The sequence below is a fragment of the Microbacterium sp. OR21 genome, from assembly GCF_047306785.1.
In the GTDB taxonomy this organism is placed as follows: domain Bacteria; phylum Actinomycetota; class Actinomycetes; order Actinomycetales; family Microbacteriaceae; genus Microbacterium; species Microbacterium esteraromaticum_E.
The window spans coordinates 1-228,104 of sequence record NZ_JAZEXJ010000001.1 but is presented as its reverse complement, the minus strand read 5'-3'; the positions used below and the strand labels follow the sequence as shown (position 1 = coordinate 228,104).

The following is a 228,104-nucleotide window of genomic DNA, read 5'->3' as shown; positions in this document are numbered from 1 at the left end:
GCTGCGCCTCCGGCCACCCGCTGCGATCCGTCCGCCGCCGCGTTCGCGCCGGCGGCGAGATCGCCTGCTCCTCCGGCGGCCTTGGCAGCGCCGTCCGCGAGCTTGCGTGCCCCCGCGCTGGCCGAGCCGGCACCTCCGGTCACCTTGAGCGAGCCGGCGTACGCCTTCGAGGCTCCGCCGTCGAGCCGGGCCGCACCATCGGCGGCCGTCGATGCGCCCGCGCTCAGCGAGATCGCACCCTCGGCCAGCGTCAGCGCGCCGGCCGCGGCACTCGTCGCACCGTCGCTGAGCCTGGTCGCGCCGTCACGGGCATCCGCCGCGCCCTCAGCCAGGGCCGAGGTGCCCTCGGCGAGCTCACCCGCGCCATCGGCGAGGGTGCCCGCGCCGGTGGCGAGCTGCGTCGATCCGTCGTGCGCGGCCGACGAGCCGTCGGCCAGCTCGGCGGCGCCGGCGGCAATGCGTCCGGTCGTCGCGAAGTACAGGAAGACCATCGCTGCCAGCAGGATGCTGAGCACGATCACGAAGATGCGCATGCCTATTCCGTGCGCGTGAGGGGTACCACTCGTCATTGAGCACTCCAGGGTCGGGGGGCATCGTCGCCCGGGGCGAGCGTAGGGTCGAAGATGCGCACGCGACCCGCCCCTCTACGGTGACACCAAGTTTCTGATCTCATGAGACTCGGTTTCTGTAGGGTGTCCACAAAATCATCGGATGGTCGTCGCCGGGTGAAGATGGACGTGCCCGAATCCAGCAAGGGAGCTCTCGATGACCCGCGCCGCCACCGCAGCCACCACCACCGTCCGCGAGATGCGCGACTTCCTCTTCGCGCATCGAGACGACTATGACGGCGCGATCGCCGGATTCGCGTGGCCGCGTGTCGAGTCGTTCAACTTCGCCCTCGAGTGGTTCGACGTGATCGCCGATGAGAAGCCCGGCCGTCCCGCTGTGCAGATCGTGTCGGCGGACCTCACGATGCGCAGCTGGACGTACGGCGAGCTCTCGGCGCGCTCGGATCAGGTCGCCTGCTGGCTGCGCGAGCTCGGCATCCGCCGCGGCGATCACCTCATCGTGATGCTGAACAACACCATCGAGCTGTGGGAGATCATGCTCGCGATCACCAAGCTCGGCGCGGTGGCGATCCCCACGTCGACACTGCTGTCGGCATCCGATCTCGCGTACCGGATCACGCACGGCCGCGCCCGCGCGGTGGTAGCCCTGGGCGACCTGGCGGAGCGCGTGTCGAATGCCGCGCAGGCAGCGGGTGCCGGCGTCCTGCGCGTCGCTGTGGGCGAGGCGCCGGATGACTGGCACCACTTCAGCGCCTCGGTCGATGCCGACACCGTCTTCGAGCCGGACGGCCCGACCCCCGCATCCGACACGGCGCTGCTCTACTTCACCAGCGGCACCACCAGCCGTCCGAAGCTCGTGCAGCACACGCACGTCTCGTACCCCGTCGGACACCTGTCGACCATGTGGTGGCTCGGTGTGCGTCCCGACGACGTGCACCTGAACATCTCGTCACCCGGCTGGGGGAAACACGCCTGGTCGAGCTTCTACTCGCCTTTTCTCGCCGAGGCGACGGTGTTCGTCTACAACTACGAGCGCTTCGACGCGAACACGCTCATGCAGGTGATGGACACCCATCACGTGTCTACGTTCTGCGCGCCCCCGACCGTGTGGCGGATGCTGATCCAGGCCGACCTGGCCCAGCTGGCCCACCCGCCGCGCGAGCTCGTGGGCGCGGGAGAGCCGCTGAATCCCGAGGTGATCACGCGGGTGCGCGATGCCTGGGGCTCGACGATCCGCGACGGATTCGGCCAGACCGAGATGACCGCGTGCATCGGCAACTCCCCCGGACAGGTCGTCAAAGACGGCTCGATGGGGCGCCCTCTGCCGGGCTATCCGGTGGTGCTGCTCGACCCCGTCACCGGCGCGCCGACCGAGCGGGAGGGTGAGATCGCACTCGACCTCGCCGAGCGGCCGCTCGGCCTGATGGCCGGCTACTACGACGACCCCGAGAAGACGGCCGAGTCCCGAGCCGGTGGGTATCACCACACCGGCGACATCGCCTCACGGGACGAAGACGGCTATCTCACCTACATCGGGCGCGCCGACGACGTGTTCAAGGCATCGGACTACAAGATCTCGCCGTTCGAGCTCGAATCGGTGCTGCTCGAGCACGAGCTCGTCGTCGAGGCGGCGGTCGTGCCGAGCCCTGACGCGACCAGGCTCGCCGTGCCGAAGGCGTACGTCTGCCTGCGCATCGAGGCGGGCACCGGCACGGACGCCGAGCGGGATGCCGCGGCCGAGATCTTCGCGTTCGCCCGAGAGCGCCTGTCGTCTCACCTGTGGGTGCGCATCATCGAGTTCGTCCCCGAGCTGCCGAAGACCATCTCGGGCAAGATCCGACGCGTGGAGCTGCGCGCGCGGGAGGCCGAGCGCGTCGCATCCGGTGATGCGGCCGGGCAGCAGTTCGATCGCGACCACCGCTAGCCGCTCGCCACGACTCAGGAGGCGACGCGGACGCTCTCGCTGATCGTCCGCGGCGGGACGCCGCGTGCCGGCGTACGCGCCCCGCCGGACCGCGCGACGGTCGGAGTCACTGCTGTGGGGGCCACTGCTGTGGGGGCCACTGCGGGAGCCGGAGCGGTGCGCGCCCTGTGGACGCCGCGCCACAGCATCCGGCCGACGGCACCGAAGACGAATGCCGCCGCGAGCGAGCCGCACGCGATGAGGAACGGCACCCACATCAGAGCGAACGACGCGCACAGGCTGAGCATCGCGCCCACGATCCATACGCCGATGCCGCCGCCCGCGAGCCCGGCCGCTCCGCGCGCGAGCGCGAAGGCGGTCACGAGCGCGCAGGCGACGGCGATCACCGCTCCGGCGATGCCGATCGGCACGAAGACCGATGCCAGCGTGTTGGTCACTGCGAGAGTTGACATTCCCGACCCCCCGGTCATCCGCGCGCCGCCCCCCGGCGTGCATCTGCGACCCAGGTTACGCGGGGAGATCGCCGCTGTGCGTCCGTCAAGGGAACGATTCGGCATCATCCTTCAGGATGACGCGTCAGCGCGGGCGGCGGGTGCGGCGCGGCAGGCGCAGCGCGCTCAGTCGCGGAGCCACCACGGGCACGGGCGCGGTGAACACCGCATCCACCAGGTGCGATCCGTCCCCCGGACCGATCACCGCGATCGGTGTGGTCAAGGTCGTCTCGACGGGTTCGACCGGCATGCGCCCGAATGTCCGATGCGCGGAGACATAGGCCGGCACGAGGATCACGACGGCCCCGATCCACGCCAGCGGGTTGCTCATCGCGACGCCCGCGAAGTCGAACACGGCCCCGAGCGCGACCGCCGCGACCACGCGCGCGACCAGCTCGACCACGCCGGTGACGGTCGGCACGAGCACGCGCCCGACGCCCTGCAGCACACCGCGAAGCACGAACAGCACGCCCAGCGTCGAGTAGGTCACGCCGTTGATGATGAGCATCTGGTGGGCGAGGTCGACGACATCGTCGGCACCGTCTCCGACGAACAGCCGCACGACCGGCTCGCCGAAGCAGATCATGATCGCGCCCAGCACGACCGAGGTGATGACGGCCATCCACAGCGCCTGGATCGTGCCCCGGCGGATGCGGTCGGGCCGGCGTGCCCCGAGGTTCTGCGCGGCGTACATCGACGAGGCCAGCCCGAGCGAGGCCAGGAAGGCGACCGCCAGGCCGTCGATGCGCGATGCGGCGGTGTACGCCGCGACCGCGTCGGCGCCCAGCGTGTTCAGCGCGACCTGCACCGCGAGGGCGCCGATCGCGATGATCGAGGCCTGGAAGCCCATCGGCAGGCCGAGCCGCAGGTGCTCGAGGGCGTCGGCGCGGCTCACCTTCCAGTCATCGCGGTGCACGTGCAGCACGGGCAGCCGGCGCCACAGGTATCCGAGGCAGAGCACCACCGAGATCGCCTGGGCGATCACGGTGGCCATCGCGGCGCCGGCGACACCCCAGCCCAGCGGCCCGACCATCAGGATCACGAGACCGACGTTCAGCCCGCAGGAGATGGTGAGGAAGACCAGTGGCGTCGTCGAGTCTCCGATCGAGCGGATGATCGCCGCGAGGTAGTTGAAGAACATGATCGTGCTGCCGCCGATGAAGGTGACCTGCGTGAAGGTCGTGGCCTCGGCGATCAGCTCGGGGGGCGTCTGCAGCAGCTCCAGGCACGGTCGCGCGATGAGCGGGCCGACGGCCGTGAGGATCACGCTGGTCGCCGCCGTGAGCAGGGTACCGGTGGCGACCGAGCGGCTCACACCGCGGGCATCCCCCGCACCGAACGCCTGCGCGGTGGGGATCGCGAACCCACTGGCGAGCCCCCATGCGAAGCCGATGACGAGGAAGATCAGGCTGCCGGTCGCGCCGACTGCGGCGAGCGAGTCGACGCCCAGCCAGCGACCGACGACGATCGTGTCGACGAACTGGTACAGCTGCTGCACGACGTTGCCGATGAGCAGGGGCACGGAGAAGAGCAGGATTACGCGCCAAGGGCGGCCCGTGATGAGCGTGGTGGCCATGATGAGGATCCGGAAGGGCTGAGGGGTGCCGGCGAAAAGACGGCGGCACCGTGGATCGTCACGGCGCCGCTGCCGACAGTCTATCGAATCGTTTCGACGGCGATGAAGGGCAGACGCGTAATTCTTTCGGATTCGACGCACCAGGGGCTTGCCTGCGGGCGACGTCGTCGGATACTCCGGATGCATGACACGCCTGCGTCGAAGCGATCCGCACTCCCCCGGGATACGGCGTGTGCGCCACGGGCGCGGATACCGCTTCCTCGGCGCCGACGGCGCTGCGATCGACGACCCCGAGATGCTCGAACGGCTGCGCGCACTCGTCGTGCCGCCGGCCTGGACCGACGTGTGGATGTGCCCCTACGCGAACGGCCACATCCTCGCGACGGGGATGGACGCCGCCGGCCGGCGCCAGTACATCTACCACCCCTCGTGGCACGAGCGGATGGCCCGCGAGAAGTTCGACCGCATGCTGCAGCTCGCCGAGGTGCTGCCCGCCGCCCGCGGCGGCGTGACGAGAGACCTGCGCACCGACGGTTTCGGCCGGCCACGACTCCTCGCGGGGGCATTCCGGATGCTCGATTCGGCGCTGCTGCGAGTGGGCTCGGAGCAGTACGCGAAGACGCACGGCAGCATCGGGCTGGTCACCCTGCGCGGTTCGCACGCCCGGGTGCGCGGCGGTCGGGTCGTCGAGCTGCGCTTTCCCGGCAAGAGCGGGCAGCCGTGGGAGTCGGAGGTCGACGACGCGGACCTCGCCGGCCTCATCGCGGGACTGAAGCGCCGCGGCGCACGCTCGCTGCTGCTGAGCTGGCAGGACTCGACGCTGAGCGCCGCTGCCTGGCATCCGCTGCGCGCGGCCGACATCAACGACGACGTGCGACTGCGCACCGGCGGCGACTTCACCGCCAAGGACTTCCGCACGCTGCACGGCACCATCTCGGCCGCTGTCGCGCTGGCCGAGATCGGCACGAAGCCCTCTGCCACCGCGCGCTCCCGCGCCGCAGCCCAGGCGGTGCGTGTCGCGGCATCCGCTCTGGGGAACACTCCCGCTGTCGCTCGCGCGAGCTACATCGACCCACGCGTGTTCGATCTCTACGACCAGGGAGTGGTGGTCGACGCGTCCCGGCGGGTCGAGGGGCAGCTGATCGAACTGCTCGGCTGAGGCTGTCAACCCTGTGTCGGCCGCGGATGCCCGCGCCTAGCGTCGGGGAGACGACGAAGGAGGAGACATGAGCGACGAGACTTCCGCCGAGGAGACCGGCAGCGAGGACAGCCACGACGAGGGTCTGCAGGAGACTGCCACGAGCGGCCGCTCGGGCGGAGGCGACCACCCCAGCCAGGCAGAGGGCGAGGATCCTGACGACCCGTCGGTGCGGCCCGACCCCGACACGGACGGACACCCGTCGCAGGCGGAGGGCGAGGAGTCCGGCACCGCCGCGCAATAGCCGGTTGAGGAGCATGATGGTGGTGTGGTCGACATCCTCTCCGCACTCACCAAGATGCCCGAGCCTCAGTATGTCGAGGTCGGCGACGGCGTCGGTCTCGCGACGTACTCGTGGGGCGACCCCGATGGGCCGCCTGTCGTGCTCGTGCACGGCTTCGCCTCGAGCACGGCCGACACCTGGGTGCACACCGGGTGGGTGCGGATGCTCGAACGCGAGGGCTTCCGCATCCTGGGCATCGATCAGCGCGGCCATGGGATCAGCCAGAAGCCGCACGACGCCGCCGGCTACACGGTTCGAAACCTGGCGCGCGACGTCGAGGCGGTGCTCGACACGTTCCTCGTCGACGAGGCCCTCTACGTCGGCTATTCGCTGGGGGCTCGCGTCGGCTGGCAGGTGGCGCTCGACCTCGCCGACCGCGTGCCGCGGGCCGTTCTCGGCGGGGTGCCGGATGGCATCCCACTCGACCGCCTGGACATCGATCAGGTGCGCCGGTATGCAGACGACGGGACCCCGGTCACCGATCCGGTGACCCAGAACTACATCGCGCTGGCCGAACGGGTGCCGGGCAACGACCTGTACGCGCTGCTCGCTCTGGCGGAGGGGATGCGCGACTCGCGGTCGATCGATCCCGACCCCGCGCACGCTCCCCAGCAGCCGGTGCTGTTCGCGACCGGTGCGCTGGACGCGGTGCTCGACGGCTCACGCCGACTCGCGGAGGCGGTGCCGCAGGCGACGTTCTTCGAGATCCCGGGCCGGCACCACTTCAACGCGCCGGGCGCGAAGACGTTCCGAACGGCTGCGCTGGAGTTCCTGAAGGGCTGACTTCTCAGCGCCCCGCGTCGTTGCGCGACTTCGCGATGAAGGCCCGGATGACGCCGTACACGATCACGGCGACGATCGCCACGACCACGAGCTTGACGATGAACCAAAGCAGCGAGAAGAGCGTGTTGACGATCCAGAAGGCGATGATGACCGCGGCGGCCACGGCGACGATGGTCCAGATCGTGCTCTTTGTCATGCCTCCAGCCTAGAAGACATGCGCGTGCAGCCGTCTAACGTGGGAAGGTGACCTTCGACGGCCCGCTGTCGGCATCCGCGTACGAGCTGCTCGGCGTCGCGGCGAGCGCCGACGACTCCGAGCTGCGCCGCGCCTACCGGACGCGGCTGCGGCAGACGCATCCCGACACGGGCGGGGATGCCGCGCTGTTCGTGCGCGTGCAGCGGGCGTGGGAGCTGATCGGCACACCCGAGGCGCGGGCCCGCTACGACCGCAGCAGCGGGTCGTGGGCGGCGCCGGCGACGTCGGGTCGGCGTTCCGGCACCCGGCCGGGCACCCGCTCGTACGGCACCGCAGGCGCGTGGCATCGGCTGCGCTACCTCGAGCTGCTCACCGAGCACGTCGGCCGTGGCGTCACGGCGCGTGAGGCCGTCGACCCCGCCGTCGTGCGCTCTGCGCCCTGGCAGGCGAGGCGGATGCTCGCCGAGGCCCTCTCCGAGGAGGCCACGGCCTCGACGATCGACGACCTCGGCATCGGCTTCACCGCCTGGCACGATCTGGTCGCGGGGGCGGATGCCGCGCAGAAGCTGTCGCACGCCGTGCTGGGACCTGCCGGGCTGTACGGGCTCACCTCGGAGGACTTCGGCGATGCCGTGCGCTTCCGTCAGGGTGAGGTGATCGGGGCCGCCGTCGGGGGCGAGACTCCCGTCGCGGATCTGCTGGTGCGGGTGCGCGCGATCTCCCGAGCGGCTCGCGTGCGGTTCGCCGGCGCGATCCTGATCCTGCCCGACGAGCAGCTCGACGAGGCGGTCACGGTGCTCGGCTCGGTGCGCGGCGTGCTCGTGGCGGTCGTGCGGCGCAGCGCGCTGCGCACGGTGCTGCGCGGCGGCATCCCGGGGGCCAGGCCGCTCGGCGCGGTCGAGGCCTTCGATGTGCGCACCCGCCTGCCCCAGGCGGCGCGGGTGCTGGTGCCCTGACGGTCTGGCGGCGGTCGGATGCTCGTGCTTTGATGACCGCATGACGATCGCGACCTCCGCAGACGGGACCTCCATCGCGTTCTCTTCTCGAGGCGATGGGCGCACCGTCGTGATCGTGAACGGCGCCCTCTCGACCGCCGCCGATGCCGGCCCCTTGGCCGACGCGCTGGTCGACGCCGGCTTCCGGGCGGTCACCTGGGACCGCCGGTCGCGCGGCGGCAGCGGCGATCGTGCGGGTTCGATGCCGGATGACGAGGTCGCCGACCTGGCGGCGGTGATCGCGGCCGCCGGCGGGTCGGATGCCGTTCTCGGTCACTCCTCCGGCGCAGTGCTGGCGCTGTACGCCGGGGCACAGGGCGTGCCGACGGGCGCGCTGTTCCTCTCGGAGCCGCCGATCGACTTCGACGGCTCGGGATACGGCCCCGACCTCGCCGAGCGCCTGCAGTCGCTCGTCGACGACGGGCGGCCGGCTGAGGCGGTGACGGCGTTCCAGCTCGAGGCGGTGGGGCTGCCCCGCGAGATGGTCGACGCCGGACGGACGAGCGGGATGCTCGACGCCCTCGCCCTGCTCGGTCAGTCGACGGTGTACGACGTGCGTCTCACGTCGCGGTTGCGGCGGCCTGGCCGCGAGCTGCTCGAGGTGGCGCCGCCGGTCACGGTGCTGCGCGGCGCGCAGACCTTCCCGTTCCTGATGGCATCGTCCGACCGGCTGGCATCCGAGAGCCCGGACGCCGAGCTGGTGATCGTGCCGGAGTCGGTCATGCACCGCCCCGATCCGGTCGCGACCGCCCGGGTCGTCGCCGAGCGGATGTGACGGCGTGCGGGGTTACGGTGAGAGCGTGGATGCCACCGACCCGCTGCCCGACCACCCCGCGCCCGACGCCCCGTCGGGCAAGCTCGTGCTGCTGCGACACGGCGAGACCGAATGGTCGCGCACCGGCAGGCACACGGGTCTGACCGACATCCCGCTCACCCCGCACGGCGAGGAGCTCGCTCGTGCTGCGGGCGAGCTGGTGCAGGGGTACGACTTCCGTCTCGTGCTGAGCTCGCCCCTGCAGCGAGCGCGTCGCACAGCCGAGCTGGCGGGGCTGGACGCCGACATCGATCCGCTGCTCGTGGAGTGGGACTACGGCGGGTACGAGGGCCGCACGACGAAGGAGATCCGGGCTGAGCTCGGCTACAACTGGACGACGTTCGCGCACGGAGTCATCCGTGGAGAGACCCCCGGTGAGACCGTCGAGGAGGTCGCGGCGCGGGCATCACGCGTGCTGACGAGGGTGCTGCCCGCGATGGCATCCGGAGACGTCGCCCTCGTCGCGCACGGCCACTACCTGCGCATCCTGACCGCCGTGTTCCTGCGGCAGGCGCCGCGGTTCGCGGCGTCGATCTCGCTGGATGCCGGGTCGGTGTCGGTGCTCGGCTTCGCCCGCGAACAACCGGCGATCCTCGCCTGGAACCACGGGCCGCACCTGCCCATGCAGCCCGCGGAGTCCTGAGAGCGATCGGGTGACCGCATGACGAGCGCACTTCATCACGATGTCATCATCGTCGGGGCGGGACTCGCCGGGTTGCGAGCGGCGGGGGTGCTCGCCACGGCAGGGCTCGATGTGCTGGTGCTCGAGGCCTCCGACGGCGTCGGCGGCAGGGAGCGCACCGACCGCGTCGACGGCTTCCTTCTGGATCGGGGATTCCATGTGCTCAATCCCGCCTACCCCTCGGTGCGTCGCTGGGCGGACACCGGCGCTCTCGGGTTGCAGTCCTTCCCCGCCGGCGTGCAGGTGCGCCGCCGACACCCGGCCGGAGCGAGCACTTCGAGCCTGGTGAGCCTCGCCGATCCGCGCCGGCATCCGCTGTCGATCGCCGAGACCCTGCGGAGCGGGCTGATCGCCCCGTCGGACGTGGTCGCGCTCGCCCGCTGGGCCGCGCCCGCTCTGCTCGCCCCGGCACGACTGCAGCGCCGTGCTGCGGACGGGCACGACCAGCCGGTCAGGCAGGGATGGGATCGCGCAGGACTGCAAGGTCCGCTGCGTGGCGAGGTCGTCGAGCCGTTCCTCAGCGGCGTGCTCGCCGACGGCGACTTCGACACCTCCGACGCCTTCGTGCGGTGGCTGGTGCGCATGTTCCTGCTGGGCACGCCCGGACTGCCCACCCAGGGCATCCAGGCTCTGCCGGCGCAGCTGGCGGCACGGGCCCGCTCTGCGGGTGCCGAGATCCGACTCGAGCAGCGGGTCGACGCTCTGCGCCCGGGGGCGGCAGGGGTGGAGGTCGACGTGGCGGGTGCCGATGCGCTGCACGCGGCGGCCGTCATCGTCGCGGTGGGCGCCGAGCGCCTGACCGGGCTCACCGGACTTCCCGCGCCCGCCACACGGGGCCTGCAGACCTGGTGGTTCACGCCCGACACCGTGCCCTCGGCGTCGGGCATGCTCGCCGTCGACGGGCGCCGACGCGGTCCGATCGTCAACACCGCGGTGATCTCCCACGCCGCCCCGAGCTACGCCCCCGTCGGCCGGCATCTGGTGCAGACCACCTGCCTGCTCGCTCCGAACGTCGTGCCGACGGAGAGCGAGGTGCGGCGCCAGCTCGGCGAGATCTGGGGAACGGATGCCAGGCACTGGCCGCTGCTGCGACGGGACGACATCCGCGATGCGCTGCCGGCCCAGCGCCCGCCGCTGCGGCCCGAGCCGGCGCGCGTGGTCGATCGGCTGTACGTGGCCGGCGACCACCGGCAGAGCGCCTCCATCGACGGGGCTCTGGTGTCGGGTGATCGCGCGGCGCGCATCCTGCTGGCCGACCGCGCCGCCGGCGCGCTGCGGTCAGCGACGCGTCGCTGACCCGTCCCTCAGCGCGCCGGGCCCGACAGCGGGATCACCCGGGGTGCCAGTCCGGCGCCCGCCACCACGAGGGCCCGCGGTGCCGTCAGCGACTGCAGCTGTCGAACGATCGCGTCGGCATCCGCCTCCCCGCCGGGGGTGCGATCATCCGCCGCCTCCCACAGCGTCACCCGTGCTCCGGTCGCCTCGCGGATGTGCTGCGCGAGCGGGTCGGACCCGCGACCGGCGACGAGCACGACACGCTCGACGCGCGGCACACGGCTCACCGGCGGCGCGAGGGCTCGATCGCGGCGCCAGACGACGAAGTGGTAGACGAAGACGAGCACCATGGCGCTGAGCAGCCCGAGCGGCGCGCGGATGCGCTCGATGAGTCCGCCCTCGATGCTCACGTCCCCGGGATCGCCGCCGGAGCCGAGCAGCGTCTCGAACAGGCGGAACCCGATGAGCAGCAGGGTCACCAGCGCCACGACGGCGCTGACACCGAACACGACCACCAGGTAGACGCGGCGGCCGATGTCCCCCGACTCCGCCACGGTCACCGCATGGGCCGGACGCCAGGTCGGCCACCACGTCGCCACGCCCACGGTCAGCGCGCTGAGACCGCCCAGCAGCAGCGTGCGCGGGTCGTCGGAGACAAGGGTGGTGTCCAGACCGGCGAGCAGCGCGTTGACCACCACCCCGAATCCGCTGGCTGCTCCGATGAGTGCCGCGCCGCAGACGGCCAGGCGCGTCGCGACGCGCACGCGCGGCGGCCGTCCGGGCAGCATCCGCAGGTGTCCCACACAGACGATCGCGCCGACGAGGCCGGCTGCCACGGCCGCGCCCAGTGGCGAGAGGATCTCCGCGACAGGGTCGACGTCGAACAGCAGACGCAGCACGGTGTGCAGCACGGTGCCGATCCCGAAGAGCGATGCCGAGGCCGAACCCGACACCACTGTCACCAGCAGCACGAGCGCGAGGGCGTCCCGCGCACGGCTCGCGCGTTCGTGCGCCCAATGCCACCACCACACGAGCATCCCGATAGCCGCCCAGACCAGCGGCTGCAGCACACCGAGATACCACGGTCGGGAATCGAAGAGCACCGGCGCAACCGAGGCCAGCGCCCGCGAGATCAGCGCAGCGAGAGCAGACCCGGCGCAGAACGCTGCGACGATGAGCCCGAACAGCGCCGACAGCTCGGTGCCGAGCGCCGGCAGGCGCGTCGGCACCGTGTCGGGGCTGCGCCGCATCCGTCGGTGCCACATCCACACGCCCGCCCAGACGAGCGCCGCGGCGACCTCGTCGGGCCGCCACTCGCCTTCGACAGCCGAGGTGACGGCGGATGCCGCGAAGATGACCGTGGATGTCAGCGAGGTCAGCGTCATCGCCGCCAGATAGACCGACCACACGAGAGACGCCCGTTCGAGCGGCTCAGCGAGTCGACGCCGCTGCCACCGCCACACGACCAGCGCGAGCGGCGCCCCGACCAGCACGAAGGCGAGCGCCCGGGCGAGCCCCGCGGTGTCGACGACGAGCACCGTGCCGAGTCCGATCACCCGCTCCAGCAGCCCTGCGAGCCCCACAGCGGCGATCGTGACCAGCGCGAACAGCAACGCGAAGACGATGAGGCGCCGCACCACGGCGACGGTCATTGCAGCGCCCCCTCGGCGCAGATCCGGAACTGCCAGGGCATGTTCTCGACCTTCCAGCCACCGTCGACACGCTGCAGGGAGAACACCTCCTGGCTCTGGTACTCGTCAGGGCCGAACAGTCCGCCGCCGACGACCTCCGAGACGATCACCTCCACCCGCGCGGTCGTGTCGCGCACCGTGCGACCCACCAGAGTGATGCGGTAGTCGCCCGTGCCCGCCTCCCATGGCTCGCACTCCGCTGCCGAGTCGGGCGTCAGATAGCCGCGCGCGGCATCGGTGTCTCCCTCCACGACGGCCCGCGCGTACCGCTGCACGACGCCCTCGGGCGAGTCGGCGGGGTACGTCCTGTCGCCTTCGCGGGTGAAGACGGCGATGAGAGCGATGACGATCACGATGACGACGACCGCGATCAACCCCATCATCACCAGATTGAATCGGAGGCCCGGAGAACGCGGACTCACATCCTCGATTTCACTCATGCGCTCATGATGGTGCATGCGAGGCGGGCTGCCTAGCCGCCTCGCATGCGCAGCTGGTGCGCAACGAGGGACTGACGCATATCGTTCCGCGGCCCGTCGCCGTGCGAGTCAGCTCAGCGAAGGTACCGCAGCGTCATCGCGAAAGGACCTCGTCGACGTCTGCGCCGGGCAGCCCGACCGTGACCTGGGTTCCCCACGGGTCGAGGACCACGACAGAACGGCCGTCGTCGGAGAAGGGCAGCCGATGGTGTCGAAGCCGCGATACGAGCGCATCGAGGTCCTCCCGCCCCGGAACGGTGACCGCCACGTCGCCGAGGCCCAGACTGGCCGCTCGCGGGCCTGCGCCACCGCTGTTCCAGGTGTTCATCGCGATGTGGTGATGATAGCCACCCGCCGAGGCGAACAGTGCGCCGGGGTAGCTGCCGACCGTCGTCTCGAACCCGAGCGCATCGATGTAGAAAGCGCGTGCCGTGGGGATGTCGCCGACCTGCAGATGCACGTGACCGACCCTGCCCGCGGCCTGGGCTGCCGTCGCCAGCCTGTTCTCGTCGAGGTGCTGACGCAGGTACGCATTCGGGTCGAGGTACAGAGTGCTCATCTGCAGTTCACCGTACTCGTAACGCCACTCGGAGCGATCGCGGTCGACGTAGAGCTCGAGGCCGTTGCCCTCGGGGTCTGTGAAGTAGAACGCCTCACTTACCAGGTGGTCGCTCGAACCGGTGAACGTGCCGCGATGGTCCTGGGCGGCACGCAGCACGACGGCGGCGAGGTCGGGCGCGTTGTCGAAGAGGAAGGCAGTGTGAAAGAGCCCGGCCTGGCGGGGGTCGACGGGGGGCAGCCCCGGGGTGCTGATCAAGCGCACCATGGGCGTGAGACCACGACCGAGCACGCGATGCACCTCGGCGCCCCGTGCGCGCTCCTCGATCGGCTCCAGGGCGAGGGCATTCGCGTAAAACGATGACATCGTCTCGAGATCCCCGACGCGCAGCGACACGGCGTCCATCTCCGTCATGGGGTCGAGGATGCGATCCGAGACGGGCGTGTGCTCGGTGCGGGAATCGCCGCTGCTCATGCTGCCTCCGTGGGAAGTGTCAGTTGAGTGCACAACCAATGCGATCGACGGTTCATTCCGCCTCATGCCCGTCCGCACCGCCTAGGCTCACGGCATGGCCCTGTTCCGCAGAGATCGACCGACGCGCGTCCAGCTGGACCAGCCGATCATCGAACCGCGCGCGACGCGCGCACCATCAAGCCTGTGGGCCGATGGCTTCGGCCGGCTCGGCATCCGCTCGATCCAGATCCTGGTCGTGGTGGCGGTCGCGGCGGGAATCGTGTTCGTCATCCAGTACCTCACTCTCGTGACCATCCCGCTGGCGATCGCCCTGATCCTGGCGTGCGCCTTCGCGCCCGCGATGAACTGGCTGCGCCGTCACCGTGTGCCGGACCTGCCGGCGACCATGATCACGCTGCTCGCCATCGTCGCCGTGCTGACGGGACTGAGCTGGCTGATCGTATGGGCCGTGCGCAATCAGTGGGACGACCTGTACGCGCAGGCGCAGGAGGGGATCGATCACCTCATCGAGTGGGTGAACACCCTGCCGTTCCAGCTGTTCACCGCCGATCAGCTCGAGGAGTGGACCACGACGCTCACCGACTTCGTGACGAGCGCGCAGTTCGGCTCGGGCGCGCTGGCCGGCGTCGGAGCGGTCGCCAGCTTCGTGACCGGCTTCGTGCTGCTGGTCACGATCCTGTTCTTCTTCCTCAAGGACGGCCCGCAGATGTGGGAGTTCCTGCTGCGCCCCTTCCGCGGCGAGAGCGAGCAGCGCGCGCGGCGGATCGGACACAAGACCGTCGGCGTGCTCGGGTCGTACGTCCGCGGCACCGCGACGGTGGCTCTGGTCGACGCCGTCGGCATCCTGATCGGACTGCTGCTCCTGCAGGTGCCGCTGGCCATTCCGCTCGCCGTTCTGGTGTTCCTGCTGGCGTTCATCCCGATCGTCGGCGCCACCCTGGCCGGTGTGCTGGCCGCTCTCGTCGCCCTGGTCGCGAACGGGTGGGTGAACGCTCTGCTCGTCGTCGGAGTCGTCGTGCTCGTCAACCAGCTCGAGGGCAATCTGCTGCAGCCGTTCCTGATGGGGCGCACGATGAAGCTGCATGCATTCGTCATCCTCGTCGCTCTCGCTGTCGGCACGGCGCTCAGCGGCCTGATCGGTGCGGTGCTGGCGGTGCCGGTCACCGCCGCCGTGTGGGGCATCGTCCAGGTGTGGGACGGCCCCCATCTGCCGGCGCGGTGGGCGCGGCGCAGAACCCGAGAGCCACAGCCGTCCACGAGCACGGCGGTCGAGGTCGCGTGATGAGACGGCCTGAGCCCGACCGCGTCCGTCCCGGCGAGGAGTCGGTCTGGGACTACCCGCGGCCACCGCGCGTCGAACCCGTGCGCGAGCGCATCACCATCCGTCTCGGGGGCGTGCTGATCGCCGACACCACAGATGCCGTCCGAGTGCTCGAGACCAGTCATCCCCCGGTCTACTATCTGCCGATCGGCGCGTTCGCCGACGGCGCCCTCGTCCCGACGGAGGGCTCGTCATTCTGCGAGTTCAAGGGCGCGGCGACCTACTTCGACGTCCACGGCGGCACGCAGGTGGTGCGCAGAGCCGCGTGGACGTACCAGCGGCCCGAACGGGGATACGAGCAGCTCACGAATCGCGTTGCGGTCTACGCCGGCGACATGGATGCCTGCACCGTCGGCGACGAGCAGGTCACGCCGCAGCCGGGACGGTTCTACGGCGGCTGGATCACCTCGCGCATCCGCGGCCCGTTCAAGGGCGCCCCGGGCTCGATGGGGTGGTGAGCGCTCGATTCAGGCGGTGAGCCCCGGCTCGTCGTCGCCGCCGCCGGATGTCGCCGTGAGGATCTCCTCGGCCTCGAGCGTGAGGTCGATCAGACGGGCGAGCAGGCCCGCGAGGGAGGTGGCGCGCAGCAGCTCGAGCTGGTCGATCGGGCCGAGCGGTGCGATCGCAGCGAGCTGCCATGACGACTCCAACGGGTCGTCCGAGATCTCGATGCCCGGATCCCACCGGCTCCCCGTCGTCACCGCGGCGCGGGTGAGCACGCGGCGCACATGCTTCTCGGCCTCGTCGCGCAGCGGAGCGAGCGCCGAGTCCCAGGTGAGATCGGCGACGGGGTGCACCTCGGCGGTCGGGTAGGGCTCATCGTCCCACCAGGCGCCGATCTCGATGCGCTCCTGCCCGACGACGAGCAGCTCGTTGTCATTCTCCCTGGCGGCCACCTCCACGATGCGGGCCATCGTGCCCGTTCGGAACCGGGTGTCCCCTCCCCCCACCTCGGACCCGCGCTCGATGAGCACGACACCGAACGACGGGGACTCGGCTTCGAGGCAGGCACCGAGCATCTTGAGGTAGCGCTCCTCGAACACGCGCAGCGCGAGGGGCGTGTGCGGGAACAGCACGGTCTCGAGCGGGAAGATCGCAGTGGCTGCCATCGCGCCAGTCAACCACTCCGGACCCCTCGCGTCACCCGGTCAGTTGAAGTCGCCTCCGCCACCGCCGAAGTCGCCGGGTGCCATGTCCATGAAGCGCGAGTAGTGACCCTGGAAGGCGACGGTGATCGTCGCGGTGGGGCCGTTGCGGTGCTTCGCGACGATCAGGTCGGCCTCGCCGGGCCGGATGTCCTTGTCGTACGCCGCCTCGCGATGCAGCAGGATCACCATGTCGGCGTCCTGCTCGATCGAGCCGGACTCACGCAGGTCGCTGATCGCGGGCTTCTTGTCGGCGCGCTGCTCTGCGCCACGGTTCAGCTGCGACAGCGCGATCACCGGCACCTGCAGCTCTTTGGCGAGCAGCTTCAGCGCGCGCGAGAACTCCGAGACCTCCTGCTGACGCGACTCGACGCGCTTGCCGCTGGTCATCAGCTGCAGGTAGTCGATCACGACCAGCCGCAGACCCGCCCGCTGCTTGAGTCGGCGGCACTTCGCGCGGATCTCGACCAGGGTCATGTTGGGGCTGTCGTCGATGTAGAGCGGAGCGTCGTTGATGCGACCGCGAGTCGCGGCGACGGTGGTCCAGTCACGGGGGTCGAGCGTTCCCTTGCGCATGTTCTGCAGCGGGATCGCGCCCTCGGCGCTGAGCAGACGCATCGCGATCTCGCTCTTGCCCATCTCGAGCGAGAAGAAGATCGACGGCTCGTTATGGCCGATGGATGCCGCACGGGCGAAGTCCAGAGCGAGCGTCGACTTGCCCATGGCGGGTCGGGCTGCGACGACGATCATCTGTCCGCCGTGCAGACCGTTGGTGAGCTCGTCGAGCTCACGGAACCCGGTCGGGATGCCCGTCATGGTGCCGTCGCGGCCGTTCGCGGCCTCGATCTCCTCGACCGCCGCGTCGACGGCCACCGTGAGCGGCACGTAGTCCTCGGCAGTCTCCGAACCGGTCACCGAGTAGATCTCGGCCTGCGCGTTGTTGACGATGTCGGCGGCGTCGCCCTCGCCGGCGTAGCCCAGCTGGACGATGCGCGTGCCCGCGTCGACGAGGCGACGCAGAATCGCGCGCTCGGAGACGATCCCGGCGTAGTATCCGGCGTTCGCCGCCGTCGGGACGATGGAGGTCAGGGTGTGCAGGTAGTCCGCACCACCCGCTCGGCCCAGCTCACCCGTCTTGATCAGCTCGTCGGTGACGGCGACGACGTCGGTGGGCTCGCCGTGCGAGTACAGCGAGAGGATCGCCTCGAAGATCAGCTCGTGCTTGGGCACGTAGAAGTCGGCGCCCTTGAGCGTCTCGATCACATCGGCGACGGCGTCTTTCGAGAGCAGCATTCCGCCAAGCGCGCTCTGCTCTGCAAGCAGGTCGTGCGGCGGGGTCCGCTCTGGGGCGCGCGTACCGCCCAGGCGCTCATCTGAGATATCTGCGATCGACACCGTGCTCCTCCCGGCCGGCGCGACGAGGTGCCCGTCTCCGGCTCCGACCGGCTGGGTTCGTCGGTCGCAGGCACAAGCAGAACACCCGCCACCGACATCCGGTCTCCCCCAAGCTAGAAGCGCGGTTATCCCCATGCAACTGGCCCTGTGGATAACTCTGTGGAGAGGATGCGGAGAACTCTGGAGTGTCTGTGCAGAAGGGCTGTGGACAACCCGGTGGACAGTCCGGATCGGCGGAAACTTTTCCCGCGTTGATCTGGTTTTCTTTCATCCCCCAGCCTGTGGATGAGATTCCGTTTCAACGTGATATTTAAGGTTGGCGCGATCGCAGCCGCAGTGTGTACAACCTGGGGAAAGTCAAGTGCGAGTACCGCCGGGCGCGGCGCGCTCGAATCGGCCGGTCGAATCGGCGTGCCGACGACCGAATTCGCCGGGCATCCGGAGCGCTTCGTCGCGCGCACTGAGGCCGCTCGAGTCGACCGGGGGTGGACGACTCGTGTGCGGCGGGGTATCGTCTCGCCCACGTAGCCGGAATATCGGATGCAACGGGGGGCGACCGACATGCACGCGGGAACCGGAGATCGCCGCATCTCTGCGGTGCATCTCTGGGGCGCGCTCTTCGTGCTCATGTGGGCCGTGGTCGTGGCCTTCTTCGCCGGCGGTGAGGCTCGTGCGGATGACGAGCGTCCTGCGCCCGCGTCAGGACTGACCTCACTGGTCGGCGACACCTTGAGCGGTGTGGCCACTCCGGTCGTGAAGACGACGACCTCGACCGTCGAGAAGGCGGCCACTCCTGTCGTGAAGACGGTCGAGAAAGCAGCCACTCCCGTCGTCAAGACGGTCGAGAAGGCCGTGTCCAAGACGACCACCGCCGTGGCTTCCGTTCCGGTCATCGGCGAACCGGTCGCCGCGACGGTCACCAAGACCGGCGAGACGGTCGCCAAGGTCACCGAGACCGTCGAGAAGGTGGTCTCGTCCGCCCCGGTGACCGCAGTCGTCACGCCGGTGACGGATGTCGTCCGCAGCGTTCCCGTGGTCGGCTCAGTGGTCGATGCCATCGGCGTCCCCGGGCTCGTCGACGAGACGGCGAGCGGTGTCGACGAGGTCCTCGATGTGGTCGCCCCGGTGGTCGGCAGCACGATCCACCCGGTCGTCGACGGGCTGCAGCCGAACTCTCCGAGTGCCCAGGAGCCCGGGCGGCCAAGCGTCGAGGCGCCCGTCACTCCGATCGATGTGCCCACCGACTCCGGGCCGCTGAGTGAGGCACCAGCACCGTCAACCACTGAAGCGACTGCCGTCGACGCGTCTGTGACGGCAGCACCCTCGCCCTCGGCGCTCACGCTGGGCGGCGCGCCGATGGCGCTCGCGCCTGACGCGTCGCTCATGCACGAGGTCGCGGCGCTGAGCCCCCTGCCGCCACACCAGCCGGGGAGTGTTCCGGAACCGGCACTGGGCACTGCGGCGCCGACCTCGGCCGCGGGCAGCAGCGGACACTCACCTGGTGCGAACTCCGACAGCCCCGCCGCGCCGGGCCTCAGCGATTCGATCTCTTCGCGTACGGGCATCCCCGCGGATGCCGCACTGCCGCCGTCTCCGGCGGGCAGCACCGACGTCTCTCCTGACTGACGAGAGGGCTGCCGATCCTCGCATCGGCAAGCCCGGCCGCACGACCGTGCGGTCTCACACTCGAACAGATCAGGAGTTCTCTCATGAACAAGAACGTCAAGTACGCCCTGTGGGGCGTGCTGCTGGCCGGCGGCGTCTCGCTGCTCGGCGCGTCGGCCGCGAATGCGGCCGAGACCGACGGAGACGGCGGTCCCCTCTCGGGCACCCAGATCCTCGCACCGGTCACGGCGCCGGTGAGCGCCGTAGGCAACGCCGTGTCGGTGCTCGGCACCAGCGAGGTCGACTCGGCTCCGGATGCCGCACCCGCAGCCCCCGCGCCAGCACCCGCTCCCGCTCCCGCTCCGGCTCCGGCCGCGGAGACGAGCGGTGACGACGGCGTCGCCTCTGGCACGCAGGCCGTTGTCCAGGTCGACGCCCCTGTGACGGTGTCGGGCAACGCGGTGAGCGTGCTCGGTGAATCGTCGGCGGAGGCCGCACCGGCAGCAGAGCCGGAGCTCGCAGCCGCGCCTGCTCCGACTGCGACCTCCTCGGGGTCGGACGGACTGCTGTCAGGTACCCAGGGTCTGGTGTCGGTGAACGTGCCCATCACGGTCACTGACAACGCGATCTCGGTGCTCGGCGAGTCGGCCACGTCGGAAGGATCGACCGGCACGACCAATCCGACCGCACCTGCGGACGGATCAGGCGCTGACGCCACCACCGGCGGCACCGACGGCATCCTGGGCGGCACCCAGGTGCTCGCACCCGTCACCGCACCGGTGAACGTCGGCGGCAACGCCATCTCCGTCCTCGGAGAATCCGCCGTCACCGGCGGCACCACCACCGGCGGTTCGTCGACGCAGCCCGGGTCCTCCCCGGTTGCGACCGATGGCATCGGCTCGCTGCTGGGTGGCACGCAGATCCTGCTGCCGATCACGGCCCCGATCACCATCGGCGGCAACGCCGTCGCAGTGATCGGCGAGAGCACGGTCGACGTCCCTGGCACCACTCCCGGAACTGACCCCGGCACCGACCCGGGCACCAACCCCGGCACGGATCCCGGCACCGATCCCGGCACGGATCCCGGTACCGGCCCGGGAACCGACCCGGGCACTGACCCCGGCACCGACCCGGGCACCGATGGCATGACGGCGGCACCTGACGTGGTCGTGGCCTCGGTCAGCGGCTCGACCACGCTGGCTTCGGCCAGCGGCGCTGAGCCGGTGACGGCGCTCGCGATGACCGGTGGCGGCAACATGGCTCCGGCGCTGGCTCTGCTGGCGGCATCCATGCTGCTCATCGGCGGATCGCTGCTCCGCCGCGGTCGCATGATCTGATGCATCCGCCGCTGCGGCGGATGCGGCCGATGACGTCGCATCCGCCGCATCGGCATGCCTCGGGCATCCGCAGAGCACCGCACCCGACCCCACCAGGGCATGCAGAAGGCCCCCGGCATCCGGAGATGTCGGGGGCCTGCTGGTGAAGCGGGATTACTTCGCTGCGATGACCTGAAGGGTGATCACGGCGGTGACGTCGTCGTGCAGACGAACCGTCGCCTCGTGCTCGCCCGTCGTCTTGATCGGCGAGGTGAAGTGCACCTTGCGCTTGTCGATCGAGCCGAGGCCCTCGGCGGCGACGGCGTCGGCCACGTCGGCAGTCTTCACCGAGCCGAAGAGGCGACCCTCGGCGCCGGCCTTGACGGCCAGACGGACCTTGGTGCCCTCGAGCTTGTTCTTGAGTGCGGTGGCCTCGTCGAGGTCGTGGATCTGGCGGGCCTTGCGGGCTGCCTGGATCGACTCGACCTGCTTCTGGCCGCCACGGGTCCACGCCACGGCGTAGCCCTTGGGAACGAGGTAGTTGCGGGCGTACCCGTTCTTGACCTCGATGACGTCACCGGCGCTACCCAGCCCGGCGACCTCGTTCGTGAGAATCAGCTTTGCCATGTCCGTACCCCTCAGCGGCCAGCGCCGGCGTAGGGCAGGAGAGCCATCTCGCGAGCGTTCTTGATCGCCTTGGCGATCAGACGCTGCTCCTGCACGGAGACACCGGTGATACGACGGGCACGGATCTTGCCGCGCTCCGAGATGAACTTGCGAAGCGTCGCGACATCCTTGTAGTCGATGACGCCAACGCGGATGGACTTCGCGGGAGCGGTGGGCTTGCCACCCTTCCGCGGCTTGCGGCGATCGCCGCTCGACTTTCCAGCCATGTTTCTTCCTTAAGAGATGAGATCGGATGCCTGGGCATCCGGAATTCAGAACGGGGTGTCGTCGCCGAAGCTGCCCGGAGTGCTCCAGGCGTCAGCGCTCGAGGAGCCGGGCGTCGACCACGGCTCGTCCGAGACCTGCTGCTGCTGCTGCGGACGCGACTGTCCACCGCCAGTGGATGCGGCCCGCGTGACCTGTGCCGTCGCGTATCGCAGCGACGGACCGATCTCGTCAACCTCCAGCTCGATCGAGGTGCGCTGATTGCCTTCGCGGTCCTGGTAGGAGCGCTGACGCAGACGACCCTGCGCGATGACGCGCATGCCCTTGGTCAGCGAACCTGCCACGTGCTCGGCGAACTCGCGCCACACCGACGCGCGGAGGAACAGCGCTTCGCCGTCCTTCCACTCGTTGGCCTGGCGGTCGAACGTGCGCGGGGTCGAGGCGATGGTGAAGTTGGCAACCGGCAGGCCGTTCTGCGTGTAACGCAGCTCGGGGTCTGCGGTGAGGTTGCCCACCACGGTGATGACGGTTTCGCCGGCCATGAGCCTCAGGCCTTTGCGACCTTGGGCTTGCGAGCAGCCTTGTCGGCAGCGCGCTTAGCCTCGGCGGCGACCATGGCCTGTGCCTCTTCGGCACGCAGGACCTTGGTGCGGAACACGAGCTCGCTCAGACCGAGCTGACGGTCGAGCTCCTGCGTGGCCGCGCTGGTGGCGGTGAAGTTGACGACGGCGTAGATGCCCTCGTTCTTCTTGTTGATCTCGTAGGCGAAACGACGCTTGCCCCAGATGTCGACCTTGTCAATCGAGCCACCATCGTTGGTGATGACCTTCAGGAACTTGTCGAGGTTGGGGGCAACCTGGCGCTCGTCCAGCTCGGGGGTCAGAATGACCATGAGCTCGTACTGGTGCGTCACTTACCCACCTCCTTCGGACTAGAACGGCTCCCGGGGCTTTCCCGGAAGCAGGAGGGTGTGTAGCACGTCGTCTGTCGCGGCTTCCCGAATGGATGCCGGCGGGCAGACAACCACAACAGTCTACCGGATCGAAGCGGATGCCGCCGACCGGCGCCGCACTGGCTCTGCGAGCGGGCTCGGCGCGAGCGCGAAGTCCGCGGCGATGGCATCCGGAACGCTCACCGCGTGACGACGACGACGCAGAGCGGTCAGGGCCGTGATCACCGGCGTCACCAGCACCCCTGCGACCCGGCCCGACAGCGTGCGGTCGGCCTCTCCTAGAACCATCCGGCGGTGCCAGGCCGCGTGCAGCGCACCGCCCCGCGGCGCCGTGACGATCCGGGCCGGCAGAGCACCGCGGCGTCGCTGCGCGACGAGCCGACGCACCTCGTCCCACCATCGCGAGTCACGCGAGTCGTGGAAGTAGTTGGCGGCCGCCCACCGGGCATCCGGATGCCTGAATCGCCGCGAGACGACATCGTCGGCCGATCCGAGCAGACCGCTGTGGTCGAACACGTGGTTGAGCAGGTCGGGACGGATGCCGAACTCGTCGAGCGCGATGACGGGGACGCCTGCGGCCATGGCCTCGACCGCCGCGGTCGAGCTGACCGTGACGAGTCCCTCGGCACTCGCCAGCGCCTCCGCCATCGGCGCGTACGAGAAGACGAGGTTGCCGGGGGCGCTCTCGAGGAGCTCGGTGTAGCCGTCGCGCTCCTGATGCGCCTCGACCTCGCCGGGCCGCGAGCGCAGCTTGACGACCACCCGACGCGAGGGGTCGGCGACCGCCGCGAGGCGAAGGATCTCGGCGATGCGCCGACGCTCGGCGGGGTCGGCCGGTACCAGAGCCTGGGCGGCGAAGACGAGGTCAGTGCCGGATTCGGTGGTGCGCGTCGGCGTCGCGAAGGGCAGGGTCGCGAGCGCGATCGGCACGGTCACACCCAGCGCTCGGCCGAGCCGCGAGTACGCGGTGACCTCGCGGTGCGAGTGGACCACCATCAGGTCGCAGTGCCGGCGGTACTCGAGTGCGCCCCGCAGGGCCGGGATCGACATGCCAGGCACCCCGCTGACCACGACCGGTCGACGGGTGAGCCGATCGATCTCGCGGCCGAGCAGTCGCACGAAGGGCGCTCGGCCGGCGAGCACGACCACGTCGGGGGCGTCCTTCGCCAGCCAGGCCACGATGTCGTTGAACGCGATGCGGCTGATCGATGCGGGGTGCTCGGCGAATCGGGTGCCGGCGACCGCGGCATCCCGCTGCGCATCGCTCACGACCAGCGGCGTCTGCACCAGCAGCAGGTGCCGGCTGATCCCGTCGACCTGATCGACGAGGTGCGCCGCCCACTTGACGAACGAGTCGGCGTCGCCGATCGCGACGACCCTCAGCCGGGGCGCCCGGCTGCCAGGGAAGGTCATGCGCCGACGCGGCGCAGCTTCGCCATGGGGGCGAGCTCGCCGGGGTAGACCCGCTTCACGCCGTCGCCGAGCGCCTGTTCGATGACGCGGATGTCGCGCACCAGCCGCTCGAGTCCCGCCGGCTCGAGCGATGCCGCGTGGTCTGACCCCCACATCGCCCGGTCCAGGGTGATGTGGCGTTCGACGGTGACGGCGCCGAGGGCGACCGCGGCGAGCGAGATCTGCAGGCCGCGCTCGTGGCCGGAGTAGCCGACGGGCACGCCCGCGTAGCGGTCGCGAAGCGTGGCGATCATCTTGAGGTTGGCCTCGCCCGGCTCCATCGGGTACGTCGAGGTGGCGTGCATGAGGATCGTGCGATCGGTGCCGAGGGTCTCGAGCGCCCGGTCGATCTGCTCGATCGTCGACATGCCCGTGGAGAGGATCACCGGCTTGCCGGTGGCGCGCAGGACCTGGAGCAGCTCGGTGTCGGTCAGGCTCGCGGATGCGACCTTGTGAGCGACCACGCTGAGGTCCTCGAGGAAGTCGACGCTCGGCACATCCCACGGCGAGGCGAACCAGTGCAGGCCGGCCATTGTCGCGTAGTCGCCGATCTCGATGTACTGCTCGCGATCGAACTCGACGCGGCGCCGGTAGTCGAGGTAGCTCATCGTGCCCCAGGGCGTCTCGCGGGGCACGTCGCGCATGTGCTCGGGGGTGGCGATCTCGGGCGTGCGCTTCTGGAACTTCACGGCGTCGGCGCCCGCGGCGCGAGCCACGTCGATGAGCCGCTTCGCGATCTCGACGTCGCCGTTGTGGTTCAGGCCGATCTCGGCGATGACGTACGTGGGTCGGCCCCCGCCGATCACGCGGTCCGCGATGCTGACGGTCATGAGGACCCTCCGTTTCGGTCGTGTCCTCTGTGTCTACGTGCGCGAAGTGAACCCGCGGGGTCTGATCGGTGTCCGTCGCTGGAAGCATCGGGGTCGGACCTCGGGCCGGACGCCGAGCGCCGGCGGCGGATGCCAGGGCCGGGGGTCAGCGCGCGGCGAGCATCCGCTCGATGACCTCGCGCACGGCGCCGTCGCCCCCGCGGCGGGTGAGCACCACGCGTGCGGCGGCCTTCACGGCGGGGTGGGCGTTCGCGACCGCGATCGGCCAGCCGACGATGCCGAGCGGGCCGAGGTCGTTCACGTCGTTGCCGACGTAGGCGACGTCGCGCAGTGCGACGCCGTTCTCGGCCGCCCACGACTCGAGCGCCGTGGCCTTATCGTCGACGCCGTGCAGCACCGGCACCTGCAGCTTCTCTGCGCGTCGGGCGACCACGGCGTTCATCTCGGTGGAGAGGATGAGCATCGGGATGCCCGTGCGGCGCAGCCGGGAGACGCCCATGCCGTCCTCCCTGCTCACCCGCACCGACTCGCGTCCGTCGGTGTCGACGCTCGCGGTGTCATCGGTGTGCACCCCGTCGAAGTCGGTGACGAGCACGGCCGCCGGGATCGGGGCATCCGGATCGGTATCCAGCGCCGCGAGGGCGTTCGCGACGGCCAGCTGCTGCTCGTCGTCGATCTCGATGGCCGACGCCTCGGGGACCTCGACGATGCCGACGCGTCCGAAGAAGCGGTGACCTGAGGCGCGGAAGCCGTCGGCGGTGAATGCGTAGAAGGCGCCGGTCTCGAGGTAGTGCGGTTCGCGGTCCTGGCGGCGCGGTCGGTGCGAGGAGTCGTGGTTGATGGTGGCGGCGTGGCGATCGGCATCCCGCCGCCAGAGGAAGCCGAAAGTCTCGAAAGCCGAGAACACGCTGTCGAACCGGTCGGCGGCGATGTGCGCGACGGCCTCGGCGATGCCCTCGCTCGGGATGAACGGCGACGTCGCCTGCACGAACACCACGGTGCCGGCGCGGATGCCGCCCGCCTCGAGCTCATCGAGCGCGTGCAGCAGCGCGCTCTCGGACGTCGCGGTGTCGCCGGAGAGATCCGCCGGGCGCGCGACGACTCGGGCTCCGGCCGCTTCGGCGACGAGGGTGATCTCGGAGTCGTCGGTGCTGACCACGACGAGGTCCACGCCGTCGGCTGCGGCAGACGCGCGCACGGCCCGTTCGATCAGCGGCACACCGCCGACGCGGCGCAGGTTCTTGCCCGGCACACCCTTCGACCCGCCTCGCGCGGGGATGATCGCGATGGTGAGCTCGTCATCCGTCATCGGCCGGTCGCCGCCTTCCAGACTCTGCGCGCACGGCGCTTCGCGCCTGCTGCGGTGAGCCGCAATTCCTCCCACCGACCCACTCCCCCAGCTGATTCGCGCGCCCGCTGCAGCGGCGTCGGCGCCGGTGCACCCGGCAGATCGAGTCTGCGCAGGCGGGCGGGCGACAGGTACCGCTCGCGATCGGCATCCGAAAGCGCACTCAGCACGGCCACGGCGTCGGCGCGAAGGTGCGAGACGATCTCGGGCTGCATCGCGTAGCCGACGGCCGCGACCAGGTGCTGCATCGCACTGGGCTCGAGGCCGCGCTCGAGCGCGTCGACGATGACCACCGGCACTCGGTTGCTGTTCTCAAAGGGCTCCAGGCGCGCGAGCACGGTGTCGGTTCCGACGGCGTGAATCGGGATCCCGAACACCGCTCTGACGGTCGGCAGGGCGGTCGAGAACCCGGCGATCACCGCCATGGCGCCGAGGTGGTGCGCGGTGTACTCGGCGGACTGATCGCCCGCATAGACGGTGAAGCCGATCTCGCGCTCAGCCGCACGGCGCGCCAGAGCATCCGACAGCGCCGGCGGTGCCGACGGGTGCGGTTTGAACACGACGCGCTGCGCTCCGGCATCCGCGGCCTTGTCGATCATCAGCACCTGCAGCGCGGTCTCCTCGTCGGCGGCGACCAGACCGAGCGTGGCCAGGTACTGGCCGAGCACCAGCGCTGTCGGCGTATCGGGATCGGCGAGGGCGTCGAGCAGGGGGTCCGGCTGAGCCTCCCCCACCTCGCGCAGCACGCGGCCGAACTCGGCGGTCGGCACCGGCATACGTGTGGCGCCTGTCTCGGCGAAGACGAGCGGGGCGACACCGGGAACGACGTCGGGATGCACGACACGCGTGACCCGCTCGGTGAGCTGTCGGGGCAGCCGATCGCGGATCGGCGAGTAGGTCATCAGCCCGTCGCCGATCACGCCCAGCTCCGCCTCCGAGAGCAGGGCCATCAGGGTGCGTGCCGGGGCGACCTGCGGCGACTGAACGAACAGCTCGAGCCGTGCGTCGTCGAGGCCCCAGGCGCGACGGAACAGACGCTCGAGGATCGGCAGGTCCTGCTCGTCCGGCTGCCAGGTCGTCGGGTGCTGCGGGTCGAGCAGCGCGTTCAACGGCTCGATGCGGTCGAACCGCTTCCGCAACGACGCCAGACGGGGCACCGACTCGAGATCATGCGCGGTCTCGGGCACCTTCGCCGTGTTCATCGGCACGAGGATTCGCTGGTCCGCATCTCCCAGAAGTCCGGCGTCGATGGCCGCGGCCGCGGTCATCAATCCGTAGGCGCTGTGCAGGGCGAAAAGCTGGACCATGCGGGTCATGCGTGGTCGGCCTCTCGCAGCACGCGGGCGAGCACCCGTCGGCGCGGGCCGCCGATCCGGTCCATCGCCGCTCGCGTCTGGTCGCGCGGCAGGCGGGCGAGCAGATCCCGGATGCCCGCGCGCAGCTCTCGGCGCACGGCCGGCTGCATGCGGCGAGCGCGCACGAGGTGGTGGGAACTCAGGGCGAGCACGCCGAAGACGGCCTTGGGCATGATCCGGTCGGCTTCGCGGTCGGCCTCGACGAGGTCGAGGACTTCGCCGAGCGCCCGGCTGAAATGCAGCTGGCGGTGATCGAGCGTCTTCGACAGCGAGTTCGACAGGCCGCGCCGATACAGCAGGTGCGGAGCGTCGACGACCGCGAAGGACTCCGCGTGCAGATGCAGGCGCCAGATCCACGGGCGATCCTCGGCGGTGAAGAGACCGTCGCTGAAACCGGCGAGGCCGCGATCCAGCATCCGGCGGTGCAGCAGCCCCGCCCAGGCGAACGGATAGTCGACCATGCTGCGATCATCAGCCGGCAGGATCGCCGCGCGAGTGTCCGCCACGACCCCGCGATGCGTGTACGGCGCCCGCACGAGCCGGCGCTCGGCCGCCTTCACGGTGACGTGGTCGGTGCGCACGAAGTCGCAGCCGAGCTGGTGCAGGGTCCGGTGCAGCACGGGCAGCCGGCGCGGCTGCATCCAGTCGTCGCCGTCGAGAAAGCAGAACGTGTCGCCCTCGATGTGCGCGAGCCCCTGGTTGCGGGCGGTCGCGAGCCCCAGCGGCGACTCGTTGCGTATCACCTCGGCGTGCGCGAAGCGCTCGGCGTAGCGGCGCATGACCTCGCCGGTCTCGTCGCTCGACCCGTCGTCGATCGCGACGAGCTTGAGGGCGTGGTCGTCGTCGAACTGCCGTGTGAGGGTTTCGAGCGCCGTGCCGACGAACTCGCCCGCGTCCTTTGCGGGAACGATCACGGTCATCGAAGGGGCGGGCACCGGGTCATCGTGCCCGGCGATGCTTACGCGCCCGCGTCCGCCGGATGAACGGCGGGTGACGCCGAGGCGGGCGGGTACCGTTTAGAGATGGAGTGGATCGCGGAGCGAGGGGGTGGCCGATGACGACTCCGGTGCCGCAGAACGCTGCGCGGCAGCATCCGTTCGAGACCAGGCCGCTGACAGAGCCGGTCGACCCACGCGCGGTGAACGAGTTCTGGCGAGCCGTCAAGGCGCAGAACCCGACGTCGGGCGCCCAGATCGTCATCGGCGTGATCGTCGCGGTCGTGTTCGGCCTGGTGTTCCTGCCGACCATCGGCTTCACGCTGTTCGGGCTGATCGCAGGCATCGCCTCCGGGGACGCCGGATTCGGAGCGTTGTTCTCGCTGCCGGCACTGGTCCCGCTGGTGATCGCAGGCGTCGGCATCCCGCTGTTCGTGCTCTCGCGCCGCCGCACACGCGAGAGCACCTACCGGATCGCCCGGTTCGCGCAGGCCAATGGGATGACCTTCCGCCCCGTCGTGAACGACCCGCCGCTGCCCGGCATGATCTTCCACCTCGGCAGCTCACGCGTGGCATCGCAGCTGGTGCGCGGGCAGGAGCCGCGCTTCGTAGAGTTCGGCAACTACCGGTACACGACCGGGTCGGGCAAGAACAGGACGACCCACAACTGGGGGTACGTCGCCGTGAAGCTCGACGTGCCGCTGCCCAACATCGTGCTCGACGCCCTGGGCAACAACGGACTCGGGTCGAATCTGCCCTCGACCTTCTCGAAGGATCAGCGGCTCTCGCTCGAGGGCGACTTCGACCAGCACTTCACGCTGTACTGCCCGAGCGGATACGAGGCCGACGCGCTCTACCTGTTCACGCCCGACATCATGGCCCGCTTCATCGACCATGCGGCGCAGCTCGACGTCGAGATCGTCGACGACTGGCTGTTCCTCTACATGCGCCGGCCCGCGTCGACCACCGACGTCAACACTTGGGCGTGGCTGTTCGGGACGGTCGGCGCGCTGCTGGGCAAGTTCGATCAGTGGGCGCGCTGGCGCGACGACCGGCTGCGATCGGCGCAGCAGGCCGCGGCACAGGATCCGGTCACCCGGCTGCCACCGTCCCCCGGCTCGCCCGCAGCTCTGCCCTTCGCCCCACCCGCAGGGATGCTTCGACCGCCGGCCGGTGTCGCGCCGCAGGGCCGCCGCCTGCGCAAGGGATTCTCGTGGGTGACGCTCGTGATCATCGTCGTCGTATTCGGTGTGACGCTGCTGCCGCACTTCCTCGGCCTGCTGTCGTTCGTCTTCTTCCGCTGACGCGGCCGGAATATATCCGGGGCGACGGGCTTTCGGTCGATGCCCGGATGAAGGATGCTGGACGAGCATGCGGCCGCGCCCGCCGCCGCAGCTCGATCAGGAGGTTGCACGATGAAGGCCATCCAGTACCGCACGATCGGCAGAGGACCGGAGCTCGTCGACATCGAGACGCCGGAACCCGGGCCGGGCCAGATCCGTCTGAAGGTCACCGCCGCCGGCCTGTGCCACTCCGACTGGTTCGTCATGAACCTCCCGGCCGAGCAGTACGTGTACGGCCTTCCCCTCACGCTCGGGCACGAAGGAGTGGGTGTGGCCGAGAAGCTCGGTGACGGCGTGGAGGGCATCGAGCTCGGGGCCTCGTACGCCGTCTACGGCCCATGGGGATGCGGGCAGTGCCACGCCTGCGCACGGGGTGCGGAGAACTACTGCACGAGGGCCGCAGAACTCGGCATCCAGCCTCCGGGCCTCGGCTCGCCGGGTGCGATGGCGGAGTACCTGATCGTCGACGACGCGCGCCATCTCGTTCCCATCGGCGACCTCGACCCGGTCGAGACGGTGTCGCTGACCGACGCCGGTCTGACTCCGTACCACGCGATCATGTCGTCGAGGGACAAGCTCGTCGCCGGGTCGACGGCCGTCGTCATCGGCACCGGCGGACTTGGCCACGTCGGCATCCAGCTGCTGCGCGCGGTCTCATCCGCGACCGTCATCGCTCTCGACATCGCCGAGGAGAAGCTCGCGCTGGCGCGGGATGTCGGAGCCCATCACGCGCTGATGTCGGACGAGTCGGCCGTCGATGAGATCCGCCGTCTCACCGAGGGTCGCGGAGCCGAAGCCGTGTTCGACTTCACGGGCGTGCAGCCGACTCTCGACATCGCGCGCCAGGTCGTCGCCGTCGACGGCGACATCCAGATCGTCGGGATCGGCGGCGGCCTGCTGCCGACCGGCTTCTTCTCCACCCCGTTCGGCGCATCGGTGCGTGCCCCGTACTGGGGCACCCGCAGCGAGCTCATGGAGGTGCTGGCACTGGCCCGCGGCGGATCGGTGGGTGTGCACGTCGAGCGCTATTCGATGGACCAGGCGGTGGAGGCGTACACGCGGCTGCACGACGGGAGGGTGCAGGGACGCGCGGTCGTCGTGCCCTGACGGCGGTGTGACGCGTCGGCACGCGGTACGCCGAGATGGTCGGATGCTCTGATCCGGATGTCTAGGCCGGAGCGAGGCCGAAGTACTCCAGCTCGGCACCGTTCAGCATCCGGGACCGAATGAGGAAGCGCATGCCCGTCGGACCCTCGACGCTGAAGCCCGCCCCGCGGCCGGGCACGACGTCGATCGTGAGGTGCGTGTACTTCCAGTACTCGAACTGCGCCTCCGACATGAACACCTCGATCGGTTCGAGGCCCGCGATGTCGAGCTCACCGAGGCGCACGTCGCTCGGTCCGGTGATGAACATGCCGATCGGGTAGCACATGGGCGACGAGCCATCGCAGCATCCGCCCGACTGATGGAACATCAAGGGCCCGTGCTGCGCCGTCAGCTCGCGCAGCAGCTCGGCCGCGGCATCCGACACGTCCACCCGCTCGTACCTTCCGATGCTGACCATCTGCGACTCCTTCGCTCGGGAACGGCTGCCGGGCGGACGTCACGCGACGCCCGCCCGGCACTGGGGAGGCCGATCAGAAGAAGCCCATCGGGCCTTCGGCGTACGACACCAGCAGGTTCTTCGTCTGCTGGTAGTGATCGAGCATCATCTTGTGGTTCTCGCGGCCGACGCCCGACTGCTTGTATCCGCCGAACGCGGCGTGGGCCGGGTACTGGTGGTACGTGTTCGTCCATACGCGACCGGCCTGAATGGCACGGCCTGCTCGGTACGCGGTGTCGCCGCTGCGGCTCCACACACCGGCGCCGAGGCCGTAGAGCGTGTCGTTGGCGATCGAGATGGCGTCGTCGAAGTCGCTGAAACTCGTCACCGACAGCACGGGGCCGAAGATCTCCTCCTGGAAGATGCGCATGCTGTTGCTGCCCTCGAACACCGTCGGCTCGACGTAGAAGCCTCCGCTGAGGTCGCCGCCGAGGTCTGCCCTCCCGCCTCCGGTGAGCAGCTTCGCGCCCTCCTGCTTGCCGATGTCGATGTAGCTGAGGATCTTCTCGAGCTGGTCGTTCGACGCCTGCGCGCCGATCATCGTGGCGGGGTCGAGCGGATTGCCCTGGATGACCTTGCCGACACGTTCCAGTCCGTCGGCGAGGAAGCCGTCGTAGATCGAGCGCTGGATGAGCGCACGGGACGGGCACGTGCACACCTCGCCCTGGTTGAGCGAGAACATCGTGAAGCCCTCGAGCGCCTTGTCGTAGAACGGGTCGTCGGCGCGGGCCACGTCTTCGAAGAAGACATTCGGCGATTTGCCTCCGAGCTCGAGCGTGACCGGGATGAGGTTCTGCGAGGCGTATTGCATGATCAGCCGGCCCGTGGTGGTCTCGCCGGTGAATGCGACCTTGCGAATGCGCTTGTGCTGCGCGAGAGGTGCGCCGGCTTCGATGCCGAAGCCGTTGACGATGTTCACGACGCCGGCGGGCAGCAGGTCGCCGATGATTTCGAAGAGGAAGAGGATCGATGCGGGGGTCTGCTCGGCCGGCTTGATCACGATGCAGTTGCCCGCGGCGAGCGCAGGAGCCAGTTTCCAGGTAGCCATGAGGATCGGGAAGTTCCACGGGATGATCTGCCCGACCACGCCGAGCGGCTCCTGGAAGTGGTAGGCGACAGTGTTCTCGTCGAGCTGGCTGATGCCACCCTCCTGTGCGCGCAGCACCCCGGCAAAATAGCGGAAGTGATCGACTGCGAGCGGGATGTCGGCGGCGAGCGTCTCGCGCACGGGCTTGCCGTTCTCCCACGTCTCGGCGACGGCGATCGCCTCGAGGTTCTCCTCGATGCGATCGGCGATCCGGTTGAGGATGACCGACCGCTCCGCGGGTGAGGTGCGCTTCCACGACTCGAACGCCTTCCAGGCGACGTCGACAGCGCGGTCGATGTCTTCGGCGGTGCCACGGGCGACCTCGGTGAACGGCTTGCCGTTGACCGGGCTGATGTTCTCGAAGTACTGGCCCTTGGCGGGTTCGACGAACTCGCCGCCGATGTAGTGGCCGTACCGGGCGCGGTAGTTCGCGACGGCGCCGGACTGGCCGGGGGCGGCGTACGCGGTGGACACGTCTTCTTCGACGATGGTCATCGGTGACTCCTTCGACGGGCCGCGGCCTCGATGCTGCGCGGCTGTTGCGTTCGAAGGTAGGTGGCGTCAGGTTGCGCCCCCGTGCGCAACGTTGCAGTCGGTTGCGGTCACTCAGCGTCGAGGCGCTCGATCCGTGCGACGAGGCCTGCGCGTCTCGGCGAGCGGGCGGGAAGCATCTCGAGGGCGAGGCGCAGCGCCTCGGCGTCGTTCTGCCCCTCGGGGATCTCGGCGTACGCGAGCAGCACGTCGAGACTGGCCTCGCTGACCATCACCTCGTGCAGGGCCGCGCGCACCGTCTCGCGGAACTCCTCGACGCCGGGTGATGTCGACTCGGGCAGCACCGCACCCGGATAGGCGCTGAGCGCGACGCGGTGCGCACCGCGGTCGAGCAGCGAGAGCACGTTCTGCGCGTCGGTCTCAAGCGGTGCGGTCAGCCGATACGGCCGGGACTGCGGCGCGAGGTCTGGCGAGACCCGCTCGAGCACCTTGCGCAGACGCACCATCTCGGGCCGCAGGGTGTCGGGGGACGCGCCCTCGCCGTAGACGAGCTCGCTGAGCCGCTCGGCCGACAGGCCCTGTCGGTGCACGGCGAGCATGAGCAGGATCTCGGCGTGCCTGGCGCTGAGCTCGATCGTCGTCTCCCCATCGGCGGAGTCGACCTCGAGGCGGGCGCGGTCGCGTGCCAGCACCTGCAGGCGCGCGTGCCTGGTGTCACGCGGCGAGCGGCGCGGCGATCGCTCCGAGCCGCGGGGCACCTCGCTGCGTGCCCGCAGGCGCGCGACGAGCAGTTCCGATTCGACGGCTCGCGCCGTGGCATCCACCAGCATCCGGGCCTGCGGTGTGACCGCCTCGGCCCCGCCGGTCACGTCGATCACCCCGAGGATGCGGCGGGTCTCGGGGTCGAACACGGGGGCCGCCGTGCACGACCACGGCTGCACGAGTCGGTTGTAGTGCTCGGCGTGGTGGATCTGCACCGACTCGCCGAGGGCGAGCGCCGTGCCGGGGGCGGAGGTGCCGACGGTCTGCTCGGACCAGTTCGCGCCCGCGACGAATCCCATCTCGCCCGAGAGCACGCGCTGTCGAAGGTCGCCCTCGACCCACAGCAGCCGGCCGGCGTGGTCGCCGACCGCGACGACGACTCCCGAGTCCTCGGCGCTGCCCGGCAGCAGCAGCGAGCGGATGAGATCCATCACCCCGGCGAGCGGATGCCCGGTGCGGTACGCCTCGAGGGCATCGTGGCCGAAATCGAGAGGCGGCAGTCCCTCGGCGCCCACGCGCCCCTGCCAGGCACGCTCCCACGATGCCCGCACGAGCGGGCGCACCTGCTGCAGGCGGCGATCGTCGAGGTTGCCGGCGACGAGCTCTTCATGCGCGCGCTCGATCAGAAGACGCGAGGCCTCGGGTGAGGCGTCACGCGATGACGACCAGGGGGACGGCACGCTGGCTCCGATCGGCGCTGATGGGTGTGCCCAGTGTATGTGTGCGCGACCTGTTCGGTCACGCGTTTCACCGCACCCGGATCAGGTGAGGGCGGTGCGCTGGATCATGCTCGCGTCGATGACCTCGTCGAGCGTCCGCCAGGGATCGGCGGCGCGCAGGGCGTGACCGATCTGCGCGGCAGTCGCCCGGAACGCGGGCTCGTTCAGCACGCGGTGCACGGCGTCCCGGATCTTCGGCGCATCGGCCGTCTGCGTGCGCAGGTCGATGCCCGCTCCCGACCAGCCGACCCTCGCGCAGACCTCGACCTTGTCTTCGGTTCGTCCTGCTACGACCAGTGGGATGCCGTGCCGCAGCGCCTGCTGAACACCGCCATAGCCGCCGTTGGTCACCATGGCGTCGACCTTGGGCAGCAGCTGATCGTACGGAAGGTACTCGGCTACTCGGGCGTTCGCCGGCAGATCGGATGCCAGGTCTCCGAGGGCACGCCCCCCGGTGGATGCGACGACGAGCACATCGCTGTCGCGCAGCGCCTCGAGGGTCGGCAGCACGAGCTGCGAGAAGTCGCGGTTCGCGATGGTTCCCTGGGTCACGTGCACGACGGGTGTGCCGGCGTCGAGATCGCTCCACCATTCGGGCAGAGCGGGAGTGGAGATCACGGCGGGAATCGCTCCGGCGTAGTGCACCGTCGGGGGCAGATCCGATCGGGGGTATTCGAACTCGGGAACGGTGAACTGGACGTAGGCGTCGGCTCGCCCGGCCCAGTCGAGGACGAACCCTCCGAGGCCACGACCTGTCTCGCGAGCGGCGAGCCGATCGGCCTCCCGCTGCACGCGGCGGAAGATCAGGCGCTCCGCGATGGTCCGCAGCGCGGCGTTGCGCAATCGCCCAAGGGGACCGGCCATCGGCGTGACGCCGAGGCCGAACGGCGCCGTATCGCGACTGCGGACCCCGAGCGGGAAGATTCCGAGCGCGATCACCGGCGGCCGGTCGTGCCGAGGCAGCTGCTGCAGCAGAGCGGCGCCGAGGAAGAGGGGTTCGGCGAGCACAGTGTCGATGCGCTGCTCTGCCAGCACGGCGCGCACAGCGGCGAGCTGAGCGACTCCCGGCCTCACGAACAGATTGCTCATGTCGAAGCGCAGAGCTGCCGCTCCGGTCAGCCCCACGCGCTCCGGGAACGCGGCGTCGGCGTCGTCGAGGTCGATGTCGGCCGCAGCAGGAAGAGCGACGAATCGGGCTCCCGTGCTCGCGACTCGTTCGCCGTAACGGGAACTGGTGAGGAACGTCACATCGTCACCGCGCTCGATGAGATGGCGAGCGATCTGCAGCAGCGGCATGACGTGTCCGTGTGCCGGCGTGCAGGCGATGAGGTGGTGGACATCGGACTCCTTCTCTAAGATCGTTGTACCGAGACAGTATTCATCTGCCTGTGAGGAAAGTCAATGAGTGAATCCGTCGGCCGGGTCTACCGATCCGAGCTCCGGGCGCGTCAGGCGCGTGAAACGAGAGCGCGCATCATCGCCGCTGCCGGGGAGCTGTTCGCCCGACAGGGGTACCAGGCGACCACCATCGCCGCGATCGCGCGCGCGGCCGGCGTCTCCGGTGAGACCGTCAAGACGGCCGCCTCGAAGGCCGAACTGCTGATCGCGGCGTTCGAGGTGACGTTCTCGGGATACGAGGGCGCCGAGTCGCTCACGGACACGGATGTCGCCGCCGGCGTGCTGGAGCTGCCCGACGATGTGTTCCTCGACGCCGTGCTGGCTCAGATCACCGACGCGAACGCACGCGGGCATCGGCTGTGGACGGTGCTGCTGGGCGCCGCGCTGTCGGACGAACGGGTCGACGAGGTGCTCACGCAGATCCTGCATCGTCGCGCCGACGACTACCGACGCCTGGTCGACGAGCTCATCGCCCGCGGTCTGGCCACCTCCCAGGCTGATCCTCAGACGACCGCTGCGGCGCTGTCGTTCCTGCTCTCGCCCGAGAGCTATCAGCAGCTCGTCGCCCAGTCGGGATGGGACGTCGACACCTATATGCAGTGGCTGCGAGCGGCCGTCGCGGCCGAGCTCGCCCGTTGACTCCCGCCCGCGGGCGCCGAGACTTCCGATCCAGCACGAGACCTGCCTCTGCAGGCCCCGTCTCGTGCTGCAAGCCAAGTCTCGCGGCCGAGATTGCGATGGCGGGGCTGAGCCGCGAAGAAGCGGCTCAGCCGCGTGCGGCCCACCATTCGCGCAGGCGCTGCTCGGCGGCATCCGGGCCGATCACGCCCTCGTCGAGACGCACCTCGAGCAGGAACCGGTACGCCTCGCCGACCTCACGGCCGGGCGTGATGCCCAGGATCTGCTGGATCTGATTGCCGTCGAGCTCGGGGCGGATGCTGTCGAGCTCCTCCTGCTCGCGAAGCTCGACGATCCGCCGCTCGATGTCGTCGTAGGCCGAGGCGAGGCGGGCGGCCTTGCGCCTGTTGCGGGTCGTCACGTCAGCCCGCACGAGGATGTGCAGGCGCTCGACCACGTCACCGGCGTCACGGACATAGCGACGGACGGCGCTGTCGGTCCACGCTCCCTCGGCGTAGCCGAAGAAGCGCAGGTGCAGCTCGATCAGCTTCGCCACGGCATCGGTGGTGTCGCCGTCGAAGCGCAGGGCCTGCATGCGCTTGCGCGCCATGCGCGAGCCGACGACGTCGTGGTGGTGGAACGTCACCCCTCCCCCGGACTCGAGCTTGCGGGTGCGCGGCTTGCCGATGTCGTGCAGCAGGGCGGCCAGGCGCAGCGCCACGTCGGGTGCCGCCCCGGGGTTGCGGGCCTTCTCGAGGTCGATCGCCTGACGCACCACGGTGAGCGAGTGCTCGTAGACGTCCTTGTGATGGTGATGCTCGTCTACCTCGAGCCGCAGCGCGCTCACCTCGGGCAGGAACTCGTCGATCAGCCCTGTCTCGACCAGCACCCGGATGCCCCGGACCGGGTCATCGGTCTGCATGAGCCGCACGAGTTCGCCCTGCACCCGCTCGGGGCTGACGATCTTGAGGGTCTGGCGCAGCTTCTCGACGGCGGCGAGGGTGGTGTCCTCGACCGCGAAGCCCAGCTGTGCGCTGAAGCGCGCCGCTCTCAGCATCCGGAGCGGGTCGTCGCCGAAGCTGATCTCGGGGTCGATCGGGGTGCGCAGCACGCCGGCGACGAGGTCTTCGACACCGCTGGTGGGATCGATCAGTCTGACGGCGGGCACCTGCAGGGCCATGGCGTTCACCGTGAAGTCGCGCCGCAGCAGGTCGCCGTCGATCGTGTCGCCGAACTCGACGACCGGCTTGCGGGTGACGCCGTCGTAGCTGTCGGCGCGGTACGTCGTGATCTCGACCTGCTCGCCCTGAACGCGCGCGCCGATGGTGCCGAATGCCCGACCGATGTCCCAGTGCGTGCTCGAGATCGGCTTGACGATGCGGAGGATGTCGTCGGGGCGGGCGTTCGTGGTGAAGTCGAGATCGTGCGTCTCGCGGCCGAGCAGCGCGTCGCGCACCGGGCCGCCGACGACCGCGAGGTCGAAGCCCGCGTCAGCGAAGGCGGTCGCGAGGGTGGCGACGACGGGATTCGCGGCGAGCGCGCCGAGTCGGGACAGACCCTCGGCCATATTGAGCATGGATTCAAGGGTACCGGCGCAGCCCGGCCATCCCTGATCGCCTCATCCGCACGGTCGATCGTCCGGGGCGCGTACGGTGAGGGGATGCAGACCGACCCAGCCATCGACGAGTTCTGGCGCGGGTGCCGCGCCGCGCTGCCGCACCTGCCCGAGAGGATGCCCGAGGTGTGGGCGTTCGGCGCGACACCAGAGCACGCCGACGGCCTTCTCGCCCTCGTGCTGGCGGGGACCAAGACGGCCACGGCCTCGTCGCTGTGGGACTACGAGCACATCGGCGACCCGCTGCCCCAGGTGGGCGAGCTGAGCATCATCCTCGACGGGCGCGGCGCACCCCGCGCGCTGCTCGAGACCACGGCCATCGCGGTCGCGCCCTTCGATCAGGTCTCGGCATCCCACGCCTTCGCCGAGGGTGAGGGCGACCGCACTCTCGAGCACTGGCGCGAGGTGCACGAGCGCTACTGGCGCCAGCACTCCGAGAATCCGCGCGGGTACGAGCCCACCATGCCGGTGGTCTGCGAGGAGTTCCGCCTGCTGCGCCCGCCCACTGAAGGCCCTCACTCCTGAAGAACCCCGCCGGCGAGTGCCGGCGGGGTTCTTCAGCGCGGGGCTAGGCCCGGCGGCGGTTCAGGAACAGGATGCCGCCGGCCACGAGCGCGAGGAGCCCGACGATGCCGAGGCCGAGCGTCCATGTTCCGGACGAGCCGGTCGTCGCCAGAGCGGCACCGGGACGATCGACGCTGGGGCTCTTCGGCCCGCCGTCGGACGCGCCGGCGTCGGGTTCCTCGGAACCCCCGTCTCCGGGTCCAGGGCCACCGTCTCCGGGATCCCCGTCGCCGTCACCAGCGCCACCGTCACCAGGGCCGCCGTCGCCGTCTCCGGGACCACCGTCCCCGTCACCAGGACCGCCGTCACCGTCACCGGGACCGCCCTCACCGGGGTCGGTCGTCGGCTTCCCATCGGTCGTGAACGAGCGCACCTCGGTGCTCTCCACTCCGCCGAACGGTCCCGTGGTGCGCACGTACCAGCCGTGCTCACCGGCATCCAGACCCTTCCAAGTGACCGTCGTCTGCTCGCCGCTCACGACGTCCTGCACGCAGTCGATCTCGTTCGTGGTCAGGATGTCGACACGGAACGCGTCGGTCGACAGCACCTTGGTCACCGGGGCGATGCCGCCGGCGGCGTAGGGGATCTCGAACTCCTGCATGCCTGCCGGGGTGTTCAGCGACGCGTCGTCGGAGTCGAAGTCGTCGAGCGACGGCGAGTACGTGCGCACGATGATCCGGCCCTGCTCGTTGTCGAAGTGCAGCAGGCGAAGGTAGCCCTGCCCGCCCTCCGGCAGACCCTGGTAGTCGAACAGCATCGAGTAGACCGTCCGGTCGGCCATGCCGTCGCCGTCGTCGTCGAACTCGTCCAGACGCGTGTACGCGTCGTGATAGTGCCCGGAGCCGACAGAGACGACGTTCGCGTTCGGAGCCACGACCTCGTCGTAGATCCGCTGCGGGAAGGGCCCGAGTCCGCCCGTGGTGAGCATGTACTCGTGCAGGTTGATCATGACCTTGCGCTCGGGGTACTGCCGGATGATCGAGTTCATCCAGGCGATGTCCTCGCTGTTCGACGCCTCGTCGTTGGGGTCGGGCCAGCCCATGTACATCATGAGCATGTCGATCCCGCCGGCGGTGACCAGGTCGTAGTGACCCCGGTTGTCCTTGTACGAGCCTCCGTACCAAGGGTTGCCGGCGAACCGGGCCTCGCCGAAGTTCCGGCTGTACTCGGTGTAGTCGCCGTCCCAGTGGCCGACGTCGTGGTTGCCGGCGAGCACGCCGTAGGGGATGCCGGCGTCGTCGAGCAGGCGGTACGCCGCATCCGCGTTCTTCCACTGATGCGGCTGGTCGTAGTTGTCGACGATGTCGCCGGTGTGCGTGACGTACTGCAGGTTCAGCGCGTCGCGCTGCGCCACGAGGAACCGGTTCATGTTCTGCTGGTGCTGGTACCAGACGTCCGAACCGCCGTCGCCGGCGAGGCCGCCCTCGTTGCGGTTGTAATACTGCGTGTCAGACAGCCATCCGAGCGTGAAGTCGTACTGGTCGCGGGGCGTGGCGCCGGCGTTGAACGGCGTCACCTGCGAGTCGCGCGAGCTGGTGTCGGTGCCCGCCCAGCCCTCGGAGTGCTGCACGAGCAGGGTCAGCTCGCCGTCCTTCGCGTGACCGTCGACCGCGACCTCCGCCTCCAGGGCGAAGCTGGTCGGCGAACCGCCGGTGGTGACGTGCCGGTCGACCTCGTGCCACGAGCCGTCGGTCTTCTGCACGTAGAGCAGTACCTTGGCATCCGCGTTGGCAGACCCCTCCCACGCGACGCGCATCCGGGCGTCGGAACCTGCTCGCTCGGGCACCTGCACCGTGAACAGCTGGTACGGCATGGCGGTGTCGGAGCTCGCGGCGACCTCGATGCCGTCCAGACGAGCGATGCGCGCCAGCTCATCCTCGGTCAGCGGCTTCGCGTCGCCGCGCTCGGTCGAGCGCGAGCTCGAGGTGGCACCGGCGGCGACGCGCACCTCGTCATCCATCGAGGTGTACGTGTACCCCTCGGCGAAGCAGAGCTCGAGGCGGTCGTCGACCTGCGACCCGGGCCGGGCGACGAGATCGACCTGGTCGCCGGTCAGCTCGGCGCCGTCATCGGGGCTGATCAGCTGCGTGATCGGCTTCTCATCCGCGGTCGAGAAGGCGATCGTCGTCGTCGAGACGTTGCCGACGGCGTCCTTCGCGGTGATGACCGCGGTGTGATCGCCCGGCGCGAGCGTGAGCGATGAGGTCGCCAGCGGCAGCGTGATCTCCTTCTCGTCGAGCGTCGCCGTCACCGACTCGAAGCCGGAGCCGGCGTCGGTGACGGTCGCGTCGATCGTGAACGCACCCCGGTACTGGCGGCCGTCGACGATCGTGCTCTCGATCACGGGAGCGGTGTTGTCGACGATCACGGTGCGGGTGGCCGACATCGCGTCGGCTGCCGCGACGGCGGCCTCCGCCTCCGGCGATGCGGATGCCGTGATCACGTGCTCGCCGTCGTCGACGACCGTGGTGTCCCACAGCGTCGAGACCGAGTCGAAGGCGTCGTCTGGGATGGTGAACGTCGCGAGGAAGTAGACCAGGTTGGCGTCGCTGAAGTTGATCCGCTCGCTCGAGGTGGCAGGGCAGGCGCGCTCGGTCGGTTCCTGGCCCTCACCCGCGCCAGCGCATGACGTGGGGCGCAGCACCCGGCCGTCCGGCAGCACGAGGCGCGGGTTCATCGCCGTGAAGTCGTCGTTGTTCTCGTTGGGGTCGGGCTGCGGCCAGGCCTTCGTGCCGGCGTACACGCCGAGCGTCAGCTTCTCTCCGCGTACGACCTCCTGCACGGGAACCTCGGCATCGACCGTCACGATGCGGTCGTAGTAGCCCTCGTCGAAGATCTTCAGCACCGTGTCGCCGAGCTTGAGCCCGTTGCGGAAGAACGCGTCGGTGCTGGTCGCCTCGATCGCAAATCGCGGCGCGCGCTCGAGCGACGGCGTCGTCTCACCGGCCTTCTCACCGTCGATCTCGAGCGAGAGCGATGCCGGATCGCCGTCGGTGGTCGCGACGACCGGCGTCTGTCCGCCGACGAACTGCCCCTCAGCGACGTTGAGCCGAACGGGGTCGTCGGGGGTGTCGTCGAGCGTGAGGCGCACCGGTCCGAGCGTCGTGGTCTGGCTGCCGTCGCTCGCGGTGATCGAGTACTCGAGCCAGCGCTTTCCGTAGACGTCGACCGACGGGATGCTGTACCCGTAGCGATCCGCGGTGCTGAACGTCAGGTCGCGGGTCTCGGATGCGCCCAGGTCGTCGGTGAGCGTGAGGGTCACGCGACGCACGAGCACGTCGTCGGCGATGTCGAAGCCGAGCTCGATGCCCTCGCCGCTCGGCAGTTCGCTGCCTCCGGTGAGGTCGACGATCGTCGGGGCAGAGCCCGCCGCGGGATACGGCACGTACGATCCTGCGACCTGGCTGTCGCTGACCGCACCCGGGGTGGGGGCGGCCAGACCCTGCATGGTCTGGATGCTGCCGGCGGGATCGGCGGGCACCCACAGGGCGCCGCTGACGTCGGCCGGGTTCCAGCCGTACTGGATGGCGGTCGACGCCGTGGTCTGCGCATCGTCGAAGTAGTAGGCGCGCGAGATGTCGTGGCCGCTCTTCGTGCTCAGCTGCAAGCCGCGGGATCCGCCGTTCGCCATGCCGCCCGACTGGATGGTCAGGATGCTCTCGCCGAGCACCAGATCGGTGCCGAAGGCGGCGTTGAAGTCGGCGACCGTGTACCCGGCGCTGAGGACGGCCGGGTTCTGGATCCACAGCACGAGCGTCTCGCCGGCGCCGATGGTCGGCTCTCCCGGTCCGGCGGGCCACAGCGTCGACGCGTTCGTGGTCGGACCGGTGAGGGCGTTGTCAGTGGTGAGGTAGCTGAGCGCGTAGTCGCCGAAGCCGACCGGTGCATCTGAGGCGTTGTAGACCTCGATGAACTCGAACGCGTCGGAGCCCGCGACGTTCGCCGTATCGGGTGCGACCTCGGTGATCTGTAGGATGGGGCCCTTGGCGTCAGGGTCGGTCGGCTTGGGCGCGGGGATCAGCTCGCTCGTGACCTGGTCGACCGTGATCGTGCCGGGCGTGGGCGCCGCGGTCGCTCCTGTCGGGTCGTGGTCGAGCAGACGGGCGTCTGCCGATCCGATCTGGTGCGGCACCGCGAACTGGGCGTTCCACGGGGTCGAGCTGACCCCGTCGTCCGACGGCACCCAGGCGCGTGCGAGGGTCGCGCCCTCGGCATCCGTCAGGCTGAAGCCGCGCGAGCCGCTGTTCGCGAATCCGCCCTGCGGTCCGAAGCGCAGCACCTGCACGCTCTCCGGCACGTCGTAGAACGCGCGGAACTGCTCTTTCGTGAGGCTGCGGCGCGCGTCGCCCTCGGCATAGTTCATCCAGAGCACGGCGGTGCCGCCGGCGGGGATGACCGCCGGGCTGTCGCCCTCGCCGTCGAGGTGGATCAGCGGCTGCACTGTGCCGGTGTTCCACTGGCTCGTGTGGTACCTGATCTGCAGGCCCTGTGCGGTGAGATCGATCGGCTCGGCGGTGGTGTTCGTGACCTCGACGAACTCGTAGGTGTCGGCCCCGGCGTTGTCGCCGTTGATCTCGGTGATCACGAGCGGCCAGTGCTCGGCGGCGTTGCCGCTCTCGCCGGTGATCGGCGCGACGTCGGATGCCTGTGCCGCGGGGTCATCGGCGGTCGAGCCGGGGTCGGTCGGAGCGGTCTCCGTCGGGGCCGGCTGCGTCGGCGTCGGCTCCGTCGGCTGTTCCGATGGGGCCGGCTCCGTGGGCGCCGGCTCTGCTGTGGGCGCAGGCGCTGTGGCGTCCGGTGTCGGCGCGGCCGTCTCGTCAGGCCCTGGAGTCGACTCTGGAGCGGTGGGCGCGGGCTCCGGAGTCGCGGTGGTCTGTTCGGGCGCGGGGGTCGGTGTCGTCTCGTCCGCGAGGGCTGCGGGCGCGGCACCGGAGACCAGCGCGGTCGCGACGACCACGGCCGCGAGTGCTCCGGCTCCGGCACGACGGAGGGATGGATGGGGCATGGAAAGAGGACCTCTTCACGAAGGGGGAGTTGGCGAATGCCGCTCCTCTTCGTAGTCCCCTCGGATGACCTCTCGGTAACCGTCTTCCGACTTCTTCAACCGTCTCGTGAACCCTCGGTGAACCACGGCGCGCCGCGTGCCCACGCGCGCATGGCGGGTCAGGCCACAGGGTCGCCCTGCACCGGACCGTCGGTGTTCGGCTTCCACCCGAGCGCCGGGGCGACATGCTCGGCGAAGGCCTGCAGCACGTGCAGGTTGTACTCCGGTCCGAGCTGATTCGGGATCGTCAGCATGAGCGTGTCGGCGGCCATCACGGCCTCGTCGGCGCGCAGCTGCTCGATCAGCTCGTCGGGCTCCGCGGCGTACGTCTTGCCGAAAGTCGAGCGGTAGCCGTCGATGATGCCGACCTGGTCGCTGTTCTCACGCGAGCGCAGTCCGAAGTACGCACGATCGCGGTCGCTCACCAGCGGGAAGACGCTGCGGCTCACCGAGACGCGCGGCGCACCGGTGTGCCCGGCGTCGCGGTACGCGGCGCGGAACAGGTCGATCTGCTCGCGCTGCAGCTCGTGGAACGGCTGGCCGGTGGCCTCGGTGAGCAGGGTGGAGCTCATCATGTTCAGACCCATGCGTCCGGTGGTCTCGGCGGTCGCCCGCGAACCGGCGCCCCACCAGATGTGGTCGCGCAGTGTCGGCGACTGCGGCTCGATCGCGAGGTAGTGACCGGCTCCGACCATGCGCGGGTCGCCCGGGGCGACGCGCTCGCCATCGATGGCCCGCAGGAACAGGTCGAACTTCTCGCGCGCCATGACGCTGCCCCGCTCGGTGTCCTCCGCGTCGTGGAAGCCGAACGTCTCGTAGCCGCGCAGGGCGGTCTCGGGCGACCCGCGGCTGACGCCGAGCGCGATGCGCCCTTCGGCGATCAGGTCGAGGGCGGCGGCCTCCTCGGCGAACTGGAACGGGTTCTCGTACCGCATGTCGATCACGCCGGTGCCGACCTCGATGCGCTTGGTGCGCGCGGCCATGGCCGACAGCAGCGGCATCGGCGAGGCGGCCTGCCGCGCCCAGTGATGCACGCGCACGTACGCGCCGTTCACGCCGATCTCGTCGGCGCCCTCGGCGAGTTCTATGCTCTGGCGCAGCATGTCGCCCGCCGTGCGCGTGGCGGAGCCGGGGACATCTGCGTAGTGCCCGAAGGAGAGGAAGCCGAAAGCCTTCATGTCGTATGCAAACGCATGAAATACGGATGCTATTCCGCGGCCGGCAGAAGGAACCCGTCGAGCACCAGCCGGCGGATGCGCGGCTCGAGATCCGCCCGCAGATCGGCGAGCGGAACGTCGAACAGGTCGGCGAGGGCGCCGATGATCTGCACGACGGTCAGCTCGCCGTCGCACGCGCCGACGAATCCGGCGAGCGCGCTGTCGACGCTCACCGTGCGGCCGAAGCCTCCGCCCTGACGCAGCTCGATCACGCTCGGGTCGTCTTCGCCCGGCATGAGGTGCCGCGCCTCGGTCACATCGGATGCGACGGTGAGGCGCCTCGGGATGCCGTCGGCCAGCGCGTCATGAGCCGCGAGACCCGCGCCGAGCGCGCGACCAAGGTTCGACACCGGCTGGGTCAGCGTCTCGAATCGGCGCAGGGGCCGCCCCGCGGTGCGGCGCAGCAGGATGTAGCCGAACCCGACCGCCGTCACGCCGCGTTCGGCGAAGTCGTCGAGCCAGGCGCTGAGCAGTCGGGTGAACTGAGCGTCTCGCGGCAGCGTGCCGCCGTCGCGGATCCACAGCTCCGCGTAGCCCAGCGGGGTGAGCTCTTCGCGCTGGATGACCCACGCGTCGAGGTCGTCGTCGATCCAGGAGCGCACGCGCTCGAGCCCGCCGGCACCGGCGCGGGATTCCCAGTTGCCGAGCAGCTGCGCGATGCCGCCCGGGGCGAGATGACGGGGGACCCGGCGAAGGAACTCCTCGACCAGGGCATCGCCGACGAGACCGCCGTCGCGGTACTCGTACTCGGGAACATCGGTCGCGCGCGGGGTGATCACGAAGGGCGGATTCGACACGACGAGATCGAACGCCTCGCCCGCGACGGGCTCGAAGAGACTGCCCAGCCGGAACTCGATGTTGTGCACGCCGTTCAGCTGCGCGTTCAGCTCAGCGAACGCCAGGGCTCGGGCGGAGATGTCGGTGGCGATCACCTCGTCGGCGTGGCGCGAGACGAGCAGCGCCTGGATGCCGCATCCGGTGCCGAGATCGAGGGCCCGCGCGACCGGCACCGGCACGATCAGCTCGGCCAGGGTGCGGGACGCCCCGCCTACGCCCAGCACATGATCGGCCGGCAGCGAGGTGCCCAGGGCGATCTCATCGAGATCGCTCGCGATCCACCACTCGCCCACACCGTCGGCATCCACGAACGACTGCGGTCGGATCAGCGCTTCGGGATGCACCGTCTCGCCGTCCACCCGCGCGAGTCCCAGTGCGACGGCGCCGGTGACACCGAGTCTCGGCAGCGCCGCCGCCACGGCGTCGGTCGGCTGCGGCATCCCGAGCACCCACAGCCTGCCCAAGGTCGCCAGCGCGTCATCGCGCGCACCCAGAGCGCGCAGGATGGGCTCGCGCAGACCCCGGGCGAGGGCGTCGTCGGCCTCCTCGCCCCACAGGCGCCGCAGCGGTTCGGAGCGGAAGTCGGCATCGTCGAGATCGGCGGCGAGCGGCTGCGCGAGGTGAGCGTCGGAGAGGGGCTGAGCGCGGTGCGGCACGGCCGTCACTCTACGCGCCTTCAGGGTTCGCGAGGCGTCGCGGCCTAGAATCGGGGGCGTCGTCGGTGCCGGCTCTCCGGCCTGCGACCCGAACACATGAACTCGACATTCTCTCGCGACGGCATCCGTCCGCGCGCGCGCCGGCTGCTGAGCCGCCTCGCCGCGGTGCTCGTCGTCGGCTCGCTGGGTCTGGGCGTCGCTCCGGCCGCCGGAGCGGACGATGCGGATGCCGAGCAGCCGGCCGACCCGGCGGTGCAGCTGCTGCTGTCTGTGGGGGCCGCGGGCGAGATCGCTCCCGACACGGCGCTGCTCGGCACCGTCACGATCGACAACTCCACCGACAGCGACCTCAGTGCGGGCAGCGTCAGCATCGAGCTGAACACCACGCCTCTCGCGGACGGCGCCGCCCTCGACACCTGGCTCGACGAGGGCACGACCGGTGGCGGATTCCGCAGCCTCGCGACCGAGAGTACCCCGGTCGTGGCCGACGGCACCGACGGCACCGTCAGCGTGATGGTCGAGCCCGCCGATCTCGGCACGCTCACGCCCGGTGTCTATCCGCTCAAAGCGCGCCTGTCCGGCGCGAGCACGGTGAACGAGGACGGCGACACGGTGCCGTGGAACATCAGCGCCGAGACCGTGCTCGTGGTCACCGGCCCCGCCGAGCCCCGCACCGCGGTGATCGTGCCGGTCACGGCGACTCCCGCGAACGGCGCCCTGCTCACGGCCGACGAGCTCACCGCACTCACCTCCGAAGGCGGCGCGCTGTTCGATCTGATCGAGGCGGTGTCGGACACCAGTGCGATCCTCGCGATCGACCCGTCCATCCCGGCGTCGATCCGCCTGCTCGGGGCGTCGGCACCGGCGAGCGCGACGCAGTGGCTCGAGAGGTTCGAGGCGCTGCCGAACGAGATGTTCACGCTTCAGTTCGGCGACGCCGATGCCACGGTGCAGGCACGAGCCGGCCGCGCCCAGCTGCTCGAAACGCCCGATCTGGCGCCGCTTCTCAACCCCGCCGACTTCCCCGCGGTCGAACCGGAGCCGGCCTCGACGTCCGAGCCCACACCGACTCCCCTGCCCACGCCCGAGCCCGAGCTCCCCGACAACAGCGAGCTCACGGCCGTCCGTGGTCTGCAGGCAGGCATCCTGTGGCCCCGCTCCGGCGTCACCGAGAAGGACCTCGCGACGTTCGCCGGGTACCTCGGCGATCGGGTCACCACGATTCTGCCCTCGACGGCGGTCCGCGGCAGCACGGCGGTGCACAGCGCCGTCGGCGCGCACGATCTGCTGGTCACCGATGCGGCCGCATCCGCTCGCCTGTCGGCCGCCGTGGAGCGCACCGACCGCCCCGGGGCGACCGCCGACCTGGCCGCTGCCGCCGGGCACCTCTTCTTCGCCGGACAGCGCAGCGAGCTGACCGCCGTCGCCCTCGACCGCTCCGAGACGCGCTCCCCCGAGGCGCTGCGCGACGCCCTCGTCGCCTTCGCCACCCCGGGGGCGACACTCAGCTCACTGCGCGCCGGCGCACCGGCCTCCGTCTCCCTCGCCGATCCGGGCGACAGCGCCCGCGTCGCCCAGCTGAACAGCATGCTCGCAGGCGAAGACCGGCTCACCGCCTTCGCGACGATCCTCGATGAGCCGGCCGTGCTGCTCGCGCCCGAGCGCATCCGCCTGCTGCGCGCCATCGGGGTCGGCCTCGACGACGAGGAGTTCACCGAGCGCACTGCCGCGCACGCCGAGCGCGTGAACACCACCCTCGCCTCGGTCAGCGTGCAGAAGCCGAAGCCCGTGCAGCTGTTCACCTCGGCGGCGCCGCTGCCGGTGTGGGTGCGCAACGACCTGCCCTGGCCGGTCACCGTGAACCTGTTCAGCACGCCGTCCGACAACCGGCTCGACATCCAGCCGGTCACCGAGGTGCGCGCGCTCGCCTCGAGTGCCACCCGCGTCGACGTGCCGATCGAGGCGCGTGTCGCCAGCGGCCAGGTCGACGTGCGCTTCCGACTCGAGAGCGACACCGGCGTGCCGATCGGTCAGCCGGAGGTCGCTGACGTCACGCTGCGCGCCGACTGGGAGGGCATCGGACTCGGCGTCTTCGGCGGGGTGATCGGGCTGCTGCTCGTCGTCGGCGTCGTGCGGATGGTGCGCCGTCGCAGGGCGGATGCCGCCGATGAGTCCCCTGAGGAGAGCAAGTGACGAGTCTCGGCCGCGCCAGTGCACTGATCGGCGCGGGCACGATGATCTCGCGGGTCACCGGGCTGCTGCGCACCATCGTGCTGGTCGTGGTTCTCGGTGCCGTCGGCTCGCAGGCGGCCGACGCGTTCGACGTCGCGAACAAGCTGCCGAACAGCATCTTCAACCTCATCTCGGTGGGTCTGCTCACCGCGGTGATCGTGCCGCAGATCGTCGCCGCGGCCCGGCACGACGACAAGGGCAGCGCGTTCATCTCGAAACTGTTCACGCTCGGCACCGTCGTGCTGATCGTCGCGACGGGCGTCGCCGCCATCCTCACGCCCTGGCTGATCTCGGTGCAGCTGCCGAAGGGCGGCGAGCAGGCGGCCCTCGCGATCGCGTTCGCATACTGGTGCCTGCCGCAGATCGTGTTCTACGGGCTCTACGCGATCGTCGGCGAGACGCTGAACGCCCGCAACATCTTCGGGCCGTTCACCTGGGCCCCCGTCGTCAACAACATCCTCTCGATCATCGGCTTCCTCGTCATCGGCGCGGTCTTCGGCACCGGACTGGTCGACGTCGACCAGTGGGACGCGCCGATGATCGCCGCCCTCGGCGGCACCGCCACGCTGGGCATCCTCGTGCAGGCCGCCGTGCTGCTGCTGTTCTGGCGGCGCACCGGCATCCACATCCGCCCCGACTTCCGCTGGCGCGGCGTCGGACTCGGCGACGTCGGCAAGCTCGCCAGCTGGACCCTGCTGATGGCGCTGGTGAGCCTCGCGACCGGATTCCTGCAGACCAACGTCGCCAACCTCGCATCGGGTGCCGGCGCCGGCAGCACGGTCATGTCGAACGCGTGGCTGGTGTTCATGCTGCCGTATTCGATCATCGTGCTGTCGATCGGCACCCCGTACTTCACGCGCATCAGCGAGCACGCCGTCGCCGGCCGCGACGACGAGGTCCTCGCCGACATCTCGCGTGCGGTGCGCACCCTCGGCTTCTTCATCGTCGGTGCGCTTGCGGCGGTCGTCGCCGCGGCTGTTCCCGCGTCGCGCGTGTTCACGAAATCTGCTCCGGATGCCGAGGCCGCCGCCCTCGTGCTGCTCGCCTACCTCGTGAGCCTCGTGCCCCTCACCGTGATCTTCATGGTGCAGCGGGCGTTCTACGCCTACAGCGACACCAGGACGCCCCTGCTGTTCACGCTGGTGCAGTGCGTGGTCGTGATCGCGACCGCGCTCGCCGCCCGGGCCATGGTGGATGCCGGGATGCTCGAGATCACGCACCTCGCCGCCGCCGTGGCGCTCGGTCAGTCGATCGCCAGCACGGTGCAGACCCTGCTGGCGGTGTGGCTGCTGCATCGGCGCCTCGGCCCCCTCGGCGCGCGCCGCTGGATGGGCGCTCTGGGGTGGTTCTCGCTCGCCGCGGTGCCGGCCGGGTTCGCCGGCTGGGGCGTGTATCTGCTGTGCGGCGGTGCCGATGGGTGGATGGCGCAGTCGCAGCTGTTCGGCGCGCTCGGAGCGGCCCTCGTCGGCACCGTCGTGATCGCCGTGTACGCCGGTCTGCTCGCGGTGATGCGCACGCCCGAGCTGGCCGTCGCCGGCACGCTGCTGCGCCGTTTCCTACCCGGCCGCTGAGGCCGGCTCAGCGGGCATCCGGAGCACCTTTTCCGCACTGCGGTGGCCCACAGCGCTCGGGAATGCCGCGCGGTTACCATGGGTTGAAGCAGACGACGCGGATCACCCGCGCCTGCTGGACACCTGCCTTAGGAGGGCACATGCGTCAGGTCATCATCATCGGCTCGGGACCGGCCGGATTCACCGCCGCGATCTACGCGGCGCGGGCCAACCTCAAGCCGCTGCTGGTCGCCAGCACCGTCGAGGTCGGCGGTGAGCTGATGAACACGACCGACGTGGAGAACTTCCCCGGGTTCCCCGAGGGGATCCAGGGCCCCGACTTGATGGCCAAACTGCAGGCGCAGGCCGAGAAGTTCGGCACCGAGGTGCTGTACGACGACGTCACCGAGCTCCAGCTCGACGGCCCGGTCAAGAAGGTCATCCTCGGCAGCGGTGCGGTGCACGAGGCGTCCACGATCATCTACGCGACCGGATCGGCGTATCGCAAGCTCGGCATCGAGGGCGAGGAGCGCCTCTCGGGATACGGCGTCTCATGGTGCGCGACCTGCGACGGCTTCTTCTTCCGCGAGAAGGAGATCGCGGTCGTCGGCGGCGGCGACTCGGCGATGGAAGAGGCGACGTTCCTCACCCGCTTCGCATCGAAGGTCTACGTGATCCACCGCAAGGACACCCTGCGCGCCTCGAAGATCATGCAGGAGCGCGCGTTCGCGAACGAGAAGATCGAGTTCATCTGGAACAGCACGGTCGACGAGATCCTCGGCGGTGACTCGGTGAACGGTGTGCGGCTGCGCTCGACCGTCGACGACAGCACCCGCGAGCTGGCCGTCGACGGCGTGTTCGTCGCGATCGGCAACGACCCGCGCACGCACCTGGTGCACGACAAGCTGCAGCTCACGGACGCGGGCACGATCTGGGTCGACGGGCGCTCGTCGCGCACGTCGGTTCCCGGTGTGTTCGCCGCGGGTGACGTGATCGACCCGACTTACCGTCAGGCGGCCACGGCCGCCGGCTCCGGTGTCGTGGCCGCTCTCGACGCCGAGCACTTCATCGCCGACCTCGAAGACCCCTCGGTGGAAGAGCCCGCCGCGGTCGCCGCAGAGATCATCGTCGGCTGACGAGCCTCGTCGCGGCGGCATCCGCTGCCGTGGGAACACAATCGCCCCGTCTGACGTTTGATCAGGTGGACACCGAACAAGGAGACAATCCATGACTGCCAAGGCAACCACTCAGGCCACCTGGGAGCAGGACGTTCTGCAGGCCGACGGACCCGTGCTGGTCGACTTCTGGGCCGCGTGGTGCGGACCGTGTCGCATGGTCGCGCCGGTGCTCGACGAGATCCAGGCCGAGAACCCCGACAAGATCACGATTCTCAAGCTCAACGTCGACGAGAACCCCGATCTGGCCATGAAGTACCAGATCACGTCGATCCCGGCGATGAAGGTGTTCCAGGGTGGCGAGGTCAAGACGACTATCATCGGCGCCAAGCCGAAGTTCGCCCTCGAGCAGGACCTCGCGCCGTACATCGGCTGAGTTCGCCTCATTCCAAGAGCCCGTCACCTCGTCGAGGTGGCGGGCTCTTCGGCATCCGGTAGGCGTCCGGGTCGGCGTGGTGGAGAGGCGGTCGCTACGCGGCCAGCATCCGCCAGACTGTGGTGCTCAGCTCGGGATACTCGTGCGCGATGCTGCGCAGCACGAGGTCGTTCCAGCGCGGATCCCGGGGGTTGCCGCCCTGATCCTGGTAGACGTCGGTGCGCAGCAGCAGCACCACCAACTCGTCGACCGACGGCAGCTCCGACATGAAATCCCAGGGATCCTCGCCGCTGCGCAGGCGCTCGTGCACCAGCACCGAGCGCTCGTCTCCGGCCTCCGCGCGCAGCACTTCGAGGCTGGCACGACGCGGGAACGAGGGAATCACCCGTCAATTCTACGAGCGCGGAGCACGGGTGCGGCGCTCGACCGTCATCTCCTCCGCCATCGATTCGAGCTCCTTCCCCTTGGTCTCGGCCACCTTGAAGTACACGAAGAAGAACGACAGCAGGGCGAAGAACGCGTAGAAGCCGTAGGCGAAGGTGAGGCCGATCTCGGCGAATGCGGGGAACGTGGTCGAGATGAAGAAGTTCGCCGCCCACTGCGCCGCCGCCGCGACCGCCAGCGCACCCGCGCGGATCGAGTTGGGGAACATCTCCCCCAACAGCACCCAGACCAGCGGGCCCCACGTCGCTCCGAAGAACACCACGAACGCGTTGGCGCTGATCAGCGCGATCGTCGCCCACGCATCGGGGAGGGAGACCGCGCCCTCGGCATCCAGCGTTCCGAACGAGAACGCGACCGCCATGAGGCCCAGCGTCACGGTCATGCCGATCGACCCGACCATCAGCATCAGGCGACGGCCGACGCGGTCGACCAGCAGGATCGCGATGATCGTCACGACGATGTTCGTCACCGACGTGATGACCGTGATCGTCAGGGCGTCGGACTCATCGAAGCCCACCGAGCGCCAGAGCGTCGTGGAGTAGTAGAAGATCACGTTGATGCCGACGAACTGCTGGAAGATGCTCAGCAGGATGCCGACCCAGACGATGGGTTTGAGGCCGAACCGGTGGCCGCGCAGGTCCCTCAGCGATTCGCTGCGCTCGGTGTTGATGGTGCCGGTGATCTCGGTGATCTTGGCCTTGACGTCGATCGTGCCCGTGACGAGCGTCAGCACCTCCGCGGCCCTCTCGACGTCGCCTCGGGCGACGAGGTACCGCGGAGACTCGGGCAGGCGCATCGCCATGATCCCGTAGACCACCGCCGGGATCGCCTCGGCGATGAACATCCAGCGCCAGGCATCCAGCCCCCACAGCGGCTCCGCCGCTCCCCCTGCGACGTTCGCCAGCAGAGCATCCGAGAGCAGTGCGACGAAGATGCCTGTCACGATCGCGAGCTGCTGCAGCGACCCGAGTCTGCCGCGTACGTTCGCCGGCGAGACCTCGGCGATGTATGCCGGAGCGATGACTGACGCAGCGCCGACGCCGAGTCCGCCGACGACGCGCCAGATGATGAGGTCGATCACGCCGAATGCGAGGCCCGACCCGACCGCCGAGACGAGGAAGAGCACGGCGGCGACGAGCATCGTCGGGATGCGCCCGAACCTGTTGGCGAGCGGACCGGCGAACCACGCGCCTACGGCGCAGCCGATCAGCGCAGAGGAGACGGCGAAGCCCTTGAGCCCGACGCCGAGATCGAATGCGCCCGCCAGGGCATCCACGGCCCCGTTGATCACCGCGGTGTCGAAGCCGAACAGGAAGCCGCCGAGCGCGGCGGCGATGCTCACCCCGATCACCCGTCCGCGGATCCCGCTCGCAGCGCGTGGGCCTGCTGAATCGGTCATGGTCCCCTCCTCCGGTCGTGTTCCGGATGCTAGTGGAGGGCGCCGACGATCAGAAAGGGGTGGCGCGGCGGGGCGTCTCGGGGCTAGGCGCGGCGCGTGGCCAACCGTGTTGTGCGGGACGGGTGGAATCAGCGGGAGCCGAACTCCTCCTCACCGAGTTCCGCAAGGATGCGGTTGAGGTCCTGAATGGACGCGAATTCGATCTTGAGCTGGCCTTTTCTCGCACCCAGTGCGATCTGCACCCGGGTGTTCAGCCGATCACCGAGCTTGCCCGATACCTCATCGAGGTAGGCGCGGCGTGCGCCGGCTGTCGGCTTGCTGACGTTTCCGGGGGCGCTGGGCAGGCTCTTCGCAGCGGCCTCCGTGGCGCGCACCGAGAGATCCTCGTTCACGACCTTGTCGGCGAGGCGCTGCATCTGCTCCGGCGTCTCGACCGAGAGGATGGCGCGGGCGTGGCCGGCCGACAGCACGCCGGCCGCCACGCGCTGCTGCACGGGCACGGGCAGGCGCAGCAGGCGAATGGTGTTGCTGATCTGCGGGCGGGAGCGGCCGATGCGGGTGGCCAGCTCTTCCTGCGTGATGCCGAAGTCCTCGAGCAGCTGCTGGTAAGCGGATGCCTCTTCGAGAGGATTGAGCTCCGAGCGGTGCAGGTTCTCGAGGAGCGCGTCGCGAAGAAGATCCTCGTCGGCGGTCTCCCGAACGATAGCGGGGATGGTGTCGAGGCCAGCCTCGCGCGCGGCGCGCGTTCGGCGCTCGCCCATGATCAGCTCGTACTCGCCGTCGGCGTTCTCGCGCACGATCACCGGCTGCAGCACGCCGAACTCGCGCACGCTGTGGACCAGCTCGGCGAGGTGGTCCTCGTCGAAGTGCGTGCGCGGCTGGCGCGGGTTCGGGACGATGATGTTCGGGTCGACCTGGATCAGGCGGACGCCGGGCACCTGCGAGAGCTCGGCCTCGCCTGCCCCTGCCGTGCTGTCATGCTGGGTCTCCGCGGTCTGGGAATCGCCGTGCGGGGAATCCCCGTGCTGCGCGGGAGCGGCATCCGTCTTCACCTTCACCGCGCCGGGGAAGAAGACGTCGACGGGGCGCTCCGCCTGATCCGTCGTCGGAATGAGTGCGCCGATCCCCCGACCGAGTCCAGTGCGCTTGGCCATCATGCTCCCTTGTTCTGCGCGGCGGATTCGTTGCGCTGCGCGATCTCGACTGCTGCTTCCCGGTAGGCGACAGCGCCGGCCGACGTGCCGTCATATGAGATGACGGTCTGTCCGAAGCTCGGCGCCTCCGACACCCGCACCGAGCGCGGGATGACGGCGTTGAGCACCTGCTGCGGGAAGTGGGTGCGTACCTCATCGGCGACCTGCTGAGCTAGGCGCGTGCGCGCGTCGTACATGGTGAGCAGGATGGTGGAGAGGTGAAGTTCGGGGTTGAGGTGCTTCTGGATCATCTGGATGCTGCCGAGCAGCTGGCTCAGACCTTCCAGCGCGTAGTACTCGCACTGGATCGGGATGAGCACCTCGGATGCCGCGGTGAACGCATTGATGGTCAGTAGACCCAGTGACGGCGGACAGTCGATGATGACGAAGTCGACCGGATTGTCGCGCAGATACTCCTCGAGTGCACGGCGGAGGCGGAATTCCCGGGCGACCTGGGAAACCAGCTCGATCTCTGCGCCGGCGAGGTGGATCGTGCTCGGCGCGCAGCGGAGGTTCTCGGATTCCGGACTGTCCTGCACGATCTCCGCGAACGGAAGATCGTTGATCAGCACGTCGTAGATGCTCTTGGTGTCGGCGGAATGTGCCACTCCGAGTGCCGTCGAGGCGTTTCCCTGCGGATCGAGGTCGATGACCAGCACTTTTCCGCCGAGATCGGCGAGAGCGGATGCCAGGTTCACGGCAGTTGTGGTCTTGCCGACGCCACCCTTCTGGTTCGACACCGTGAAGATGCGGGTGTCACCACTGAAATGCACTTCGACCGTCTTCAGGGCCCGGCGCCGGGATGACAGGTCTGCGAGTTCCCGAGCAAGCGGGGTATCCATCCCGAAATCCTGGTTCGGCGATGCGTTGTCGGATGGTTTCACGTGAAACATCGACTCCTTTCGGGACCGTCTTCCACTCTACGTGATCCCTCCGTGCCGCCCCGGCGCCGCGCCCCGTGGCGGGCGAACACCAACGAGACGCCACCATCCGGTCATTGAGCGAGGAGCGCAGTAACGAGACGAAATGCCACTGCGTTTCGCCTCGCTCCGCTCGCTCGACGGTTGCCCTATTCCGGGCATTGAGCGAGGAGCGAAGCGACGAGTCGAAATGCGCCCCTCGGGCGGGTGACGTTGCTCTGCTCTCTCTCAACCGAACGGGTGACCCTTCCGGTCATTGAGCGAGGAGCGAAGCGACGAGTCGAAATGCGCCCCTCCAAAGGGTGACGTCCGACCGGCAGCGCTGCTCTCTCACAACCGAACGGGTGACCCTTCCGGGCATTGAGCGAGGAGCGAAGCGACGAGTCGAAATGCGCCCCTCCAACGGACGACGTTCCAACTCGCAGCGCTGCTCTCCCAAAACCGAACAGGGTGGTACCCCCCCGGTCATTGAGCGAGGCGCGAAGCGACGAGTCGAAATGCGCCCCTTCCAACAGGGTGACGTTCCGACCGGCAGCGCTGCTCTCTCACAACCGAACGAGGACGGCACCCCCCAAGCAATTGAGCGAGCGGCGGAGCGACGAGCCCAATGCGGCGCTCAGCTGCGCGACGTTCCGATGTGCTGCCTTGCAACCATGTCGCACCCGGTGTCAAGGCGATACCGTTTCACGTGAAACATACCCGAACCCGGCGCAGAGTACCTTTGGCGCTACGGTCCTCACGCACGCGCAACCATCGGAGAGTACTTGCAATGTCGCGGTCACTGAGGGAGGAGCCAAGCGACGACACGAAAGGTACCCCTCTAAGGAGGCGACGTCCCGACTCGCTGCTCTGCCCTCTCACACCGAACCGGGGTGGCAACCCCCGTTCATTGAGCGAGGAGCGAAGTCACGAGACGAAATGCGCCCTTCCAACGGGGTGACGTCCCGACCCGCAGCGCTGCTCTCTCACAACCGAACGAGGATGGCACTCCCCCGAGCAATCGAGCCAGGAACGAAGCGACGAGACGAAACCCAGCTCCCGGAGCTACTTTTCGACTAATTGCGCCCGCTCAAAGACCGGAGATGCGACGATCCTGACGCGAGTTCGAGACGGTTTCACGTGAAACATACCCCCATCGACCGGTGCCCTCCTTTGCCCGTTGACTCGCTTGGAACGCTCGTCGACCGAGGACGGGCCGCTCCTGTCGTGAGCGCGAGAGGGTTTCACATGAAACACCCCAGATCGATCGCCGACGGTCTCCCACCAAGCTTGCCTGTGTGGTTTCGACTTGATTCTCTGGCTGAACCGCCCGCTGCTCTTCCGCGCCAGTCGCGAGAGCGAGGCCGTTTCACGTGAAACATGAGCTCGTATTCAGGGCGAGGTGCATGCCATGAGAGAGTGACGTTTCGCCTCGCTGCGTTTGCTCAGCGGCGGGCTTCTCCCCCAGCCCTCGGCAAACGAAGAGCACGTTCCTGCGAGCTCCACCCCTTGATGGCCGCGAAGCCGCCCTCGATGAAAGCGAGCCTTTTGGAATGGCTCCACCCTTGGATCTGCTTCTCAAGCGCGAAAGCCTCGTCGATGCGGTCGAGTTCGACAGACCAGATGAGCTCAACAGGCAGACGACACGAGGTGTAGTGGCTGCCGAGCCCCTGTTGGTGGGCGGCCAGCCGATCTTCTAGATTCTTGGTGCTTCCGGCGTAGAACGTGCCATCTGAGCAGCGCAGGATGTAGGTGTATCCAGTCATCCAGAGAACCTACGGTTTGCGGAGTCTTCAGAGGCTCGGGGAATCGTTAACTGTGGATGGAATGATCACCGGGCCACCCTGTGCATACCAGTGCGTTTCGACTCGCTACGCTCGCTCAACGACCGGAGGAGGGTCATACCTGCAGGTCTACAGACGCGATCACGTGAACATCCCGACGCTCGCTCAACGACCGGATGGCTCAGACTTTCATCTCCGACAGAGGCGTTTCACGTGAAACATCATCGCCATTCGGTTAACGACCAAGGTAGAGCCCGCGGCCATTGAGCGAGGAGCGAAGCGACGAGACGAAATGCCCCCTCCACCCGCGGGAAGGCGTTTCCACTCGCTACGCTCGCTCAACGACCGGATGGCTCAGACTCTCATCTCCGACAGAGGCGTTTCACGTGAAACATCGTCGCCGTTGCTCAACGGCCGAGGTAGAGCCAGCGGCCATTGAGCGAGGAGCGAAGCGACGAGACGAAATGCCCCGCCCTCGCCCGTGGGAAGGCGTTTCGACTCGTTACGCTCGCTCAACGACCGGATGGCTCAGACTTTCATCTCCGACAGAGGCGTTTCACGTGAAACATCATCACCGTTGCTCAACGAGCGAGGAGCGAAGCGACGAGACGAAATGCCCCCTCCGCCCTTGGACTCGCTTCGCTCGCTCAACGACCGGCTTCCGGCAGTGCGTTTGAGTCCCGTGCGATCGCTCGCACGACCGGGAACGGGAGGACCACGCCCAACGACGTCAGGCGCGCACGCGCGCGCGGACGACTCGTGTCGTCTCGGAGAGCAGGTCCTCCCCCAGCACCTGCACGGTGACATCGGTCACCTTGTGCTTCTTCAGCACCTTCTGCGCGGACTCGATCTCGGCCGGCACGTTGTGCCCCTTCAGCAGGATGAGCTCGCCGCCGTCTTTCACCAGCGGCGCAGTGATCGGCACGAGAGTGCGCATTGCGCTGACCGCCCGCGCGGTCACCACATCGAACTCGAGTCCCACGTCCTCGGCACGGGCGCGCATGACGGTCACGTTGTCGAGAGACAGAGCCTCCACCTGCTCGGTGAGCCAGGTGACCCGGCGATCCATCGGCTCGATCAGCGTCCACTGCACATCCGGCCGACTGATCGCCAGGACGAGACCAGGAAGGCCAGCACCTGAGCCCACGTCAGCAACCGATCCGTAGAAGAGAGGCGCAGCGATCGCGGAGTTCAGGATGTGCCGGGTCCAGATTCGCGGCAGCTCGAGCGGCCCGATCAGCCCCCGCAGCTCGCCCTCGGCCACGAGCGCAGACGTGAACCTGCGCGCGAGGTCGATGCGAGACCCGAAGAGATCGGCGGCGACAGCCGGTTCTGGCTCTACGGCTGAGGTCGACATCAGAGGGATCCTTCGCTCAGGTGGGGCACACATGCCGGTCGTTTCACGTGAAACATCCGGCGCGATCAGCCTCGCGAGATGACCGTGTGCCGGTCGGCACCCTCGCCGTACGATTCCGACATCAGACCGCGATCCGACACGATGTCATGCACGAGCTTGCGCTCGTAGCTCGACATCGAGGGAAGGGATGCCTGCGTGGCACCCTCGTTGAGCTTGGCGACGGCAGCATCCACCAGCTGTTCGAGCTGGCGGCGGCGAGTATCGCGCGAACCGCCGATGTCGAGAATCATCCGCGAGAAAGTTCCGGTCTGATTCTGCACCGCCAGGCGGGTGAGCTCCTGGAGGGCCTGCACCGTGTCTGGCGCCGAGAGCACAGCGATGCCGTCGCCCTCCGCCTCGACCGAGACATAGGCCCGACCCTGGCGCACATCGAGGTTGAGATCACCGTCGATGTCGGCGATGTCGAGCAGCTCCTCGATGAAGTCGGCGGCGACGTCACCCTCGTGCTCGAGCTCTTCGACCGACGGGGCGGCCTTCACATCGTCGACCATCAGTTCGACCCCTTCTTCTTCGCGCGCTTCTTGCTCATCGGCTGCTCGCGCTTCGGAGCCTCGGCCTTCGCTTTCTCGACCTCTTCGAGCTTGCGCTGCTCCTCAGCCTCGTATACGGCCATCGGCACGACCTTGCCCTGCGCGTTGACAGCCTTGCCCTTGCGGGCCAGACGCTCCTCGCGAGCCTTCGCGGCCTCGGAGCCGGGCGTCGGCATCTCGCGGATGACGAGGAACTGCTGACCCATGGTCCACAGGTTCGACACGAACCAGTACATGACGACGCCCAGCGGGAAGAACACACCCGAGAAGATGAAGCCCAGCGGCAGCACGTAGAGCATGATCTTCTGCATCTGGTACGCCTGGCCGGTCTTGGCCTCGGGCGACAGGTTCTTCGAGATGATCTGCAGCTGGGTGAAGAACTGAGACAGGATCATGAGCACCACGAGGGTCGCGAGCAGCGCGATCGCCGAGGTGTTGCCGGCGTTCCATGCATCGCCGAGGTTCTCGTGCAGCGACACGGTGCCGAAGACCTTCGCGTCGTAGAACTGCTCGGTCAGCTGCGCGTTGAGCAGTCCGACACCGCCGATGCCCGCCTTGTGGTGCTTGGTGACGTCGTTGAGCACGCTGAACAGGGCGAAGAAGATCGGCATCTGCACCAGCAACGGCAGGCAGCTCGACATGGGCGTCGTACCGTGCTTCTTGTACAGCGCCATCGTCTCGCGGCTCATCGCCTCGCGAGAGAGCTGATCCTTCTTGCCGCGATACTTCTCCTGAACTTTTCGCAGCTCAGGAGCGATTTCCATCATCTTGCGCTGGCTCTTGATCTGCTTCACGAACAGCGGGAAGACCGCCGCGCGCACCACGATCACCAGACCGATGATCGACAGAACCCAGGTCATGCCGTCGGCCGGGGCCATACCCACCGCAGTGAACAGCCAGTGCCACGCGACGAGAATGAGCTCAACCGCCCATTTCAGCGGCCACAGGATGATTCCCAGGAAGTCCACTGTTCAGTCCTTTCGAGCAGGTACGACGAACCCGCGTGGGGTCAGTTCGTATCGGAAATGAGCGTGGGGCTTGACGTCGTCGACGCCGCCCGCGCTCCACGGATTGCAACGCAGGATGCGCCAGACGGAGAGCACTGCTCCCCAGACGGCGCCGTTCTGCTGAACCGCCCCTACAGCGTACGCGGAACAGGACGGGTAATACCTGCACACGTCGCCATACAGCGGCGAGATCACCGCGCGATACAGCGTCAACAACGCCAGGGCGAGATTGCGCGGCAGCAGCGCGATGCCTTTCACCAGATCGGATGCCCGGAACCGCGCCGTTCCGAACGCGTACGACGGCAGCGCGCTCATGCGCGCGCCGATCCAGGCAGCACACGTCGCAGACAGCGCTCGACGTCGGCGCGCAGCGCCGCGAAATCCGCGGTTGCCGATGCAGGAAGGGCACGGATGACGACATCCGTGCCCTCGGGAACCATGTCGATGAACTCCGCGCACACGGCCTTGAGGCGTCGGCGAACGGTGTTGCGAACCACAGCGGTTCCTACCTGCTTGCTGATGATGAACCCGAACCGGGGAGCCCGCTGATCCGCGCCGCGAAGCACCGAGGTGATCAGGCGTGGTCCGCCGCATCGTGTTCCCCGCCGGACCACCTGTCGGTAGTCGACGCCGCGGGTCAGACGATTCGGCCGGGCGAGCACTGGGCTGTCAGGCCGAGAGCTCGGTGCGGCCCTTCGCGCGGCGAGCCGAGAGGATGGCGCGGCCGGCGCGGGTGCGCATGCGGGCACGGAAGCCGTGCTTCTTGGCGCGACGACGGTTGTTGGGCTGGAAAGTGCGCTTGCTCATGGAATCACTCCGGGAATGGTGTCACCGGGTCTGAACATCCGGAGACGAGGGGGTACTGCCTGAATGGCATAAGTCAACCGATTAAGGGTACGACCTGCCGCCACGCAGGGCAAATCAGCCGCCGGACAGCCCGCACCGTGCCGTTTCGGCGCCGTCGACGGACGTGGAGTTGCGCACACCCATTATCCACAACTGTGGAGATCCGGCAGGCGCATGACACTCCCGCGTGTTTCCGCGGGCGGGTTGCTGTTAACAGCGGCTGTGACTACCGTGGCATCCGACGTTATCCACAGGGGGAGATCACGCTTCACGCGCGCTTTCCACACTTCCGCCCGGAGCACCATGACCTCTGCCGCCCACCCCGATGTGCCCATCTGGTCGACCCTGCTCGAGCGACTCGCAGACGATGAGCGGGTCAGCCCGCAGCTGCGCGGCTTCCTCAGCCTGGTCGTGCCGGCCGGTGTCATGGGCGGCGTGCTCTACCTGGACGTGCCGAACGATCTGACGGCGGCGCAGATCAACAAGCGACTGCGCGTGCCCATGATGGAGGCGCTCTCGACGATCGGCGACGAGGTCACCTCGTACCGCACCGTGGTCAATCACGAGCTCATCGACCAGCCGACGATGTCGGTTACGGTTCCCGACTTCGTCACCCCCGAGCCTGTCCGCATCGAGTCGCCGATGGAGCAGCAGCCCGCTCCCCTGCGCCACGAGTCCCGGCTGAACCCGAAGTACACCTTCGACAACTTCGTCATCGGGCAGTCCAACCGGTTCGCGCACGCCGCGGCGGTCGCCGTCGCCGAGGCACCCGCGAAGGCCTACAACCCGCTGTTCATCTACGGCGACTCCGGACTCGGCAAGACCCACCTGCTGCACGCCATCGGCGACTACGCGCAGTCGCTGTACGCCGGGGTCAAGGTTCGCTACGTGTCGAGCGAGGAGTTCACGAACGATTTCATCAACTCGATCGCCAACAACCGCGGAGCGGCGTTCCAGAGCCGGTACCGCGAGGTCGACATCCTGCTCATCGACGACATCCAGTTCCTGCAGGGTCGCGCCGAGACGCAGGAGGCGTTCTTCCACACGTTCAACCAGCTGCACGATCACAACAAGCAGGTCGTGATCACCAGCGATGTCGCGCCGAAGCTGCTCACCGGCTTCGAGGATCGGATGCGCAGCCGTTTCGAGTGGGGTCTGATCACCGACGTGCAGGCACCCGACCTCGAGACGCGCATCGCGATCCTGCGCAAGAAGGCGCAGAGCGAGTCCCTGCACATCCCAGACGAGGTGCTCGAGTACATCGCGACCGTCGTCTCGTCCAACATCCGCGAGCTCGAGGGTGCGCTCATCCGAGTCTCGGCGTTCGCCAGCCTCAACCGCTCGATGCTCGACATCTCGCTCGCACAGACCGTGCTGCGCGACATCGTCGACACCACCGAGGACAACATCATCTCGCCGACCGACATCATCACGGCCACGGCGGCGTACTTCAAGCTCACCGTCGACGACCTGTACGGCTCGAGCCGCTCACAGCAGATCGCGACCGCGCGGCAGATCGCGATGTACCTGTGCCGCGAGCGCACGAGCCTGTCCCTGCCGAAGATCGGTCAGCTGTTCGGGAACCGCGATCACACCACCGTGATGTACGCGGTCAAGAAGATCAGCGAGCTCATGAAGGAACGCCGCTCGCTGTACAACCAGGTCACCGAGATCACCACGCAGATCAGCCGACGCTGACGCCTCGACACGCCTGATCCTGCGCCGAATCCGACCGGTTTTCCGCAGGCCTTGTGGATAACTTGTGGAAAGAATCCTTTCCGGATGCCTCCGCGCCGACCCCCCTGTGGATAACGCGAAGACCCCCTTCGACCGGCCATGCCCCCGAAACCCGCGGATTCCTCAGGGATTCCACATATCACACGGCTGTAGTTACCTACTCCCTGCTGATATCCACCGGGTTATCCACAGAATCCACAGTTGTTAACACCGTTAAGAGATCTCCATCACATCAGGGGCCATTCGATGACCAGACGGATGTGGACGAACCTCGGCGAACGACATCTTCGAGGTGCTGGACGGCTGGCATCCTGCGGCTAGCATGGGATCGCCTGCAGTGCGCCCGCTGCAGCGAGCAGGTACTACGAGGGAGCGCCCGTGAGGTTTCAGGTCAACCGCGATGTGTTCAGCGAGGCTGTGTCCTTCGTCGTCAAGCTGCTGCCGCAGCGCAATCCGCAGCCGATCCTCGCGGGAGTGCTCATCGAGGCATCGGATGAGGGCCTGACTCTCTCGGCGTTCGACTACGAGGCCTCCGCGCGCACGACAATCGAGGCGACCGTCGATGAGCCGGGCACGATCCTCGTGCACGGGCGACTGCTCTCCGACATCGCGAGCCGCCTGCCCAATGCGCCCATCGAGATCGCCGTCGAGGACGACGGCGGCGTCGCTGTCACCTGCGGTTCGGCGCGGTTCACCCTGGCAGCCATGCCGGTCGAGGAATATCCCTCCATCCCCGAGGTCACCGGATCGACCGGTGTCGTGCCGGCCGAAGAGTTCGCGACCGCGATCGCCCAGGTCGCCTTCGCGGCATCCCGCGACGACGTCACCCCCGTGCTCACCGGTGTGCAGCTCGAGGTCGCCGAGCACAACCTCAGCCTCGTCGCCACCGACCGCTACCGCGTCTCGCTGCGTGACGTGCCGTGGGACGGCGAGGTCGCCGAGCAGTCGGCGCTGGTTCCGGCTCGCACTCTGACCGAGGTCGGCAAGACGTTCGCCCATGCTGGCAACATCGAGGTCGCGTTCTCGGGAGCCGGCGATCGCGAGATCATCGCGTTCACCGCCGGCAACAAGACCGTCACTTCTCTCCTGATCAAGGGCAACTTCCCGCCGGTGCGCCGGCTGTTCCCCGAGCAGACCGACCACTACGCGGTCGTCAACACGGGCGAGTTGATCGAGGCCGTCCGTCGTGTGGCTCTGGTGCTCGACCGCTCGGCACCGCTGCGCTTCACCTTCAGCGCCGACGGCGTGACGATGGATGCCTCGGGCAGCGAGCAGGCCCGCGCCTCCGAGTCGGTCGACGCCCACCTGAACGGCGGCGACGAGGTGACGCTCGGTCTGAACCCGCAGTACCTGCTGGAGGCGCTCGGCGCCGTGAAGAGCGAGTTCACCCGCGTGACGTTCACCTCGAGCGACAACGCCAACAAGCTCAGCCCGGTGCTGATCACGAGCCAGACATCGGTCGATCAAGCGGGCCTCGACTCGTTCAAGTACCTGCTGCAGCCGAACCTCCTGCTGCGCTGACCGGGTCATCGGCTCTCCGGGCCGATGTCGGGGCCCGAAGGTAGGCTGTAGCGGTGATCGTGGAGCACCTGAACCTGGTCGATTTCCGCAATTACGCGACCGCCGACCTCACGTTGCACCGCGGACCGAACGTGCTCGTGGGCAGCAACGGACAGGGCAAGACGAACCTGGCCGAGGCGATCGTCTTCCTCGCGACGCTGGGATCGCATCGGGTCTCGTCGGATGCGCCGATGGTGAAGGATGCCGCGGAGTTCGCCGTCATCCGCGCCCGCCTCGCGCACGGTGAGCGCAAGGTCCTCGTCGAGGTGCAGCTGAACCGGCAGGGTTCGAACAAGGCGCGCATCAACGGCTCCCCGTCTAAGACCAACGAGCTGCCGCGCTACGCGCACGTCGTGCTGTTCGCGCCGGAAGATCTGCAGATCGTCCGCGGCGATCCTTCCTCTCGCAGAAGATTCGCAGATCAGATGCTCATTCAGCGCACCCCGAGGATGGCCGGGGTGATCGCCGACTACGAGCGCGTGCTCAAGCAGCGCACCGCCCTGCTGAAGTCCGCGCGGGCTCGCGGTGTGCGCGGCGAGGGGCTGTCGACCCTGGATGTCTGGGATGACAAGCTCATCGCGCTCGGCTCGGAGATCATCCACGCCCGGATCCGCCTGGCGGCGGACCTGCAGGGTCCGGTGGCCGACGCGTACGCCGCGATCGCCGGTGCCGATCACCGTCCGCAGCTCGAGTGGGCGCTCTCGGTGCGCGGCGGCGATCCCGAGGAGGGGGCCGATGCCGACGTCGAACCCGATGCGCGCGGTGAGATCGCCGATCAGTTCCGAGCCGCGCTGCAGGCGAAGCGGTCGAAGGAGATCGAGCGGGGGCTCACCCTCGTCGGTCCCCATCGCGACGATCTGATCCTGCGGGTCAGAGATCTTCCCGTGAAGGGCTACGCCTCGCACGGCGAGTCATGGTCGGTGGCGCTCGCGCTGCGCCTGGCGTCCGCCGAGCTGCTGCGCACAGAGTCCCCCGCGGGCGATCCCGTGCTGATCCTCGACGACGTGTTCGCCGAGCTCGACGCCGATCGCCGGCAGCGCCTCGCGGCGCTGACCGCCGGCTACGAGCAGGTGATCGTCACCGCCGCCGTCGAGGCCGACATCCCCGAGCCGCTGCATCGCCACGTGGTGCGGATCAGCGCCGGCACGATCAGCGACGACCGCGAGTCGGGAGGTGATCCGGATGCCTGATCCGCAGCCTCCCGAGACGGTCGCCACCTATCTGCGACTGCGCGGACTCAAGCCGAGCGCGAAGAACTGGAAGCGCAAGAAGCGCATCGAGGTGGATAACGACAATGCGCCGTTCACCAAGGGGCGCGACCCCGGCACCCTCGGCGACGTGCTCGCCAAGCTGACCAAGGACTCGGGCTGGGAGAAGACCCTGGCGGCTGAAGACCTCGTGCGTCAGTGGGCCGAGCTCGCCGGGGCCGATACGGCGAAGCACTCCGAGCCGGTGTCGCTGGAGCGCGGGGTGCTGACGGTGAAGTGCGACTCGACGGCGTGGGCGAAGAACCTCCAGTTCATGCGCGCCGTGATCATGACCGAGATCGGCAACCGCTATCCGGATGCCGGAGTGCAGAACCTCCGGTTCATCGGACCGGATGTGCCGTCGTGGAAGTGGGGTCCGCGCGTCGTGCCCGGACGGGGCCCACGGGACACCTACGGGTAGGGCATCACGGCCGCACCCTCAAGCGCTCAGAATCGACCACACGGCGTTTGAGGCGCATGTCGACCCTCGAAACCCGATAGAATGAGTGGGTACTTTCGATGTGGAGAACCATTCCTGATGACGCCTGAAGAACCTTCGACCAGCCCTGAGCAGGATCCGACGAACAGCTCAGCGACCGAGAACAGCTCCTCGAAGGTCTCCGGTGACTACGGCGCCGATCAGATCCAGATCCTCGAGGGTCTCGAAGCCGTGCGCAAGCGCCCCGGCATGTACATCGGATCGACCGGACCGCGCGGTCTGCACCATCTCGTCTACGAGATCGTCGACAACTCCGTCGACGAGGCCCTCGCCGGCCACGCCGACAACATCGAGGTCACCATCCTCGAAGACGGCGCCGTCCGCGTGGTCGACAACGGCCGCGGCATCCCGGTCGACCCGCACTCCTCCGACCCGAACAAGTCGACGGTCGAGGTGGTGCTGACGATCCTGCACGCCGGTGGCAAGTTCGGCGGCGGCGCCTACGCCGTCTCGGGCGGTCTGCACGGCGTCGGCTCGTCTGTGGTGAACGCGCTCTCGACCCGGTTCGAGGTCGAGGTCAAGCAGAAGGGCTTCGTCTGGCGGCACAGCTTCGCCGAAGGCGGCACCCCGCAGCAGAAGCTCGAGAAGGGCGAGGCGACCGACGAGACCGGCACCGCCATCACGTTCTGGCCCGACCCCGAGATCTTCACCGAGACGATCGAGTTCGACTACGACACGCTGCGCACGCGCTTCCAGCAGATGGCGTTCCTGAACAAGGGCCTGCGCATCGCCCTGCGCGACGAGCGTCCGGCATCCGCCATCGAGGACGAGGTCGACGGAACCGTCGTCTTCCGCCAGCCGGCCGAGGTCTTCCTCTACGAGCGCGGTCTCGTCGACTACGTCGAATACCTCAACAAGGTGCGAAAGGCCGAGGTCGTCAACGACGAGGTCATCGCGTTCGAGTCCGAAGACACCGAGCGCAAGATCTCGCTCGAGCTCGCGATGCAGTGGACCACCTCGTACACCGAGAACGTCTTCACCTACGCCAACACGATCAACACCCATGAGGGCGGAACGCACGAAGAGGGCTTCCGCGCGGCGCTGACCAGCCTGGTCAACCGCTACGCCCGCGCGAACAACCTCCTCAAGGAGAAAGACGAGAACCTCTCGGGCGACGACGTGCGCGAGGGACTCACGGCGGTCATCTCGATCAAGCTCGGCGAACCGCAGTTCGAGGGGCAGACCAAGACCAAGCTCGGCAACACCGAGGCCAAGGCGTTCACGCAGAAGATCGTGAACGAACAGCTCGCCGACTGGTTCGACCGCAACCCGCAGCAGGCGAAGAACGTGATCCGCAAGGCGATCGACGCCGCGACCGCACGTCTCGCCGCCCGCAAGGCGCGAGAGACCGCCCGCCGCAAGAGCGTCTTCGAGTCGGCCGCGATGCCCGACAAGCTCAAGGACTGCACCAGCAAGGACCCGTCGATCAGCGAGATCTTCCTCGTCGAGGGTGACTCGGCAGGCGGCTCGGCGGTGCAGGGTCGCGACCCGCACACCCAGGCGATCCTCGCGCTGCGCGGCAAGATCCTCAACGTCGAGCGCGCGCGTCTCGACAAGGCGCTGGGCAACAAGGAAGTCCAGGCGATGATCCAGGCCTTCGGCACGGGCATCGGCGAGGACTTCGACATCGAGAAGGCCCGCTATCACAAGATCGTCCTGATGGCGGATGCCGATGTCGACGGCCAGCACATCACCACGCTGCTGCTGACGCTGCTGTTCCGTTACATGCGCGGACTCATCGAGGCCGGCTTCGTGTACCTCGCGATGCCGCCGCTGTACCGCCTGAAGTGGTCGAACTCGCCGCACGAGTACGTGTACTCCGACGCCGAGCGCGACGCGCTGCTCAAGCACGGCGCCGAGAACGGCAAGCGTCTGCCGAAGGATGCCGGCGTGCAGCGCTACAAGGGTCTGGGCGAGATGAACGCGAAGGAGCTGTGGGAGACCACGATGGATCACACCACGCGCACCCTTCGCCAGATCACCATCGACGACGCCGCAGCGGCGGATGAGATCTTCAGCGTGCTGATGGGTGAGGACGTCGAGTCGCGACGCACGTTCATCCAGCGCAACGCCAAGGATGTCCGCTTCCTCGACATCTGACGCTCGATCAGCGCAGCGTCCCAGATCCGACCGACCGGAATCGAAACACACATGACTGACGAAGAACGCCCCGACATCAACGCGGGTCACGAGCACGGCCGCATCAACCAGGTCGACCTGCAGTCCGAGATGCAGCGGTCGTACCTCGACTACGCGATGGCCGTCATCGTCGGGCGCGCGCTGCCCGACGTGCGCGACGGGCTCAAGCCCGTGCACCGCCGAGTGCTCTACGGCATGTACGACGGCGGCTTCCGCCCCGACAAGTCGTTCTCGAAGTGCGCCCGCGTCGTCGGCGAGGTCATGGGTCAGTACCACCCGCACGGCGACACCGCGATCTACGACACCCTCGTGCGTCTCGTGCAGCCGTGGTCGCTGCGCTACCCGCTCGCGCTCGGCCAGGGCAACTTCGGCTCCCCCGGCAACATGGGCGCGGCCGCCCCGCGGTACACCGAGACGAAGATGGCTCCGCTCGCGCTCGAGATGGTGCGCGACATCGAAGAGGACACCGTCGACTTCTCGCCGAACTACGACGGTCAGACCCAGGAGCCCGACGTCCTGCCGGCGCGGTTCCCGAACCTGCTCGTCAACGGATCGATCGGCATCGCGGTCGGCATGGCGACCAACATCCCCCCGCACAACCTGCGTGAGGTGTCGGCTGCCGCCCTGTGGGCGCTCGAGAACCCGCAGCTCCCCCGCGAGGAGCTGCTCGAGGGGCTGATCCAGCGGGTGCCCGGCCCCGACTTCCCGACCGGTGCCCAGATCCTCGGCACCAAGGGCATCCACGAGGCGTACCGCACCGGCCGCGGATCGATCACCATGCGCGCGATCGTCGAGGTCGAGGAGATCCAGGGCCGCACATGCCTCGTGATCACCGAGCTGCCCTACCAGGTGAACCCCGACAACCTCGCGGTGAAGATCGGCGACCTCGCCCGCGACGGGAAGATCACCGGCATCGCAGACATCCGCGACGAATCCTCCGACCGCACCGGTCAGCGTCTCGTCGTCGTGCTCAAGCGCGATGCGGTCGCGAAGGTCGTGCTGAACAACCTGTACAAGCACACCCAGCTGCAGGAGAACTTCGGCGCGAACATGCTCGCGATCGTCGACGGCGTGCCGCGCACCCTCGGCCTGGACGGCTTCATCACGCACTGGCTCGACCACCAGCTCGACGTCATCGTCCGCCGCACCGGGTTCCGGCTGCGCAAGGCGCAGGCGCGCATGCACATCCTGCAGGGATACCTGAAGGCGCTCGACGCCCTCGACGAGGTCATCGCCCTGATCCGCCGCTCGCCCACCGTCGACGAGGCCCGCGAGGGTCTGAAGACGCTGCTCGACATCGATGACGACCAGGCTCAGGCCATCCTCGACATGCAGCTGCGCCGCCTTGCGGCTCTCGAGCGGCAGAAGATCATCGATGAGGCGACCGACCTCGAGGCGAGGATCACCGACTACAAGGAGATCATCGCCACCGAATCGCGGCAGCGCGACATCGTGCGGCACGAGCTCACCGAGATCGTCGACCGCTTCGGCGACGAGCGGCGCACACACATCCTGCACGGCTTCGACGGCGACGTGTCGATGGAGGACCTCATCCCCGTTGAGGAAATGGTCGTCACCGTCACCCGCGAGGGCTACATCAAGCGCACCCGCAGCGACAACTACCGGTCGCAGCACCGCGGCGGCAAGGGAGTGAAGGGAGCGCAGCTGCGCGCCGACGACCTCGTCGAGCACTTCTTCGTCACCACCACGCACCACTGGCTGCTGTTCTTCACCGACAAGGGCCGCGTGTACCGCACCAAGACGTACGAGGTGCCCGAGGCGGGCCGCGACGCCAAGGGTCAGCACGTCGCGAACCTGCTGGCACTGCAGCCGGACGAGAAGATCGCCCAGGTGCTCGCGATCAGCGACTACCAGGCGAAGGACTACCTCGTGCTGGCCACGCGCAGCGGTCTGGTGAAGAAGACCCGCCTCGGCGAGTACGACACCAACCGTCAGGGCGGGGTCATCGCCATCCGCCTTCGCGACACCGACGAGCTCGTCAGCGCGAAGCTCGCCAACTCCGACGACGACATCCTGCTGATCAGCGCGAAGGGCATGTCGGTGCGCTTCCACGCGACCGACGAGGCGCTGCGTCCGATGGGCCGCGCGACCGAGGGTGTGCGGGGCATGAAGTTCAAGGACGACGAGGACTGCCTGCTCTCGGCATCCGTCGTCTCCGACGACTCGTTCGTGTTCACCGTCACCGACGGAGGCTACGCGAAGCGCACCACCGTCGACGAATACAAGGTGCAGAAGCGAGGCGGAACGGGCATCAAGGTCGCCAAGCTGAGCGACGAACGCGGCGTTCTCGCGGGCGGTCTGATCGTCTCCGAGGACGACGAGGTCTTGGTGGTTCTCTCCAGCGGCAAGGTGGTACGCTCTGCCGTGGCCGAGGTACCGGCGAAGGGCCGCGACACGATGGGAGTCGTGTTCGCCCGCATGTCCGGTGATGACCGCATCCTCGCCGTCGCTCGCAACAGCGAGCGCGGCATCGTTGAAGAGGATGGCGTGGAGACCGAGACTTCGGCACCCGAGACCCCCACCGCTGCCCAGACCCCCGCGGCGGAGACCCCCGAAGCCTGAGACACCCGAAGAGAGCACTGACACATGAGCACAGTCGCTGACAAGCTGGCGAAGAAGTCCACGCGCAAGACCGGAGGCAAGCAGGTGCGCCTGCGCCTGGTCTACGTCGACTTCTGGTCGGCCGTGAAGCTGTCGTTCCTCGGAGCGGTGGCGCTGGCGATCGTCACGATGGTGTCGTTCTTCCTCGTGTTCATGGTGCTGCAGGCGACCAACGTCATCGGCCAGACCGGCGCGTTCCTCGACACGCTCACCGATGGGGCGGTCGACATCGAGAGCCTCATCGGCCTGCCGCAGGTCATGGCGTTCGGCGCCGTCGTGTCGATCCTGAACCTCATCGTGTTCACCGTGCTCGGCGCGGTCGTCGCCGGTATCTACAACCTTGCGGTGAAGGTGACCGGCGGGCTGCTCGTCGGGTTCATGTCGAACTGATCTCCGGTGCGCCGGATCACACCACGCCAGTGGTGCCCAGCAGGGTTCCGATCAGCCAGGTGACGAGCAGCGCGATCGCGCCGCCGACCACGAGTCGCACGGATGCCCGCATCGCCGATGCGCCGCCCACCCGGGCCGAGATCACGCCAGTGGCGGCCAGGGCGAGAAGCACCGCGGCGAAGGTGACGGGCACGCGCCACTCGGGCGGAGGCAGCAGGATCGCCAGCAGCGGCAGCAGCGCCCCGACGGTGAACGAGATCGCGGACGAGATGGCGGCGTGCCAGGGGTTGACCAGATCGTGTTGGTCGATGCCGAGCTCGACCTCGAGGTGCGCTGCCAGCGCGTCGTGCTCGGTGAGCTCGACGGCCACCTGATGAGCGGTCTGCTCACTCAGCCCGCGCTGGCGGTAGAGCTCGGTGAGCTCTGCGAGCTCCGCCGCAGGCATGGTGCGCAGCTCGTCGCGTTCCTTCTCGATCAGCGCTCGCTCGGTGTCGCGCTGGCTGCTCACCGAGACGTACTCCCCCAGCGCCATCGAGATCGCACCGCCCACCAGGCCCGCGAGGCCGGCGACGAGCAGCGCCGCGTTGTCCGTAGTGGCCCCGGCGACGCCGACGACGAGGGATGCCACCGAGACGATCCCGTCGTTGGCACCGAGAACGCCGGCGCGAAGCCAGTTCAGGCGCTGCCCGGTGCCGGCCGCGTGCGGCTCGTCGTCATGCGATGCCCCAGATGTGCTCATGCAGCCAGTGAACCATGCCGCGACCGGCCGGGAGGTAGGGAAATCCCGAATCGAGGTGTCGGGCTGGCTCCGTGTCGCGGTTGCGCGCCGAACCGTAGTTTTGAGTCATGACCACGAATCCGATCCCCCCGGCTCCGCCTGTTCCGCCCCCGCCTGTCCCGCCGGCCGCGCCGGTTCGCACGAAGACGGATGCCAGGCAGCCGCCGCTGCGGATACTCCTGACCATTCTCGAGCTCGCGGCGCTCGGCGCCGTCGGCTCTGCGGCGCTCGCCGCGCTGAGCGCGGTGCTCGGCGTCGGACTCGCCCTGCTGTTCGTGTTCGGCATCGGACTGCTGTTCCTGGTCGGCGTCGTGTACGCCATCTACGGCGTCGCCTGGTTCGAGGTGCGCAGGGTGGGCGGTCTGTACGGCGTCGATGTCGCCGACCTGCGCTGGCGTGAGCGCGCCCGGCCCGGCTTCGGCGGCTGGCTGCGCACCCTCGCCCGCCAGTCGGTCGACGGCCGCATGTGGCGCACGATGCTCAACTTCGTGCTCGCGTGCATCGCCGGCACGATCGTGCTGCGTCTGTTCTGGGGCGTGATCTGGTCGATCTTCTTCTCGTTCGCGCCCCTCTCCGATCAGGGCAGCGTGGCGGGTCCGTTCGGCAGCTATCTCGGTGCCGAATGGGCTCCGCTGGTCGGCATCGTCGGGATCGTCGCCGGCCTCGCGGGCATCGTCGGCCTCGCCCTGCTGCACCGCGTGCTCAGCCGCGCCCTCGTGATGCCCAGCCGCGAGGCCGAGCTCACCGCGCAGGTGCGCACCACCACGGCGCAGCGCGCCGGCGCCGTGCGGGCCGCAGAGCTCGAGCGCACCCGCATCGAGCGCGACCTGCACGACGGCGTCCAGCCGCGTCTGGTCTCCGTCGGCATGACGCTGGGACTCGCCAAGCAGAAGATCGAGACCGATCCCGCCGCCGCGAAGACGCTGATCGACGAGGCGCACACGTCGACCAAGGCGGCGATCACCGAGCTGCGTCAGCTCGCCCGCGGCATCCACACCTCCGTTCTCGACGACCGCGGCCTGGACGCCGCGCTGTCGGCGCTCGCCGGTCGCTCGCACATCCCCGTGCAGCTGGACGTGCGCATCGACCCGTCGGTGACGGGTGCGAACGCATCGTGCCGCGATGCCGAGGCCGCCGTCTACTTCGCGATCGCCGAGTCGCTGACCAACGCGGCCAAGCATTCCCGTGCCAGCGAATGCCGTGTCGTCGTACGCAGTCGTGACGGCGGGCTGTGGGCACGCGTGGAGGACAACGGCATGGGCGGCGCGCAGGTGCAGCCCGGTGGGGGCCTCGACGGGATCACCAACCGGATCCTCGCCGCCGGGGGGACCTTCCGCCTCGACAGCCCCGCCGGTGGCCCGACCAGCCTGGAGGTGACGGTGCCATGCGCATCCTGATCTGCGAGGACTCCGTGCTGCTGCGCGAAGGGCTTGTCCGCCTGCTCGACGACGCGGGTCACGAGGTCGTGGCAGCCCTGCCTGACACGACCGGCCTGATGGATGCGGTCGGCGCCTCCGACCCCGACCTGGCCATCCTCGATGTGCGGCTGCCGCCGACGTTCACCGACGAGGGGATCCGGGCAGCGCTCGCGATCCGCGCGGCGCGACCGTCGCTGCCGATCCTCGTGCTGTCGCAGTACGTCGAGGAGCGCTACGCCAGCGATCTCATCGCCGCACAGACGGGACAGACACAGGGCGGGGCGCTCGGCTACCTGCTCAAGGATCGTGTGGCCGACGTCGCCGAGTTCGTCGAGTCGGTCGAGCGGATCGCCGCCGGGGGCACTGTGCTCGACCCCGAGGTGGTCGCGCAGCTGCTCACCCGGCGCAACCGCGACGAGCGCATGCTGCGGCTCACCGAGCGCGAGCGCACCGTGCTCGCCCTGATCGCCGAGGGCAAGTCCAACAGCGCGATCGCCGCGATGCTGTTCCTCAGCGAGGCGAGCGTCGAGAAGCACATCACCGCCATCTTCCAGAAGCTCGGGCTCGAGCCCGAAGACGGCAACCGGCGAGTGCTCGCAGCACTCGCTCATATCGAGAACTCAGGTTCGGCGGAAGCCGGCCGCAACGACCAGGGAGGGCTGCGATGAGCGGCAAGAAGAGCATCGGTGCGATCACCGTGGTGATCGCCGCATTCGGCGGAGTGGTGCTGCTCGGCTCGGGCGCATCGGCCGCTGTGACGGGGCTGCAGCAGATCGGTCCGCAGTCCGGGCAGCTGTCGACGGACGCCTCCGGGGTGACTTCCGTCGACGTCGAGGTGGGCGCCGCGGACATGCGCGTCCTGTTCCACGACGTCGACGACGCGGAGCTGCGGGTGGAGGGCGCCTCCACCAACGGCTGGACGCTGCGCACCGACGGTGAGCGCCTCGAGGTGCGCGGACCCGACCGCGGGTTCGACTGGTGGAGCCCCGACTGGCTGCGCGGATCGGCGCGGGTGTCGCTCGTGCTGCCGCAGGAGCTGGAGGGTGCCGACGCCGATCTCACCCTGCACGCCGGCTCGCTCGATGTCGACGGCGAGTTCGACCAGCTGGGCGTCGATGTCAACGCCGGCGCCCTCTCGATGCAGGGCGACGCGCGTGATCTCGACGTCGAGGTGAACGCCGGTCGAGCCGATATCGAGCTGCGTGGGGTCGACCGCGCGCAGTTCACGGTCAGCGCCGGGCGCGTCACGTCGACGCTCACGAGCGTGCCCGACAGCGTCGTGTTCACCGTCTCCGCCGGTGCGCTCGACCTCACCCTTCCTGACACCGAGTACGACCTGCGTCGCGACGTCAGCGCCGGATCGCTCGACAGCGGCCTCGATCAGAGCAGCAGCAGCGCGCATCGGATCAGCGGCAGCGTGTCGGCCGGATCGGCCACGCTCCGCCCCGGCGGAACAGCCGAGTGAATCCGAAACGCCCGGCCTGCACGCAGGCCGGGCCCGATTCGCTTTTCCCCCGGATCATCCGGTAAAGTCTTGGAGGTTGACGGGGCTATAGCTCAGGCGGTTAGAGCGCTTCACTGATAATGAAGAGGTCCCAGGTTCAAGTCCTGGTAGCCCCACTCCGACAACGAAGAAGGCCCCGCTCCGGCGGGGCCATCTTCGTTGTCTCAGAGCTCTGGTCCGCGCACGATGCGCACAGGTCCGCGGGCTTCGCTCAGCTGCACGGGCTCACCTTTTTGTGTGACGATCACCTGGCCCTCGTCGGCGAGGCGAGCCGTGACGCGACGCACGTCGTCCATGATCTCCCGCCACGACTCCGCGCCCACGGTGCGCGCGACATCGCTCGGGCATATCGAGGAATCCTGTCGCTTGCGGACGAGAGCGCGCACAGCGGCGGCGATCCTCTCGTCGAACTCGGTCCCCGAGCGCTCCTCCCACCACGGCGCACCCCGCTCACCCAGTGCGGTCTTCGCGTCGCCGACCCGTCGCCTGGCGTCGCTCTCCCCTGCTCCGACCGCTCGCCGCGCCGACATCAGCTCGTCGACGAGCTCCTGCCGGAACGTCTCGGGAATCGCCGGGTCGGTGGCGCGCCACCGTCGGCCGTCGACGATGATGTGGTGGCCGTCGGCCGTCTTCTCCGGTCCTGCCTCGTCCGCTCCCATGTCTCCAGCATCCACCCGGTATCCGTGCTCGGAAGGGACTTGACCGCGGGCGCCGCGCGCGCTGACGTGTAGTGCGACACGCGCGGGCATGAGCCGGCCGGTGCCGGAGTGCTGTCCGCAACCTGACGGCATGTATCATTGAACCCGCGGTGTTCGCGCCGTTCGGGGGCCTTAGCTCAGTTGGTAGAGCGCCTGCTTTGCAAGCAGGATGTCAGGAGTTCGAATCTCCTAGGCTCCACATCATGAAAGCCCCGACGTCGTCGGGGCTTTTCGTTTCATTCCGATGCGCGGAAGGTCTGTCGTCCACACAGGTGCGGATGCCAGGCTGGACGCATGACGCTGCCGCACGCTGACATCGATCCCGACGGACTGCTCGAGTACTCGGTGGTGTTCACCGACCGATCGCTGAACCACATGTCGAAGAGGTTCGTCGGCGTCATGCAACAGACCATCGACATCCTCTGCGAGGCGTACAACGCCGACAGCGCCGCGCTCGTCAACGGCGGCGGCAGCTTCGCGATGGAGTCCGTCGCCCGTCACCTCGCCACCGGTCGGCGCGCGCTCATCGTGCGCAACGGCCTGTTCTCCTACCGCTGGTCGCAGATCCTCGAGATGGGCGGCGTCGCCTCCGACGTCACCGTCTGCCTCGCCCGCCCCGACAGCGACGACGTGCAGGCGGCGTGGAGCCCGGCGCCCATCGACGAGGTCGTCGCCGCGATCCGCGCCAAGCGCCCCGACGTCGTCTTCGCGCCGCACGTCGAGACGGCGGCCGGGATCATCCTTGGCGACGACTACGTCCGCGCGCTCGCGGACGCCGTGCACGAGGTCGGCGGCGTGCTCGTGCTCGACTGCATCGCCTCCGGCGCCATGTGGATCGACATGGATGCGCTCGGCGTCGACGTGCTGCTCTCCGCCCCGCAGAAGGGCTGGAGCGGGTCGCCGGGCGTCGGGTACGTGATGCTCAGCGCACGGGGACGGGATGCCGTGGCATCCGGCACCGCGACCAGCTTCGCCCTCGACCTGAACCGCTGGCTCGCGATCTCCGATGGCTATCGGGACGGCTCGGCCGGGTACCACTCGACGATGCCGACCGACACCATCGCCGGCAACCTGCAGCAGATGATCGAGACGCGCGAGCGCGGCTTCGACGCCCTGCGGGATGCGCAGATCGAGCTCGGCACCCGGGTTCGCGCCCTGCTGGCGGCGCACGGGCTGCCCTCGGTCGCGGCATCCGGCTTCGCCTCCCCCACCGTCGTGGTCGTGCACACCACCGATCCCGACCTGCGCACCGGCGTCGCGTTCAGGGCGCACGGCGTGCAGGTCGCCGCCGGCGTGCCGCTGCACTGTGACGAGCCCGACGACTTCTCGAGCTTCCGAGTCGGACTGTTCGGGCTCGACAAGCTCGCTGATGTGGATGCCGCCGTGGCACGCCTCGAGAAGGCGCTCTCCGCGATCTCCCGGTGACGAGCGACCGGTCAGAACGCGGTGGCGGCGGTGACGACGTCGTCGATGGCGCGCAGCGATTCGATGCCCGCCCGTGCGGTCGGCACGTGGGTGTCGTCGAGCTCGGCGGCGAGCACCTGCAGGTTGCGGCTGACCAGGGGCAGTGCGCGCTCGCTCATCACGGCGGCGACCTCGTCGACGAAGGACGGGATCGCGCGCACGACCTCGCCGCTCAGCAGCAGAACAGCGGGGTCGATGATGTGGCAGGTGTTCATCAGCATGCGCCCAAGCACCTCGGCGGCACGGCGGGCGATCGTCGTCGCCGGGGGATCGCCGGCGTGGATGAGCTCGGTGAATCCGGCCCAGTCCGTCGACGTGCCGCATCCCGTGTTGAGGTCGCGGAGCATCGCGGGGATCGATGCGTACTGCATGAGGCAGCCGGGGTTGCCGCAGGTGCACAGCGGGCCGTCCCAGTCGTAGACGGTGTGACCGAGCTCACCCGATCCCCCGCGCACACCGGAGTGGATGATCCCGTCGACGATGTGGCCGGAGGTGATGCCGTAGCTCACGTCGACGTACAGCACGTCGGCGTGACCGCGTCCCCTTCCCCAGAGATACTCGGCGAGGCCCTCCAGGCGTGCGGTGTTCTGCACGTGCACCGGAACGCCGAACCGGCCGACGAAGAACTCCTTCGGGTTCACCCCGTACCAGCGGCTCGAGGCCCGCTGGGCGTACACGTCACCCGACTGGGCGTCCATCTGGGTGTCGACCGCGAGGTGCAGCGCGTGCAGGTCGCCGGCGCCCAGTTCGAGCTCGCCGAGAAGGCGGTCGACCAGGTCCGCCCCGGCACTGATCCGCTGCTCGGGTGATGCGCCGGGGTCGGTATGAAGTGTGAATTCCTTTAACACCCGCCCGTCCATGGTGGCGACCGCCACAGTGCACACGTCGACGAGGAAGACGACCGAGCCGAGCACTCCCATCCGAGGAGTCGTGCCGATGAGGTTCTTCAGCGAACCGGGCTCGGGATCCGTCTCCTGCACCCAGCCGTCGGCCGAGAGTCGATTGGCGAGATTGGTCACCGTGGCGCGCGATACGTCCAGGGTGCGCGCGAGGTCCGCGCGATAGGCCGGCCCCTCTGTGATCAGAGTGCGGAGCAGGCGCTGCGCGTTGGGTGTGAGCGTGGTCACGCGGCATCCCTCCTCCGGGTCGATCCGACACTATCGCGAGCGGGCCTACGGCACCGTCGCGCATCGATGACCGTCACGATTCTGTTGAACAAATTGACAATCTGATCTCGAGCAAAGGAGGAGACCAGTATGACCGGGGGAGTACTTCGATCCGCAGATCCTCACCTCAGACGGGGTGCAGATCGTGTCCGGGTATCCGACGGATGTGATCACGGATCTGGCTGCGCGAGCGGGACGTGTTCGATGACACGCTCACGATGTACACGTCGGATCAGGGGTTCTTCCTGGGCGATCACGGCTGGTTCGACAAGCGGTTCATGTACGACGAGTCGCTGCGGATGCCGTTGGTGCTGTGCTGCCCGTCCCGCATCCCGGCGCGGGCGGAGCCGCTGACGCAGATCGTGACGAATGTGGACTTCGCGCAGACGATCCTCGACACCCCTCACCACAGCCAACCCGAACCCGCACTCCTGCACACCACCACCCAGACCTGAGCGGCTCCGTGTCGACGAGGGCGTCCCGTCTTATTCTGTTCAGGCACGCACCCCCGAATCACCCGCGTGCACAGGAGGGCTACCGTGGCGGAGATCCTGCGGATGGACTCAGACGACCCCGCCGACGTCGAGCAGATCTGGACGACGTTCGTGCCTTCGGCGTCGGTGCTGCGCATCGACCCCGCCGATTTCGCGTTCCGCTGGCGGTCGGTCACCTTCAGCGACCTGAGCATCGTGCGGTACTCGCTGACCGCCGAGGTGCACTCCCGGGTGAAGCCCGAAGACCAGCTGTTCGCCTGCCGGCTCGTCACGGGGGACGGCGTGCTGCGCAGCCGACGCTCGATCATCGACCCCGGAGCGCCCTGGGCGACGGACAGCGCTCAGGTCGAGGCCGAGTGGAACGGCACCGCCGAGGTGTCGGCTCTGATCTTCGATCGCATGCGGGCCCAGGACCTCGCCCGGCGGATCACGGGCGACGACCTGCTCTCGCTGCGGCTGACGTCCGTGCACCCGCGCTCCGACGCCGCTGCGCGCCAGTGGGTGCGCGCCTTCGACTATCTGATGACGTCCGCCATGGCCGCAGAAGGCGATGAGCTCATCGAGGCCGGCCTCGCTCGGCACGCGCTGACCGTCGTGCTCAGCTGCTTCCCGTCGACCTTCTCGTCGGCGATCGCCCGTGACGGCGGCGGCGACGGCGCCGCGACCGTGCGCCGCGCTCTGGCCTTCATCGACGAGAACGCCCACCGTCCGATCACCGTCGACGACGTCGCCGAGGCCGTGCACATCTCGACGCGAGGCCTGCAGTACTCGTTCCGGCGCAGCATCGACGCCACGCCCACCGAGTACCTGCGACGTGTGCGCCTGGATGGAGCGCACCGCGACCTCCGCAACGGCGCCGCCGGGGATTCGGTGTCGCAGATCGCCCGCCGCTGGGGCTTCGGCAACTCGTCGCGGTTCAACTCGCTGTACCGGCAGACCTACGGGCGCTCGGCGAAGGAGACCCTCGAGGGCGACTGACCGCACGAAAGCGTTCATCTGACGAACAGCGCTTGCGCCACCGGGCGCCGGAACGCCGTTCAGGATGCACGGGCCGGGTCGCGGCCGTACGGTGAGGACCGATGGGACTCATCTACTACGGCAACTCACCCGACCCGATCGAGGTCGATGACCGCACGCTCGCGCACCTCAAGGTCGTGATCGCGCTCAAGCTGCGTCGGAACGAGAGCTTCACCCTGTCGTGGCCGCACCCTGACGCGACCGGACGCTCGACGCTGTGGCTGCACCCCTCCATCCCGCTGCGTTTCACCTTCGACGAGCCGGTCGCCCCCGAGCTGAGCCAGCAGTGGCTCAGCGAGCTGTCGAACTCGGCGAACTCGAGCGGGGGCATCCTGCTCACCGCCGAGCACATCGAGCCCCTCGAGCCCGCCTGACCTCCCCGCGGGCACCAGGCCACGACTACTGTGAGTCCATGGATCTTCGTGTCGCCGCCTACGGGATCGTCACCGACGACGATGGAAGGTTGCTGCTGGCGCGGTGGGTCGAGGGGCGTCGTGTGGCGTGGACCCTCCCCGGGGGCGGACTCGAGAACGGCGAAGATCCCGAGCTGGCCGTGCGCCGCGAGCTGCGCGAGGAGACCGGCTTCCAGATCGAGACGACGCAGCTGCTCGGCATCCACTCACGGGTGATCCCCGCGTCGCGCCGAGTGCGGCGGGACGAGGACAAGGTGCCGCTGCACACCCTGCGCATCGTGTACCGAGCGGAGATCACCGGCGGGGAGCTGCGATTCGAGAAGAACGGGTCGACCGACATGGCGGCCTGGTTCACGCTCGACGAGGTGGCGGGGCTGCAGCGGGTGAAGCTCGTCGACATCGGCCTGCGGATGGCCGGGCTGTTGCCGACCCCGGCGGCTTCCTGACCGATCGCACCGAGACGGCCGGTGGGTCCCTCCTGCGCTGATATCGTGCGGTCATGGCTGCCGCACCCGCTGGGACGCTTGGCCGCTGGCCCGATCCGGATGGCCGTCGGCAGAGTGTGGATGATCGCGGGCGCGGCGCGCACGGCTCTGCGGGAGCCCCGGTCGGGCGGTTCCTCGCGATCGCCGCGGCGCTCCTGCTCGGAGTCCTCGCGGCGGCGCTGCTTCTCGGCATGCCCGTGCCGTCTTCTGCTCTGGCGGGTCTGACGTTCACCGTGGCCGTCGGGGCGTTCGCGGTGCTGATGCACCGCCGCCACTCGCACCGGCGTCTCGGAGCGGCGAACGTCGTCACGCTCGTGCGGATGGCGATCGCCGCTCTGCTGCTCGGCATCGTGCCGGCCGGCGGCGTCGCCCTCACCGTGCCCCCGGTGGCGGTGGTGGTGGGCGTCGGCACACTCGCCCTGGCGCTCGACGGCGTCGACGGGCTGCTCGCCCGACGCCAGGGCACGGCGTCGTCGTTCGGCGCGTCGTTCGACATGGAGGTGGACGCGGCGTTCGGTCTCGTGCTCGCGATCCTGGCGATGCAGGGGCCCGCGGGGCCGATCGCGCTGGTGCTCGGTCTGCCGCGATACCTCTTCGCGATCGCGGTGGTGCTGCTGCCGTGGCTGAACGGCCCGCTCGATGAGCGATACAGCCGCAAGGTGGTGTGCGTGGTGCAGCTCATCGCGCTGCTGGCCCTGCAGCTGCCCTTCCTGCCCGTACCCGCATCGCTCGCGCTGGTCGCCGCCACGGGTCTGGCCCTCGCGTGGTCGTTCGGCATCGATGTGCGCGCGCTCTGGCGTCGGAGGATCACGTCATGAGCGCGGAGAGGGGCGTGAGCACGCGCGGCGGTGCGCGTCGCTGGCTGGCACGAGCCTTTCAGCTCATCGCCAGTCTCGCGCTGCTGGTGATGATCTGGCAGATCGCTGGAGGTGCCGAGACCGTCGACCTGCTGCGCAATGCCCGCCCGGGCTGGCTCGCGATGGCCGTTGCGCTGCTCATGATGCTGACCGTGCTCGGCGCCCTGCGCTGGCGCCTGGCCGCAGCGCCGCTCGGCATCCGGCTCAGCGCGGCAGGCGCGATCGGCGAGTACTTCCTCGCTCAGCTGGTCAACACCACACTCCCGGGCGGGGTGCTGGGCGACGTCGGGCGGGCCGCCCGCTCACGCCATGAAGCCGGAGTGGTCGCCGCGGCCGGGGCGATCGTCGTCGAGCGCACGATCGGGCAGCTCGCGATGCTCGCCGTGCTCAGCGCGGGCTTCGTGGCCACGCTCACGCTGACCACCTCGATCGACTGGCCGCGCCCGGTGCTGATCGCGCTGGCCGTGCTGCTGCCGGCCGCCTGGGCGATCACCTTCGGTGTGCTGATCGGTCTGCGCGTGCGCACCGCGGGAGCGGGGCGCTTCGCTCGGGCTGCGCACGGACTGCGGCGCAGCCTGCGCAGCGCACCCTGGCGGCAGCTGGTCCTCGCCATGGCCGCCGCCGCGTGCGTGCTGGGCGCCTTCGCCTGCTGCGCCGTCGCCGTGGGCGCGCCGCTCAGCTTCGCCGCCGTCATCGCCGTCGTGCCCCTCGTGCTGCTGGCCATGCTCATCCCGGTCGCGATCGCCGGCTGGGGTGTGCGTGAGGGCGCAGCCGTCGCGCTCCTGCCCATCGCCGGCCTCGGCGCCGCGCAGTCGCTGGCGGTCAGCATCTGCTTCGGCCTGATGGGCCTGATCGCGGCGCTCCCGGGGGTGGCCGCCGTCTGGGCCCGGCGGCGTGCACGCCCGCATGACATGCTCGCAGCAGCGCCGGCATCCGTTCCCCCGAGATCCAGGAGACCTCATGAATGATCCAGATCACACCGCTGTGCTCTCGCGACGCGCTCTGCTGGGCGCCGGTGTGCTCGGTGCGCTCGGTCTGGGAGCGGTGGCGTGCAGCGCTCCCGGCGGCGGCACGGCCGCAGACGGACCGGTCAGCGAGGTCGCGCTGCAGCTGTCCTGGCTGCACTCGGTGCAGTTCGCCGGCAGCTACCTCGCCCTCGACCGCGGCTGGTGGCGCGACGAGGGTCTGAAGGTCAGCCTGCTGCAGGGTGGCCCGAACGCCCCCGTCGAGCCACCGGTGGTGTCGGGAGCCGCCCTCGTCGGCATCTCCGCGGCCGACTACACGGCGGCGGCCGTGGCCGAGGGGGCGCCCTTCAAGATCATCGGGGTCGCCATGCAGAAGAACCCCTTCGTCATCGCCTCGCTGCCGGCACGCCCCGTGAACGAGCCCAAGGATCTGGAGGGTCTGCGCATCGGGATGGCCACCGCCAACACCCCCGTGCTCGAGACGCTGTGCACCCTGAACGACGTCGACATCGACCGCATCGAGGTCGTGCCCACCCAGTACTCCGCGCAGCCGCTGCTGGCCGGCGAGGTCGACTGCCTGCTGTGCTGGGAGACCGATCTGCCCGTGGCGATGGCGGTGCAGGGCGTCGAGGCGGTGACCATGCTGATGGCCGACCACGGCTATGCGGTGCACTCGCAGACGTACATCGCCACCGAGCAGAGCCTCGCCGAGCGTCGCGACGAGCTCGTCGCCCTGATGAGCGGTGAGATCCGCGGGTGGGAGGCGTACCGGAAGGACACGGATGCCGCGACGAAGCTGACCCTGGAGATGTTCCCGGATGCGGGGCTGGATCCCGAGGTGCAGAAGCTGCAGGCGCAGCGTCAGGTGCCGCTGATGTTCTCGGATCTCACGGATGAGCACGGCTTCGGCTGGTGGACCGACGAGACGGTCGAGGCGAACCGCAGGACCCTCGCACTCCTCGGTCGCGATGTCGACGCCGACCTGTGGGACCGATCGATCCTGGAGCAGATCCATGGCGGGTGAGCCCCCGGTCGTGCGCCTGGAGGCGGTCAGCCGCACGTTCGGCGGCCTGGAGGTGGTCGCGTCGACGGATCTCACTCTCGCCACTGGGCAGACGACGGCCCTGGTCGGGCCGTCCGGCTGCGGGAAGTCCACCCTGCTGCGTCTGATCGCGGGACTCGATCAGCCCAGCGCCGGCCGGGTGATGATCGACGAGGCGACACCGGATGCCGTCGCTGGACGCGGCGACCTCGCCGTGGCGTTCCAGGACCCGTCCCTGCTGCCCTGGCGCACCGTGCGGGGCAACATCGCCCTCGCGCAGCGGCTCGCGCGTCGCCCCGCCGACCCCGATGCCGTCGACCGGCTGATCGCTCTGGTGGGCCTCGAGGGCTTCGGCGACCTGCGTCCTGCAGAGCTCTCCGGCGGCATGCGCCAGCGCGCGGCGATCGCCCGTGCTCTGGTGACAAGACCCCGGCTGCTGCTTCTGGACGAGCCGTTCGGTGCGGTGGACGAGCTGACCCGGCAGGATCTGCTCGCCGACCTGCCACCGCTGTGGCGAGGGGGAGGGGCGACCACAGTGCTCGTCACTCATTCCATCGCGGAGGCGGTGCGGCTCGCCGATCGGATCCTCGTGCTCAGCCCGCGCCCGGCGCGCGTCGTCGCCGATGTGCCGGTCACGCTGCCGCAGCCGCGCCCGGCTCAGCTCGCCCGGACCCCCGTCTTCGAGGCGCTGGTCGATGAGGTGACATCCGCTCTCGCCCGCTCGCGGGGCGGGGCGGCTGCATGAGCCCCGCCCGCATGGTCGATCGGCGCCCGCTTCGCACCGCGCTCACGGTGCTCGCACTGCTGCTGCTCTGGGAGCTGGCCGCGCGCCTGCTCGAGGGCGCATACGTGCTGGCCGCGCCGAGCGAGATCCTGCTCACCCTGAAGGACGAAAGCGGACTGCTGCTGCGCGCCCTGGGGGTGACCGGGGCCGCTGCACTGGCCGGCTTCGCAGTCGGCAACCTCGTCGCTCTCGCCCTCGCCGCGCTCGCCGTGCTCCTGCCGCGCACGCAGTCGGTCGTCACCACCGTCGCACTGGTGGTGTTCTGTCTTCCCCTGGTGGCCACCGGACCCGTGCTGCGCGTGCTGCTCGGCCCGGGAGACGGCCCGCAGGTTGCCCTGGCGGCGCTCGCGGTGTACTACACCACGATGATCCCCGTCCTCGTAGGACTGCGTGCCGCGCCGGCGGGGTGGTTCGATCTCGTGCGCAGCTACGGCCGGGGGCGGGCGGCGGCGCTGCGCTTCGTGCGGGCACGGGCGAGCCTGCCGTACTTCATCGCGGGCCTGCAGATCGCGGCGCCCGCCGCGTTCCTCGGCGCGATGGTCGGGGAGTTCACCGGGGCCGAGAGCGGGCTGGGCGTGCTGACCGTGCGCGCGGCGCGCGACCTCGACGTGCAGCTGACCTGGGCGATCGCCACCGTGGCGACGGTCGTGTCGGTTCTCGCCTATGCGCTCGTCGGCGCCATCGGGCGACGGCTGCACGCCGGGCCGCCGCCGCTCATCCTCGCCCCGCCCCGCCCGCCCGTCGCCGCCGCGCACCGGGTGCGCCGCGCGGTGGCATCCGCCCTCGGCTTCGTGGTGGTGATGGTCGTGCTGTGGTGGGGCGGGATCATCCTGACCGGGCTGAACCCGTTCTTCGCCCGCACTCCGGTCGACGTCGCGCGCGTGCTGCTCGGCGCCGACGACGGGGGAGCGGTGCGGGATGCCCTGTTCGCAGCCCTCGGTCAGACGGCGGCTCTCGCCGTGCCCGGATACCTCGCCGGTCTCGCCGTCGGGGCGGGCCTGGCGATGCTGCTCGTGCTCGCTCCGTCGGTCGCCGCGGTGACCATGCCCATCGCCATCGCGCTGCGTGCCGTGCCCATCGTCACCACCGCGCCGCTCGTGGTGCTCCTGCTCGGCCGCGGGGCCGCGGGCGGGATCGTGCTCGTCGCGATCATGGTGTTCTTCCCCACGCTCATCGCATGCCTGCAGGGGCTCCGCCAGGCGCCAGGGCAGGCTCTCGACGTGCTGCGCAGTTACGCGGCGCCCGCACGCATCCAGCTCGTGCGGGTGCGGATCCCCGCGATGCTGCCCAGCTTCTTCGCGGCCGCGCGCATGAGCGTGCCGGCCGCGGTTCTCGCGGTCACCGTGGTGGAGTGGCTCGCCACGGGCACGGGCATCGGCAACGCCATGGCGCTCGCGGCGTCGCGCTCGGGGTACGACCTGCTCGCCGGCGCGACGGTGCTGGTCACCGCGGCGTCGGCGCTCGGATACGCCCTGGTCGGTGCGGTGGAGTCTCGCGTGCTGCGCCGTTACGCCCCGGAGCAGCGATGGTGAGCCGCGCCGTCTTCGCGGTGCCCGGCGACCTGCGCACGGTCACCGGCGGTTACGTGTACGAACGCAGCCTGCTGGAGGCCCTGCGCGGCCTCGGCATCGACGTCGCGCATGTCCCGCTCGGCGCGTCGTTCCCGGAACCATCGCCCGCCCACGTCGCCGAGGCCGCCACGGCGCTCGCCGCGGTGGACGACGACGTCCCCCTCATCCTCGACGGGTTCCTCGTCGGTGCGATGCCCACGACCGCGCTCGCAGCCGTCAGCGCTCCGATGGTCGGCATCGTGCACCACCCGCTCGCGCACGAGGAGGGGCTCGACGCGCAGCGGCGCGGGCACCTCTTCCGAACCGAGCGCGACAACCTGCGGCTGCTGCGCGCCGTGCTCGTCCCCAGCCCGCACACCGCGCGCATGCTCATATCGGAATACGACGTGCCGGCCGAGCGCATCACGGTCGTCCGGCCCGGAACCGTGCGGCCCGGAACCGTCCGTCCCGAGCCGGCCCTCCCGCGTCCGTTGAGTGCCTCGGCAGTGGGGCCGGACCCCTCCGCACCGCCGCTCGTGCTGGCGGTCGGCATCCAGCATCCGCGCAAGGGTCACGACGTGCTGCTGCGCGCTCTGGCCCAGCTCACCGACGTGCCCTGGCGCGCCATCATCGCCGGCACGCCGCACGATCCCGATCACGTCGCCCGCCTGCACGAGCTGACCGGGCAGCTCGGCCTGGTGCACCGGGTGCGGCTCGCAGGCGCTGTGAGCAGCGCCGAGCGCGACGAGCTCTACCGGCAGGCCGATGTGTTCGCTCTCGCCACCCGCTACGAGGGCTACGGGCTCGTCTTCGACGAGGCCCTGGCGCACGGTCTGCCGATCGTCTCGTGCCGCACCGGCGCCGTGCCCGACACGGTGCCGCCGGATGCCGGGTTGCTGGCGCCGCCCGACGATCCGGATGCCTTCGCCGCGGCGCTGCGTGCGCTGCTCGTCGATCCGGAGCTGCGGGCACGGCTGGCGGCATCGGCCGCGCGGGCGGGTGCCGGACTGCCGACATGGCGCGACGCGGCGCGCGTCACGGCTCGCGTGCTCGACGCGGTGCTGTAGTGACCCCAGGCGGCGCGGCGCGCTCCGCCGTCAGGCTCTCGCGTCAGCCAGCTCGGGGATGCTGATGTCGGCGACCACGGCGTCGTAGGCGCGGATCAGGTCGTCCGCATCGGTGAACAGGCTGTAGCCGTGGGTTCCGGCGCCCATGGCGATGCGTCGCCCGACGATCGTCTCGTCGGCGTACACCGGCCAGTCGCGGGTGCTGCCGATCGGGACGATCGTGCCGCGCTCGTAGCCGGTCGCCGAGAGGGCGAGATCGGGCTCCGGCAGACGCAGCCGGTTCACGCCGACGACGGCACGCAGCTTGGGCCACGAGATCGACCGTCCGCCGGGCACCAGTGCGAACAGATACGTGTCGTCCGACCTCTTCACGACCAGGGTCTTCACGATGTCGGACGGCTGCAGACCGAGCAGCGCGGCGGCCTCCGGCAGACTGCGTGCCTGCGGCCGCTCACGGATCTCGATCTCGAGTCCCCGAGCGGCCGCAGCGGCGCGGACCCGCTGATGCGGGTCGGCTCCGGTCATGCGTTGGGGGGCGACAGCGGGTCGTCGGCGACCCACAGCTCGTCGTCGGCGCGCAGCGCCTGCCACGCGGCGGCGACGACGCCGATTGCCGCGGCTGCACCGAGCACGATAGCGATGACCGACCCGATGCCCATGCTCTTCTTCGGCGGGGCGACGTGACGCGGACCCCATCCGAGGTCCTGACGCTTCTTGTTGGCGACGTCCCAGGCCGACAGCGCGGTGCCGACCACACCGCCCACGATCGGCACGACACGGTCGTCGACGACGTGCTTGCCGAATTTCACACCGCGATCGACGGTCGGGGCGAGGTGACGCTCGTACGAGTCGTGCACGGTGGGCATGATCTGCTCGCGGTTGAAGTTGCCGAGCTGGCGACCCGCCTCACGGGCGATGTCGGCGGCGTGTCCGACGAGAACCTGCTGCGACTCCCAGAGTCGTCCGGCGTCCTGCTGAAGTCGACGCAGTTCCTTCTTGCGCTTGCGGCTGAGATTCACGTTGCTCTCCCGTCGGTCGGTCGATGTCCGTTCCGCCACTCATCCAACCACAACACACTGAATACGAGCAGAGTCTGGCGGTGCAGGCGTCGACACGAGACAATACGCCGCGCCCGCACAGGACCGCTCTGCGAGAATGTATCCATGCCTCACGCATCTCACGTCGCAACCCTGCACACCAACCACGGTGACATCGTCATCAACCTGTTCGGCGACCACGCCCCGAACACGGTCGCCAACTTCGTCGGCCTGGCCGACGGCTCCAAGGAGTGGACGCACCCCGCTACCGGCAAGCCCGGCGAGGGTCCTCTCTACAAGGACGTCATCTTCCACCGCATCATCCCCAACTTCATGATCCAGGGCGGCGACCCGCTCGGTCAGGGCATCGGCGGTCCGGGCTACAACTTCAACGACGAGATCCACCCCGAGCTGAACTTCAACGACCCGTACGTGCTCGCCATGGCCAACGCCGGTCTGCGTCGCAACGCCATCACCGGTCAGGCCGAGGGCACCAACGGCTCGCAGTTCTTCATCACCACCGACCCGACCCCGTGGCTGCAGGGCAAGCACACGATCTTCGGCGTGGTCGCCGATGACGCCTCGAAGGCCGTCGTCGACGAGATCGCCTCGGTGCGCACCGGCGCGCAGGACCGTCCCGTCGAGGACGTCGTGCTGCACTCGGTCGACGTCGTCGCCAACTGATCCCGCACAGCTCGAGCCGATCCGGATGACCTCCCCCGATTTCACGCGCAACCGCGAGAACTTCTGCTACCGGCATCCGGATCGGCAGAGCTTCGTGCTCTGCCAGCGCTGCACCCGCACCGTCTGCGCCGACTGCCAGACCCAGGCCCCCGTCGGCGTCATCTGCCCGGAGTGCATGAAGGCCGACCGCAAGGCGCAGACGCCGGCGCAGCGGCGCGCGAGCCGCGTCTGGCGCGGAGGGTCATCCGATTCGTCCCGCCCTCTCGCGACCTACGTCATCATCGCGGTGACGGCGGTCGTCGGCGTGCTGCAGGTCGTGCTCGGGCCGATCGTCGATCGCACACTGCTGTTCGCCACCCCGTACCTCTTCCCCGACATGTTCGGCGGAGGGTTCACGTTCGAGCCGTGGCGGCTGCTGACGGCCATGCTCGTGCACTCCGGCATCATGCATTTCGCGCTGAACATGCTCGCGCTGTGGATGATCGGTCGCAGTCTCGAGCCCCTGCTCGGCCGTTGGCGCTTCGTCGCGCTCTATCTCATCGGCGGCCTCGGCGGGTCGGTGGCGATGGCCGTGCTCGATCCGGGTGTCGCGACCGTCGGCGCCTCGGGCGGCATCTTCGCGCTGATGGGCGCGCTGCTCGTCATCGGTCGGCACATCGGCGCCAACATCCGCGGCATCCTGGTGATCCTCGCGATCAACCTCGCCATCGGCTTCATCCAGACGCTCAACATCGCCTGGCAGGCGCATATCGGCGGTGCCGCAGTGGGCGCCCTGATCGGCGTGATCTTCGCCCGAACGCGACGGCGTTCTCAGCGTGTGGTGCAGATCCTGCTGCTGGTCACGCTGGTGATCGCCCTTCTCGCGGTCGCCTTCATCGTCTCGCCGATCGTCATCCGCGGCACGCTCTGACCGGCCCGAGCCGAGTTGTGCACACGTCGTGCACAGGTCATGCACAGGGATCTGCACAGCATTTCCCCATAGTTATCCACAAGCCTCTCCACACCTGGGGAGAATTACACGGGTGTTATTCACAGGTGAAGAGGGCTGTTGACAACCGGCCAAGGGAAGACGAACGCCCTCCCACCGAAGTGGAAGGGCGCGTCGTTCGCGAGTGCGGGTCAGCGCCACCGCGTGGTCATCAGGAAGCCGATCAGCGCGATGCCCAGACCGATGCCCAGGTTCCACGAGTCGAGCCCGGGGATGGGGAAGCGCGAGCCGGAGATGTAGTAGACGAGGATCCACACCAGTCCGAGCAGCATGAAGCCCACCATGACGGGCTTGAACCACACGGCGTTCGGGGCTGCTTCGCCCTCGGGACGCTCGACAGCGGGTTCTTCAGGGTTGCGCTCACGTGCCATGCGCATCATTCTAGCCGTGCGAATAGACTTCCCCTCATGCATGCGGTCGCGACTCCCCCGGCGCCGCGAGACCGCTCGAGACCACGACCGCAGTCGCGTGCGACGTTCGCCAGCGTGATGGGTGAGCTGCTGCTCACCGCCGGCGTGCTCGTGCTGCTGTTCATCGCCTGGCAGATGTGGATCGGCGACCTCATCATCGGGGCCGAGAACAACGCGAAGGGCGCGGCCCTCTCGGCGCAGTGGGCCGACGAGGAGGTGCCGGCGCCGCCGCTCGCGCAAGACGAGGACGGCGGGACGGTGCAGACCCTGCCGGTGCTGTCGCATCCGGCGGATGCCGAGATCTTCGCCAACATGCGCATCCCCCGCTTCGGCGACGACTACAACGTGAATATCGCGGGCGGCACGAGCCGTGAGCGCACCCTCGACCGGATCGGGATCGGGCTGTACACGCAGTCGAAGATGCCGGGTGAGATGGGCAACCTCTCGCTCGCTGGTCACCGCACCACGTGGGGCAAGCCGTTCAACCGCATCGACGAGCTGCGCCTGGGTGACGCGATCGTCGTCGAGACCCGAGACGGGTGGTTCACCTACCGGTTCCGCAACCTGCAGTACGTGAAGCCCTCGGCAGGGGACGTGCTGCTCGATGTGCCGCAGATGCCCGAGACGCCCGCCGGCGACCGCCTCATCACCCTCACCGCCTGCTCTCCGCTGTACTCCCTCGCCGAGCGCATCGTCGCCTACGGCGTCTTCGAGGGATTCCAGCCAAGAGCGGACGGCCCGCCCGACTCGCTCACCCCCGTCGACGAGGCGAAGCCATCCGCCCGGGAGGCTCTCTGATGTACGCCGCACTCTGGCGCCTGCTGCCCGGCCCGTGGTGGGTGCGCCTGCTGATCGTGATCGCGGTCGTCGCCGCGGTGCTCTACGCACTGTTCTTCCACGTCTTCCCTTGGATCAGCCCCCTGGTCACCCCCGGGGAGGTGGATCTGCAGTGAGCGTGCGGGTTCTGGTCGTCGACAATCACGACAGCTTCGTGCACACGCTGATCGGATATCTGCGCGAGCTGGGCGCGCAGGTCGAGATGGTCGAGGCGGATGCCGCCGGCGACGCTCCGGATGCCGTGGTGCGCCGTCACTGGCAGGAGATGCTGCGCGGGTTCGATGCGGTGATGATCTCACCCGGCCCCGGCACACCCGCGGATGCGGGCGCGTCGATCGCGGTCGTGCACCTGTGCGCGGAGACCGGCATGCCACTGCTCGGCGTGTGCCTCGGACATCAGGCGATCGGCGAGGCGTTCGGCGGCGTGGTGGGGGCCGCACCCGAGCTGATGCACGGCATGGTCTCGCAGGTGACGCACGACGGGTCGGCGCTGTTCGACGGCATCCGCTCGCCGTTCGCCGCCGGACGCTACCACTCGCTCGCCCTCTCCGACACCACGCTGCCCGCGGTGCTGCGGGTGACGGCCCGCACCGAGCAGGGCACGATCATGGCCGTGCAGCACGCGACTCTGCCGATCCTCGGCGTGCAGTTCCACCCCGAGAGCGTGCTCACCGAGAGCGGGCACCGCCTGCTGGGAAACTGGCTCGCGTCGGCGCGGCGAGATCAGCCCGCGGGCGTCACGCAGTAGCGCAGCTCCACCGTCGAATGGATCGCCACCTCACCCGGCGAGACCGACATCGAGGCGACCACGTCGGGGATCTGGCCTTCGGTGCACGGGCCCAGCTCGACCGGCTTGGCCTCGAGGCCCAGCTTCTCGAGCTGCCCGGTGGCGGCATCCATCGAGAATCCCGTCATGTCCTCGAGCGTGACCAGCCCGCTCGCGACCACGAGATCGACGACGGTGCCCGGGGCGACCTGCTCGCCCGCGGCCTCGCTGGCGCTGAGCACGGTGCCGGCCTTGGCGTCCTTGTCGTTCTGCGGACGCACCGTGCCGAGCTTGAGCTTCGCATCGGCGAGCACCTGCTTGGCGGTGTCCTGCGCGAGACCCTCCACCACCGGCATCTCGATCGTGTCGGCGCCGGTCGACACGTACACGATCACCGAGGTGCCCTCGGTCAGCTTGGCGCCCGTCGTGGGCGACGAGCGGATCACATGGTCTTCCTCGAAGTCCATGCTGGACTCTCGACGCATGTCCGGCACCAGGCCGTTGTCCTCCAGGGCTTCCTGGGCCTCGTCGGAGGTCAGGTTGACGAGGTTGGGCACGGTGACCGAGGTCGTCGGCACATCGTTCGGGCGCATCGTCAGCGTGATGACCCAGATGAGCACCGAGATCAGCAGCACGGCGAGCAGCGCGACGCCGGCCCAGATCCACGCGACCGGTGGGCCGGACTGCGTGCGCGTCATGGTGGTGTCGGTGCTCAGCTGCCGCAGTGAGCGGGCGGTCTCCTGCGCGTGGCGCGGGTTCGGTCCGTACAGCTCGCTGGTGAGCGCGCCGATGTCCTTCTTGCTGGGCGTCCCGCCATCGGACACGTTCTTCAGCGCGAGACGGAACGATCCGGCGTCGGGGAAGCGCTGGTAGGGATCCTTGGCCATGGCGCGCAGCACGATGGCATCCAGCGAGCGGGGCACCTGCTCGTTGATCTCGGTCGGAGGCGTCGGCGTCTCGCTGACGTGCTGGTATGCGACCGCGACCGGGGAGTCGCCGCGGAAGGGCTGGCGGCCGGTGAGCATCTCGTACAGCACCACGCCGGCCGAATACAGGTCGGTGCGTGCATCGACGGACTCGCCCTTGGCCTGCTCGGGCGAGAAGTACGCGGCGGTGCCGAGGATCTGCGTCGTCTCGGCGACGGTCGACGACGAATCCGACACGGCGCGGGCGATGCCGAAGTCCATCACCTTCACGGCGCCCTTGTCGGTGATCATCACATTGCCCGGCTTGATGTCGCGGTGCACCACGCCGGCGCGATGCGAGTACTCGAGGGCCTCGAGGATGCCGTCGGCGTAGCGGATCGCGTCGGCGACCGGCAGGGGGCCCTTCGCGATGATGTCCTTCAGCAGAGTGCCGTGCACGAGCTCCATCACGATGTACGGCTCGGTCTGCGCCGCGCCGTCGCCGGACCGTCGGGCGTCTGAGCTCGACGACGGGTCGCCCGCGTCGTACACCCGCACGATCGAGGGATGCGACATGCGCGATGCCGCCTGCGCCTCGAGGCGGAACCGCGTGCGGAACGCGGTGTCGCGTGCGAGCTCGGGATCGAGGATCTTGATGGCGACGTCGCGACCCAGCGTCAGGTCGTAGCCGCGGTGCACCTTGGCCATGCCGCCTTGACCGATGACCTCATCGACGCGGTAGCGCCCGGCGATGATGCGCGGCTCTGGCGACACGGACGCCCCCCTCAGATCTCTCAGACAGTGTCTTCCAGATTACTCGCTGGCGGGGGCGCCCTCGGTGCCCTCGGTGCCGGTGCCCTCGCCCTCGGCGGGCGGGGTGGGGGTGTCGAGCGCCTGGATCTGCTCTTCCATCTGCGGCGACCGCGGCGAGGGCAGCTCGTCGCCGCAGTACGCCACGTAGCTGGCGGTGACCGTGGCCCCGGGGGTGCCGGTGATCGTGATGGGTGCGCTGAGCTCACCGCGACCGAAGCTGCGCTCCGCGCTGCCGTCGGCGAACGTCGCGTTGGTGATCTTCACGCTGTAGGCGCTCAGCGGGGGAACACCCGACGGGCACTCGAAGTTCGTCCAGTTGAGGGTGACCGTGGCTCCGGTGGTGGGGGTGTCGCTGAGGGTGGGCTTGGATCCCGGCTCGGGGATGGTCACCGCCGCCTTGTACGTCGTGAGCGTGATGGTCGAGCCCACCTCGACGTTGCCCTCGTCGCTCACGCTCTGCACCCAGCCCGCGCGGTCGGGCGAGCTCGCGGCGGTGTTGCCCTCGACGCATTCCCCGACGAGGTCGTTGTCGGCGAGGATCTGCTTGGCCTCGTCGCACGGCCGGTCGGTCAGCTGCAGCGCACCGACATCGACCAGCGCCTTCTCGGTCTCGGTCGGCGTCGGAGTGCTCTGCGTGGGCTTCGGCTTAGCGGACGTGGAGGTCGGCGCCACCGGCTTCGCCTCGTCCTGATTGCTCAGCATGGCGATCAGGGTGCCGCCGAGCACCAGCACGAGCAGCGCGATCAGGGCGATGAGCGGCCATGTCCACGGGCTGCGCTTGCGCTTCTTCGGCTCCTCGGGCTCGGTTGTCGTCGCGGCCACTGCGGCACCGGCGGGCAGCTGCGCGGTGGTGGGCATGATGCGCGTGGCATCCTCGCCGCCGACCCCGTTCAGGATGCGCGTCGCGTCATCGGCATCCACCACCCCTGCGCCGGCGATGGCCGGAACGGCGATCGCGGCCGAGTTCAGGTCTCCTCGCCGCAGCGCCTGCGCGGCGCGCGAGACCGTGGCGGCCGACGACGGCCGATCCGCCGGCTTCTTCGCGATCATCGCCATCACGAGGTTGCGCACCGGCACGGGCACCGAGTCGGGCAGCGGCGGGGGCTGCTCGTTGATCTGCGCCATGGCGATCGCCACCTGCGACTCGCCGGTGAACGGGCGCTTGCCCGCCAGGCACTCGTACGCGACGATGCCCAGCGAGTACACGTCGGTCGCGGGTGACGCGGCGTGGCCCGAGGCCTGCTCGGGGGAGAGGTACTGCACCGTGCCCATGACCTGGCCGGTCGCGGTCAGCGGCACCTGGTCGGCGATGCGCGCGATGCCGAAGTCGGTGATCTTCACCCGTCCGTCGGGAGTGATCAGCAGGTTTCCCGGCTTGATGTCCCGGTGCACCAACCCCGCCGCGTGCGCGGCCTGCAGGGCCGATGCCGTCTGGGCGACGATGTCGAGCGTCTTGTCGGCGCTCAGCGCGCCGTCGCGCTCGAGGATCGTCGAGAGCGCCTCGCCGGGCACGAGCTCCATCACGAGGAAGGCGGAGCCGTTCTCCTCGCCGTAGTCGAAGACGCTGGCGATGCCCTCGTGGTTGACGAGCGCGGCGTGACGGGCCTCGGCGCGGAAGCGCTCGAGGAACCCGGGATCGCCCATGTACTCGTCCTTGAGGATCTTGATGGCGACGGTGCGGCCGATGACGTGATCCGTCGCCTCCCACACCTCGCCCATGCCGCCGATCGCGATCCGCGACAACAGCTCGTAGCGTCCTCCGAACGACACACCCTGCGTCGGCCTCATCTGCCCAGCACCGCCTCTATGACCTTCTTGGCAATCGGAGCGGCGATCGTGTTGCCGCTGCCCGACTTGCCTCTTCCACCGCCGTCTTCGACGACGACTGCCACCGCGACCTGCGGATCCTCCGCAGGCGCGAAACCTGTGAACCACAGCGAGTACGGCTTGCCGCCGTTCTCGGCCGTGCCTGTCTTTCCGGCGACATCGACGCCGTCTATTCTTGCACCCGTCGCCGCTCCGGAACGGACGCCCTCGACCAGCACCGAGGTCAGCGCCTGGGCGGCCTCGGGGTCGAGCGCCTCGCCGAACACCTCGTTCTCGAACTGCGTGTGCACCGCGAAGTCGTCGCCGATCACGGCGTCGACCATCCGCGGCTTCATCACGGTGCCCTCGTTGGCGATACCGGCTGCGACCATCGCGATCGTCAGCGGGGTCGCGGTGACCTTGCCCTGCCCGAAACCCGACAGCGCGGTCTCGTCGTCGCTGAGCCCGGACGGGTAGCTCGAGGGGGTGACGGCGAGCGGGATCTCGAGCTCGGCGTTGAAGCCGAACTTCTCGGCCATCTCGCGGATGCTCTGGTCGCCGAGCTCGACCGCGAGCTCGGCCATCGGGATGTTGCAGCTGAGCTTCAGCGCCTGGGCCAGCGTGGTCGTCTCGCCGTCGCCGCACGTCCCGCCCCAGGCGTTCGAGACGGTCGTGCTCGTGCCGGGCAGGGTGTACCGAGCCGGGTTGGGGAAGGTGGAGTCGAGCGTGTACTCGCCCGATGCCAGTGCCGCGGCCGCCACGACGACCTTGAACGTCGACCCGGGGGGATTGAGATTGCCGCCGATGGCGCGGTTGTACAGCGGCTTGGCGGGGTCGGCCGCGAGGCGGTCGTGCTCGGCGTTGACGGCGGCCGGATCGTGCGCCGCGAGAGCGTTCGTGTCGAACCCGGGGGTGGAGACCATCGCCAACACGCGGCCGGTCGCAGGCTCCAGCGCGACGACGGCTCCCTGCAGCCCGTCAAGCGCCTCGTACGCCGCCCGCTGCGCGGCGGGGTCCATTGTCAGCTCGACGCTCAGGCCCTGCTGCGGTTGACCGGAGAGGATGCGCTCGATCTCGCCGAAGAACGCGTTCGATCCGGTGCCCGACAGGTCGGAGTTGAGTGCCTGCTCGATGCCGGTGCGCGAGTCGAGCACGGGGTTGTAGTAGCCCGTGATCGGCGCCCACAGAGCGGGATCGGTGTACACGCGCTGGTACTGGTACCGGTCATCCGCCGAGACGGACGTGGCGATCGCGGTGCCGTCGACGATGATCGAGCCGCGCTGGATCTGATAGCTGTCGAGGCGCGTGCGGGTGTTCGCGGGGTTCTGCGCCAGGTTGTCGGCGTCGACCACCTGGATCCAGCTCGTCGCGACGAACAGCGACAGGAACATCGCGAGGATGACGAAGCTCAGTCTGCGGAGTTCTTTCGTCATCAGCCGATCACCACCCGGGGCTGGCGGCGCACCGCGTCACTGATGCGCAGCAGTAGCGCGACGATGAGCCAGTTGGCGACGAGCGACGATCCGCCGGCCGCGAGGAACGGTGTGGTGAGACCGGTGAGCGGGATCACCCGGGTGACGCCGCCGACCATGATGAACACCTGCAGTGCGATCGTGAACGACAGGCCGGTGGCCAGCAGCTTGCCGAAGTCGTCCTGACCTGCCATGCCGATGCGCAGTCCACGGCTGACGAACACCATGTACAGGCAGAGGATGGCGAACAGGCCCACGATCCCCAGCTCTTCGCCGAGGCTCGGGATGATGTAGTCGCTGTGCGCGAGTGGCGTGATCTGCGGACGCCCCTGACCCCATCCGGTACCGATCAGCCCGCCGTGCGCGAGGCCGAAGATCCCCTCCACCAGCTGGTAGCTGCCGCCGTCGCGCGAGATGATCTCGGGGTTGAAGGCGTCGAGCCAGTTCGTGAAGCGGCGCTGCACGTACGCGAGGATGCGGGTGGCGAGGAATGCACCGGTGGCGACGCCGACCAGTCCGATCAGCACCCAGCTCGTCTTGCCCGTGGCGACGTAGAGCATCGCGATGAACATGCCGAAGATCAGCACGCCGGTGCCCAGGTCGCGCTGGGTCACGATGATCAGCAGCGAGATGAGCCACACCACGAGCACCGGTCCGAGCTCGCGCATGCGCGGCCACGTGATGCCGAGGAATCGCTTGCCGACCGAGCTGAGGCTCTCGCGGGTGCGCACCAGGTATCCGGCGAAGAAGATCGCCAGGCAGATCTTCGCCAGCTCGCCCGGCTGGAACGAGAAGATGCCCCCGATCGAGACCCACACATCGGCGTTGACGCCGCGGGCGCGCAGGCCCGGGATGAACGGCAGGATCAGCAGCACGATGCCGGCGAGCCCCGAGATGTAGGTGAAGCGGTAGAGCACTCGGTAGTTGCGCAGCGCGATGACGATCGCGATCGCGCCGGCCAGCGAGATGGCCGTCCAGGCGAGCTGCTTGTTCGCGAACGAGTCCCAGCCGGTGAAGTTCTTGGCGATGTCGATGCGATAGATCATGGCGATGCCGAGGCCGCTGAGCACGGTGGCGATCGGCAGCACGAACGGATCGGCGTCGGATGCCACGACCCGCAGCACGACGTGCAGCGCGAACACGAGCACGGCGAGCCCGCCGCCGAACACGAGGATCATCGGGTCGATCCTGTCGAGTGCCCCCAGCTGCACGAGCGTGAGGGATGCCCCCGAGATGAGCAGCGCGAACAGCAGCAGCCAGAACTCGCGGTTGCGCTGCTTCTGTGGCGTGCGGATCTTCTTCAGCGCCTTCAGAACGCTGGTGTCGGCTGAGACGGCGGTCATGGCGTCGGCACCTCCGTCGTGGCTGCGGGACTGGGCGACGGCTGGGGCTGCGCCGGTTCGATCGGCAGCACCATCTTCGCCAGCCGATCGGTGATCGCCCGGGCGTCGGACAGCGACCGCGCGTTGATCGTGCGCTCGACCGACGAGCGCTGGTACGACTGCAGATCGGCGAGCAGGATGCCGGTGTCCTCCACCTCCGTCGAGAGCGAGAAGGGCCCGATGCTCTGCTGCACGCCGCGGTAGATCACGACGCTGTCGTCGTCGGCGCCGACGAAGTAGCGCGTCTGCGTCCAGTTGTACGCGAACAGGCCCGCGCCGACCAGCGCCAGGATGGCGACGAAGAGGGCGAAGAGCCAGGCGAAGCGGCGGCGACGTGCGCGGCGGCGGTCCTCTTCGATGATCTCCTCGAAGAAGTCGTCGGAGTCCGGCTCGAAGTGGCTGGGTTCGTTGGCGGCCTGCAGCACGGGGTGCAGCCATCCGGTGAGCGACGGTCGCGGCGCGGGCACGGGAAGGTCGGATGGGTTCGACGCGGCACCGACGATGGTGGGAGTGCCGGAGGAGAGCGGATGTGCGCCGCCCACGTCGACGAGCACGATGGTGACGTTGTCGGGTGCGCCGCCGTCGAGGGCCTGCTTGAGCAGGTTGTCGGCCGTGCGGCCGGGCGCGAGTCCGAGACGCATCGCCTTGGCGATGTGCTCGTCGTCGACGACACCGGACAGCCCGTCGGAGCACAGCAGCCAGCGATCGCCCGGCCGCGTCGGCATGACGAACATGTCGAGGTCGGGGGCGATGTCCATATCGCTGAGCACGCGCATCAGCACCGAGCGACGCGGGTGGTAGCGAGCCTCTTCGACCGTGATGCGGCCCGAGTCGACCAGCCGCTGCACGAAGGTGTGGTCGGTGGTGATCTGCGTCAGCGCGTCGTCGCGGTAGAGGTAGATGCGGGAGTCGCCGATGTGACCGATCACCGCGTGGTCGTCGACCATCACGATCGCGCAGAGCGTGGTGCCCAGACCCGCCAGCTCGGGGCGCTCCTTCGAGGCGCGCACGAGGTCCGACGCGGCGGTGGTCGCCGCGGCCTGCAGCTCGGCCTGTGCATCGTCGGTCGACGAGTAGCCGCGGTCGAGGGCCTCCATGCGCGAGATGGCGATGGTCGAGGCGACGTCTCCGCCGGCGTGACCGCCCATGCCGTCGGCGACGACGAAGAGGTTGGCGCCGGAGTAACCGGAGTCCTGGTTGTTGGAGCGGACCTTCCCGGTGTGGGAGATCGCAGCGCTCGAGCCCTCGAAGACCATCTCGATGCGGCGCCCTACGACCGCAGCTCGAACGTCGTGGCGCCCACCTTGATCGGGGTGCCGATCTCGACCTGCAGAGGCTTGTCGCCGAGGCGGCGGCCGGCGAGGTAGGTGCCGTTTGTCGAGTCGAGATCCTGGATGGTCCAGATGTCACCGCGCTTCGACAGGCGCGCGTGATGGCTGGAGGTGTAGTCGTCGCGGATCACCAGACCGGATTCGCTGGAGCGGCCGATCGAGAGGGAGTCGGCCGAGCCGAGCGGCACCTCCAGGCCCGTCTTCGGGCCGGAGGTGATGATCAGATGGGTCGGGACGCGGTTCGCCGGGGTGCTCTTCGACGGCTGCGGAGCGGGGGATGCCGCCGCAGGCACCGCCGCGGCCTCGCCGGCGGGCATCTTGCGCACGCGGACCCCGAAGAGGTCCGCCCGCAACGAGTACACGACGCCGAACACGAAGAACCACAGCAGCACGAGGAATCCGATGCGCAGCAGCAGGAGCACGAGTTCACTCATGGGTGACTCCTCGACTGGAACTCGGGGATGCCGGAACGACCTGGAAGGTCAGCTCGGTGCGACCGATCGTGAATGACGTTCCGGGGGCGAGGCCGACCTCGCGGATCTTGTGCCCATCGACCTTGGTGCCGTTCGTGGAGCCCAGATCGCGCAGCATCCCGCGCTCGCCGTCCCAGAGGATCTCGGCGTGACGGCGGCTGGAGCCGGCGTCGGCGATGGTGATGTCGGCGTCGCTGCCGCGGCCGATGACGGTGCGTGCGCTGGTGAGCGGGTGTCGGCGGCCGTCGATCTCGACGACGCCCTGCCAGTCGACCGTGCTCTCCACCGACGAGGAGTTGACCCGCACCAGCCCCGTGGCGACGCGCTCGTCGGCCTCCATCGAGATGTGCAGCGGGCCGGCGAAGCTGTAGCCCTGGGTGCGAGCGTGTGCGGTCAGCAGCGCGAACAGCTCGTCGTGCAGGGCGCGGCCGAGTGCCCGCATCCGCTCGTGGTCGTCGGGGCTGAGCCGCACGAGATAGTCGCTCGGGGTGATGATGCGGTCGCGGCTGACGACAGCCGCGTTCGTGTCGGCCTCGCGCCGCAGCGCCGAAGCGATCTCGACGGGCTGCACGCCGCTGCGGAAGGTCTTGGCGAAGGCGCTGTTCACAGCGCGCTCAAGACCCTTCTCAAAGCTGTCAAGTAGTCCCACGGGGCTCCTCTGGCATGCAGACCGGTAGGGCCATCGTAGTCAGGCAGGCTGGATAACCGCTTCTTGGGGTCCGGCCGGTTCGAAGCAGGCCGTCCGTCGTGATAGCCTTTCCAGGTTGAGTTCTTCGGAACGAGACGATGCGCGAGTGGCGGAATAGGTAGACGCGCTGGCTTCAGGTGCCAGTGCTCGCAAGGGCGTGGGGGTTCAAGTCCCCCCTCGCGCACACGATGAGATGAGACCCGGATCCGGAAGGATCGCGGGTCTCATCTCTTTTCCGGCGCGTCCCCGCGTGCGCGATCGCCGGACGCACGGCGTACGGCGTACGTCAGGAGTGTCCGGGCGTGGGCGTGTACAGGTACTCGTCGAGCACGAGCTCGCCGCTCGCATTCAGAGCCGACATGATCGTCGACACGCGCTCTGGTTCGATCGGCGGGAGCACCGCGGTGTCGAAGCCGAACTGCAGGGGGATGGCGGGGTGCACCCAGATGGTGGTGCGCGCATCTTCGGCGTCCGCGCCGCGCACCCACGTCATGAGGAAGCTCTCGTTGCGCCGCAGCTTCGTGCCGATGACGATCTTGAGATGCGCGAGCGTCGCGTCATCGATAGTGATCGGTGCAGCGGTGCCGTCGTACTTCAGTCGTCCCATACTCGGATGATAGGCCGACGCCGCCGCTTCCGGCGGTGCTCTCTGTGTGGGATCACCACCGTCGGTACAGATCGGCGAGAGCGTGCACACCACCGGTGCCGTAGGCCGTCAGCTGCCGCTGCGATCCGGTGCCCTCGCTGCGCAGCCGACCCAGATGCTCGTCGACGAAGGCTGCGTCACCGAGATGCTCAAGGGCGGGGCGGATGCCCTCGAGCATCCGCTGCACCGCCGCCCAGGCGTCTTCGACGCCGCCCTCCGGCGTGAACAGCCGCGCGTGCATGCCGTGACGCGCGGCCAGCCACAACGCGGCGTCGAGCTCGGCCGCCGGCGGCGCCGCATCGGACATGTCGTCCGCCACGACGATCGCGCGCGTCAACGCCGCCAGCAGCAGGGCGTCGTCCACCCGCAGCTGCGCATCGGCGACCCGCACCTCGACGGTGTCGAACCGCTCCGACAGGCGCACCGCCCACGAGGTCGAGCCGCGTGAGGGCAGCAGGCCGATGCGCACCACCTGATCGACGGTGCGGTGGTACTCGTCGGCGTCGCGAAACGCCGGGGGCGCCCACGACACGGGCAGCCGGCGGATGAGCACGCTGCGCCAGCTCGCCAGACCGGATGCGACGCCGTAGGTGAACGGCGAGTTGGCGCTGAGCGCGAGCAGCACAGGCAGCCAGGCGCGGACGCGACGCAGCGCCCGCACCCGCTCCTCGTCGCCGAACACCTCGACGTGCACGTGCAGGCCGTTCACAGCGTGCTGCCGGGTGAGCTGCCCGAGCAGCGTCGACACGTCGTCGTAATGCGTCGAGGGTGAGATCAACGGGGCGCCCCACTGCGCCAGCGGCGCGCCGGTCGCCGCGATCAGCGCGTTCTCGGGCGCCAGCCGCGCCAGCATCCCGCGCATCGCGTCCAGCTGGGTGCCGGCGGCGGTCAGCGTGCGCACGGGATCGGTCGCGCACTCGAACTGGCATGTCAGGTACTCGGAGGTGATCGCACCGCCCTCGGGTGCGGGGCCCTTGACCTGGGCGACGATCTCGCTGCCCGAGAGGGGCACGAGGGCGGACGCGTCGAGCAGCAGAAACTCCTCCTCGATGCCGAACCGTGTGGCATCCATCGAACCTCCTCGTCACGACAGGCTGATACGACGAGCGCCGCCGACCCGGAGGTCGGCGGCGCTCTGTCAGGCACGGCGGCCTCGGGGCCTACTTGTCGAAGGCGTCCTTGACGTCGTCGCCGATCTTCTTGGCGTCGGCCTTGACCTGGTCGGTCTTGCCCTCCGCCTGAAGGCGCTCGTTGTCGGTGGCATCGCCGATGCCCTCCTTGGCCTTGCCCACGAGCTTCTCGGTGTTGTGCTTGGCGTCGTCCATGGCTCCCATGTCGTTTCCCTCCGTTCGGGGCGGCATCGCCGCCCGGTCTGACGTTGGAAATGCCAGCGTGTCACCGCGACGCCCATTCGAGCCAAGGGATTGACAGGCGAGGCGGCCGGCGTTATCGCCGCGGCTGGCTCGCCGGAGACATGAAGCGGCTCGGAGAGAACGTCGGCCTCGCTGTGCTGACGTTCCTCTCCGAGCCTGCAATCCCCATGAGGTCCTTCACGACGTATCCTGAAGGAGCGTGCGGTGGGATCTGATCGCTTTTCTCCGAATCCCCCTTCGGTGACGGCTACCTCCCCAGTTTCCGACGATCTCCGCATGCAGCCGGCCCCTCGCCTGCGCCTTCCCCAAATGGTGAGGCTCGGGTGCCGCTCTCATCATGACACCGTTTGGCCGATTTGTCCCCCATATGGGGGACAAATTTTCAAAAAAGTGTGTATGCTGACATCAGACGCACCCTCCGGTCGTCTTCGGCCCTCACCGCTCCCCCCGCGGTGGGGGCCATCCACATTTCGTGCAACATTTGCATCACCTTCGACTCCGACCTGTTGACGAACGGGTCGCCTGGGATAGCGTTAGCGCAGTCGGGGCGTCCTGCGTCGGCATAGCAATCAGCAGAACGGCAGTAAATGAGCACCCAGGGCACGGTCAAGTGGTTCAACTCGGAGAAGGGCTTCGGCTTCATCTCCCCCGATGACGGAGGCGCCGACGTGTTCGCGCACTACTCCGCGATCCAGTCCAACGGCTACCGCTCGCTCGACGAGAACCAGCGCGTCGAGTTCGATGTGGCGCAGGGCCCCAAGGGCCTGCAGGCCGAGAACATCCGCCCTCTCTGAGGCGGGTTCCGAACTCCCCGGTGCCGAACGGCATCGGGGAGTTCTGCGTCTGCGGGACTGTGCCCCGCGGGTTTCAGCCGAGCAGGAGAGCGTGCAGCTCGTCGGCACCGGCGACCCGCGCCTTCGCTCCGACCGCCTCATCCGGCCGACCGAAGCCCCACTCCGAGAAGATGACGGGGATGCCGTGCTCGGCCGCTCCGTCGACATCGTGGTGGCGGTCGCCGATCAGCACGGGCTGGGAGACGTCCGCCCCGGCGGCTTGCAGCCGCTCGAGCGCCTGGCCGATGACGAACGCCTTGCCGTCGTGGTTGCCGACGGATCCGACTCGTGCGCCCGAGACCGCGGTGAACAGCGGCGTCAGCTCGTAGTGGTCGAGGATCGCCTTCACCTGGTTCTCGGGCTTCGTGCTGGCCGTCGCCTGGGGGATGCCCGCTGCGTGCACGGCGTGCAGCACCTCGGCGACACCGGGGTAGAGGTCGACCGAGGCCGCGTATCCATCGGCCGCCGCGAGGGCGCGATAGCGCTGCACCGCCTCCGCGGCCTGCACGGCGTCCATGCCGGCGCGGAGCTGGAACGACTCGAGCATGGGCGGTCCGATCCAGAGCGAGAGCGCATCGGGATCCGGCTCGGCCAGGCCGTACGACGCGAACACCTGCCGCAGACGGGGAAGGATGCCGGCCGAGGCGTCGGCGATGGTGCCGTCGACGTCCCAGAGGATGCAGGTGTAGGGCGAGGCGGACATGCATCCAGCCTAGGGTGCCGGCGACACACCTCTTCCCCTGGCGTCGAGAGCACGGGACCTCGGCGAGTGAACGGGACGTTCGCGCGAAGGAGCCGTGCAGTCGGTGACGTCCCGTGCTCTCGGCGTGGGGGTGCGTGGGGCGTGACGGTCAGAACAGGCGGGGGATGCCCGACTCGAGGCCCTTCATGCCCTCGTAGTCGAGCACGACGCAGCGGATGCCGCGGTCTTCGGCGAGCACGCGGGCCTGCGGCTTGATCTCCTGGGCGGCGAACACTCCGGTGACGGGCGCGAGGTGCGGGTCGCGCCCCAGCAGCTCGAGGTACCGCGTGAGCTGCTCGACGCCGTCGATGTCGCCACGGCGCTTCACCTCGACCGCGATCGCGGCGCCACGGGCATCCCGCACCACGAGATCGACCGGCCCGATCGCCGTCGGGTACTCGCGACGCACCAGCGTCGCGCCCTCGCTGATCAGGTCGACCTGCTCGGCGAGCAGGCGCTGCAGGTCGGCCTCCACGCCGTCCTTCTGCAGGCCCGGATCGATGCCGAGCTCGTGCTGCGAGTCGTGGATGATCTCGTAGATCTGCACGCGCAGCGCGTCTCCGGTCTTGCGGTGCGTCACGCGCCACACCTCGACGACGCCGGCGCTCGCCTCTTCATCGCCGGGCACCTCAGGCGCGAAGGAGCACGGCGGGCTCATCCAGTTGAGCGGCTTGTAGCTGCCGCCGTCGGAGTGCACGAGCAGACTGCCGTCGCCCTTGTGCACCAGCAGGCGGGTGGCGAGGGGCAGATGGGCGTTGAGCCGACCGGTGTAGTCGACCGAGCAGCGGGCGATGACGAGACGCACCCGAAGAGCCTACTTCGTCAGCGCCGGCTCGTCGGCGTGCAGCGGCTTCGCGGCCGACGAGAACAGCCCCGACATGATCACGAGCGCGACGAGGATGAACAGCGTGTTCAGCAGCCCGATGTGCTCGCTGATCAGGCCGAGAACGGGTGGGCCGCCGAGGAAGGCGACGTAGCCGATCGTCGCCGCGGCGCTGACGCGCGCGGCCGCCTTGGCGGGATCGTCGGCGGCGGCGGACATGCCGAGCGGGAATCCCAGCGAGGCGCCGATGCCCCACAGCACGGCGCCCAGCAGCACCAGCGGGAGGCTCGGGGCGAGGATGAAGAGCAGGATGCCGGATGCCGCGGTCGCGGCCAGCACGCGCAGCACCGCGACTCGACCGAAGCGATCGACGAGCGGACCGCCGAAGAGGCGCACGACGGTCATGCCCACGGAGAACACCGTGAGGGCCAGGGCCCCCATGCCGACCTCCTCGCCGTGACCCTCCACGACACCGAGGGCGATCCAGTCGTTGGCGCCGCCCTCGGCGAACGACATGCCGAGCATGACGACGCCCAGCGCGTAGGTGCGCGGCTCGCGCCACGCCTCGAGCGCGGTGTGCATGCGCTGGCCGAACGACGCCTTCTCACCGGGCGACGGGTCGAGCGCGGCCTCGCGCACCGGCACCTGGAAGAAGCAGACGACCGCGGCGAGGAGGATGATCGCGCCGATGATCCCGGCGTGCGCCGCGACGTTCATCGACAGCAGGGCCGCTCCTGCGCCCGCACCGGCGCCGATGACGGTGCCGAAGCTGAAGAAGGCGTGGAACACCGGCAGGATCGTTCTGCCCATCTGCTGCTCGATGGCAGTGGCCTCGACGTTCATCATCACGTCGACCGAGCCGTTGCCGAAGCCGAACAGCACCAGACCGGCGATGACGACGGGCACGGAGCCGAGCACGTCGGTGCCGAGGCCGATGAGGATGACTCCCGAGCCGAACATCAGCATCCCGATGAGCATGCCCAGCCGCGCCCCCGTGCGAGCCATGACGAGCGGACCGGTGGAGATGCCGATGATCGACGCGATGCCCATGCCGAGCAGCAGCAGGCCGATCTGCGCCTTGTCGATCTGCAGGGCGGCCGCGATGCTCGGCACCCGGGAGGCCCACGTCGCGATCGACAGACCGCTGGCGAGGAAGATCGCGAAGATCGCGATGCGCCAGCGGACGAACTGCGAGCGGGTGAGGGCGGTGTCCATTCGACCATCGTAATCGAAACGATTCGATCCCCGCGGCCGGCCGGGCGAGGGCCGGGTTATCCTCGGAGGATGAGCCCGGGACCGCGTCGAGCGACGATCGCCGACGTCGCGCGCCGGGCGGGGGTGTCGACCTCGACGGCCTCGGTCGTGTTCAGCGGGAAGGTGAACGTCGCCGAGGCGACGCGCGAGAAGGTGCTGACCGCCGCAGCCGCACTCGGCTACGCCGGGCCGGACCCGCGCGCCGCGTCGCTGCGCACGGGTCGCAGCGGCATCGTAGGCGTCGTGCTCGCGGGGGAGCTGCGGCACGCCTTCCTCGACCCGGTCACGACCGTGATGATGGACGGACTCACCGACGCGCTGGCGTCGATCAGCGCGGGCATCCTGCTGCTGCGCGACGACCCGCGCGACGACGAGCCGCCGCCGATCATCGATGCTCCGGTCGACGCGGTGGTGCTGATCGGATGCTCGCCGCGCACCCGCGAGGTGCTCGACGCCGTGCGGCAGCGCGGCTTGCCCGTGGTCGTCATCGAGGGCGACGCCGGAGACGACGTGCCCCAGGTCTCGCTCGACAACCGAGAGGCCAGTGCGATCATCGCCCGCCACGTGCGACGGCTGGGACACAGCGCTGCCGCGACCATCACCCTGCCGCTCGACTCCGCCCGGGAGCGCGCCCCCCTGACTGCGCAGCGGGTGGTCGACGCGACGGTGCCCGTGACCCTGGACCGGCTCGCGGGCTTTCGTCAGATCTTCCCCGACGGCACCGGCGCCTCAGCCGCGGCGAGCCTGGTCGACGAGGGGTATCTCGCCGCGCGGATGCTGCTGGCCGATGAAAGAGGCGCGGTGCGCACCGACCGGCCGACCGCCATCGTCGCGCAGAGCGACCTGCTCGCCGTCGGGGCGATCCGTGCGGCCGAGGACCTCGGCCTTCGCGTGCCGCACGACCTCACCGTCGTCGGCTTCGACGGCATCGCCGCCGACGGGCTCGGCTCGCTGAAGCTCACGACCATGGCGCAGCCGGCACTGGCGAAGGGGCGCGCGGCGGGGGAGCAGGTGGCCCGGATGCTCGAGGGCCAGGAGGGCCAGTCGGTGCACTTCACGTGCCAGTTCCGCGCCGGCGAGACGGTGGCGCCGCCGGCGGAGCGACTCTGACCCCGGGGCGTCGACGCACTCAGAGCATCTCGAGCGGGACCGGTCGTCGCGGAGCCGGGAACAGCCGGTCGATCTCCGCCCGCACGTCGGCGGGCAGCGTCATGCCGAGCACGGCCGCGTTCTGCCGGGCATGGGCCACGGAACCGGCCTTCGGGATCGCCAGCACATCGCCCTCGCGGATCACCCAGGCCAGCACGAGCTGCGCCGCGGTGAGGCCGCTGTCGGCCGCGAGGGCCTGCAGCCGAGGGTCATCGAGCAGCCGCGCCTGCTCGAGCGGCGAATATGCCATCACCGGAATGCCCTGGGATCGCAGCATCGGGAACAGGTCCAGTTCCGGACCGCGGCGGATCGGGTTGTAGAGCACCTGATCGGTCGCGCATCCGTGCGGGAGCTCGGTCATGTCATCCGGATCGAGGTTGCTGACACCCCACGCGACGATGTCGCCGTCCTGCTGCAGCCGCTCGAACGCGGTGACGGTCTCGTCGAAGGGCACCGAGCCGCGCCAGTGCAGCAGATAGAGGTCGAGACGGTCGGTGCCCAGCCGGCGCAGACTCGCCTGCACGGCAGAGCGCACGCCCGCGGCCGACGCGTTGTACGGCAGCACCTTGCTCACCAGGAAGACCTCGTCGCGCCGCCCGCGGATCGCCTCGCCGACGAGCTGCTCCGAGCGTCCGTCGCCGTACATCTCCGCGGTGTCGATCACGCGCAGCCCGGCATCCAGCCCGGCTCGGATGGCGTCGATCTCCTCGTCGCGACGCGACGGCTCATCGCCGACGAACCAGGTCCCGATGCCGATCTCGGGCACCGTCACACCATGCGGGAATCGGATGCTCATGCCCTCAGATTACGAGCCGCGGCGCCGATCGGTGCAGATGCGCCCGTAGAATAGAGTCACATCGCCCGCCTGTGCCGGAAGGCCTCGACGAGCTTGAGGAGCCGCTTATGCTGTTGCTCCTCGCCGTGTTCCTGGCAGGGTCTGTGATTCTCCCCTTCCTGGTGCGCTGGCTCGGAGCACAGGCATTCGTGCTCGGCGCGCTCATTCCCGCCGCCGCATTCGTGCACACACTCGTGCAGACGCCGCAGGTGATGGATGCTCGCGATGCCCCGTTCGAGTCGTACAGCTGGATTCCTCAGCTCGGGCTCAACCTCTCGATGCGCATGGACGTGCTCGGGTGGGTGCTGACGCTGATCGTGACCGGGGTCGGCGCACTCGTGCTGCTGTACTGCCGCTGGTACTTCTTCGACGACGGACGCGAGGTCGGTCAGTTCGCCGGCGTGCTGCTGGGCTTCGCCGGCGCGATGTACGGCCTCGTGCTCACCGACGATCTGGTGATGCTCGTCATGTTCTGGGAGCTCACGAGCATCCTGTCGTACCTGCTGATCGGCCACTACCGGCGCCGCGCCGCCAGCCGACGCGCTGCTCTGCAGGCCCTGCTGGTGACGACGCTCGGCGGCCTGGTGATGTTCGTCGGGGTGATCCTGCTCGTGATCGAGGCCGGCACGGCGAGCATCCGGGAGCTGCTCGCCCTCGCACCGACCGGACCTCTCATCGATGCCGCGGTGGTCATGCTGCTCATCGGCGCGATCACGAAGTCGGCGCTCTTCCCCTTCCACTTCTGGCTGCCCGGGGCGATGGCCGCGCCCACCCCGGTGAGCGCCTACCTGCACGCCGCCGCCATGGTGAAGGCCGGCATCTACCTGATCGCGCGCTTCGCGCCGATCTTCGCGATGTCGGCGCCGTGGCGGCCGATCGTCATCACGCTCGGCGTGCTGACGCTGCTGCTCGGTGGCATCCAGGCACTGCGCGAAACCGACCTCAAGCGAATCCTCGCGTTCGGCACCGTCAGCCAGCTGGGCTTCTTCGCCGTCGCCGTCGGCTACGGGACGCCCGCCGCGGCGCTGGCGGGCCTGGCCCTGGTGATCGGACACGCGCTGTTCAAGTCGGCGCTGTTCCTCATCGTGGGCGTGATCGACCGACAGCTCTCGACGCGAGACATCGATGAGCTCTCCGGCCTCGGACGTCAGGCGCCCGTGATGGCCACCGCCGCGTTCATCTCCATCGCCTCGATGATGGGGGTGGCGCCCACGATCGGCTACGTGGCCAAGGAGTCCACGCTCACCGCGCTGCTCGAGGACGCACAGCACGGCTCGGCCTGGGGGTGGGTCGCGCTGATCGGGGCCACCATCGGCGCCGTGCTCACCGCCGCCTACGGATGCCGCTTCCTCTGGGGAGCGTTCTGGCGCAAGAGGGACCGCGAAGGCGCGGCCATGCCCGAGACGGCATGGCCGGACCCGCCGGTCGGATTCCTGTCTGCTCCGATCGTGCTCGCCGGTCTCACGATCGCCGCAGGCATCGGCGCGCCCGCCGTCGACGTGGCCCTGCAGGGGTACGCGACGAGCCTGGGCCCGGAGGAGCCGGGCCACCTCGCGCTGTGGCACGGACTCGAGCCCGCGCTGCTGCTCTCGATCGGCGCGATCGCGGCGGGCATCGGGGTGTTCGCCCTCAGCATCCGCACCCGGTGGGATCGCCGCAGCCGCATGCTGCCGTTCACCGCCGCCGACGCGTACTACCTCGTCATGCGCGGCGTCGACCGCCTCTCGGTGCTCACCACCAGCCTCACCCAGCGCGGGTCGCTGCCGCTGTACGTCGGCACGATCTTCGTGGTGCTGCTCGCGGCCGAGGCCACCGCTCTCGTCGCCGCGCTGCCCGAGCGGCTGGCCCTGTCCGCCTGGCACACGCCCGTGCAGATCGTCGTGGCGCCCGTGATGGCCGTCGCCGGGATCATCGCGGTGCGCGCGCGCAAGCGGTACACCGGCGTGGTGCTCGTCTCAGTCACCGGACTCGGCATGGTCGTGCTCTTCGCAACGAGCGGGGCCCCCGACCTCGCGCTCACGCAGATCCTCGTCGAGACGGTCACGATGGTGACCTTCGCCCTGGTGCTGCGCCGGCTGCCGTCGCGCATGGGCGAGCACAACGCGTCGGTCGGGCGCATCCCGCGCGCGGTGCTGGCGATCGGCGTCGGCGTGGTCATGGCATCCGTCGCCATCGTCGCCACCCAGGCGCGCATGTTCGATCCCATCTCGCTGGACTTCCCCCGACTCGCCTACGAGCTCGGGCACGGCAAGAACGTCGTGAACGTCGCCCTGGTCGACCTGCGCGGATGGGACACCATGGGCGAGCTGAGCGTGCTGGTGCTGGCGGCGACCGGTGTGGCATCCCTCGTCTTCGTCACCCACCGGGCCGACCTGCTCTCGGCGACCCGCGATCTGCCGGAGACGACCCGGCGGTCGACCGCCCGCCGTCCGCTCGTCGAGACGGACGAGGGCCTGCGCTTCCAGACCGCCGAGAACAGCGGCGCGCCGCGCGCGTGGCTGGTCAGCGGGCCGCAGGTCAAGGCCGAGAACCGCTCGATCCTGCTCGAGGTGATCGTGCGGGTGCTGTTCCACACGATCATCCTCGTGTCGATCTACCTGCTCTTCGCCGGCCACAACCTTCCCGGCGGCGGCTTCGCCGGAGGGCTGGTCGCCGGGATGGCGCTCGTGATGCGCTACATCGCCGGCGGCCGCTGGGAGCTGGGGGCGGCGGCGCCGACCGACGCGGGTCGGCTGCTCGGCGCGGGGCTGGTCCTCGCCGTGGGGGCCGCTCTCGTGCCGCTGTTCTTCGGGATGGCTCCGCTGCAGAGTGCCGTGTGGGAGGCGGAGGTGCCGCTGCTCGGCCACCTCGAGTTCGTCAGCTCGACCATCTTCGACGTCGGCGTCTACCTGACGGTGATCGGGCTCGTGCTCGACGTGCTGCGCAGCCTCGGCGCCGAAGTCGACCGTCAGACGCTCGAGATGCGCAGCCGGGGGGTGACGATCTGATGGACGTCTCCCTCACCCTCATCGTGATCATGGCCGTGCTGTTCGCCGCCGGGGTCTACGCGATGATGGAGCGCAGCCTGACCCGGGTTCTCATCGGGTTCCTGCTGCTCGGCAACGCGACAAACCTGCTGCTGCTGATCGTCATGGGCGTTCCCGGAGTGGCGCCTTTCTATGGCGAGGAGGGGAGGGTCAGTGATCCGCTGCCGCAGGCGCTCACCCTCACCGCGATCGTGATCACCTTCGCCGTGTCGGCGTTCCTGCTCGCCCTCATCTACCGCTCCTGGCAGCTGGGTCAGGCCGACACCGTCGAGGACGACCTCGGCGACATCGCGGTCCGCGAGCGGACGGATGCCGAGGAGGAGCTGTTCGACGACGAGTCCTCGAGCGAGGACGAGGACGCGACCACCGACTTCGTGGGCGTCACGACCGCCCCGATCACCGTGCTGCACATGCGCGATCATCCGGCCATCGACGACGATGCGCCCGTGGACGTCCCCGACCGATCCGCCGCGGAACCGGACGATGACGGGGGTGATCGCTCATGAGCGCACTCGTCCCACTGATCGTCATGCTGCCGCTGCTCGGAGCCGCGATCACGCTGATCTTCGGCCGCAACCCGCGGCTGCAGGTGGTCGTGACGACGGCGACGCTCGTGGCGGTCTCGATCATCGCCGCGGTGCTGCTGGCCGCGGTGGATGCGGCGAACGAGCCGTTCGCGGTGTCGGTGGGCGGCTGGCCCGTGCCGTTCGGGATCATCCTCTACGTCGACCGGCTGGCTGCCCTGCTCGTGCTCATCTCGAGCGTCGTGCTGCTCGCGGTGCTGCTGTTCTCGATCGGTCAGGGTGCCGCGGACGGCGCCGAGGAAACGCCGATCTCGATCTTCAACCCGACGTACCTCATCCTCGCCGCGGGCATCTTCGACGCCTTCATCGCGGGCGACCTGTTCAACCTGTACGTCGGATTCGAGATCCTGCTGGTCGCGTCGTACGTGCTGATCACCCTCGGCAGCACCGAATCGCGCATCCGCACCGGCGCGGTGTACATCGTCGTCTCGCTGGTGTCGTCGATCCTGTTCCTCGCCGCGATCGCGATGATCTACGGCGCGGTCGGCACGGTGAACATGGCGCAGGTCGCCGAGCGCGTGGCGCAGCTGCCGCAGGAGACCCAGCTGGTGCTCCACCTGATGCTGCTGATCGCGTTCGGCATCAAGGCCGCCATCTTCCCCGTGTCGTTCTGGCTGCCCGACTCGTATCCCACCGCGCCCGCACCGGTCACCGCCGTGTTCGCGGGCCTGCTGACCAAGGTCGGCGTGTATGCGCTGATCCGCACCGAGACGCAGCTGTTCGCCAGCAGCGACGTGAACACGCTGCTGCTGGTGGTGGCGCTCGCCACCATGGTGGTCGGGGTGCTCGGCGCCGTGGCCCAGGCGGAGCTGAAGCGCATCCTGTCGTTCACCCTGGTCAGCCATGTCGGCTACATGATCTTCGGACTGGCGATCGCGACCGAGGACGCCATCGGCGCCACGGTGTACTACATCGTGCACCACATCGTCGTGCAGACCACGCTGTTCCTCGCCGTCGGTCTCATCGAGCGCAAGGCGGGAAGCACGTCGATCCTGCGGGTGAGCGGTCTGATGAAGGCGGCACCGGTGCTCGCCGTGCTGTACTTCGTGCCCGCCATCAACCTGGGCGGACTGCCGCCCTTCTCGGGTTTCATCGGCAAGGTCGCGCTGTTCGAGGCGGCCGCCGGCGTCGGCACTCCCCTGATGATCGTGCTCATCTTCGGTGGCATCCTGACCTCGCTGCTCACCCTCTACGCGCTGATGCGCGCCTGGAACCTGGCCTTCTGGCGCGAGGACGACGGGGCCGCCGAGAACGACGGCCGCATCGAGTACCTGGGCAACGCCCCGGCCGCCGACGAGCAGGGCGAGACGCGTGAGATCCCCGCCATCATGACGTATGCCACAGCGGGCATGGTGGCGGTGACGGTGGCGCTCACGGTCTTCGCCGGTCCCCTGTACGCCCTGTGCGACCGCATCGGTGCCGGGCTGCTGCAGCCGGTCACCCTCGAGCAGATCGACGAGGGGGCGCCATGATGAACCGCGAGACCCGGCGCCGCATCCGCCGCGACATCCTGCTGCAGCTGCCGTTCATGCTCTGGCTGGTGCTGCTCTGGCTGCTGCTGTGGCATCAGTTCACGCCGCTGGCGGTCGTCAGCGGCATCGTGATGGCCGTCTTCGTCACCCGCGTCTTCCGGCTGCCGACGGTCGAGCTGCTCGGCCGGATCAACCTCTGGCATTCGCTGGTGTTCATCGTGCGCTTCATCGGAGCGGTGGTGATGGGCGCCGTCAGCGTGACGATCCAGGTGTTCGACTTCCGCAGGCAGCCGGGAGCGGCGATCGTGGAGGTGCCGCTGCGCTACGCCGACGACATCGTGACCACCCACGTCGCCGTGGCCGCATCGCTCATCCCCGGGTCACTCGTCGTTGAGAGCGACCGCGACCGGCGCACCCTGTACCTGCACGTGATCGGGATGCGCGACCGCGACGACGTCGACCGGTTCCGTGCCGAGGTGCTGCGCTGGGAGCGTCGCATCGTGCGGGCGGTGGGCACGCCCGAGCAGTACCAGGCGCTCACGCGCGACGAGGAGCAGGCGCGCCGTGCATCCGCCTCGCCGAAGGGAGGCGCCGGATGAATCCGCTGCTCATCGCCATCCTCGTGGTCTTCGGCATCGCCGCCATCCTCTGCGTGATCCGCATCGTGCGCGGACCGTCGATCCTCGACCGCACGGTCGCCTCCGACGTGCTGCTCACCGAGGTGCTCTGCGTGCTCGGCGCCGACATGGCCATCAACGGTCACACCCGCAACGTGCCGGTGATGCTGATCATCGCGGCGGTCGGCGTCTTCGCATCCATCTCCGTCGCCCGCTACGTCGCACGAAGGGACAACACGACACCATGACCGTGACGTCGTTCCTCGAGATCACCGTGCCGGCCGCCGTGGCCGAGACCATCGCGCTGATCCTCGTGCTGCTCGGTGCGATCCTCTGCCTCTCGGCGGCGGTGGGTCTGCTGCGCTTCCGCGACGTGCCCAGCCGACTGCACGCGGCGACGAAGCCGCAGGTGCTCGGGCTCGTGCTGATCTGCCTGGCGATCGCCGTGTCGCAGCGCACCATCGGCGGCATGCTGCTCGGCTTGGTGATCGTCATCCCGGTCATTCTGCTGCAGTTCGCGACCGCTCCGCTGTCGGCGCACATGGTGGGGCGTCAGGCGTACCGCAACGGCACGATCCAGAAGCACAGCCTCGTGGCCGACGAGTACGCCGAGTCGAAGCAGACCCCGCCCGCCGCCGGCTGACCGTCCCCGGCCGCCCGCGCGGATACGGATGTCGGCGGCATGAACGGATGTCGGTCGATTTCGGTGGATTCAGCCGACATGCGTCGGATCCGCCGCCATGTGTGCACGACGGCCGGCAGCCCGCGCGGCAGGCCGGATCAGACGCTGCGGACGAAGTCGCGGATCGTGGCGGCCGCGCCACCGGAGTCGCTGATCAGCGTGCCGTGGCCGTGGTCGGGGATCTCGGCGAACCGGGCATCCGGAACCATGTCGACGATCTCCTGGCACCACGTCATCGGCGCGAGCGGGTCGCGCTGGCCGCGCACGACGAGCACCGGCACGCCCACGCGCGGGTAGGCGTTCTCGGGACGGTGCACGATCGTCGCCTTCATCTTGGTCAGCAGGTTCGGGCCGCCGCGCAGGTACTCGCGTGCCCCGCGCCAGAGCACCTGCGGTCTCTCGTGCAGCAGATCCCAGAGCAGGTAGCCGGCTTGGGCCCGGATGCTGCGCGACGCGCTGTTCACGGTGGGGCCGGCAAGCACCAGAGCCGACACGACCTCGGGGTGGCGCACCGCGATCTCGGCGGCGATCTGGCTGCCCATCGAGTGGCCGAGCACGACGGCGTCGTGGATGCCGCGGGTGCGCAGGAACGCGGCGACCAGATCGGCGTGACGCTCCATGGTGAGCACGCGCTCGGGCTCGGGGGCCTCTCCGAAGCCGGGCAGGTCGAGTCCGATCACCCGGCCGTGCAGATGGGTGGTCAGATCGAGGTAGACGCTGCGGCCCATGCCGATGCCGTGCAGCAGCACGATCGGCTTGGAGCCGTCGCCGAAGTCCTCGTGCACGAGGGTTGCCCCGGCGTGCGTGAATTCGCCGATGTCGGCGGGGATGCCCTCGGGTGCGAGCAGTCGTTCCGGCATCCCTCTACGCTACCCGGCGGGTGTCAGCACCAGCTTCTCGACGGTCGCCCTCTGCACCGCCTTCGTCGAGAACGCCCACGGCTTCTGGATGCCCTGGGCCCAGTCGCTCGTCTGGTCGGTGTAGTGCGCGGCGAAGGCGTGGCCGCTGGCTCCGGTGAGGTGGTTCCACGTCGAGGCGTCGAAGTCGTCGAGGTCGATGAGCATCCGCATCGACGGCACGGTGACGGTCGCATACGACTCGCCGAGCCGCCAGCCGGTGGCGTTCACGACCGAGGCACCGCCGCCGACGGGGTACGGGCCGCGGTTGAAGAGCATCTCGATCGGGGCGATGCCCGACGTGCCGAGGGTGGCGTGGGTCAGCGACAGCGCGTGCAGGTCGCCCCAGCGCCATGCCGTGACGTCCTCGCCCTGCAGCCCGGCCAGCTCGTCGTACGCCTGATCGGCCGAGAGCGCCAGCATCGAGCGCATGTCGTCGACATCGATCCGGTCGTTCACCCAGAGCGGATCGGTCTCGTCGTCGAGCATCGCGCCGACGACCGTGAACAGTCGGCCCTGATCGCCCACCGGCATCGGCACCTCCCGCTCGAGGAAGATGTTGTGCACGAGGTTCGACCACAGCACGTTCGCGTACGCCGCGGCCGCCGAGTCGGGCTTGTTCTGCGCGTCCCACGTGCGCAGCAGCTCGACGGCGGCCTTGGGGCCGGTGCGCTTGACGGGCACCTCGCTCATCACGGTGGCGAGCTGCTTGCCGATCCACATCTCCTCGTCCATCTGGATGTCGCGCATGTCCTGAGCGGTGAGCGGACCCGCCGCCGACCTGCGCTCGATCAGATGGGCGATCCGCGCGGCGCGGTAGCCGTAGTCCCAGTCCTTCGACAGAAAGTACTCGTAATCGTCGCCGACGATCGCGTTGTTGGCGGTGACGATGTAGCCCTCGGGCGGGTTGAACGAGACCGGCAGATCGTCGAACGGGATGAAGCCCTTCCAGTCGTACGTGCTGTCCCAGCCGGGCTGGGGCAGGGTGCCGTCGCCGGCGCCGCGGATCGGCAGGCGCCCCGGCGCCTGGTATCCGATGTTGCCCTCGAGGTCGGCGTAGATGAGGTTCTGCGCCGGGACGTCGAAGAGGGATGCCGCGAGGCGGAAGTCATCGAAGTCCTGCGCGACGTTCATGGCGAACAGCGCGCTCGACGTGGTGCCGGCGTCGAGGGCGGTCCAGCGCAGACTCACGGCGGTGTCGCCGGCCGGGATCTCGGGGGCGCCCTCGAGCACGAGCGGCTCGTCGCCGACGCTGACCACCGGGTCATCCGCGATGGCGGTGAAGTCGTCGGTGAGGCCGGAGATGATCGGGCCGTGCGCGGTGCGGCGGATGGTCAGCGGGACGTCCTCGCCGCCGGCGACCTTGATGACGTCCTTCTCGACCTCGAGCGGCTGCTTCTTCCCGTCGCGCCAGTACGAGTCGCCTTCGATCTTCTCGACATAGAGGTCGGCGACGTCGGTGGTGAGGTTGGTGAAACCCCAGGCGATCTTCGCGTTGTGCCCGATCACCACACCGGGCATGCCCGAGAACGAGAACCCGCCGACGTCGAACGGGCAGGCCTCGCTCACCTCGCGGCACTTCAGCTGCACCTGGTACCAGACCGACGGCAGCGCGGCGCCGAGGTGCGGATCGTTGGCGAGCAGCGGCATCCCGCTCTCGGTGAGATCGCCCGAGACGACCCACGAGTTCGACCCGATGCCCTCGCCGGCGCCGCCGAGCAGCATGCTCGCCGCCTCGATGACGTTCTCGGCCTCCTGCCACTGCACGGTGCGCAGCGCGTCGGTGACGCCGGCCGTTCCGCCGGTGAAGGCGGCAGGGGCCGCGTCGGTCGCGACGGGCTCGACCGGCGTGATCTCGGGGACGATGATCGGGTTCTGATCGAACGGGTAGTCGGGGTAGACCCGCTCGATCATCGCGCGGATCGACTCGGCCGTGTCGGCGGCATCCGCCCCGTCCGGCACCGCTGCGCTGAGCCGCGCGGCGAGCAGCGCGCGGTCGGTCTCGTCCTCGATGTTGGTGCGCAGGTCCCAGGCCATCGCCTTCAGCCAGGCGACCGAGTCGGCCGGCTCCCAGGGCTCGGGCTCGTAGCCGGGGTTCTGCATGCCGAGCACGGCGTACTCGAGGGAGAGCTCGGCGCCGGAGCGCGACGACAGGTAGGCGTTCACGCCGTCGGCGTACGACTGGTAGTAGCCGAGCGTCTTCTCGTCGAGCGCCTCGACCTCCTGCTCGGCGACGGTGCGCCAGCCGAGTGTGCGCAGGAACTTGTCGGTGCCGACCTGCGAGGCGCCGAACATCTCCGACACGCGACCGGAGGTCACGTGCCGGCGGAAGTCCATCTCGAAGAACCGATCCTGCGCGTGCACGTAACCCTGCGCGAAGAGCAGATCCTCGGCGCTCGAGGCGGTGATGGTGGGGATGCCCCGGTCGTCGCGCTGCACGATGACGGACTTCTGAAGGCCTTCCACCGACAGCTCGCCCGAGGTCTGCGGGAAGGAGCGCTGGATCGTCCAGGTGACGAAGAACGCAGCCGCGACGGCGACGACGACGAGCCCGGCGATCACGAGGAATGCGATCCTGCCGATGCGGGATGCGAGGGGTCGGCGGGGTGCAGGAGAGGGGATATCGGTCGTCATCGGCGGAAAGTCCTCGAGGGGTAGGTGGGACTGCGTGTCATGGAGTCCGGGTGCGCGTCTCGGGCAAGCGCGCGCCCTGGCATCCTACCCACTCGCCGGGCGAGATCACATGAGCTTCGTCGACTTCAGCGCCGCCAGCATCTTCTGGTTGCTGTGGATGAAGGGTCGCCGCAGCACCAGGCCGAGAAGCAGGGCGGGGATCGCGAACGACGCCAGCCAGCCCAGCGAGACCCAGTAGTCGTTCTGGTACACGCCGGCGATGGCGGAGCGCATCGCGTTCACGGCGTGCGTCGCGGGCAGGAACGGGCTGATGTTCTGGAACCACTGCGGCAGCACCTGCAGCGGATACGCGCCGCCCGAACTCGAGATCTGGATCACCAGCAGCAGCACCGCGAGCGCCTTGCCGGCGTTCCCGAAGGTCACCACCAGCGTGTAGATGATCAGGGTGAACACCAGACCCGCCACCCATCCGGCGAGGATGAGCAGGAACGGATGCTGTGGCTGCACCTGCGTGAAGAACACGCTGCCGAGGCACACGAGCGTGCTCTGCAGGAAGGCGACGAGCGCGAAGATGCCGAACCGTCCGAGATAGGTCTCGGTGGGGGAGAGGTCGGGAAGGCCGGTTGATCCGTCCCGGGGCGGATCGACGCGGATCGCGACCGAGGTGAGCAGCGCGCCGACCCAGAGGGCGAGCACGGTGTAGAGCGGGGTCATGGCGGCGCCGAAGCTCACGACCGAGTACACCGGCACGCGGGTCAGCTCGACCGGCTCGGCGAGGTGCATCGCGAGCGCGCGCGGGTCTGCGCCGATCACGTCGGTCAGCTCACTGAGATCGCCCGTGTCGATCGCGGTGGTCAGCGCGGCGCTGAGCTGCGCGAAGCGGTCGGCCGTGTCGGTGAGCGAATCCGAGATGCCGGTGGTCAGCTTCTGGGCATCCGCCAGGCCCGAACCGGTCGACGACGAGCCGGTGAGCGAGTTCGCGGCCGATGTCAGGTCGCCTGAGATCGAGTCGATTCCGCCGCCGATGCTCGAGAGCGTCGAGGCGAGTGCGTCGAGCTTGGGCTGCAGGCCGTCGGTGTACGAGCGCCGCGCATCGTCGACGGCGGCCTTCGCCTGAGCGGTGAGCTTCTTGATCTCGTCGCGGGTCGCCTGGCTCGACTCGCTCGAATCCGTCACCTGGGAGGCGGCCTCGTCCAGGCGATCCTGCAGCGCCTGCTGACGGGCGATGGCGGCGTCGATGCGCGAGACCGAGGCGTCGAAGGCGTCGAGCAGGCTCTCGGGCAGCTGCGGACGCACATCGTTCACGAGTCCGTCGCGCAGTTCCTGCTGCTGGTCGATCTGCACCTGCACCCGGTCGGCGAGGGAGCCGATGGTGCCGGCGGCGCTCGCCGACTGCGAGTCCATCGCGGCGTAGACCTCGTCGATGCTGTCTGACACGCCCTGGTAGCCGGCGGAGGTCTGCGCCAGGGCGTCGCCGAGCGCAGAGGCCGACGACGAGAGCACCTTCTTGAGTGACGCGGCGGCGTCCTTCCCGCCGCCGAGCGCCCCTCCTGCGTCGCGCAGAGCGTCGCCGGATCCGGTGATGAGACCCGAGGCGCTGTCGACCAGCGGCCTGCTCGATGCGATCAGCGAGCCGAACATGTCTGCGGTCGACGCCCCGGCGCGCAGCTGAGCCGCGACCGAGTCGGCACGCGCCTGCAGCTTCGACAGCGCGGCCTGGGTGTCGGCGTCTTCGAGGTAGTCGGAGAGAGAGGTGAGGATGTTCATGCCCGCCTCGCCGAGAGTCTCGGTGAACACCTCGTTGATGCTCGTCGACACCTCACTCGCGCCCTGGTCGGTGACCTTCGGCGCGAGGGCGTTCTTCTTCTCGTTGAGGTAGTAGTCGATGCGCGTTCGGTCGGCGCCACTCGTGTAGAAGGTCATCATGTCGGCGCTGAAGGTCGGCGGAAGCACGATCGCCGCGTAGTACTCGCCCGAGCGGGTGCCGTCGACAGCGTCCTCTTCGGTGGTGATGACCCAGTTCAGATCGTCGTTGGCGCGCAGCGCCGAGACGACCTGCTCGCCGACGTTGAGCCGGATCGGCACGAGATCGCTCTGATATCCGTCGTCCGTGTTCGCGACGGCCACGGTCAGGTTGCGGGTGTTGTCGAACGGGTTCCAGCTGGCGATGACGTTGAACCAGGTGAACAGCGACGGGATGACGACGAGCCCGAACAGCACGATGACGACCATGACGCTGCTGGTCGCGCGGCGGATGTCGTGGCGCATGACGGCGATGACGTGGCTCACTCGTCGCCCTCCTTCTCGTGCGGCGTGTCGGTGGTCGGCCCGGGTTCCGGTTCGGGTTCCGGATGCCCGGGAGCGGCGTCCACCGCCTCGGAGGCGGCGTCCTCCGCAGCCGGGGCCTCGGCTTCCCGCGTCTCCTCCTCGGGCGCGAACAGCTCGTCGAAGGCGACGGTGTCGTCGTCCGTATCGGTGTCGTCGTCCGTATCGGTGTCGTCGTCCGTATCGGTGTCGTCGTCCGGATCGGTGGCGGAGACACCGGCTGCCGCGGCCGACGCGGAGGTCGCGGCCCCCACCGGCGCGGTCCCATCCCCATCGGTGAGCACCTCGCCCTTCGCAGAGTCATCGATCGACAGGGCACGGCGCAGCTCGGCATCCGGCATCGCGCCGATCTCGGCGGCCTGCTCGATGCTCTGCCTGATGTACTCCAGCGTGACGACGAAGCCGATGAGCAGCAGGCACCAGAGGGCGGCGAGGCCCAGCACGACCGCCTTGGCATCCGGGATCAGCCAGCCGCAGAGTGCGAGCACCACGAGACCGGCGGCGCCGACGAGCAGCGTCAGGCGCAGCCGCGTGGGATAGTGCTCGCCGAAGCGCTGCGCCCGCCCGGCGACGTCAGCGCGGAAGCCGTCGCCGTCCGTGAGGGCGCGGATGATCTCCGGGGTGCGGCGGCGACCTGTGACCTGCACCTCCTCGCTGACCATGAGCTGGCTCTCGGCGAGACGACGGTTGAAGAGCAGGGCGAAGTTGCTCAGGCGGCCGCGCAGGAAGAGCCCGAGGATCCAGGCCAGGGCGACGAAGATCGACAGCGCGCCCATGAAGCGCCACCAGTGCAGGCCGTAGAAGCCGCTGATCGTCTCGCGCATCGCGTCGATGCCGTACGTGAACGGAAGGAACGGGTACAGCCCGCGGAAGAAGTCGGGCATCATCTCGATCGGATACAGACCCGAGGCGCCGGGGATCTGGAAGATCACCAGCAGGATGCACAGGCCCTTGCCGACGATTCCGAAGCACACCGACAGTGCGTAGATGATGCTGAGGTACGCCAGCCCGATGAGTATGCCCGTACCGACATATGCGAGCGCATTCGCCGTCTGCACGCCGATCACGAGGTTGCCGATGGTGACCAGCGCGGCCTGGAAGATCACGATCGTCGCGAACAGGAGCCAGCGGCCGATGTACGCCTGTCGCACGGTGATGCCCTCGACGCCCTCGGTGTCGACCTCGACGCGCATGATCACCATGAGCACGAACGCGCCGATCCAGAGCGAGAGGTTGGTGAAGAGCGCGGCCATCGCCGAGCCGTAGGCGGCCGTCGGGAACATCACGTTCGTGTCCACCTCGACGGGCGAGGCCATGAACCGGGCGATCGCATCGGGTTCGAGCCCGGTGATGGTGCTGAGCTTGTTCCAGATCTCGGCCGAGCCGAGGGCGAGCACGTCGGTGCGCACGGTGCCGAGCCCACCCTCCGCCGCGGCGAGGTCGCCGTCGAGAGCGGTGAGCGCGTCGGAGGTGCCGGCGAGCTGGGCCCTGAGGTCGTCGAGCAGGCTCTGCGCCTGCTCGACCTGGGTGCGCTGCGCGCCGAGCGCCGACGAGAAGGCGTCAGCGCTCGACGAGAGCTGCGACATCGCGCGGTTCAGCTGCGGCACGCTGTGTGTGAGCGCGTCGCGGATGGCCGTCGCCGAGGTGGCTGCCTGACCGACCGCGCCGTTCACGCTGTCTGCCGCCTTGGTGACAGAGGTGATGGTGCTCGAGACGTCGGTGTTGAGCTGCTCGAGCTGGCTCAGCACCTGCTGGTCGGCGGCGTTGCGCTCTCTCAGCGCGTCGATCGCAGCGCTCAGGCGCTCTGCGGCGGGCGAGCCGGGCTCTGTGCCGTCGAGCACGGCCTGCAGCTCGTCGAGAGCCGTGGCGTTGGACTCGATCACGGCGGTCAGGTCGTCGACGGTCGTGCCGACGGCCACGTTCGCCTGCTGCAGGCCCGCGGCGAGGGTGGCGATCGAGCCGTTCATCTTCGCGGCGGCCTCGGCGATCAGCGTCGAGCCCGAGACGTAGGCCGAGGTCACGCTGTCGGTCACGGTGAGCAGCTCCTGCTGCGCCTCGGCGGCGATCTTCTGCGCCTGGCCGACGGCGGCCTGCACCTCGCCGAGCGTGCGGTCGACCTTGCCGAGGGTTGCGGAGGCCCGGTCTATGCCGCTCGCGGCATCCTCCAGACCCGTCTGCAGCTCAGCGAGCCGATCACGTGCCGACGAGACCTTGCCGGTCGCGTCGTCGAGCGCGCTGACCGTCGAGTCGCGGGCGTCGCTGAGGCGGTCTTCCGCACTCAGCCCGGCATCCTTCAGCTGCGCGCTGATCGCCTCGGCGACCGTCGACACGAAAGTGCTGTTGATCTGGTTGTCGAGGGTCGAGGCGCCGACATCGGTGATCTTCGGCGCGATCGCGTTGGCCTTCTCGTTGACGAAGTACTTCAGCTCCGGGCGGGTGAACTCGCCGGTGGTGATGCTGAGGAAGTCGCGGCTGAAGTCGGGCGGGATGATGATCGCGGCGTAACTGCGGCCGCTGCGCACGGCATCCATCGCGTCGTCCTCGTCGACGAACTGCCAGCCGAGCTTGTCGTTCTGCTTCAGCTGATCGACGAGCTCGCCGCCGACGTCGATGTGACCCGTGAGGTCGGACGAAGCGCCGGCGTCCTGGTTGACGATGGCGACGCTCACCTGCTGCGTGTTCGAGTACGGGTCCCAGAAGGCGACGATGTTGAACCACGCGTACAGCGACGGGGTGACGATGACGCCGATGATGATGATCCACGCCTTGCTGACGCGGGCCAGCCGGCCGAGGTCGCGGCGGTAGACGCGCCAGGCGTTCGGCTTGGCGTCGATGGTCGGGTCGCTCACGCGGGTGTCTCCGTGATGTCGGGGTGGGCGGTGAGCAGGTCATCGGCCTCGCGCCACGACAGGCCAGCGATGCTGAGCACGGTACGAACGGCGAGGTTAGCGGCCCCGCTGCTCGACGCATCGGTGCGTGCGACGACGGTGCGCGCGACCTCTTCGATGAGGCGGGAGAGTGTGGGCGCCGCCATATCGGTGCGGAAGCTGCCGTCGTCCTGGCCTCGCTGCACGAGCTGCGCGACGGCCCGGCGCAGGGGCGCGAGCGCGTCGGCGGTGTGCTCGACGTGCGCCTCGTCGAGGGCGAGCGCTGCGGCGAACTGCACGTGCGCCGCCTCCTGCCACAGCCGCGCGGCGAGGCGTGCGAGCGCGGTGCGTGCGTCGGCGTCGCTGATCGACTCGGCGATCGCGTTGAAGCGCTGTGCCCCCGTCACGATCAGCTCGCGGATCAGCGCGTCGCGGTCGTCGAAGTGACCGTAGAGCGTGCGGCGGCTGAGGCCGGCGCTGCGCGCGATGACGTCGACGCTGGCATGCGGGTCATTCGCGAGCGTGCTGCGCGCGGCGTCGAGGATGCCGGCACGATTCGCGAGCGCGTCGGAGCGAGGTGAGCGGGGCATGGTTCAAGGATACGTATGTTGCACAGTGGTGTGCAACATACTTCGGTGAATTCTCAGCGTCGCGGATGCAGAACGGGGGCCGACACGCAAAAGGCGCGGATGCCGTAGCATCCGCGCCTTTCGGGGGATCAGTCTGTGCCGGAGTCGAAGGCTGCGCCCTCGGATGCCAGGTCGACCGCTTCGGCGAGCTGCTCGTCGTCGGTCTCGGATGCCGAGATCTCGGCGGCCTGGCCGGCCGTGACCTTGCCGACGAGCTCGCCGGTCGCTCCGCCGACAAGGCCCAGGCCCGCATACTGCTCGAGGCGCGAGCGCGAGTCGGCGATGTCGAGGTTGCGCATGGTGAGCTGGCCGATGCGGTCGACCGGGCCGAAGGCCGCATCTCCGACGCGCTCCATCGAGAGCTTCTCGGGACCGTACGAGAGGTTCGGCGACTCGGTGTCGAGGATGGTCCAGTCGTCGCCGCGGCGCAGCCGCAGCGTGACGGTGCCCGAGATCGTCAGGCCGACCCAGCGCTGGATCGACTCGCGCAGCATGAGCGACTGCGGCTCGAGCCAGCGACCCTCGTACATCAGCCGGCCGAGACGGCGACCCTGCTCGTGATACGTCGCGAGGGTGTCTTCGTTCAGGATGCCGTTGACCAGGCGCTCGTGTGCGATGAACAGCAGCGCCATGCCGGGGGCCTCGTAGATGCCGCGCGACTTCGCCTCGATGATGCGGTTCTCGATCTGGTCGCTCATGCCGAGGCCGTGGCGACCGCCGATGGTGTTGGCCTCCATGACGAGCGCGACGGGGTCGCTGTACTCGGTGCCGTTGATGGCGACGGGGCGGCCGCCCTCGAACGTGATCGTCACGTCTTCGGTGGCGATCTCGACCGAGGGGTCCCAGAACTTCACGCCCATGATCGGGTCGACCGTCTCGAGCGAGACGTTCAGGTGCTCGAGGGTCTTCGCCTCGTGCGTGGCGCCCCAGATGTTGGCATCCGTCGAGTACGCCTTCTCGGCCGAGTCGCGGTACGGGAAGCCGCGCTCGACGAGCCACTCGCTCATCTCCTGGCGGCCGCCGAGCTCGGTGACGAAGTCGGCGTCGAGCCACGGCTTGTAGATGCGCAGGCGCGGGTTGGCCAGCAGACCGTAGCGGTAGAACCGCTCGATGTCGTTGCCCTTATAGGTCGAGCCGTCGCCCCAGATGTCGACGCCGTCGTCGCGCATCGCGCGCACGAGCAGGGTGCCGGTGACCGCGCGGCCGAGCGGGGTGGTGTTGAAGTACGTCCTGCCGCCGGAGCGGATGTGGAATGCGCCGCACTGCAGAGCGACGAAGCCCTCTTCGACGAGCGCCGTCTTGGCATCCACCAGGCGCGACGCCTCGGCGCCGTACTCCAGCGCACGGCCGGGGATCGACGCGATGTCGCTCTCGTCGTACTGGCCCAGGTCGCCGGTGTAGGTGAAGGGCACGGCGCCCTTCTCGCGCATCCACGCGACGGCGACGGAGGTGTCGAGACCACCGGAGAAAGCGATGCCGACCTTTTCGCCGACAGGGAGGGACTGGAGCACCTTGGACATGGATTCAAGTGTATCGGCGCGCGGCGTGTCGCCCCGCCGGATGGCGCGACGCATGCCGTGCAGGAGTTCTCTCGAAACGCAGGAGCTCTGTGCTCGGATTCTCCTGCGTTTCAGGAGAACTCCGGCGTTTCGTGCGGCGGGGAAAATCCGATCACGCGAGTAGCGTGGGGCCATGGGTCAGGCAGTGCTGTGGGGTGCGGTGGCGGCATCGCCGCTGCTGGTCGGCGCGCTGCTCGCGCTCGTGCGCAGGTGGCCCGAACGGCTGCTCGGCATCATCCTCGGCTTCGGAGCGGGTGCGCTGATGGCGTCCATCGCCTTCGAGCTGTGGGAGCAGGGCGTCGAGCTCGCCGGGCACGGCCCGCTCATCGCCGGAGTCGCCGCGGGTGCGCTCTGCTACTACATCGCCGCACGCATCCTCGATGCGCGGCAGGCGAAGCGGAAGGCGGATGCCGGTGGCGGCTCGCTCGCGATCGGGGCCCTGCTCGACGGCGTCCCGGAACAGCTCGTGCTCGGCATCGGACTCGCCTCGGGTGAGGGCGTGGGCGTCGCCCTGATCGTCGCCATCATCGTCTCGAACCTGCCGGAGTCGATCGGCTCGGCGTCCGACCTGCTCGAGGGCGGGATGCGCCGGAGCCGCGTGGTGCTGCTCTGGGCGGGCGTCGCCGTGCTCTGCGCGCTCGCGACCGTGGGCGGGTTCGCCCTGGCATCCGTCGTCGACGACAGCTTCCGCGCCGGAGCGAACGGCTTCGCCGCGGGAGCCCTGCTCGTCATGCTGGTGGACTCGATGGTGCCCGAGGCGCAGAAGAAGGCGACGGAGTCGACGGGTCTCGCGACCGTCATCGGGTTCGCATTCGCCGCCTGGCTCGCGCTCGCCGCCTGAATCTGGGCCGGCCGCCTCAGCCTGTCGCCCGTGCTCAGCCGAGGCGCTCGGCCAGCCAGGCCGCCTGACGCTGCCACTGCACGCCGAGCCCGCCCTCGTGCTGATTGAACGCGTACTCCACGACTTCGGCGCCGCCACGATGGCGATTCGCGGCGGCGTACACGGTCGACGGCGGGCAGACCGGGTCCATCAGGGCGACCGAGTACAGCGCGGGCGCCTCGGCGCGAGCGGCGAAGTTCACGCCGTCGAAGTACGACAACGTCTCGAACGTCTGCGCCACGGCTTCCCGATGCACTGAGAGATATCGCACGATCTCCTGGTACGGGTCGCTGTCGGTCAGCCCGACCGCGCGCTCGAAGTGGCAGAGGAACGGCACGTCGGGCATCACGCCCACGAGTCCGTCGCTGAGTCCGGCGGCGGCGATCGCGATGCCGCCGCCCTGGCTGCCGCCGGTGACCGCGATGCGGTCGGCGTCCACCTCGGGCAGCGTGCGCACCGCGTCGAGCAGCAGAGCGGCGTCGGTGAACACGCGGCGGTAGTAGTACTGCTCGGGGTCGTCGATGCCGCGGGTCATGAACCCGGGCGCCGAGGCGCCGGTGCCGTGCGGGTCGGGGGTCGAGCCGCCGGTGCCCCACCCGCTGCCCTGCCCGCGCGTGTCCATGAAGACCCACGCGTAGCCGGATGCCACCCAGCCGAGCCTCTCGTGCGGGAGGCCGCGCCCGCCGCCGTAGCCGTTGTACTCGACGACCGTCGGCAGCGGGCCGGTCGCCCCCGCGGGAACCACGTACCAGCCGCGAACACGATCGCCGCCGTAGCCGCTGAAGCTGAGGTCGTACACGTCGACGAGGCTGAGCGGCGTCTCGATGCGGGTGCGCTCAGCCGGCTGCGCGAGGGCGCGGGCCTCTGCGAGAGTGCGCTGCCAGAACGCGTCGAAGTCGGCGGGCTCGGCGACGGTCGGCCGGTAGGCGTGCAGTTCGGCGGGGGAGAGGTCGAAGCGGGGCATGGTGACTTCCGTGTCGGGGATGCGGGTTTCAGCAGGATGCCAGAGGCGGGCGATCAGGGTGAGGCGGGCGCAGGGCCCGTCGACTCGCGCACCTCGAGCCGGGGCGTCGAGTCGAGGTGCGCGGCAGGGGCTGCGCCGTCGAGCACACCGAACAGGCGGCGGGCGACATGCGCCCCGAAGGCGACGACGTCGTGGCTGAGGGCAGTGAGCTTGGGCACCGTGTGACGGCAGATGAGCGAGTCGTCCCACGCGATCACCGACACGTCTTCCGGCACGCGGATGCCGGCGCGGGCGAACACGCCCAGCGCGGCGATCGCCATGATGTCATTGTCGTAGATGAACGCTGTCGGCCTGCGCTCTGAGCGGATCGCCTCTTCGGTGACGCGGGCGCCCTCGTCGGCGGTGTAGTCGGTGCGCAGCAGCACGCCCTCGCAGCCGAGCTCGGCGGTCTCGTCGCGGAAAGCCGCGTCGCGGATCTGCGTGTGCACGAGACCGGCGAGTCCGGCCACACGCGCGATGCGCCGGTGACCGAGTGCGGCGAGTGCGCGCACCGCCTCGCGCTGGGCTTCGGCGTCGTCGGTCCACACGGTCGTGAGTCCCGGTGCGGAGCTCGGATCGCCGACTGCCAGAGAGGGGAACTCGCTGTGCTCGGTGAAGTACGCCACGCGGGGGTCGTCGACTCTGATGTCCATGAGCAGCAGCGCGTCGACCCGGCGCGTGGTGCGCCAGCGACGCAGGGTCTTCAGCTCGCTGGCGGTGTCGGGGGCCATCTGCAGCAGCAGAGCGTGATTGCGCGGCGCGAGCTCTCGCTCCATGCCGGCGAGGAATTGCATGTAGAACGACTCGACGCCGAGGTTGTCGGGGTCGCGGGCGAGCACGAGCCCGAAGCTGTTGGACTTCTTCACTGCGAGCGCCTTCGCGGCCGTTCCCGGCATCCACCCCAGTTCGTCTGCAACGAGCAGGATGCGTGCGCGGGTGCTCTCGGACACGCCCCTGCGTCCGTTGAGCGCGAACGAGACCGCACCCGGCGAGACGCCGGCACGCTCGGCGATCTCGGCGATCGTGACCGATGACCTGGGTGCGGGGCTCTCGTTCTTATCGCGTGGCATCGGCGGGTGGCCTCTCTCCTGTGCCGCGTTCGACGAGCCAGGTGGGCAGCTCGATCTGCCGGGTGAAACCGGTGGGCTCGGCCACTCTCTCGAGTGTCAGTCGCGCCGCCTGGCGCCCGAGCTCCTGCGGGTCGTACGAGACGACGCTGACGCCCAGCACGTCGGCGGTGTCGAAGTCGTCGAAGCCGATCAGCGCAGGCTCCGGCCGGTCGGGGCGCGCGCGGAAGGCACGCAGTGCGCCGATCGTCATGCGGTTGTTGCCGGTGATCAGGGCGGTGGGCGGCTCGGCGGCGTCGAGGGCGGCGGTAACGGTCTGCTCGGCGGGAACGTCGCGGTCGTCGACCAGATACTCGAGGGATGCCGTCTCGTCGACCCCATGCTCTGCCATGGCGGCACGATAGCCACGCAGGCGCTCGACCTGCGTGTACACGTCTGCCGGGTTGCAGAGGTACGCGATGCGGCGGTGGCCCAGCTGCAGCAGCCGCGAGGCCGCCTCGTAGGCGCCCCGCTGGTTCTCGAGCACGATCGAGTCGGCGACGAGGTTGCGGGCGGGCCTGTCGATCGCGATCACGGGGGTGCCGAGCTGGCGCTCGCCCTCGAGATAGGCCTGGTCGTCTGACACGGGGATGATCAGCAGAGCGCCGATGCGCTGGGCGAGCAGTGCGTCGACCACGCGCTCTTCGCCGTCGACAGTGTCGTCGGTCGTGGCGACGAGCAGGGCGTATCCGTGACGGCTGAGCTCTTCTTCGAGACCGGCTGCGACCTTGTAGTAGAAGGGGTTCGCGAGATCGCCCATGACGAAGCCGATGGTTCGCGATGCGCCGCCCCTGCGCAGGTTGCGTGCGAGGGTGTTCGGCCGGAAGCGCAGGCGTCGGGCTGCCGCGAGCACCCGCTCGGCCGTCTCTGCCGAGACCATGTCTCGGTGCGTGTAGACGCGCGACACCGTCTTGGAGCTCACCCCGGCCAGGCGCGCGACATCATCGAGCGTCGCCCTCGGCTGCACTGACATCCCGGCTCCTTCGCGGTGTGTGACCTGGTCGAGCCTAGCAGGCGGCGGAACCGCGTGTCTGTCGAAAGACATTCAGTAGACATTAGTTGAGTTTGTTCGTCGCGATCCCCGTAGAAACCCTTGAAAAATCGACGATCTGAGCACTCAATCGATTCAGCCAGCGATCTAGACAGCCAAGACATTTAGTTGCAAAGGCAGCGCGTTCGTGCATACTCTGACACCGCAGCCACCCGAGGGGGAGGCGCCCCAGTTCAAGGGTGAACCGACAAGGAGTGCACACATGGCAAAGAAGGCAGCGGCTGTCGTCGCAGTGCTCGCCGCCGCGGCCGTGGTACTGAGCGGATGCTCGTCCACGGGCGCGAACGACCCCGGCAACTCGATCGACGGCGAGGTGAAGGGCAGCATCAAGGTGCTCACCAATCGCACCGACCTCGTCTCAGACGGCACGTTCGACGCCTACGCCAAGGCGTTCGCCAAGAAGCACCCGGGCGTGAAGGTCGAGTTCGAGGGAGTCAACGACTACGAGAACTCGATCAAGACCCGCCTCAACGGCAACAAGTACGGCGACGTGCTCGCCATCCCTTCGGCCGTGAAGCCCGGCCAGTTCGCGCAGTTCTTCGAGCCACTCGGCAAGACCGCGGACTTCGCCGAGAAGTACCGCTACACCGCGAAGCACAGCTACGACGGCACCCAGTACGCAATCGCCTCGGGCGGCAACGCGAACGGCGTGCTCTACAACAAGAAGGTCTTCGAAGAAGCAGGCATCGCGGAGCTGCCCACCTCCGCCGACGAGTGGCTTGATGCGCTGGAGAAGATCAAGGACAACACCGACGCCATCCCGCTCTACACGAACTACAAGGACGGCTGGCCGCTGTCACAGGGTATGGGCAGCCTCGGCGCCATCACGAACGACCCCGACGCCGCGATCCACATGGCCGAGGACAAGGCGCCGTGGACCGAGGGCACCGACATCTACGCCATCGACTCGCTGCTGTTCGACTCCGTCGAGGCCGGCCTGACCGAGCCCGACCCGCTCACAACCGACTGGGAGAGCTCGAAGACCGAGTTCGGCAGCGGCAAGATCGGCACGATGGTGCTCGGCTCGTGGGCGATCTCTCAGATGCAGGCCGCAGCCGAGAAGGCGGGCGCATCGCCCGATGACATCGGCTACATGGCATGGCCGGCGAACGTCGACGGCAAGCAGTACGCCACCAACGACGGCGACTACGGCTACGCCATCAGCAAGCACTCCAAGAACAAGGCCGCCGCACTGGCGTGGATCGAGTTCTTCACGGAGGAGTCGGGCTACACCGACGACCAGGGCATGGTCTCGACCCTGAAGTCGGCCGACCTGCCGGCCAACCTCAGCGGTCTCGAAGAGGCGGGCGTCACCCTCATCGAGCCGGCCGCGGCACCCGAGGGCAAAGAGAGCCTGCTCAGCGACACCTCGAACGACGCGCAGATCGACCTGTACGGCCAGGTGTACCGCCAGAAGCTCGTCGACATCGCCCGCGGCGCCGCCGACGGCGACAAGGACAGCTACTTCGACGAGCTGAACAAGCGCTGGGCTGCGGCCGTCGAGAAGAACAAGAACTGATCGAGCGCAGCAGGAAGCACTGACGATGGCCCTCACGACACCCGATACCGCCGTGGCGGATCAGACGGCCCTCGTCGTCACGGAAGGGCGCCGCCCCCAGCGGCGGCGCCCGGCCGGACGACGGCGGATGCTGACCACCCTCACCCCGTGGCTGTTCCTGGCGGCCGCCGTCGGGCTGCTTCTGCTGCTGACCTACTGGCCGGCGCTGAACCTGCTGTACTTCAGCGTCACCGACTGGGACGGCGTCGACCTCGAGAAGAACTTCATCGGCGTCGAGAACTTCGTCGCGGTGTTCACCCGGCCCGAGATCTTCCAGGTCTTCTTCGTCAGCCTCTACTACTTCGCCGCGACGTTCGTGCAGATGGGCCTGGCCCTGTACTTCGCTGCGATCCTCAGCTTCAGCACCCGCTTCTCGAACCTGTTCCGCGGCGTGCTGTTCTTCCCGTACCTGATCAACGGCGTCGCGATCGCGTTCATGTTCCAGTACGTGTTCGCACCCGACGGCTCGCTCGACATCGTGCTCAGCTGGTTCGGCGTGACCGACCCGCCGCACTGGCTCGGTGACCCTGATGTGGCCAACTGGTCGCTCGCGAGCACCTCCGTGTGGCGCTACACCGGCCTCAACTTCGTGCTGTTCCTCGGCGCGATCCAGTCGATCCCCAGCGAGCTCTTCGAAGCCGCCGACATCGACGGCGCATCGAAGTGGCAGCAGTTCTGGGCGATCATCTTCCCCGGCATCCGCCGGGTCGTCGCGCTCAGCTTGATCCTCGCGATCTCCGGCTCGCTGTCGGCCTTCGAGACGCCGTTCATCATGACCGGCGGCGCGAACGGCACGGCCACCTTCGTTATCAAGACGGTTCAGGAGGCCTTCGTGTTCAGCCACGTGGGCCTCGCCTCCGCGATGGCCGTGGTGCTGCTGGTGATCGTGCTGCTGGTCACCTGGATCCAGCGCAAGCTCTTCCCCGACGAGAAGGTGGACCTGTCATGACCACGGTGACGCACGCGAGGACCGCCCCCAGCATGGGTGCCATTCGCGCCAGGGTGGCCGGAGCCAAGACCGCGAAGTACGCCAGCCTGCTGCTCGCAGCGTTCTGCACTCTGCTCCCGATGGTGGCGATCCTGTTCGCCAGCTTCAAAGACGGCAGAGAGTATGCGCGCAGCGGTGCGCTGACCCCGCCGGAGAACTGGCTGAACTTCGAGAATTTCTCGACGGCGTTTGTGCAGGGGGCGATGCTCGAGGGGTTTGTGAACACGCTCATCGTGCTGACGGTGTCCCTGGCCGGCACGATCTTCGTCGGCAGCATGGCGGCCTACGCGCTCGACCGCTTCACCTTCCGGGGCAAGACGCTCGTGATCGCGTTGTTCATGATCGCCACGCTGGTGCCGTCCGTCACCAGCCAGGTCGCCACGTTCCAGCTCATCAACGGTCTGGGTCTCTATGACACCAAAGCCGCACTGATCCTGCTGTTCACCGGCACCGACATCATCGCCATCTACCTGTTCATGCAGTTCATGGCATCCATCCCCATCTCGCTCGACGAGGCGGCCATGCTCGACGGTGCCAACCGGTGGACGATCTACTGGCGGGTCATCCTCCCGCTTCTGAAGCCGGCTATCGCCACCGTGATGATCATTAAGGGCATCGGCATATACAACGAGTTCTACACTCCGTTCCTCTACCTGCCGTCCGAGGGTCTCGTCTCGACGACGCTGTTCAACTTCAAGAGCACTACCAACACGCAGTGGGAAGTCATCGCTGCCGGAACGCTGCTCGTCATCATCCCCTCCCTGGTCGCCTTCCTGCTGCTGCAGAAGTGGATCTACCGGGGCCTCATCGCCGGAGCCGTGAAATGAGCATCGACATCGCCCCTACCGTCGCGCTTGCGCCTGTCAGCACCCCGCTGCACACCGAATGGACGCTTAATGCAGCATCGGGTCCCGTCCCTGACGCCTTCGCGCTGCCGGACGCCGTGCCGGCTACCGTCCCCGGCTGCGTCCACACTGACCTGCTCGCCGCCGACCTGATCCCCGACCCCTACCTCGACGACAACGAGGCTTTGCTCAAGTGGATCGGCCTCGTCGATTGGACGTACTCCACGACGTTCACCTGGAACGCCGACGGCCACGCGCGTCACGACCTCGTCTTCGAAGGGCTCGACACCGTCGCGACGGTCACGCTCAACGGCAGGGTGATCCTCGAGGCGGCCAACCAGCACCGCACATACCGCGTCGACGTGCGCGAGCACCTCATCGAGGGCGAGAACAGCCTCGTCGTCGCGTTCCGGTCTCCTGTGCGCTACGCCAACGAAAAGAGCATGGAGTACGGCGCGCGCCCCCGACCCTATCCGCTGCCCTATGAGGCGATCCGCAAATCGGCCGCGAGCTTCGGGTGGGACTGGGGCATCGCAACCTTCACCAGCGGCATCTGGCGCCCCGTCCGCCTGGAGTCGTGGTCGGTCGCGCGCATCGCCGAGCTGCGCGTGAACGCCGCGCCCGCGGCATCCGGTGCGAAAGGCGGCCGCGCCGAGATCGAGGTGGTTGTCGAGCGCGAGAGCTCGGCGTCGGAGGTCGAACTGCAGGTGAATGCCGCTGTCGCCGACGCCACAGCATCCGCCATAATTCCCCCGGGTGTCGACCGCACATGCCTCGCTGTTGTCGCACCTGCCGCGGAGCTGTGGTGGCCGGCTGGATACGGCGCGCAGCCGCTGTACGCGCTTGAGGTGACGCTCGGCGCTGGCGGCGATGCGGTCGCCGCGGCGAGCCGCCGGATCGGCTTCCGCTCGGTGCGGTGGAACAACGAGCCGGATGCCGACGGCACTCCGTTCACGCTGGTCGTGAACGACCAGCCGGTGTACGTGAAGGGCGTCAACTGGATCCCCGACGACGCGCTCACCTCGCGCGTCGACCGCGCCCGTCTCGAGCGGCGGATGCACCAGGCGCTGGATGCCAACCTCAACCTCATTCGCGTGTGGGGTGGCGGCATCTACGAGTCTGAGGACTTCTACGATCTCTGCGACGAGCTGGGCCTGTTGAGCTGGCAGGACTTCCTGTTCGCCTGCGCCGCCTATCCCGAGGACGAGCCGCTGCGCGGCGAGATCGAGGCCGAGGCCCGCGAGCAGATCGTGCGCCTTTCGTCGCACGCCTCGCTCGTGCTGCTCACCGGTAACAACGAGAACGTGTGGGGTTACGAGGACTGGGGCTGGAAGGAGCACCTGGACGGCAAGACCTGGGGCGCGTACTACTACCACGAGCTCTTCCCGCAGCTGGTCGACGAGCTCGCTCCGCACGTGCCGTACTCGCACGGCAGCCCGTTCAGCCCGCACGGTCAGCATCCCAACGATGAGGCACACGGCACCATGCACCTGTGGGAGCAGTGGAACCGGCAGGACTACCCGACGTACCTCGATCACCGTCCGCGCTTCGTGGCGGAGTTCGGATGGCAGGGACCTGCGACGTGGACCACGCTCACCCGCAGCATCTCCGACGCCCCGCTCACCCCAGAGTCGCCCGGCATGCTCGTGCACCAGAAGGCTGACGCCGGCAACGACAAGCTCACCCGCGGCCTGCTGCCGCACTACCGCATGCCGTCGGACATGTCGGGCTGGCACTGGGCCATGCAGTTGAACCAGGCCGAGGCCGTGCGCTTCGCGCTCGAGCACTTCCGCTCGCTCGCACCGCTCAATTCCGGCTCAATCGTCTGGCAGCTCAACGACTGCTGGCCGGTGACCTCGTGGTCCGCGGTCGACGGCGACGAGCGGCTCAAGCCGCTCTGGTTCGCGTTGAAGAGCGCGTTCGCGCCGCGGGTCATCTCGCTGCAGCCGCGCGAGGACGGGCTTGCCGCCGTGCTCGGCAACGACACGGCCGAGCCGTGGTCAGGCGAGCTGGTCGTGCGCCGCATCGGGTTCGACGGCGAGGCTCGGGCGACCCGCCGGGTGCCGTTCACGGTCGCTTCGCGCGGATCGCTCGAGGTGCCGGCGGATGCCGGCGTCGCGACCGCCGTCGATGCGGGCGGTGAGCTCGTCGTGGCCGAGGCCGGCGGCGTGCGCGGAGTGCGCTTCTTCGTCGAGCCGCGCGACTCGCAGCTGGTCGCGGCGCAGTACACCACTGAGCTCGTGCCCGTCGAGGGTGGCACCCAGGTGCGCATCACCGCGCAGAACCTGCTCAAGGACCTCACGCTGCTGGTCGACCGTGCCCACCCCGACGCCGTCACCCACGAGGGTCTGATCACCCTGCTGCCTGGCGAGACGGCCGCGTTCACCGTGCGCCACCCCGCCGACGCCGACCCCGCGGCGCTGCTCGCCCCCGAGGTCGTCCGCACGGCGAACGAGCTGGTCGTACGATGAACGACTACATCGCCGGCATGACGTGGGGGTGGACGGGCATCCGCGGCACGTGGGCGACACCCCAGGCGTCCGCCTCCATCGCCGCGATGGCCGATCACGCCGTCAACTGGACCGCCATCGCCTACGCCATCGAGCAGCCCACCGCGCAGTCGACCGAGATGCCGTGGGATCAGGCGCCGACGGTCAGCGAGGACGAGATCGTCTGGGCGATCCGCGAGGCGAAGTCGCACGGGCTGAAGGTGTGCCTCAAGCCGGTCGTGAACGTCAGCGACGGCACCTGGCGCGCCTACATCGGCTTCTTCGACTGGGACGTGCCCGGCGAGCCCAGCTGGGGCGACTGGTTCGCGTCGTACCGGGAGTTCATCCTGCATGCCGCCCGTCTCGCCGAGGCGGAGGGCTGCGAGATGCTCTGCGTGGGGTGCGAGATGGTGCGCGCCGACGGCCGTGAGGCCGAGTGGCGTGCACTGATCGCCGACGTGCGCGAGGTGTACTCGGGCGTCGTCACCTACAACTGCGACAAGTACCAGGAGGACCACGTCACCTGGTGGGACGCGGTCGACGTGATCACCTCGAGCGGGTACTACCCGATCGACCGGTGGGATGCCGAGCTCGACCGCATCGAGAAGGTCGTCGAGGCGTCCGGCAAGCCGTTCTTCTTCATGGAGGCCGGATGCCCGTCGCGCACCGGCTCGGCAGACAAGCCCAACGACTGGAGCCTGCCCGGCGAGCCGTCCGGTGCCGAGCAGCTGCGCTACTACCGTGCCATGTTCGACGCCTGCGACCGCCGGCCCTGGATGCGCGGCTTCATGCTCTGGGACTGGCCGCCCGCGCTGTTCGCGGAGGCCGACGCCTCCGCGAACGACGACTACTGCCCGTACGGCAAGCCCGCCGGCGCGTTCCTGCGCGACGCGTACCGGGAGCGCACGACCGGCTGAACCGACGGTTCGCACACACCCCGATCAAGGAGATTCGACGATGAATCGCAGTATCCGCTTCACCGCCTTGGCCGGTGCGGCAGCGCTCCTCGCAGCGCTGGCCGCGCCGGCATCCGCCACCGCCACCCCGGCTGCCGCGCAGCCGACAGCGGCGGCGCCGGCGACGTCCGCCCCGGTCGACCTGGTCGACGACGAGGCGACCGCCGAGACCCGCAGCCTGTTCTCGTACCTGCGAGACGTGCGCGGCGAAGGCATCCTGTTCGGCCACCAGCACACCACCGATTACGGCGAGACGTTCGAGCAGCGCGATGGCACGTCGTCCGACGTGAAGGCCGCGACGGGCGACTATCCGGCGGTCTTCGGCTTCGACACCCTCATCATCGAGGGCCGCGAGCGCCCAGGTGAGGCGGATGCGAGCCGCGAGGTCAACGCGCGCCGGCTCGGGCAGTCGTTCGTCGAGGCCGATGCGCAGGGCGGCATCGTCACCCTCAGCGCGCACATCGAGAACTTCGCCACCGGCGGCGACTTCTACGACACCTCCGGCGACGCGCTGCGCTCGGTGCTGCCCGGCGGAGCGAAGCACGCCGAGCTCACCGCCTACCTCGACGACATCGCGCTCGCCGCGACATCGGCCGTCGACGAGAGCGGCGACCTGGTGCCGGTGATCTTCCGCCCGTGGCACGAGAACGCCGGATCGTGGTTCTGGTGGGGCGCGGCGTTCGGCACCCCCGGCGAGTACGCCGAGCTGTACCGCTTCACGGTCGAGTATCTGCGCGACGTGAAGGACGTGCACAACCTGCTCTACGCCTTCTCGCCAGGCGGCGGCTTCGGCGGCGACGCCGAGCTGTACCTGCGCACCTACCCGGGCGACGAGTTCATCGACGTGCTCGGCTACGACACGTATGACGAGAAGGCGTCGACCGCGTTCCTCGACGGGCTGACCGACGACCTCGGCATGCTCGCCCGTCTTGCCGACGAGCGCGGCAAGGTGAGCGCGTTCACCGAGTTCGGCATAACCGGCGGCATCCGCCCCGACGGCGAGAACCCCAACCCGCACTGGTACGAGGATGTGCTGGGCGCCATCAAGGCGGATCCGGATGCCGCGCGCACGACGTTCATGATGACCTGGGCGAACTTCGGTGGCGCGACCACGCCGTATACGCCGACCGAGGGCGAGATGCTGCCCGACTTCCTCGGGTATCACGCCGACTCGTACACGCTGTTCGCGAGCGACCTCGACGGCGTCTTCGACCGTCAGGTGGAGGTCGTTCCCGAGGCGCCCGTCGCGCACCTGGCCTCGCCGGCCGGCGGCGCGCGAGTCGCGGGCGAGAGCACTGTGCTGCGGGCGTCGGTGCAGAAATTCGAGGGCGTCGACCGCGTGCACGTCACGGTCGCCGGCACCGACCAGTCGATCGAGCTGTCCGCTCCTCAGGGCGGATCCCTGTGGTGGACGGGCGAGTGGAGCATCCCCGCGGCGCTGCGCGACAACTCGACCCGGGAGCTCACCCTGCATGTCTCGGCCGCGGGCGAGCAGATCGATTCGGCCACCTCGGCCGTGATCCTCGGAGAGCGGCCTGTGCTGGCACCCGGCGTCGTAGACGACTTCGAGGGCTACGGTGACGACACCGCGCTGCAGAGTGAGTTCGTGCAGTACGGCGCCAACACCATGTCGCTGCAGCGCGCCGCCGACGGCGCGGTGGGCGGCGGCGACAAGGCCCTGCGGCTCGGCTACTCGTTCGCGACCCAGTCGTACACCGGTGTCGGCAAGCAGCTGAGCGTCGATTGGTCGGCCTTCGAGGAGTTCGAGGCGTGGATCGACCCGGATGCCTCGGGAAACAAGCTCGTGCTGCAGATCTCGGCCGGCGGCATCGCCTTCGAGGCGTACCCGTCACTCAGCGGCGATGAGCCGTCGCTCGTGCGCATCCCGTTCGCCGACTGGCGCCCCGCCCCGTGGGACACCGCGCACGCCGACGCCCGCCTCACTCCCGAGATGCGGGCGCAGACCACGCAGTTCAACATCTACGTCAACGCCGTCGACGGCGGGGCCACGAGCGGGTCGCTCGTGCTCGACGAGCTGCGCGCGGTGCCCGGCACACCGCCGGCGCCGGTGTACCGCGACGTGCCGCGCGACAGCGCCGATCACGATGCGATCGTGTGGCTGCACGACACCGTGCTCGATCTCGGCGACCGCAACGGCGCCTTCCACCCGCAGCGTGCGCTGAAGCGGGCCGAGGCCGCCGAGATCTTCGCGGCGTACCGGGCGGATGCCGGGGCGCCGGCGACCACGAAGCGGCTCGCGGTGGCGGAGGCGCTGTGGAGACTGGCGGGCGCACCGAAGCCGACGGCAGCGCAGCGGTTCTCGGATGTGCCGGCCCGTTCGGCCGACGCGCTGTCATGGGCGGTCGAGCAGGGCATCGTCGCTCCGCAGTCGGCGACGAAGTTCGGCGTGAACGCGCAGATCGACCGCGCCGACATCGCCCGCTGGCTGCACCGCACCGACGCGTTCATCACCGCATCCGCCGGGGTGACGCTCGCCGACTTCGGCAGCGGCGCGCAGGGCTGGACGATCGCCTCGTGGGAGACCAACGGCGGCGCGGCCACGGCGGGCGACGGCGTGCTGCGCGTCGACCCCGGAGCCGGCGGCAACTGGCTGAGCTGGACGGGCGGCGTCGACCTGAGCGAGCGCACGCAGCTGCTGATCGACGTGTCGAAGACCAGCGGGCTCGACACGAAGGCGGCGCTGCAGCTCGGGCCCGACTGGACCTGGTGCGAGACAACGCAGAGCGGCTGGACCGAGAGCGCCGGCACCGTCGCGATCGACCTGACCAGCCTGCCGGCCGACTGCCTGGCGCTGCTGGGCGACGTGCGGGGCTTGAATCTCCACTTCTCCGAGGGCCACCACGAGATCGAGGCCGTGAGGGCCCGCTGAATCCCCGAAACCACTGAACGCTGGAGTTTTATGAACGACGACATACGGATGCTGCGCCGTGACGGCGTGGCCGTCGCCCTCCGCCTCGCTGACGAGCGTCTGCCCTCGATCGCGCACTGGGGCGCCGACCTCGGGGTGGAGACGATCGCTGCCGCCGAGCTCGATCTGATCACCTCACGCCAGACCGCGCCCGGTACGCTCGACGCCGCCTGGAGCGTGCCGATCGTGCCGCAGGAGGCCGACGGCTGGGCCGGCACTCCGGGGCTGCTGGTCACGCGTGACGGCCTGCCCGTCTTCCCACGATGGCGGGTTCACGGCGTCGATGAACTCGAGAGCGGGCTGGTCTTCGACGCCCGCGATGAGAGCGCAGGCCTCGTGCTGCGTTCATCGGTGCAGATCGCCGAGGGCGGACTGGTGCTGGTCGAGCACGAGCTGCGCAACGACGGCGACGGCCACCTCGATGTCGCACGGCTCGACGCCATCCTCCCGGTGCCCAAGAGGGCCGAGAAGCTGACCACCTTCGGCGGTCGGTGGACCGGCGAGAAGCAGCCCACCACGTACGACATGCCTTCGGGGCCGACGCTGCGCGAATCGCGCCGTGGCCGTGGTGGTCACGACGCCCCGTGGGTCGCTGTGGCGAGCGTCGGCGCACCGCGTAATCGCACGGGCGAGATCTGGGCCGTGCACCTCGGCTGGAGCGGTGACCTCACGTATCGCGTCGACCGCATGACGGAGCACGTCACGATGATCGGCGCCGGAGAGCTGCTGCGCCCGACCGAGATCCGCCTCCCGGCGGGCGGAAGCTACCGCAGCCCCGTCGCGTACTTCGCCTGGTCGGAAGCCGGGCTCGACGGCATCTCACGTCGATTCCACGCCTGGATGCGCTCGCGCGAGAGCCACCCCACCACCCCGCGCCCTGCGGTGCTGAACACGTGGGAGGCGGTCTACTTCGACCACGTGCCCCAGACGCTCGAGCGTCTCGCCAGACGTGCCGCCGAGGCCGGCGTCGAGCGCTTCGTGCTCGATGACGGCTGGTTCCCGGCCAGACGCGATGACACCGCGGGCCTCGGCGACTGGATCGTCGACCGCGAGACATGGCCCGAGGGCCTCGAGCCTCTCTCTCAGCTCGTGCACGAACTCGGCATGCAGTTCGGTCTGTGGTTCGAGCCCGAGATGATCAATCTCGACTCTGACCTCGCGCGCCGGCATCCGGAGTGGATTCTCGGGAACCCGGCCTCGGTGCCCAGCCCCGAAGGGCTGTCGTGGCGCACGCAGTATGTGCTCGATCTCGCGAACCCCGAGGCGTTCGAGCACCTGCGCGCACGGATGTCGGAGCTGATCGCCGCGCTCGGCATCGAGTTCATCAAGTGGGATCACAACCGGGACCTCGTCGAGGCCCTGCACGAGGGCCGCCCTGGCACGCACGCGCAGACGCTGGCGGCGTACCGGCTGATGCAGCGGATCAGAGCCGACCACCCCGGCATCGAGATCGAGTCGTGCTCGTCGGGCGGCGCCAGAAGCGACCTCGGCGTGCTGCAGCACACCGACCGCGTGTGGGCGTCGGATTCGAACGATGCGATCGAGCGGCACGACATCCAGCGCTGGACCGAGCTGCTGCTGCCGCCCGAGCTGATCGGGGCCCACGTGGGTCCCTCGCCCGCGCACTCGTCGGGCCGCGTACTCGACCTGTCGTACCGCATCATCACCTCACTGCAGGGGTCGGCGGGGTTCGAATGGAACCTGCTCGACTGCAGCGACGACGAGTTCGAGCAGATCACGGCCTTCACCTCCATCTACAAGCAGCTGCGACCGGTGCTGCACAGCGGCGAGGTCGTGCACCCCGACGTCCTCGACCCCGCCCTGCGCGTGCGCGGAGTCGTGGCCGTCGACCGCAGCGAGGCCGTCTGGACGTTCTCGACCGTGGCCGCGCTACGAGAGGCGCTGACCGAGCGGGTGCAGCTCGACGGCCTCGACCCCGATCGGCGCTACCGCGGCCGCGTGCTTGACGCGGTCGGCAAGGCCGAGTGGGGCTGGGTCACGCCGGGCTGGCTCTCAGCCGGCGAGTTCGAGGCGAGCGGGCGCGTGCTGCGCGAGATCGGGCTGCAGCTGCCGACGCTGTGGCCGGCGCAGGCGATCCTGCTGCACCTGACAGTCGTCTGACCGGGCGCTGCACGACGAGGGGCTCCGTACCATCAGGAACGGAGCCCCTCGTCGTAGGCCGTCGATCAGCCCGCGGCGATGAAGAGGCGCCCGGCGCCCGAGACCTTCACCGCGGCCGCCCGTGAGATCAGCACGGCGCGGCCGCGCGGCACCGCGATGCGCTCGTCTTCGGATGCCAGTTCGAACTCTCCGTCGGTGGCCAGGGCGATGGCCGCGCCGTCGAACGCGATCTCACCGTCGGACGCGACGGCGTAGAGCTCGAACCCGGGGTCGTCGGGGGTGCCGCGCCCGGCCGGCCGGAAGACGCGGATGCCGTCGGACACGACCTCGGGCACCAGACGTGCGTCTCCGCCTTCACGCGCATCGAGCACCCGGTCCAGTTCGACGGTGTCGATGTGCTTGCCGGTGAGGCCGCCGCGCATGACGTTGTCGCTCGGACCCATCAGCTCGATGCCCGAGCCGCGCAGGTACGCGTGGATGTTGCCGGCGGGCAGCCACAGCGCCTCGCCGGCGCGCAGGGTGATGTGCTGCAGCATGAGCGCGCCGAGGATTCCGGGGTCGGCGGGGTGCGCCTCGGCGATGCGCGCGAGGAGGGCGAGACGAGCATCCCGAGTCGCGGCTTCGGTGACGGCCGCGACAAGCGCAGGCAGGCTCTCGTCACCCGACAGCAGCCACAGGAATGCGTGCCGGATGCCGTCGGCGCCGGCCAGGTGCTGCTGCCAGGTCGACAGCGCGGCCGACGCGTCGGCGTCGCCGTCGATCAGCTCGGCCAGCGCCTGCAGGTCGGCCTGCACATCGGCGACGGGACGGAATCCGCACAGCGCCTCGAACCCGTCGTGCAGGGCGACGATCATCTCGGGCTTGGCGTGCGGGTCGCGGTAGTTGCGGTGCGGGGCGTCGAGGGGGATGCCGAGGGCGTTCTCGCGCTCGAAGCCCTCCTGAGCCTGAGCGGTGCTCGGGTGCGCCTGCAGCGACAGCGGCTCTGCCGCGCACAGCACCTTGAGCAGGAACGGCAGGGCCTCACCGGTCTCGCGCTCCCACTCGTCGAGCGTCTGCCAGGGCGCGTCGCCGACGACCCGGCTCGGGGCTGCCGGGTGCGCGCCGAGCCACAGCTCGGCCTCCTTGCGCCCGGTGGGCGCCGTGCCGCGCACATGTGCGACGCCGTCGACGAGGCCCCAGGCGTAGTCGCGCGGAGCGTTGTCGATCTCGAGGAACAGGGGGGTCGTCATGAGGCGGCTCCGATCGGGACGAGCTCCGGTTCGCGCGTCACCTCGGCGAGGCTGTGGCGGAGCGGATGCTGAGGCGAGAGGTCTGCGAGTGCGGCGGCGCCGTCGAGTCCGGTGCCCGCGGCGGGTACGAAGCGCGAGCCGGGACGGGCCGCGAGCACGCTCTGCGTGAACGCGTCATGGATGAGCGTCGACTGCAGCACGCTTCCGGTGGCGCCGACGGCCGCGTCGTGCGGGGCATCCGTCTCGTGCAGGGCGGTGACCACCGACAGTGCGAGCTCGTCGGCCGCGGCGAGGCAGATGCCGTGCGCGATGGCGTCGCCGGCGGCGGCGAGCTCAGCCGTCGTGCGGGCGAACGACGCGACGATGCGCACGCGGTCGGGCGCGTTCTGCAGAGAGAAGTAGGCGGCCTCGAGGTCGGGCCAGCGCTCGCGCACGACGTCGGTCAGGCCGGTGGCGGGTCCGCGGCGGTCGTGGGCCCGCATCACGGCGTCGAGTGCCTGGCGGCCGATCCAGTAGCCGCTGCCCGCGTCTCCCATGATGTTGCCCCAGCCGTCGACCCGAAGAGCGCTGCGGGGCCCCACCCCGAGGGTGACGACGCCGGTGCCGACGGCGATGACGGCGCCCGGCTGATCGCCGAGCACCCCGAGGAACGATGTGATCGAGTCGTGCGCGACGAGCAGGCGCTGGACTCCACCGAGACCAGGACGGCGCATCAAGTCGCCCGCGGTGGTGTCGGCGTCGGTGAGTCCGCTGAGCCCGATCGACACGATGCCGGGCGCGCCGGCGACGTGGGCGGCCTTCTCGATAATCTCGGCGAGCTGGGGCACGAGCGCCCGGTCGGTGAGCACACCGGCGACCACGTCTTCACGTGTGGCGCCGTCGCTCCAGCGCAGGCGCAGCTTGCTGCCGGTCTGACCGGCGTCGATCGCCAGGAGGTCGGGGTTCATGGGCTCTCCTGAAGTGCACGGGCGGCATGGTCGCCGCTGAATGTCATCGTAGGACATCCGCGCGCGTGCATCCAGGCCCTCGATGCGCACCTGTCCATCTCTGTCGCGGAGTGGTGAGCGGGCTCTGACCGGGATTCAGCAGTGCTCCTGCGGGACAGGCCCTCGGCCGTCCGCCAGATGTCCCGATCCATGTCCGACGGAGACAGACTCGCTCTGTCGGTCAGCGCACGCGCTCCACTAAGCGCTCGCGGAGCGGATGCGCGGGGCCGAGCTGCGCCAGCGCCACCGCGCCGTCGAGGCCGGATCCCGCGGGCGGCACGAAACGGGCATCCGGTCGCTCGGCGCGCACGGCGCTCTCGAAGGCGGAGCGGATGAGGTCCGACCCGAACACCCCGCCGATAGCGCCGACGGCGGCGTCGGCAGGTGCGTCGGTGACGCGCAGCGCGGCGAGCACCGCGGTGGCCAGCTCGGTCGCGGCCTCGCGGCAGATGCGGATCGCGACCTCGTCTCCGGATGCCGCGTGCTGTGCCGTCGGTGCGGCGAACGACGCCACCGTGCGCACGCGGTCCTCCGATGCCTGCAGTGGCACGTAGGCGGTCTCGAGGTCGGGCCAGCGCTCCTGCACGACAGCCGTGAGGGTGGTGGCGGGGCCGCGCCCGTCGTGCGCGCGCATCACGGCATCCAGCGCCGTGCGGCCGATCCAGTATCCGCTGCCCGCATCGCCCATGATGTAGCCCCAGCCGTCGACGCGGGTCGAGTGCTCGGGGCCGACGCCGAGCGTGACGACGCCGGTTCCGGCGGCGACCACTCCGCCCTGACGGTCGCCGAGCACACCCAGGAACGACGTGACCGAGTCGTGGGTGACGACGATGCGGTGCACGTCGGCGAGATCGGGGTGCTGCAGCAGGGCATCCGCCTCGCTGTCGGCCGAGGTGAGACCCGAGACGCCGAAGGTGATGGTCGACGGCACCTCGTCTGTGACGCGAGCGACCTCGGCGACGACGGCCGCGAGCTGCGGCGTGAGGGGTCGGTCGGTCAGCACGCCGGGGAACAGCCATTCCCGGGCCGTTCCGTCGGCCGCGACCAGGCGGGTCTTGATGCCCGTCTGTCCGGCGTCGATGGCGAGAAGAGTGTGCTCGGGCAAGTGATCTCCCTGATCGATCGAAGTCCGCGGCGCGCGGCCAGATGCCAGCGTAGGACACCCGCACCCGTCGCTGCGGCGCAGATGTCAAGCCCCCTTCGGTCGATGCCCCACCGGGATGTACTGGTGGCCCACCCCGCCCCCAGCGAAGGAGACCATCGTGACGTCCCTGTGGCTCGACGACCAGCGTGAGCGCATCCCCTGCGACACCTTCGAACCCGGCGCGCACTACGACGTGGTGGTCGCCGGCGCCGGCATCACCGGACTCACCACCGCGCTGCTTCTCGCCCGTGCCGGCCTGTCGGTCGCCGTGTTCGAGTCGCGCTTCGTGGGCGCGGTGTCGACCGGCAACACCACGGCGAAGCTGAGCCTGCTGCAGGGCGGCGTGCTCTCAGGCATCCTGTCGCGCGGATCGAGCCACGTGCTCAAGGCGTACGTCGAGGGCAACCGCGAGGGTCAGGCGTGGATGCTGCGCTACCTCGACGAGCACGGCGTCGCCGTGCAGCGGCGCGACGCGTACACGTATGCGGGTACGGCCGACGGGATGAAGAAGCTGGATGCCGAGTACGAGGCGTGCCGCAAGGCCGGACTCGACGTCGAGCGGGTGCACACACTCGACCTGCCGTTCGAGACGCACGGCGGTCTGCGCCTGGCCGATCAGGCGCAGTTCGATCCGATGGACGTGCTCGCCGCGCTCGCCGCAGACCTGCGCGAGCGGGGAGCGATGATCGTCGAGGGCGCGCGGGTGAAGGATGTCGAGACGGGCGAGCCGAGCCGGGTCACCACCTCGCTCGGTGAGGTGTGGGCGGGCACGGTGGTGCTGGCCACCGGCATCCCGATTCTCGATCGCGGTCTGTACTTCGCCAAGGTGAAGCCGTTGCGCTCGTACGCGCAGGCGTACCGCGTGCCCGGCGCTCGACTGCCGCAGGGCATGTACCTCTCGATCGACTCCCCTGGTCGCTCGCTGCGCACCGCGCCGGTCGGCGGTCCGACCGACGCGCCGGTCGGCGACGAGGAGCTGCTGCTCGTCGGCGGCAACGGCCACGTCGTCGGGCGGGAGGACGACACGCAGCGCCTCGTCGACGACCTCGAGCAGTGGACCCAGCAGCACTTCCCCGGTGCCGTGCGCACGCACGCGTGGTCGGCGCAGGACTACCAGTCGATGAACCTGGTGCCGTTCGTCGGCTGGATGCCGCGCACCGGCAAGCACGTCGCGCTCGCCACCGGGTACAACAAGTGGGGCATGACCAACGGGGTCGCCGCCGCGCTGAGCATGACCGCCGACATCCTCGACGGGAACATCTCGTGGGCGAAGACGCTGCACCACCGCATCACCCTGCCGAAGGACGTCGCGAACAGCGTCGTCGCGAACGCGCAGGTGGCGGGCGAGCTGGCATCCGGATGGGTGGGGAGCCTTCACCCGCTGCCCGACGAGCCGCCCGCCGAGGGCGAGGGCGTCGTCGGTGCGGAGGACAAGGAGCCGGCCGCAGTCTCGACCGTCGACGGAGTGACGTGCCGGCTGTCGGCCGTCTGCACGCACCTCGGCGGCATCGTGTCGTGGAACAGCGCCGAGCGGTCGTGGGACTGCCCGCTGCACGGCTCGCGCTTCGCCGCCGACGGCACCCTGCTGGAAGGTCCGGCGGTCGAGGACCTCAAGCCGATCGACGAGCCGGAGCTGCCCGGCGACGAGCACGTGCCGGTGGACGAGCTGCCGTAGGAGGGTGAAGCGACGGCCGGCGCGAGCCGTATGCGGGCCCGAGTTCGGTCCGTCAGAACCCCGGGTACTCCTGCAGGCGCTTCTCGAACTCGACGCGGTCGCCCTCGGGCAGCACGCGACGGGCGAAGACGACGAGCTGGATGCCCTCGAGCGGCTCGCCGGTCTGCGTCGCGATCGCCTCGCGCTGCGTGCGGAACTCCCCGGTCGGGTCGTTCGACAGGTCGTAGGCGTAGGCGTAGAAGCGCATCGGGTCGGGGTAGCTGTCGCTGTAGTACTCCCAGGTGTGCTGTCGGGCGGGCTCGGTCGAGCCGTACAGCTTCGCGACCATGTCGGGTGAGATGCCGGTGCCGACCTGGTTCAGCGAGTACAGATCGCTCATGCCCCGCTCGACGAGCACCTCGCCGATCACCTGCATGACCTCGCGCTTGCGGGCGTCGTCCTGCACCGGCTGCTCGGTCGTCCACACCGTCGACGTGTACTTCTGCAGCATCGACTCGCCGCCGTAGCCGTTGCGCTCGGGGCTGACGTCGGCCGTGCCGTTCTGCACCCACGTGTAGCCGAAGCGCTCGCTGACCCGCGTGCGGATCGCCGCCATCAGCGCATCGCCCTCGGCCTGCACCTCCTCCAGAGACGGGCCGCTCAGGGCATCCTGCGGCGAGTGGTCCTTCACCGCCGGATACGCCTCTTCGTGCCGCTGCTGTTCGGACTTCGTGCCGTCGTACGCCTGATTCGCGGCGGACTGCAGCGCACCCATCGCGCCGACCGTCGCGACGTTGAAGACGAGCGAGACGGCGAGGGCGATCGCCCCCAGCATCCGGCCCCGCGGGGTGAGCAGAGCCGCCACGATCAGGCCGACGATCGCCAGCTGCAGCACGAGCAGCGTGACGCCGTAGAGGGCGTCGGTGCCGCCGGCGAGCATAAGCAGCAGCAGGATCACGGCGAAGATCGCCGTCGCCGAGATGGCGGCCAGGCCGAGGGCGTTGACTCCCTGCTTCCGTGCGACCGCCGATGGGTCGGTGTAGGTGGCTCCGGATGCCTGGGGCAGGCCCGCCGCAGCATCCAGCCCTCCTCGTGCACGGGCGGCGCCCGCGTACCCGCCGGGCGGGGGAAGGGGCGGCGCGCCTTCGGCGCCGCCGACGTACCTGCTGCGCTGACGATCTACCACGGCTTGTCCGTTCCGCCGCCGCCGTCACCGTCGTCGCCCTGGCCCTCGCCGAGCTGGTCCTCGCGCTCCTGGGCGCCCTGGTTGAGGCGGTCTTCGATGTCGTCGAGCTTGTCCTGCGGGGTCTCGGACTGCTCGCCCTCGCCCTGTTCGGGCTGCTGCGGCTGCTCGGGCGGCTGCTGACTCTGCTGCCGCTTCTGCTGCTGACGCTGCTGATTCTCGTCGAGCGTGTCGCTCATGTCGCGATCCGGCTGCGGAGACTGCTGCTGCGCCTCGTCGCTGCGGCACTCCTCGGGCGTCTCGACGGTGATCTCGAGCGCCTCGCCGTACAGCTCTGCCGCCTGCGCGGCATCGCCGTCGGCCTGTGCGGCATCGCCCTGCCGCTCGACCACGAGAGAGAGGTTGATGAGCACGGGGCACACCTCGAGGCCCTGCGCGAGCGGAACCGCCCGCTCGAGCTCAGACCGCGCCGCATCCAGTTCGTCGGCCCCGCCTAGAGCGGTGCCGATGTTGTACGGCGCCCTGACGGGCTCGAACCAGTTCAGCACGTCCTGCCCGCGCGCGGCCGACTCCGATTCGGCGTACTCCGCCGAGACGAACGAACTGATCGACGTATGCGCGAACGCGTACATGCTGAGCAGCTTGACGACGAGCAGCAGCGCGGCGAGGGTGAGCGGCAGGGTCGCGATGGCGACCCAGCGCCGGATGCTGCGGCGCCGACGGTTCACGGCGAGCAGGGCCGCAGCGGCATCGCCGTTGGCGGGGGCGGTCATGAGGTCGACCCCTTCTCGCGTCGCGCGGCGGTCGAGAGTCCGCGCAGCCGCACGATCGACATCGTCGCGAGCGCCACCTCCACGGCCAGCAGAACGATCAGCACAAGAGCGGCGATCCAGTACAGCTCGATGACGTTGCCCACCTCGCCCGAGGCCGCGTAGTCGGTGGTGCTGCCCGGCGCCTCGGGCAGCTCGATCCCGGCATCCGCCGTCCGGTGCTGGTACTCGACGCCGAGCTGCTCCGACACCTGGCGCAGATTGTCCTCATCGATCACCGACATCGCGGGTGCGCCCTGATATTCGATGTAGCCGCCGGCCGCGGCGCCGGCCCCGGTGGTCTTCTTCATCGGGCCGCCCTCGGTCGTGCCGTAGCCGAGCACGGCGCCGCCGTCGACGTACTTCGCACTCGATGCGAACGACTCCGGCTCGCGCGAGGCGGTCTGCTCGCCGTCGCCGAGGTAGAACACCATGCGCGCGCGTTCGGGCGACGCCTTCGCCGCCGCCGACAGGGTGTCGGCCAGCATCCGGTTCGCGATGCCGATCGTCGATCCGCGCGACTGGTCGGTGACCTCGGGCCGCATGACGTCGAGCGACGACATGAGCGCGGTGGCATCCGTCGTCAGCGGCAGGCGCAGCTGCGCAGCCGCGTCGAAGCTGATCAGCGCGAAACGAGCGCCGGGGTACTCGTCGACGATGGCCTGCACGTCAGCGCGCACGCCCTCGATGCGCGGCCGGCCCCCGGCCCAGTCCTCGGCCACGATGCTCGCGGTCGTGTCGACGACGATCACGACATCGGTGTCGGTCGCGAGGGTCTGCGAGCTGCCGCCGGGGATGCCGGGGCGCAGCAGCATCGCGAACACGACGACGATCATGCCCAGGCGCAGCGCCCAGAGGCCGCGCTGCGGGCCGCGCACGAGCGCGCGGATCACGAAGAACGCCGGCACCGCGCAGAGCAGAGCCAGCAGGATCGGATGCAGGACGGGCTGGAGGATCATGCGCGCACCTCACCGGCATCCCGAGCGCCGCCGGCGTCGCGAGCGCTTCCGGGGTCTCGCGCACGGCCGGCATCCCGCACGAAGATCAGCAGCACGACGAAACCGAGCACGGCGACGAGCATCAGCGCGATCCACAGGTTCGGGCTGTCGACGAGCACCACCTGCGCCTGCCCCTTCAGCGCCGTCGCCTCCTGCTTCTGGATCTCGGAGATGATGTCGCCGACCGTCGTCGTGTCGCGCAGCGCGTACGACTGCCCGCCCGTGAGCGCGGCGGCATCCGAGAGCTGCGCGCTGACCCGCGCGTCCTTGCCCTGCACGGGATTGAGCGCGAAGACGCGCACGCCCTTCGACTTCGCGTACTGCGCGGCCTCCTCGATCGTGAGGATCGACGCTCCTGCCAGCTCGTTGTCGGTCGCGAGGATCACCGACCGGCTGCGCTCGTCGTCCTCATGGTCGAAGCGCATGGTGCACGCGGCGAGTCCATCGCCGATCAGCGAGGCGCCGGGTCCGTTGAGCGTGCCGACCCAGTGCTCCGGTGTCTCGTCGACGTAGTCGAAGCTGGCGCGCACGTTCTGCAGCTGCTCGCGCACGAACGTGTAGTCGTCGGTGAGCGGGAAGACCTGCACCGGCGAGCTGTTGAAGATCGTGAGCCCGATCCGCTCGCCCTCGAAGCCCTTCAGCAGCTCTTCGAACACGCTCAGCACCTCGACGTCGACCTCCGACATCGACCCCGACACGTCGAGGCAGAGCATGATGTCGCGGCTGGTGTTCACCGGCTGCACGGTCTTCGGCGCCATGGGGCGCGCGGCGACGACGCCGCCGAGCAGCACGGCGACGGCTCCGAGCGCGACGATGCCCGACAGCAGGGTCATCCGCCGTCGCACCGCGGTGCGGAACGACGGCAGGCTGCGCAGGCGCTCGGCGCGTGAGACGAGGGCGGCCGGGCGGTCATCCGGCCGCACCCTCGACCGGATGCCGAGCAGCACCCCGACGACGATCGCCGCGACCAGCACGCCGAGAGCGACGAGGAGCATCCACCACAGGTTCAGTGCCATGTCGTCACGACCTTGCGGGCGGCCTCGGCGCCGTGGATCGGGTCGATCGCGGGGCCGCGCTGGAAGATGCTCGGGTAGTAGTGCCGGCGGATCGCGTCGATGAGCGCCGGATCGACGCCGCGGGCGATCAGATCGTCGAGCGAGAGCACGGGCGCTTCAAGACCCGAGTACTCGTTGACGAACGCGCGCACGGCGCGGCTGAGCTCGAGGTTCGCCTGTCGGGGCGGCATATTCCCCGACCGGTATGCGTCTTCGATGCGCTGCACGTCGGCGAGGTACTCGCCCCGCAGCTGCGCGAGCACCTCCGCGGTCGGCGGGGCGGATGCCGTCTCGCCGGGAAGGTGGATGCTGCGCCTCGGCCGCGTGAGGAACACCAGCAGCCAGGCGCCCGCGGCGAGCAGCAGCAGGATGCCGATGGCCAGCACCAGCCAGCCCCAGCCGTACTGCGCGGGCGGGTAGAGCTCGTCAGGAGCGGGCATGCGACCTCCTGTTGAGCATGGTCAGCAGCGCGGGCACCGCGCTGGCCTGGCCGCCGAACTCGGCGTGCGTGATCTCGAGACGCCGCAGCGTGGCGTCCCGCTGGGCGGTGTGCGCGGCCTCATCGGCGGCGACCTCCGCCATCACCTCGGCGTCGCCGTGCACGAAGTCGGGGATCAGCCAGTCGCTGTCGACATCTCGGCGGTGCGTGCCGCCGGATCCGGGGCGGATCACGGGGTCGGCGTCGCGCACGGTCAGCCAGAGCACGTCGTGCTGCACGGTGAGCCGGCGCAGCAGCCCCTCGGTCTCGGCGGTCAGCGGTGCCTCGTCGGTGATGAGCACGACGATCATGCGGCGGGAGATGGTGCGTGCGGTGTAGCGCAGCAGGGCATCCCGATCGCCGGCGGCGGAGCTCGCGTCGATCGCCGCGCTGACCGTGCGCAGCGCGTGCTCGAGCGCGCCCTCGCTGCTGCCGGTCGCCAGCCGGCGCACGCGGTCGCTGTCGCCGTAGACGACCGCGAAGTCGTCGCCGTGGCGCACCGTCAGGAAGCCGAGAGCGCCCATGAGCAGCACCGCGAGGTCGCGTTTGCTGCCCTCGTCTTCGGCGAGAGCCCGCATCCCTCGGCTGGAATCCATCAGGAAGAGCACCGTGTGCTTGCGGGTCGCCTTCGTGCGCTTGATCAGCGGCTCGCCGTGCCGCGCGGTCGCGCGCCAGTCGATGTCGCGCACCTGATCGCCGAACTCGTAGGGGCGCAGATCCTCGAAGTCGAGGCTGCGCCCGCGCAGCAGCGATGCGTAGGCGCCGTCGAGGGCGTGCACCGACTTCTGCGACGAGCGGATGAAGAGCTTGCTCTTCACCTGGGTGATCAGCGTGGCCATGGGCTCAGGTGCAGGTCACGGGGTTGGCACCGACGCGAAGATCGCGTCGATGATGTCTTCGCTGCGCACGCCCTCGGCATCCGCCTCGAAGGTCAGCAGCACGCGGTGGCGCAGCACGAGGTGGCGCAGGGACCGCACGTCTTCCGGCAGCACGTGGGTGCGGCCGTTCAGCAGCGCCAGCGCGCGCGACGCCTGCAGGAAGGCGATGCTCGCGCGCGGGCTCGCGCCGTACTTGATGAAGCGCGCGCGCTCCTCGCCGATGTACGGGGCGGGGTTCCGCGTGACGTACGCCAGCTGCACGATGTAGTTGCGGATGGCCGGGTCGATGTACACCCGCGAGGCGATGTCCTGCAGGTCGTGCACGTCGTCGAGGCTGATCGCGCCGGGCACATGGCGGTCGGGATCGAGGGCGCCCGAGTCGATGCGGTTGAGGATCTCGAACTCCTCGGCCGGGCTCGGATACTCCACGATCGCCTTGAGCAGGAACCGGTCCATCTGCGCCTCGGGCAGCTCGTAGGTGCCCTCCTGCTCGATCGGGTTCTGGGTGGCGATGACGAGGAACGGCCGGGGCAGCGGGTGCACCTCGCCGCCGATCGTCGTCTGCCGCTCCTGCATCGCCTCGAGCATGGCCGACTGGGTCTTCGCGCTCGAGCGGTTGATCTCGTCGAGCAGCACGAAGTTCGCGTGCACCGGGCCGAGCACGGTGCGGAAGCTGCCGGTCGCCGCGTCGTAGATCTGGCTGCCGGTGATGTCGCTGGGCAGCAGGTCGGGGGTGCACTGGATGCGCTTGAAGCTGGCCTTCACGGTGTCGGCCAGCGTGCTCGCCGCGGTCGTCTTCGCAAGCCCCGGCACCGACTCGAGCAGGATGTGCCCGCCGGCGATCAGGGCGATGAGCAGGCTCATGCGCAGGCGGTCCTGTCCGACCATCTTCGTGGCGTACGAGTCGGAGATGACGGTGAGGATGCGCTGCGCGCGAGCGAGATCGTCGCCGTCGGCCGGGACGCGTGCGGCAGGTGCCGGCGGGGGCGGCGTCGACGGTGCGTGAACGGGAAGATCGGTCATCTGGCTCTCCTCATCGGGAGCGCACGCGGCCCGCGCAGCCCTGCACCAGCGTAACGTTCCGCGGTGCTGACGATCCCGATCGCGCGTCAGCGTGATCGACGGGCCCTCGGTCGCACTCCGACGACCGGGCGGGGTGTGAAATGCCTCTCCGATAGGATGGATCCGCCCGATCAGGGCCAGTTCATCGGCCGGTGCAAACCCGGCGACAGCGTGCAGCACCAGGGGGTACACGCATGCCAGGAATCGTGATCGTCGGCGTTCAGTGGGGCGACGAGGGCAAGGGCAAGGCCACCGACCTGCTCGGCGAGCGCACCGACTGGGTGGTCAAGTTCAACGGCGGCAACAACGCCGGGCACACCGTCGTCATCGGCGATGAGAAGTACGCCCTGCATCTGCTCCCCTCCGGCATCCTCAGCCCCGGCGTCAACGCGGTGATCGGCAACGGCGTCGTCGTCGACCTCGCCGTGCTGTTCCAGGAGCTCGACGCGCTCGAGGCCCGCGGTGTCGACACCTCGCGCCTCAAGGTCAGCGCCAACGCGCACATCATCACCGCGTACCACCGCACCCTCGACAAGGTCACCGAGCGTTTCCTCGGCAAGCGTCGCATCGGCACCACCGGCCGCGGCATCGGCCCGGCGTACGCCGACAAGATCAACCGCGTCGGCATCCGCGCGCAGGACCTCTTCGACGAGAACATCCTGCGGCAGAAGGTCGAGGGCGCGCTCGATCAGAAGAATCACCTGCTCGTGAAGATGTTCAACCGCCGTTCGATCACGGTCGACGAGATCGTCGACGACCTGCTGTCGTACACCGAGCGGCTGCGCCCGCTCGTCGCCGACACCGGCCACCTTGTCGACGAGGCCCTGACCCGCGGCGAGGTCGTCGTGTTCGAGGCCGGTCAGGCGACCATGCTCGACGTCGACCACGGCACCTACCCCTTCGTGACGTCGTCGACCGCGACGGCCGCAGGCGCGGCATCCGGATCCGGTGTCGGACCCAACCGTCTCGACCGCATCGTCGGCATCGTCAAGGCGTACACCACCCGCGTCGGCTCGGGCCCGTTCCCCACCGAGCTCGAGGACGAGATGGGCGAGTGGCTGCGCAAGACCGGGTTCGAGTACGGCACCACCACCGGGCGCGACCGGCGCACCGGCTGGTACGACGCCCCCATCACCCGCTACGCGACGCGCGTGAACGGCATCACCGATCTCGTGCTCACCAAGCTCGACGTGCTCACCGGGCTCGAGCAGATCCCGGTCTGCGTGGCGTACGACGTCGACGGCACGCGGTTCGACGAGGTGCCGGTCAACCAGACCGACTTCCACCACGCCAAGCCGATCTACGAGTACTTCCCCGGCTGGAGCGAGGACATCTCGAAGGCGCGCACCTTCGACGACCTGCCGCAGACCGCGAAGGACTACGTGCTCACCCTCGAGCGGATGAGCAACACCCGCATCTCGGTGATCGGCGTGGGCCCCGCCCGCGATCAGGTCATCGTGCGCCACGACCTGATCGGCTGACCCCCGGCCTTCTCGGTGGCGGCACGGTAGTCGGCTCGATGAACGGATGTCGGCGGTTCCGGGCGGATTCCACCGACATCCGTGCTAACCGCCGACATCCGTCCACGGGCGCGGGAGAGGATGCAGCATGACGCGGTTCTGGGTGGGCGGATACGGCGCCGACATGGACGGGGAGGCCGAGGGCATCGGCCTCCTGTCGGTCGATGGCGGCGGCGGGCCGTCGACGCTGCGGCACCGCGGTGTCGCAGCTGCGGTGGCGTCGCCCTCGTGGCTGGCCGCGCATCCGACGCTCGACGTCGTGTACGCGGCGCTCGAGGGCGCAGGCACGGTGCAGGCCTTCGCGCGGGCCGGCGAGGCGGCGCTGCGTCCGCTGGGTGAGCCGCTGCGCGCCGGCGACGGCGTCTGCCACCTCGCGGTCTCGCCCGGCGGGCGGATGCTGATCGCCAGCTGCTACGGGGACGGCCGCGTCGTGCGCTTCGGCATCGCCGACGACGGCGCGCTGGTGCCCGCCGGGGTCGACAAGGCTGCGGCTCTCCGCGCCGCGCTCTTCGGCGACGAGGGCGCCGGTGAGCAGCCGGATGCCGATCCGCAGCGCTCTCGCGACCCGCACCCGCTGCCCGTCGGCGACGAGCCGCGGCAGTCGCACGCGCACGCCGCAGTGTTCCTGCCCGACGGGCGCATCGCGACCACCGACCTCGGCGTCGACCTGGTGCGCATCTGGCGTGCAGCCGGACAGGCGCTCGCGCTCGACCACGAGGTGGTGCTGCCACGGGGAACCGGCCCCCGACACATGGTGCTGCACCCCAGCGGGCATCTGCACGTGGTGACCGAGTTCTCGTGCGAGGTGTTCACTCTGGCATCCGCCCGCGACGGCAGCTGGGGCCTGGTCGCCGCGACTCCCGCCTCGCCGATCGCCCAGGTCGGAGTCGACTTCCCCGCCGAGCTCGCCGTCTCGCGCGACGGCGACACTCTCTACACGGCGCTGCGCGGCAGCAACACGCTCGCAGCGCTGCGCGTGCGCGGTGGCGGCGAGGTGCTCGAGCCGCTCGCGCTCGCCGACTCGGGCGTCGACTGGCCGCGCCATCACCTCGTCTACGACGGCACGCTGCTCGTGGCGGGGCAGCGCTCGGGCACGGTCAGCGTGGTCGACCTCGACGAGCGCACCGGCGCTCCGCGCGAGGTCCGCCACGTCACCGAGGCGCCGACGCCGACCGTGATCCTGCCCGCGCGCTGAGCCGAGCGCGAGGCGAAGCGCCTGTCAAGCCCCGGAGGTGAATCCGCGCCCTCGGCAAGACTGGCCGGATGAGCGACGAATACGACGTCATCGTCCTGGGCGGCGGGCCCGTCGGCGAGAACGTGGCCGACCGAGCGGTGCAGGGCGGGCTGACCGCCGTGATCGTCGAGAGCGAGCTCGTCGGCGGCGAGTGCTCGTACTGGGCGTGCACGCCGTCGAAAGCGCTGCTGCGGCCGATGCAGGCGCTGCGCGCGGCGCGGCACGTGCGCGGCGTCGACGGCGGCACCGTCACGCCGGCCGAGGTGCTGGCGCGGCGCGACGAGTTCGTGGCCCACTGGTCCGACGACGGGCAGGTGACGTGGCTGCAGAGCGCCGGCATCGATCTCGTGCGCGGGCACGGCCGACTCACCGCCGAGCGCGAGGTCACGGTACGCACCGACGACGGCGAGCGGGTGCTGCGAGCCCGGCACGCCGTGGCGATCGCGACCGGATCGGATGCCGTGATCCCGGGCATCCCGGGTCTCGCCGAGGCGCAGCCGTGGACCAGTCGCGAGGCGACCGGCGCCGAGAAGGTGCCCGCATCTCTCGCGGTGATCGGCGGGGGCGTGGTCGGGGTCGAGATGGCGACCGCGTACGCCGGGCTCGGATCGACCGTCACCCTCATCGCCCGGCACGGGCTGCTCGAGCGGATGGAGCCGTTCGCCGGCGAGCAGGTCGCCGACGGGCTGCGCGGGCTGGGCGTCGACGTGCGGCTGAACAGCAGCACCACAGCCGTGCGCCGCGACGCCGATCGCGTCATTCTCACCCTGGACGATGGTGATGAGATCACGGCTGCCGAGGTGCTCGTGGCGACCGGACGCGCACCGCGCAGCGCGGACATCGGGCTCGAGGTCGCCGGGCTCGAGCCAGGCCAATCGATCGAGGTCGACGACACGATGCGCGTGCCCGGCTCCGACTGGCTGTACGCGGTCGGCGACGTCAACGGCCGCGCCCTGCTCACCCACCAGGGCAAGTACCAGGCTCGCGCCGCCGGCGACGTCATCGCCGCCCGCTCGCGGGGCGAGGTCGTCGCCGACGACGCGTGGGGTCGCCACGTGGCCACGGCCGATCATGCTGCCGTGCCGCAGGTCGTCTTCAGCGAGCCCGAGGTCGCCTCGGTGGGGATGACGGCGGATACCGCGCGCGCGGCCGGCCGGCAGATCGAGGTCATCGACTACGACCTCGGCGCGGTGTCGGGTGCCGGGCTGCACGCCGACGGATACCAGGGCACGGCGCGCATGGTGGTCGACACCGAGCGCGAGGTGGTCCTCGGAGTCACCCTCGTGGGCGCCGATGTCGCCGAGATGCTGCAGGCCGCCACGATCGCGGTGGTCGGCGAGGTGCCCATCAGCCGGCTCTGGCACGCCGTCCCGGCGTATCCGACGATGAGCGAGATCTGGCTGCGGCTGCTCGAGGAGTACGGCAGGCAATCCGCATGAGGCTGCTGCGCACTGCCCGCCCGCGCGGGCGCAATCCGCTGCGACCCGTGCTCCGAACCGAAAGCGTGAACGGGGCGAATCGGAGCGCTCCCGCCGGAATGTCCGGTGCGTCGCCTACGCTCGAACCGATGCCAGGAGGTACGTGCATGAGAGCTGTCCCCGCAGGAGCCGTGAGCCGATGATCGAGTTCCGGTCGGTCACGAAGACATTCCCCGACGGCACGCACGCCGTCGACGACTTCAGCCTGGTCATCCCGTCGCGCAAGACGACCGTCTTCGTCGGCTCGTCCGGATGCGGCAAGACCACGCTGCTGCGCATGATCAACCGCATGGTCGAGCCGACCTCGGGCCAGGTCGAGATCGACGGCGAGAGCGTTCTCGACGGCGACCCCGTCGCCCTGCGCCGCCGCATCGGCTACGTGATGCAGAACTCCGGCCTCATGCCGCACTTCACCGTCATCGACAATGTGGCCACCGTCCTGCGCCTCACCGGCGTCTCGCGTCGCGACGCGCACGCCCGGGCACGTGAGATGCTCACCACCGTGGGTCTCGACCAGTCTCTCGCCGACCGCTACCCCAGCCAGCTCTCGGGCGGGCAGCAGCAGCGGGTCGGAGTGGCGCGCGGGCTGGCCGCCGACCCGAACATCCTGCTCATGGACGAGCCGTTCGGCGCCGTCGACCCGATCGTCCGCGCCGACCTGCAGCAGGAGCTCATCCGCCTGCAGGCCGAGCTCGACAAGACCGTCGTGTTCGTCACCCACGACATCGACGAGGCGTTCCTGCTCGGTGATCAGGTGGTGATCCTCGACCGCGGGGCGCGGATCGTGCAGGTCGGCGGTCCCAGCGAGATCATCGAGAATCCGGCGGATGCCTTCGTCGAGGCGTTCATCGGCGCCGAGCGCGGCCGCCGGGCGCTGAGCGTCAAGCAGACCCCGACCGGCGCCGTCGTCGTGGACTCCGAGGGCCGCACGCAGGGGCGGTTGGTGGAGGGCGCATGAACTGGGTGATGGACAACCTGGAGCTCATCGTCGAGCTCACGGTGACCCATCTGCGCCAGAGCCTGATTCCGATCGTGCTCGGCCTGGTGCTGTCGGTGCCGCTCGGCTGGGTCGCGTGGCGCTACCGGCTCGTGCGCGGACCGGTCATCGTGCTCACCGGTCTGCTGTACACGATCCCATCGCTCGCCCTGCTGATCCTCATGCCGGCGGCGCTCGGGTATTCCGTGATCAGCGAAGAGAACCTCATCGCCGCGCTGACGATCTACGCCGTCGCGATCCTCGTGCGCGCGGTCGCCGACGGGCTCGATTCCGTCGACGAAGGTGTGCTGCAGGCGTCGACGGCGATGGGCTACGCCGCGCCCCGACGCTTCTTCGCCGTCGAGCTGCCGCTCGCCGGTCCCGTCATCCTCGCCGGCCTCCGCGTGACCGCGGTGTCGACGATCTCGCTGGCGACCGTCGGCATCCTCATCGGGGTGACCAACCTGGGCTACCTCTTCACGAACGGGCAGCAGCGCCGGCTGATCGCCGAGGTGCTCGCCGGCGTGGTCGCGGTGGTCGTCATCGCGCTCGTCGTCGACCTCCTGCTCGTGCTGGCGGGGCGGATGCTCATGCCGTGGACCCGTGCGACGTCGACCCGCTCCACGGCCGGCACCCTCAAGGCGGCCGGCGCATGAACCTCTTCGCCGACGCCTTCGCTTGGCTGTTCTCGCCCGACCGCCTGGTCGGCACGTACGCACTGCCCACCCTGCTCGGTCAGCACCTGCTGTACACGATCGTCTCGGTCGCGGTCGCCGCAGCGATCGCCCTGCCCGCCGGCTGGCTGATCGGCCACACCGGGCGCGGGCGCGAGATCGCCGTCGCCGTCTCCGGCGCCGCGCGCGCGATCCCCTCGTTCGGCCTGCTGGTGCTGCTCGTGCTCGTGCTCGGCATCCTGCAGACGCCGCTCGCCGCCGTCATCACCTTCGTGCTGCTCGCGATCCCCTCGCTGCTCGCCGGGGCGTACACCGGGCTCGAGGCCATCGACCGCCGCGTGATCGACGCCGCCCGGGCGATGGGCATGACCGAGTGGCAGATCTTCACGAAGGTCGAGCTGCGCCTGGGTCTGCCGCTGCTGATGGGCGGACTGCGCTCGGCGCTGCTGCAGGTGATCGCCACGGTCACGATCGCCGCCTACGTCAACCTCGGCGGCCTCGGATGGCCGATCATCCAGGGCATCCCGCTGAGCCGCTTCGACCAGGTGCTCGGGGGTGCGATCCTCGTCGCCCTGCTGGCCCTGGCCGTCGACCTGCTGATGGCGCTCGCGCAGCGGGCGGCCATGCCCGCGGGGCTGCGCACCCCGGCATCCCGAAAACCGACCTCGACGCCGCGCGCTCGCCGCGTGGCATCCGCTCCCGCCTGATCCCCACCGAAAGGCCTGCCATGTCCATGCACCGCAAGACCCGCACCGCTCTCACCGCCGGTGTCGCGATCCTCGCCGCCCTATCGCTCGCCGGCTGCGGATCGAACACCAACCCCCTCGACAAGCCCAGCGCCGACGACAGCGACACCGGCGGCGACACGATCGTCGTCGGCTCGCAGGCGTACTACTCGAACGAGATCATCGCCGAGATCTACGCCCAGGGCCTCGAAGACGCCGGCTTCACCGTTGAGCGCAAGTTCAACATCGGTCAGCGCGACGCGTACATGCCCGAGGTCGAGTCGGGCAACATCGACGTCTTCCCCGAGTACACCGGCAACCTGCTCGAGTACCTCGACAAAGAGGCCACGGCCACCAGCCCCGACGACGTGTTCGCCGCACTGCAGGACGCGCTCCCCGACGGGCTGACCGCGCTGCAGTACGCCGACGCGAGCGACCAGGACACCTACACGGTGCTGAAGTCGTTCGCCGACGAGAACGGGCTCACGTCGATCGCCGACCTGTCGAAGCTCAGCGAGCCCGCCACCATCGGAGCGGCCCCCGAGTTCGAGCAGCGCCCGTACGGCCCCGCCGGCGCGAAGGAGACCTACGGCATCGACCTGAAGTTCTCGGCGACCGGGCAGGGCACGCTCGAGGCGCTGCTCGCGGGAACCGTGCAGGTGGCCGACATCTACACCGCCGACCCGGCCTTCCAGACCGAGGACATCGTGGCGCTGGAAGACCCCGAGAACATGATCCTCGCCTCGAACGTCGTGCCGATCGTCTCGAGCGACATCGCCGATGAGGTCACCGACGTGCTCGAGGGGATCAGCGCCGAGCTGAGCGCCGAGGACCTCGTCGACATGAACGTGCAGAGCACCGTCGACGAGAAGTCGTCGGCGGAGATCGCGACCGCATGGCTGAAAGACAAGGGTCTGATCTGATCTTCGGCTGAGACCGCGAGAGGCCGGGTGGGATCTCCCACCCGGCCTCTTGCGTGCGTCAGACGCGCTCGTCCTGCCGCGGGATGAAGATCTGGTTCAGGATGATGAGGATGGATGCCGTGGCCGGCACCGCGACGAGCGCACCGAGCAGCCCGAGCAGGGTGCCGCCGACCAGTGCGCCCAGCACGACCAGCAGGCCGGGCACCTCGAGGGTGCGGTTCATGACCTTCGGGGTGAGCACGTACGCCTCGATCTGGATGTAGATCAGATAGACGACGCCGAAGATCAGCGCGTTGACGGGGCTCGCGAGCAGCGCGACGACCGTGCCGATGGCGAGGAACAGCAGCGGACCGATGAGCGGGATGAGCGTCACGAGGAATGCGACGACGGCCATCAGGGGCGGGAACGGCAGCCCGAGCAGCAGGTACAGCACGAACGCCACCATCGAATTCGCGAACGCGAGGATCACCATGCCCTGCACGTACCCGCCGACCGACTCGGTGATCTGGTCGATGATGCCGCGGGCCTGCCGGCGCTTGCGCGCAGGTGCCAGGCGCAGCATCGATGTGATGATGCCGGGCAGGCCCACCACGAAGTAGAGCGTGAGCACGAACACGATGACGAACGCCGAGATGCCCTCCGCGATCGAGGTGCCCACCTTCAGCGCACCGCCGCCCAGCGCCGTCAGTGTCTTGCCGTCGGTGAGAAGCTTCTCGCCGTCCGCGAGCAGCGAGCCGATCTGATCGCCGAACTGCTTCTCGAGCAGCAGGTACAGGTCGGTGTGCATGAAGTCGTCGACCACTTTGGGCACCGACTTCACGAACGACGCGATCTGCTCGACGACGACCGGCACGATCAGCCCCAGTACGAGACCCACGGTCGCCACGAGCGCGACGATGACGATCGCCACGCTGAGACCGCGGGAGAGTCCCCACCGCTCGAGCAGCCGCACGGCGGGGTTCAGGCCGAGCGCCGCGAACAGGGCGATGGCGACGTAGACGAGCACCGTCGACAGGCTGGTGAGCGCCAGGGCCAGCAGGAACGCCGAGAGACCGCCGAGGGTGAGCAGGAAGCCCAGCCGGAACGGCCGATCCATGCGGGTCCACATCGAGCGACGCGGCGTCGGGGCATCGGCCGGGGAGGGGTGCTCCGCGGCTTCGGCGGCCGCGGCTGCGGCATCCGCCTCGTCGGCTGCGGCACTGGCTTCATCGGCGGCGGCATCGGCTTCGATGGCCGCTCCCGTCTCTGCGGCCTCCGCAGCATCTGCGGCGCGGCTCGCCCTGGCAGCCGCGCGGGAGTCGCTGCCGCCGGAGGCGGCGGACGACGTGGGGTCTTCGGAGCTCATGGCGATCACTCTATGGCCGGCGCCGACTTGCCCCTGCCTTCTCGGCCCGGGCTTGACTATCGTGAGAGGTGCGACCACCCCTTGGAGGATCCCATGTCCGACGAACACGCACACGACGCTTCCGGCCCTGCCGAGGGCGAGTACACCGACGCCGACCACGCCGACGGTCAGGGCGTCGTGCACCACGGCGCCCACGCCGCCGAGGCGGAGGGCGAGTACACCGACGGCGTCTACTCCGCCGACGGCCGCGAGGTGCACCATCCCCATCACGGCGAGGGTGCGTACACCGACACCGAGGGCCGGGCGACCGACGTACCGGCGGAGGACGAGGGCGAGTACACCGACGGGCGCTACCCCGACGACGGCGGTGCAGGGCGCGCCGACGGCCGGCACAGCTGACCCGTGGGCACGGACGACGCGCGTGCGGCGCGCGCTGAACTGCTGCGCCTGCGCGCCAGCATCGACAACATCGACGCCGCACTGATCTTCATGCTCGCCGAGCGCTTCCGCTGCACGCAGCAGGTCGGGCGGCTCAAGGCCGAGCACGACATGCCCGCCTCCGATCCCGGGCGCGAAGAGCAGCAGACCGCGCGCCTGCGTGCGCTCGCCGAAGAGGCGCACCTCGATCCGGAGTTCGCCGAGAAGTGGTTCAACTTCGTGGTGGCCGAGGTCATCCGCCACCACACCGAGGCCGCCGAGAACCGCTGAGCCGCGGCGGAACTCCGAAGATCCTGGCGGTACGGGGCCGAATCCGGGCCGGCGGGCGCGGTTCCGGCTCGTCTCTCCTGAGTTGAGACGCTCTCGAGCGCACGACCATGTCCGCCGGGCTTCAGTGGACGTCATTTCCGTGCGACAATATGATCGTTAAGAACGCGTAAGCTTCAAAAACTTGCAGTCGGGAGTAGCCATGACCATCACCGCCGGTGCGCACATGCGCGCGGAGCTCACCTCGCAGCCGGAGACCTGGGCGCGCGCCGCCGCGATGCGCGACGAGCAGGCTCTGCTGCCCGCATCCGGTGCTCGCATCGCCGTGGTCGGCTGCGGCACCTCGTGGTTCATGGCGCAGTCGTACGCCGCCCTGCGCGAGTCGGCGGGTCACGGCGAGACCGACGCGTTCACGGCATCCGAGTTCCCGTTCGGCCGCGACTACGACGCGATCGTCGCGCTGACCCGTTCGGGCACGACCACCGAGGTGCTCGAGCTCACCGAGCGCGTGAAGGGCGCCACTCCCGTGGTCGCCGTGGTCGGCGACACCGCCTCGCCGCTCGTAGATCTCGCCGACACCGTGATCGGCCTGCCCTTCGCCGATGAGCAGTCGGTCGTGCAGACCCGGTTCGCGACCACCGCCCTCGCGCTGTTCCGCGCGTCGCTCGGCGAGAACCTCGACACGGCGATCGCCGACGCGCAGGCCGTGCTCGACGGCACCGATGACCCAGCTCTGACCGAGGCCGAGCAGTACAGCTTCCTCGGCATGGGCTGGGCCATGGGTCTCGCGCACGAGGCCGCGCTGAAGATGCGCGAGTCGTCGCAGTCGTGGACCGAGTCGTACAGCTCGATGGAGTACCGCCACGGTCCGATCGCGATCGCCGCTCCCGGCCGCGTCACCTGGCAGCTGGGCGCCGCACCCGAGGGGCTGCAGGCGCAGGTCGAGGCGACCGGAGCGCGCTTCGTGCACAACGCGATCGACCCGATGGCCGATCTGGTGCGTCTGCACCGCGTCGCCCTCGACCGCGCCGTGGCCAAGGGCCTCGATCCCGACCAGCCGCGCAACCTCACCCGCTCGGTCATCCTCGCCGACTGACGACGCAGCGCATGTCCGAGCACGGCTCCATACCCGACGTGATCACCGACGCCTCCGGCGAGAGGCTCGCTGACGCGGCCGCGATCGGCGCCGGCGTGCCCGTGCTGGCCTTCGACGTCGGCGGCACCGACATCAAGTCGGCGCTGTTCGACGCCGACGGCAGAGCTCTGGGTCTTCGCCGCACGCCGACCCCGGCGGGCGGCGAAGACAGCCCGGCTCGGCTGATCGGACGGCTGGCCGAGCTGGCCGACGAGCTGCACACGCAGCATCCGGACGTCGTGCCGCGGGCGGTCGGTCTCGTCGTGCCCGGCATCGTCGACGCCGACAGCGGCATCGGCGTCTTCAGCAGCAACCTGGGCTGGCGCGATGCGCCGATGCGCGACCTGATGGCCGCGCGCTTCGGGATGCCGGTGGCGTTCGACCACGACGTGCGCACCGCCAGCTGGGCCGAGCACGTGCTGGGCGGCGCGCGCGACTACGCCAACGCCGTCGTGCTGATCATCGGCACCGGGATCGCCGGCGCCCTGCTCGTCGACGGCCGTCCGTACACCGCCGGCGGCTACGCCGGTGAGATCGGCCACTCGCCGATCGGGGAGTGGCCGTGCCCGTGTGGCGCGCGCGGATGCCTGGAGGCCATCGCCTCGGCGGGGGCGATCTCACGTCGCTACACCGAGGCGACCGGCGAGGACGTCGACGGCGCACGCGAGGTCATCGCCCGCGCCGCCGCCGGCGACGAGGTCGCCGCGAGGGTGTGGGATGAGGCCCTCGACGCGCTCACCATGTCGATCGCGCAGCTCACCGCCATCATTGCGCCGCAGGCGGTGGTGATCGGCGGCGGGCTCTCGCGAGCCGGCGGCGCGCTGTTCGACCAGTTGCGGGTGCGCCTCGCCGACCGGCTGAGCTTCCACCGCATCCCCGACCTGGTGCCCGCCGAGCTGTCCGGCAACGCAGGCATCCTCGGGTCGGCGCTGCGCGCGCGGCAGGTCGCGTCGGCATGATCGTCACTGTCACCCCCAACCCGGCGCTCGATCTCACCTGGCACGTCGCCTCGCTCACCGTCGGGGGCACCCACCGGGCGGATGCCGGGCAGGCCCGCGCCGGCGGTAAGGGACTCAACGTCGCCCGGGTCGCGCACGCCGAGGGCGCGCACGTCATCGCCCTGACGACCGTCGGCGGCGCCACCGGCGAGGAGTTCGCGGCAGAGCTGGCTGCATCGGGCGTGCCGCACGTGCTCGTGCCGGTCGCCGCGGCCACGCGCCGCAGCATCGCCCTGGTCGATGAGGCGCTCGGCGACACGACCATCGTGAACGAGCGCGGCATCGCCCCGACGACGGCGGAGTGGCAGGCTCTGCGCGACGCGGTGGCCGACGCCCTGGGCGACGCAGACGACCCGGCCCGTGTGCTCGTCATCTCGGGGAGCCTGCCGCCGGGCCTGCCGGACGACGCGCTGCCCGCACTGATCCGGCTCGGCCGCGATGCGGGAGTGCCCGTGATCACCGACACTTCGGGTCCCGCGCTGCTCGCCGCGGCGGATGCCGGGGCATCCGTGCTCAAGCCCAACGAGCACGAGCTGCGTGACGCCACCGGCCTCGACGACCCGATCGAGGGGGCCCGCGAGCTCATCCGCCGCGGCGCGTGTCTCGTGCTGCTCTCGCTCGGAGCCGAGGGGATGCTGGCCGTCTCGGGCACGTCATCCGGAGGCGTCTCGGTGCTTCACGCCCGTCTCGACGCCGCACTGGCCGGCAACCCGATCGGGGCGGGGGATGCCGGAGTCGCGGCATGCGCCGCGCTGATGGATGCCGGCGTCGACGACCCCGAGCAGATCCTGCGCCGCGCCACCGCGTGGTCGGCCGCCGCGGTGCTCATGCCGCTGGCAGGAGAGATCCACCCGTCCTGGCCCGAGCTCGAGGCCGCCCTGGTCTTCACCGCCGGACCCGCGCCGGCATCCGACCCGAAGGAAACCCGATGACACTCGCCTCCGCACGCGAACTCATGCGGTCCGCCGCAGCCGCCGGCTCCGGCCTCGGCGCGTTCAACGTGATCCACCTCGAGACGGCCGAGGCGCTCGTCTCGGCATCCGAGCGCGCGAACCTGCCGGTGATCCTGCAGATCTCGCAGAACTGCGCCGACTACCACGGCGGGCTCGAGCCGATCGGCTGGGCGACGCTCGCGGTCGCCCGCCGCGCGACGACCCCGGTGGCGGTGCACCTCGACCACGCCGAGCGCCCCGAGCTCGTCGACGAGGCCATCGAGCTCGGCTTCGGGTCGGTGATGTTCGACGGCGGCAAGCTCCCCTATGAGCAGAACGTCGAGATCACCGCCGACGTCGCCGCGCGCGCCCGCGCCGCCGGGGTGTACATCGAGGCCGAGCTGGGCGAGGTCGGCGGAAAGGACGGCGCTCACGCGCCCGGCGTGCGCACCGACCCCGACGAGGCGCGCGCGTTCGTCGAGGCGACCGGCGTCGACTCGCTCGCCGTCGCGGTCGGCTCGTCGCACGCCATGCTCGACCGGTCGGCGTCGCTCGACATCGACCTGATCGCCCGCCTGAAGGCCGCTCTGCGCGGCATCGGCCGCACCGGCGGAGACATCCCGCTCGTGCTGCACGGCTCGTCGGGTGTCGCCGACGAGGTCATCGTGCAGGCCGTGCGTGCCGGCATGACGAAGATCAACGTCTCGACGCACCTCAATGGATTCTTCACCCGCGCGGTCCGTGACACGCTCGCCGCCGACGAGAAGCTCGTCGACTCGCGCAAGTACCTCTCGCCCGCCCGCGAGGCGGTCGCCGAGGAGGCCGCCAGGATGCTGCGCCTGTTCGCCCTCGAATCCGCCTGACGGCCGCGCGGACTGCCAGACTGAGCGTGACATGAAGCGCGCCGCCAGACTCACCGCCATCCTCGACCTGCTCGCCGCCCAGGGCGAGGTGAGCGTCGACGAACTCGTCGATCGCTTCGGCGCGTCGGCGGCGACCACCCGCCGCGATCTCGACAGCCTCGCCGAGCGCCGGCTGCTGACCCGCACGCACGGCGGAGCGGTCGCCCAGTCGCTCGCCTACGAGCTGCCGATCCGGTACCGCAGCCACCACCGCACGGGCGCGAAGGAGCAGATCGCGGCCGTCGCCGCCGCGCTCGTCGAACCCGGCCAGGTGGTCGGACTCTCCGGCGGCACAACGACCAACGCGATCGCGACCGCGCTCGCCGCCCGTGACGATCTCGCCGATCAGGGCCTGACGGTCGTGACCAACGCCGTGAACATCGCCGCCCAGCTGGCGATGCGCCCCGAGTTCAAGGTCGTCGTCACCGGCGGGGTGATCCACCCGCGCAGCTTCGAGCTGGTCGGGCCCTTCGTCGAGCAGCTGCTCGGCGGCATCTCGCTCGACATCGCCTTCATCGGCGTCAACGGGCTCGCCGCCGACGCCGGAGGCAGCACGCACGACGAGGCGGAGGCCGCGGTGAACCGCATGATGGCGCAGCGCGCGGCCCGCGCGATCATCGTCGCGGACGCCTCGAAGATCGGCCGCACCGCCTTCGCGCACGTCGGAGGCCCCGAGCTCTTCCCGCTCGTGATCACCGATCCCACCGCGACCGACGATCAGCGCGCGGCGCTCACGGGCGCCGGGTTCGAGGTGCGAGCCGGCTGATCCGGATCGTCCGGTCTCCGGGCGGTATTGCCACGTGACCGGGCCGGAGACGTCATCCGGGCGCCATTCGGCCCATCATGCACGTCTGCAAGGCGCCTGGCAAGGGGCGTACGAGAAGTGCGGTTGCTGAGTAGCGTCTGGGCATGCACAGGCGCTGCTCGTTCTGCGTGGCATCCGCGCGCTCCATGGTCGGAGCCGCGGACATCCCGTGCGCGGTGCGCTCGTGCGACCGCGGAGGGGGTGGCAGATGAGCATCACGACGGCCCCGGAGGCGCTCGTTCCGGCCGAGGAGCAGGCGCAGAAGAACCGGAGGCGCTGGTTCCGTCGCGGGCCGAAGCCGGCACGCGACCGTTACAACAAGCGCGAGGCGATCGCCGGCTACCTCTTCATCACACCGTGGATCATCGGGTTCCTCGTGTTCACCGCCGGCGCGATGATCTATAGCCTGTACATCTCGTTCAGCAACTACAACCTCGCCACCAACACCGCGCGCCCCGTGGGGATCGACAACTACGCCGAGCTCTTCGACGACCCGCGCGTGATGGTCTCACTGGGCAACACGCTGTTCTACGTCGTCATGGCCGTGCCGCTCGAGATCATCTTCGCTCTCGTGCTGGCCATGCTGCTCAACAGGGTCGGCCGGGGCGCCGGCATCTTCCGCACGCTGTACTACCTGCCCAAGATGACACCCGCGGTCGCGACGGCGGCCGTCTTCTTCCTGCTGCTCAACGGCAACAGCGGCGTGATCAACGAGTTCCTGCGCCTGTTCGGCATCGACGGCCCGCAGTGGCTGGTCGACCCTGCCTGGGTGAAGCCGAGCATCGTCATCATGACGCTGTGGACGGTCGCCGGCACCATGGTGATCTTCCTCGCCGCGCTGAAGAACGTGCCGACGGAGCTGTACGAGGTGGCATCGCTCGACGGCGCGGGCAGCGTGCGCAAGTTCTTCGCGATCACCCTGCCGATGATCTCGGGGGCGATGTTCTTCAACGTGATCGTGCTGTCGATCGCCGCATTCCAGATCTTCGACCAGGCATACCTGCTGTTCTGGCGCGACCAGAGCAACTCATCGCCCGAGGCGTCGCTCTTCTACGCGATCTACCTGTTCCAGCAGGCGTTCCGGCAGTTCAACTTCGGCTTCGCCGCCGCCATGGCCTGGCTGCTGTTCGTCATCATCATGATCATCACCGTCATCCAGGTGAAGTTCGGCAACCGCTTCGTCTACTACGAGGGAGACCGCTGATGGCGACGTCGCTGCAACACACCCCTCGACGCCGGGACGACGAGAAGCCCGACCCGTCGACGGTCGTCAACACCGTGCCGAAGCGCTCGAGGTGGCGCCGCAGCATGAGCCAGCCGCGCAGCTTCGCCGTCCGGATCGTGCTGACGATCATCCTGGTGGGGTTCGGGCTGCTCTTCCTGTACCCGTTCGCGTGGCTGGTCGCGGCGAGCTTCAAGCCGCGCGGCGAGGTGTTCGACAACGCGCTCATCCCCAAGACGTTCGTGCCCGAGAACTACGTCGAGGTGTGGAACCAGCTGCCGCTGATGAGCTGGCTCTGGAACAGCGTCGCGATCGCCCTGCTCGCGGCCACCGCCGTCGCCGTCTCGAGCTCGATCGTCGCGTTCGGCTTCGCGTACTTCAAGTTCCCCGGGCGCGGTCTGCTGTTCGGCCTGGTGCTGGCGACCATGATGCTGCCCGGCGCGGTGACGATGATCCCGATCTACCTGATCTGGAAGGAGACCGGGCTGCTCGGCACCTGGGTGCCCCTGTGGGGCATGAACCTGTTCGGCTCGGCCTTCTACATCTTCCTGCAGCGGCAGTTCTACCTCGGGCTGCCACGGGAGCTGTTCGAGGCCGCGCGCCTCGACGGCGCCAGCTACTGGGGGCTGTTCTGGCGGATCGCCATGCCGCTGTCGGTGCCGTCGTTCGTCATCGTGTTCCTCTTCGAGTTCCAGGCGAGCTGGAACAACCTGTACTCCGCGCTGATCTACCTGAACGCGGGGTCGGTCGACGACTTCACCGCACCGCTGGGTATCGCGTACGCCATGACCAAGTACAGCCCCACGGCCGGCGGGCACGGCGACTACCAGTACGTCATGGTCGCCTCGCTCATCGTCACCGTGCCGATGCTCATCCTCTTCGCGTTTGGCCAGCGGTACTTCATCGAGGGCGTGGCCACACAGGGGCGGAAGGGCTGAGCTCCGGGCATCCGGAACTGCTTCAGAACCGCGGCGTCGCTCGCGACAGCCGCCAGACCGAGAGGGAGAGAGATGCACAAGCGCATTCTGGGAATCGCGGCAGTCGTCGCGGCGTCCGCCGTCGTGCTGACCGGCTGCGGCGGGGGTGGAGACGCCGCCGACATGGCTGATGACGTCGACTGGGGCGCCGACGCGACGGGCACGCTCAACGCCTGGGGATTCGAGAACGCCGACGACGTCGGGCAGTCCCGCCTCGACTACGCGGCCGAGCAGCTGAAGGACGTGAAGGTCGACCTCGACGCCACGGCCTTCGACGCGCAGAAGTTCACCACCCGTCTCGCCGGCGGCAACGTGCCGGACGTCGTGCAGATGGACCGCCGCTACGTCACCACCTACGCGGCGCAGGGGCTGATCATGCCGCTCGACGAGTGCCTCGACGAGCAGGACGTCGAGCCGCGCGACCACTGGTACCCGTTCGTCGTCGACGACGTCACCTACGACGACGCGATCTGGGCGGTGCCGCAGTTCTACCAGCCGCCCGCGATCCTGGTGAACAAGAAGGTGCTCGACGAGGCCGGCGTGAAGGCCGACCAGATCGACACTTCGAACCCCGACGTGCTGCTCGACGCTATCGGCAAGATCTACCAGGAGGAGGGCGGGGTGCCCACGCGCCTCGGCTTCGACCCGCAGGCAACCGGACAGAGCGGCCTGTGGATCCTCGGGATGGGCGGGCAGCTCAACGACGACAAGGGCGCCCCCACGCTCGACGACCCGAAGAACGTTGCGGGCATCGAGATGCTGAAGAAGATCACGGATGCCCAGGGCGGCTACGCCGCGGTGAAGAGCTTCACCGATTCGTTCGACACCTTCGGCGACAACAACCAGTTCGTCGCCGGTCAGGTCGGCGCGCAGGTGAACGCCCAGTGGTACCCGAACGTGCTCTCGCCGTACATGGACCAGCTCGAGCTCGAGGCCGTGCCGTTCCGCGGAGCGGACGGGGAGCCCTTCTCGGTGGCATCCGGAACGGCGTTCGTCGTGCCGGCCGGTGCGAAGAACCCGGCCGCGGCGTGCGCGTGGATGGTCGACCTGACCTCGGATGAGGCGTGGGCCGCCGCGGGCGAGGCGCGCGGCGAGACCCGCAAGAAGGACGGCGGCGTCAACACCGGCCTCTTCACCGGTTCGCCGGCGGCCGACAAGGCGATCCGTGAGGAATGGGTCACCGAGAGCGGCAACGCCGGGTTCGACCAGGTGATCTCGACCTACTACGACGTGGTCGACTACGGACAGTCGTTCGGCTCGTCGCCGGCCGGTCAGCAGATCCAGAACGAGCTCAACAACGCCATCACGGCGGCGCTGCTCGGCGACAAGTCGCCGGAGGAAGCTCTGAAGGATGCCCAGAAGGCGGCGATGCGGGCCTACGAGAACATCACGCAGGACTGACGAACGTGCGGTCGGGTCCGCGTGGTCACAGACCGCGCGGCCCCGGCGCCTGGGCGAAAATCAGGCTGGTGCTGGTGGAGGCCACCTCGGGTTGCAGGCTGATGGTGTCTGACACGAGTTCGCGCAGCGCACCGGCATCGGGAACCGCGACATGCACGAGGAAGTCGCGATCGCCGGCGAGGAAGTACACGCGCTGGGTCGCCGACAGTCCCTCCAGGTAGGTCTGGAATCGGCGCAGGTCGCCGCGGGCGTGGGCGTGCAGGCGGATGGTGATCAGCGCCTCGAGGTGCAGGCCGAGCGCTGCGGGTGAGATCTCGGCGTGGAAGCCGACGATCACGCCGTTCGCCTGCAGGGCCCGCACCCGCTTGAGGCATGTCGACTCGGCTATTCCGGCGATCGCGGCGAGCTCGGTGTTCGAGATGCGGCCGTTGCGGGCCAGCTCATGCAGGAGGGTGCGGTCTACGGCATCCAGCCCGGTCTGGCCGGGCGTCGAAGAATCGGGAGCCACGCGGTCACTTCCTCGTGTGCGGGTGAAGATTTCCACTGTTTCGGAGCGATTCTACGCAGGATCTTCGCTCTCGCATCCCGCGATCGTCGGAATCTGCATAATCACAGGTAGTGGGCGTGTTCTCTCGCGCCCACGATCAAGTGTCTCAGGAGGACGCAATGACGCGGACGATCATCGTCGGTGCCGGAATGGTCGGGCTCGCCACGGCCTGGCACCTGCAGGAGCGCGGGGTCGAGGTCACGGTCATCGACCGGGTCGGCATCGCCGCCGGCTCGTCGTGGGGAAATGCTGGCTGGCTGACGCCTGGAAAGACGATCCCGCTCGCCGACACCGGCCTGTGGACGTACGGGCCGAAGGCGCTGCTCGATCCGGATGCCGCGCTGCACGTGCCGTTCCGCGTGGATCCGGGGCTGTGGATGTTCCTCGGCCAGTTCGCCGCGCACGGCACCAACCGCGCCTGGGATCGGACGATGGCCGACCTCACGCCGATCGACCGGATCGCGCTGGAGTGCTTCGACGAGCTCATCGACGGCGGCGTGAAGTCGTGGACCCGTGAGGGGCCGTTCGTGATCGGCTTCAAGCAGGAGGCGGACTCGAAGGGCTTCCTGCACGAGATCGAGGGCGTCGTGCGCCACGGACAGGATGTGCCGTTCGAGCGGCTCGAGAACCCGCGCGAGCTCGCGCCGGTGCTCTCGGATGCCGTCACGCACGCGTACCGGCTCGACGGGCAGCGCTTCTTCGAGCCCGCGCCCTTCATGGAGGCACTGGGCGCCGCCGTCGTCGAGCGCGGTGCCGAGCTGATCACCGGATACGAGGTCACCGATGTGTCGTCGACCCGCCGGCCCGTGGTGACGATGTCGAACGGGCAGCGTCTCGAGGCCGACTCCGTGGTGATCGCGACCGGAGCCTGGATGCCGGCGCTCGCCCGCAGGCTGGGCGTTCGCACGCGCGTGCAGGCCGGTCGCGGATACTCGTTCACCGTGGCGACCGAGGTTCCCCAGGAGCACCCGGTGTACTTCCCGACTCAGCGCATCGCGTGCACGCCGTATCAGGGGCGGTTCCGCATCGCCGGCACGATGGAGTTCCGCCGGCCCGACGAGCCCTTCCAGCCGCGTCGCGTGCAGGCGATCATCGCGCAGGCGCGCGAGATGTTCCAGGGGATCGACCTCGACGACCGCCAGGACGAATGGGTCGGCTCGCGCCCCGTCACCCCCGACGGCCTGCCGCTGGTCGGCGCGACGCAGGCCCCGAACGTGTACGTGGCCGGCGGCCACGGCATGTGGGGCATCGTGCTCGGCCCCGCGACCGGCAAGCTGCTCGCCGAGCAGATCACCACCGGCCGCATCGCGCCCGAGATCCGCCCCTTCGACCCCCTGCGCTAGCCCGCGCGGGCGGGCGCCGGCGCCGCGTGCGGCCGCTCGCGTTTCGCGCCGCTTGCAGACGGGAAACGCCGGTGGCCGGGCATCCGCACCGGCGTTTCCCATCCGCCACCCGTGCGCGCAGATGGGAAACGCTGGTGACCGGGTCACCGCACCGGCGTTTCCCATCCGCCGGCCCGAGCGCGCCGACCCGGGCGGCCGCGCGGGCGCGGGTCAGGCCATCGAGAAGTCGTAGCGCTCCGGCACGGGGCGGTCGGGGAAGGCCTGGCGCCACAGGTCCGACATGCTCAGCTCGCCCTCGCGGATGTCGGGCACGTCGAACTCGTCCTCCAGCATCCGTCTCGCCTCGTCGGCGGCTTCGGATGCCAGCGCGGCGCGCACCGCGAGCACGCGGAACCGCCCCAGATCCCGGGTCGACGGCGGAAGCGAGGCGAGGAATCCGGATGCCTCCTCGGCGCGCCCCGCGCTCAGCAGCGCCTCGCCGAGTTCGAGCGCGAGGGGAGCGAGGTCGGGCGCCAGCGAGGCCGCGTCGGTGAGCGCGGCGATGCCGGCATCCGTCTCGCCCGTCGCCATCCGCAGCTGGCCCAGCCCGCGCAGCGCCCAGGCCGAGCGGCGCTGGCGCAGCGACGCCTCGTAGCGCGCCGCGGCCCGGGCGTGATCACCTGACGCGTGCGCCATGACCGCGCGGTGGTAATGCGTGAGCCAGGTGGCGGGCGCCTCGGCGAGCAGGCGGTCCCAGAGAGCGCCGGCCACGTAGCTCGCGGGCGCTGTGGCCGGGTCGGGATCGGTGGCGGATGCCATGCCGAGCAGTTCGCGCCAGTACCGGGCATCCTCGTCCTCACCGGCCTCGAACCGCACCCCGGGCAGGCTCTGGAAGACGGCGCCGTACCGGCTCGCCAGCGCGGCCTCCAGCGCACCCCACGGGGAGCCGACATTCATCAGCTCGACGGGATCCAGGTCGGCCACGGCGTCGAGGCGCGAGGCATCCGTGGCACCGGCCGCCCGCCGCACCTCCGCCCCGACCGTCGCGACGGCAGACGGCCACTCCACCGACGAGACGCCGTCGACCTGCAGGGGCAGGAAGGTCTCGGTCCACTCCCACGTCGCGCCTCCCGGCATCCGCAGATGCTCGTACTGCGTCGCCGCTAGCCCGCCCTGGATCTCGAAGTAGTGACCGCCCAGCCACTCCTGCCAGTGGTGCCCGCCGGTCGTGTCGCCCCAGACGAACAGCTTGCGCCCGGACAGCCGCTGCGAAGAGACGTGGCCGAGACCCGAGCCGTCGGCCTCGAGCGCGGCGATCCACGGCAGATCCGAGCCGTCGAGCGTGTAGAACCAGTCGGCCGCCGCCGGGGCCCCTGCCGGCCGGCTCACATCGGGCGAAGCGACGTCGACATGCGCCAGGGTGCCGTCGTACTGCGTCTGATAGGCGTGGGTCGCCGGGGCGAACACCCGCGAGCCGTCGGTCTGCGCGACGGCGATGTTCGTCCACCAATACATGCCCGTCTCATCGGCGTGCGGGTTGCGCACCCGCACGCGCACGTGCAGCGCGGCCACGCTCGAATCGAGCGTCGCGTCGATCTGCACGATCAGCCCGCGTACCCGCTCGTACTCCCACATCCGCAGCACCGGCTCGCCGTCGTGCGCGGTCAGGGCGGCGGCGTACAGCGGCGCGCAGGTGAGCGGCCAGTGCCCGCGCATGCCGATGTTCCACTCCACGCCGCCCGAGAACCAGGCGTTGCGCAGGGCGAGGTTCGCCGGCTGGAAGACCGCATTGCGGTAGACGAGATCACGTCCGGTCGCCTTGTCGAGCAGGCGCACGAGCCGCCCGCCGAGGTCGAGCGCGAACTCCGCGCGCAGCAGATGGTTCTCGAGCACCGCCAGCCGCATCGGCGCGGCACTGCGGTCGCGGGTGTACTGATCCTGCAGCAGATAGGGATGGATGCTGGTGACCTGGCCGTACCGGATGTTCTCGGCGATGGCATCCGGCAGCCCTTCGGTCGACGCCTCGTACGGAGCCTGCGGCATCGCCGCGACGGCGGGCAGGGGATTCGGCGCACCGACGGGCGCTGTCGGCAGGGTGACGGAGGCGAGCGAGAGCGAGGCAGTCATGATGCCGCTCACGTTAGCGCTCGCCGCCTCATCCGCGCAGGTCGCGCCGTGAGAGCGCCACGGCGGATGCTCCCGCCAGCACCACAGCGATGCCCCAGGTCAGCAGCAGGCCGCCGAGGTCGACGCCGTCTTTCAGCGGCGGCTGGTGGTACACCCACGCGTACGGCGAGAGGGCGTTCAGCCACTCGAGGTCGTCGGACTGCTTGGCGACCGCCTGGAACACGTAGCCGAGCACGGCGACGCCGGCGGCGACTCCCGTCGCCCACGCCTTGCGTCCGGTCAGAGCACCGGCGAGCAGACCCGCCATCGCGCTCAGAAACGCCAGCCCGGTGAGTGCCAGCGCGGCGCCCCAGATGTGCGGAGGATGGATGCCGAGCTGCGCCGGATCGTTCAGCGCGAACACGATCGCTCCCGAGAACACGCCCAGCCAGACGAGTCGCACGAGCACCGAGAGAGCCGACTCGGCGGCGTACTGCGCCCGCCCGATGCCGTGGGCGAGGTCGAGCTCGAGGCGCCCCGACTCCTCGGCCCCGGCGATCGCCGTCGAGCCCCACAGCACGGCGGCGATGGTCAGCAGCAGAAAGCCCATCAGGCCGTAGAACGTGCTCTGCGCATACCCGGCTCCGGTGGCGATCTGGTCGTAGCCGAGGGTGTCGATCAGCTGCTTGGGCATCGCCTTGATGACGCTGTCCAGTTCACCGTTCGCCCCGAAGCTCGGATACAGCGGCAGGTACAGGAAGAGCGCTGCCGCGAGGCCCAGGCTCCAGCCGATCACGCCGCGCCAGGATTCCCGGATGCTGCGCCGGAACACCGGCAGGATGCCGCTCATCGCGCACCTCCCTCGTCGTCGTGCTCGCCGACACCCCGACCTGTCGCCGAGACCCCGTGCTGCGGTCGTCGATGGCTCGGGGTGTCGGCGGCACCTCGGGGTGTCGGCGCAGGGGGATGCGCGCCGTACAGACGCAGCACGCTCTCTTCGAGGTCGGGCTCCTCGATCGTGAGGTCGTGCACGGTGACCTGCGCGAGGGCCTTCACGAACGGATCGATGGCGCCCTCGACGGTGGCGGTGAGCTGCTGCGCGTCGCCCTGCGGGGTGATCTCGAGATCGGTCACGCCGGGGATGCCCGTGAAGCGGCGGTGCAGGGCATCCGGATCGCTGCCGTCGAGCGCAACCCGCACCCGCCGCACCGAGCCCAGGCGGAGGGACGCGACGTCGCCCTGGGCGACGATGCGCCCGGCGGCGAGGACGGCGACCTCGTCGGCGACCTGCTGGATCTCGCTGAGCACGTGCGAGCTGAGCAGCACGGTCTGCCCGGCGCTGCGCGCTTCGCGCACCATGGTGAGGAACTCGCGCTGCATGAGCGGGTCGAGCCCGCTGGTCGGCTCGTCGAGGATCAGCAGCTCGGGTCGGTGCATGAACGCCTGGATCAGGCCCACCTTCTGCTTGTTGCCCTTCGACAGGCTGCGCACCGGGCGCGAGAGGTCGACGCCGAGCCGGTCGGCGAGCTCCGACGTGTAGCCGCGGTCGATCGGGCCCGACACCTCGGCGTAGAACGACAGCATGCGGTGCCCGGTCACCCGTCCTTCCAGCCGCAGCTCGCCTGGCACGTAGCCGATCCTTCGGCGCAGCCGCGCGCCGGCGCGGCGGGGGTCTTCGCCGAGCACCCGCACCTGCCCGGAGGTGGGCCGGATCGTATCGACGAGGGTGCGCAGCGTCGTAGTCTTGCCGGCGCCGTTCGGGCCGATCAGACCGTAGACCATGCCCGGCTGCACGTGCAGGTCGAGGCCCTGCACGGCGGTCTGCCGGCCGTAGCGCTTGTGCAGCCCGGTGATGTCGATGACGGAACTCATGAGTCCCCTCCTTCGGTGGGCGTTTCGGTGGGCGTGTCGGATGCCATGGCCCGGCGTGCCCCGTCGAGGAACACGGGGCTGGTGTAGATGCCGTGCGTGAGCAGCTCGAGGGTCGGAAGGGTGGTGCGCAGCATGCCGGCGGGGCTCAGCTGGTCCTGCCCGAGCACGCGGGCGATCTGCGTACGCATCATCACCGGTGCCAGGCCCATCATCGTGACCAGCAGCGTGGTCATCTCGGGGTCGCTCATCTCGACGAGAAGGCCGGCCGCTCGCTGCTCGTCGAGCACCTGGCGGGTGACCCGCACGATCTCGTCGAAGAGGCGGTCGGCTGCCGGCGAGCTGTCTCCGAGCATGCGGCCGAGGTAGTCGATGTACGGGCCGTAGCGCTCGGTGTCGTGCAGGGCGGCGCGGATGCGGTCGGGCGTCGGCGCCTCGATCAGCTCGTGCTTGTCGTCGATGAACGCCGCCACGACGTAGTCGTCGCACGCGGCGCGCAGCGCGTTCTTGTCGCCGAAATGGTGCACGATCAGCGCCGCGCTGACGCCGGCGTCGTGCGCGATCGCCCGCATGCTCGTCGCGTCGAATCCGTCGCGGGCGAAGGCGCGGATCGCGGCGTCGCGGATGCGGGCGCGGGCGGTGAGATCGTCGAATGCTGAACGCATGTACAGCACACTAAACACTTGTTCAGTTGTCGTCAAGAGGAGCCGTGGGTCTTCGAGTGCTCAGGTCGCACTTCGTCCCGGTAAGAGCGCCGAATGGCGGGACGAAGCGCGACCTGAGTGGGGCACAGGGCCGAGTGGCGGGACGAGTCGCGATCTGAGGGAGGCCGGGGGGGCAGCGCGAGAGCGCGGTTCGCCGCGCCGGATAGTGTGAGCGGGTGACGGGCTTCGACTATCAGCGACTGCGGCGGTTCCCCGACGTCGAGGCGCCGAACCTGCAGGCCTGGGATGCCACGGACGAGCTGCTCGTGCAGCGCGCACTGGCGGCCGGCATCGCGGGCGACGAGATCGCCGTGGTCGGCGACGAGTACGGTGCGATCGCCCTTGCGCTGACGGATGCCGGGCTGCACGGCATCCGCGTGCACCAGGACCTCATCACCGGGCGTCGCGCGCTCGCCGCCAACGCCCGCGCGCTCGAGCTGCCGCTGCCCGCCGCGCACGAGCTCGACAGCTCGCTTCTCGCCGGGGTGCGCTTAGTGCTGCTGCAGCTGCCCAAGGGGCTGGCCGAGCTGGAGGAGATCGCCGACGCGGTCGCCCGGTGGGCGGCGCCCGAAGTCACGCTCATCGCGGGCGGGCGGGTCAAGCACATGTCGCTCACGCAGAACGAGGTGCTCGCGCGCTTCTTCGCGCACGTGCAGCCGCAGCGCGCGGAGCGCAAGTCGCGACTGATCGTGGCATCCGGAGCCCTGCCCGTGCCTGATCAGCCGCCCTTTCCGGTGAGCCGGCAGCACGACGGCCTCACGCTCTGCGCCTACGGTGCCGCGTTCGCCGGTGCTCGCCTCGACATCGGCACCCGGGTGCTGATCGACGTCATGCCGACGCTCGCGCCGCCGGCCGGCGACCCGCTGCGCGTCATCGACCTCGGCTGCGGAACGGGGGCTCTCGCGGTGGCGTTCGCGCAGCAGCATCCGGATGCCGTGATCACCGCCACCGACCGGTCGGCGTCCGCGGCGCGCTCGGCGCAGGCGACCGTCGTCGCGAACGGCCTCGCGGGGCGCATCACCGTCACGCTCGACGACGCCGGTTCCGAGCTGCCCGACGGCTCGGCCGATCTCATCCTGCTGAACCCGCCGTTCCACCTCGGGGCGACCGTGCACGAGGGGGCGGGGCAGCGGCTGATCCAGGCCGCCGCGCGACTGCTGCGACCCGGCGGCGAAGTGTGGACCGTGTTCAACTCGCACCTCGATCATCGGGGTTTGCTGACCCGCGACGTCGGCCCCACCGAGCAGGTCGCCCGCACCCCGAAATTCACCGTGACGCGCAGCGTGCGCCGAGGCTGACGTTTCGCGGAATCCCCGGTGAGACGGTGAAATCGAAACCCGGATTTGCCACCGGATCAGCCATTCGTTAGCGTGGCTAGGTGGCCGTGAGGTCACATGACCAGTCCGCGGTCACGTCCTTCTTTCGATCCGAGCTGTACACGAAGAGGCGTGGGCGTACGGTCGATGTTCTATCGCGGGGATCCGAAATCCCCGTCTGCGCCGCTGTGCAGCTCTGTCGAAACGGCCTTGAGAACGTCACCCGGGCGTAACCGAAGCGGCCCGCCGAGACCCGAAGAAATCGGTGGGCAACGGGGGAAACGTGTCCGAAACCGCTCTTGAAGCGCGCAATATCTACAAGGTCTTCGGTCGGAATCCGCAGCAGGCCGTGAAGCGTCTGAAGGCCGGTGAGACCCGCACCGAGGTGCAGGACGCCGGCACCGCTGCCGTGATCGACGCGAGCTTCACCGTGAACCGCGGTGAGATCTTCGTCATCATGGGCCTGTCGGGCTCCGGCAAGTCGACCATCATCCGCATGCTCAACGGCCTGCACGACGCGACCGCGGGCAGCATCACCATCGGCGGAGACGCGATCACCGGCATCCCGGCCGGGCGCCTGCGCGACATCCGCCGCGACCGGGTGTCGATGGTGTTCCAGCACTTCGCGCTGCTGCCGCACCGCACCGTCGCCGCGAACGTGGCCTACCCGCTCGAGCTGAAGGGCGTGGGCAAGACCGAGCGCCTGCGCAAGGCCGACGAGATCCTCTCCCTGGTGGGTCTCGAGGGCTGGGGCGACAAGCTGCCCAGCGAGCTGTCGGGCGGCATGCAGCAGCGCGTCGGCATCGCCCGCGCGCTCGCCGCCGACACCGACATCCTGCTCATGGACGAGGCGTTCAGCGCCCTCGACCCGCTGATCCGCCGCGAGATGCAGGAGCAGCTGGTCGAGCTGCAGGCCAAGCTGCAGAAGACCATCGTGTTCATCACGCACGACCTCAACGAGGCGATGTTCCTCGGCGACCGCATCGCCGTGATGCGCGACGGCCGCATCGTGCAGATCGGCACGCCGGAGGACATCCTCACCGACCCGGCGAACGACTACGTCGAGCAGTTCGTGCAGGACGTCGACCGCGCGCGTGTGCTCACCGCCTCGAACGTCATGGAGCGTCCGCGCCCCGTGGTGGCCGAGTCCGCAGGTCCCCGCACGGCGCTGCGCCAGATGCGGGATGCCTACATGTCGGCGACCTACGTCGTCGGCCGCGACCGCAAGCTGGTCGGCATCGTGACCGACCGGGATGCCGTGAAGCTCGTCCGCAAGGGCGAGTCGTCACTGGCATCCATCCTCAAGCCGGCGCCTCAGGTCGTCGACGAGAACGAGGTGCTGATGAACCTGTTCATCCCCTCGGTCGAGTCGCCGCTGCCGCTCGCCGTGACCGACGCCGAGGGCCGCCTGACCGGTGTCATCCCCCGCGTCACCCTGCTCGCCGCTCTCGGCCCCGGACCGGGCGCGACCGGCGAGCTGACCCTGCCGCTGAACCCCATGCCGCAGGCCGTGATCGACGAGGTGCTCGCCGAGGCGAGCTCGTTCACCGAGGCCGCCGCCGAGGCGAACGATCCGACCGTCGCCGACACATCTGCCGGCACCGCTGACACCGAGGAGGTGCGCTGATGGATTTCCGCATTCCGATCGGAACGTGGGTCGCCGCGTTCGTCGACTGGGTCAAGGACAACCTCGACGGCCTGCTCGACGGCATCGCGTTCGTCTTCGGGTTCCTCGTGAACGGCCTGACCGCCGGTCTGCTGTCGGTGCACTTCGTCGCGATCATCGCGATCGCCGCGCTGATCGCCTGGCTGGTGCGCTCGTGGCAGCTGGCGATCGGCACCGCCGTGTCGCTGCTGCTGATCGTCGGCATGAACCTCTGGGTCCCCGCCATGCAGACGATGTCGCTCGTGCTCGTCGCAACGGTCGTCGCCGTGCTGATCGCGGTGCCGCTGGGCATCTGGTCGGCGCGCAACGCCACCGTGCGCGCACTGCTCAAGCCCGTGCTGGACTTCATGCAGACGATGCCCGCCTTCGTCTACCTGATCCCCGCCATCGTGTTCTTCGGGATCGGCGTGGTGCCCGGCATGGTCGCGACGATCATCTTCGCGCTGCCTCCCGGCGTGCGGCTCACCGAGCTCGGCATCCGCGGTGTCGACGCCGAGACGGTCGAAGCCGGGCAGGCGTTCGGCGCGAAGCCGGGGCAGATCCTGCGCGGCATCCAGTTGCCGCTCGCGATGCCGACCATCATGGCCGGCATCAACCAGGTCATCATGCTCGCCCTGTCGATGGCGGTCATCGCCGGCATGGCCGGCGCCGACGGCCTCGGCAAGATGGTCGTCGAGGCGATCTCGACGATCAACATCGCCAAGGGCGTCGAGGCGGGACTCGGCGTCGTGCTGATCGCCGTCTTCCTCGACCGCGTCACCGCGGCCCTCGGCACCCCCACCGAGAACCACGCCTCGCTGCTCGGAATCATGGCCCGTCGCCGCGAGGCGCAGCGCCGGGCCGCGGCATCCGCCCCTGTGCCGGATGCCGTGCTGCAGCCGGCCTGAGTCCCGCACCCCGCAACACCCGCAATCACATACATACGCAACAGAGAGAGAACATCGTGAAGAAGAAGATCACTGCACTCCTGGCCATCGGAGCCATCGGCTCGCTCGCGCTCACCGGCTGCGCTTCCGGAGGCGCCGGCGGCACGGGCGGCACCGGCGGCGACGCCGACGGCGGCTCGACGGGCGACAAGGGCACCATCACGCTCGGCTTCCTGCCGTCGTGGACCGACGGCCTCAGCACCGCGTACCTGCTCGAGAACAAGCTCGAGGAGATCGGCTACAACGTCGAGATGAAGACGCTCACCGACGCGGGCCCGCTGTACACCGGCCTCGCGCAGGGCGATGTCGACATCTACCCCTCGGCCTGGCCCGAGCTCACTCACGCCGAGTACATGGACGAGTACGGCGACGACATCGAGGACCTCGGCACCTACTACGAGAACGCGAAGCTGACCATCGCGGTGCCCGAGTACTCCGAGCTCACCTCGATCGAGGACCTCAAGGGCAAGGGCGCGGACTACGACGGCAAGATCATCGGCATCGAGCCGGGCGCGGGCCTCACCAAGCAGACCACCAAGATGCTCGGTGAGACCGGGCTGGACAGCGAGTACGAGCTCGTCACCTCGTCGACGGCCGCCATGCTCACCGAGCTGAAGAAGGCGACCGACGCGAAGGAGGACATCGTCGTCACGCTGTGGCGCCCCTTCTGGGCGAACGACGCGTTCCCCGTGAAGGACCTCGAGGACCCGAACGGCCTGATGGGCGAGTCCGAGGGACTGCACTTCCTGGGCACGAAGGGCTTCTCGGAGGAGTTCCCCGAGGCCGCCGAGCTGATCGAGAGCATCAAGCTCGACGACGAGCAGTACGGCGCGCTGGAGGACCTGGTCGTCAACGAGTACGGCGAGGGCAAGGAGCGCGAGGCCGTCGAGGCGTGGCTCGAGGAGTACCCCGACGTGATCAAGTGATCTGATCACCTGGCTGAGGCCCCTGCTTCCGGATGCCCGGGGGCGGGGGCCTCGGTGCATCAGGGGTCAGTGGGCCTCGGCACTGACGAGCTCGTCGGGGGCGCGGCGCGCTCAGCCGAGCAGTTCGGCGAGGGCGGGGAGCTGGGCCTCGTCCTCCAGGGCTGAGCCGACGGCGACCACGCGCACGCCGGCGTCGAGGTACGAGCGGGCGTTGCCCGAGTCCATCCCGCCGGTGGCGACGAAGCGCGCCTGCGGGAACGGTCCGCGCATCGCCGGGAACCAGCCGGTGCCGAGCAGGGATGCCGGGAAAGCCTTCAGCCACGTGAGGCCTTCGGCCATCGCGCGCTGCACCTCGGTCGCGGTTGCCACGCCGGGCAGCGCCGGCATGCCGGCTTCGTGGGAGGCGCGCACCACGTCGACATCGAAACCGGGGCTCACGGTGAACGCGGCGCCGGCGTCAGCGGCCTGGCGCACGTGCTCGAGCGACACGACGGTGCCCGCGCCGACGGTCAGACCGCGCTCGCGCGCAGCCTCTGCGACCACGCGCAGCGCCTCGACGTCGGTCGGCGTCTGCACAGGCACCTCGACGGCGGTGATGCCGAGATCCCACGCGCGGGTGGCGGTGGCGAGGGTGCGCTCGACCCCCATGCCGCGCAGGATCGCCATCAGCGGCACGTCGCGGAAGATCTCTTCGAAGACGGAGTTGTCGGTCATGATCGGTCGCCTTTCAGGCTGTGTGAGGGGTTTCGTCGGCGGGCGTGAGGGGGGTCTCGTCGGGCAGCAGGTCGCCGGTCGACTGCAGCACGAGGTGCGCCCGCCGGTGTCCCGCGAGCAGACGCTCGACTGCGGTGGATCCGTTGAGGTGGGCGGCGAGGTACCCGGCGGCGAACGCGTCACCGGCGCCGACCGCCTCGACGACCTCGGTCCTGATCGCGGGAACGAAGGTGCGTACATCGGTGCCGTGGTCTCGAGCGTACTCGGTGGCGCCGATGTCGCCGTCCTTGATGACGAGCAGCGCGGGCTCGGGCAGCAGCGCACGCACCGCGTCAGCGTCGGTCGTGCCCCACAGCCCGTCGGCCTCGTCGAGGCCGACGAACACGACATCCGCCCGGCGCGCCAGCGACAGCAGGGCCGGCGCCGCCGCGCCGGGCTGCCAGAGAGCCGCGCGGTGGTTGACGTCGAAGCTCAGGATGCCGTCGCCGGCCGCCACGCGGTCGATGACCGAGTCGATGAGCGCGGCGCAGCCGCTCGAGAGGGCGGGTGTGATGCCGGACACGTGCACGAGATCGGCGCGTTCGAGGGGCACGGCGGCCACCGTGTCCGGGGTCATCGCCGAGGCTGCGGATCCGCGCCGGTAATACAGCACGCCGCGGCCGGGGTCTTTGAAGTACACGCCGGTCGGGGCATGCGCGTCCGTCGTGACCCAGCGGACGTCGACGCCGTGCGAGGCGACCTCGTCGCGCACGCGCACGCCGAGCGCGTCGTCGCCGACCGCGCTGACCCAGGCGGTCGGGATGCCGAGCTGCGCGGCGTGGATGGCGACGTTCGACTCGGCGCCGCCGATCAGCAGCCGCACGTCCTGCGTGGTGGCGAGCGGCTCGGGGCGAGCGGGAGCGACGAGGGCCATCGTCTCGCCGATCGCGATCAGGCGTGGTGCAGCGGTGTCGGGCATGGTTACCATGATGAAGCGGCGTGTGCACACACTGCAATCAGTGTTGCACCATATGCACAAACAAGGAGACGAGCACATGAGCGATGACCTGTTGACAGCGCGCGACAAGGGCATCCCGGATCGGGCGATCGGCATGACGACCGCCGCCTTCCTCGCCACGAGTCCGCGCCTCGACGAATTCTGGACCCCCCTGATCGTGCTCGACGACGCCGCCATGCGTGCGAACGTCGCGACGATGGCCGACTGGTGCGCCGAGCGCGACCTCGAAATCATGCCGCACGGCAAGACCACCATGGCGCCCGACCTGTGGCAGCGCCAGCTCGACGCCGGGGCTCTCGGCATCACGCTCGCCACCATGGGTCAGGTGCGCACCGGGCGAGACCTCGGGCTCGACTCGATCATGCTCGCCAACGCCGCCGTCGACGCGCGCTCGCTGGCGTGGCTGGCTGGCGAGCTCGCCGACCCGGCCTTCCGCTTCGTGTGCTGGGCCGACTCGCTGGCCACCCTCGACGCGATGGAGCGGGGTCTGCGCGCGGTGCGCGCGCCCCGGCCGGTCGACGTGTGCGTCGAGCTCGGCGCTGCGGGAGGCCGCACGGGTGCCCGCTCGATCGCCGAGGCCGTGCAGGTCGCCGAGCGGCTCGCCGCCTCCGACGTGCTGCGCCTCGCCGGGGTCGCCGGCTACGAGGGCAGCCTCGCGCACGACCGCTCCGCCGCCGGACTCGACGCAGTCCGCGCCTACCTCGAGGCGCAGCTCGAGCTGCACCGCGCGATCACCCCGCTGTACGACGACGGCGAGCTCTACGTGACCGCAGGCGGCAGCGCCTACTTCGAGATCGTCGCCGACGTGTGGTCGGGCGCCGAGCGCGACGGCCGTACCCGCTTCACCCTGCGCTCGGGCGCGTACATCGTGCACGACGACGGCTTCTACCGCAGCATCTCGCCGTTCGACGAGGGCGGCACCGGGGCTGGCCCGCACTTCGTCAACGCGATGCACGGCATCGCCAGGGTCGTCTCCCGGCCCGAGGCCGGGCTGGCGCTGGTGGATGCCGGAAAGCGCGACCTGCCGTATGACGAGGGGCTGCCGATCCCGCGCGCCGCGGCCCCCGAGCTGGCCGGACCCTGGCATCCGGTCGACGCGACCGTGTCGGCGATGAACGATCAGCACTCCTACGTTCGCCCGGCCGAGCCGCTCGCGGTGGGCGAGGTCGTGCGCTTCGGCCTGTCGCACCCGTGCACCGCGTTCGACAAGTGGCGGGTGCTCCCCGTCGTCGACTCGATCGAGTCCGGTGTCGTCATCGACCTGATCCGCACCTGGTTCTGACGACATGTCGCAGAGTGTCACCCGCGCCGCGGCCATCCTCCGTGCGCTCGCCGCCGAGCCGTCGACGGTGAACGAGCTGGCCGAGCAGTTCGGTGTCCACCGCTCGACGATGTTCCGCGAGCTGCAGAGTCTCGAGCAGGTCGGGTTCGTGCGCCGGCAGGGTGACGGACGCTACGCCGTGGGCATGCAGCTGGCCGTGCTCGGCGGCGCGGCGCTCGAGCAGCTCGACCTGCGCGGCGCGGCGTTCGCGCACGTGCGCCGGCTGCACCGCATCGTCGGCAACACGGTGCATCTCGGCGCCCTGATCGGCGATGAGATCGTCTACGTCGACAAGGTCGAAGACGCCGCGGGCGTGCGCATGTACTCCCGCGTCGGCGCATCCGTGCTGCCGTACTGCAGCGGCATCGGCAAGGCGATCCTGGCCGAGCTGCCCACCGACCGCCGCGATGCCGTGCTGGCCGGCAGCGACTGGCATCCGCACACCGCCAACACCCTGACCACCCGAGCCGCACTCGACGCCGACCTGGCACTGACCGCGCGGCGGGGGTGGGCGTTCGACGACGGCGAGTTCGAGGACTTCGTCGGCTGCGTCGCCGTGCCGATCGTCACGTCGGCCGGCGTCGTCGGCGCGCTGTCGCTCACCGCGCTGCGCGTCGCGCAGAACCGCGCTCAGCTCGCGCAGCGCGTGCCCATGCTGCGCGAGACTGCGGCCGAGATCTCCCGCCAGCTGGGATGACCGAGGTCGTTCCCGCTGTCAACACCCCCCCCATCGAGCGGGCCCACCGTCGTAGCCTGTCGGCATGGACGGGTTCGCCGCCGTCGAGTTCGGCTTCGCCCGCGAGGTCTTGCAACGGGGCATCGCGGCGCTCTACCTGGTCGCGTTCCTCTCGACGCTGAACCAGTTCCGCCCGCTGCTGGGTGAGCGCGGCCTGCTGCCCGCCCCCGACCTGCTCGCATGGGCGACGTCGTCGCGCAGCCGGCGCCGGATGCTGCGCCCGACTCTCTTCACACGCCTGCGCTACACCGACCGGCGCCTCGTCGCCCTGTGCTGGGCCGACATGGCGATCGCCGCGCTGCTGGTGATCGGCCTGCCCCAGCTCGCGCCGCCCTGGGTGCCGATGATCTGCTTCCTGCTGCTGTGGGGCGGGTACATGTCGATCGCGAGCATCGGGCAGACCTTCTACTCGTTCGGGTGGGAGATGCTGCTGCTCGAGGCGGGCTTCCTCGCCGCGTTCCTCGGCTCGGCTGATCAGCCGCCGCCCACCGTCGTGATCGTGCTGTTCTGGTGGCTGGTGTTCCGGCTGGAGTTCGGCGCCGGGATGATCAAGATCCGCGGCGGGCGCGAATGGCGCGATCTCACCGCGTTGATGTACCACCACGAGACGCAGCCGATGCCCGGGCCGCTCAGCAGGCAGGCGCACCTGCTGCCGAACTGGTTCCACCGCGGCGAGGTGATCGGCAGCCATTTCGCGCAGCTGATCGTGCCCTTCTTCCTGTTCGCGCCTCTGGGCGCGCTCTGGCTGCCCGAGCTCCCCTGGCTGCTGATCGGATCGATCGCGGCGACGATCATCATCCTCACCCAGCTCTGGCTGGTGCTCACCGGCAACTTCGCCTGGCTGAACTGGGCGACGATCGTCATCGCGTTCTCGGCCGTCGCGCTGCCGATCCCCTCAGCCGCCGAGCGCCCCGGCATCCCGCTGTACTGGATCATCGTGACGTCGGCCATCGGCATCCTGTATCTCGTGCTCAGCTGGCCCGCCCTGCGCAACCTGTTCGCGCACCGCCAGCTGATGAACGCGAGCTTCAACCGCTGGCAGCTCGCGAACGCCTACGGCGCCTTCGGCACCGTGACGAAGCAGCGCATCGAGTTCGTCGTCGAGGGCACCGCCGACGCCGATCCGGATGCCGCGGACTGGCGCGAGTACGAGTTCAAGGGCAAGCCCACCGACCTGCGCCGGGTGCCGCGGCAGTTCGCGCCGTACCATCTGCGCCTCGACTGGCTGATGTGGTTCCTGCCGCTCGGGCACTCGCTCGAGGACTGGTTCACGATGTTCCTGGTGCGGCTTCTCGAGGCGGACCCCGCGACGCTCCGGATGCTGCGCCGCGATCCCTTCGAGGGAGAGCGGCCTGCCTGGGTGCGCGTCGTCTCGTACCGGTACCGCTTCGCGACCCGCGCCGAGCACCGCGAGTCGGGAGCGGTCTGGGTGCGCGATCGGCGGCACGTGCTCGTGCGTCCGCTGGGCCTGGGTCGCTGATCGGCCGATCAGAACGTGACCGGGCGCCGTCCCGCGAGGGAGGCATACGCGGCATCCACCAGGGCGACGGCGGCCAGCCCGTCTTCTGCGGTGACCCGAGCCTCTCCGCCGGTGCGGATGGCCTCGGCGAAATCGGCGAGCTGGGCGCGGTAGGGGTCGGCGCCGATCGGGTCGACGTCGGTGTCGAAGCGCAGGATGCCGTCGGATCCGGCCACCTCGACCGTCGACCGGAACGGGGTGCCCGGCTCGAGCCAGTCGGCGCGCAGGTGACTGATCGCGCCGTTGGCGTGCGTGAGCGTGACGTGCGCCGACACCGGCGGCGCGACGTGGCCGCCCACGGCCGGTGGGTCCTGCGTGGCCGACACCTCGACCACTGAGCCTGCCAGCCACAGCGCCTGGTCGATGTCGTGGATCATCAGGTCGCGGATGACCCCGCCGCCGGCATCCTCGGCGTAGAACCACGCGGAGTCGGGAGCGGCGACCGTGCGCCGGAAGGTCAGCTCGGTGAGCGTGCCGATCGTGCCGACGAGGTCGTGCAGGTCGCGGTAGCCCTCGAAGTAGCGCACGACGTGGGCGGGGAACAGCCGCGCACCGGCCCGATCGGCCGCGTCGATGAGCGCGTGCGCGTCTGCGGTGCTGATCGCGAGAGGTTTCTCGCAGACGACGTCGCGGCCACGCGCGAACGCCGCGCGCGCGATGTCGAGGTGGGTGGCAGTCGGGCTGATGATGTCGACCACGTCGACTGCGTCGATCAGCTCGTCGAGCGCGCCGATGATCCGGATGCCGTAGCGCTCGGCCAGCACGTCGGCATCCGTCCTGCGCAGGATCGCGACGTCGGCCCCCAGCGCGAGCCAGCCCTCGATGTGCGGCGGCGCGATGCCTCCGGCCCCGACGATCCCCACTCGCAGCGTGCTCTCCATGGCCCCGACTCTACGCCCGTCCCTTCCTGCCCCGCCCGCCCGCGGTCAGGGGCCGGGTCAGCCGGCGAAGGGGAGGGTGGGCTGGCCGCGCACGCCGAGCTCGACGGCGAAGAGGGATCCGGCCTCCGTGCCGTGGTCGGGGGCCAGGCCCTGCGCCGAGGTCGTGATGAACAGGGTGCTCAGGCCCTCGCCGCCGAAGGTGCAGGCGCTGACCTGGGGCACGGGCAGCGGAATCGTCTCGATCAGCGCGCCGGAGCTGTCGTAGCCGTGCACGACGGATCCGCCCCACAGCGCCACCCAGACGCCGCCGTCATGGTCGACGCAGAGCCCGTCGGGCGCGCCGGTGTCGGACGGGATCGAGACGAACGGGCGCCTGTTCACCAGGTCGCCGTCCGACACGTCGAACACGTCGATCCGGCCGGTGGCGGTGTCGGCGTAGTACGCGTGTGAGCCCTCGGTGGTGAACGAGATCCCGTTCGAGATGGTCACCGACTCGAGCACCGTCGTCACCGCGAGGTCGGCATCGATCCGCTGCAGCGTGGCTGCGCCCGGTGTGGCGGCGTAGGCCATCGAGCCTGCCAGCAGCCGGCCGGCCGGGTCGCAGCATCCGTCGTTCATCCGCACCTTCGGGTCGTCGATCAGCCGCGCCGCCGCTCTCGTCTCGCCGTCGGGCTCGTCGGCGAGGTGGAGCGTCCGCGCGCCGACCGCGACGAAGCCGCCCGCGCGCCGGGGGCGCACGAAGGCCAGGTACTCGTCGTCGACGTGTTGGCGTACGACGCCGTCGTCGCGCAGGGTCAGCAGGTCGCCGGCGGCGGCATCCACCCAGCGCAGTCCGCCCCACGCCGCAGCCCAGACCGGACCCTCGGCGTGACCGGCGATCGGACCGGTGACGTTCTCGACCTTCACGCCCGGGGATCCTCGCGTGGCAGCGGCATCTTCTGCGGTTCAGGTTCGGGCGTGATTCCGGATGCCCGTGCCGGGCCGATCTGACCGGCGACCTTCTGCTCGAGCACGTCGACCGCCTCGTCGGAGAGCAGGATCAGTCCGTCGAGCTCTTCGCGCACCCGCTTGTAGGCGAGGTTGCGCTCGGCCTGGGTGGCGGCGTCGTCGAGGGCGACGGTGAGCAGGTGCCTGGCGCGATCGAGGCGCTTGCGCTCGACCTCGCTGAAGTTCGCGTCGCGCAGCCGGCGGGCGTCGCGCTCGGCGATGTCGAAGGCGACGGCGTAGTCGCCCACCGCGTCGACGTACTCCGCGATCTCGGCCTCGCTGAGCTTCGCATCCGCCGACGCCGGACGCAGCGCGTCGGCGATCTTCTTCGCCCGCAGGAAGGCGGCGGTCAGCGGCTGGCGCCCATCGCTCATGGCCGGGAAGGCGATGAGCTTGGCGACGTCGAGCTCGTAGTCGAGCCACCGTGCGGTGACCTCGTCGTGCTCGGCGAACAGCCGCTCGAGCAGCTGCCTCGTCGAGGCGCGCTCATCGGCGGCGGCCTGGCGGGCGCTCTGGCGAGCCTGGTGCGGAGTGCCGCCGCGGGCGGCGAGCTGGGCCGCCTTGAGTTCGCCCTTCAGGCGCAGCGTCTCGAGTCGTCGCTCGTGGCGGCGCTTCGACGCGCGCTCCCACGACTTGCCGATGCCGCCGGCGACGCCCATCAGCGGGAACACCAGCCACCAGTAGCTGCCCGCGAAGTCCCACATGCCCCGGAAGAACTCATCCATGATGTGCCCCAGCCTACTTCTGCGCATCGCACCCGCGAAGGCGCATTCCCTGCGCTCTCAGCGCGCATCCAGCTATACCCCCGGGGGTATCGATACGATGATCCGGTACCCGACGTGAGGAGAACCGGAATGTGCCGAGCAGTGACCTGCCGAACCTGTGGCAAGACGACGTGGGCCGGATGCGGCCAGCATGTCGACAGCGTGATGGCCGGGGTGCCGTCCAGCGACCGCTGCCGCGGGCACGAGAACGAGCCGCGCACGGGCCTCTTCGCCAAGCTGTTCGGACGGAGCTGATCGCATGCGGGTGATCGTCATCGGAGGCGTCGCCGGCGGGATGTCGGCCGCGACCCGGCTGCGCCGGCTCGACGAGCACGCCGAGATCATCGTCGTCGAGCAGGGCGACCACGTCAGCTTCGCCAACTGCGGGCTGCCGTACTACGTCGGCGGGGTGATCGCCGAGCGCGACTCGCTGCTGCTGCAGACGCCCGACTCGCTGCGGGCGCGCTTCGCTCTCGACGTGCGCACCGGCGCTCAGGCGGTGGCGATCGATCGGGATGCCCGGGTCGTCAGCATCCGAGACATGCGCACCGGCGTGATCACCCGAGAGCCGTACGACCACCTCGTGCTCGCGACCGGCGCGAGCGCGCGTGACGTCTTCGACGCGCACCCGGGCGCTCCCGTCGTCTCGACGCTGCGCACGGTCGACGACGTCGACCGCATCACGCTCGCCCTCGCGGATCTCCCCGACGCGGGTCGCGCGGTGGTCGTCGGCGGCGGATTCATCGGCCTCGAGGCGGTCGAGAACCTCGTGCGCCGGGGGCTCGCCGTCACGCTCGTGCAGCACGGCGCGCACCCGCTCAGCCCCCTCGACGTCGAGATGGCCGCCCTCGTCGTCGACGAGCTGCAGGCGCACGGCGTCGACCTGCGGCTGCGCACCGCGGTCGAGTCGATGGATGCCGATGGCGTCCACCTCGACGACGGCAGCACGGTCACCGCAGACATCGTCATCGACGCCCGGGGTGTGCGCCCCGCGGCATCCCTCGCCGTCGATGCGGGACTCGCCACCGGCCCGACCGGCGGGATCGCCGTCGACGCGCTGCAGCGCACCAGCGACCCGCGCATCTTCGCCGTCGGAGACGGCGTCGAGAAGGTCGACGCCGTCTCGGCCGAGCCGACCCTCGTCACGATGGCGGGGCTGGCGAACCGGCACGGCCGCACGGCCGCCGACGCGATCGCCGCCGACGCCGGCCTGCTCGACGCGCACCCGGCCGACGCGCTGCCCGCGCTCGGCACGGCGATCGTCGGTGTCTTCGACCTCGCCGTGGCGATGACGGGCTGGAGCGAGAAGCGGCTGCGGGATGCCGGTCGCGCGCACCGCGTGATCCACGCGCACCCCGCCGACCACGCCGGCTACTACCCGGGAGCCGAGCGCCTCACGATGAAGCTGCTGGTCGATCCGTCGACCGACCTCATCCTCGGCGCGCAGGTGATCGGACGCCGCGGCGCCGACAAGCGCATCGACGTCATCGCGACCGCCATGCAGGCCGGCCTCACCGCCTCGCAGCTGAGCCGGCTCGAACTCGCCTACGCGCCGCAGTTCGGCTCGGCGAAGGACCCCGTGAACATGCTCGGCTACATCGCCGACAACGCGGCGACCGGTCTGACCGACGGCATCCAGTGGCACGAGCTCGAAGCCGCGGTGGCCGCCGGTGCCACGGTGCTCGACGTGCGCAGCGCGGGCGAGCATGAGGCCGGGGCCATCCCCGGCAGCGTGAACATCTCGGTCGACGAGCTGCGCGAGAGCCTCGACCGGCTGCCCGCCGGCGAGCTGATCGTGCACTGCCAGGTCGGGCAGCGCGGGCACACCGCCGTGCGGCTGCTGCGTCAGCACGGTCGCGTGGCGCGCAACCTCGACGGCGGGTATCTCACCTGGGCTGCGGGCACCCGGATGCTCGCGGCAGATCGCACTCTCGAGAAGGAGACGGCATGAGCACGGCGCCCGATGACGAGATCCGCAAGGTCGTCAACCGCCTGAAGCGCGCTCGCGGGCAGCTCAGCGCGGTGATCGACGCGATGGAGACGGATGCCGACTGCCGCGACGTCGTGATCCAGCTCGCCGCCGTGGGCAAGGCCATCGATCGCGCGGGCTTCGCGGTGATCAGCACGGCGCTCAAGCACTGCGTGATCGACGGTGAGGATGCCGACGACGGCGCCCCCAGCATGGCGGAGCTCGAGAAGCTGTTCCTCACCCTGGCCTGAGCCGCGTCAGGCCTTCTCCGCGCACGGCACGCACAGTCGCGCGAACGGCCGCACCTCGAGTCGGCCTTCGGGGATCGGGCGGCCGCAGTTCGCACAGATCCCGTAGTCGCCGGCATCCCACCGCGCCAGGGCGTCGTCGTACTGCCGCACCTCGTCGGCCGCGGCATCCGCCAGCGCCGACAGGCGCGACCACTCCGACGACAGCGTCACGCCCTCGGGGTCGTGCTCGTCGTCGTCGTTCGATCCCTGCCGGTCGTGCACGAGTTCGGCCAGGGCGGATGCCGTGTGCGCAGCGCGCGCGACGGCATCCTCCCGCTGCGCAGCGAGCGATTCGCGACTGATCCCGGCCATCCCGCCACCCTAGTCCCGGTTCGGGCGTTGTCGGGCGGGAGCCGTATGTCGCGTACGGGGTGCGGATGCCCGGCATCCGGCTCCTCGTGACTGGCTGCCGCCCCTCGAACGAGGCCGCCGCCGCCGACCCGCACCACGACGGCGAAGGATGCCACATCCGCGCCCGCCCCGCAGGGGCCTTGCCAGCATGGTGAGCGTGCGTGACGATGGGAACGCCAGATCGACGGGAGACATGATGCAGCTGGGAATGATCGGACTCGGACGCATGGGCGCGAACATCGTGCGCCGACTGATGCGCGACGGACACGAATGCGTCGGGTTCGACGTGAACCAGGACGCGGTCCAGGCGGTCGTCGCCGACGGGGCGACCGGGGCGAGCGACCTGCAGGACTTCGTCAGCAAGCTGCAGACCCCGCGCGTGATCTGGCTGATGGTGCCGGCCGGGCTCACCGGCACGATCGTCGAACAGGTCGCCGACCTGCTCGACGAGGGCGACATCATCATCGACGGCGGCAACTCGAACTACCGCGACGACGTGCGGCGCGCGGCCGCGATGCGCGAGCGCGGCATCGAGTACGTCGACGCCGGCACCAGCGGCGGCGTGTTCGGTCTCGAGCGCGGCTACTGCCTCATGGTCGGCGGATCGGATGCCGCGGTGCAGCACATCGAGCCGCTGCTGAAGACCATCGCACCGGGCGTCGGCGAGATCGTGCGCACACCCTGTCGCACCGGCGACCTCGCCCCGGAGGAGCAGGGCTACCTGCACTGCGGCCCGGCGGGCGCGGGGCACTTCGTGAAGATGGTGCACAACGGCATCGAGTACGGGATCATGGCGGCGATCGCCGAGGGCCTGAACCTGCTCGAGAACGCCGACGCGGGTGTGCGCGAAGCCGAGCACTCGGCCGAGGTCGCACCTCTCGAGGAGCCGGAGTTCTACCAGTTCCCCATCGACACCGCGAAGGTGACCGAGCTGTGGCGCCGTGGTTCGGTGATCTCGTCGTGGCTGCTCGACCTCACCGCGACCGCGCTGAACGAGAACCCCACGCTCGACGGCCTCGCCGGTCGGGTGTCCGACTCGGGTGAGGGCCGCTGGACGGTGAAGGCCGCCGTCGACGTGGGCGTGCCCGTGCCGGTGCTCTCGTCGGCCCTGTTCGAGCGCTTCGCCTCGCGCGATGAAGACCGCTTCGCCAACCAGGTGCTCTCGGCGATGCGTCTGCAGTTCGGCGGGCACAAGGAGCTGCCGGCCGGTGACGTGCTCGAGGCGGGTGGCCGCAAGTCCGAATCGAGCGACCGCGGGCAGTCCGACACCGCGTGACGGGCCGGTTCACTTCCGGGTGAGGTCTTCGGCGAGCATCACGATGATGCCGCTCGGCCCGCGCAGGTAGGTCAGCCGGTAGACGCCCTGGAAGTCGGCGACGCCGCGCAGCGGATGGCATCCGTGCTGCGCGGCGATTGCCAGCGCCTGGTCGAGGTCGTCGACCGAGAACGCGACCCGATGCATGCCGATCTCGTTCGGCAGCGTCGGGTCGGTCTCGATCGCATCCGGATGCAGGTACTCGAACAGCTCGATCCGGCCGTCGCCATCGGGCGTCTGCAGCATGGCGATCTTCGCGTGGTTGCCGTCGAGTCCGACGGTGGTGTCCGCCCACTCGCCGCTGACCTCATCGCGGCCGACGACGCCCAAACCGAGGGCGGTGAAGAACGAGATCGCCTCCTCGAGGTCGCGGACGGCTATGCCGACGTTCTCGAAGCGGATGCTCATGTCTCGGGATGCTACTCCCCGGCGTCGCGCTCGTCAGCGTCGTTCGCGTGCTCGCGCACCGCGGCGTCGTCGACCTGCGCGGGAGGGGTGTCCTGCAGGTAGGCGCGGTCGTCGTTGGGGTCGCCGGTGCCGTCGTCCATGCCGTTCTCGAGCAGCTCGTCGTCGGTGGGCTCGTGTGCGGGTGTGCTGTCGCTCATGCTGACTCCTTCGGTCGGTGGAGTCCACGATCGTCGCGCCGCTCGCAGCAGTCGAGAGGGTTGACAGCAGGATCAGCCGAACAGCAGCGTGAGCGCGGTCACCCCGCCGCCGCCGATGATCAGCGCGGCGATGGTGATCCAGGCGACCAGACGGATGCGCCGGTTGCGGCGCTCGCCGAGATCGCCGTAGTCCTCGCTGAGCTCGTTCACGCGGCCGGCTCGGTGACGGTCGGCCCGAACACCGCGGGCAGCGTGCCGCGCGAGGTCTCGCGCAGCTCGTCGACCGAGACGGTGAACACGTCCTGCACCTCGAGCGCGGGCTCGGTGTCGGTGACGCCGATGCGCAGCACCGGGTAGTCGCGTCCCTCGCACAGCCCGCGGAACTTCACGTCCTCTTCGCGCGGCACGGTCACGATCACGCGGCCGGTCGACTCCGAGAACAGGGCGGTGGCGGCATCCACTCCGTCGCGCTCCATCAGCTCGGTCAGCCAGACGCGCGCGCCGACGCCGAAGCGCATGACGCCCTCGGCGAGAGCCTGGCCGAGGCCGCCCTCCGACAGATCGTGCGCCGACGAGATCAGCCACTCCTCGCGCGCGGCTCCGAGCAGACCTGCGAGGCGACGCTCGCCGGCGAGGTCGACCTGCGGCGGCAGGCCGCCGAGGTGGTCGTGCACGACATCGGCCCAGGCCGAGCCCGACAGCTCGGTCGAGGTGACGCCGAGCAGGTAGATGTTGTCGCCGGCATCCTGCCATCCCGACGGGATGCGACGCGAGACGTCGTCGATGATGCCGAGCACGCCGACCAGCGGGGTCGGGTGGATCGGCACGTCGCCGGTCTGGTTGTAGAACGACACGTTGCCGCCGGTGACCGGGGTGCCCAGCTCGTAGCATCCGTCGGCCAGACCGTCGACGGTCTGACCGAACTGCCACATCACCTCGGGGTTCTCGGGCGAGCCGAAGTTGAGGCAGTCGGTGATCGCCGTCGGCGTGGCGCCGGTGACGGCGACGTTGCGGTACGCCTCGGCGAGGGCCAGCTGCGCACCCGCGTACGGGTCGAGCTGGCAGTAGCGGCCGTTGGCGTCGGTCGAGACGGCGAAGCCGAGGCCGGACTCCTCGTCGACGCGCACCATGCCGGCGTCGTCGGGGAAGGCGAGGGCCGTGTTGCCGCCGACGTAGTAGTCGTACTGGTTGGTGATCCAGCTGGTGTCGGCGAGGTTCGGCGAGCCGAGCAGCTGCAGGAACTGGGTGCGCAGCACGGCCGGGTCATCGGTGCGCGGAAGGTCTTCTGCGGCATCCGCCTGCAGCGCGTCGATCCACGTCGGGTACGCGACCGGACGGTCGTAGACCGGGCCGTCGACGGCGACGGTCGACGGGTCGACGTCGACGATGCGCTCGCCGCGCCAGTCGATGACGAGGCGGCCGTCGCCGGTGACCTCGCCGAGCACGCTGGTCTCGACCTCCCACTTGCCGACGACCTCGAGGAACGCGTCGAGCTTCTCGGGCGCGACGATCGCCATCATGCGCTCCTGCGACTCGCTCATCAGGATCTCTTCGGCGGTGAGCGACGGGTCGCGCAGCAGCACGTTGTCGAGCGAGACATGCATGCCGCTGTTGCCGTTGGCGGCCAGCTCGCTGGTGGCGCACGAGATGCCGGCGGCCCCCAGGTCTTGGATGGCCTCGACGAGCTCGAGCTTGTACAGCTCGAGGCAGCACTCGATGAGCACCTTCTCGGCGAACGGGTCGCCGACCTGCACGGCGGGGCGCTTGGTCGGTCCGGTGGAGTCGAACGAGTCGGATGCCAGGATCGACGCGCCACCGATGCCGTCGCCGCCCGTGCGGGCGCCGAACAGCACGACCTTGTTGCCGACGCCGGTGGCGTTGGCGAGCTTGAGGTCTTCGTGGCGGAGCACGCCGACGGCGAGGGCGTTCACGAGCGGGTTGGCCTGGTAGACGGCGTCGAACACCGTCTCACCGCCGATGTTCGGAAGGCCCAGGCAGTTGCCGTAGAAGCTGATGCCGCTGGTGACGCCGTGCACCACGCGCGGGGTGTCGGGGTGGTCGATGGCGCCGAAGCGCAGGGCATCCATCACCGCGACCGGGCGGGCGCCCATCGAGATGATGTCGCGGACGATGCCGCCGACGCCGGTCGCGGCACCCTGGAACGGCTCGATGAAGGAGGGGTGGTTGTGCGACTCGGCCTTGAACGTGACGGCCCAGCCCTCGCCCACGTCGACGACGCCGGCGTTCTGACCCATGCCGACCATGAGGCGCTCGCGCATCTCGTCGGACACCTTCTGCCCGAAGCGGCGCAGGTAGTTCTTCGACGACTTGTACGAGCAGTGCTCAGACCACATCACCGAGTACATGGCCAGCTCGCCGGAGGTGGGGCGGCGGCCCAGGATCTCCTTGATGCGGGCGTACTCATCGTCCTTCAGGCCGAGGGCGCCGTACGGCTGCTCCTTCTCGGGCGTCGCGATGGCGTTCTCGACCGAATCGGGAACGTGGGTGGTGGGGGTGTTCGGGGTGGTCACGCGCACTCCAAGAGAAGGGGGCCGGCGGGCACAGCCAGTTTAGTTCGTATTTCCTCGTCTCATTTCGTGACGACAGCCCCGCATCGACCCGCACCCCGACCGGCGTCTCAGCCGGTCGGGCGGAATCTTCGCGGCGGCGGATCGATTCCCGCCCACGCCGCCGTGAGCGCGGCCCTCGGGCGCAGCCGAACCGCTGCACATCCCGGTCTCGATCCCGGCGGATGCAGCACGAAGTCGTCCTTGCCCGACCGTGTGAGCCGCCACCCGTGATGGTGAAGATTCATATGGTGGAACCGACAGAGCAGGATCCCACGATCTATGTCGGTGCGGCCACGATCACGCTTCCACTCGTCGACGTGGTGCGACTCGCAGTACGACGCGGGCCGGTCGCAGCCCGGCCAGCGGCATCCGCCGTCGCGCACCGCGAGCGCGATCCGCTGCCGCGGCGTGAACAGCCGATGCTCCCGGCCGACGTCAAGCGGATTGCCGCACGCATCCACCGTGACAGGCAAATAGCCGCTGTCGCACATGCGCTGATCGGCGACCTGCGCGGGAAGGGTGACGACCCCGTCCTCGCTGTGCGCCACACCGTCGCCGGCGCCCGACGCGTCGACCACCTGCACCAGACGCACGCCGGCCTGTCGCGTGCCGAACACCGTCTCGGCGTCGGCGAGGGCTCCGGCACGCAGCACATCGAGGAACAGGTCGTACGCGAGCTGATCGTTCGTCCGCTCGTCGGTGCTCAACTCGTCAGCGCGCGCCCGTTCGGCGGAGTCGACGAAACGGGGCCCGCCCCGTCGTGGCCGCAGCGCACTGGCGAGAACCGTCTCGGCGAGCAGGCCGCCTTCATCGTCGAACAGGAACGAGCCGCGCCGGTTGCCGTCGGCATCCGTCCACAGTCGGAAGCTGCGGCGCTCGTGCCGCTCGAGGAAGCGCCGGTGCGCGCCGTCGGGATCGAGTCTGTCGCGCATCGCGCGCGCCCCATTGCGCAGCTCCTCCAGCGAGCGCGCCTGCGACTCCGCGACAAGCTGCTCTGCGGCATCCGCCCAGCCATCCCGCATCGACTCCGTCGGAGGCTCACCCAGCCCCAGCCGGATCGCGTCCTGCTGCCCCGCGGTGACCCGACCCGCGACCAGCGCCGCGGTCAACGGCGCATCCCACGCGGGCGCCGGCGCCACGGCATCCGCTTCACCCGGAACAGGTGCAGGCGTCAGCAGCGATTCGCCGATCCGCACCTTGCGGGCGGCGTCGGCCTTCGCCGAGCCGGTGAGCTCCTGCAGCAGCGACACGGCCGTGCGATGGCCGCGCGACTGCGCGAGCCCCGACTGCCCCGCCTCGCGCGCTGACCGCGCGGCGATGACGCCCGCCGCCGCGACCTGCGCGAGCTCGGCGCCGCGGATGAGCGCGGCCGATGCCTCGGCGACCGCGACCGTCTCGGCATCGCTCAGCCCCCATACCCGACCGGCGAGATCGCACGGTTCGACCCCCTCACCGAGAAGCGCGATCAGCGCGGCCGCGCTGTCGGTGATCTCGGTGGCGAACGTCATGCTCCCAGTATGGGAAGGGCCACCGACATTCCGTCGGCTCTGCTCACTCGACTCCCGCGATGCCGTCGCCGCCGGACTGCTCGGGATCGGCGCCGGGCTCGGTGCGCACTCGGGCGCTCGAGCCGTGCTCGCGCATGAGCTGCTCGCGCGGCGGCTGCGGGCGCTGGTAGGCGTACTCGCCGCCCTGCCGTCCGCCGTAGGGTCGGCCGTGGTCGGCGTACTCCTCGCGGAAGAACGCCAGCCGCCACCGGCCCATCGTGAGCAGCGCTCCGGTGCGCAGCACCCGGCCCTGCTCCTCGTCGCCGACCCGCTCACGGTAGGCGCCGCCACCGACCGGATGCTTGGCGTAGAGCACATACTCGTCCCCCGCCTCGTGGCGGATCTCGGCGTGCACCGATTCGAGGCCCTCGAGCACCAGATCGCAGCTCGGAGCCGACCCGATCGTGACCCGATCGGCGGTGAGGTCGAACACCTTCGGTGCGACGCCGTCCCACTGCTCGGCGTCGACCGTGAAGATGAGTCGCGGATGCCCAGCGCCCCAGGCGTAATGCGTGGTGGTGACCCGCCGCGGGCGGTTGCGCTGGAACGTCGGCGCGAGCGGCAGCAGCACACCGGCGACCGAGGGGATGGGCGGCAGTGACCGCGACGACTGCAGGCGGCGCAAGCTGCTCAAGGCGCTGAGCGAGCCGAGGCGCATGTGCGACGACCCCGTCACCAGCCGGGCCAGCACGCTGCGGCGCACGTCGCCGACCTCGACGAGCGGGCCCTGTGGCCCCTCGATCCGCACCGTGAGCCCCTGTTCGGCGAGCTGCTTGGCGAGCGCGTCGAGTTCGTGGAACTGGCTGCGGTGCACCGCCGGCAGCCGCTCGGGATCGCTGACGAAGACGTGCACGCGCCGCCCGTCGCCGGTGACCTTCACCGAGAAGGGAGGCTCGTCGCCGGATCCGAGCAGGGCGACGGTCAGGTCGGCGTCGACGGTGATCATGGCCCGTGCTCCCCGACGACCGGTCAGCCCGCGGACGGGGCGGAGTCCGACGACCCGCTGTCGGAGGTGAGCGTGTTGTCGCTCGTGGTGACGCGCAGGGTGCCGTTGATCTTCCAGGTCGCGCGCGGGGCGTCGGGACCGATGTCGCGGGGGACCTCGACGGTCATATCGTCGAAGGCGTAGTTGACGACGGCCCCGCGGCCGGTGAGGAACGACCACATCTCGCGGCCGAGGTCGGTCCAGTCGCCGATCGAGCGGGCTTCGGGGCCGCTGCTCGAGCCGAAGAGGTCGGAGGAGGAGGTGCTGCTGTCGCTCATTTTCGGCTCCTTTGCCGGTGTCGGTGATCAGACACTAGTCCTGCCCACCGACACCGGCAAGAGCCGATGTCGGATCGAGGTCAGAGGTCGACCTTGCCGCTCTCGCCGCCGTCGTACTGCTCGCCGGTGAGCTTCGATTTCACGAAGCTGAACACCGTCGCGATGCGCCCGCCCGGCGAGTCCCAGTACTCCGCCGATTCCGCCGTGAAGCGCACGAGGCCCACGTCGGGGTCGTCGGGTCCGCCGGGGAACCAGGCCTCGACCATCGGGTTCCACAGTTCGTCGATCTTGGAGCGGTCGTCGACCAGCCACGCCGTTCCGGAGAGCGAGACCCACGCGTCGTTCGAGCTCATCGAGACGTTCACATCCGCATCGGCGGCGAGCTCTTCTGCGGGGGACGAGCTCTTGGAGATCAGGAACCACAGGTCGCCGTCGAATTCGGCCTCCTGCACGGTGAACGGCCGGGCGACGAGCTTGCCGTCGCCCTTGCGCGTGGTCAACATCGCGAAGCGAAAGTCCTTGATCAGTTCGGCGACCTTCTTGCGGTCCTCGGTGGTGTCGGTCATCGCCTGCCCCTTCCTGCCGCCCGCGGGGTGCGGGCGCCGTGGCTGACCACGATGCCGTGGCCGCCGTCCAGTGGGCAGGGGGTTGCCGCGGCGCGAGCGCTGGGTTACGGCGACGCGATCACAGCCGGATGCACGCCGCGCCCCGGGGTGCCTGACCGCCGCGCGCAGGCTCAGCGGGGTGTGCCCGGAAGGCGGCTGGCGAGGTACGGAGCGGTGCGGCTGCCGGATGCCACGGCGACCGCATCCGGAGTCCCGGTCGCGACGATCCGCCCACCCGCATCGCCGCCGGACGGACCGAGGTCGATAACCCAGTCGGCGTCGGCGACGACGTCCATGTCGTGCTCGACCACGACCACGGTGTCGCCCGCGTCGACGAGCGCGTGCAGCTGCGCCAGCAGCAGGCGCACGTCGGCGGGGTGCAGACCGGTCGTCGGTTCGTCGAGCAGGTAGAGCGTGTGCCCTCGGCGCACCCGCTGCAGCTCGGTGGCGAGCTTGATGCGCTGCGCCTCGCCGCCCGACAGCTCGGTCGCGGGCTGGCCGAGGCGCAGGTAGCCGAGGCCCACGTCGAGCAGCGCGCGCAGGCTGCGCGCCGCCGCGGGGATCTCGGCGATCACCTCGGATGCCTGCGTGACGGTCAGCGCGAGCACGTCGGCGATCGAGTGCCCGTGCCAGCGGACCTCGAGGGTCTCGTCGTTGTACCTGGCGCCGTGGCAGGTGGGGCAGCGGCCGTAGCTGCCGGGCAGGAACAGCAGCTCGACGGCGACGAAGCCCTCACCCTGACAGGTCTCGCAGCGCCCGCCTGGCACGTTGAACGAGAAGCGCCCTGCCGTGTACCCGCGCTCGCGGGCGAGGTCGGTGCGCGCGAACGCCGTGCGCACCGCATCGAACAGCCCGGTGTAGGTGGCGAGGTTCGAGCGCGGCGTGCGGCCGATCGGCTTCTGATCGACGCGCACGAGACGGTCGACGAGTTCCAGCCCGTCGGTCGACCGCACGGTGAGCACGTCGATGTCCGACGGCGCGGTCGCCTCGGCGATCCCCGGCTCGTCAGGGTCGGTCTCCTCTTCGACCGAGTCGCCGGCATCGGCATCCGGATGCAGGTGATCGCGCACCACCTCGTGCAGCACGCGGCTGACGAGGGTCGACTTGCCCGACCCCGAGACGCCGGTCACGGCGACGAGGGTCTGCAGCGGGATCGCGACATCGACGTCGTGGAGGTTGTGCAGGCGGATGCCGTCGACGCGCAGCCACGCGGCCGCCTCGCGGCGCTCGCGTGCGGTCGCGCGCCCGCCCTGTGCGGAGGGGAAGAGGTAGGGGCGGGTGAGGCTGGCATCCACCTTCTCGAGTCCGTCGACGGGGCCGCTGTAGAGCACCTCGCCGCCGCCCTCGCCGGCGGCGGGGCCGACGTCGACGACCCAGTCGGCGCGGCGGACGACGTCCATGTTGTGCTCGACGACGAAGACGGAGTTGCCCGAGCGCTTGAGCTGCTCGAGCACCTCGAGCAGCGGCTCGGCGTCGGCCGGGTGCAGGCCTGCCGAGGGCTCGTCGAGCACGTAGACGACGCCGAACAGTCCCGACCGCAGCTGGGTGGCCAGGCGCAGGCGCTGCATCTCGCCGGGGGAGAGGGTGGTGGTCACCCGGCCGAGTCCGAGGTAGCCGAGACCGAGGTCGCAGAGTAACCCGATGCGGGCGCGCAGGTCGGCGGCGATCGCCACGGCCACCTCGGTGCGCTCGCCGCTGGCCGCGGTGGGCAGGGCCGGAGCGGGGTCGGTGATCTCGGTGGTGGGGCGCAGCACCGCGGCGAGCTCGGTCATCGGCAGGGCGTTCATCTCGGCGATCGAGCGCCCCGCGAAGGTGACTGCGAGGGCTTCGCGGCGCAGCCCGGTGCCGTGGCACAGCGGGCACGGCCCCGAGCGCATGAAGCGCAGCACCTTGGCCCGCATCATCGCGCTCTGCGAGTCGGCGAGGGTGTGGAAGACGTACTTCTTCGCGCTCCAGAAGCGGCCGTTGTAGGGCTTCTCGATGCGATCGCGTTGCGGGATGATCTGCACCACCGGCTGCTCGTCGGTGAACAGCAGCCAGTCGCGGTCGGCCTGAGGCAGATCACGCCAGGGGCGGTCGACGTCGTAGCCGAGGGTGATGGCGATGTCGCGCAGGTTCTTGCCCTGCCAGGCACCCGGCCAGGCGGCGATCGCGCCGTCGCGGATGCTGAGCGAGGGGTCGGGCACGAGCGAGTCCTCGGTGACGTCGTGCACGACGCCCACGCCGTGGCAGCGCGGGCAGGCGCCGGCGGCCGTGTTCGGCGAGAAGGCGTCGGAGTCGAGACGCTCGGTGACGCCATCGGGGTAGGTGCCCGCGCGGGAGAACAGCATGCGCAGCGAGTTCGACAGCGTGGTGACTGTGCCGACGCTGGAGCGCGAGCTGGGTGCGCCGCGCCGCTGCTGCAGCGCGACCGCGGGCGGCAGGCCGGTGATCGAGTCGACGTGCGGGTCGTGGCCCTGCTGGATCAGTCGGCGCGCGTACGGGGCGACGGATTCGAGGTAGCGGCGCTGCGCTTCGGTGAAGATCGTGCCGAAGGCGAGTGACGACTTGCCCGAGCCGGAGACGCCGGTGAAGGCGACGATCCGGTCACGCGGCATGTCGACGTCAACACCGCGCAGGTTGTTCTCGTGGGCGCCGCGGACGCGGACGAACGGATCGGCGGCCGGTGACGTGTCGAGCATCCGAACGAGTCTAGTGAGCGCGCATCAGGGGTCTGAGCGCGGAGTCAGGTTCTGGAGCCTCAGCGCAGCGCCGCCCGCGCGAGCGCGCCCGATCATTCCGATTCGGGCGCCTCACCGGGGATGAAATAGCGCACGGGCGACAGGCCGGTGCGCACGATGGCCTCGCCGCCGGCGTCGAGGAACTGATCGAACGTGGCGACGCTGAGCGTGCCCTCGGGGTCGGCGACGATCACGTTGTCGACAACGGGCAGCAGCGACGCGGTGCCCTTCGGCCAGGCGGCGAACGTGGTGGTGACCCCGGTCTCGAGCACCCGGGTCTTGGGGACGAGGAAGAGCACGTCCGGGCGCTGCAGCGCCTCGCCCTGCCGCTCGTACGCGCGCACGGCGAACAGGCGCAGCACGCGCTGGATGCGCATCTCGAGGTCGGGGAAGTGCTGCAGCCAGTCGAACCGGCCCCACTGCCGGTCGGCGAGCACCACCGGGTGCACGCTGACCAGCGGCCCGCCCGCGTCGTAGAGGCGCTCCGCGTCGTCGAGCACGCGTGCGACCGCGGCCTCGTCGTCGGCTCCGACGATCGCGACGTGGTCGCGCGCCAGCGCGAACACCACGGGCGCGCCCGCCAGGGCATCCGCCGGGATCCGGCTCGGGTCGACGAGGACGGATGCCGCGACTGCTTCGTCATCGATGAGAATCATCCCGTCGACGGCGGCGGGGACTGAGCCGGCGGATGCCACGGCATCCGCCACCACGTCGGCGAACGGGCGGGACCAGGTCTCGACCTGCCCCTGCGTGACCGCCGCTCCGGACGGATCGGTGAGCCCGACGAACAGCTCGCCGCCGACGTACTCGACGCGGGGATGCGCGTCGCCGGGGGCGGTGACCGCCAGCACGCCGAGTTCGCTGGCTGCATAGATGCGCGCCTCAGTGTCCATTCCGGAGTCTCCCCACACGTTCGTTCTCGTCCTGCCCTGCAACACTATCGGCCGGGTCCGACTGGACCTTCGTCAGCGCGCGGGGCGGGAATGCGCGCTCTACAGGCGTCGACGGCGAAGTCGACGACGTCCGCCCACTTCCATGCCAGGTTCAGGCGCGGCATCTTCTTCGCCTTCGTCGGTCGCCGATCCGACACCCAGCCGATGGGAACGATGTGCAGCGCCATCCGGAGTGTGGGAGCGCCGTCGTGCGCCCGGTGGTAGACGAGCACGATCGCCCGATCTCCGACGGCCCACCAGGCGGCCGCTGCCACGCCGGTGTGGGCCAGTTCGGCGGCGTACAGCGCCGGACCGCCTCGGCCGTCGAAGTCGACACTGAGCGGCTCACCGTACGCGTAGCGGCACGCACTGATGATGCTCTGCCCCAGCTCATGGGCGCGGGTGCGCAGCGCTTCCCGCTCGGTCTCCGCGAGGTCATCGGCGTCGGGCATCCAGAACAGCGGGACGATCCACGCGTCACCGCGCGACAGCGCCGGCACCTCGGGCGTCAGCCACCGATCGCCGGTCGCGGGCGCTGTCGACGTCAGCTGCTGCACGGCCGCGTCGACGATGGTCCCCCCAGAGGCCACCATCCGATCGCCGTGGAACGTGATCACCGCACCAATGCGCAGCGAATCCGCCGAGAGACCGCTCATGAGACAGCCGACCCCCGGCCGTCGTGCGGCCAGTCGGCCGGATCCCACCGCACGTCGATCCAGCCGGTGGCGGGGCGCGCCCGCCGCTCGGACACCCAGCTGATCGGCACCACATGCAGAGCCAGGGCGAGGTCACCGCGGTTCTCGTCTCCGGTCCAGACCAGGGTGACGCCATGCGCGTGGTCGATCTCCCACCAGGTCGCCTCGGTCGTATTCGCTTCGCGGAGCGCCGCCGTGTACGCCGCCACCTCATCGTCGCCGGTGCGGGCGAGGTCGATGCGGATTCCTCGACCGGCGCGGTACTCGCACGCGCCGTCGATCCCGTCGGCCAGCAGCCGCATGCGATGCCGCTGCTCTCTCGGATCGCCGGTCGGCGTCCCGACCTGCGCGCCCAGCGGCACGATTAGTGCATCACCGCGCGTGGCGAGCGGGAGGCTGTCGATCACAGATCCGGTGAGGAGCGCTTCGACGTTGCGGACGACGACCTCCGCATCAGCCGGGATCCGCCACATCGAATCGGACATCGCCCCACGATCGCCGCCCGCGTGCCTGAGCTGCGCTGCGAGAGCGTGCGCTGCGGCGGATGCACCGTCGCCGACGCGCGTCACCTCGGCAGGCCGAGACGCCGCGATGAGCGGATGCCATTGGCCGAACTCCGGGACGGCTTCGCGCAGGGCTCCTGTGTCGACACCGTCGACCTGGCTGAACTCGTCGTCCTCACGCGGGGTCCGCACCGTGAGCTCGAGCACCCCGTCGGTCGAGATGTCCTGCGTGACGCTGATGACGTCGACGAGCGGGATCTGCTCCTCACCCGCTGGGTAGAAACGATCGGTGACGCGTCGGCAGAACAGCATCCCATCGATCTGCTCCCACACCACCCGCCGCAGCAGCTTCTTCTGCGCGGTGTGGAACGAGACGGTGAAACGGAGCGAGTTCGACGACACGTCGAGCGTCCATGAGATGGGCTGGTCGACCGGAATCACCGTCAAGCCGCCGCCCTGCTGATATTGCTCGCGGGCCTCGTCGACGCTGAGGTAGGGATCGTCGCCGAGGGCTTCGAGACGGTAGATCTCGAGGCGCCGCGGGTAAAGGACAGAGGTCATGCTGAGACCCGCGCCGTCGGTCGTCGAGCGGGTCTCATCACGCCAGGTCGATTGTGAGGTTGTCGAGTTCGACCACCTGTTTCCAGCTCCACCGCAGGTCGAGATCGGGAATCGGGTCGGTGGCGAGGGACTCGTCGAGCCAGCTCGCGGGGACGACGTGCAGGGCGACGGCCGGCCATCCGCGCGTCCAGACCAGCGCGACGGTCGTTCCGTCGTCGAAGCGCCACCACTCCGCTCGGTCGGCCCGGGAGCTCTGCAGTGCCTGTCGGTACGAACCGGTGCTGTCCACCGGTTCGGAGGTGTCGGTGAGGTCGACCGATGTGGCTGGGCCCGCGGCGTCGACGATCGAATCACGCACGCGCGACACGAAAGTCCGTATGTCGTCGTCGTCTGCGTAAGGATTCCAGCCGCGATCGACGTCGCCCCGCCAGGTGAGAGGGATGACCTTCGCCTCACCGCGCACGAGCACGGGCACGTTCTCAGCCAGCCAGCCGTCTTCTGTCGGTTCGGTCGCCCCGGGGAGCAGCCCGTGATGCTGCACGATCAGGTCGCGGGCGTCGGAGGGCAGCAGTGCGCCGCGGTTCACGGTCGACCGGTGGAAAGGTCCGGGCGGGGCCACGTCGTCGTCGTACGTCTTCGCGGCGGCGAGGGCGACGACCTCATCCCACGACCAGTTCAGGTCGGTGGGCGGCATCTCTCCGTCGATCCATTCGATGGGGATGACGTGCACCGCCACTGCGTCGACGGGGGCGGGAAGAGAAGCGCCGTAGGTGACGAGGACGATCCTCCAGAGCGAGTCGCCAGGACCCCACCAGTCGGCGCGCCTTGCGCCGGTGCGCAGGAGCTCGGCCGCGTACGTCGGAGAGTCGACGGCCCGAGGAACGTCGAGATCGATCCCGTTCGTGTGCATCCACCGGTACTCGCTCGCAGCTTGTATCGCCGACCAGAGGGAATTCGTCTGGGCGCGCAGCTCGGCGGAATCGGCGGGCTCGGCGTCGCCTCGCCACGACACTGGAACGATGAGGGCGTCTCCTCTGCGCAGCGCGGGGACGCCGGCCGTGAGCCAGCTGTCCTCCGCCGGCAGAGCGCGCCGCTCGGTGAGCATCTCTTCGAGGGCGGCGATCACCACCTCGCCCGAGACCGGAAGAACAGCGCCTCGCTGCGTCGCTCCCGCCTGGAAGGCGAGGGGAAGTGAGGTCTGGCGCGGATGCCTCAGATCCACAGCTTGAGGTCCTCCTGCCGCCCGGGCCAGCTCACGTCGCCGCGTGTGCCGTCGCCGATCCCGGTCGCGGTCTCCGGAATATCGATGACGGCCTCAGGATCACCCGTCGGGAGATACCCGCCAGGGATCCACTGCGGATTGGCCCCGCCCTCGTTGCCATCGGGAAGGCGAAGCCCTGCGAGCTCGTGGGGAGCGAAGTGCCGGATCTCGACATCCTTCGGCAGTCCGTCTGCACCGATGTAGTAGTCCGGCTTCATACCGAGCCGCACGGCCAGCTCACGAGCGTTGCCGCCGGTCTCGTCGAGAATGCTCTGCAGCTCCGATGTCGGGAACACGAAGGTCATGTTCCCGTTTCCCGGACCGTACTTGTCGAGGTTCCCGGTGAGATAGATGCGGCTTGCCCCGTCGGCGAAGCGAGCCTTATGCGCTTCGATGTAGTCCTCGTCGAGGTACGCGGAGGGGTGCGGCCGGTTGCCGTTTCCGGCGTCGACGATCTGGTTGGGCGTCGGCCCGTCCTTGCGCCAGCCCTTCTGCAGTGCGTCGGGCACGACATCCGTGTCGTCGAGGTCTTTGATGTCGACGCCGTTGCGCTTGGTCTTGTCGCCGTGCTTGCGGAACATCTCCGCGAGCTGACGGACGTGGATCGGGGTGTCGTCGAGGGCCCTGAGCAGGGGCTCGACGGCATTCTTCAGCGGGTGTCCCATGGTCAGCCTCCCGTGATGTTCAGACCGGACAGATCGGCCATCAGCTGTGCGGTCAATGACTCGACGTCGGACGCGTGCTGCTCCATCTCGCCTTCAGCGTGCTCGAGAGCCTGCAGGTCGGCGTAAAACTCGTCGGGGTCGCCGGCGACGGCCTCGACGATGGGGGAGTCGAGGGCGGCCGAGATGACCTGGGGCAGCTCGTTGGCGAGAGGCTCGATGGCGAGGGGAAGCAGCTGGCCGAGCAGCTGCTCGACGGCGATGTCGACCGCCGCGTTGAGCAGCTTCTTCTTCAGCAGCAGCATGGGCCCGGCGCCGAGCGCGGTGACGGGGTTGGTGAGCATGCCGACGAGCGTGATCATCGTGGTGGTGACGTCGGCGATCACCTTGATCTTCAGTCCGAAGACGACGTCGGCGGCGATGTCGATGCCGCCGGGCACGGGCTGCAGCAGGCCGAGCAGCTTCTCGAGGTTCTGCGACCGGTTCGTGTTCCACGCGCTGACGTAGGCCGGGCCCGCCTGCCCGCGCATGGCCGCGGCCAGGTCGCCGTTGACCTTGCGGTCCATCTGCTGGATCTTGCTCTCGAGGTCGCCGCGGAAGTTCGAGATCATCACCCCGGCACGACGAAGCTCGTCCTCATCGATGTCGGGCCAGTCGAAGCCCAGCTTCTCCATCACCCAGATCAGCTCATTCGGCAGCATCATCCCCACAGCACAACCTCCACCGGTACAGGCTATTCGGTCGCGCGATATTCCGGCGATGGGGAGAAGGACCCATGCTCGGATGTCCGATGCCGGCGTCAGCGACCGGCGGCACCCGTGCGCGGCTCGGCCGGCGCGGCCCCGGCGCGGGCGCTCGACCGTTCACGCCGGGTCTGGATGCGGTAGTCGAGCGCCACCGGAGACACGGGGCGGTCCACCGCGAACGCGCCGGTGCGCACGATGTCGGCACCCAGCTCGATCAGCGCCTCGGTGATCTGATCGACCCGCTCGGGGGAGGACTGCTCGGGGCGGGCGGTGTGTGCCCGGCGCAACATCGAGCCGATCGTGTGCACGTCGGCGACCAGTGTGCGGGCGTTGCCCTGCACGTCGACGCCGGGGGTGACGACCGTGGCATTCGGATGCGAGTAGAACACGCACGTGTCGATGTACGGCAGGTCACCGACGCGGGGCGTCAGGTAGGCGTGCAGGCGGGAGGCGCCCACGCGCACCTGGCGAACCGGCGACGCCTGCCCCGGCTCGACCCGCAGACCGATCGTCGCGTCGTCGCGCTGGCGCAGGTGCACGGCGAATGGCGGGGTCAGCTTCTTCTCGTCGAGCAGGGCCTCGAACGGAGCAGCGAGCTCTGAGGGGCGGGTGCCGTCGAAGACCAGACCGTTCCAGTACTTGCTGTCGATGACGAGCACGGTGTTGTCTGTGACGACGACGTGGTCGATCTGTGCGCAGAACGATCGCTCTTCCGAGACGACGGCGAAGACGACGTTGGTCGCGACGATCGCATTCAACGATGCCGCCTCGCACGCCTTCACCAGCGCTTCGCGGGAGTTGAGCTCCCATCGCATCCCGCGCGCGGCGAGGTGCAGAGCGCGGTCGCGCAGCGCGTCGCTCGCCGCCTGTCCGGCGTTCAGCGCCAGCACCTGCTGGTGATGATCGGCGGTGACTGCGGCGAGGTGCTGCGCGTGCATACGCGCGTCGTCATCGCGCTGCGTTTGCCACTTCCGCCGCTGCCGGCGGTACATGACTAGCACCAGCACCAGCAGCAGAACGAGGGCCAGCCCCACACCGTACGTCGTCGTCGTGTCCACGCCCCTGAGTTAAGCAGCAAATGCCGACGTTTCCGAGCATGAGTCGACACGCGTAGATGCGCCCGGTTGCCTGCCCTCATGCTTCCCGACACTGACGTCGACACTTCTGCTGCTTCGAGCCCCCCTGGATCTCGCTGATCGTCGGTATCGCGGCATCCGTTCTCATGCTCTTCCCGTCGTGGGTGGGCGGCGGCCGGCTGCCGCTGCAGAACATGTGGCACGAGCAGACGATGCCGGAGGACATGCCGTTCTCGCTGCTGCCGCTGAGTCAGTACTACGCGCTGAGCATCTTCGTCATGCTGCTGCTCAGCGCGGTGGTCGCCGGCCTCGTCGTGCGGATGCTGCGGGCGCGCGCCTGGCCGGCGGCGCTCGGCGTGCTGTTCGTGCACGTGATCGCGACGGTGCAGAGCTTCGCCGTGCTGGCCGGTAGGCTCGGCATCGCCGACGGCTCAGCCGGATCGCGCGAGTTGCTCTACTTCGGCGGGATGCTCGGCGGCGTGCTGGCCGGGATGCTGCTGGCGCAGCTCGGATGCTGGACGGCCTCGCGCCCGGCGGTGCCGCTGCCCGCGCTGTCGGCCGTGCCGGCGCGCACCTGGCTCGGCTACACGATCGCGTCGTTCGACCCGATCTACGGCTACCCGCCCGAGGTAGGAACGGTGCTGCGCTGGGTGCCCGCGGTGATCGTCGCCGCCGCCTCCGTTCCCGCCGCTCACTCCTTGCAGACTCCGCGTTGGCGCGCGTCACTTAGCAGCCGTTCGACGACGAGCACCGCGCCGCGCCCGACCGCTGTATGGGCTGATTGTCGGAGGAAAGCTGAACTTGATCATTCCGGCAGCCGCAGTGGTAGTGGCGCGCATGGATCTCGGTAAGGGACCGATACGCTCGCGCAATGGAACCTGTAACCCCGGCGACGCTCGCGCTGGACTTCGGGGTATCACAGAAGCGTGTCCGCGACGTCCTCCGGTCGCTGTACGGCACACTCCCCGACGATGCCACGAGGTGGGTGCTTGACGATCTCCAGGCGCTCGAAGTTCGCTCCCGACTCCCGCCAGTCTCCGATGAGCCGGAGTGGGCGCTCGAGATTGGAGATCGGGTCCGTCGTCGCGCGATCCATCGCCAGTACGGTGGTCGCCACCAAGGCGGGATAACCACATCGACGAAGACGCGCGACATCTTCATCTTTACTGACCCCGCCCGCGGCGCACGATACGGGTACGACCTGCTCGAGCGGCTGCGGCCGGACGGTACGTTCGCCTACACAGGCCAGGGCCCCTCGGGAAACCAGGAGTTCATTGACGGAAACAAGGCGCTCTTAGAGTCAGCCGACGAAGGGCGCACAATCCGCCTCTTCAATGCGAAGTCGCCCTACGCCACATACGTGGGCGCCTTCACGACGGGTGATCCAGTGTGCGAGCTCCATATGATTCCCGGTGAGGACAAGGTTCTTCGGCGGGCAATTGTTTTCAACCTCGTGCCTCTCGACGCGAACCCGATCCTTCTGGCACCGAACCGCAGCCAATTGCGGATGCTCAAACCTCAGATCGGCCCCTGGAGTCCGCCGGACGCGTCGGACATGAAGCTCGTTGTCGATGGCACGCAACTCCCGCCGGGTGACCGAGTAGTGTCGCGGGTCGAATTTCAGCTGCAGGCTGACTTTGGTCGATGGCTGGAAGGCCGCGGCACCCCTGCGAGCCGCCTGCGGCTGCCCGTCGGCGGGACCATCATCGAGCCAGACATGTATGTCGAGGCCGAAGGTTGGGTGGTCGAGGCGAAGAAGTCAACCGGACGCGAGTACGTTCGTATGGCAATCGGCCAAGTGCTCGACTACGCGCACAACGCCCGAGAACTCGCTGCGGAGGTCTCTCCGATGATCCTTCTGCCTGGGCGGTCGGAGCCCGATTTGCAGGAGCTCTCTGCAGACCTTGGGATAACAGTCGCCGCGCGCGACGGCGACTCGTTTGAGCTGCTCCACCCCTAGCCGGGGGTGCCCCGCGCAACGATTATTCGCACTGCGGGAATGTCAGCCGGAGCCCAATCAAGCGATTCGAGATCTCGCGCCGGCAGCCAGCGCACGTCGGCATGCTCGGTCAGCTTGGGAGCGCCTGACTTCAACGTGCACCAGAACGTGGTCAATGTGACTTCACCGAAGTCGTAGGCGTGCGTGGTCGTCGTCAACGGCGCACCGACGTCGACCGTGCAACCGAGCTCTTCCCGAATCTCGCGCTCGAGCGCGTGCCGAGCCGTCTCCCCAGGTTCGATCTTTCCCCCCGGAAACTCCCAGCTGCCGGGCAGACTGCCGAGCGGACCTCGTTGCGCGCACAACACCGCACCATCGCGGACCACCACCGCGCCGACCACCTTGATCTGCTTGCCCACAGGCTGCCCTTCGACTGGAGATTCCGCACGCTGGTGCGGCAGGCGGGATCTGAGCCAGTGTAGATCGGCCGATCGTTCCAGCACCGCGGGTGCGGGCGTGCGCCCATATTGGGTGGTCTGCTCGTACCCGGTGGACGTAGGGGAGTCGCTGCCGACGAGCCGCGTGCGATGGGCCAGGATGGGAGAGTTCGCGGCGTCGCTGCCGCTTGTTCGTTGCCCTACAGCAGGAGTGCCCACCTGTGGTGAATCACGTCGCCTTCATCTGGAACATCGCCGAGTCCCTTCGCGGCCCGTTCAAGCCCTCGGAGTACGGGTCGGTGGTGCTGCCGTTCACGGTGCTCCGCCGTCTCGACGCCGTGCTCGCCGACACGAAGCCCGCTGTGCTGGAGGCGGCGAAGTCCATCGGGTCGCTCCCCGAGATGCTCCAGGCGATCAAGCTCCAGGAAGCATCGGGCCACCAGTTCTACAACACGTCCCCGTTCGACTTTGCCAAGCTCGTCGCCGACCCGCAGGATCTCCGCGCGAATCTGTCCTCGTACCTGGCGGGGTTCTCGTCGAACGTGCGGGACATCTTCGAACGGTTCGAGTTCGACAAGACGCTCAACAAGCTGGCCGAGAAGAACAAGCTGTTCGCGGTGACTGAGAAGTTCGCGCAAGCGGATTTCCACCCCCGCACCGTCAGCAACATCCAGATGGGCCTCGTCTTCGAGGAGCTGATCCGGTTCGCGAACGAGAAGTCGAACGAGACCGCCGGTGACCACTACACCCCGCGTGAGGTGATCGCGTTGATGGTGCAGCTGCTGTTCGCCCTCGACGACGACGCGCTCTCGAAGTCGGGCGTGGTGCGGGCGATCTACGACCCGACCGCCGGCACCGGCGGGATGCTGTCCGTCGCGGACGAGTACCTGCGAAAGATGAACCCGGGCATTCAGCTCAGCCTGTACGGGCAGGACTACAACGACCAGTCCTACGCGATCTGCAAGGCCGACATGGTCATCAAAGGGCAGGACGTCGACAACATCGCCCTCGGCGACACGCTCACGGAAGACGCCTTTGACGGTAAGAAGTTCGACTACGGCCTATCCAACCCGCCGTTCGGCGTCGACTGGAAAGACCAGCGCAGCTTTGTCGACGACGAGCACACCAAGCTCGGCTTCAACGGCCGCTTCGGACCCGGCACCCCCTCGGTGAGTGACGGGGCGATGCTGTTCCTCCTCCACCTGGTGTCGAAGATGCGCAAACCCGAAGACGGCGGCTCCCGCATGGCGATCGTCCTCAACGGGTCACCGCTGTTCTCCGGCGGCGCCGGCGGCGGCGAGTCAAACATCCGCAAATGGCTGCTCGACAACGACCTCGTCGAGGCGATCATCGGGCTGCCGAAGGACATGTTCTACAACACCGGCATCTCCACCTACATCTGGGTGCTCACCAACCGCAAAGACGAGGCCCGCAAGGGCCGGGTGCAACTCATCGACAGTCGCGAGATGTTCACCAAGCTCCGCAAAGGCCTCGGCTCCAAGCGCAACGAACTCTCCCCGAAGAACATCGAGACCATCGTCAGCCTGTATGCCGGATTCGAGGACAGCGAGTACTCGAAGATCTTCCGCAACGAGGACTTCCTCTACCGCACCATCACCGTCGAACGCCCCCTCAAACTCAACTGGCAGGCGACTCCGGACAGAATCGACACCGTGTTCGAGGCGAAGGCGGTCCAGAAGCTGAGCGAGACGGAGGCCGCGGCCCTCCGCGCCTCGCTCGACCGGCTCGGCGCCGACACGGTCTGGAAGAACCGTGCAGAGTTCCAGAAGATGCTGAAGGATGCCGCGAAAGCCGAAGGCCTCAGCCTCCCAGCCCCGCTCCTCAAGACGGTGACGACGGAGCTCGGCGAGCAGGACGACACCGCCGATACCTGCACAGACACGAAGGGCAGGCCCGAGCCGGACGCGTCACTCCGCGACACCGAGAACGTGCCCTGGGACGAGGACATCGACGCCTACGTCGCCCGCGAAGTCCTCCCCTACGCACCCGACGCCTGGGTCGACCACAGCAAGACCAAAGCAGGCGCGGAGATCCCCTTCACTCGCCAGTTCTACCAATATGTCCCGCCGCGGCCGCTCGAAGAGATCGACCGCGATCTGGAGGCGGTCATGGACCAGCTCCGGGCGATGCTCATCGAGGTCGAACGGTGAGTGCGCCCTGGCTCGGCGAGCTCCCACCGGGATGGCAGGAGATTGCACTTCGCTATCTCGCGCGTGTTGAGACAGGTTCCCGTGACACGGTCGACGCGGTGCCGGGTGGTGAGTACCCCTTCATCATTCGGTCGCAGAAGCCGCTCGAGATTGACTCCTTCTCATATGACACTGAAGCAGTCCTGACAGCTGGGGACGGAGCTGTTGGTGAGATCTTCCACCATGTCGATGGTCGATTCGAAGTCCACCAACGGGTCTACGTGATGCACGACTTTCGCGGCCTGCACGGACGGTTCTTCTTCTACTATTTCTCGTCGCAGTTCGGTCAAACGGTGGCATATGGGGGTGCGCAGTCAACCGTCGCCTCTTTGCGTCGGCCGATGTTCACCGGATTCCCTGTGGCAGTGCCGCCGCTGAAAGAGCAGCGGGCGATTGCGGACTATCTCGATCGGGAGACGGCGCAGATCGACGCGTTCATCGCGAAGAACGAGGAACTCATCGCCCTCCTCGCCGAACGCCGCGCCGCAGTCATCGCCGGAGCAGTGACCAGAGGTCTCAGCGAGAGCGTGGAGTTGAAGGACAGCGGCGTTAAGGCTCTTGGGTCAGTCCCTGTCAACTGGAAGGTCGCCCGCATACGTGATGTGGGCCGAGCGATCATCGGCCTCACCTACTCGCCGGAGGAGATCTGTGGCGAGGACGATGGTGGCACGCTTGTGCTGCGCGCCGGCAACATCCAGAATGGCGAACTTGCCTTTGAGGACTGTGTATACGTAACGAAACCGATTCCCTACGCGCTGAAGTTGCAGGAGGGTGACATCGTGATCTGCGCACGGAACGGGAGCGCGCGGCTGATTGGCAAGAATGCGATCGCAACCGGCGAAGTTGTCGGTCAGACTTGGGGTGCGTTCATGGCGGTCTTGAGAACGCCTATGAATGAGTACCTGCGCTGGGTACTCAACTCCACGATATTCACCGCAAGCCTTGGGGCCTTTTCGACGTCGACGATAAACCAGCTGACCTCATCAACGCTTCACTCGCTTCGGTTCGCTATGCCACCAATGGATGAGCAGGCGGCGATCTCGGGCTACCTTACGGAAGCAACTGCCGCGACAAACGCTGCGATCCGCGCGGCGGAGCGTGCTGTCGATCTCGCGCGCGAGCGTCGCGCCGCCCTGATCTCGGCTGCGGTGACGGGCAAGATCGACGTGGGGGTGGCTACATGACGAGCATGGCTGGGGCGCATCTGGAGTCGGTGCTGGAGGACGAGATCGCCGAGCATCTCACCGCGAACGGCTGGCAGTACTCGCCGACCGATGCCGGGTACGACCGAGAGCTCGCGCTGTTCCCCGAAGATGTGCTCGGCTGGCTCGAGGATTCGCAGCCAAACGAGCTCGCGAAGGTGGTTCGCCCCGGCGATACCGAGGCGCAGCGTGAGGCGGCGGGGCGCAGCATCCTGACTCGTCTTTCGAAGGCTCTCGACAATGATCCGTTGAAGAACGGCGGGACGATCCGGATCCTGCACGAGGGCTTCTCGATGGTGCCGCTGCATGGCGGAGCGGTGAAGTTCAAGCTGGCACAGTTCCGGCCGGCGACGACGAACAACCCCATCACGCTCGAGGCGTACGCGAAGATGCGGGTGCGGGTGATGCGTCAGGTGCATTACTCGGCGAAGCACCCGAACAAGGCGCTGGACCTGGTGCTGTTTGTCAACGGCATCCCGGTCGCGACGATCGAGCTGAAGACGGACTTCACTCAGTCGATCGGCAATGCGGTGGCGCAGTATCAGTTCGATCGGAATCCGGCGGGTGAGCCGTTGTTCGCGTTCGCGAAGCGGTCGCTGGTGCATTTCGTGGTGTCGAACTCCGAGGTGCGGATGACGACGAAGCTCGCCGGCGCCGCCACCCGGTTCCTGCCGTTCAACAAGGGCGCGGACGAGGGTGCGGGAAACCCGCTGAACCCGACCGGGTCGGCATCCGCGTATTTCTGGGAGGAGATCCTGCAGCGCGACACCTGGCTGCAGTTGCTGGGGTCGTTCGTGCACCTGCAGGTCGAGGTCGATGTCGATCCCGACACGGGCAAGAAGACCCGCTCCGAGAAGGTGCTGTTCCCCCGATATCACCAGTGGCGGGCGGTGACCCGACTGGTCGACGCGGCGCGGGCGGAGGGCCCGGGCAACCGATACTTGGTGCAGCATTCGGCGGGGTCGGGGAAGACGAACTCGATCTCGTGGCTCGCGCACCGCCTCTCGCAGCTGCACGACGACGCGAACGAGCGGGTGTTCGACACGGTCGTGGTGGTGACCGACCGGACGGTGCTGGACAAGCAGCTGCAGGACGCGATCGCGCAGTTCGAGAAGCAGGCCGGGGTGGTGCAGTCGATCACCCGGGATGCGGGTGAGCCGAAGTCGAAGCAGCTCGCCGCGGCGCTGACCGGTGGCAAGAACATCGTGATCGTGACAATCCAGTCGTTCGAGGCGCTGATCACCGCAATCCAGACTTTGCCCGAGCTGAAGAACCGCCGGTTCGCGGTCATCGCCGACGAGGCGCACTCGTCACAGACCGGGTCCACCGCGGGCGCGCTGACGAAGGTGCTGTCGCCGGCGGAGCAGGCGGCGGTGGCGGAGGGGGCGCCGATCGATTCGGACGCGTACCTGCAGTGGGCGATGGAGGTCACGGCATCCGCCCCCAACATCTCGTACTTTGCGTTCACCGCGACGCCGAAGGCGAAGACGTTGGAGTTGTTCGGGCGGATCCCTGAAGGTGGGGACCTTCCGGAGCCGTTCGATCTGTATTCGATGCAGCAGGCGATCGAGGAAGGGTTCATCCTCGATGTGCTGCAGAACTACACGCCGTACAAGGTGGCGTGGAAGCTGCAGCATCCCGATGGGGACTACGACGGTGCCGGTGAGGTCGACGAGTCGACCGCCGTGAAGGCGCTGGTGCAGTACGTCCGGTTGCATCCGACGAACATCAGCCAGAAGGCGAAGATCGTCGTCGACCACTTCCGCGCATTCGTGCAGCCACTGCTCGACGGCAAGGCGAAGGCAATGGTCGTTACTGGCTCGCGGATCGAGGCTGTGCGGTGGAAGAAGTACCTCGACAAGTACATCGCTGACAACGGGCTCCTCGGCGTGCGGTCGCTGGTGGCGTTCTCGGGCACGGTCGAGGACCCGGACGATGTCGGTGAGGGGCTGACGGAGCGCACGCAGAATCCGGGTGTGCAATCGGACCTTGCCGAGGCGTTCAAGCCGGCCACGTTCAATGTGATGATCGTGGCGGAGAAATTCCAGACCGGATTCGACCAGCCCCGCCTGGTCGCGATGTACGTCGACAAGAAGCTCGGCGGCGTGCAGGCGGTGCAGACCCTGTCGCGGCTCAACCGCACGTACCCGGGCAAGGACAAGACGTTCGTCCTCGACTTCGTCAACGACCCCGAGGACGTGCTCGAGGCCTTCAAGGTCTACTACCGCAAGGCATTCCTGACGGCGACGACCGACCCGAACCTGATCTACGACCTCGTGATGAAGCTCGACGGCGCGGGGATCTACGACATGGCCGAGGTCGCGCAGGCCTTTGATGCTGCCCTCGCGGGTGGGGTGAACGTCAACTCGAAGGTGTCGGCTGCGACCGCGCCGGCGGTGGACCGGTTCCAGAAGCGGTGGGTCGCCGCGGTCCTGGACGATGACAAGACCGAGCAGGACGACCTGCAGCTCTTCAAGGTCGACGTGGGCAACTTCGTGAAGTTCTACGACTTCATCTCCCAGGCCCGCAACCTCGAAGACACCGACCTCCCTCGACGGCACTACTTCTTCCGCCGCATCCTGCCCCAGTTGTCGACCGCGACGATCCTGGAGCCGGTCGACATCTCAGACGTGACCCTTGTCGGCTACAAGATCAGCGCGGGCGAGTCGGTGAAGCTGAACCTTGAGCAGGGGCCGGGCCTGGATCCGATCACGGCGATCGGGTCTGGTGCGATCCACGAGAAGCACCGGTCGGCGCTCGAGGAGATCATCCACAAGCTCAATGAACGTCTCGGCGACAAGTACGGCGTGGGCGTCATCGATCTGCAGATGAACCACATCGTCGGGAAGCTGGCCCTCGACGTGGAGCTCGCGAACCAGGCAGCGGTGAACAGTCCACAGCAGTTCGCTGAGTCGCCGGCGTTGCCGAAGGCGTTCACGAAGGCGTTGCTCGGCGTGCGGGACGACACACCCGCGTTCATCGACGACCTGTTCAGCGACGGGGTTCTGTACGCCGACCTGAGCAAAGCGCTGCCGGCGATGCTGTACGAGTACTTGAAGATCAAGGGAGCTTCGAGCCCCACCTTGGGAGGCGACGCATGAACATCTGGGGGGTCCACAACAACACGCTTACGACCGAGCTAGTGGACGAGGGGTTCATCAGCCTCGGCTGGGACGATCTGGGGGATCTGCGGTCCATCAGTGCAGGCCGCGAAGGTCTGAAGAATGCGCTCGCCGAGGCGGAGCCCGATGCCAAACCGCGTTCGATCGCCGGGCAGGCAGGCGTGCTTACCCGCTTTCGCGATGAGATGCGTCCGGGCGATGTCGTCGTTGCCCCCTACAAGCCCGACTCCACGATCAACCTCGGGCTCGTCGTGAGCGATTACTACTTCGAACCGACGGCAGAGACGCACAAGCACAGGCGCAAGGTCGAGTGGAAGCGCGTCGGTCTCCCTCGCACCCTCTTCTCCCAGCCTGCCTTGTACGAGATCGGTTCCGTACTAGCGGTCTTTCGCGTCCGCCGCCACCGGGACGAGTTTTTCGCTGCGCTAGACAGCCCGGAAGAGTCGTTGGACGAGCTCGCCAAGACGATCGACCTCGCGGCAGACGAGTCGGCGACCGATGACGAGGTCGATCAGCCGCGCGCATCCCGGATCGAGCGACACACCCGTGACTTCGTACTTGAGACTCTCCATAGGAAGCTGAGCCACCAGGACTTTGAGGAGTTCACAGCCGCACTGCTCCGCGCGGTTGGCTATCAAGCTCGCGTGACCCAGTACTCGCAGGACGGCGGGGTTGACGTGATCGCGCACCGCGACCCTCTTGGTGTCGAACCACCGCAGATCAAAGTCCAGTGCAAGCACCGCACGGGCACAGTCGGCGCGCCTGACGTTCAGCAGCTCATAGGTACGCAGGGTCCGGGTGAGCTTTCTTTGTTCGTGACCCTGGGGAGCTACTCGCGCGATGCCCTTGCGATCGAGCGGCAACGCCCTGGACTGCGACTCCTGTCTGGTGAGGATGTCGTCACGATGGTGCTGGAGAATTACTCCGAACTACCGGAAGCTTGGCGATCGATTATCCCGCTCACCCGGGTCCTTGTCGTTGCGGACATCGCCGAAGGCTAGGTAAACAAGCGCACGATTAGCTGGAAAGCGAGTCCGGAACTGTGACAGCGTGAATTGAGCGAGTTGACCTGCAACCCGACAGCGCGGGCTGCATGCGCCCCGCCAGGCGTTGAAGGCTACGAAGAGTAGGTGATCGTCGGACTGTAGGCGGGAGCTCGGTCAGCTGGATTATCTCGGATCCGCTCGGCCAAACGCTCGAGACTCTGGGCGCGCAGAGCGTCACTTTGCTCGCTCGGGGCCGGATAGACCAGAGCGAACGCGTCCGGGAAATTCGCGGCGGCAATATCGACCCAGGCCGGCTCGATTGCGCGCGCGTATGCGAGTTGCCCGCCCAGACGGAGCACAACACGGTCTATCTCCTGACGAGCACGAGCCGCATGCTCGACCAGTCCGTACTGCGTGATGTAGTACAGCTCCTGGCGAATCCGTCTTTTGAACGGCTTTGGCAGCCTCGGGCGATCCTGCTCAGCGATAGACAGACCTGTCACATAGAGCGGCTGACCATGCTTGAGGACACGGGTCTTGGCCTCGTTGAGCTCGTGTCCATGGCGGCCCACAAGCTCTGCCATTTGATCACGCATGTCGAAGGGGTCTGGGCCGGACAAAGCAATGTCGTCCGCATAACGAGTCACGGCAAGTCCCGCGTCATCAGCCAGCCGAGCGAGTTCGGCGTCGAAGCGCGACATCGAGACGTTGGCCATCGCGGGGCTCGTTGAAAAACCTGTCGGAAGTTTGCCAGACACGGTTACGAGGCGAGCGAGGAGATCGGCAACGGGTTGGGTGAATCCGTAGTCGACGAGACCTAGGGCGACCGCGGTGATCGACACGTGGCCAAAGAAGTCGGCCAGATCGAAGCGCTGCATGAACCCGTTGCCAACATGCGGTAGTGCGTTAGCGAACGTGGATCGTCCTCTCACGTATCCGGTCACATGCGGCGGGAAATCGGTTGCAACGCTGGTGAGCAGCGCAACGATCCTCCGGTGAACATGTTTGAGCGACTCGTCGGCCGGTACGGTGATCTGCCGAGTGCGGTGCCCACGCGTCACCTCGAATGACTGCACCGATTGACCGCGGTCAAGAGCCTGTGCCAGCAACTCAAGGAACGCGGGGTCAGCTGCTAGGTACGGGGTGAGCTGCTCCAGCGTCCGAATTCTTGAGGCCGGCGAGGTCCGGGGGCTCATCATCCCTGACTAGTAGTGGACCGTAAAATCACGAGCGCGACTCGCGCCCCAAATGCTTGCCGCCCGGACCTCATAACAACTCTATTCCCTTCCTCGCCGACTGGTGGACTCGTCGGTCGAAGTCGATTAAGTGGGCCAGGTGGACGTCTAGCCCACTGTTGATACGGTTTGCCACGAAGGGCTTGGGCTTTTCGAACAGGGCAATGCTCGCCAGCGCGAGGACGTAGTCTGCGAGCGCCAAGGCTGGCGACGCCTTAGTCCCGATTCGAGCGGCAACTGTGAGCGTTGTCCGAGCGATCGACCGCAGGTCGTCGTAAACCGTGGCGATGATCTTGGAATAGTAGCTGTCGAGGCTTGACTCGGTCTCAAAGACGAAGAGGAGCTCTTCGGTGCGGTAACGGAGGATGATGCTGCGCGCCAGCGTGTAGTACATGTTGAGAATCAAGTCCTGGTCAGCAATCTTCGCACTCCGCCGCGAGAACGCGACATGAGCGCGGAAATCCATCGATCTGAAGACGCGAACGAACTCGCCGCGGACAGTGTCGTTGTCTTCGACGTGGTGAAATCCGCGCGCGGCGAATGCGTCGCGCTTCGCCCCGTCGTCCCAGTAGAGATTGTCCGAGAGGATGTCGCCGTGCACAGCCACGACCTGCTGCTCAAGACGCTGTGCATCAGGGGTGACGACAGCGCCGACGAGGACACCTGGCGAGTCAGCATGAGTGCCCGACTCATCGAGAAACACCGTGATCACGGGCACCATGCTTTCACCGTTTACGGCGCCCGTGCGGCAGACGCTCCGCTCCGGTCTGAGCCCGCGGTGCGGCCGGCAGGCGCGTGGTGGATCCGGATTGGGGCGACGCTTGAAGTGCGCGCGACGAGCGATTCGGAAGATGGAGAGCATCAAACTCTGACGATCGAGATTCGGTAGGGCCGACGTCGGCGGCTGGCGCTTGGATCCGCCACTCGGCAATTCGGTGGAATAGACCCGAAGACGCTTCACGGCTGAGCCGCTCTGGCCATTCTGCGTCGTTCACTTCCTGCGAGCGACGCCAGGCAACGACGGATCCGACACAATGAGGACGGCACGGCTCCCCACCCTCATCACGCCCCCGTCGACGCGAGACGCACCTGCGCAAACCCCTTCCCCGGCCAGACCTCCGAGACGAGACGAACGACGGCGCAGGACGATCGACACAAGACGATGCACGCAGGCACCTCGGGTGATGGACACCCTTTAGAAGCACTCCCCCACACATACCTGCACACCAGAAAAATACCTGGATGAGGTATAAAACGCATCCTATCCTGGCGGCATGCGAGGCGGCCTTGAGCGATGGAAGCGAGGGGTCGAATCCCGAGGGGTTCGACAGGCGATCGGCTACGCGCTTGAGGGCACATGCGATGCTCACCTGCACCACTCCCCCGGCGTTGACGCGCTCGAAGCGTACAGCGCAGCATCCGCTCAAACCGTCTCGCGATTCATTGTCGCGAGCGGCAGGATCGGCAGCGACGAGCTCACCGCCGGCGGCCTTCGTGTCTGGCTCACCGGACACGACCCGATCACCGGGGAAGAGCGCGGCCATCAGCGGCTGAGCCCTGGCGCCGACCTGCTGCTCGACGGAACGCTCAACCACCCGAAGTCGTACAGCATCGCTGCGCTGCTGCATCCCGAGCTCGCCGCCGAGTTTGAAGCTCTGCAGGACCGGTTGCGTGACCGCATCCTGCTCACGTGGCAGACGGAGCTCAACGCACGGCGCGGGCACGGAGGTCTCATCCGCGAGGAGATCGCCCGCATCGAGGTCGTCGAACTGCAGCATCGGCGCTCGCGCGCGCTCGACCCGCACATCCACCGTCACCTCTGGCTGAACATCAAGGTGCTCGGCGTGGACGGCAAGTGGTCGAACCTCGACTCGCGCGCCGCGATGAAGCTGCACACCGTCGTCAACGCCGAGGGCGAGCTCGCCGCGCGCACCGATCCCGTCTGGATCGCCGCGCTCGCCCGGCACGGGTACACGCTCGACGAGACTGGCGAGATCGCCGAACTCGCCGGCGCCGTCCGACCCGTCGCGCGCCGGTCAGCGCAAATCGAAGGCAACCGCGCGCGGCTGATCGCGGAGTGGTCGGCGGCGCACGGAGGATCTGCGCCGAGCGTGGAGGTGCTGCAGCAGATCGATCGACGCGCGTGGGCGGTGTCGCGTCCGAACAAGCCGGCAGATCTCGATGAGAGGTCGTGGGAGGCGCGCGTCCGCGACGAGATCGCAGCGATCGATCCGAGTCTGGTCACCCCGCGCGCACCCATCCCCGTTGCTGCGGCAGACCCGCATGCCGTCGATCTGGATCTGCTCGCGGCATGGGCGATCGTCGACGCGGACGAGCGATCCACATCATGCGGCGGGCGGTTCAGCATCTTCGACATCCGCGCCGGTGCAATACGCGCGCTCTCGCGCACGGGCGTTGTTGCGGAGCGCGACCGGCTCGATGGCGTGATCGCCGAGATCACTGAGCGTGTCAGGGGTTCCGTCTATCGGCTCGTTGCGGAGCCGCCGGCGCACGTCAAGGCGTTCATGGCGACCGAGACCGTGCGCGCCAAGGTGCGTCTCGCCGGCCGCTTGGACGTGCTCGCCCGGCCGGGGCGCTCGCTGCTGCCCGGCGAGTTGCGCCGGTTCGCGCCGAACGAGGATCTCTCGAAACTGGATGCGTCGCAAAGCGTTGCCACGTGCGCCATCGCCGGCACGGACGGGCTCGTGACGGTGACCGGCCCCGCCGGCGCGGGCAAGACGACGATGCTGCGCTGCGTTCGCGGCGCTAGCGTCGCAACGGCGGCGGATGCTCGTCGTTGCTCCCACGCGGAAGGCGGCGTCGGTGGCGTCTCGAGAGGTCGGGGCCGCAGCATCCAGCATTCATGCCCTGCTTTCGGATCACGGCTACCGATGGGGCAGCGACGAGGCCGGCGCGAAGGTGTGGACCAGGCTTCGAGTGGGAGAAGTCGATCCCACCACGGGCGCCGTCTACGGCGGACCAAAGCAGTACGTTTTGCGTTCTCGCGATCGGATCGTGGTCGACGAAGCCGGCATGGTCGACCTGCAGACGGCGAACGGCCTCGTCGAGCTCGCGATCGAGCAGGGCGTCGGGCTGGCGTTCGTGAGTGACACGCATCAGGCGTTGCCGGTCGGACATGCGGGCGCGATGGGTTCTGCAATCCGGCACGCGAACGCTGCGGTCGAGCTCGACACGGTGCACCGGTTCCGGAATCCCGACTACGCGGCGCTCACGCTGCGGCTGCGGGATGCGAGTGATCGCGAGCGTGCGCTGGTGGTTGCGGGCGAGCTTGCCGACCACGGTCACATCGACCGGGTCGATCATCACGACGCAGCGCGTGAGCGGATGATCGACGCGTACTTCGAGTGGCACGCGCGCGGTAAGCGGGTGACGTTGGTATCCGGCACGAATGCTGAGGCGGATGCGATCAACGACGCCATCCAGCAGCGGCGAGTCGATCAGGGCGAGGTCGACGCCCGAGTCCTCGCGCGGGGAATGGAGCAACAGCGCATCCTTGTCGGCGACGCCGTGCAGACCCGTCGCAACGACCGGCTTACGGGGGTCGAGAACGCGCGCAGTGGATCGTGCGCGGGATCCGCGACGAGTACGTGTCTCTTGTCTCCGTGAGCGACAGCGGCGAGGTGGCGCGTGTGTCCACCGATTACGCGCGCGAGCACCTGCAGCTCGCCTACGCGTCCACCGTGCATGGCGTGCAGGGCGACACCGCCGATGCGTCGATCGTCGGGCCGGATGTGGATGCCGCGGGCCTCTACGTCGGCCTCACGCGCGGACGGATGCACAACGTCGCGATCGTCGTCGCGCCGACGGATGCAGCGGCCCGCGAATGCCTCGCCGAGTCGATGCAGCGCGGCACTCCGGAGTTGACGATGCAGGATGCTGTGCGTGCGGCCGAGGCGGAGATGCGTCGCGCGGCGCGGAACCGCGAGGCGGTGATGGCTACGGGGCCGGTGGTTGGGGCGCCGAGTGCGGGCCGCGGAATCGGGATGTAGCGGCGTTCGATACGAGGGTCGCTCAGCGGGCAGGCTTCGGACCGGCTAATCGGGCGGGTCGGATGCGGCATGAAAGGTGCTCGCGACATCCCCTCACCTGACTCGATAAAGCAGGGGTCACCGTGCGCTCCGCGGCCGCGCGCAACTCGCGTTGATGGTCGGCATTCAGGACGGCCGATACTTCACCGCGCAACGGGACGTCACCGTCAACCGCGAAGTCGCGAGACGGCATACTGGGTGAAGCTCATCGAACGAAAGGCCAATCGTGTCGAATTTCCTGACAGTGGTTAAGGCAGAGATGGAGGCTCGTATTGCCGAGGCCACTCCCCCCGTAGCGCGCAGCCGAGTGTTCGACGCACTGGCGAGCGAAGTCGTCCTCCAGCATCTGGACCTTTCGGCTGATGAAATCGAGGCTGGATTGACCGATGGCGGGGGCGATGGCGGGATCGACGCAGCTTATGTGTTCCTCAACCAAGAACTCGTGACAGAGGAGCATGAGGTTCTTCAAGACGACTTTGCTCCGGGATCTTCATATCGAGGTGCCTCACTCTCTCTATGGATCGTGCAGGCGAAGGAGGAAAAGTCATTCAAGTCGGGCACCCTGGTGACCGTTGCGGATGGCGTTCGAGATCTCCTTGACCTCGAGAAGAGCCGCGCCGACTTGGAAAAGGACGGCTATTCATCGATCGTCCTTGACCGGATCTTCGAGTTTCGCGACGCAGTCGTGGCGCTGAGGCGGGTTCATCCCGAAACGAGCGTCCACTTTGCCTACGTAACCCAGGGAGACACTTCCGACATCGCCAAGGCCGTGGTGACAAAGACGAGCGCTCTGGACAAGCTCATCCAACGGGACCTGCAGATCGGCTCCTTCACGTCACAGATGATCGGAGCGGAAGAGATATGGGATGCATTGAAGCAGACTCCGAATTACGGGTCGGAACTCCGTGTCGTCGAGTCCTTCGCCCATGAGACACAGGGCGGCGACCGTAGCTACGTCTGCTTGGTCACTCTGAAGGACTACCTAGCGTTCATCCGAGAGGAAGGAAGTGGGGCTTACCGCGACTACCTTTTCGATGGGAACGTTCGACACCATGAGGGCTCTAGCGTGAGTGTGAATAGGGAGATCAGCCAGGGGCTTGCTGATAGTGATGCCCCCGAGTTCTGGTGGCTGAACAATGGCGTCACGGTCATCTGTTCGACAGCTTCGTCGCAGGGTAAGACCTTCGCTCTCGACGATGTCCAGATCGTCAACGGGCTCCAAACCTCTCGCACGATATTCGACTCACTCCGCGACGCGAAGAGCGATGATCCTGTACTCGCGCGAAACGTGTTGGTCCGAATCATCGAGTCGGATGATCCCGCGACCATCAACAGGGTCATCCGTGCAACGAACCGCCAGACGCCCGTTCGCGAGGAGAGTCTTCGAGCTACCGATGAGGTGCAGCTCCTCATTGACCGTCACATGCTCACGGAAGGGCTCTTCTACGACCGACGCCGGAACTACTACAAGAACATCGGTAAGCCTCGCGCGAAGATCGTTGGCGTAAGGGCCCTGACCCAAGCCATGCTGGCGATCACACTCGGACGCCCCGACGACGCGCGGGCGCGCCCGGGAGACTACCTGAGTGAGGACAAGCAGTACGCCACCGTCTTCAGTCCGTACGTCAAGCTCGAGATATATCCCTGGGCGTTTCGCGCTCAGAAACTGGTGGACGGGCTGCTCGCAGTGTCGGACGGCATGACAACGAGCGAGAAGAATGACTCGCGCTTCTTGGTCGCCGCCGACGTCGTGAGACGCAAGCTCGGGTATGCCCCATCCTCGGCAGATCAAGTTCTAGCGCTGGGGGCTGTCGAAGACGTCGTCACCGCGGAGCAAGTCGAAGTATCGCTGACCGAGCTTCGGAAGGCTTTCGCAAGGGAGATGAAGAAGACCGGCTCTGCCCGCGACCGCTTGGCTAAAAGCAAACCCTTCGCGACGAAGTTCCTTGGTCGCAAGAATCCGATCAAGGCTTCGGGACAAGAGGCTGCACAGTAGGCGCCGCTTGACTCTGAGGCACAAATCGTTGAGGTGAGCAACCACCCCGCCGCCGGGACTGCTCTCGAACCCGTGGGCGCTGCGCGCACAGTTGACCTGCAATCTGTTGGCACGAATCGGCCCGCGACGCTGGCGATGCCTGGATACGGATCGGACCGGCACGAGGTGTTGGCGGTCCGCTACCGTTACAGCCGTGACGAGTCTGCTGACGATTGCCGAACCCGAACTGACGAACGCGCTCCGAGCGGCTTCGGATCGGGTCCGCCTCGCGAGCCCTTTCATCAGCATCCGGATCGCAAAGCAACTCGCCGACATTGCAAGCGCCTCCACCGCCACTTGGTCGCTAATCACACGGCTGGATGCGTCGGCGGCCGCTGGTGGCTACCTCTCCACAGATGGACTGCGCGCCCTCATGGACGCGGGCGTCGTTGTGCGGCACGCACGCCGCCTCCACGCGAAGGCGTACTTCGCCGACGAGACCTTTGGCATGATCGGCTCGGCGAACTTGACAAGCCCTGGCCTCGGCGCGTCGGCCGACCCGAACCTTGAGCTGTCCCTTCGGCTGCGCCCAGAGGATGCGCTTGCTGCACGGACTCGACTGGACGAGTGGTGGAACACGTCTACTGCGGTGTCACGCCAGGACATCGACGACCTCGACAGGCGGGCACGCGACCTGCCACGCGCCATCGCCGTCCAGTTGTCGCCCGAGCTCGATGGAGCTGACGAGGATATCTCACAGCTCGCGAATCTCGTCAGCGACGCTCGCGAGAGGAACCTCTGGGTGAAGGCTCAATACGGTCAGCCGAACTACGACCAGTGGCGCAGCG

The 228,104-nt window shown here is 69.1% G+C and carries 208 protein-coding genes, 3 tRNA genes and 1 pseudogene (1 of these 212 running past the window's edge); 105 read left to right on the top strand and 107 right to left on the bottom strand.

Going from position 1 to position 228,104, the window contains the following annotated elements; translation table 11 throughout:
* Positions 1-533: the 5' portion of a hypothetical protein gene (locus V2S04_RS01060; RefSeq protein ID WP_413636688.1), read on the bottom strand. Its footprint begins 1,396 nt before the window's first position; the window shows 533 of its 1,929 coding nt (coding positions 1-533); the start codon lies at positions 531-533; its stop codon lies off the left edge, out of view.
* Between the two features lie 232 nt (positions 534-765).
* Between V2S04_RS01060 and V2S04_RS01055 the strand changes: the two genes are divergently transcribed.
* Complete coding sequence (locus tag V2S04_RS01055) at positions 766-2,493, top strand: AMP-binding protein (RefSeq protein ID WP_413636687.1); 1,728 nt, start codon at positions 766-768, stop codon at positions 2,491-2,493.
* A gap of 14 nt (positions 2,494-2,507) precedes the next feature.
* Here the strand turns inward: V2S04_RS01055 and V2S04_RS01050 are convergent, their stop codons facing one another.
* Positions 2,508-2,945 (bottom strand): hypothetical protein, encoded by a 438-nt coding sequence (locus tag V2S04_RS01050; RefSeq protein ID WP_413636686.1) that lies wholly within the window; start codon positions 2,943-2,945, stop codon positions 2,508-2,510.
* A 124-nt stretch (positions 2,946-3,069) separates the two neighbouring features.
* On the bottom strand, positions 3,070-4,560 hold the full coding sequence (locus V2S04_RS01045; RefSeq protein ID WP_413636685.1) for an MATE family efflux transporter: 1,491 nt from the start codon (positions 4,558-4,560) through the stop codon (positions 3,070-3,072).
* A gap of 184 nt (positions 4,561-4,744) precedes the next feature.
* Between V2S04_RS01045 and V2S04_RS01040 the strand changes: the two genes are divergently transcribed.
* The 3 genes from V2S04_RS01040 to V2S04_RS01030 all read left to right on the top strand — a co-directional run bounded on the left by V2S04_RS01040 (position 4,745) and on the right by V2S04_RS01030 (position 6,824).
* Positions 4,745-5,719, top strand: a complete 975-nt coding sequence (locus V2S04_RS01040) for a DNA topoisomerase IB (protein WP_413636684.1) — start codon at positions 4,745-4,747, stop codon at positions 5,717-5,719.
* Positions 5,720-5,786: 67 nt separating this feature from the next.
* Positions 5,787-6,002 carry a hypothetical protein gene (locus V2S04_RS01035; protein WP_413636683.1) on the top strand — a complete coding sequence of 72 codons (216 nt, stop codon included), beginning with the start codon at positions 5,787-5,789 and terminating at the stop codon, positions 6,000-6,002.
* Positions 6,003-6,056: 54 nt separating this feature from the next.
* Positions 6,057-6,824: an alpha/beta fold hydrolase gene (locus V2S04_RS01030; protein WP_413637269.1), complete on the top strand. Its 768-nt coding sequence runs from the start codon at positions 6,057-6,059 to the stop codon at positions 6,822-6,824.
* Between the two features lie 4 nt (positions 6,825-6,828).
* On the opposite strand, the gene V2S04_RS01025 is transcribed toward V2S04_RS01030, so the two are convergent.
* Positions 6,829-7,020 carry a hypothetical protein gene (locus V2S04_RS01025; RefSeq protein ID WP_413636682.1) on the bottom strand — a complete coding sequence of 64 codons (192 nt, stop codon included), beginning with the start codon at positions 7,018-7,020 and terminating at the stop codon, positions 6,829-6,831.
* A 47-nt stretch (positions 7,021-7,067) separates the two neighbouring features.
* On the opposite strand from V2S04_RS01025, the gene V2S04_RS01020 reads away from it, so the two are divergent.
* Genes V2S04_RS01020 through V2S04_RS01005 form a run of 4 tightly spaced genes read left to right on the top strand, consistent with a single transcriptional unit; the run spans position 7,068 to position 10,807 of the window.
* Positions 7,068-7,976 carry a J domain-containing protein gene (locus V2S04_RS01020; protein WP_413636681.1) on the top strand — a complete coding sequence of 303 codons (909 nt, stop codon included), beginning with the start codon at positions 7,068-7,070 and terminating at the stop codon, positions 7,974-7,976.
* A gap of 40 nt (positions 7,977-8,016) precedes the next feature.
* On the top strand, positions 8,017-8,790 hold the full coding sequence (locus V2S04_RS01015) for an alpha/beta fold hydrolase (RefSeq protein ID WP_413636680.1): 774 nt from the start codon (positions 8,017-8,019) through the stop codon (positions 8,788-8,790).
* Positions 8,791-8,815: 25 nt separating this feature from the next.
* The gene (locus tag V2S04_RS01010) at positions 8,816-9,472 is read left to right on the top strand and encodes a histidine phosphatase family protein (RefSeq protein ID WP_413636679.1); all 657 of its coding nucleotides are present in this window, start codon (positions 8,816-8,818) and stop codon (positions 9,470-9,472) included.
* 18 nt (positions 9,473-9,490) lie between these two features.
* The gene (locus tag V2S04_RS01005) at positions 9,491-10,807 is read left to right on the top strand and encodes an FAD-dependent oxidoreductase (protein WP_413636678.1); all 1,317 of its coding nucleotides are present in this window, start codon (positions 9,491-9,493) and stop codon (positions 10,805-10,807) included.
* An 8-nt stretch (positions 10,808-10,815) separates the two neighbouring features.
* On the opposite strand, the gene V2S04_RS01000 is transcribed toward V2S04_RS01005, so the two are convergent.
* From V2S04_RS01000 to V2S04_RS00990, 3 genes are all read right to left on the bottom strand, one after another.
* Entirely contained in the window at positions 10,816-12,438 is a 1,623-nt protein-coding gene (locus tag V2S04_RS01000) for a DUF5671 domain-containing protein (RefSeq protein WP_413636677.1), read from the bottom strand.
* Complete coding sequence (locus V2S04_RS00995) at positions 12,435-12,917, bottom strand: hypothetical protein (protein ID WP_413636676.1); 483 nt, start codon at positions 12,915-12,917, stop codon at positions 12,435-12,437. The genes V2S04_RS01000 and V2S04_RS00995 overlap by 4 nt, the downstream gene beginning before the upstream one ends.
* A gap of 133 nt (positions 12,918-13,050) precedes the next feature.
* Complete coding sequence (locus V2S04_RS00990) at positions 13,051-13,989, bottom strand: VOC family protein (RefSeq protein WP_413636675.1); 939 nt, start codon at positions 13,987-13,989, stop codon at positions 13,051-13,053.
* Between the two features lie 94 nt (positions 13,990-14,083).
* On the opposite strand from V2S04_RS00990, the gene V2S04_RS00985 reads away from it, so the two are divergent.
* The gene (locus V2S04_RS00985) at positions 14,084-15,271 is read left to right on the top strand and encodes an AI-2E family transporter (RefSeq protein WP_413636674.1); all 1,188 of its coding nucleotides are present in this window, start codon (positions 14,084-14,086) and stop codon (positions 15,269-15,271) included.
* Complete coding sequence (locus V2S04_RS00980; protein WP_413636673.1) at positions 15,271-15,768, top strand: DUF427 domain-containing protein; 498 nt, start codon at positions 15,271-15,273, stop codon at positions 15,766-15,768. Before V2S04_RS00985 ends, V2S04_RS00980 begins: the two co-directional genes overlap by 1 nt.
* A 9-nt stretch (positions 15,769-15,777) precedes the next feature.
* Here V2S04_RS00980 and V2S04_RS00975 read toward each other — a convergent pair whose 3' ends face one another.
* Positions 15,778-16,419 (bottom strand): LON peptidase substrate-binding domain-containing protein, encoded by a 642-nt coding sequence (locus tag V2S04_RS00975; RefSeq protein WP_413636672.1) that lies wholly within the window; start codon positions 16,417-16,419, stop codon positions 15,778-15,780.
* Positions 16,420-16,458: 39 nt separating this feature from the next.
* Positions 16,459-17,850 carry a replicative DNA helicase gene (gene dnaB, locus V2S04_RS00970; RefSeq protein ID WP_413636671.1) on the bottom strand — a complete coding sequence of 464 codons (1,392 nt, stop codon included), beginning with the start codon at positions 17,848-17,850 and terminating at the stop codon, positions 16,459-16,461.
* A 561-nt stretch (positions 17,851-18,411) separates the two neighbouring features.
* Here dnaB and V2S04_RS00965 point away from each other — a divergent pair.
* Together V2S04_RS00965 and V2S04_RS00960 are read left to right on the top strand one after the other, a co-directional pair.
* A complete protein-coding gene (locus V2S04_RS00965; RefSeq protein WP_413636670.1) occupies positions 18,412-19,476 on the top strand; it encodes a hypothetical protein in 1,065 nt (354 codons plus the stop codon).
* 83 nt (positions 19,477-19,559) lie between these two features.
* On the top strand, positions 19,560-20,792 hold the full coding sequence (locus V2S04_RS00960) for a chaplin family protein (protein WP_413636669.1): 1,233 nt from the start codon (positions 19,560-19,562) through the stop codon (positions 20,790-20,792).
* A 153-nt stretch (positions 20,793-20,945) separates the two neighbouring features.
* Here the strand turns inward: V2S04_RS00960 and rplI are convergent, their stop codons facing one another.
* The 9 genes from rplI to V2S04_RS00915 all read right to left on the bottom strand — a co-directional run bounded on the left by rplI (position 20,946) and on the right by V2S04_RS00915 (position 28,534).
* Complete coding sequence (gene rplI, locus V2S04_RS00955) at positions 20,946-21,398, bottom strand: 50S ribosomal protein L9 (protein WP_099197096.1); 453 nt, start codon at positions 21,396-21,398, stop codon at positions 20,946-20,948.
* Between the two features lie 11 nt (positions 21,399-21,409).
* Positions 21,410-21,664 (bottom strand): 30S ribosomal protein S18, encoded by a 255-nt coding sequence (gene rpsR, locus V2S04_RS00950; protein WP_071641238.1) that lies wholly within the window; start codon positions 21,662-21,664, stop codon positions 21,410-21,412.
* 45 nt (positions 21,665-21,709) lie between these two features.
* Entirely contained in the window at positions 21,710-22,204 is a 495-nt protein-coding gene (locus V2S04_RS00945; RefSeq protein ID WP_099197097.1) for a single-stranded DNA-binding protein, read from the bottom strand.
* Positions 22,205-22,209: 5 nt separating this feature from the next.
* Positions 22,210-22,575, bottom strand: a complete 366-nt coding sequence (rpsF, locus tag V2S04_RS00940) for a 30S ribosomal protein S6 (protein WP_340088088.1) — start codon at positions 22,573-22,575, stop codon at positions 22,210-22,212.
* 120 nt (positions 22,576-22,695) lie between these two features.
* Entirely contained in the window at positions 22,696-24,027 is a 1,332-nt protein-coding gene (locus V2S04_RS00935) for a DUF6716 putative glycosyltransferase (RefSeq protein WP_413636668.1), read from the bottom strand.
* A complete protein-coding gene (locus tag V2S04_RS00930) occupies positions 24,024-24,896 on the bottom strand; it encodes an N-acetylneuraminate synthase family protein (protein WP_413636667.1) in 873 nt (290 codons plus the stop codon). The genes V2S04_RS00935 and V2S04_RS00930 overlap by 4 nt, the downstream gene beginning before the upstream one ends.
* 145 nt (positions 24,897-25,041) lie before the next feature.
* Positions 25,042-26,205, bottom strand: a complete 1,164-nt coding sequence (locus V2S04_RS00925) for a cytidylyltransferase domain-containing protein (RefSeq protein WP_413636666.1) — start codon at positions 26,203-26,205, stop codon at positions 25,042-25,044.
* A complete protein-coding gene (locus V2S04_RS00920; RefSeq protein ID WP_413636665.1) occupies positions 26,202-27,560 on the bottom strand; it encodes a polysialyltransferase family glycosyltransferase in 1,359 nt (452 codons plus the stop codon). The genes V2S04_RS00925 and V2S04_RS00920 overlap by 4 nt, the downstream gene beginning before the upstream one ends.
* A complete protein-coding gene (locus tag V2S04_RS00915) occupies positions 27,557-28,534 on the bottom strand; it encodes a glycosyltransferase family 2 protein (RefSeq protein WP_413636664.1) in 978 nt (325 codons plus the stop codon). The genes V2S04_RS00920 and V2S04_RS00915 overlap by 4 nt, the downstream gene beginning before the upstream one ends.
* Before the next feature lie 119 nt (positions 28,535-28,653).
* On the opposite strand from V2S04_RS00915, the gene V2S04_RS00910 reads away from it, so the two are divergent.
* Positions 28,654-29,838 carry a hypothetical protein gene (locus V2S04_RS00910; protein WP_413636663.1) on the top strand — a complete coding sequence of 395 codons (1,185 nt, stop codon included), beginning with the start codon at positions 28,654-28,656 and terminating at the stop codon, positions 29,836-29,838.
* Positions 29,839-29,949: 111 nt separating this feature from the next.
* Positions 29,950-30,984: an NAD(P)-dependent alcohol dehydrogenase gene (locus V2S04_RS00905; RefSeq protein ID WP_413636662.1), complete on the top strand. Its 1,035-nt coding sequence runs from the start codon at positions 29,950-29,952 to the stop codon at positions 30,982-30,984.
* 61 nt (positions 30,985-31,045) lie between these two features.
* Here V2S04_RS00905 and V2S04_RS00900 read toward each other — a convergent pair whose 3' ends face one another.
* The 4 genes from V2S04_RS00900 to V2S04_RS00885 all read right to left on the bottom strand — a co-directional run bounded on the left by V2S04_RS00900 (position 31,046) and on the right by V2S04_RS00885 (position 35,836).
* Complete coding sequence (locus V2S04_RS00900; protein WP_413636661.1) at positions 31,046-31,441, bottom strand: DUF779 domain-containing protein; 396 nt, start codon at positions 31,439-31,441, stop codon at positions 31,046-31,048.
* Positions 31,442-31,514: 73 nt separating this feature from the next.
* Positions 31,515-33,062: an aldehyde dehydrogenase family protein gene (locus V2S04_RS00895; RefSeq protein WP_413636660.1), complete on the bottom strand. Its 1,548-nt coding sequence runs from the start codon at positions 33,060-33,062 to the stop codon at positions 31,515-31,517.
* A 107-nt stretch (positions 33,063-33,169) separates the two neighbouring features.
* Entirely contained in the window at positions 33,170-34,501 is a 1,332-nt protein-coding gene (locus V2S04_RS00890) for a GAF domain-containing protein (RefSeq protein ID WP_413636659.1), read from the bottom strand.
* Positions 34,502-34,582: 81 nt separating this feature from the next.
* Positions 34,583-35,836, bottom strand: a complete 1,254-nt coding sequence (locus V2S04_RS00885; RefSeq protein WP_413636658.1) for a nucleotide disphospho-sugar-binding domain-containing protein — start codon at positions 35,834-35,836, stop codon at positions 34,583-34,585.
* Between the two features lie 105 nt (positions 35,837-35,941).
* On the opposite strand from V2S04_RS00885, the gene V2S04_RS00880 reads away from it, so the two are divergent.
* A complete protein-coding gene (locus V2S04_RS00880; RefSeq protein ID WP_413636657.1) occupies positions 35,942-36,577 on the top strand; it encodes a TetR/AcrR family transcriptional regulator in 636 nt (211 codons plus the stop codon).
* A 127-nt stretch (positions 36,578-36,704) separates the two neighbouring features.
* Here the strand turns inward: V2S04_RS00880 and V2S04_RS00875 are convergent, their stop codons facing one another.
* Positions 36,705-38,132, bottom strand: a complete 1,428-nt coding sequence (locus tag V2S04_RS00875; RefSeq protein WP_413636656.1) for a CCA tRNA nucleotidyltransferase — start codon at positions 38,130-38,132, stop codon at positions 36,705-36,707.
* Between the two features lie 84 nt (positions 38,133-38,216).
* Between V2S04_RS00875 and V2S04_RS00870 the strand changes: the two genes are divergently transcribed.
* Positions 38,217-38,696 carry an ASCH domain-containing protein gene (locus tag V2S04_RS00870; protein WP_413636655.1) on the top strand — a complete coding sequence of 160 codons (480 nt, stop codon included), beginning with the start codon at positions 38,217-38,219 and terminating at the stop codon, positions 38,694-38,696.
* 43 nt (positions 38,697-38,739) lie between these two features.
* Here V2S04_RS00870 and V2S04_RS00865 read toward each other — a convergent pair whose 3' ends face one another.
* From V2S04_RS00865 to V2S04_RS00855, 3 genes are all read right to left on the bottom strand, one after another.
* The gene (locus V2S04_RS00865; RefSeq protein ID WP_413636654.1) at positions 38,740-43,740 is read right to left on the bottom strand and encodes a metallophosphoesterase; all 5,001 of its coding nucleotides are present in this window, start codon (positions 43,738-43,740) and stop codon (positions 38,740-38,742) included.
* 158 nt (positions 43,741-43,898) lie between these two features.
* On the bottom strand, positions 43,899-44,957 hold the full coding sequence (locus V2S04_RS00860; protein WP_413636653.1) for an LLM class flavin-dependent oxidoreductase: 1,059 nt from the start codon (positions 44,955-44,957) through the stop codon (positions 43,899-43,901).
* Between the two features lie 29 nt (positions 44,958-44,986).
* A complete protein-coding gene (locus tag V2S04_RS00855) occupies positions 44,987-46,489 on the bottom strand; it encodes a methyltransferase (protein ID WP_413636652.1) in 1,503 nt (500 codons plus the stop codon).
* A 96-nt stretch (positions 46,490-46,585) separates the two neighbouring features.
* Between V2S04_RS00855 and V2S04_RS00850 the strand changes: the two genes are divergently transcribed.
* From V2S04_RS00850 to trxA, 4 genes are all read left to right on the top strand, one after another.
* Entirely contained in the window at positions 46,586-48,682 is a 2,097-nt protein-coding gene (locus tag V2S04_RS00850; protein WP_413636651.1) for a DUF6049 family protein, read from the top strand.
* The gene (gene murJ, locus V2S04_RS00845; protein ID WP_413636650.1) at positions 48,679-50,292 is read left to right on the top strand and encodes a murein biosynthesis integral membrane protein MurJ; all 1,614 of its coding nucleotides are present in this window, start codon (positions 48,679-48,681) and stop codon (positions 50,290-50,292) included. Before V2S04_RS00850 ends, murJ begins: the two co-directional genes overlap by 4 nt.
* Before the next feature lie 140 nt (positions 50,293-50,432).
* Entirely contained in the window at positions 50,433-51,407 is a 975-nt protein-coding gene (gene trxB, locus V2S04_RS00840; protein WP_340088108.1) for a thioredoxin-disulfide reductase, read from the top strand.
* 91 nt (positions 51,408-51,498) lie between these two features.
* Entirely contained in the window at positions 51,499-51,822 is a 324-nt protein-coding gene (trxA, locus tag V2S04_RS00835) for a thioredoxin (protein WP_099196684.1), read from the top strand.
* Between the two features lie 94 nt (positions 51,823-51,916).
* On the opposite strand, the gene V2S04_RS00830 is transcribed toward trxA, so the two are convergent.
* The 11 genes from V2S04_RS00830 to rpmH all read right to left on the bottom strand — a co-directional run bounded on the left by V2S04_RS00830 (position 51,917) and on the right by rpmH (position 61,302).
* Positions 51,917-52,207: a tryptophan synthase subunit alpha gene (locus V2S04_RS00830; protein WP_340088110.1), complete on the bottom strand. Its 291-nt coding sequence runs from the start codon at positions 52,205-52,207 to the stop codon at positions 51,917-51,919.
* Positions 52,208-52,216: 9 nt separating this feature from the next.
* The gene (locus V2S04_RS00825; protein WP_413636648.1) at positions 52,217-53,665 is read right to left on the bottom strand and encodes a sugar porter family MFS transporter; all 1,449 of its coding nucleotides are present in this window, start codon (positions 53,663-53,665) and stop codon (positions 52,217-52,219) included.
* A 128-nt stretch (positions 53,666-53,793) separates the two neighbouring features.
* Entirely contained in the window at positions 53,794-54,819 is a 1,026-nt protein-coding gene (locus V2S04_RS00820) for a ParB/RepB/Spo0J family partition protein (protein WP_413636646.1), read from the bottom strand.
* Positions 54,819-55,700 (bottom strand): ParA family protein, encoded by an 882-nt coding sequence (locus V2S04_RS00815; protein WP_413636644.1) that lies wholly within the window; start codon positions 55,698-55,700, stop codon positions 54,819-54,821. The genes V2S04_RS00820 and V2S04_RS00815 overlap by 1 nt, the downstream gene beginning before the upstream one ends.
* Positions 55,701-57,202: 1,502 nt before the next feature.
* Positions 57,203-57,523: a GIY-YIG nuclease family protein gene (locus tag V2S04_RS00810; protein WP_413636643.1), complete on the bottom strand. Its 321-nt coding sequence runs from the start codon at positions 57,521-57,523 to the stop codon at positions 57,203-57,205.
* 748 nt (positions 57,524-58,271) lie between these two features.
* Positions 58,272-58,898, bottom strand: a complete 627-nt coding sequence (gene rsmG, locus V2S04_RS00805; protein WP_413636641.1) for a 16S rRNA (guanine(527)-N(7))-methyltransferase RsmG — start codon at positions 58,896-58,898, stop codon at positions 58,272-58,274.
* 65 nt (positions 58,899-58,963) lie between these two features.
* On the bottom strand, positions 58,964-59,449 hold the full coding sequence (locus tag V2S04_RS00800; protein ID WP_413636639.1) for a protein jag: 486 nt from the start codon (positions 59,447-59,449) through the stop codon (positions 58,964-58,966).
* Complete coding sequence (gene yidC, locus V2S04_RS00795) at positions 59,449-60,456, bottom strand: membrane protein insertase YidC (RefSeq protein ID WP_099196653.1); 1,008 nt, start codon at positions 60,454-60,456, stop codon at positions 59,449-59,451. The genes V2S04_RS00800 and yidC overlap by 1 nt, the downstream gene beginning before the upstream one ends.
* A gap of 3 nt (positions 60,457-60,459) precedes the next feature.
* Positions 60,460-60,810, bottom strand: coding sequence for a membrane protein insertion efficiency factor YidD (gene yidD / locus V2S04_RS00790; protein ID WP_413636637.1), 351 nt, complete (start codon positions 60,808-60,810; stop codon positions 60,460-60,462).
* Positions 60,807-61,157 carry a ribonuclease P protein component gene (gene rnpA, locus V2S04_RS00785; protein ID WP_099196655.1) on the bottom strand — a complete coding sequence of 117 codons (351 nt, stop codon included), beginning with the start codon at positions 61,155-61,157 and terminating at the stop codon, positions 60,807-60,809. Before rnpA ends, yidD begins: the two co-directional genes overlap by 4 nt.
* A 7-nt stretch (positions 61,158-61,164) precedes the next feature.
* The gene (gene rpmH / locus V2S04_RS00780) at positions 61,165-61,302 is read right to left on the bottom strand and encodes a 50S ribosomal protein L34 (protein WP_022879826.1); all 138 of its coding nucleotides are present in this window, start codon (positions 61,300-61,302) and stop codon (positions 61,165-61,167) included.
* A gap of 342 nt (positions 61,303-61,644) precedes the next feature.
* On the opposite strand from rpmH, the gene dnaA reads away from it, so the two are divergent.
* The 7 genes from dnaA to V2S04_RS00745 all read left to right on the top strand — a co-directional run bounded on the left by dnaA (position 61,645) and on the right by V2S04_RS00745 (position 71,535).
* On the top strand, positions 61,645-63,039 hold the full coding sequence (gene dnaA / locus V2S04_RS00775) for a chromosomal replication initiator protein DnaA (RefSeq protein ID WP_099196656.1): 1,395 nt from the start codon (positions 61,645-61,647) through the stop codon (positions 63,037-63,039).
* Between the two features lie 417 nt (positions 63,040-63,456).
* The gene (dnaN, locus tag V2S04_RS00770; protein WP_413636635.1) at positions 63,457-64,599 is read left to right on the top strand and encodes a DNA polymerase III subunit beta; all 1,143 of its coding nucleotides are present in this window, start codon (positions 63,457-63,459) and stop codon (positions 64,597-64,599) included.
* A gap of 53 nt (positions 64,600-64,652) precedes the next feature.
* Complete coding sequence (gene recF / locus V2S04_RS00765) at positions 64,653-65,828, top strand: DNA replication/repair protein RecF (protein WP_413636633.1); 1,176 nt, start codon at positions 64,653-64,655, stop codon at positions 65,826-65,828.
* Positions 65,821-66,306: a DUF721 domain-containing protein gene (locus V2S04_RS00760; protein WP_413636631.1), complete on the top strand. Its 486-nt coding sequence runs from the start codon at positions 65,821-65,823 to the stop codon at positions 66,304-66,306. Before recF ends, V2S04_RS00760 begins: the two co-directional genes overlap by 8 nt.
* Positions 66,307-66,423: 117 nt before the next feature.
* Entirely contained in the window at positions 66,424-68,484 is a 2,061-nt protein-coding gene (gyrB, locus tag V2S04_RS00755; protein ID WP_413636630.1) for a DNA topoisomerase (ATP-hydrolyzing) subunit B, read from the top strand.
* A 51-nt stretch (positions 68,485-68,535) separates the two neighbouring features.
* Complete coding sequence (gene gyrA, locus V2S04_RS00750) at positions 68,536-71,106, top strand: DNA gyrase subunit A (protein ID WP_413636629.1); 2,571 nt, start codon at positions 68,536-68,538, stop codon at positions 71,104-71,106.
* A 24-nt stretch (positions 71,107-71,130) separates the two neighbouring features.
* On the top strand, positions 71,131-71,535 hold the full coding sequence (locus tag V2S04_RS00745) for a DUF3566 domain-containing protein (RefSeq protein ID WP_099195078.1): 405 nt from the start codon (positions 71,131-71,133) through the stop codon (positions 71,533-71,535).
* Between the two features lie 16 nt (positions 71,536-71,551).
* Here the strand turns inward: V2S04_RS00745 and V2S04_RS00740 are convergent, their stop codons facing one another.
* Positions 71,552-72,274: a VIT family protein gene (locus V2S04_RS00740; RefSeq protein WP_099195079.1), complete on the bottom strand. Its 723-nt coding sequence runs from the start codon at positions 72,272-72,274 to the stop codon at positions 71,552-71,554.
* 107 nt (positions 72,275-72,381) lie between these two features.
* Between V2S04_RS00740 and V2S04_RS00735 the strand changes: the two genes are divergently transcribed.
* The 4 genes from V2S04_RS00735 to V2S04_RS00720 all read left to right on the top strand — a co-directional run bounded on the left by V2S04_RS00735 (position 72,382) and on the right by V2S04_RS00720 (position 75,351).
* Positions 72,382-73,710 carry a histidine kinase gene (locus V2S04_RS00735; protein ID WP_413636628.1) on the top strand — a complete coding sequence of 443 codons (1,329 nt, stop codon included), beginning with the start codon at positions 72,382-72,384 and terminating at the stop codon, positions 73,708-73,710.
* The gene (locus tag V2S04_RS00730) at positions 73,698-74,399 is read left to right on the top strand and encodes a LuxR C-terminal-related transcriptional regulator (RefSeq protein ID WP_413636627.1); all 702 of its coding nucleotides are present in this window, start codon (positions 73,698-73,700) and stop codon (positions 74,397-74,399) included. Before V2S04_RS00735 ends, V2S04_RS00730 begins: the two co-directional genes overlap by 13 nt.
* A complete protein-coding gene (locus tag V2S04_RS00725) occupies positions 74,396-75,196 on the top strand; it encodes a hypothetical protein (protein ID WP_413636625.1) in 801 nt (266 codons plus the stop codon). Before V2S04_RS00730 ends, V2S04_RS00725 begins: the two co-directional genes overlap by 4 nt.
* Before the next feature lie 81 nt (positions 75,197-75,277).
* Positions 75,278-75,351: transfer RNA gene (locus V2S04_RS00720), tRNA-Ile, on the top strand.
* 48 nt (positions 75,352-75,399) lie between these two features.
* Here the strand turns inward: V2S04_RS00720 and V2S04_RS00715 are convergent.
* Positions 75,400-75,909 carry a DUF3253 domain-containing protein gene (locus V2S04_RS00715; protein WP_413636624.1) on the bottom strand — a complete coding sequence of 170 codons (510 nt, stop codon included), beginning with the start codon at positions 75,907-75,909 and terminating at the stop codon, positions 75,400-75,402.
* 150 nt (positions 75,910-76,059) lie between these two features.
* Between V2S04_RS00715 and V2S04_RS00710 the strand changes: the two genes are divergently transcribed.
* Positions 76,060-76,132 (top strand) — tRNA-Ala (locus V2S04_RS00710).
* A gap of 95 nt (positions 76,133-76,227) precedes the next feature.
* Positions 76,228-77,358 (top strand): aminotransferase class V-fold PLP-dependent enzyme, encoded by a 1,131-nt coding sequence (locus tag V2S04_RS00705; RefSeq protein WP_413636622.1) that lies wholly within the window; start codon positions 76,228-76,230, stop codon positions 77,356-77,358.
* 11 nt (positions 77,359-77,369) lie between these two features.
* Here V2S04_RS00705 and V2S04_RS00700 read toward each other — a convergent pair whose 3' ends face one another.
* Positions 77,370-78,524, bottom strand: a complete 1,155-nt coding sequence (locus V2S04_RS00700) for an ROK family transcriptional regulator (RefSeq protein ID WP_413636620.1) — start codon at positions 78,522-78,524, stop codon at positions 77,370-77,372.
* 215 nt (positions 78,525-78,739) lie between these two features.
* Here V2S04_RS00700 and V2S04_RS00695 point away from each other — a divergent pair, with 215 nt between their 5' ends.
* From V2S04_RS00695 to V2S04_RS00650, 10 genes are all read left to right on the top strand, one after another.
* On the top strand, positions 78,740-79,018 hold the full coding sequence (locus V2S04_RS00695) for a sulfatase/phosphatase domain-containing protein (RefSeq protein ID WP_413637268.1): 279 nt from the start codon (positions 78,740-78,742) through the stop codon (positions 79,016-79,018).
* An 84-nt stretch (positions 79,019-79,102) separates the two neighbouring features.
* Entirely contained in the window at positions 79,103-80,035 is a 933-nt protein-coding gene (locus tag V2S04_RS00690) for an AraC family transcriptional regulator (protein ID WP_413636619.1), read from the top strand.
* Between the two features lie 101 nt (positions 80,036-80,136).
* Positions 80,137-80,448: a hypothetical protein gene (locus V2S04_RS00685; protein WP_099195086.1), complete on the top strand. Its 312-nt coding sequence runs from the start codon at positions 80,137-80,139 to the stop codon at positions 80,446-80,448.
* A gap of 38 nt (positions 80,449-80,486) precedes the next feature.
* A complete protein-coding gene (locus V2S04_RS00680) occupies positions 80,487-80,933 on the top strand; it encodes an NUDIX hydrolase (RefSeq protein WP_413636617.1) in 447 nt (148 codons plus the stop codon).
* A gap of 53 nt (positions 80,934-80,986) precedes the next feature.
* The gene (locus tag V2S04_RS00675) at positions 80,987-81,790 is read left to right on the top strand and encodes a CDP-alcohol phosphatidyltransferase family protein (RefSeq protein ID WP_413636615.1); all 804 of its coding nucleotides are present in this window, start codon (positions 80,987-80,989) and stop codon (positions 81,788-81,790) included.
* Positions 81,787-82,797: a lysylphosphatidylglycerol synthase transmembrane domain-containing protein gene (locus tag V2S04_RS00670; protein WP_413636613.1), complete on the top strand. Its 1,011-nt coding sequence runs from the start codon at positions 81,787-81,789 to the stop codon at positions 82,795-82,797. The genes V2S04_RS00675 and V2S04_RS00670 overlap by 4 nt, the downstream gene beginning before the upstream one ends.
* Positions 82,790-83,818 carry an ABC transporter substrate-binding protein gene (locus V2S04_RS00665; protein WP_413636611.1) on the top strand — a complete coding sequence of 343 codons (1,029 nt, stop codon included), beginning with the start codon at positions 82,790-82,792 and terminating at the stop codon, positions 83,816-83,818. Before V2S04_RS00670 ends, V2S04_RS00665 begins: the two co-directional genes overlap by 8 nt.
* Positions 83,808-84,581: an ABC transporter ATP-binding protein gene (locus V2S04_RS00660; RefSeq protein WP_413636609.1), complete on the top strand. Its 774-nt coding sequence runs from the start codon at positions 83,808-83,810 to the stop codon at positions 84,579-84,581. Before V2S04_RS00665 ends, V2S04_RS00660 begins: the two co-directional genes overlap by 11 nt.
* Positions 84,578-86,152, top strand: a complete 1,575-nt coding sequence (locus V2S04_RS00655) for an ABC transporter permease (protein WP_413636608.1) — start codon at positions 84,578-84,580, stop codon at positions 86,150-86,152. The genes V2S04_RS00660 and V2S04_RS00655 overlap by 4 nt, the downstream gene beginning before the upstream one ends.
* The gene (locus V2S04_RS00650) at positions 86,146-87,237 is read left to right on the top strand and encodes a glycosyltransferase family 4 protein (protein WP_413636607.1); all 1,092 of its coding nucleotides are present in this window, start codon (positions 86,146-86,148) and stop codon (positions 87,235-87,237) included. The genes V2S04_RS00655 and V2S04_RS00650 overlap by 7 nt, the downstream gene beginning before the upstream one ends.
* A gap of 30 nt (positions 87,238-87,267) precedes the next feature.
* Here the strand turns inward: V2S04_RS00650 and V2S04_RS00645 are convergent, their stop codons facing one another.
* Together V2S04_RS00645 and V2S04_RS00640 are read right to left on the bottom strand one after the other, a co-directional pair.
* Positions 87,268-87,762 (bottom strand): aminoacyl-tRNA deacylase, encoded by a 495-nt coding sequence (locus V2S04_RS00645; RefSeq protein ID WP_413636606.1) that lies wholly within the window; start codon positions 87,760-87,762, stop codon positions 87,268-87,270.
* The gene (locus tag V2S04_RS00640) at positions 87,759-88,256 is read right to left on the bottom strand and encodes a DNA helicase (RefSeq protein ID WP_413636605.1); all 498 of its coding nucleotides are present in this window, start codon (positions 88,254-88,256) and stop codon (positions 87,759-87,761) included. Before V2S04_RS00640 ends, V2S04_RS00645 begins: the two co-directional genes overlap by 4 nt.
* 144 nt (positions 88,257-88,400) lie before the next feature.
* On the opposite strand from V2S04_RS00640, the gene V2S04_RS00635 reads away from it, so the two are divergent.
* Together V2S04_RS00635 and V2S04_RS00630 are read left to right on the top strand one after the other, a co-directional pair.
* Positions 88,401-88,958: a peptidylprolyl isomerase gene (locus tag V2S04_RS00635; protein WP_099195095.1), complete on the top strand. Its 558-nt coding sequence runs from the start codon at positions 88,401-88,403 to the stop codon at positions 88,956-88,958.
* Between the two features lie 25 nt (positions 88,959-88,983).
* Positions 88,984-89,868, top strand: a complete 885-nt coding sequence (locus V2S04_RS00630) for a rhomboid family intramembrane serine protease (protein ID WP_413636603.1) — start codon at positions 88,984-88,986, stop codon at positions 89,866-89,868.
* Positions 89,869-90,077: 209 nt separating this feature from the next.
* On the opposite strand, the gene V2S04_RS00625 is transcribed toward V2S04_RS00630, so the two are convergent.
* Entirely contained in the window at positions 90,078-90,317 is a 240-nt protein-coding gene (locus tag V2S04_RS00625; protein ID WP_099195097.1) for a cell division protein CrgA, read from the bottom strand.
* A gap of 36 nt (positions 90,318-90,353) precedes the next feature.
* On the opposite strand from V2S04_RS00625, the gene V2S04_RS00620 reads away from it, so the two are divergent.
* Genes V2S04_RS00620 through V2S04_RS00610 form a run of 3 tightly spaced genes read left to right on the top strand, consistent with a single transcriptional unit; the run spans position 90,354 to position 91,941 of the window.
* The gene (locus tag V2S04_RS00620; RefSeq protein WP_413636601.1) at positions 90,354-91,154 is read left to right on the top strand and encodes a class E sortase; all 801 of its coding nucleotides are present in this window, start codon (positions 90,354-90,356) and stop codon (positions 91,152-91,154) included.
* Positions 91,154-91,309 (top strand): DUF4175 domain-containing protein, encoded by a 156-nt coding sequence (locus V2S04_RS00615; RefSeq protein WP_146222049.1) that lies wholly within the window; start codon positions 91,154-91,156, stop codon positions 91,307-91,309. Before V2S04_RS00620 ends, V2S04_RS00615 begins: the two co-directional genes overlap by 1 nt.
* Positions 91,306-91,941 carry an anthranilate synthase component II gene (locus V2S04_RS00610; protein ID WP_413636599.1) on the top strand — a complete coding sequence of 212 codons (636 nt, stop codon included), beginning with the start codon at positions 91,306-91,308 and terminating at the stop codon, positions 91,939-91,941. Before V2S04_RS00615 ends, V2S04_RS00610 begins: the two co-directional genes overlap by 4 nt.
* On the opposite strand, the gene pknB is transcribed toward V2S04_RS00610, so the two are convergent.
* Genes pknB through V2S04_RS00575 form a run of 7 tightly spaced genes read right to left on the bottom strand, consistent with a single transcriptional unit; the run spans position 91,917 to position 100,790 of the window.
* Positions 91,917-93,638 (bottom strand): Stk1 family PASTA domain-containing Ser/Thr kinase, encoded by a 1,722-nt coding sequence (gene pknB / locus V2S04_RS00605; RefSeq protein WP_413636598.1) that lies wholly within the window; start codon positions 93,636-93,638, stop codon positions 91,917-91,919. The genes V2S04_RS00610 and pknB overlap by 25 nt on opposite strands.
* Before the next feature lie 39 nt (positions 93,639-93,677).
* Entirely contained in the window at positions 93,678-95,465 is a 1,788-nt protein-coding gene (locus V2S04_RS00600) for a serine/threonine-protein kinase (protein WP_413636597.1), read from the bottom strand.
* Positions 95,462-96,916: a peptidoglycan D,D-transpeptidase FtsI family protein gene (locus V2S04_RS00595; protein ID WP_413636596.1), complete on the bottom strand. Its 1,455-nt coding sequence runs from the start codon at positions 96,914-96,916 to the stop codon at positions 95,462-95,464. Before V2S04_RS00595 ends, V2S04_RS00600 begins: the two co-directional genes overlap by 4 nt.
* On the bottom strand, positions 96,916-98,298 hold the full coding sequence (locus V2S04_RS00590) for an FtsW/RodA/SpoVE family cell cycle protein (RefSeq protein WP_099195103.1): 1,383 nt from the start codon (positions 98,296-98,298) through the stop codon (positions 96,916-96,918). The genes V2S04_RS00595 and V2S04_RS00590 overlap by 1 nt, the downstream gene beginning before the upstream one ends.
* Entirely contained in the window at positions 98,295-99,593 is a 1,299-nt protein-coding gene (locus V2S04_RS00585) for a PP2C family protein-serine/threonine phosphatase (RefSeq protein WP_413636593.1), read from the bottom strand. The genes V2S04_RS00590 and V2S04_RS00585 overlap by 4 nt, the downstream gene beginning before the upstream one ends.
* A 14-nt stretch (positions 99,594-99,607) precedes the next feature.
* A complete protein-coding gene (locus tag V2S04_RS00580; RefSeq protein ID WP_099195105.1) occupies positions 99,608-100,102 on the bottom strand; it encodes an FHA domain-containing protein in 495 nt (164 codons plus the stop codon).
* Positions 100,095-100,790, bottom strand: a complete 696-nt coding sequence (locus V2S04_RS00575; RefSeq protein WP_099195106.1) for an FhaA domain-containing protein — start codon at positions 100,788-100,790, stop codon at positions 100,095-100,097. The genes V2S04_RS00580 and V2S04_RS00575 overlap by 8 nt, the downstream gene beginning before the upstream one ends.
* Positions 100,791-100,929: 139 nt before the next feature.
* Between V2S04_RS00575 and V2S04_RS00570 the strand changes: the two genes are divergently transcribed.
* Positions 100,930-101,013 (top strand) — tRNA-Leu (locus tag V2S04_RS00570).
* Positions 101,014-101,115: 102 nt separating this feature from the next.
* On the opposite strand, the gene V2S04_RS00565 is transcribed toward V2S04_RS00570, so the two are convergent.
* The 3 genes from V2S04_RS00565 to V2S04_RS00555 all read right to left on the bottom strand — a co-directional run bounded on the left by V2S04_RS00565 (position 101,116) and on the right by V2S04_RS00555 (position 102,809).
* The gene (locus V2S04_RS00565) at positions 101,116-101,436 is read right to left on the bottom strand and encodes a hypothetical protein (RefSeq protein WP_413636591.1); all 321 of its coding nucleotides are present in this window, start codon (positions 101,434-101,436) and stop codon (positions 101,116-101,118) included.
* Positions 101,437-101,488: 52 nt separating this feature from the next.
* Complete coding sequence (locus V2S04_RS00560; RefSeq protein ID WP_413636590.1) at positions 101,489-102,547, bottom strand: YbdK family carboxylate-amine ligase; 1,059 nt, start codon at positions 102,545-102,547, stop codon at positions 101,489-101,491.
* Positions 102,548-102,635: 88 nt separating this feature from the next.
* Entirely contained in the window at positions 102,636-102,809 is a 174-nt protein-coding gene (locus V2S04_RS00555; RefSeq protein ID WP_099196818.1) for a CsbD family protein, read from the bottom strand.
* A 626-nt stretch (positions 102,810-103,435) separates the two neighbouring features.
* Here V2S04_RS00555 and V2S04_RS00550 point away from each other — a divergent pair.
* Positions 103,436-103,642: a cold-shock protein gene (locus V2S04_RS00550; RefSeq protein WP_110555044.1), complete on the top strand. Its 207-nt coding sequence runs from the start codon at positions 103,436-103,438 to the stop codon at positions 103,640-103,642.
* Between the two features lie 73 nt (positions 103,643-103,715).
* Here the strand turns inward: V2S04_RS00550 and V2S04_RS00545 are convergent, their stop codons facing one another.
* The 3 genes from V2S04_RS00545 to V2S04_RS00535 form a co-directional block, all read right to left on the bottom strand.
* Positions 103,716-104,384, bottom strand: coding sequence for an HAD hydrolase-like protein (locus tag V2S04_RS00545; protein WP_413636589.1), 669 nt, complete (start codon positions 104,382-104,384; stop codon positions 103,716-103,718).
* Between the two features lie 148 nt (positions 104,385-104,532).
* The gene (nucS, locus tag V2S04_RS00540; protein WP_413636588.1) at positions 104,533-105,228 is read right to left on the bottom strand and encodes an endonuclease NucS; all 696 of its coding nucleotides are present in this window, start codon (positions 105,226-105,228) and stop codon (positions 104,533-104,535) included.
* Between the two features lie 9 nt (positions 105,229-105,237).
* A complete protein-coding gene (locus tag V2S04_RS00535) occupies positions 105,238-106,461 on the bottom strand; it encodes an MFS transporter (protein ID WP_413636586.1) in 1,224 nt (407 codons plus the stop codon).
* Positions 106,462-106,530: 69 nt separating this feature from the next.
* Here V2S04_RS00535 and V2S04_RS00530 point away from each other — a divergent pair, with 69 nt between their 5' ends.
* Positions 106,531-107,610 (top strand): LacI family DNA-binding transcriptional regulator, encoded by a 1,080-nt coding sequence (locus V2S04_RS00530; protein ID WP_413636584.1) that lies wholly within the window; start codon positions 106,531-106,533, stop codon positions 107,608-107,610.
* 19 nt (positions 107,611-107,629) lie between these two features.
* On the opposite strand, the gene V2S04_RS00525 is transcribed toward V2S04_RS00530, so the two are convergent.
* The gene (locus V2S04_RS00525; protein ID WP_413636582.1) at positions 107,630-108,445 is read right to left on the bottom strand and encodes an aldo/keto reductase; all 816 of its coding nucleotides are present in this window, start codon (positions 108,443-108,445) and stop codon (positions 107,630-107,632) included.
* A 107-nt stretch (positions 108,446-108,552) separates the two neighbouring features.
* Here V2S04_RS00525 and V2S04_RS00520 point away from each other — a divergent pair, with 107 nt between their 5' ends.
* Genes V2S04_RS00520 through mnhG form a run of 6 tightly spaced genes read left to right on the top strand, consistent with a single transcriptional unit; the run spans position 108,553 to position 114,826 of the window.
* A complete protein-coding gene (locus V2S04_RS00520; RefSeq protein ID WP_413636580.1) occupies positions 108,553-111,471 on the top strand; it encodes a Na+/H+ antiporter subunit A in 2,919 nt (972 codons plus the stop codon).
* The gene (locus V2S04_RS00515; RefSeq protein WP_413636578.1) at positions 111,471-112,016 is read left to right on the top strand and encodes a Na(+)/H(+) antiporter subunit C; all 546 of its coding nucleotides are present in this window, start codon (positions 111,471-111,473) and stop codon (positions 112,014-112,016) included. Before V2S04_RS00520 ends, V2S04_RS00515 begins: the two co-directional genes overlap by 1 nt.
* Positions 112,013-113,566, top strand: coding sequence for a Na+/H+ antiporter subunit D (locus tag V2S04_RS00510; protein ID WP_413636576.1), 1,554 nt, complete (start codon positions 112,013-112,015; stop codon positions 113,564-113,566). The genes V2S04_RS00515 and V2S04_RS00510 overlap by 4 nt, the downstream gene beginning before the upstream one ends.
* Positions 113,563-114,165 (top strand): Na+/H+ antiporter subunit E, encoded by a 603-nt coding sequence (locus V2S04_RS00505; RefSeq protein WP_413636574.1) that lies wholly within the window; start codon positions 113,563-113,565, stop codon positions 114,163-114,165. Before V2S04_RS00510 ends, V2S04_RS00505 begins: the two co-directional genes overlap by 4 nt.
* Complete coding sequence (locus tag V2S04_RS00500) at positions 114,162-114,431, top strand: monovalent cation/H+ antiporter complex subunit F (protein ID WP_099196000.1); 270 nt, start codon at positions 114,162-114,164, stop codon at positions 114,429-114,431. The genes V2S04_RS00505 and V2S04_RS00500 overlap by 4 nt, the downstream gene beginning before the upstream one ends.
* On the top strand, positions 114,428-114,826 hold the full coding sequence (mnhG, locus tag V2S04_RS00495) for a monovalent cation/H(+) antiporter subunit G (RefSeq protein ID WP_099196001.1): 399 nt from the start codon (positions 114,428-114,430) through the stop codon (positions 114,824-114,826). Before V2S04_RS00500 ends, mnhG begins: the two co-directional genes overlap by 4 nt.
* Positions 114,827-114,963: 137 nt before the next feature.
* Here the strand turns inward: mnhG and V2S04_RS00490 are convergent, their stop codons facing one another.
* The 6 genes from V2S04_RS00490 to argG all read right to left on the bottom strand — a co-directional run bounded on the left by V2S04_RS00490 (position 114,964) and on the right by argG (position 125,736).
* On the bottom strand, positions 114,964-115,725 hold the full coding sequence (locus V2S04_RS00490) for an alpha/beta fold hydrolase (RefSeq protein WP_413636572.1): 762 nt from the start codon (positions 115,723-115,725) through the stop codon (positions 114,964-114,966).
* Between the two features lie 9 nt (positions 115,726-115,734).
* The gene (locus tag V2S04_RS00485) at positions 115,735-118,395 is read right to left on the bottom strand and encodes a penicillin acylase family protein (RefSeq protein WP_413636571.1); all 2,661 of its coding nucleotides are present in this window, start codon (positions 118,393-118,395) and stop codon (positions 115,735-115,737) included.
* Positions 118,396-118,500: 105 nt separating this feature from the next.
* Positions 118,501-120,684 carry a YhgE/Pip family protein gene (locus V2S04_RS00480; RefSeq protein WP_413636569.1) on the bottom strand — a complete coding sequence of 728 codons (2,184 nt, stop codon included), beginning with the start codon at positions 120,682-120,684 and terminating at the stop codon, positions 118,501-118,503.
* A complete protein-coding gene (locus V2S04_RS00475; RefSeq protein ID WP_413636568.1) occupies positions 120,681-123,569 on the bottom strand; it encodes a YhgE/Pip family protein in 2,889 nt (962 codons plus the stop codon). Before V2S04_RS00475 ends, V2S04_RS00480 begins: the two co-directional genes overlap by 4 nt.
* A complete protein-coding gene (locus V2S04_RS00470) occupies positions 123,566-124,177 on the bottom strand; it encodes a TetR/AcrR family transcriptional regulator (RefSeq protein ID WP_413636567.1) in 612 nt (203 codons plus the stop codon). The genes V2S04_RS00475 and V2S04_RS00470 overlap by 4 nt, the downstream gene beginning before the upstream one ends.
* A gap of 128 nt (positions 124,178-124,305) precedes the next feature.
* Positions 124,306-125,736: an argininosuccinate synthase gene (gene argG, locus V2S04_RS00465; RefSeq protein ID WP_413636565.1), complete on the bottom strand. Its 1,431-nt coding sequence runs from the start codon at positions 125,734-125,736 to the stop codon at positions 124,306-124,308.
* A 172-nt stretch (positions 125,737-125,908) separates the two neighbouring features.
* Here argG and V2S04_RS00460 point away from each other — a divergent pair, with 172 nt between their 5' ends.
* Positions 125,909-126,616, top strand: a complete 708-nt coding sequence (locus tag V2S04_RS00460) for a hypothetical protein (protein ID WP_340088181.1) — start codon at positions 125,909-125,911, stop codon at positions 126,614-126,616.
* A gap of 34 nt (positions 126,617-126,650) precedes the next feature.
* On the opposite strand, the gene V2S04_RS00455 is transcribed toward V2S04_RS00460, so the two are convergent.
* The 3 genes from V2S04_RS00455 to V2S04_RS00445 are packed head-to-tail and all read right to left on the bottom strand — an operon-like array spanning position 126,651 to position 129,737.
* A complete protein-coding gene (locus V2S04_RS00455; RefSeq protein ID WP_413636563.1) occupies positions 126,651-127,619 on the bottom strand; it encodes an acetylxylan esterase in 969 nt (322 codons plus the stop codon).
* A gap of 53 nt (positions 127,620-127,672) precedes the next feature.
* Complete coding sequence (locus tag V2S04_RS00450) at positions 127,673-128,728, bottom strand: LacI family DNA-binding transcriptional regulator (protein WP_413636562.1); 1,056 nt, start codon at positions 128,726-128,728, stop codon at positions 127,673-127,675.
* Positions 128,715-129,737 (bottom strand): LacI family DNA-binding transcriptional regulator, encoded by a 1,023-nt coding sequence (locus tag V2S04_RS00445; RefSeq protein WP_413636561.1) that lies wholly within the window; start codon positions 129,735-129,737, stop codon positions 128,715-128,717. The genes V2S04_RS00450 and V2S04_RS00445 overlap by 14 nt, the downstream gene beginning before the upstream one ends.
* Before the next feature lie 280 nt (positions 129,738-130,017).
* Between V2S04_RS00445 and V2S04_RS00440 the strand changes: the two genes are divergently transcribed.
* Genes V2S04_RS00440 through V2S04_RS00410 form a run of 7 tightly spaced genes read left to right on the top strand, consistent with a single transcriptional unit; the run spans position 130,018 to position 141,701 of the window.
* The gene (locus V2S04_RS00440) at positions 130,018-131,334 is read left to right on the top strand and encodes an ABC transporter substrate-binding protein (RefSeq protein WP_413636559.1); all 1,317 of its coding nucleotides are present in this window, start codon (positions 130,018-130,020) and stop codon (positions 131,332-131,334) included.
* Positions 131,335-131,359: 25 nt separating this feature from the next.
* On the top strand, positions 131,360-132,322 hold the full coding sequence (locus V2S04_RS00435; RefSeq protein ID WP_413636557.1) for a carbohydrate ABC transporter permease: 963 nt from the start codon (positions 131,360-131,362) through the stop codon (positions 132,320-132,322).
* A gap of 32 nt (positions 132,323-132,354) precedes the next feature.
* The gene (locus V2S04_RS00430; protein WP_413637267.1) at positions 132,355-133,188 is read left to right on the top strand and encodes a carbohydrate ABC transporter permease; all 834 of its coding nucleotides are present in this window, start codon (positions 132,355-132,357) and stop codon (positions 133,186-133,188) included.
* Positions 133,185-135,677, top strand: a complete 2,493-nt coding sequence (locus V2S04_RS00425) for a glycoside hydrolase family 2 protein (RefSeq protein ID WP_413636556.1) — start codon at positions 133,185-133,187, stop codon at positions 135,675-135,677. The genes V2S04_RS00430 and V2S04_RS00425 overlap by 4 nt, the downstream gene beginning before the upstream one ends.
* Complete coding sequence (locus V2S04_RS00420) at positions 135,674-136,612, top strand: glycoside hydrolase family 113 (protein ID WP_413636555.1); 939 nt, start codon at positions 135,674-135,676, stop codon at positions 136,610-136,612. The genes V2S04_RS00425 and V2S04_RS00420 overlap by 4 nt, the downstream gene beginning before the upstream one ends.
* A gap of 40 nt (positions 136,613-136,652) precedes the next feature.
* Positions 136,653-139,541 carry a glycosyl hydrolase gene (locus V2S04_RS00415; RefSeq protein WP_413636554.1) on the top strand — a complete coding sequence of 963 codons (2,889 nt, stop codon included), beginning with the start codon at positions 136,653-136,655 and terminating at the stop codon, positions 139,539-139,541.
* 30 nt (positions 139,542-139,571) lie between these two features.
* The gene (locus V2S04_RS00410) at positions 139,572-141,701 is read left to right on the top strand and encodes an alpha-galactosidase (protein WP_413636553.1); all 2,130 of its coding nucleotides are present in this window, start codon (positions 139,572-139,574) and stop codon (positions 141,699-141,701) included.
* Positions 141,702-141,766: 65 nt separating this feature from the next.
* On the opposite strand, the gene manA is transcribed toward V2S04_RS00410, so the two are convergent.
* The 3 genes from manA to V2S04_RS00395 form a co-directional block, all read right to left on the bottom strand.
* The gene (manA, locus tag V2S04_RS00405; RefSeq protein WP_413636551.1) at positions 141,767-142,930 is read right to left on the bottom strand and encodes a mannose-6-phosphate isomerase, class I; all 1,164 of its coding nucleotides are present in this window, start codon (positions 142,928-142,930) and stop codon (positions 141,767-141,769) included.
* Positions 142,927-143,877 (bottom strand): N-acetylglucosamine kinase, encoded by a 951-nt coding sequence (locus tag V2S04_RS00400; RefSeq protein ID WP_413636549.1) that lies wholly within the window; start codon positions 143,875-143,877, stop codon positions 142,927-142,929. The genes manA and V2S04_RS00400 overlap by 4 nt, the downstream gene beginning before the upstream one ends.
* Positions 143,878-144,097: 220 nt before the next feature.
* A complete protein-coding gene (locus V2S04_RS00395; protein ID WP_413636547.1) occupies positions 144,098-145,021 on the bottom strand; it encodes an N-acetylglucosamine kinase in 924 nt (307 codons plus the stop codon).
* A gap of 157 nt (positions 145,022-145,178) precedes the next feature.
* Between V2S04_RS00395 and V2S04_RS00390 the strand changes: the two genes are divergently transcribed.
* The gene (locus tag V2S04_RS00390) at positions 145,179-146,735 is read left to right on the top strand and encodes an FAD-dependent oxidoreductase (protein WP_413636545.1); all 1,557 of its coding nucleotides are present in this window, start codon (positions 145,179-145,181) and stop codon (positions 146,733-146,735) included.
* 52 nt (positions 146,736-146,787) lie between these two features.
* Here V2S04_RS00390 and V2S04_RS00385 read toward each other — a convergent pair whose 3' ends face one another.
* From V2S04_RS00385 to V2S04_RS00355, 7 genes are read right to left on the bottom strand one after another with little or no spacing between them, the layout of a single operon-like run.
* Positions 146,788-147,900: a hypothetical protein gene (locus V2S04_RS00385; protein WP_413636543.1), complete on the bottom strand. Its 1,113-nt coding sequence runs from the start codon at positions 147,898-147,900 to the stop codon at positions 146,788-146,790.
* Complete coding sequence (locus tag V2S04_RS00380) at positions 147,894-148,670, bottom strand: hypothetical protein (protein ID WP_413636541.1); 777 nt, start codon at positions 148,668-148,670, stop codon at positions 147,894-147,896. Before V2S04_RS00380 ends, V2S04_RS00385 begins: the two co-directional genes overlap by 7 nt.
* The gene (locus V2S04_RS00375) at positions 148,667-149,665 is read right to left on the bottom strand and encodes a vWA domain-containing protein (RefSeq protein ID WP_413636539.1); all 999 of its coding nucleotides are present in this window, start codon (positions 149,663-149,665) and stop codon (positions 148,667-148,669) included. Before V2S04_RS00375 ends, V2S04_RS00380 begins: the two co-directional genes overlap by 4 nt.
* Positions 149,662-150,720, bottom strand: a complete 1,059-nt coding sequence (locus tag V2S04_RS00370) for a VWA domain-containing protein (protein WP_413636537.1) — start codon at positions 150,718-150,720, stop codon at positions 149,662-149,664. Before V2S04_RS00370 ends, V2S04_RS00375 begins: the two co-directional genes overlap by 4 nt.
* A complete protein-coding gene (locus tag V2S04_RS00365) occupies positions 150,711-151,199 on the bottom strand; it encodes a hypothetical protein (protein WP_413636535.1) in 489 nt (162 codons plus the stop codon). The genes V2S04_RS00370 and V2S04_RS00365 overlap by 10 nt, the downstream gene beginning before the upstream one ends.
* Entirely contained in the window at positions 151,186-152,076 is an 891-nt protein-coding gene (locus V2S04_RS00360; protein WP_413636534.1) for a DUF58 domain-containing protein, read from the bottom strand. The genes V2S04_RS00365 and V2S04_RS00360 overlap by 14 nt, the downstream gene beginning before the upstream one ends.
* A 15-nt stretch (positions 152,077-152,091) precedes the next feature.
* The gene (locus V2S04_RS00355; RefSeq protein ID WP_413636533.1) at positions 152,092-153,138 is read right to left on the bottom strand and encodes an AAA family ATPase; all 1,047 of its coding nucleotides are present in this window, start codon (positions 153,136-153,138) and stop codon (positions 152,092-152,094) included.
* A 233-nt stretch (positions 153,139-153,371) separates the two neighbouring features.
* On the opposite strand from V2S04_RS00355, the gene V2S04_RS00350 reads away from it, so the two are divergent.
* The 7 genes from V2S04_RS00350 (at position 153,372) to V2S04_RS00320 (ending at position 160,707) form a co-directional block, all read left to right on the top strand.
* Positions 153,372-154,658 carry an adenylosuccinate synthase gene (locus tag V2S04_RS00350; protein ID WP_413636532.1) on the top strand — a complete coding sequence of 429 codons (1,287 nt, stop codon included), beginning with the start codon at positions 153,372-153,374 and terminating at the stop codon, positions 154,656-154,658.
* A 127-nt stretch (positions 154,659-154,785) separates the two neighbouring features.
* The gene (locus V2S04_RS00345) at positions 154,786-155,892 is read left to right on the top strand and encodes a lactonase family protein (protein WP_413636531.1); all 1,107 of its coding nucleotides are present in this window, start codon (positions 154,786-154,788) and stop codon (positions 155,890-155,892) included.
* Positions 155,893-155,960: 68 nt separating this feature from the next.
* On the top strand, positions 155,961-157,370 hold the full coding sequence (locus V2S04_RS00340; RefSeq protein WP_413636529.1) for a dihydrolipoyl dehydrogenase family protein: 1,410 nt from the start codon (positions 155,961-155,963) through the stop codon (positions 157,368-157,370).
* Positions 157,371-157,548: 178 nt separating this feature from the next.
* Positions 157,549-158,367, top strand: a complete 819-nt coding sequence (locus V2S04_RS00335; RefSeq protein WP_413636528.1) for an ABC transporter ATP-binding protein — start codon at positions 157,549-157,551, stop codon at positions 158,365-158,367.
* Entirely contained in the window at positions 158,364-159,041 is a 678-nt protein-coding gene (locus V2S04_RS00330) for an ABC transporter permease (RefSeq protein ID WP_413636527.1), read from the top strand. The genes V2S04_RS00335 and V2S04_RS00330 overlap by 4 nt, the downstream gene beginning before the upstream one ends.
* Entirely contained in the window at positions 159,038-159,766 is a 729-nt protein-coding gene (locus V2S04_RS00325) for an ABC transporter permease (RefSeq protein ID WP_413636526.1), read from the top strand. Before V2S04_RS00330 ends, V2S04_RS00325 begins: the two co-directional genes overlap by 4 nt.
* 20 nt (positions 159,767-159,786) lie before the next feature.
* On the top strand, positions 159,787-160,707 hold the full coding sequence (locus V2S04_RS00320; protein ID WP_413636525.1) for a glycine betaine ABC transporter substrate-binding protein: 921 nt from the start codon (positions 159,787-159,789) through the stop codon (positions 160,705-160,707).
* Between the two features lie 58 nt (positions 160,708-160,765).
* Here V2S04_RS00320 and V2S04_RS00315 read toward each other — a convergent pair whose 3' ends face one another.
* A complete protein-coding gene (locus tag V2S04_RS00315) occupies positions 160,766-162,052 on the bottom strand; it encodes an AI-2E family transporter (RefSeq protein WP_413636524.1) in 1,287 nt (428 codons plus the stop codon).
* 93 nt (positions 162,053-162,145) lie between these two features.
* Between V2S04_RS00315 and V2S04_RS00310 the strand changes: the two genes are divergently transcribed.
* From V2S04_RS00310 to V2S04_RS00265, 10 genes are all read left to right on the top strand, one after another.
* Positions 162,146-162,451 carry a hypothetical protein gene (locus V2S04_RS00310; protein WP_413636523.1) on the top strand — a complete coding sequence of 102 codons (306 nt, stop codon included), beginning with the start codon at positions 162,146-162,148 and terminating at the stop codon, positions 162,449-162,451.
* Between the two features lie 3 nt (positions 162,452-162,454).
* A complete protein-coding gene (locus V2S04_RS00305) occupies positions 162,455-162,760 on the top strand; it encodes a chorismate mutase (protein ID WP_099196292.1) in 306 nt (101 codons plus the stop codon).
* Positions 162,761-162,959: 199 nt separating this feature from the next.
* On the top strand, positions 162,960-163,853 hold the full coding sequence (locus tag V2S04_RS00300; protein ID WP_413636522.1) for an SIS domain-containing protein: 894 nt from the start codon (positions 162,960-162,962) through the stop codon (positions 163,851-163,853).
* A gap of 11 nt (positions 163,854-163,864) precedes the next feature.
* Positions 163,865-164,851: an ROK family protein gene (locus V2S04_RS00295; RefSeq protein ID WP_413636520.1), complete on the top strand. Its 987-nt coding sequence runs from the start codon at positions 163,865-163,867 to the stop codon at positions 164,849-164,851.
* Positions 164,848-165,822 (top strand): 1-phosphofructokinase family hexose kinase, encoded by a 975-nt coding sequence (locus V2S04_RS00290; protein WP_413636518.1) that lies wholly within the window; start codon positions 164,848-164,850, stop codon positions 165,820-165,822. The genes V2S04_RS00295 and V2S04_RS00290 overlap by 4 nt, the downstream gene beginning before the upstream one ends.
* Positions 165,819-166,685 (top strand): class II fructose-bisphosphate aldolase, encoded by an 867-nt coding sequence (locus tag V2S04_RS00285; RefSeq protein ID WP_413636516.1) that lies wholly within the window; start codon positions 165,819-165,821, stop codon positions 166,683-166,685. The genes V2S04_RS00290 and V2S04_RS00285 overlap by 4 nt, the downstream gene beginning before the upstream one ends.
* A 31-nt stretch (positions 166,686-166,716) precedes the next feature.
* The gene (locus V2S04_RS00280; RefSeq protein ID WP_413636514.1) at positions 166,717-167,490 is read left to right on the top strand and encodes a DeoR/GlpR family DNA-binding transcription regulator; all 774 of its coding nucleotides are present in this window, start codon (positions 166,717-166,719) and stop codon (positions 167,488-167,490) included.
* Between the two features lie 247 nt (positions 167,491-167,737).
* Positions 167,738-168,733 carry a carbohydrate ABC transporter permease gene (locus V2S04_RS00275; RefSeq protein ID WP_413636512.1) on the top strand — a complete coding sequence of 332 codons (996 nt, stop codon included), beginning with the start codon at positions 167,738-167,740 and terminating at the stop codon, positions 168,731-168,733.
* On the top strand, positions 168,733-169,689 hold the full coding sequence (locus V2S04_RS00270; RefSeq protein WP_413636510.1) for a carbohydrate ABC transporter permease: 957 nt from the start codon (positions 168,733-168,735) through the stop codon (positions 169,687-169,689). Before V2S04_RS00275 ends, V2S04_RS00270 begins: the two co-directional genes overlap by 1 nt.
* 72 nt (positions 169,690-169,761) lie before the next feature.
* Positions 169,762-171,129 (top strand): extracellular solute-binding protein, encoded by a 1,368-nt coding sequence (locus V2S04_RS00265; RefSeq protein ID WP_413636508.1) that lies wholly within the window; start codon positions 169,762-169,764, stop codon positions 171,127-171,129.
* A gap of 25 nt (positions 171,130-171,154) precedes the next feature.
* Here the strand turns inward: V2S04_RS00265 and V2S04_RS00260 are convergent, their stop codons facing one another.
* Complete coding sequence (locus tag V2S04_RS00260; RefSeq protein ID WP_413636506.1) at positions 171,155-171,637, bottom strand: Lrp/AsnC family transcriptional regulator; 483 nt, start codon at positions 171,635-171,637, stop codon at positions 171,155-171,157.
* 158 nt (positions 171,638-171,795) lie between these two features.
* On the opposite strand from V2S04_RS00260, the gene V2S04_RS00255 reads away from it, so the two are divergent.
* Positions 171,796-173,019, top strand: coding sequence for an NAD(P)/FAD-dependent oxidoreductase (locus V2S04_RS00255; RefSeq protein ID WP_413636504.1), 1,224 nt, complete (start codon positions 171,796-171,798; stop codon positions 173,017-173,019).
* Between the two features lie 210 nt (positions 173,020-173,229).
* On the opposite strand, the gene V2S04_RS00250 is transcribed toward V2S04_RS00255, so the two are convergent.
* The 4 genes from V2S04_RS00250 to V2S04_RS00235 are packed head-to-tail and all read right to left on the bottom strand — an operon-like array spanning position 173,230 to position 177,638.
* The gene (locus V2S04_RS00250) at positions 173,230-175,125 is read right to left on the bottom strand and encodes a DUF5107 domain-containing protein (RefSeq protein ID WP_413636502.1); all 1,896 of its coding nucleotides are present in this window, start codon (positions 175,123-175,125) and stop codon (positions 173,230-173,232) included.
* A 28-nt stretch (positions 175,126-175,153) separates the two neighbouring features.
* Positions 175,154-175,954, bottom strand: a complete 801-nt coding sequence (locus V2S04_RS00245; protein ID WP_413636500.1) for an ABC transporter permease subunit — start codon at positions 175,952-175,954, stop codon at positions 175,154-175,156.
* A complete protein-coding gene (locus tag V2S04_RS00240; protein WP_413636499.1) occupies positions 175,951-176,976 on the bottom strand; it encodes an ABC transporter ATP-binding protein in 1,026 nt (341 codons plus the stop codon). Before V2S04_RS00240 ends, V2S04_RS00245 begins: the two co-directional genes overlap by 4 nt.
* Entirely contained in the window at positions 176,973-177,638 is a 666-nt protein-coding gene (locus V2S04_RS00235; protein ID WP_413636498.1) for a TetR/AcrR family transcriptional regulator, read from the bottom strand. Before V2S04_RS00235 ends, V2S04_RS00240 begins: the two co-directional genes overlap by 4 nt.
* Before the next feature lie 215 nt (positions 177,639-177,853).
* Between V2S04_RS00235 and V2S04_RS00230 the strand changes: the two genes are divergently transcribed.
* From V2S04_RS00230 to V2S04_RS00215, 4 genes are all read left to right on the top strand, one after another.
* Positions 177,854-178,975 carry a class I SAM-dependent methyltransferase gene (locus tag V2S04_RS00230; protein WP_413636497.1) on the top strand — a complete coding sequence of 374 codons (1,122 nt, stop codon included), beginning with the start codon at positions 177,854-177,856 and terminating at the stop codon, positions 178,973-178,975.
* A gap of 301 nt (positions 178,976-179,276) precedes the next feature.
* The gene (locus V2S04_RS00225) at positions 179,277-180,620 is read left to right on the top strand and encodes a quaternary amine ABC transporter ATP-binding protein (protein WP_413636496.1); all 1,344 of its coding nucleotides are present in this window, start codon (positions 179,277-179,279) and stop codon (positions 180,618-180,620) included.
* Positions 180,620-181,546: an ABC transporter permease gene (locus V2S04_RS00220; RefSeq protein WP_413636495.1), complete on the top strand. Its 927-nt coding sequence runs from the start codon at positions 180,620-180,622 to the stop codon at positions 181,544-181,546. Before V2S04_RS00225 ends, V2S04_RS00220 begins: the two co-directional genes overlap by 1 nt.
* A gap of 53 nt (positions 181,547-181,599) precedes the next feature.
* Entirely contained in the window at positions 181,600-182,511 is a 912-nt protein-coding gene (locus tag V2S04_RS00215) for a glycine betaine ABC transporter substrate-binding protein (protein ID WP_413637266.1), read from the top strand.
* A 111-nt stretch (positions 182,512-182,622) separates the two neighbouring features.
* On the opposite strand, the gene V2S04_RS00210 is transcribed toward V2S04_RS00215, so the two are convergent.
* A complete protein-coding gene (locus V2S04_RS00210; protein WP_099196386.1) occupies positions 182,623-183,225 on the bottom strand; it encodes a bifunctional 4-hydroxy-2-oxoglutarate aldolase/2-dehydro-3-deoxy-phosphogluconate aldolase in 603 nt (200 codons plus the stop codon).
* Between the two features lie 13 nt (positions 183,226-183,238).
* Positions 183,239-184,183, bottom strand: a complete 945-nt coding sequence (locus V2S04_RS00205) for a sugar kinase (RefSeq protein WP_413636494.1) — start codon at positions 184,181-184,183, stop codon at positions 183,239-183,241.
* A gap of 76 nt (positions 184,184-184,259) precedes the next feature.
* Here V2S04_RS00205 and V2S04_RS00200 point away from each other — a divergent pair, with 76 nt between their 5' ends.
* The 3 genes from V2S04_RS00200 to V2S04_RS00190 all read left to right on the top strand — a co-directional run bounded on the left by V2S04_RS00200 (position 184,260) and on the right by V2S04_RS00190 (position 187,759).
* On the top strand, positions 184,260-185,504 hold the full coding sequence (locus V2S04_RS00200; protein ID WP_413636493.1) for an alanine racemase: 1,245 nt from the start codon (positions 184,260-184,262) through the stop codon (positions 185,502-185,504).
* 4 nt (positions 185,505-185,508) lie between these two features.
* On the top strand, positions 185,509-186,240 hold the full coding sequence (locus V2S04_RS00195; RefSeq protein ID WP_413636492.1) for an IclR family transcriptional regulator: 732 nt from the start codon (positions 185,509-185,511) through the stop codon (positions 186,238-186,240).
* Between the two features lie 64 nt (positions 186,241-186,304).
* On the top strand, positions 186,305-187,759 hold the full coding sequence (locus V2S04_RS00190; protein WP_413636491.1) for a lipase maturation factor family protein: 1,455 nt from the start codon (positions 186,305-186,307) through the stop codon (positions 187,757-187,759).
* An 8-nt stretch (positions 187,760-187,767) separates the two neighbouring features.
* On the opposite strand, the gene V2S04_RS00185 is transcribed toward V2S04_RS00190, so the two are convergent.
* From V2S04_RS00185 to V2S04_RS00175, 3 genes are read right to left on the bottom strand one after another with little or no spacing between them, the layout of a single operon-like run.
* Entirely contained in the window at positions 187,768-188,679 is a 912-nt protein-coding gene (locus tag V2S04_RS00185) for a Gfo/Idh/MocA family protein (protein WP_099196390.1), read from the bottom strand.
* A 57-nt stretch (positions 188,680-188,736) separates the two neighbouring features.
* Positions 188,737-189,585: an SMP-30/gluconolactonase/LRE family protein gene (locus tag V2S04_RS00180; RefSeq protein ID WP_413636489.1), complete on the bottom strand. Its 849-nt coding sequence runs from the start codon at positions 189,583-189,585 to the stop codon at positions 188,737-188,739.
* Positions 189,582-190,391, bottom strand: coding sequence for a hypothetical protein (locus V2S04_RS00175; RefSeq protein ID WP_413636488.1), 810 nt, complete (start codon positions 190,389-190,391; stop codon positions 189,582-189,584). Before V2S04_RS00175 ends, V2S04_RS00180 begins: the two co-directional genes overlap by 4 nt.
* A 298-nt stretch (positions 190,392-190,689) precedes the next feature.
* On the opposite strand from V2S04_RS00175, the gene V2S04_RS00170 reads away from it, so the two are divergent.
* Together V2S04_RS00170 and V2S04_RS00165 are read left to right on the top strand one after the other, a co-directional pair.
* Positions 190,690-192,381, top strand: coding sequence for an FAD-dependent oxidoreductase (locus V2S04_RS00170; protein ID WP_413636486.1), 1,692 nt, complete (start codon positions 190,690-190,692; stop codon positions 192,379-192,381).
* Positions 192,378-192,650, top strand: coding sequence for a metal-sensitive transcriptional regulator (locus tag V2S04_RS00165; RefSeq protein ID WP_099196395.1), 273 nt, complete (start codon positions 192,378-192,380; stop codon positions 192,648-192,650). Before V2S04_RS00170 ends, V2S04_RS00165 begins: the two co-directional genes overlap by 4 nt.
* 6 nt (positions 192,651-192,656) lie before the next feature.
* On the opposite strand, the gene V2S04_RS00160 is transcribed toward V2S04_RS00165, so the two are convergent.
* Entirely contained in the window at positions 192,657-193,001 is a 345-nt protein-coding gene (locus V2S04_RS00160) for a TraR/DksA family transcriptional regulator (RefSeq protein ID WP_099196396.1), read from the bottom strand.
* A gap of 232 nt (positions 193,002-193,233) precedes the next feature.
* Between V2S04_RS00160 and gnd the strand changes: the two genes are divergently transcribed.
* Positions 193,234-194,316: a phosphogluconate dehydrogenase (NAD(+)-dependent, decarboxylating) gene (gnd, locus tag V2S04_RS00155; protein ID WP_413636484.1), complete on the top strand. Its 1,083-nt coding sequence runs from the start codon at positions 193,234-193,236 to the stop codon at positions 194,314-194,316.
* Positions 194,317-194,325: 9 nt separating this feature from the next.
* Here the strand turns inward: gnd and V2S04_RS00150 are convergent, their stop codons facing one another.
* The 16 genes from V2S04_RS00150 to V2S04_RS00075 form a co-directional block, all read right to left on the bottom strand.
* Positions 194,326-194,763 (bottom strand): VOC family protein, encoded by a 438-nt coding sequence (locus tag V2S04_RS00150; protein WP_413636482.1) that lies wholly within the window; start codon positions 194,761-194,763, stop codon positions 194,326-194,328.
* A gap of 11 nt (positions 194,764-194,774) precedes the next feature.
* Positions 194,775-194,960, bottom strand: coding sequence for a hypothetical protein (locus V2S04_RS00145; protein WP_413636481.1), 186 nt, complete (start codon positions 194,958-194,960; stop codon positions 194,775-194,777).
* A 72-nt stretch (positions 194,961-195,032) separates the two neighbouring features.
* Positions 195,033-195,170, bottom strand: a complete 138-nt coding sequence (locus V2S04_RS00140; protein WP_340088267.1) for a hypothetical protein — start codon at positions 195,168-195,170, stop codon at positions 195,033-195,035.
* The gene (purL, locus tag V2S04_RS00135; RefSeq protein ID WP_413636479.1) at positions 195,167-197,491 is read right to left on the bottom strand and encodes a phosphoribosylformylglycinamidine synthase subunit PurL; all 2,325 of its coding nucleotides are present in this window, start codon (positions 197,489-197,491) and stop codon (positions 195,167-195,169) included. The genes V2S04_RS00140 and purL overlap by 4 nt, the downstream gene beginning before the upstream one ends.
* A gap of 107 nt (positions 197,492-197,598) precedes the next feature.
* Positions 197,599-199,038 (bottom strand): DUF222 domain-containing protein, encoded by a 1,440-nt coding sequence (locus V2S04_RS00130; RefSeq protein ID WP_413636477.1) that lies wholly within the window; start codon positions 199,036-199,038, stop codon positions 197,599-197,601.
* Between the two features lie 43 nt (positions 199,039-199,081).
* The gene (locus V2S04_RS00125) at positions 199,082-200,023 is read right to left on the bottom strand and encodes an FHA domain-containing protein (RefSeq protein ID WP_413636475.1); all 942 of its coding nucleotides are present in this window, start codon (positions 200,021-200,023) and stop codon (positions 199,082-199,084) included.
* A gap of 23 nt (positions 200,024-200,046) precedes the next feature.
* Positions 200,047-200,340, bottom strand: a complete 294-nt coding sequence (locus V2S04_RS00120) for a hypothetical protein (RefSeq protein WP_413636474.1) — start codon at positions 200,338-200,340, stop codon at positions 200,047-200,049.
* Between the two features lie 80 nt (positions 200,341-200,420).
* Positions 200,421-200,906, bottom strand: coding sequence for a pyridoxamine 5'-phosphate oxidase family protein (locus tag V2S04_RS00115; protein ID WP_413636472.1), 486 nt, complete (start codon positions 200,904-200,906; stop codon positions 200,421-200,423).
* Positions 200,907-201,076: 170 nt separating this feature from the next.
* Complete coding sequence (locus tag V2S04_RS00110; RefSeq protein WP_413636471.1) at positions 201,077-203,626, bottom strand: ABC transporter; 2,550 nt, start codon at positions 203,624-203,626, stop codon at positions 201,077-201,079.
* A 92-nt stretch (positions 203,627-203,718) separates the two neighbouring features.
* On the bottom strand, positions 203,719-204,558 hold the full coding sequence (locus tag V2S04_RS00105; protein WP_413636469.1) for a hypothetical protein: 840 nt from the start codon (positions 204,556-204,558) through the stop codon (positions 203,719-203,721).
* A 44-nt stretch (positions 204,559-204,602) separates the two neighbouring features.
* Positions 204,603-205,253 (bottom strand): hypothetical protein, encoded by a 651-nt coding sequence (locus V2S04_RS00100; RefSeq protein WP_413636468.1) that lies wholly within the window; start codon positions 205,251-205,253, stop codon positions 204,603-204,605.
* Positions 205,250-206,356 (bottom strand): hypothetical protein, encoded by a 1,107-nt coding sequence (locus V2S04_RS00095; protein WP_413636467.1) that lies wholly within the window; start codon positions 206,354-206,356, stop codon positions 205,250-205,252. Before V2S04_RS00095 ends, V2S04_RS00100 begins: the two co-directional genes overlap by 4 nt.
* A gap of 37 nt (positions 206,357-206,393) precedes the next feature.
* The gene (locus V2S04_RS00090; protein ID WP_413636466.1) at positions 206,394-207,578 is read right to left on the bottom strand and encodes a hypothetical protein; all 1,185 of its coding nucleotides are present in this window, start codon (positions 207,576-207,578) and stop codon (positions 206,394-206,396) included.
* Positions 207,569-208,282: a hypothetical protein gene (locus tag V2S04_RS00085; protein WP_413636464.1), complete on the bottom strand. Its 714-nt coding sequence runs from the start codon at positions 208,280-208,282 to the stop codon at positions 207,569-207,571. Before V2S04_RS00085 ends, V2S04_RS00090 begins: the two co-directional genes overlap by 10 nt.
* Positions 208,283-208,284: 2 nt before the next feature.
* Positions 208,285-208,983: a hypothetical protein gene (locus V2S04_RS00080; protein WP_413636463.1), complete on the bottom strand. Its 699-nt coding sequence runs from the start codon at positions 208,981-208,983 to the stop codon at positions 208,285-208,287.
* A gap of 95 nt (positions 208,984-209,078) precedes the next feature.
* Positions 209,079-210,083: a nuclease-related domain-containing protein gene (locus V2S04_RS00075; protein WP_413636462.1), complete on the bottom strand. Its 1,005-nt coding sequence runs from the start codon at positions 210,081-210,083 to the stop codon at positions 209,079-209,081.
* A 164-nt stretch (positions 210,084-210,247) separates the two neighbouring features.
* On the opposite strand from V2S04_RS00075, the gene V2S04_RS00070 reads away from it, so the two are divergent.
* The gene (locus tag V2S04_RS00070; RefSeq protein WP_413636460.1) at positions 210,248-210,952 is read left to right on the top strand and encodes a hypothetical protein; all 705 of its coding nucleotides are present in this window, start codon (positions 210,248-210,250) and stop codon (positions 210,950-210,952) included.
* Between the two features lie 20 nt (positions 210,953-210,972).
* Complete coding sequence (locus V2S04_RS00065; RefSeq protein ID WP_413636459.1) at positions 210,973-212,061, top strand: hypothetical protein; 1,089 nt, start codon at positions 210,973-210,975, stop codon at positions 212,059-212,061.
* Here the strand turns inward: V2S04_RS00065 and V2S04_RS00060 are convergent.
* Complete coding sequence (locus V2S04_RS00060) at positions 212,058-212,459, bottom strand: (deoxy)nucleoside triphosphate pyrophosphohydrolase (protein ID WP_413636458.1); 402 nt, start codon at positions 212,457-212,459, stop codon at positions 212,058-212,060. The two genes, V2S04_RS00065 and V2S04_RS00060, sit on opposite strands and share 4 nt — an antisense overlap.
* Positions 212,460-212,698: 239 nt before the next feature.
* On the opposite strand from V2S04_RS00060, the gene V2S04_RS00055 reads away from it, so the two are divergent.
* The 4 genes from V2S04_RS00055 to V2S04_RS00040 are packed head-to-tail and all read left to right on the top strand — an operon-like array spanning position 212,699 to position 220,012.
* Positions 212,699-214,648 (top strand): type I restriction-modification system subunit M, encoded by a 1,950-nt coding sequence (locus tag V2S04_RS00055; RefSeq protein WP_413636457.1) that lies wholly within the window; start codon positions 212,699-212,701, stop codon positions 214,646-214,648.
* A complete protein-coding gene (locus V2S04_RS00050) occupies positions 214,645-215,871 on the top strand; it encodes a restriction endonuclease subunit S (protein WP_413636456.1) in 1,227 nt (408 codons plus the stop codon). The genes V2S04_RS00055 and V2S04_RS00050 overlap by 4 nt, the downstream gene beginning before the upstream one ends.
* Complete coding sequence (locus tag V2S04_RS00045) at positions 215,868-218,990, top strand: type I restriction endonuclease subunit R (RefSeq protein WP_413636454.1); 3,123 nt, start codon at positions 215,868-215,870, stop codon at positions 218,988-218,990. The genes V2S04_RS00050 and V2S04_RS00045 overlap by 4 nt, the downstream gene beginning before the upstream one ends.
* Positions 218,987-220,012 (top strand): restriction endonuclease, encoded by a 1,026-nt coding sequence (locus V2S04_RS00040; RefSeq protein WP_413636453.1) that lies wholly within the window; start codon positions 218,987-218,989, stop codon positions 220,010-220,012. Before V2S04_RS00045 ends, V2S04_RS00040 begins: the two co-directional genes overlap by 4 nt.
* 116 nt (positions 220,013-220,128) lie before the next feature.
* On the opposite strand, the gene V2S04_RS00035 is transcribed toward V2S04_RS00040, so the two are convergent.
* Together V2S04_RS00035 and V2S04_RS00030 are read right to left on the bottom strand one after the other, a co-directional pair.
* Positions 220,129-221,196 (bottom strand): reverse transcriptase family protein, encoded by a 1,068-nt coding sequence (locus V2S04_RS00035; protein ID WP_413636452.1) that lies wholly within the window; start codon positions 221,194-221,196, stop codon positions 220,129-220,131.
* 67 nt (positions 221,197-221,263) lie between these two features.
* Entirely contained in the window at positions 221,264-221,953 is a 690-nt protein-coding gene (locus tag V2S04_RS00030) for a hypothetical protein (RefSeq protein ID WP_413636450.1), read from the bottom strand.
* A 553-nt stretch (positions 221,954-222,506) separates the two neighbouring features.
* Here V2S04_RS00030 and V2S04_RS00025 point away from each other — a divergent pair.
* The 5 genes and pseudogenes from V2S04_RS00025 to V2S04_RS00005 all read left to right on the top strand — a co-directional run.
* A pseudogene (locus tag V2S04_RS00025) lies at positions 222,507-223,397 on the top strand (relaxase domain-containing protein); the annotation flags it as partial.
* Positions 223,398-224,019: 622 nt separating this feature from the next.
* A complete protein-coding gene (locus V2S04_RS00020; protein ID WP_413636448.1) occupies positions 224,020-224,859 on the top strand; it encodes an AAA family ATPase in 840 nt (279 codons plus the stop codon).
* A gap of 23 nt (positions 224,860-224,882) precedes the next feature.
* Entirely contained in the window at positions 224,883-225,242 is a 360-nt protein-coding gene (locus V2S04_RS00015; protein ID WP_413636446.1) for a hypothetical protein, read from the top strand.
* Between the two features lie 265 nt (positions 225,243-225,507).
* The gene (locus V2S04_RS00010) at positions 225,508-227,277 is read left to right on the top strand and encodes an AIPR family protein (RefSeq protein WP_413636444.1); all 1,770 of its coding nucleotides are present in this window, start codon (positions 225,508-225,510) and stop codon (positions 227,275-227,277) included.
* 193 nt (positions 227,278-227,470) lie between these two features.
* A partial coding sequence (locus V2S04_RS00005) for a phospholipase D-like domain-containing protein (RefSeq protein ID WP_413636442.1) occupies positions 227,471-228,104 on the top strand: 634 nt, incomplete at its 3' end.

Coding starts and splice junctions, on each gene's coding strand:
- V2S04_RS01055 (WP_413636687.1), top strand. CDS start 766: ATGACCCGCGCCGCCACCGCAGCCACCACCACCGTCCGCGAGATGCGC.
- V2S04_RS01050 (WP_413636686.1), bottom strand. CDS start 2,945: ATGTCAACTCTCGCAGTGACCAACACGCTGGCATCGGTCTTCGTGCCG.
- V2S04_RS01045 (WP_413636685.1), bottom strand. CDS start 4,560: ATGGCCACCACGCTCATCACGGGCCGCCCTTGGCGCGTAATCCTGCTC.
- V2S04_RS01040 (WP_413636684.1), top strand. CDS start 4,745: ATGACACGCCTGCGTCGAAGCGATCCGCACTCCCCCGGGATACGGCGT.
- V2S04_RS01035 (WP_413636683.1), top strand. CDS start 5,787: ATGAGCGACGAGACTTCCGCCGAGGAGACCGGCAGCGAGGACAGCCAC.
- V2S04_RS01030 (WP_413637269.1), top strand. CDS start 6,057: ATGCCCGAGCCTCAGTATGTCGAGGTCGGCGACGGCGTCGGTCTCGCG.
- V2S04_RS01025 (WP_413636682.1), bottom strand. CDS start 7,020: ATGACAAAGAGCACGATCTGGACCATCGTCGCCGTGGCCGCCGCGGTC.
- V2S04_RS01015 (WP_413636680.1), top strand. CDS start 8,017: ATGACGATCGCGACCTCCGCAGACGGGACCTCCATCGCGTTCTCTTCT.
- V2S04_RS01005 (WP_413636678.1), top strand. CDS start 9,491: ATGACGAGCGCACTTCATCACGATGTCATCATCGTCGGGGCGGGACTC.
- V2S04_RS01000 (WP_413636677.1), bottom strand. CDS start 12,438: ATGACCGTCGCCGTGGTGCGGCGCCTCATCGTCTTCGCGTTGCTGTTC.
- V2S04_RS00995 (WP_413636676.1), bottom strand. CDS start 12,917: ATGAGTGAAATCGAGGATGTGAGTCCGCGTTCTCCGGGCCTCCGATTC.
- V2S04_RS00990 (WP_413636675.1), bottom strand. CDS start 13,989: ATGAGCAGCGGCGATTCCCGCACCGAGCACACGCCCGTCTCGGATCGC.
- V2S04_RS00985 (WP_413636674.1), top strand. CDS start 14,084: ATGGCCCTGTTCCGCAGAGATCGACCGACGCGCGTCCAGCTGGACCAG.
- V2S04_RS00980 (WP_413636673.1), top strand. CDS start 15,271: ATGAGACGGCCTGAGCCCGACCGCGTCCGTCCCGGCGAGGAGTCGGTC.
- V2S04_RS00975 (WP_413636672.1), bottom strand. CDS start 16,419: ATGGCAGCCACTGCGATCTTCCCGCTCGAGACCGTGCTGTTCCCGCAC.
- V2S04_RS00965 (WP_413636670.1), top strand. CDS start 18,412: ATGCACGCGGGAACCGGAGATCGCCGCATCTCTGCGGTGCATCTCTGG.
- V2S04_RS00960 (WP_413636669.1), top strand. CDS start 19,560: ATGAACAAGAACGTCAAGTACGCCCTGTGGGGCGTGCTGCTGGCCGGC.
- rplI (WP_099197096.1), bottom strand. CDS start 21,398: ATGGCAAAGCTGATTCTCACGAACGAGGTCGCCGGGCTGGGTAGCGCC.
- rpsR (WP_071641238.1), bottom strand. CDS start 21,664: ATGGCTGGAAAGTCGAGCGGCGATCGCCGCAAGCCGCGGAAGGGTGGC.
- V2S04_RS00945 (WP_099197097.1), bottom strand. CDS start 22,204: ATGGCCGGCGAAACCGTCATCACCGTGGTGGGCAACCTCACCGCAGAC.
- V2S04_RS00935 (WP_413636668.1), bottom strand. CDS start 24,027: ATGACCTTCCCTGGCAGCCGGGCGCCCCGGCTGAGGGTCGTCGCGATC.
- V2S04_RS00930 (WP_413636667.1), bottom strand. CDS start 24,896: ATGACCGTCAGCATCGCGGACCGCGTGATCGGCGGGGGCCGACCCACG.
- V2S04_RS00925 (WP_413636666.1), bottom strand. CDS start 26,205: ATGACGGATGACGAGCTCACCATCGCGATCATCCCCGCGCGAGGCGGG.
- V2S04_RS00920 (WP_413636665.1), bottom strand. CDS start 27,560: ATGACCCGCATGGTCCAGCTTTTCGCCCTGCACAGCGCCTACGGATTG.
- V2S04_RS00910 (WP_413636663.1), top strand. CDS start 28,654: ATGACGACTCCGGTGCCGCAGAACGCTGCGCGGCAGCATCCGTTCGAG.
- V2S04_RS00905 (WP_413636662.1), top strand. CDS start 29,950: ATGAAGGCCATCCAGTACCGCACGATCGGCAGAGGACCGGAGCTCGTC.
- V2S04_RS00900 (WP_413636661.1), bottom strand. CDS start 31,441: ATGGTCAGCATCGGAAGGTACGAGCGGGTGGACGTGTCGGATGCCGCG.
- V2S04_RS00895 (WP_413636660.1), bottom strand. CDS start 33,062: ATGACCATCGTCGAAGAAGACGTGTCCACCGCGTACGCCGCCCCCGGC.
- V2S04_RS00885 (WP_413636658.1), bottom strand. CDS start 35,836: ATGCCGCTGCTGCAGATCGCTCGCCATCTCATCGAGCGCGGTGACGAT.
- V2S04_RS00880 (WP_413636657.1), top strand. CDS start 35,942: ATGAGTGAATCCGTCGGCCGGGTCTACCGATCCGAGCTCCGGGCGCGT.
- V2S04_RS00875 (WP_413636656.1), bottom strand. CDS start 38,132: ATGCTCAATATGGCCGAGGGTCTGTCCCGACTCGGCGCGCTCGCCGCG.
- V2S04_RS00870 (WP_413636655.1), top strand. CDS start 38,217: ATGCAGACCGACCCAGCCATCGACGAGTTCTGGCGCGGGTGCCGCGCC.
- V2S04_RS00865 (WP_413636654.1), bottom strand. CDS start 43,740: ATGCCCCATCCATCCCTCCGTCGTGCCGGAGCCGGAGCACTCGCGGCC.
- V2S04_RS00860 (WP_413636653.1), bottom strand. CDS start 44,957: ATGAAGGCTTTCGGCTTCCTCTCCTTCGGGCACTACGCAGATGTCCCC.
- V2S04_RS00850 (WP_413636651.1), top strand. CDS start 46,586: ATGAACTCGACATTCTCTCGCGACGGCATCCGTCCGCGCGCGCGCCGG.
- trxB (WP_340088108.1), top strand. CDS start 50,433: ATGCGTCAGGTCATCATCATCGGCTCGGGACCGGCCGGATTCACCGCC.
- trxA (WP_099196684.1), top strand. CDS start 51,499: ATGACTGCCAAGGCAACCACTCAGGCCACCTGGGAGCAGGACGTTCTG.
- V2S04_RS00825 (WP_413636648.1), bottom strand. CDS start 53,665: ATGACCGATTCAGCAGGCCCACGCGCTGCGAGCGGGATCCGCGGACGG.
- V2S04_RS00820 (WP_413636646.1), bottom strand. CDS start 54,819: ATGGCCAAGCGCACTGGACTCGGTCGGGGGATCGGCGCACTCATTCCG.
- V2S04_RS00815 (WP_413636644.1), bottom strand. CDS start 55,700: ATGGATACCCCGCTTGCTCGGGAACTCGCAGACCTGTCATCCCGGCGC.
- V2S04_RS00810 (WP_413636643.1), bottom strand. CDS start 57,523: ATGACTGGATACACCTACATCCTGCGCTGCTCAGATGGCACGTTCTAC.
- rsmG (WP_413636641.1), bottom strand. CDS start 58,898: ATGTCGACCTCAGCCGTAGAGCCAGAACCGGCTGTCGCCGCCGATCTC.
- V2S04_RS00800 (WP_413636639.1), bottom strand. CDS start 59,449: ATGGTCGACGATGTGAAGGCCGCCCCGTCGGTCGAAGAGCTCGAGCAC.
- yidD (WP_413636637.1), bottom strand. CDS start 60,810: ATGAGCGCGCTGCCGTCGTACGCGTTCGGAACGGCGCGGTTCCGGGCA.
- rpmH (WP_022879826.1), bottom strand. CDS start 61,302: ATGAGCAAGCGCACTTTCCAGCCCAACAACCGTCGTCGCGCCAAGAAG.
- dnaA (WP_099196656.1), top strand. CDS start 61,645: ATGACCTCTGCCGCCCACCCCGATGTGCCCATCTGGTCGACCCTGCTC.
- V2S04_RS00760 (WP_413636631.1), top strand. CDS start 65,821: ATGCCTGATCCGCAGCCTCCCGAGACGGTCGCCACCTATCTGCGACTG.
- gyrB (WP_413636630.1), top strand. CDS start 66,424: ATGACGCCTGAAGAACCTTCGACCAGCCCTGAGCAGGATCCGACGAAC.
- gyrA (WP_413636629.1), top strand. CDS start 68,536: ATGACTGACGAAGAACGCCCCGACATCAACGCGGGTCACGAGCACGGC.
- V2S04_RS00745 (WP_099195078.1), top strand. CDS start 71,131: ATGAGCACAGTCGCTGACAAGCTGGCGAAGAAGTCCACGCGCAAGACC.
- V2S04_RS00740 (WP_099195079.1), bottom strand. CDS start 72,274: ATGAGCACATCTGGGGCATCGCATGACGACGAGCCGCACGCGGCCGGC.
- V2S04_RS00735 (WP_413636628.1), top strand. CDS start 72,382: ATGACCACGAATCCGATCCCCCCGGCTCCGCCTGTTCCGCCCCCGCCT.
- V2S04_RS00730 (WP_413636627.1), top strand. CDS start 73,698: ATGCGCATCCTGATCTGCGAGGACTCCGTGCTGCTGCGCGAAGGGCTT.
- V2S04_RS00725 (WP_413636625.1), top strand. CDS start 74,396: ATGAGCGGCAAGAAGAGCATCGGTGCGATCACCGTGGTGATCGCCGCA.
- V2S04_RS00705 (WP_413636622.1), top strand. CDS start 76,228: ATGACGCTGCCGCACGCTGACATCGATCCCGACGGACTGCTCGAGTAC.
- V2S04_RS00685 (WP_099195086.1), top strand. CDS start 80,137: ATGGGACTCATCTACTACGGCAACTCACCCGACCCGATCGAGGTCGAT.
- V2S04_RS00680 (WP_413636617.1), top strand. CDS start 80,487: ATGGATCTTCGTGTCGCCGCCTACGGGATCGTCACCGACGACGATGGA.
- V2S04_RS00675 (WP_413636615.1), top strand. CDS start 80,987: ATGGCTGCCGCACCCGCTGGGACGCTTGGCCGCTGGCCCGATCCGGAT.
- V2S04_RS00670 (WP_413636613.1), top strand. CDS start 81,787: ATGAGCGCGGAGAGGGGCGTGAGCACGCGCGGCGGTGCGCGTCGCTGG.
- V2S04_RS00665 (WP_413636611.1), top strand. CDS start 82,790: ATGAATGATCCAGATCACACCGCTGTGCTCTCGCGACGCGCTCTGCTG.
- V2S04_RS00660 (WP_413636609.1), top strand. CDS start 83,808: ATGGCGGGTGAGCCCCCGGTCGTGCGCCTGGAGGCGGTCAGCCGCACG.
- V2S04_RS00655 (WP_413636608.1), top strand. CDS start 84,578: ATGAGCCCCGCCCGCATGGTCGATCGGCGCCCGCTTCGCACCGCGCTC.
- V2S04_RS00650 (WP_413636607.1), top strand. CDS start 86,146: ATGGTGAGCCGCGCCGTCTTCGCGGTGCCCGGCGACCTGCGCACGGTC.
- V2S04_RS00645 (WP_413636606.1), bottom strand. CDS start 87,762: ATGACCGGAGCCGACCCGCATCAGCGGGTCCGCGCCGCTGCGGCCGCT.
- V2S04_RS00635 (WP_099195095.1), top strand. CDS start 88,401: ATGCCTCACGCATCTCACGTCGCAACCCTGCACACCAACCACGGTGAC.
- V2S04_RS00630 (WP_413636603.1), top strand. CDS start 88,984: ATGACCTCCCCCGATTTCACGCGCAACCGCGAGAACTTCTGCTACCGG.
- V2S04_RS00625 (WP_099195097.1), bottom strand. CDS start 90,317: ATGGCACGTGAGCGCAACCCTGAAGAACCCGCTGTCGAGCGTCCCGAG.
- V2S04_RS00620 (WP_413636601.1), top strand. CDS start 90,354: ATGCATGCGGTCGCGACTCCCCCGGCGCCGCGAGACCGCTCGAGACCA.
- V2S04_RS00615 (WP_146222049.1), top strand. CDS start 91,154: ATGTACGCCGCACTCTGGCGCCTGCTGCCCGGCCCGTGGTGGGTGCGC.
- V2S04_RS00600 (WP_413636597.1), bottom strand. CDS start 95,465: ATGAGGCCGACGCAGGGTGTGTCGTTCGGAGGACGCTACGAGCTGTTG.
- V2S04_RS00595 (WP_413636596.1), bottom strand. CDS start 96,916: ATGACGAAAGAACTCCGCAGACTGAGCTTCGTCATCCTCGCGATGTTC.
- V2S04_RS00590 (WP_099195103.1), bottom strand. CDS start 98,298: ATGACCGCCGTCTCAGCCGACACCAGCGTTCTGAAGGCGCTGAAGAAG.
- V2S04_RS00585 (WP_413636593.1), bottom strand. CDS start 99,593: ATGGTCTTCGAGGGCTCGAGCGCTGCGATCTCCCACACCGGGAAGGTC.
- V2S04_RS00580 (WP_099195105.1), bottom strand. CDS start 100,102: ATGAGTGAACTCGTGCTCCTGCTGCTGCGCATCGGATTCCTCGTGCTG.
- V2S04_RS00565 (WP_413636591.1), bottom strand. CDS start 101,436: ATGGGACGACTGAAGTACGACGGCACCGCTGCACCGATCACTATCGAT.
- V2S04_RS00560 (WP_413636590.1), bottom strand. CDS start 102,547: ATGGATGCCACACGGTTCGGCATCGAGGAGGAGTTTCTGCTGCTCGAC.
- V2S04_RS00555 (WP_099196818.1), bottom strand. CDS start 102,809: ATGGGAGCCATGGACGACGCCAAGCACAACACCGAGAAGCTCGTGGGC.
- V2S04_RS00550 (WP_110555044.1), top strand. CDS start 103,436: ATGAGCACCCAGGGCACGGTCAAGTGGTTCAACTCGGAGAAGGGCTTC.
- V2S04_RS00545 (WP_413636589.1), bottom strand. CDS start 104,384: ATGTCCGCCTCGCCCTACACCTGCATCCTCTGGGACGTCGACGGCACC.
- V2S04_RS00535 (WP_413636586.1), bottom strand. CDS start 106,461: ATGGACACCGCCCTCACCCGCTCGCAGTTCGTCCGCTGGCGCATCGCG.
- V2S04_RS00530 (WP_413636584.1), top strand. CDS start 106,531: ATGAGCCCGGGACCGCGTCGAGCGACGATCGCCGACGTCGCGCGCCGG.
- V2S04_RS00525 (WP_413636582.1), bottom strand. CDS start 108,445: ATGAGCATCCGATTCCCGCATGGTGTGACGGTGCCCGAGATCGGCATC.
- V2S04_RS00520 (WP_413636580.1), top strand. CDS start 108,553: ATGCTGTTGCTCCTCGCCGTGTTCCTGGCAGGGTCTGTGATTCTCCCC.
- V2S04_RS00515 (WP_413636578.1), top strand. CDS start 111,471: ATGGACGTCTCCCTCACCCTCATCGTGATCATGGCCGTGCTGTTCGCC.
- V2S04_RS00510 (WP_413636576.1), top strand. CDS start 112,013: ATGAGCGCACTCGTCCCACTGATCGTCATGCTGCCGCTGCTCGGAGCC.
- V2S04_RS00505 (WP_413636574.1), top strand. CDS start 113,563: ATGATGAACCGCGAGACCCGGCGCCGCATCCGCCGCGACATCCTGCTG.
- V2S04_RS00500 (WP_099196000.1), top strand. CDS start 114,162: ATGAATCCGCTGCTCATCGCCATCCTCGTGGTCTTCGGCATCGCCGCC.
- mnhG (WP_099196001.1), top strand. CDS start 114,428: ATGACCGTGACGTCGTTCCTCGAGATCACCGTGCCGGCCGCCGTGGCC.
- V2S04_RS00490 (WP_413636572.1), bottom strand. CDS start 115,725: ATGCCGGAACGACTGCTCGCACCCGAGGGCATCCCCGCCGACATCGGC.
- V2S04_RS00485 (WP_413636571.1), bottom strand. CDS start 118,395: ATGACGACCGATATCCCCTCTCCTGCACCCCGCCGACCCCTCGCATCC.
- V2S04_RS00470 (WP_413636567.1), bottom strand. CDS start 124,177: ATGCCCCGCTCACCTCGCTCCGACGCGCTCGCGAATCGTGCCGGCATC.
- argG (WP_413636565.1), bottom strand. CDS start 125,736: ATGTCCAAGGTGCTCCAGTCCCTCCCTGTCGGCGAAAAGGTCGGCATC.
- V2S04_RS00460 (WP_340088181.1), top strand. CDS start 125,909: ATGGGTCAGGCAGTGCTGTGGGGTGCGGTGGCGGCATCGCCGCTGCTG.
- V2S04_RS00455 (WP_413636563.1), bottom strand. CDS start 127,619: ATGCCCCGCTTCGACCTCTCCCCCGCCGAACTGCACGCCTACCGGCCG.
- V2S04_RS00450 (WP_413636562.1), bottom strand. CDS start 128,728: ATGCCACGCGATAAGAACGAGAGCCCCGCACCCAGGTCATCGGTCACG.
- V2S04_RS00445 (WP_413636561.1), bottom strand. CDS start 129,737: ATGTCAGTGCAGCCGAGGGCGACGCTCGATGATGTCGCGCGCCTGGCC.
- V2S04_RS00440 (WP_413636559.1), top strand. CDS start 130,018: ATGGCAAAGAAGGCAGCGGCTGTCGTCGCAGTGCTCGCCGCCGCGGCC.
- V2S04_RS00435 (WP_413636557.1), top strand. CDS start 131,360: ATGGCCCTCACGACACCCGATACCGCCGTGGCGGATCAGACGGCCCTC.
- V2S04_RS00430 (WP_413637267.1), top strand. CDS start 132,355: ATGGGTGCCATTCGCGCCAGGGTGGCCGGAGCCAAGACCGCGAAGTAC.
- V2S04_RS00425 (WP_413636556.1), top strand. CDS start 133,185: ATGAGCATCGACATCGCCCCTACCGTCGCGCTTGCGCCTGTCAGCACC.
- V2S04_RS00420 (WP_413636555.1), top strand. CDS start 135,674: ATGAACGACTACATCGCCGGCATGACGTGGGGGTGGACGGGCATCCGC.
- V2S04_RS00415 (WP_413636554.1), top strand. CDS start 136,653: ATGAATCGCAGTATCCGCTTCACCGCCTTGGCCGGTGCGGCAGCGCTC.
- V2S04_RS00410 (WP_413636553.1), top strand. CDS start 139,572: ATGAACGACGACATACGGATGCTGCGCCGTGACGGCGTGGCCGTCGCC.
- manA (WP_413636551.1), bottom strand. CDS start 142,930: ATGACGACCCCCCTGTTCCTCGAGATCGACAACGCTCCGCGCGACTAC.
- V2S04_RS00400 (WP_413636549.1), bottom strand. CDS start 143,877: ATGAACCCCGACCTCCTGGCGATCGACGCCGGTCAGACCGGCAGCAAG.
- V2S04_RS00380 (WP_413636541.1), bottom strand. CDS start 148,670: ATGACCGCCCCCGCCAACGGCGATGCCGCTGCGGCCCTGCTCGCCGTG.
- V2S04_RS00375 (WP_413636539.1), bottom strand. CDS start 149,665: ATGATCCTCCAGCCCGTCCTGCATCCGATCCTGCTGGCTCTGCTCTGC.
- V2S04_RS00370 (WP_413636537.1), bottom strand. CDS start 150,720: ATGGCACTGAACCTGTGGTGGATGCTCCTCGTCGCTCTCGGCGTGCTG.
- V2S04_RS00365 (WP_413636535.1), bottom strand. CDS start 151,199: ATGCCCGCTCCTGACGAGCTCTACCCGCCCGCGCAGTACGGCTGGGGC.
- V2S04_RS00360 (WP_413636534.1), bottom strand. CDS start 152,076: ATGGCCACGCTGATCACCCAGGTGAAGAGCAAGCTCTTCATCCGCTCG.
- V2S04_RS00355 (WP_413636533.1), bottom strand. CDS start 153,138: ATGACCGATCTTCCCGTTCACGCACCGTCGACGCCGCCCCCGCCGGCA.
- V2S04_RS00350 (WP_413636532.1), top strand. CDS start 153,372: ATGCCAGGAATCGTGATCGTCGGCGTTCAGTGGGGCGACGAGGGCAAG.
- V2S04_RS00345 (WP_413636531.1), top strand. CDS start 154,786: ATGACGCGGTTCTGGGTGGGCGGATACGGCGCCGACATGGACGGGGAG.
- V2S04_RS00340 (WP_413636529.1), top strand. CDS start 155,961: ATGAGCGACGAATACGACGTCATCGTCCTGGGCGGCGGGCCCGTCGGC.
- V2S04_RS00335 (WP_413636528.1), top strand. CDS start 157,549: ATGATCGAGTTCCGGTCGGTCACGAAGACATTCCCCGACGGCACGCAC.
- V2S04_RS00330 (WP_413636527.1), top strand. CDS start 158,364: ATGAACTGGGTGATGGACAACCTGGAGCTCATCGTCGAGCTCACGGTG.
- V2S04_RS00325 (WP_413636526.1), top strand. CDS start 159,038: ATGAACCTCTTCGCCGACGCCTTCGCTTGGCTGTTCTCGCCCGACCGC.
- V2S04_RS00320 (WP_413636525.1), top strand. CDS start 159,787: ATGTCCATGCACCGCAAGACCCGCACCGCTCTCACCGCCGGTGTCGCG.
- V2S04_RS00315 (WP_413636524.1), bottom strand. CDS start 162,052: ATGAGCTCCGAAGACCCCACGTCGTCCGCCGCCTCCGGCGGCAGCGAC.
- V2S04_RS00310 (WP_413636523.1), top strand. CDS start 162,146: ATGTCCGACGAACACGCACACGACGCTTCCGGCCCTGCCGAGGGCGAG.
- V2S04_RS00300 (WP_413636522.1), top strand. CDS start 162,960: ATGACCATCACCGCCGGTGCGCACATGCGCGCGGAGCTCACCTCGCAG.
- V2S04_RS00295 (WP_413636520.1), top strand. CDS start 163,865: ATGTCCGAGCACGGCTCCATACCCGACGTGATCACCGACGCCTCCGGC.
- V2S04_RS00290 (WP_413636518.1), top strand. CDS start 164,848: ATGATCGTCACTGTCACCCCCAACCCGGCGCTCGATCTCACCTGGCAC.
- V2S04_RS00285 (WP_413636516.1), top strand. CDS start 165,819: ATGACACTCGCCTCCGCACGCGAACTCATGCGGTCCGCCGCAGCCGCC.
- V2S04_RS00280 (WP_413636514.1), top strand. CDS start 166,717: ATGAAGCGCGCCGCCAGACTCACCGCCATCCTCGACCTGCTCGCCGCC.
- V2S04_RS00275 (WP_413636512.1), top strand. CDS start 167,738: ATGAGCATCACGACGGCCCCGGAGGCGCTCGTTCCGGCCGAGGAGCAG.
- V2S04_RS00270 (WP_413636510.1), top strand. CDS start 168,733: ATGGCGACGTCGCTGCAACACACCCCTCGACGCCGGGACGACGAGAAG.
- V2S04_RS00265 (WP_413636508.1), top strand. CDS start 169,762: ATGCACAAGCGCATTCTGGGAATCGCGGCAGTCGTCGCGGCGTCCGCC.
- V2S04_RS00255 (WP_413636504.1), top strand. CDS start 171,796: ATGACGCGGACGATCATCGTCGGTGCCGGAATGGTCGGGCTCGCCACG.
- V2S04_RS00250 (WP_413636502.1), bottom strand. CDS start 175,125: ATGACTGCCTCGCTCTCGCTCGCCTCCGTCACCCTGCCGACAGCGCCC.
- V2S04_RS00245 (WP_413636500.1), bottom strand. CDS start 175,954: ATGAGCGGCATCCTGCCGGTGTTCCGGCGCAGCATCCGGGAATCCTGG.
- V2S04_RS00240 (WP_413636499.1), bottom strand. CDS start 176,976: ATGAGTTCCGTCATCGACATCACCGGGCTGCACAAGCGCTACGGCCGG.
- V2S04_RS00235 (WP_413636498.1), bottom strand. CDS start 177,638: ATGCGTTCAGCATTCGACGATCTCACCGCCCGCGCCCGCATCCGCGAC.
- V2S04_RS00220 (WP_413636495.1), top strand. CDS start 180,620: ATGGATTTCCGCATTCCGATCGGAACGTGGGTCGCCGCGTTCGTCGAC.
- V2S04_RS00210 (WP_099196386.1), bottom strand. CDS start 183,225: ATGACCGACAACTCCGTCTTCGAAGAGATCTTCCGCGACGTGCCGCTG.
- V2S04_RS00205 (WP_413636494.1), bottom strand. CDS start 184,183: ATGCCCGACACCGCTGCACCACGCCTGATCGCGATCGGCGAGACGATG.
- V2S04_RS00200 (WP_413636493.1), top strand. CDS start 184,260: ATGAGCGATGACCTGTTGACAGCGCGCGACAAGGGCATCCCGGATCGG.
- V2S04_RS00195 (WP_413636492.1), top strand. CDS start 185,509: ATGTCGCAGAGTGTCACCCGCGCCGCGGCCATCCTCCGTGCGCTCGCC.
- V2S04_RS00190 (WP_413636491.1), top strand. CDS start 186,305: ATGGACGGGTTCGCCGCCGTCGAGTTCGGCTTCGCCCGCGAGGTCTTG.
- V2S04_RS00185 (WP_099196390.1), bottom strand. CDS start 188,679: ATGGAGAGCACGCTGCGAGTGGGGATCGTCGGGGCCGGAGGCATCGCG.
- V2S04_RS00175 (WP_413636488.1), bottom strand. CDS start 190,391: ATGGATGAGTTCTTCCGGGGCATGTGGGACTTCGCGGGCAGCTACTGG.
- V2S04_RS00170 (WP_413636486.1), top strand. CDS start 190,690: ATGCGGGTGATCGTCATCGGAGGCGTCGCCGGCGGGATGTCGGCCGCG.
- V2S04_RS00165 (WP_099196395.1), top strand. CDS start 192,378: ATGAGCACGGCGCCCGATGACGAGATCCGCAAGGTCGTCAACCGCCTG.
- V2S04_RS00160 (WP_099196396.1), bottom strand. CDS start 193,001: ATGGCCGGGATCAGTCGCGAATCGCTCGCTGCGCAGCGGGAGGATGCC.
- gnd (WP_413636484.1), top strand. CDS start 193,234: ATGATGCAGCTGGGAATGATCGGACTCGGACGCATGGGCGCGAACATC.
- V2S04_RS00150 (WP_413636482.1), bottom strand. CDS start 194,763: ATGAGCATCCGCTTCGAGAACGTCGGCATAGCCGTCCGCGACCTCGAG.
- V2S04_RS00145 (WP_413636481.1), bottom strand. CDS start 194,960: ATGAGCGACAGCACACCCGCACACGAGCCCACCGACGACGAGCTGCTC.
- V2S04_RS00130 (WP_413636477.1), bottom strand. CDS start 199,038: ATGACGTTCGCCACCGAGATCACCGACAGCGCGGCCGCGCTGATCGCG.
- V2S04_RS00125 (WP_413636475.1), bottom strand. CDS start 200,023: ATGATCACCGTCGACGCCGACCTGACCGTCGCCCTGCTCGGATCCGGC.
- V2S04_RS00120 (WP_413636474.1), bottom strand. CDS start 200,340: ATGAGCGACAGCAGCACCTCCTCCTCCGACCTCTTCGGCTCGAGCAGC.
- V2S04_RS00115 (WP_413636472.1), bottom strand. CDS start 200,906: ATGACCGACACCACCGAGGACCGCAAGAAGGTCGCCGAACTGATCAAG.
- V2S04_RS00110 (WP_413636471.1), bottom strand. CDS start 203,626: ATGCTCGACACGTCACCGGCCGCCGATCCGTTCGTCCGCGTCCGCGGC.
- V2S04_RS00105 (WP_413636469.1), bottom strand. CDS start 204,558: ATGGACACTGAGGCGCGCATCTATGCAGCCAGCGAACTCGGCGTGCTG.
- V2S04_RS00100 (WP_413636468.1), bottom strand. CDS start 205,253: ATGAGCGGTCTCTCGGCGGATTCGCTGCGCATTGGTGCGGTGATCACG.
- V2S04_RS00095 (WP_413636467.1), bottom strand. CDS start 206,356: ATGACCTCTGTCCTTTACCCGCGGCGCCTCGAGATCTACCGTCTCGAA.
- V2S04_RS00085 (WP_413636464.1), bottom strand. CDS start 208,282: ATGGGACACCCGCTGAAGAATGCCGTCGAGCCCCTGCTCAGGGCCCTC.
- V2S04_RS00080 (WP_413636463.1), bottom strand. CDS start 208,983: ATGATGCTGCCGAATGAGCTGATCTGGGTGATGGAGAAGCTGGGCTTC.
- V2S04_RS00070 (WP_413636460.1), top strand. CDS start 210,248: ATGCTCTTCCCGTCGTGGGTGGGCGGCGGCCGGCTGCCGCTGCAGAAC.
- V2S04_RS00065 (WP_413636459.1), top strand. CDS start 210,973: ATGGAACCTGTAACCCCGGCGACGCTCGCGCTGGACTTCGGGGTATCA.
- V2S04_RS00045 (WP_413636454.1), top strand. CDS start 215,868: ATGACGAGCATGGCTGGGGCGCATCTGGAGTCGGTGCTGGAGGACGAG.
- V2S04_RS00040 (WP_413636453.1), top strand. CDS start 218,987: ATGAACATCTGGGGGGTCCACAACAACACGCTTACGACCGAGCTAGTG.
- V2S04_RS00035 (WP_413636452.1), bottom strand. CDS start 221,196: ATGATGAGCCCCCGGACCTCGCCGGCCTCAAGAATTCGGACGCTGGAG.
- V2S04_RS00030 (WP_413636450.1), bottom strand. CDS start 221,953: ATGGTGCCCGTGATCACGGTGTTTCTCGATGAGTCGGGCACTCATGCT.
- V2S04_RS00020 (WP_413636448.1), top strand. CDS start 224,020: ATGCTCGTCGTTGCTCCCACGCGGAAGGCGGCGTCGGTGGCGTCTCGA.